Annotated in this window: 223 protein-coding genes, 5 pseudogenes and 2 riboswitches (1 of these 230 cut by a window edge); of the genes and pseudogenes, 26 read left to right on the top strand and 202 right to left on the bottom strand. The window is 43.3% G+C overall.

All coding sequences use genetic code 11. The annotated features are described in order from the left end of the window. The 3 genes and pseudogenes from MUB50_RS08300 to MUB50_RS08290 form a co-directional block, all read right to left on the bottom strand. Positions 1 to 476, bottom strand: the 5' portion of a protein-coding gene (locus tag MUB50_RS08300; RefSeq protein ID WP_244790864.1) for a VanZ family protein. It extends 34 nt beyond the left edge of the window; 476 of the gene's 510 nt are visible here — the first part of the coding sequence; it begins with the start codon at positions 474 to 476; the stop codon falls past the left edge of the window. 16 nt (positions 477 to 492) lie between these two features. Further along, entirely contained in the window at positions 493 to 1,188 is a 696-nt protein-coding gene (locus MUB50_RS08295; RefSeq protein ID WP_244790862.1) for a response regulator transcription factor, read from the bottom strand. A 244-nt stretch (positions 1,189 to 1,432) separates the two neighbouring features. After that, positions 1,433 to 1,731: pseudogene (locus MUB50_RS08290) on the bottom strand (type IV toxin-antitoxin system AbiEi family antitoxin domain-containing protein); the annotation flags it as partial. Positions 1,732 to 1,898: 167 nt separating this feature from the next. Here MUB50_RS08290 and MUB50_RS08285 point away from each other — a divergent pair. Then, complete coding sequence (locus tag MUB50_RS08285) at positions 1,899 to 2,378, top strand: sigma-70 family RNA polymerase sigma factor (RefSeq protein WP_244790860.1); 480 nt, start codon at positions 1,899 to 1,901, stop codon at positions 2,376 to 2,378. Continuing rightward, a complete protein-coding gene (locus tag MUB50_RS08280) occupies positions 2,375 to 3,817 on the top strand; it encodes a DUF4367 domain-containing protein (protein WP_244790858.1) in 1,443 nt (480 codons plus the stop codon). The genes MUB50_RS08285 and MUB50_RS08280 overlap by 4 nt, the downstream gene beginning before the upstream one ends. Before the next feature lie 558 nt (positions 3,818 to 4,375). Here the strand turns inward: MUB50_RS08280 and MUB50_RS08275 are convergent. From MUB50_RS08275 to MUB50_RS08260, 4 genes are read right to left on the bottom strand one after another with little or no spacing between them, the layout of a single operon-like run. Then, a complete protein-coding gene (locus MUB50_RS08275) occupies positions 4,376 to 5,041 on the bottom strand; it encodes an ATP-binding cassette domain-containing protein (RefSeq protein WP_117996835.1) in 666 nt (221 codons plus the stop codon). Continuing rightward, positions 5,023 to 5,904, bottom strand: a complete 882-nt coding sequence (locus MUB50_RS08270) for a hypothetical protein (RefSeq protein ID WP_244790856.1) — start codon at positions 5,902 to 5,904, stop codon at positions 5,023 to 5,025. Before MUB50_RS08270 ends, MUB50_RS08275 begins: the two co-directional genes overlap by 19 nt. Continuing rightward, positions 5,888 to 6,682 carry a hypothetical protein gene (locus MUB50_RS08265; protein WP_119241106.1) on the bottom strand — a complete coding sequence of 265 codons (795 nt, stop codon included), beginning with the start codon at positions 6,680 to 6,682 and terminating at the stop codon, positions 5,888 to 5,890. The genes MUB50_RS08270 and MUB50_RS08265 overlap by 17 nt, the downstream gene beginning before the upstream one ends. Continuing rightward, complete coding sequence (locus MUB50_RS08260; RefSeq protein WP_244790855.1) at positions 6,679 to 7,806, bottom strand: hypothetical protein; 1,128 nt, start codon at positions 7,804 to 7,806, stop codon at positions 6,679 to 6,681. Before MUB50_RS08260 ends, MUB50_RS08265 begins: the two co-directional genes overlap by 4 nt. Positions 7,807 to 8,275: 469 nt before the next feature. Between MUB50_RS08260 and MUB50_RS08255 the strand changes: the two genes are divergently transcribed. The 4 genes and pseudogenes from MUB50_RS08255 to MUB50_RS17165 form a co-directional block, all read left to right on the top strand. After that, positions 8,276 to 8,608: a helix-turn-helix domain-containing protein gene (locus MUB50_RS08255; RefSeq protein ID WP_118626501.1), complete on the top strand. Its 333-nt coding sequence runs from the start codon at positions 8,276 to 8,278 to the stop codon at positions 8,606 to 8,608. A 95-nt stretch (positions 8,609 to 8,703) separates the two neighbouring features. Next, complete coding sequence (locus tag MUB50_RS08250) at positions 8,704 to 9,411, top strand: LytR/AlgR family response regulator transcription factor (protein ID WP_118626503.1); 708 nt, start codon at positions 8,704 to 8,706, stop codon at positions 9,409 to 9,411. A 6-nt stretch (positions 9,412 to 9,417) separates the two neighbouring features. Then, positions 9,418 to 10,716, top strand: coding sequence for a sensor histidine kinase (locus MUB50_RS08245; RefSeq protein WP_118626505.1), 1,299 nt, complete (start codon positions 9,418 to 9,420; stop codon positions 10,714 to 10,716). A gap of 3 nt (positions 10,717 to 10,719) precedes the next feature. Beyond that, a pseudogene (locus tag MUB50_RS17165) lies at positions 10,720 to 11,162 on the top strand (ATP-binding protein); the annotation flags it as partial. A 54-nt stretch (positions 11,163 to 11,216) separates the two neighbouring features. On the opposite strand, the gene MUB50_RS08235 reads toward MUB50_RS17165, so the two are convergent. The 34 genes and pseudogenes from MUB50_RS08235 to MUB50_RS08070 all read right to left on the bottom strand — a co-directional run bounded on the left by MUB50_RS08235 (position 11,217) and on the right by MUB50_RS08070 (position 45,032). Next, the gene (locus MUB50_RS08235; RefSeq protein ID WP_244790853.1) at positions 11,217 to 12,965 is read right to left on the bottom strand and encodes a M56 family metallopeptidase; all 1,749 of its coding nucleotides are present in this window, start codon (positions 12,963 to 12,965) and stop codon (positions 11,217 to 11,219) included. A gap of 6 nt (positions 12,966 to 12,971) precedes the next feature. Continuing rightward, positions 12,972 to 13,361 carry a BlaI/MecI/CopY family transcriptional regulator gene (locus tag MUB50_RS08230; RefSeq protein ID WP_026649345.1) on the bottom strand — a complete coding sequence of 130 codons (390 nt, stop codon included), beginning with the start codon at positions 13,359 to 13,361 and terminating at the stop codon, positions 12,972 to 12,974. Between the two features lie 134 nt (positions 13,362 to 13,495). Beyond that, positions 13,496 to 14,398, bottom strand: a complete 903-nt coding sequence (locus tag MUB50_RS08225; protein ID WP_244790851.1) for a hypothetical protein — start codon at positions 14,396 to 14,398, stop codon at positions 13,496 to 13,498. A gap of 502 nt (positions 14,399 to 14,900) precedes the next feature. Next, positions 14,901 to 16,007 carry an RNA-guided endonuclease TnpB family protein gene (locus MUB50_RS08220; RefSeq protein ID WP_118169646.1) on the bottom strand — a complete coding sequence of 369 codons (1,107 nt, stop codon included), beginning with the start codon at positions 16,005 to 16,007 and terminating at the stop codon, positions 14,901 to 14,903. Positions 16,008 to 16,337: 330 nt separating this feature from the next. Next, positions 16,338 to 16,712, bottom strand: coding sequence for a hypothetical protein (locus tag MUB50_RS08215; RefSeq protein WP_118626511.1), 375 nt, complete (start codon positions 16,710 to 16,712; stop codon positions 16,338 to 16,340). Positions 16,713 to 16,852: 140 nt separating this feature from the next. Next, complete coding sequence (locus tag MUB50_RS08210) at positions 16,853 to 17,830, bottom strand: M28 family metallopeptidase (RefSeq protein WP_244790849.1); 978 nt, start codon at positions 17,828 to 17,830, stop codon at positions 16,853 to 16,855. A 433-nt stretch (positions 17,831 to 18,263) separates the two neighbouring features. Then, a complete protein-coding gene (locus MUB50_RS08205; RefSeq protein WP_244790847.1) occupies positions 18,264 to 18,881 on the bottom strand; it encodes a hypothetical protein in 618 nt (205 codons plus the stop codon). Positions 18,882 to 18,967: 86 nt separating this feature from the next. Further along, positions 18,968 to 20,266, bottom strand: a complete 1,299-nt coding sequence (locus MUB50_RS08200; protein WP_118626513.1) for a hypothetical protein — start codon at positions 20,264 to 20,266, stop codon at positions 18,968 to 18,970. Between the two features lie 2 nt (positions 20,267 to 20,268). Beyond that, positions 20,269 to 20,919 carry an ATP-binding cassette domain-containing protein gene (locus MUB50_RS08195; protein ID WP_431833598.1) on the bottom strand — a complete coding sequence of 217 codons (651 nt, stop codon included), beginning with the start codon at positions 20,917 to 20,919 and terminating at the stop codon, positions 20,269 to 20,271. 43 nt (positions 20,920 to 20,962) lie between these two features. Further along, positions 20,963 to 21,691 carry an ABC transporter permease gene (locus MUB50_RS08190; RefSeq protein ID WP_227190740.1) on the bottom strand — a complete coding sequence of 243 codons (729 nt, stop codon included), beginning with the start codon at positions 21,689 to 21,691 and terminating at the stop codon, positions 20,963 to 20,965. An 18-nt stretch (positions 21,692 to 21,709) separates the two neighbouring features. Further along, positions 21,710 to 22,600, bottom strand: a complete 891-nt coding sequence (locus tag MUB50_RS08185) for a hypothetical protein (RefSeq protein WP_118626517.1) — start codon at positions 22,598 to 22,600, stop codon at positions 21,710 to 21,712. A gap of 1 nt (position 22,601) precedes the next feature. Next, complete coding sequence (locus tag MUB50_RS08180; protein WP_244790845.1) at positions 22,602 to 24,086, bottom strand: DUF6034 family protein; 1,485 nt, start codon at positions 24,084 to 24,086, stop codon at positions 22,602 to 22,604. Positions 24,087 to 24,185: 99 nt separating this feature from the next. Further along, positions 24,186 to 25,607, bottom strand: a complete 1,422-nt coding sequence (locus MUB50_RS08175; protein WP_118626521.1) for a sensor histidine kinase — start codon at positions 25,605 to 25,607, stop codon at positions 24,186 to 24,188. Continuing rightward, the gene (locus MUB50_RS08170; protein WP_005423065.1) at positions 25,604 to 26,269 is read right to left on the bottom strand and encodes a response regulator transcription factor; all 666 of its coding nucleotides are present in this window, start codon (positions 26,267 to 26,269) and stop codon (positions 25,604 to 25,606) included. Before MUB50_RS08170 ends, MUB50_RS08175 begins: the two co-directional genes overlap by 4 nt. A gap of 299 nt (positions 26,270 to 26,568) precedes the next feature. After that, positions 26,569 to 28,455: a beta-N-acetylhexosaminidase gene (locus MUB50_RS08165; RefSeq protein WP_244790843.1), complete on the bottom strand. Its 1,887-nt coding sequence runs from the start codon at positions 28,453 to 28,455 to the stop codon at positions 26,569 to 26,571. A 77-nt stretch (positions 28,456 to 28,532) separates the two neighbouring features. Continuing rightward, positions 28,533 to 29,084: a hypothetical protein gene (locus MUB50_RS08160; RefSeq protein WP_110104231.1), complete on the bottom strand. Its 552-nt coding sequence runs from the start codon at positions 29,082 to 29,084 to the stop codon at positions 28,533 to 28,535. Positions 29,085 to 29,340: 256 nt separating this feature from the next. Beyond that, a complete protein-coding gene (locus MUB50_RS08155) occupies positions 29,341 to 30,096 on the bottom strand; it encodes an ATP-binding response regulator (protein WP_244790841.1) in 756 nt (251 codons plus the stop codon). 11 nt (positions 30,097 to 30,107) lie between these two features. Next, a complete protein-coding gene (locus MUB50_RS08150; protein ID WP_215706534.1) occupies positions 30,108 to 30,293 on the bottom strand; it encodes a hypothetical protein in 186 nt (61 codons plus the stop codon). Between the two features lie 127 nt (positions 30,294 to 30,420). After that, a complete protein-coding gene (locus MUB50_RS08145; RefSeq protein ID WP_244790839.1) occupies positions 30,421 to 31,623 on the bottom strand; it encodes a L,D-transpeptidase family protein in 1,203 nt (400 codons plus the stop codon). A 362-nt stretch (positions 31,624 to 31,985) separates the two neighbouring features. Further along, positions 31,986 to 33,413: a DUF4179 domain-containing protein gene (locus MUB50_RS08140; protein ID WP_244790837.1), complete on the bottom strand. Its 1,428-nt coding sequence runs from the start codon at positions 33,411 to 33,413 to the stop codon at positions 31,986 to 31,988. Continuing rightward, on the bottom strand, positions 33,413 to 33,931 hold the full coding sequence (locus MUB50_RS08135) for an RNA polymerase sigma factor (RefSeq protein WP_005423085.1): 519 nt from the start codon (positions 33,929 to 33,931) through the stop codon (positions 33,413 to 33,415). Before MUB50_RS08135 ends, MUB50_RS08140 begins: the two co-directional genes overlap by 1 nt. A gap of 260 nt (positions 33,932 to 34,191) precedes the next feature. Continuing rightward, positions 34,192 to 34,812, bottom strand: a complete 621-nt coding sequence (locus MUB50_RS08130; protein ID WP_244790835.1) for a glycosyl hydrolase family 95 catalytic domain-containing protein — start codon at positions 34,810 to 34,812, stop codon at positions 34,192 to 34,194. A gap of 116 nt (positions 34,813 to 34,928) precedes the next feature. Beyond that, entirely contained in the window at positions 34,929 to 35,186 is a 258-nt protein-coding gene (locus MUB50_RS17160) for a helix-turn-helix domain-containing protein (protein ID WP_244790833.1), read from the bottom strand. A 214-nt stretch (positions 35,187 to 35,400) separates the two neighbouring features. Beyond that, positions 35,401 to 35,592 (bottom strand): annotated as a pseudogene (locus MUB50_RS08120) (TnpV protein); the annotation flags it as partial. A gap of 227 nt (positions 35,593 to 35,819) precedes the next feature. Next, a complete protein-coding gene (gene lepB / locus MUB50_RS08115; RefSeq protein WP_244790831.1) occupies positions 35,820 to 36,377 on the bottom strand; it encodes a signal peptidase I in 558 nt (185 codons plus the stop codon). Between the two features lie 10 nt (positions 36,378 to 36,387). Beyond that, positions 36,388 to 36,825, bottom strand: a complete 438-nt coding sequence (locus tag MUB50_RS08110; RefSeq protein ID WP_118608730.1) for a helix-turn-helix transcriptional regulator — start codon at positions 36,823 to 36,825, stop codon at positions 36,388 to 36,390. A gap of 156 nt (positions 36,826 to 36,981) precedes the next feature. Continuing rightward, complete coding sequence (locus MUB50_RS08105; RefSeq protein WP_244790829.1) at positions 36,982 to 38,367, bottom strand: DUF4179 domain-containing protein; 1,386 nt, start codon at positions 38,365 to 38,367, stop codon at positions 36,982 to 36,984. Further along, positions 38,364 to 38,921, bottom strand: a complete 558-nt coding sequence (locus MUB50_RS08100) for an RNA polymerase sigma factor (RefSeq protein ID WP_244790827.1) — start codon at positions 38,919 to 38,921, stop codon at positions 38,364 to 38,366. Before MUB50_RS08100 ends, MUB50_RS08105 begins: the two co-directional genes overlap by 4 nt. Positions 38,922 to 39,271: 350 nt before the next feature. Then, the gene (locus MUB50_RS08095; protein WP_173738925.1) at positions 39,272 to 39,439 is read right to left on the bottom strand and encodes a hypothetical protein; all 168 of its coding nucleotides are present in this window, start codon (positions 39,437 to 39,439) and stop codon (positions 39,272 to 39,274) included. 281 nt (positions 39,440 to 39,720) lie between these two features. Further along, complete coding sequence (locus MUB50_RS08090) at positions 39,721 to 40,272, bottom strand: hypothetical protein (protein ID WP_118513951.1); 552 nt, start codon at positions 40,270 to 40,272, stop codon at positions 39,721 to 39,723. Positions 40,273 to 40,293: 21 nt separating this feature from the next. Beyond that, positions 40,294 to 40,533 (bottom strand): hypothetical protein, encoded by a 240-nt coding sequence (locus tag MUB50_RS08085; RefSeq protein WP_110103542.1) that lies wholly within the window; start codon positions 40,531 to 40,533, stop codon positions 40,294 to 40,296. A gap of 478 nt (positions 40,534 to 41,011) precedes the next feature. After that, positions 41,012 to 42,871, bottom strand: coding sequence for an asparagine synthase (glutamine-hydrolyzing) (gene asnB / locus MUB50_RS08080; protein ID WP_118513953.1), 1,860 nt, complete (start codon positions 42,869 to 42,871; stop codon positions 41,012 to 41,014). 521 nt (positions 42,872 to 43,392) lie between these two features. Beyond that, the gene (locus tag MUB50_RS08075) at positions 43,393 to 44,499 is read right to left on the bottom strand and encodes a DUF4179 domain-containing protein (RefSeq protein ID WP_244790825.1); all 1,107 of its coding nucleotides are present in this window, start codon (positions 44,497 to 44,499) and stop codon (positions 43,393 to 43,395) included. Then, positions 44,493 to 45,032, bottom strand: coding sequence for an RNA polymerase sigma factor (locus MUB50_RS08070; RefSeq protein ID WP_118513957.1), 540 nt, complete (start codon positions 45,030 to 45,032; stop codon positions 44,493 to 44,495). Before MUB50_RS08070 ends, MUB50_RS08075 begins: the two co-directional genes overlap by 7 nt. A gap of 745 nt (positions 45,033 to 45,777) precedes the next feature. Here MUB50_RS08070 and MUB50_RS08065 point away from each other — a divergent pair. Beyond that, entirely contained in the window at positions 45,778 to 46,317 is a 540-nt protein-coding gene (locus tag MUB50_RS08065) for an RNA polymerase sigma factor (RefSeq protein ID WP_244790823.1), read from the top strand. Continuing rightward, on the top strand, positions 46,314 to 47,108 hold the full coding sequence (locus MUB50_RS08060; RefSeq protein ID WP_173753546.1) for a hypothetical protein: 795 nt from the start codon (positions 46,314 to 46,316) through the stop codon (positions 47,106 to 47,108). The genes MUB50_RS08065 and MUB50_RS08060 overlap by 4 nt, the downstream gene beginning before the upstream one ends. 273 nt (positions 47,109 to 47,381) lie before the next feature. Here the strand turns inward: MUB50_RS08060 and MUB50_RS08055 are convergent, their stop codons facing one another. From MUB50_RS08055 to MUB50_RS07985, 15 genes are all read right to left on the bottom strand, one after another. Further along, positions 47,382 to 47,777, bottom strand: coding sequence for an IS5 family transposase (locus MUB50_RS08055; RefSeq protein ID WP_244790821.1), 396 nt, complete (start codon positions 47,775 to 47,777; stop codon positions 47,382 to 47,384). Between the two features lie 215 nt (positions 47,778 to 47,992). Beyond that, positions 47,993 to 48,991, bottom strand: a complete 999-nt coding sequence (add, locus tag MUB50_RS08050) for an adenosine deaminase (protein WP_244790819.1) — start codon at positions 48,989 to 48,991, stop codon at positions 47,993 to 47,995. Between the two features lie 101 nt (positions 48,992 to 49,092). Next, positions 49,093 to 50,883 (bottom strand): aminopeptidase P family protein, encoded by a 1,791-nt coding sequence (locus MUB50_RS08045; protein WP_244790817.1) that lies wholly within the window; start codon positions 50,881 to 50,883, stop codon positions 49,093 to 49,095. A 4-nt stretch (positions 50,884 to 50,887) separates the two neighbouring features. Continuing rightward, positions 50,888 to 51,691 carry a bifunctional hydroxymethylpyrimidine kinase/phosphomethylpyrimidine kinase gene (gene thiD / locus MUB50_RS08040; protein WP_110103533.1) on the bottom strand — a complete coding sequence of 268 codons (804 nt, stop codon included), beginning with the start codon at positions 51,689 to 51,691 and terminating at the stop codon, positions 50,888 to 50,890. Continuing rightward, the gene (locus MUB50_RS08035) at positions 51,688 to 52,368 is read right to left on the bottom strand and encodes an HAD family hydrolase (RefSeq protein ID WP_244790815.1); all 681 of its coding nucleotides are present in this window, start codon (positions 52,366 to 52,368) and stop codon (positions 51,688 to 51,690) included. The genes thiD and MUB50_RS08035 overlap by 4 nt, the downstream gene beginning before the upstream one ends. A gap of 205 nt (positions 52,369 to 52,573) precedes the next feature. Further along, the gene (locus tag MUB50_RS08030; RefSeq protein ID WP_244790813.1) at positions 52,574 to 53,986 is read right to left on the bottom strand and encodes an amidophosphoribosyltransferase; all 1,413 of its coding nucleotides are present in this window, start codon (positions 53,984 to 53,986) and stop codon (positions 52,574 to 52,576) included. A 307-nt stretch (positions 53,987 to 54,293) separates the two neighbouring features. Continuing rightward, a complete protein-coding gene (locus MUB50_RS08025) occupies positions 54,294 to 56,855 on the bottom strand; it encodes a heavy metal translocating P-type ATPase (protein WP_244790811.1) in 2,562 nt (853 codons plus the stop codon). Positions 56,856 to 56,891: 36 nt separating this feature from the next. Further along, on the bottom strand, positions 56,892 to 57,203 hold the full coding sequence (locus MUB50_RS08020) for a metal-sensing transcriptional repressor (RefSeq protein ID WP_118368760.1): 312 nt from the start codon (positions 57,201 to 57,203) through the stop codon (positions 56,892 to 56,894). Between the two features lie 233 nt (positions 57,204 to 57,436). Continuing rightward, entirely contained in the window at positions 57,437 to 58,864 is a 1,428-nt protein-coding gene (miaB, locus tag MUB50_RS08015; RefSeq protein ID WP_118368747.1) for a tRNA (N6-isopentenyl adenosine(37)-C2)-methylthiotransferase MiaB, read from the bottom strand. 101 nt (positions 58,865 to 58,965) lie between these two features. Further along, positions 58,966 to 60,540 (bottom strand): cardiolipin synthase, encoded by a 1,575-nt coding sequence (cls, locus tag MUB50_RS08010; protein WP_244790809.1) that lies wholly within the window; start codon positions 60,538 to 60,540, stop codon positions 58,966 to 58,968. An 80-nt stretch (positions 60,541 to 60,620) separates the two neighbouring features. Continuing rightward, positions 60,621 to 60,797: a 30S ribosomal protein S21 gene (rpsU, locus tag MUB50_RS08005; protein WP_004222305.1), complete on the bottom strand. Its 177-nt coding sequence runs from the start codon at positions 60,795 to 60,797 to the stop codon at positions 60,621 to 60,623. Positions 60,798 to 60,962: 165 nt separating this feature from the next. Further along, positions 60,963 to 63,605, bottom strand: a complete 2,643-nt coding sequence (gene alaS / locus MUB50_RS08000) for an alanine--tRNA ligase (RefSeq protein WP_244790807.1) — start codon at positions 63,603 to 63,605, stop codon at positions 60,963 to 60,965. Positions 63,606 to 63,691: 86 nt separating this feature from the next. Then, positions 63,692 to 64,918, bottom strand: a complete 1,227-nt coding sequence (gene tyrS, locus MUB50_RS07995; protein WP_015524942.1) for a tyrosine--tRNA ligase — start codon at positions 64,916 to 64,918, stop codon at positions 63,692 to 63,694. 478 nt (positions 64,919 to 65,396) lie between these two features. Further along, entirely contained in the window at positions 65,397 to 65,876 is a 480-nt protein-coding gene (rnhA, locus tag MUB50_RS07990) for a ribonuclease HI (protein ID WP_244790805.1), read from the bottom strand. 77 nt (positions 65,877 to 65,953) lie between these two features. After that, positions 65,954 to 67,222, bottom strand: a complete 1,269-nt coding sequence (locus MUB50_RS07985) for a cell wall hydrolase (RefSeq protein ID WP_118368743.1) — start codon at positions 67,220 to 67,222, stop codon at positions 65,954 to 65,956. A 174-nt stretch (positions 67,223 to 67,396) separates the two neighbouring features. Here MUB50_RS07985 and MUB50_RS07980 point away from each other — a divergent pair, with 174 nt between their 5' ends. Further along, positions 67,397 to 67,696, top strand: coding sequence for a hypothetical protein (locus tag MUB50_RS07980; protein WP_244790803.1), 300 nt, complete (start codon positions 67,397 to 67,399; stop codon positions 67,694 to 67,696). A 19-nt stretch (positions 67,697 to 67,715) separates the two neighbouring features. Here MUB50_RS07980 and MUB50_RS16955 read toward each other — a convergent pair whose 3' ends face one another. Beyond that, positions 67,716 to 67,850, bottom strand: a complete 135-nt coding sequence (locus tag MUB50_RS16955) for a hypothetical protein (RefSeq protein WP_255638896.1) — start codon at positions 67,848 to 67,850, stop codon at positions 67,716 to 67,718. Positions 67,851 to 67,956: 106 nt separating this feature from the next. Here MUB50_RS16955 and MUB50_RS07975 point away from each other — a divergent pair, with 106 nt between their 5' ends. The 6 genes from MUB50_RS07975 (at position 67,957) to folK (ending at position 71,738) form a co-directional block, all read left to right on the top strand. Continuing rightward, positions 67,957 to 68,313, top strand: a complete 357-nt coding sequence (locus MUB50_RS07975; RefSeq protein ID WP_118368741.1) for a hypothetical protein — start codon at positions 67,957 to 67,959, stop codon at positions 68,311 to 68,313. Beyond that, the gene (locus MUB50_RS07970) at positions 68,310 to 68,585 is read left to right on the top strand and encodes a hypothetical protein (protein ID WP_118368740.1); all 276 of its coding nucleotides are present in this window, start codon (positions 68,310 to 68,312) and stop codon (positions 68,583 to 68,585) included. Before MUB50_RS07975 ends, MUB50_RS07970 begins: the two co-directional genes overlap by 4 nt. 220 nt (positions 68,586 to 68,805) lie before the next feature. After that, positions 68,806 to 68,902, top strand: a riboswitch (THF riboswitch). 144 nt (positions 68,903 to 69,046) lie between these two features. Then, positions 69,047 to 69,604, top strand: coding sequence for a GTP cyclohydrolase I FolE (gene folE, locus MUB50_RS07965; protein ID WP_118368739.1), 558 nt, complete (start codon positions 69,047 to 69,049; stop codon positions 69,602 to 69,604). Continuing rightward, on the top strand, positions 69,604 to 70,080 hold the full coding sequence (locus MUB50_RS07960; RefSeq protein ID WP_244790801.1) for an HD domain-containing protein: 477 nt from the start codon (positions 69,604 to 69,606) through the stop codon (positions 70,078 to 70,080). Before folE ends, MUB50_RS07960 begins: the two co-directional genes overlap by 1 nt. Positions 70,081 to 70,091: 11 nt before the next feature. Beyond that, the gene (gene folP, locus MUB50_RS07955) at positions 70,092 to 70,898 is read left to right on the top strand and encodes a dihydropteroate synthase (protein WP_118513560.1); all 807 of its coding nucleotides are present in this window, start codon (positions 70,092 to 70,094) and stop codon (positions 70,896 to 70,898) included. Positions 70,899 to 70,907: 9 nt separating this feature from the next. Next, positions 70,908 to 71,738: a 2-amino-4-hydroxy-6-hydroxymethyldihydropteridine diphosphokinase gene (folK, locus tag MUB50_RS07950; protein ID WP_244790799.1), complete on the top strand. Its 831-nt coding sequence runs from the start codon at positions 70,908 to 70,910 to the stop codon at positions 71,736 to 71,738. Between the two features lie 89 nt (positions 71,739 to 71,827). Here folK and putP read toward each other — a convergent pair whose 3' ends face one another. From putP to MUB50_RS07850, 20 genes are all read right to left on the bottom strand, one after another. After that, positions 71,828 to 73,360: a sodium/proline symporter PutP gene (gene putP, locus MUB50_RS07945; protein WP_118368735.1), complete on the bottom strand. Its 1,533-nt coding sequence runs from the start codon at positions 73,358 to 73,360 to the stop codon at positions 71,828 to 71,830. Between the two features lie 173 nt (positions 73,361 to 73,533). Continuing rightward, positions 73,534 to 74,781 carry a sugar ABC transporter substrate-binding protein gene (locus tag MUB50_RS07940; protein WP_118368734.1) on the bottom strand — a complete coding sequence of 416 codons (1,248 nt, stop codon included), beginning with the start codon at positions 74,779 to 74,781 and terminating at the stop codon, positions 73,534 to 73,536. A gap of 18 nt (positions 74,782 to 74,799) precedes the next feature. Then, positions 74,800 to 75,765 (bottom strand): ABC transporter ATP-binding protein, encoded by a 966-nt coding sequence (locus tag MUB50_RS07935; protein ID WP_118368733.1) that lies wholly within the window; start codon positions 75,763 to 75,765, stop codon positions 74,800 to 74,802. Next, positions 75,758 to 76,543 (bottom strand): ABC transporter ATP-binding protein, encoded by a 786-nt coding sequence (locus tag MUB50_RS07930; RefSeq protein WP_118368732.1) that lies wholly within the window; start codon positions 76,541 to 76,543, stop codon positions 75,758 to 75,760. The genes MUB50_RS07935 and MUB50_RS07930 overlap by 8 nt, the downstream gene beginning before the upstream one ends. A 14-nt stretch (positions 76,544 to 76,557) precedes the next feature. Continuing rightward, positions 76,558 to 78,126, bottom strand: a complete 1,569-nt coding sequence (locus MUB50_RS07925; RefSeq protein ID WP_118368731.1) for an ABC transporter substrate-binding protein — start codon at positions 78,124 to 78,126, stop codon at positions 76,558 to 76,560. Positions 78,127 to 78,186: 60 nt separating this feature from the next. Continuing rightward, the gene (nikC, locus tag MUB50_RS07920; RefSeq protein WP_118368730.1) at positions 78,187 to 79,014 is read right to left on the bottom strand and encodes a nickel transporter permease; all 828 of its coding nucleotides are present in this window, start codon (positions 79,012 to 79,014) and stop codon (positions 78,187 to 78,189) included. Then, on the bottom strand, positions 79,015 to 79,953 hold the full coding sequence (gene nikB / locus MUB50_RS07915) for a nickel ABC transporter permease (RefSeq protein ID WP_118513550.1): 939 nt from the start codon (positions 79,951 to 79,953) through the stop codon (positions 79,015 to 79,017). A gap of 181 nt (positions 79,954 to 80,134) precedes the next feature. Beyond that, a riboswitch (cobalamin riboswitch) is annotated at positions 80,135 to 80,323 on the bottom strand. A gap of 284 nt (positions 80,324 to 80,607) precedes the next feature. Next, complete coding sequence (locus MUB50_RS07910; protein WP_244790797.1) at positions 80,608 to 81,567, bottom strand: M14 family metallopeptidase; 960 nt, start codon at positions 81,565 to 81,567, stop codon at positions 80,608 to 80,610. 171 nt (positions 81,568 to 81,738) lie between these two features. Continuing rightward, entirely contained in the window at positions 81,739 to 83,019 is a 1,281-nt protein-coding gene (gene hisIE, locus MUB50_RS07905) for a bifunctional phosphoribosyl-AMP cyclohydrolase/phosphoribosyl-ATP diphosphatase HisIE (protein ID WP_118513546.1), read from the bottom strand. An 18-nt stretch (positions 83,020 to 83,037) separates the two neighbouring features. Beyond that, positions 83,038 to 83,625 carry an imidazoleglycerol-phosphate dehydratase HisB gene (gene hisB / locus MUB50_RS07900; protein WP_244790795.1) on the bottom strand — a complete coding sequence of 196 codons (588 nt, stop codon included), beginning with the start codon at positions 83,623 to 83,625 and terminating at the stop codon, positions 83,038 to 83,040. After that, on the bottom strand, positions 83,625 to 84,935 hold the full coding sequence (gene hisD / locus MUB50_RS07895) for a histidinol dehydrogenase (protein WP_244790793.1): 1,311 nt from the start codon (positions 84,933 to 84,935) through the stop codon (positions 83,625 to 83,627). The genes hisB and hisD overlap by 1 nt, the downstream gene beginning before the upstream one ends. Positions 84,936 to 84,985: 50 nt before the next feature. Beyond that, complete coding sequence (gene hisG / locus MUB50_RS07890; protein WP_015524921.1) at positions 84,986 to 85,624, bottom strand: ATP phosphoribosyltransferase; 639 nt, start codon at positions 85,622 to 85,624, stop codon at positions 84,986 to 84,988. Then, the gene (gene hisZ, locus MUB50_RS07885) at positions 85,624 to 86,745 is read right to left on the bottom strand and encodes an ATP phosphoribosyltransferase regulatory subunit (RefSeq protein ID WP_118513538.1); all 1,122 of its coding nucleotides are present in this window, start codon (positions 86,743 to 86,745) and stop codon (positions 85,624 to 85,626) included. The genes hisG and hisZ overlap by 1 nt, the downstream gene beginning before the upstream one ends. A 110-nt stretch (positions 86,746 to 86,855) precedes the next feature. Then, a complete protein-coding gene (locus MUB50_RS07880) occupies positions 86,856 to 87,389 on the bottom strand; it encodes a Holliday junction resolvase RecU (RefSeq protein WP_118513536.1) in 534 nt (177 codons plus the stop codon). A gap of 12 nt (positions 87,390 to 87,401) precedes the next feature. After that, positions 87,402 to 87,959, bottom strand: coding sequence for a signal peptidase I (lepB, locus tag MUB50_RS07875; protein ID WP_118623957.1), 558 nt, complete (start codon positions 87,957 to 87,959; stop codon positions 87,402 to 87,404). Next, positions 87,943 to 88,911: an RluA family pseudouridine synthase gene (locus MUB50_RS07870; RefSeq protein WP_244790791.1), complete on the bottom strand. Its 969-nt coding sequence runs from the start codon at positions 88,909 to 88,911 to the stop codon at positions 87,943 to 87,945. The genes lepB (MUB50_RS07875) and MUB50_RS07870 overlap by 17 nt, the downstream gene beginning before the upstream one ends. Positions 88,912 to 88,923: 12 nt before the next feature. Next, complete coding sequence (locus MUB50_RS07865) at positions 88,924 to 89,544, bottom strand: hypothetical protein (RefSeq protein ID WP_118513530.1); 621 nt, start codon at positions 89,542 to 89,544, stop codon at positions 88,924 to 88,926. After that, positions 89,507 to 91,381, bottom strand: a complete 1,875-nt coding sequence (locus MUB50_RS07860) for a YgiQ family radical SAM protein (RefSeq protein ID WP_244790788.1) — start codon at positions 91,379 to 91,381, stop codon at positions 89,507 to 89,509. Before MUB50_RS07860 ends, MUB50_RS07865 begins: the two co-directional genes overlap by 38 nt. 46 nt (positions 91,382 to 91,427) lie before the next feature. Continuing rightward, positions 91,428 to 92,240: a GTP pyrophosphokinase gene (locus MUB50_RS07855; protein ID WP_118513526.1), complete on the bottom strand. Its 813-nt coding sequence runs from the start codon at positions 92,238 to 92,240 to the stop codon at positions 91,428 to 91,430. 278 nt (positions 92,241 to 92,518) lie between these two features. Continuing rightward, entirely contained in the window at positions 92,519 to 93,964 is a 1,446-nt protein-coding gene (locus MUB50_RS07850; RefSeq protein WP_244790787.1) for an aminoacyl-histidine dipeptidase, read from the bottom strand. Positions 93,965 to 94,046: 82 nt separating this feature from the next. Here MUB50_RS07850 and MUB50_RS07845 point away from each other — a divergent pair, with 82 nt between their 5' ends. Next, positions 94,047 to 94,982, top strand: a complete 936-nt coding sequence (locus MUB50_RS07845; protein ID WP_244790785.1) for a hypothetical protein — start codon at positions 94,047 to 94,049, stop codon at positions 94,980 to 94,982. Here the strand turns inward: MUB50_RS07845 and MUB50_RS07840 are convergent. From MUB50_RS07840 to MUB50_RS07820, 5 genes and pseudogenes are all read right to left on the bottom strand, one after another. Next, complete coding sequence (locus MUB50_RS07840; protein ID WP_114002511.1) at positions 94,959 to 95,597, bottom strand: ATPase; 639 nt, start codon at positions 95,595 to 95,597, stop codon at positions 94,959 to 94,961. The two genes, MUB50_RS07845 and MUB50_RS07840, sit on opposite strands and share 24 nt — an antisense overlap. A gap of 12 nt (positions 95,598 to 95,609) precedes the next feature. Then, a complete protein-coding gene (gene coaD, locus MUB50_RS07835; protein WP_244790783.1) occupies positions 95,610 to 96,104 on the bottom strand; it encodes a pantetheine-phosphate adenylyltransferase in 495 nt (164 codons plus the stop codon). A gap of 15 nt (positions 96,105 to 96,119) precedes the next feature. Beyond that, positions 96,120 to 96,668, bottom strand: coding sequence for a 16S rRNA (guanine(966)-N(2))-methyltransferase RsmD (gene rsmD, locus MUB50_RS07830; protein WP_118513518.1), 549 nt, complete (start codon positions 96,666 to 96,668; stop codon positions 96,120 to 96,122). Then, positions 96,665 to 97,060: a methylglyoxal synthase gene (locus tag MUB50_RS07825; RefSeq protein WP_021976563.1), complete on the bottom strand. Its 396-nt coding sequence runs from the start codon at positions 97,058 to 97,060 to the stop codon at positions 96,665 to 96,667. Before MUB50_RS07825 ends, rsmD begins: the two co-directional genes overlap by 4 nt. Positions 97,061 to 97,269: 209 nt before the next feature. Further along, positions 97,270 to 97,899, bottom strand: a pseudogene (locus MUB50_RS07820) (DNA/RNA non-specific endonuclease); the annotation flags it as partial. Between the two features lie 440 nt (positions 97,900 to 98,339). Between MUB50_RS07820 and MUB50_RS07815 the strand changes: the two are divergent. After that, positions 98,340 to 98,570: an alpha/beta-type small acid-soluble spore protein gene (locus tag MUB50_RS07815; protein ID WP_015524906.1), complete on the top strand. Its 231-nt coding sequence runs from the start codon at positions 98,340 to 98,342 to the stop codon at positions 98,568 to 98,570. Between the two features lie 368 nt (positions 98,571 to 98,938). Here MUB50_RS07815 and MUB50_RS07810 read toward each other — a convergent pair whose 3' ends face one another. The 4 genes from MUB50_RS07810 to MUB50_RS07795 form a co-directional block, all read right to left on the bottom strand. Then, positions 98,939 to 99,538 carry a DUF6465 family protein gene (locus MUB50_RS07810; protein WP_182433943.1) on the bottom strand — a complete coding sequence of 200 codons (600 nt, stop codon included), beginning with the start codon at positions 99,536 to 99,538 and terminating at the stop codon, positions 98,939 to 98,941. 78 nt (positions 99,539 to 99,616) lie between these two features. Next, positions 99,617 to 101,677 (bottom strand): ATP-dependent DNA helicase RecG, encoded by a 2,061-nt coding sequence (gene recG, locus MUB50_RS07805; protein ID WP_118623945.1) that lies wholly within the window; start codon positions 101,675 to 101,677, stop codon positions 99,617 to 99,619. 12 nt (positions 101,678 to 101,689) lie between these two features. Beyond that, a complete protein-coding gene (locus MUB50_RS07800; RefSeq protein ID WP_118623943.1) occupies positions 101,690 to 103,342 on the bottom strand; it encodes a DAK2 domain-containing protein in 1,653 nt (550 codons plus the stop codon). A 20-nt stretch (positions 103,343 to 103,362) separates the two neighbouring features. After that, positions 103,363 to 103,722, bottom strand: a complete 360-nt coding sequence (locus tag MUB50_RS07795) for an Asp23/Gls24 family envelope stress response protein (protein ID WP_015524900.1) — start codon at positions 103,720 to 103,722, stop codon at positions 103,363 to 103,365. 363 nt (positions 103,723 to 104,085) lie between these two features. On the opposite strand from MUB50_RS07795, the gene rpmB reads away from it, so the two are divergent. Continuing rightward, positions 104,086 to 104,274: a 50S ribosomal protein L28 gene (rpmB, locus tag MUB50_RS07790; protein ID WP_015524898.1), complete on the top strand. Its 189-nt coding sequence runs from the start codon at positions 104,086 to 104,088 to the stop codon at positions 104,272 to 104,274. Positions 104,275 to 104,568: 294 nt separating this feature from the next. On the opposite strand, the gene MUB50_RS07785 is transcribed toward rpmB, so the two are convergent. The 21 genes from MUB50_RS07785 to rsxC form a co-directional block, all read right to left on the bottom strand. Beyond that, entirely contained in the window at positions 104,569 to 104,940 is a 372-nt protein-coding gene (locus MUB50_RS07785) for a GerW family sporulation protein (protein WP_015524896.1), read from the bottom strand. Next, entirely contained in the window at positions 104,924 to 105,985 is a 1,062-nt protein-coding gene (locus MUB50_RS07780) for a DUF2953 domain-containing protein (RefSeq protein ID WP_244790781.1), read from the bottom strand. Before MUB50_RS07780 ends, MUB50_RS07785 begins: the two co-directional genes overlap by 17 nt. Positions 105,986 to 105,989: 4 nt before the next feature. Beyond that, on the bottom strand, positions 105,990 to 106,301 hold the full coding sequence (locus MUB50_RS07775; RefSeq protein WP_118623939.1) for a hypothetical protein: 312 nt from the start codon (positions 106,299 to 106,301) through the stop codon (positions 105,990 to 105,992). Between the two features lie 64 nt (positions 106,302 to 106,365). Further along, positions 106,366 to 106,821, bottom strand: coding sequence for an NUDIX hydrolase (locus MUB50_RS07770; protein WP_015524893.1), 456 nt, complete (start codon positions 106,819 to 106,821; stop codon positions 106,366 to 106,368). A 100-nt stretch (positions 106,822 to 106,921) separates the two neighbouring features. After that, positions 106,922 to 108,415 carry a peptidoglycan D,D-transpeptidase FtsI family protein gene (locus MUB50_RS07765; RefSeq protein ID WP_118513508.1) on the bottom strand — a complete coding sequence of 498 codons (1,494 nt, stop codon included), beginning with the start codon at positions 108,413 to 108,415 and terminating at the stop codon, positions 106,922 to 106,924. Then, a complete protein-coding gene (locus MUB50_RS07760) occupies positions 108,318 to 109,697 on the bottom strand; it encodes an FtsW/RodA/SpoVE family cell cycle protein (protein WP_118513506.1) in 1,380 nt (459 codons plus the stop codon). Before MUB50_RS07760 ends, MUB50_RS07765 begins: the two co-directional genes overlap by 98 nt. A gap of 6 nt (positions 109,698 to 109,703) precedes the next feature. After that, complete coding sequence (locus MUB50_RS07755; RefSeq protein ID WP_118513581.1) at positions 109,704 to 111,863, bottom strand: peptidase U32 family protein; 2,160 nt, start codon at positions 111,861 to 111,863, stop codon at positions 109,704 to 109,706. An 88-nt stretch (positions 111,864 to 111,951) separates the two neighbouring features. Continuing rightward, on the bottom strand, positions 111,952 to 112,359 hold the full coding sequence (locus MUB50_RS07750; protein ID WP_015524889.1) for a cell division protein ZapA: 408 nt from the start codon (positions 112,357 to 112,359) through the stop codon (positions 111,952 to 111,954). 609 nt (positions 112,360 to 112,968) lie between these two features. Next, positions 112,969 to 113,307, bottom strand: a complete 339-nt coding sequence (locus tag MUB50_RS07745; protein ID WP_244790779.1) for a ribonuclease — start codon at positions 113,305 to 113,307, stop codon at positions 112,969 to 112,971. A 99-nt stretch (positions 113,308 to 113,406) separates the two neighbouring features. Next, positions 113,407 to 113,670, bottom strand: a complete 264-nt coding sequence (locus MUB50_RS07740; RefSeq protein WP_118513502.1) for a DUF6275 family protein — start codon at positions 113,668 to 113,670, stop codon at positions 113,407 to 113,409. A 10-nt stretch (positions 113,671 to 113,680) separates the two neighbouring features. Next, the gene (locus tag MUB50_RS07735) at positions 113,681 to 113,983 is read right to left on the bottom strand and encodes a DUF4406 domain-containing protein (RefSeq protein ID WP_244790777.1); all 303 of its coding nucleotides are present in this window, start codon (positions 113,981 to 113,983) and stop codon (positions 113,681 to 113,683) included. Between the two features lie 223 nt (positions 113,984 to 114,206). Beyond that, entirely contained in the window at positions 114,207 to 114,368 is a 162-nt protein-coding gene (locus MUB50_RS17355; protein ID WP_442863186.1) for a hypothetical protein, read from the bottom strand. Between the two features lie 84 nt (positions 114,369 to 114,452). After that, positions 114,453 to 115,463 (bottom strand): Holliday junction branch migration DNA helicase RuvB, encoded by a 1,011-nt coding sequence (gene ruvB / locus MUB50_RS07730; protein WP_015524888.1) that lies wholly within the window; start codon positions 115,461 to 115,463, stop codon positions 114,453 to 114,455. A gap of 58 nt (positions 115,464 to 115,521) precedes the next feature. After that, the gene (gene ruvA, locus MUB50_RS07725; protein WP_118513498.1) at positions 115,522 to 116,133 is read right to left on the bottom strand and encodes a Holliday junction branch migration protein RuvA; all 612 of its coding nucleotides are present in this window, start codon (positions 116,131 to 116,133) and stop codon (positions 115,522 to 115,524) included. A 141-nt stretch (positions 116,134 to 116,274) separates the two neighbouring features. After that, complete coding sequence (gene trpS / locus MUB50_RS07720; RefSeq protein ID WP_118513496.1) at positions 116,275 to 117,339, bottom strand: tryptophan--tRNA ligase; 1,065 nt, start codon at positions 117,337 to 117,339, stop codon at positions 116,275 to 116,277. 227 nt (positions 117,340 to 117,566) lie between these two features. Continuing rightward, the gene (locus tag MUB50_RS07715) at positions 117,567 to 118,358 is read right to left on the bottom strand and encodes an RnfABCDGE type electron transport complex subunit B (protein WP_118513494.1); all 792 of its coding nucleotides are present in this window, start codon (positions 118,356 to 118,358) and stop codon (positions 117,567 to 117,569) included. Positions 118,359 to 118,371: 13 nt separating this feature from the next. Beyond that, a complete protein-coding gene (locus MUB50_RS07710; protein WP_015524884.1) occupies positions 118,372 to 118,947 on the bottom strand; it encodes an electron transport complex protein RnfA in 576 nt (191 codons plus the stop codon). A gap of 16 nt (positions 118,948 to 118,963) precedes the next feature. After that, positions 118,964 to 119,668 carry an electron transport complex subunit RsxE gene (gene rsxE, locus MUB50_RS07705; RefSeq protein WP_015524883.1) on the bottom strand — a complete coding sequence of 235 codons (705 nt, stop codon included), beginning with the start codon at positions 119,666 to 119,668 and terminating at the stop codon, positions 118,964 to 118,966. A 14-nt stretch (positions 119,669 to 119,682) separates the two neighbouring features. After that, a complete protein-coding gene (locus MUB50_RS07700; RefSeq protein ID WP_244790775.1) occupies positions 119,683 to 120,261 on the bottom strand; it encodes an RnfABCDGE type electron transport complex subunit G in 579 nt (192 codons plus the stop codon). Next, positions 120,261 to 121,238, bottom strand: a complete 978-nt coding sequence (locus tag MUB50_RS07695) for an RnfABCDGE type electron transport complex subunit D (RefSeq protein ID WP_118368828.1) — start codon at positions 121,236 to 121,238, stop codon at positions 120,261 to 120,263. The genes MUB50_RS07700 and MUB50_RS07695 overlap by 1 nt, the downstream gene beginning before the upstream one ends. A gap of 14 nt (positions 121,239 to 121,252) precedes the next feature. Next, entirely contained in the window at positions 121,253 to 122,578 is a 1,326-nt protein-coding gene (gene rsxC, locus MUB50_RS07690; RefSeq protein ID WP_118368829.1) for an electron transport complex subunit RsxC, read from the bottom strand. 479 nt (positions 122,579 to 123,057) lie between these two features. On the opposite strand from rsxC, the gene MUB50_RS07685 reads away from it, so the two are divergent. After that, on the top strand, positions 123,058 to 124,077 hold the full coding sequence (locus MUB50_RS07685) for a ribonuclease H-like domain-containing protein (protein ID WP_118368830.1): 1,020 nt from the start codon (positions 123,058 to 123,060) through the stop codon (positions 124,075 to 124,077). A 100-nt stretch (positions 124,078 to 124,177) separates the two neighbouring features. On the opposite strand, the gene rpsA is transcribed toward MUB50_RS07685, so the two are convergent. The 24 genes from rpsA to MUB50_RS07565 form a co-directional block, all read right to left on the bottom strand. Further along, entirely contained in the window at positions 124,178 to 125,254 is a 1,077-nt protein-coding gene (gene rpsA / locus MUB50_RS07680) for a 30S ribosomal protein S1 (RefSeq protein ID WP_015524876.1), read from the bottom strand. Beyond that, a complete protein-coding gene (gene ispH, locus MUB50_RS07675; protein ID WP_118623937.1) occupies positions 125,235 to 126,101 on the bottom strand; it encodes a 4-hydroxy-3-methylbut-2-enyl diphosphate reductase in 867 nt (288 codons plus the stop codon). Before ispH ends, rpsA begins: the two co-directional genes overlap by 20 nt. Then, on the bottom strand, positions 126,098 to 126,763 hold the full coding sequence (cmk, locus tag MUB50_RS07670) for a (d)CMP kinase (RefSeq protein WP_118368832.1): 666 nt from the start codon (positions 126,761 to 126,763) through the stop codon (positions 126,098 to 126,100). Before cmk ends, ispH begins: the two co-directional genes overlap by 4 nt. Before the next feature lie 25 nt (positions 126,764 to 126,788). After that, entirely contained in the window at positions 126,789 to 128,018 is a 1,230-nt protein-coding gene (locus MUB50_RS07665) for an NAD(P)/FAD-dependent oxidoreductase (RefSeq protein WP_118368833.1), read from the bottom strand. Between the two features lie 103 nt (positions 128,019 to 128,121). Further along, positions 128,122 to 129,534 carry an oxaloacetate decarboxylase subunit alpha gene (locus MUB50_RS07660; RefSeq protein WP_015524872.1) on the bottom strand — a complete coding sequence of 471 codons (1,413 nt, stop codon included), beginning with the start codon at positions 129,532 to 129,534 and terminating at the stop codon, positions 128,122 to 128,124. Positions 129,535 to 129,570: 36 nt separating this feature from the next. Beyond that, the gene (locus MUB50_RS07655; protein ID WP_177290490.1) at positions 129,571 to 130,719 is read right to left on the bottom strand and encodes a sodium ion-translocating decarboxylase subunit beta; all 1,149 of its coding nucleotides are present in this window, start codon (positions 130,717 to 130,719) and stop codon (positions 129,571 to 129,573) included. 15 nt (positions 130,720 to 130,734) lie between these two features. Next, positions 130,735 to 131,115 (bottom strand): biotin/lipoyl-containing protein, encoded by a 381-nt coding sequence (locus tag MUB50_RS07650; protein ID WP_015524870.1) that lies wholly within the window; start codon positions 131,113 to 131,115, stop codon positions 130,735 to 130,737. 23 nt (positions 131,116 to 131,138) lie between these two features. Then, entirely contained in the window at positions 131,139 to 131,903 is a 765-nt protein-coding gene (locus tag MUB50_RS07645; RefSeq protein ID WP_118368834.1) for an OadG family transporter subunit, read from the bottom strand. Positions 131,904 to 131,916: 13 nt separating this feature from the next. After that, the gene (locus MUB50_RS07640) at positions 131,917 to 133,353 is read right to left on the bottom strand and encodes an acyl-CoA carboxylase subunit beta (protein ID WP_244790773.1); all 1,437 of its coding nucleotides are present in this window, start codon (positions 133,351 to 133,353) and stop codon (positions 131,917 to 131,919) included. A gap of 141 nt (positions 133,354 to 133,494) precedes the next feature. Continuing rightward, a complete protein-coding gene (locus MUB50_RS07635; protein ID WP_244790771.1) occupies positions 133,495 to 134,718 on the bottom strand; it encodes a D-alanyl-D-alanine carboxypeptidase family protein in 1,224 nt (407 codons plus the stop codon). 112 nt (positions 134,719 to 134,830) lie between these two features. Beyond that, positions 134,831 to 135,628 (bottom strand): zinc dependent phospholipase C family protein, encoded by a 798-nt coding sequence (locus MUB50_RS07630; RefSeq protein WP_173753495.1) that lies wholly within the window; start codon positions 135,626 to 135,628, stop codon positions 134,831 to 134,833. A gap of 73 nt (positions 135,629 to 135,701) precedes the next feature. Continuing rightward, positions 135,702 to 136,271, bottom strand: a complete 570-nt coding sequence (gene scpB / locus MUB50_RS07625) for an SMC-Scp complex subunit ScpB (protein ID WP_022426764.1) — start codon at positions 136,269 to 136,271, stop codon at positions 135,702 to 135,704. A gap of 23 nt (positions 136,272 to 136,294) precedes the next feature. Continuing rightward, a complete protein-coding gene (locus tag MUB50_RS07620) occupies positions 136,295 to 137,080 on the bottom strand; it encodes a segregation and condensation protein A (RefSeq protein WP_118368837.1) in 786 nt (261 codons plus the stop codon). 9 nt (positions 137,081 to 137,089) lie between these two features. Next, positions 137,090 to 137,896 (bottom strand): metallophosphoesterase, encoded by an 807-nt coding sequence (locus MUB50_RS07615; protein WP_244790769.1) that lies wholly within the window; start codon positions 137,894 to 137,896, stop codon positions 137,090 to 137,092. 1 nt (position 137,897) lies between these two features. Further along, positions 137,898 to 138,932: a molybdopterin-binding protein gene (locus MUB50_RS07610; protein WP_118513478.1), complete on the bottom strand. Its 1,035-nt coding sequence runs from the start codon at positions 138,930 to 138,932 to the stop codon at positions 137,898 to 137,900. An 87-nt stretch (positions 138,933 to 139,019) separates the two neighbouring features. Further along, entirely contained in the window at positions 139,020 to 140,207 is a 1,188-nt protein-coding gene (locus tag MUB50_RS07605; RefSeq protein ID WP_244790767.1) for a D-alanyl-D-alanine carboxypeptidase family protein, read from the bottom strand. Positions 140,208 to 140,315: 108 nt separating this feature from the next. Continuing rightward, positions 140,316 to 142,337 (bottom strand): diguanylate cyclase domain-containing protein, encoded by a 2,022-nt coding sequence (locus MUB50_RS07600; RefSeq protein ID WP_244790765.1) that lies wholly within the window; start codon positions 142,335 to 142,337, stop codon positions 140,316 to 140,318. A gap of 159 nt (positions 142,338 to 142,496) precedes the next feature. After that, positions 142,497 to 145,772: a SpaA isopeptide-forming pilin-related protein gene (locus MUB50_RS07595; protein WP_244790763.1), complete on the bottom strand. Its 3,276-nt coding sequence runs from the start codon at positions 145,770 to 145,772 to the stop codon at positions 142,497 to 142,499. Then, a complete protein-coding gene (locus tag MUB50_RS07590) occupies positions 145,769 to 146,992 on the bottom strand; it encodes a hypothetical protein (protein WP_138277481.1) in 1,224 nt (407 codons plus the stop codon). Before MUB50_RS07590 ends, MUB50_RS07595 begins: the two co-directional genes overlap by 4 nt. Beyond that, positions 146,989 to 147,573 (bottom strand): hypothetical protein, encoded by a 585-nt coding sequence (locus tag MUB50_RS07585; RefSeq protein WP_244790761.1) that lies wholly within the window; start codon positions 147,571 to 147,573, stop codon positions 146,989 to 146,991. The genes MUB50_RS07590 and MUB50_RS07585 overlap by 4 nt, the downstream gene beginning before the upstream one ends. Beyond that, the gene (locus MUB50_RS07580; RefSeq protein WP_244790759.1) at positions 147,570 to 148,217 is read right to left on the bottom strand and encodes a TasA family protein; all 648 of its coding nucleotides are present in this window, start codon (positions 148,215 to 148,217) and stop codon (positions 147,570 to 147,572) included. The genes MUB50_RS07585 and MUB50_RS07580 overlap by 4 nt, the downstream gene beginning before the upstream one ends. A gap of 2 nt (positions 148,218 to 148,219) precedes the next feature. Continuing rightward, positions 148,220 to 148,699 carry a signal peptidase I gene (locus tag MUB50_RS07575; RefSeq protein WP_118623919.1) on the bottom strand — a complete coding sequence of 160 codons (480 nt, stop codon included), beginning with the start codon at positions 148,697 to 148,699 and terminating at the stop codon, positions 148,220 to 148,222. A 483-nt stretch (positions 148,700 to 149,182) separates the two neighbouring features. Beyond that, entirely contained in the window at positions 149,183 to 150,076 is an 894-nt protein-coding gene (locus MUB50_RS07570; protein WP_110102293.1) for a M14 family zinc carboxypeptidase, read from the bottom strand. 77 nt (positions 150,077 to 150,153) lie between these two features. After that, the gene (locus tag MUB50_RS07565; RefSeq protein WP_227752256.1) at positions 150,154 to 150,687 is read right to left on the bottom strand and encodes a hypothetical protein; all 534 of its coding nucleotides are present in this window, start codon (positions 150,685 to 150,687) and stop codon (positions 150,154 to 150,156) included. 149 nt (positions 150,688 to 150,836) lie between these two features. On the opposite strand from MUB50_RS07565, the gene MUB50_RS07560 reads away from it, so the two are divergent. Together MUB50_RS07560 and MUB50_RS07555 are read left to right on the top strand one after the other, a co-directional pair. Beyond that, positions 150,837 to 151,679, top strand: a complete 843-nt coding sequence (locus tag MUB50_RS07560) for an ABC transporter ATP-binding protein (protein ID WP_118368846.1) — start codon at positions 150,837 to 150,839, stop codon at positions 151,677 to 151,679. Between the two features lie 54 nt (positions 151,680 to 151,733). Next, on the top strand, positions 151,734 to 152,465 hold the full coding sequence (locus MUB50_RS07555) for an ABC transporter permease (RefSeq protein WP_110102289.1): 732 nt from the start codon (positions 151,734 to 151,736) through the stop codon (positions 152,463 to 152,465). 91 nt (positions 152,466 to 152,556) lie between these two features. Here the strand turns inward: MUB50_RS07555 and MUB50_RS07550 are convergent, their stop codons facing one another. The 32 genes from MUB50_RS07550 to MUB50_RS07395 form a co-directional block, all read right to left on the bottom strand. Continuing rightward, on the bottom strand, positions 152,557 to 155,586 hold the full coding sequence (locus MUB50_RS07550; RefSeq protein ID WP_244790757.1) for a hypothetical protein: 3,030 nt from the start codon (positions 155,584 to 155,586) through the stop codon (positions 152,557 to 152,559). 112 nt (positions 155,587 to 155,698) lie between these two features. Continuing rightward, the gene (locus tag MUB50_RS07545; protein ID WP_118368848.1) at positions 155,699 to 156,949 is read right to left on the bottom strand and encodes a glutamate-5-semialdehyde dehydrogenase; all 1,251 of its coding nucleotides are present in this window, start codon (positions 156,947 to 156,949) and stop codon (positions 155,699 to 155,701) included. A 43-nt stretch (positions 156,950 to 156,992) separates the two neighbouring features. After that, positions 156,993 to 157,553 (bottom strand): 5-formyltetrahydrofolate cyclo-ligase, encoded by a 561-nt coding sequence (locus tag MUB50_RS07540; protein ID WP_244790755.1) that lies wholly within the window; start codon positions 157,551 to 157,553, stop codon positions 156,993 to 156,995. After that, complete coding sequence (locus MUB50_RS07535) at positions 157,531 to 157,752, bottom strand: DUF896 domain-containing protein (protein WP_044960849.1); 222 nt, start codon at positions 157,750 to 157,752, stop codon at positions 157,531 to 157,533. Before MUB50_RS07535 ends, MUB50_RS07540 begins: the two co-directional genes overlap by 23 nt. Positions 157,753 to 157,768: 16 nt before the next feature. Further along, complete coding sequence (proB, locus tag MUB50_RS07530; protein ID WP_118513575.1) at positions 157,769 to 158,632, bottom strand: glutamate 5-kinase; 864 nt, start codon at positions 158,630 to 158,632, stop codon at positions 157,769 to 157,771. A gap of 34 nt (positions 158,633 to 158,666) precedes the next feature. After that, complete coding sequence (locus MUB50_RS07525) at positions 158,667 to 159,710, bottom strand: DUF3048 domain-containing protein (protein ID WP_118513577.1); 1,044 nt, start codon at positions 159,708 to 159,710, stop codon at positions 158,667 to 158,669. Positions 159,711 to 159,793: 83 nt separating this feature from the next. After that, the gene (gene ybeY, locus MUB50_RS07520) at positions 159,794 to 160,288 is read right to left on the bottom strand and encodes an rRNA maturation RNase YbeY (protein ID WP_015524845.1); all 495 of its coding nucleotides are present in this window, start codon (positions 160,286 to 160,288) and stop codon (positions 159,794 to 159,796) included. After that, complete coding sequence (locus MUB50_RS07515; protein WP_022426778.1) at positions 160,285 to 161,310, bottom strand: PhoH family protein; 1,026 nt, start codon at positions 161,308 to 161,310, stop codon at positions 160,285 to 160,287. Before MUB50_RS07515 ends, ybeY begins: the two co-directional genes overlap by 4 nt. After that, positions 161,303 to 162,508 (bottom strand): sporulation protein YqfD, encoded by a 1,206-nt coding sequence (locus MUB50_RS07510; RefSeq protein WP_118513448.1) that lies wholly within the window; start codon positions 162,506 to 162,508, stop codon positions 161,303 to 161,305. The genes MUB50_RS07515 and MUB50_RS07510 overlap by 8 nt, the downstream gene beginning before the upstream one ends. Continuing rightward, positions 162,508 to 162,771: a YabP/YqfC family sporulation protein gene (locus MUB50_RS07505; protein ID WP_118513445.1), complete on the bottom strand. Its 264-nt coding sequence runs from the start codon at positions 162,769 to 162,771 to the stop codon at positions 162,508 to 162,510. Before MUB50_RS07505 ends, MUB50_RS07510 begins: the two co-directional genes overlap by 1 nt. An 83-nt stretch (positions 162,772 to 162,854) precedes the next feature. Next, entirely contained in the window at positions 162,855 to 163,400 is a 546-nt protein-coding gene (locus MUB50_RS07500) for a DUF2284 domain-containing protein (RefSeq protein ID WP_015524841.1), read from the bottom strand. Further along, complete coding sequence (locus MUB50_RS07495) at positions 163,397 to 164,359, bottom strand: tRNA dihydrouridine synthase (protein WP_110102278.1); 963 nt, start codon at positions 164,357 to 164,359, stop codon at positions 163,397 to 163,399. The genes MUB50_RS07500 and MUB50_RS07495 overlap by 4 nt, the downstream gene beginning before the upstream one ends. Then, complete coding sequence (locus tag MUB50_RS07490) at positions 164,356 to 165,147, bottom strand: NYN domain-containing protein (protein WP_110102276.1); 792 nt, start codon at positions 165,145 to 165,147, stop codon at positions 164,356 to 164,358. Before MUB50_RS07490 ends, MUB50_RS07495 begins: the two co-directional genes overlap by 4 nt. Positions 165,148 to 165,191: 44 nt before the next feature. After that, on the bottom strand, positions 165,192 to 166,412 hold the full coding sequence (locus tag MUB50_RS07485) for an L-cysteine desulfidase family protein (RefSeq protein ID WP_138277745.1): 1,221 nt from the start codon (positions 166,410 to 166,412) through the stop codon (positions 165,192 to 165,194). Between the two features lie 77 nt (positions 166,413 to 166,489). Beyond that, positions 166,490 to 167,467: an ABC transporter ATP-binding protein gene (locus MUB50_RS07480; protein ID WP_021650544.1), complete on the bottom strand. Its 978-nt coding sequence runs from the start codon at positions 167,465 to 167,467 to the stop codon at positions 166,490 to 166,492. Next, on the bottom strand, positions 167,464 to 168,423 hold the full coding sequence (locus MUB50_RS07475; RefSeq protein WP_173741292.1) for an ABC transporter ATP-binding protein: 960 nt from the start codon (positions 168,421 to 168,423) through the stop codon (positions 167,464 to 167,466). The genes MUB50_RS07480 and MUB50_RS07475 overlap by 4 nt, the downstream gene beginning before the upstream one ends. A gap of 15 nt (positions 168,424 to 168,438) precedes the next feature. Then, positions 168,439 to 169,272, bottom strand: a complete 834-nt coding sequence (locus tag MUB50_RS07470) for an ABC transporter permease (protein ID WP_021650546.1) — start codon at positions 169,270 to 169,272, stop codon at positions 168,439 to 168,441. Positions 169,273 to 169,285: 13 nt separating this feature from the next. Then, complete coding sequence (locus MUB50_RS07465; protein ID WP_244790754.1) at positions 169,286 to 170,236, bottom strand: ABC transporter permease; 951 nt, start codon at positions 170,234 to 170,236, stop codon at positions 169,286 to 169,288. Positions 170,237 to 170,335: 99 nt separating this feature from the next. Further along, positions 170,336 to 171,907 (bottom strand): ABC transporter substrate-binding protein, encoded by a 1,572-nt coding sequence (locus MUB50_RS07460; protein WP_244790753.1) that lies wholly within the window; start codon positions 171,905 to 171,907, stop codon positions 170,336 to 170,338. Positions 171,908 to 172,129: 222 nt separating this feature from the next. Continuing rightward, complete coding sequence (locus tag MUB50_RS07455) at positions 172,130 to 173,464, bottom strand: MATE family efflux transporter (RefSeq protein WP_244790752.1); 1,335 nt, start codon at positions 173,462 to 173,464, stop codon at positions 172,130 to 172,132. Then, positions 173,464 to 173,751 carry a co-chaperone GroES gene (gene groES, locus MUB50_RS07450; protein ID WP_118513433.1) on the bottom strand — a complete coding sequence of 96 codons (288 nt, stop codon included), beginning with the start codon at positions 173,749 to 173,751 and terminating at the stop codon, positions 173,464 to 173,466. Before groES ends, MUB50_RS07455 begins: the two co-directional genes overlap by 1 nt. A 115-nt stretch (positions 173,752 to 173,866) precedes the next feature. Beyond that, entirely contained in the window at positions 173,867 to 174,346 is a 480-nt protein-coding gene (gene rlmH, locus MUB50_RS07445) for a 23S rRNA (pseudouridine(1915)-N(3))-methyltransferase RlmH (RefSeq protein ID WP_244790751.1), read from the bottom strand. Continuing rightward, positions 174,343 to 177,090 carry an FtsK/SpoIIIE family DNA translocase gene (locus MUB50_RS07440; protein WP_138277471.1) on the bottom strand — a complete coding sequence of 916 codons (2,748 nt, stop codon included), beginning with the start codon at positions 177,088 to 177,090 and terminating at the stop codon, positions 174,343 to 174,345. Before MUB50_RS07440 ends, rlmH begins: the two co-directional genes overlap by 4 nt. Before the next feature lie 23 nt (positions 177,091 to 177,113). Beyond that, positions 177,114 to 177,989, bottom strand: coding sequence for an undecaprenyl-diphosphate phosphatase (locus MUB50_RS07435; RefSeq protein WP_138277470.1), 876 nt, complete (start codon positions 177,987 to 177,989; stop codon positions 177,114 to 177,116). Positions 177,990 to 178,168: 179 nt separating this feature from the next. Then, the gene (gene gltA / locus MUB50_RS07430; protein WP_118513425.1) at positions 178,169 to 179,563 is read right to left on the bottom strand and encodes an NADPH-dependent glutamate synthase; all 1,395 of its coding nucleotides are present in this window, start codon (positions 179,561 to 179,563) and stop codon (positions 178,169 to 178,171) included. Further along, positions 179,563 to 180,450 (bottom strand): sulfide/dihydroorotate dehydrogenase-like FAD/NAD-binding protein, encoded by an 888-nt coding sequence (locus MUB50_RS07425; protein WP_118513423.1) that lies wholly within the window; start codon positions 180,448 to 180,450, stop codon positions 179,563 to 179,565. The genes gltA and MUB50_RS07425 overlap by 1 nt, the downstream gene beginning before the upstream one ends. A gap of 165 nt (positions 180,451 to 180,615) precedes the next feature. Further along, positions 180,616 to 181,329 carry a ClpP family protease gene (locus MUB50_RS07420; protein WP_118368855.1) on the bottom strand — a complete coding sequence of 238 codons (714 nt, stop codon included), beginning with the start codon at positions 181,327 to 181,329 and terminating at the stop codon, positions 180,616 to 180,618. 67 nt (positions 181,330 to 181,396) lie between these two features. Further along, a complete protein-coding gene (locus MUB50_RS07415; RefSeq protein WP_118368856.1) occupies positions 181,397 to 182,140 on the bottom strand; it encodes a YebC/PmpR family DNA-binding transcriptional regulator in 744 nt (247 codons plus the stop codon). 154 nt (positions 182,141 to 182,294) lie between these two features. Then, positions 182,295 to 182,642 (bottom strand): type II toxin-antitoxin system PemK/MazF family toxin, encoded by a 348-nt coding sequence (locus MUB50_RS07410; RefSeq protein WP_021650556.1) that lies wholly within the window; start codon positions 182,640 to 182,642, stop codon positions 182,295 to 182,297. A gap of 156 nt (positions 182,643 to 182,798) precedes the next feature. After that, a complete protein-coding gene (alr, locus tag MUB50_RS07405; RefSeq protein ID WP_244790750.1) occupies positions 182,799 to 183,968 on the bottom strand; it encodes an alanine racemase in 1,170 nt (389 codons plus the stop codon). Beyond that, positions 183,965 to 185,482: an NAD(P)H-hydrate dehydratase gene (locus tag MUB50_RS07400; RefSeq protein WP_244790749.1), complete on the bottom strand. Its 1,518-nt coding sequence runs from the start codon at positions 185,480 to 185,482 to the stop codon at positions 183,965 to 183,967. The genes alr and MUB50_RS07400 overlap by 4 nt, the downstream gene beginning before the upstream one ends. Before the next feature lie 61 nt (positions 185,483 to 185,543). Continuing rightward, positions 185,544 to 186,191, bottom strand: coding sequence for a redox-sensing transcriptional repressor Rex (locus MUB50_RS07395; protein ID WP_021650558.1), 648 nt, complete (start codon positions 186,189 to 186,191; stop codon positions 185,544 to 185,546). A 214-nt stretch (positions 186,192 to 186,405) separates the two neighbouring features. Here MUB50_RS07395 and abc-f point away from each other — a divergent pair, with 214 nt between their 5' ends. Then, the gene (gene abc-f, locus MUB50_RS07390; protein WP_244790748.1) at positions 186,406 to 188,322 is read left to right on the top strand and encodes a ribosomal protection-like ABC-F family protein; all 1,917 of its coding nucleotides are present in this window, start codon (positions 186,406 to 186,408) and stop codon (positions 188,320 to 188,322) included. 30 nt (positions 188,323 to 188,352) lie between these two features. Here the strand turns inward: abc-f and MUB50_RS07385 are convergent, their stop codons facing one another. Next, positions 188,353 to 189,219, bottom strand: a complete 867-nt coding sequence (locus MUB50_RS07385; RefSeq protein ID WP_244790747.1) for a pyridoxamine kinase — start codon at positions 189,217 to 189,219, stop codon at positions 188,353 to 188,355. 92 nt (positions 189,220 to 189,311) lie between these two features. On the opposite strand from MUB50_RS07385, the gene pdxR reads away from it, so the two are divergent. Next, positions 189,312 to 190,628 carry a MocR-like pyridoxine biosynthesis transcription factor PdxR gene (gene pdxR, locus MUB50_RS07380; RefSeq protein ID WP_244790746.1) on the top strand — a complete coding sequence of 439 codons (1,317 nt, stop codon included), beginning with the start codon at positions 189,312 to 189,314 and terminating at the stop codon, positions 190,626 to 190,628. Here the strand turns inward: pdxR and MUB50_RS07375 are convergent. From MUB50_RS07375 to MUB50_RS07245, 27 genes are all read right to left on the bottom strand, one after another. Then, positions 190,625 to 191,266 carry a precorrin-8X methylmutase gene (locus MUB50_RS07375; protein WP_118623880.1) on the bottom strand — a complete coding sequence of 214 codons (642 nt, stop codon included), beginning with the start codon at positions 191,264 to 191,266 and terminating at the stop codon, positions 190,625 to 190,627. The two genes, pdxR and MUB50_RS07375, sit on opposite strands and share 4 nt — an antisense overlap. Before the next feature lie 2 nt (positions 191,267 to 191,268). Then, on the bottom strand, positions 191,269 to 192,789 hold the full coding sequence (locus MUB50_RS07370) for a cobyric acid synthase (RefSeq protein WP_138277464.1): 1,521 nt from the start codon (positions 192,787 to 192,789) through the stop codon (positions 191,269 to 191,271). Beyond that, the gene (gene cobD / locus MUB50_RS07365) at positions 192,774 to 193,826 is read right to left on the bottom strand and encodes a threonine-phosphate decarboxylase CobD (protein ID WP_244790745.1); all 1,053 of its coding nucleotides are present in this window, start codon (positions 193,824 to 193,826) and stop codon (positions 192,774 to 192,776) included. Before cobD ends, MUB50_RS07370 begins: the two co-directional genes overlap by 16 nt. A gap of 27 nt (positions 193,827 to 193,853) precedes the next feature. After that, complete coding sequence (gene cbiB, locus MUB50_RS07360; RefSeq protein WP_173753474.1) at positions 193,854 to 194,831, bottom strand: adenosylcobinamide-phosphate synthase CbiB; 978 nt, start codon at positions 194,829 to 194,831, stop codon at positions 193,854 to 193,856. After that, entirely contained in the window at positions 194,818 to 196,221 is a 1,404-nt protein-coding gene (locus tag MUB50_RS07355) for a cobyrinate a,c-diamide synthase (RefSeq protein ID WP_244790744.1), read from the bottom strand. The genes cbiB and MUB50_RS07355 overlap by 14 nt, the downstream gene beginning before the upstream one ends. Next, positions 196,222 to 198,195, bottom strand: a complete 1,974-nt coding sequence (gene cobK / locus MUB50_RS07350) for a precorrin-6A reductase (RefSeq protein WP_244790743.1) — start codon at positions 198,193 to 198,195, stop codon at positions 196,222 to 196,224. Then, positions 198,188 to 198,919: a precorrin-3B C(17)-methyltransferase gene (gene cobJ, locus MUB50_RS07345; protein ID WP_118368866.1), complete on the bottom strand. Its 732-nt coding sequence runs from the start codon at positions 198,917 to 198,919 to the stop codon at positions 198,188 to 198,190. Before cobJ ends, cobK begins: the two co-directional genes overlap by 8 nt. Then, the gene (locus MUB50_RS07340) at positions 198,912 to 200,000 is read right to left on the bottom strand and encodes a cobalt-precorrin 5A hydrolase (RefSeq protein ID WP_244790741.1); all 1,089 of its coding nucleotides are present in this window, start codon (positions 199,998 to 200,000) and stop codon (positions 198,912 to 198,914) included. The genes cobJ and MUB50_RS07340 overlap by 8 nt, the downstream gene beginning before the upstream one ends. A gap of 3 nt (positions 200,001 to 200,003) precedes the next feature. Continuing rightward, positions 200,004 to 200,762, bottom strand: coding sequence for a precorrin-4 C(11)-methyltransferase (gene cobM / locus MUB50_RS07335; protein ID WP_015524810.1), 759 nt, complete (start codon positions 200,760 to 200,762; stop codon positions 200,004 to 200,006). A 3-nt stretch (positions 200,763 to 200,765) separates the two neighbouring features. Beyond that, a complete protein-coding gene (gene cobI / locus MUB50_RS07330; protein WP_092069119.1) occupies positions 200,766 to 201,467 on the bottom strand; it encodes a precorrin-2 C(20)-methyltransferase in 702 nt (233 codons plus the stop codon). A 104-nt stretch (positions 201,468 to 201,571) separates the two neighbouring features. Then, entirely contained in the window at positions 201,572 to 202,789 is a 1,218-nt protein-coding gene (gene cbiD, locus MUB50_RS07325) for a cobalt-precorrin-5B (C(1))-methyltransferase CbiD (RefSeq protein ID WP_244790739.1), read from the bottom strand. A 19-nt stretch (positions 202,790 to 202,808) separates the two neighbouring features. Then, complete coding sequence (locus MUB50_RS07320) at positions 202,809 to 204,149, bottom strand: MATE family efflux transporter (RefSeq protein ID WP_244790737.1); 1,341 nt, start codon at positions 204,147 to 204,149, stop codon at positions 202,809 to 202,811. A gap of 217 nt (positions 204,150 to 204,366) precedes the next feature. Then, positions 204,367 to 205,956, bottom strand: coding sequence for an AAA family ATPase (locus MUB50_RS07315; protein WP_227573996.1), 1,590 nt, complete (start codon positions 205,954 to 205,956; stop codon positions 204,367 to 204,369). A 177-nt stretch (positions 205,957 to 206,133) separates the two neighbouring features. Further along, entirely contained in the window at positions 206,134 to 206,631 is a 498-nt protein-coding gene (locus MUB50_RS07310; RefSeq protein ID WP_244790735.1) for a hypothetical protein, read from the bottom strand. Between the two features lie 3 nt (positions 206,632 to 206,634). Continuing rightward, on the bottom strand, positions 206,635 to 206,853 hold the full coding sequence (locus tag MUB50_RS07305; RefSeq protein WP_244790733.1) for a hypothetical protein: 219 nt from the start codon (positions 206,851 to 206,853) through the stop codon (positions 206,635 to 206,637). Between the two features lie 15 nt (positions 206,854 to 206,868). Continuing rightward, a complete protein-coding gene (gloA2, locus tag MUB50_RS07300; protein ID WP_244790731.1) occupies positions 206,869 to 207,252 on the bottom strand; it encodes an SMU1112c/YaeR family gloxylase I-like metalloprotein in 384 nt (127 codons plus the stop codon). A gap of 190 nt (positions 207,253 to 207,442) precedes the next feature. Next, positions 207,443 to 207,598, bottom strand: coding sequence for a hypothetical protein (locus MUB50_RS07295; protein ID WP_158293336.1), 156 nt, complete (start codon positions 207,596 to 207,598; stop codon positions 207,443 to 207,445). A gap of 391 nt (positions 207,599 to 207,989) precedes the next feature. After that, positions 207,990 to 208,988, bottom strand: coding sequence for an acyltransferase family protein (locus tag MUB50_RS07290; RefSeq protein ID WP_118368875.1), 999 nt, complete (start codon positions 208,986 to 208,988; stop codon positions 207,990 to 207,992). Positions 208,989 to 209,008: 20 nt separating this feature from the next. Beyond that, positions 209,009 to 209,983: an NAD-dependent epimerase/dehydratase family protein gene (locus MUB50_RS07285; RefSeq protein ID WP_244790729.1), complete on the bottom strand. Its 975-nt coding sequence runs from the start codon at positions 209,981 to 209,983 to the stop codon at positions 209,009 to 209,011. Next, positions 209,976 to 211,376, bottom strand: coding sequence for a hypothetical protein (locus tag MUB50_RS07280; RefSeq protein ID WP_118368877.1), 1,401 nt, complete (start codon positions 211,374 to 211,376; stop codon positions 209,976 to 209,978). Before MUB50_RS07280 ends, MUB50_RS07285 begins: the two co-directional genes overlap by 8 nt. A gap of 5 nt (positions 211,377 to 211,381) precedes the next feature. Next, positions 211,382 to 212,752, bottom strand: coding sequence for an O-antigen polymerase (locus MUB50_RS07275; protein ID WP_118368878.1), 1,371 nt, complete (start codon positions 212,750 to 212,752; stop codon positions 211,382 to 211,384). Positions 212,753 to 212,786: 34 nt separating this feature from the next. Then, positions 212,787 to 213,512 carry an IspD/TarI family cytidylyltransferase gene (locus MUB50_RS07270; protein WP_118368879.1) on the bottom strand — a complete coding sequence of 242 codons (726 nt, stop codon included), beginning with the start codon at positions 213,510 to 213,512 and terminating at the stop codon, positions 212,787 to 212,789. 24 nt (positions 213,513 to 213,536) lie between these two features. Next, positions 213,537 to 214,388 carry a LicD family protein gene (locus tag MUB50_RS07265; protein ID WP_244790727.1) on the bottom strand — a complete coding sequence of 284 codons (852 nt, stop codon included), beginning with the start codon at positions 214,386 to 214,388 and terminating at the stop codon, positions 213,537 to 213,539. A 19-nt stretch (positions 214,389 to 214,407) separates the two neighbouring features. Next, positions 214,408 to 215,379, bottom strand: a complete 972-nt coding sequence (locus MUB50_RS07260; protein WP_138277450.1) for a glycosyltransferase — start codon at positions 215,377 to 215,379, stop codon at positions 214,408 to 214,410. After that, complete coding sequence (locus tag MUB50_RS07255) at positions 215,351 to 216,532, bottom strand: radical SAM protein (protein WP_244790725.1); 1,182 nt, start codon at positions 216,530 to 216,532, stop codon at positions 215,351 to 215,353. The genes MUB50_RS07260 and MUB50_RS07255 overlap by 29 nt, the downstream gene beginning before the upstream one ends. Positions 216,533 to 216,571: 39 nt before the next feature. Next, positions 216,572 to 217,681 carry a glycosyltransferase family 4 protein gene (locus tag MUB50_RS07250; protein WP_138277744.1) on the bottom strand — a complete coding sequence of 370 codons (1,110 nt, stop codon included), beginning with the start codon at positions 217,679 to 217,681 and terminating at the stop codon, positions 216,572 to 216,574. Positions 217,682 to 217,957: 276 nt separating this feature from the next. Then, on the bottom strand, positions 217,958 to 219,133 hold the full coding sequence (locus tag MUB50_RS07245) for a transposase (protein WP_244790723.1): 1,176 nt from the start codon (positions 219,131 to 219,133) through the stop codon (positions 217,958 to 217,960). Between the two features lie 560 nt (positions 219,134 to 219,693). On the opposite strand from MUB50_RS07245, the gene MUB50_RS07240 reads away from it, so the two are divergent. Further along, positions 219,694 to 220,590: an RluA family pseudouridine synthase gene (locus tag MUB50_RS07240; RefSeq protein ID WP_244790722.1), complete on the top strand. Its 897-nt coding sequence runs from the start codon at positions 219,694 to 219,696 to the stop codon at positions 220,588 to 220,590. Positions 220,591 to 220,643: 53 nt separating this feature from the next. Here MUB50_RS07240 and MUB50_RS07235 read toward each other — a convergent pair whose 3' ends face one another. The 4 genes from MUB50_RS07235 to MUB50_RS07220 all read right to left on the bottom strand — a co-directional run bounded on the left by MUB50_RS07235 (position 220,644) and on the right by MUB50_RS07220 (position 224,328). Further along, complete coding sequence (locus tag MUB50_RS07235) at positions 220,644 to 221,408, bottom strand: type III pantothenate kinase (RefSeq protein ID WP_244790720.1); 765 nt, start codon at positions 221,406 to 221,408, stop codon at positions 220,644 to 220,646. A gap of 19 nt (positions 221,409 to 221,427) precedes the next feature. Then, positions 221,428 to 222,066 (bottom strand): ECF transporter S component, encoded by a 639-nt coding sequence (locus tag MUB50_RS07230; protein ID WP_244790718.1) that lies wholly within the window; start codon positions 222,064 to 222,066, stop codon positions 221,428 to 221,430. Positions 222,067 to 222,220: 154 nt separating this feature from the next. After that, positions 222,221 to 223,426 carry a bifunctional phosphopantothenoylcysteine decarboxylase/phosphopantothenate--cysteine ligase CoaBC gene (gene coaBC / locus MUB50_RS07225; RefSeq protein WP_244790715.1) on the bottom strand — a complete coding sequence of 402 codons (1,206 nt, stop codon included), beginning with the start codon at positions 223,424 to 223,426 and terminating at the stop codon, positions 222,221 to 222,223. Positions 223,427 to 223,440: 14 nt separating this feature from the next. After that, positions 223,441 to 224,328, bottom strand: a complete 888-nt coding sequence (locus MUB50_RS07220) for a peptidylprolyl isomerase (RefSeq protein ID WP_244790713.1) — start codon at positions 224,326 to 224,328, stop codon at positions 223,441 to 223,443. Between the two features lie 278 nt (positions 224,329 to 224,606). Between MUB50_RS07220 and MUB50_RS07215 the strand changes: the two genes are divergently transcribed. After that, positions 224,607 to 225,086: an S-ribosylhomocysteine lyase gene (locus tag MUB50_RS07215; protein WP_015524777.1), complete on the top strand. Its 480-nt coding sequence runs from the start codon at positions 224,607 to 224,609 to the stop codon at positions 225,084 to 225,086. A gap of 196 nt (positions 225,087 to 225,282) precedes the next feature. Here MUB50_RS07215 and MUB50_RS07210 read toward each other — a convergent pair whose 3' ends face one another. The 3 genes from MUB50_RS07210 to MUB50_RS07200 all read right to left on the bottom strand — a co-directional run bounded on the left by MUB50_RS07210 (position 225,283) and on the right by MUB50_RS07200 (position 228,087). Next, a complete protein-coding gene (locus tag MUB50_RS07210) occupies positions 225,283 to 225,813 on the bottom strand; it encodes an SH3 domain-containing protein (protein WP_118623826.1) in 531 nt (176 codons plus the stop codon). A 91-nt stretch (positions 225,814 to 225,904) separates the two neighbouring features. Beyond that, complete coding sequence (locus MUB50_RS07205) at positions 225,905 to 226,909, bottom strand: XdhC family protein (RefSeq protein WP_244790711.1); 1,005 nt, start codon at positions 226,907 to 226,909, stop codon at positions 225,905 to 225,907. 32 nt (positions 226,910 to 226,941) lie between these two features. Continuing rightward, the gene (locus MUB50_RS07200) at positions 226,942 to 228,087 is read right to left on the bottom strand and encodes an aminotransferase class V-fold PLP-dependent enzyme (protein WP_244790709.1); all 1,146 of its coding nucleotides are present in this window, start codon (positions 228,085 to 228,087) and stop codon (positions 226,942 to 226,944) included. Positions 228,088 to 228,170: 83 nt separating this feature from the next. On the opposite strand from MUB50_RS07200, the gene MUB50_RS07195 reads away from it, so the two are divergent. Continuing rightward, positions 228,171 to 229,391 (top strand): dicarboxylate/amino acid:cation symporter, encoded by a 1,221-nt coding sequence (locus tag MUB50_RS07195; RefSeq protein WP_244790707.1) that lies wholly within the window; start codon positions 228,171 to 228,173, stop codon positions 229,389 to 229,391. Between the two features lie 266 nt (positions 229,392 to 229,657). On the opposite strand, the gene MUB50_RS07190 is transcribed toward MUB50_RS07195, so the two are convergent. The 4 genes and pseudogenes from MUB50_RS07190 to MUB50_RS07175 all read right to left on the bottom strand — a co-directional run. Then, positions 229,658 to 229,900, bottom strand: coding sequence for a hypothetical protein (locus MUB50_RS07190; protein ID WP_118515960.1), 243 nt, complete (start codon positions 229,898 to 229,900; stop codon positions 229,658 to 229,660). Between the two features lie 12 nt (positions 229,901 to 229,912). After that, positions 229,913 to 230,026: pseudogene (locus MUB50_RS16950) on the bottom strand (DUF3791 domain-containing protein); the annotation flags it as partial. An 85-nt stretch (positions 230,027 to 230,111) separates the two neighbouring features. After that, complete coding sequence (locus MUB50_RS07180; RefSeq protein WP_244790705.1) at positions 230,112 to 230,516, bottom strand: hypothetical protein; 405 nt, start codon at positions 230,514 to 230,516, stop codon at positions 230,112 to 230,114. Between the two features lie 47 nt (positions 230,517 to 230,563). Further along, on the bottom strand, positions 230,564 to 230,686 hold a 123-nt coding region (locus tag MUB50_RS07175), incomplete at its 5' end, for a winged helix-turn-helix transcriptional regulator (RefSeq protein ID WP_244790872.1).

The following is a 230,686-nucleotide window of genomic DNA, read 5'->3' as shown; positions in this document are numbered from 1 at the left end:
CCAATCACGACAACACTTACTATGCCTGCCAGAATAGAAAACAGTCTGTTTGCTTTTATTCTATTTCCGATTAACCGGGCTGTTATCGAATATACAGCAAGTCCCAAAAGACCGCCTGCCGCATTTGTGAGTACATCAGTAATGTCAGAACGTCCGATTGCTAAAACATACTGCATAGTTTCAAATAAAAAACTTGTTCCAGCAATCAGCATGAATTTCACATATAATTTTGTTCTTGGCAGAAGCATTTGAAGATAAATACCCATAGGCACAAAAATCAAGAAATTTTCGAGCACCTCTGTTAAGTGAAATGCTACTCCAATTTCCTTGTCATAGTGAAAAGGAATAAAGTTTATACTTCTTATCTTGTCCAGATCACTGATTGAAAATTGTAGTTTGAAAAGTATGATCCAAACCAAGAGTGCCAGATAAATTAAGAATAAAATGGTTACGAAGCAATTTGATTTTCTTTTCATAGCGTACTCCTTTCGCTTAAATTTTGTAACCAACACCCCAAATCGTTTTAATATACTGCGGAGTATCGGAAGTATCTTTCAGTTTCTCACGCAGATGTCGAATATGCACAGTAATTGTGCTGCTGTTTTTAGAGTAGTATTCATCTTTCCAAACTGCATGAAACAGTTCTTCAATACTTACAACATTCCCAGCATTTGACAAAAGGACGTGGAGAATAGAAAACTCTGTCGGTGTCAGAGAAACCGGCTCACCGTCTAACAGACATTCATGGGTCTGCACATTCAGGCACAATTTGTTATAGGAAAGTTCCGATGGAACTTTCTCTGTGATGATACCGGGCGAATATTTCTTGTAACGTCTTAACTGCGCTTTCACTCTGGCAACTACTTCAAGTGGACGAAAGGGTTTTGTCACATAATCGTCCGCTCCCAATGTCAGCCCCGTTATTTTATCCGTTTCCTCAATTTTAGCCGTTAGCATTATGATCGGATAAGTGTATTTCTTGCGGATAAGCTGGCAAAGTGAAAAGCCGTTCATATCCGGGAGCATAATATCCAGAATGGCAAGATCAATGTCGCCGCTTTCAATATACGACATGGCATCCGTTGCGCAGTAAAATTTATGAACGATGTAATTTTCGTTTTTCAAGTAGACCTCCAACAGATCCGCTATATCTTGTTCGTCATCTATAATTAGTATCTTTTCAGACATATTTTCAACTCTCCTTTTTGCTTGTACTCGATTAAGTATAACAAATACAGCATCTAAATTCACAATGGATTGCATGCGAAATTATTAAGATTTTCCTAACTTTCAAATTTAGGCAACTCAAAATTGCTAAAGCAGATTACATATCAGTTTTTTATGTATACATTGTACATATATAAAGAAATCCGTTTTAAAAAACGGTTCATCATATAATTCTGCGTCAAAACCTGTGCATCTGCGGATTTTTCCTTTCAATGTCATAAACCGGAACTGAATGTCCGAATGATGTCTGCATAGCTATGATTCCTATTTCATGTAAATCCTTTTTTACTGTATACACTTGAAAACCGTTTTCCTTTAAGCGACTTGGATTATATCCAGTTCTTACTGTTATGATATATTTCAAAGGCTCTCTGTCCGATAAATCATGAAAAAGCAATGCAGTTCATGAGAAAATACAGCTTGACCACAACATAAATGCAAAAAGTATATCGCATCTGTCCACGTATCCGGTGATACGTACACACCATGAGAAGCTTGTTTTATCTCTTTCATTATGGAATACTATCGAAAGTAGACATCTTTTTTTGTGCAAAACCACGAACTTGTTCATTTATAAGAAAAAGAATAAATTATTAGGGATATTTTTGATTTCTGCACGTCTAATAGATGTAAAGAAAATGCTGGCTGGCAAAAAAAGAGGTGGTGTTTAAATGACAAAGGAACAACTTGGATCTCTGATCCTAGATTCAGAAAGACAATTATACTCAACTGCAAAAACAATTTTATTTAGTGACTATGACTGTGCAGATGCTATTCAGGAAACAATTGTGAAGGCTTTTTTCAACGTCGGTACATTAAAAAACGATAACTATGCCCGGACCTGGTTAATCCGTATCTTAATCAACGAATGTTACAGCCTTGTGCGTAAATCCAGTAAATTTATCCCATTGGAAAATCTAGCTGACGGACAGGAACCGGAATCAGAAAAAACAAAGAATTACAGTGAATTATATACAGCCGTAAATTCCTTAAAAGAGGAACTGCGTTTACCCGTTATTCTATACTATATAGAAGATTTCAGTGTAAAAGAAATCGCCCAGATCCTTGAAATATCGGAAGGTGCCGTTCAAAAGAGACTTGCAAGGGCAAGAGGAAAATTAAGGCAGGAATTACAGGAGGTGTCAATATGAGATTAGAAGATATGAAAAACGATATTCCCGAAACACCGGATTTTATCCATAATATGATTCAAAATGAGGTGGCAAAGCAGCTGGCGGATAATAAAGTGTCGAATCTGCGAAGAAGAAAACGATGGACAGCTCCGAAAGTTGCCGCAGTGGCAGCTGCGTGTGCACTGGCAGTTTCCACGGCAGTATATGCAGGAGTAAATCTGTATCACTGGTTTTTGGAAAAACAGGGTTCTTATGGTGTTTCAGTCAAAATTGATGCTGGTGATGCAGTAAAGAAAACCGCGCTTCCAGATGAGATCCCAGAGGTGGATCTGTCTGCTAAATATGTTCCGGAGGGCATGAGCTGGATTGACGAGTACCATCTCCAATATCCTGAGCATGACATGACTGGCGGGTTCAGTTTTTCATTTGTCCTGTTGGATAAAAATGATCTGGGACAGGTAGTACAGGATCAGAATGTTATTGATAGTGAAGAGCGTACATTTGGGAAATACCAGGGGATATATCTCAAATATAATAGCATTACCGAAAGCGGGGCTCTTAACCAGAGAATTTATCTTGTCTGCCCGGATTTATATCGTGTCCTTATGATCTACATCGGAGATGATGTGTCAAAGGATGAAGCCATAAAAGTAGCAGAAAATCTGGTGATTGAGGGAAACACGACTATGGTAAAGACCGCCGGATTGCCTACATGGAGCGGAGAGATGATATCTGAAAAGACAGAAGCTGATAATGATGAAATAAGTACTTCTGTAAATGAGAAAAAACTGCCTATTTACCAAATTGGTGACACCTTTGATCTGGATGTGATTGGTGAAAACACAAATGGTGAATATCTGGAAAAAACGATTTCTGCAAAGGTAGATTCTGTTCAAATTTCTGATGATCTTCAGCTTCTCGATCCGGACAAAATACCGCAAGAATGGACGGAAGCCATTGACGCTGATGGAAAGCTATCTACAAACACATTGAATTATGTGAAATCTGGTGACGGAATTGATTCCCTGGATGAAATTGTGAAGTCAGAGGAAGTGAATCAGAAATTGGTCTACGTTACAGTTACCTATACCAATCATTCAAATGAGGAAATCGACCATATGCTTTATCTTGGTGCTTTACTGACCCTGACTAAGGAAAATGGAAAAGCACAGCTTTACATTCCAACAGAACAGGCCGGCGATGGTTATGACTACATTAGTTGGACCGGCGTGGCAAAGACTGGAGAAATGGTATATTATAGTGTCTCTGAAAATTATGGCAACGGTGGAAACTATATTTCCTCTATAAAACCAGGCGAAAGTGTACAGCTGAACATGGCCTGGATCGTAAATGAAAGCGACCTCAAAAATCTGTATCTGAATGTGACTGGAGACGGAACTTCATATGAGTTCTCGGAATATATACTGAAAAAGGGACTGGTAGATATTCGCAAATAATATTGCTATCGTTTATGATTCCATTTTTTATATGTCATATATGAAAAAGCGTTTTTCGATTCCTTTTGGTTTCGAAAAACGCTTTCTTTGCTTCTTCAATCTCTGCACATGAAGTGTAATCTGTGGTATCCAATACGATTTCCTCATTCTTTCCATTGCCGGTTAATAATTATAACGACAGTGTACTATATGAAGCAACCGGCAACAACAAAAATCGATAGATGAGTTTCGACAGAAAAAGAGATTCCACACTGTAAGTGGAACCTCTTATCTATTAACGCAATGGACAATCAGATACTTTTATATTTTGAGCCAGTTTATGCAACCCAAGATGTCTGCAGTAGTTTTCCAAATCTTTTGGATTCTGGGATGAACGTGATCCGATAATAATTGAATTGATAATATCTTCCCTGTGCATATTTTCTGTTTTTAAGACTTTTTTTAAATCTAAAATGTATAACTCTTTTATTATATTGAATGTTTTGTATTCAATACTATAAGTCAACAGAAACATCTATTACTTTTTGATATCCAAGCCTGACCACATAGATTATTATATTACTCATTTACTGTATTCTCTTTTAATTTGTTAAGTATACCTTCTTCCATTTCATAAACTTCATCACATAATATTTCAATGTCTTCACGATTATGACTCGTCAACAGAATTAATTTTCCTTCTGATTTCATTTTCAAGAATAATCGTCTCATTTCTTCAACTCCATTTTTATCTAATGCATTCATTGGCTCATCCAGAACCAGAATATCAGGTTTTTCCATAATTGCCTGTGCTATACCTAATCGTTGTCTCATTCCCATCGAATATTTACCCACATGTTTTTTGTCTGCGGAATCCAAACCAACCAATGACATAGACTCTTTAATTTCGTTACTGTCTATTTTTTCTCGTATTGAAGCCAAATATTTAAGATTTTTATATCCAGAATAATTCAACAAAAATCCAGGTGTCTCAATAATAAAGCCTAAGTTTTCTGGGAAATCAATATCTTTTCCTACAATTTTATGATTCACAGAAATTACGCCTGTTGTTGGTTTTAAAAATCCACAAATACATTTTAGTAAAACTGTTTTTCCAGAACCATTTCTTCCAATAATTCCATAGATATGCCCATTTGAAAATTTCACATTAATATTGTTTAGTACTAACTGATTCTTAAACTGTTTATTAAGATTTTCTATTGATATCATTGCTTCTTTCTCCATTTTACCTCCAACTTTTGCAACCTAATTTCGGTATTTTCTTTATAATTTACTAAAACACATAAAATGCTCAAAACCAAGATTCCTATAATAAAAAATAAGATACCATATTTCAATGTAATATGATACTTTAAATTAATACCCGAATATGTATTTATTTGCGCTAGTGTAATCGGAGAAAAACGATTTGCCCAAGCCATCCAGTCATTTGAAATACAAATATCAAATAATACACACAAAGCACCCGCACAAGTCCCTATTGCCTTACTTGTCAATTTATTCAATAAATAGATCAACAATCCCAACCAGCTTGCACAGCACCACTCTAATATAACGCTTATCATCAAAGCAAATAATGCACTATAATGACTAACCATATATTCTGAAACATTAAACAAAAGCCCTACCTGTATACCTGCATCTGTTTTTGCCAGTGTTCCCCATATTTTCCCCCACTCACATCCTATGTCCATATTCCCAACCAGTGGGAGCACAGAAACCAACAACAAAAATAAAATATAAATTAACGAAATACTAATACTATAAAATATTTGTCCTAATGCCCACGACAATTTTCCTGAACGTGATAGCATATAAAAATACCCATCATCTTCATAAGGCGCATTAGAAAAAATGAAAATTACCCCTGCCATTATTACAAGTTGACAAATATAATCATTAGTTAAATGAGGAAATGCATATGGAGTTATTCTTACCCCAACAAGATTACTAAAATTCAAAACAGCCTCTAAATTTTGTAATATAAATCCTGCTACAATAAGTAAAACTGTTAGTACCCGTATTGATGATATGGTTTTTTTTAAATTATAGATTGAAATGCGAAGTGCTTTAATAAAATACACCATCTTCCAACCTCCTTAAAACTGTTCTTCGGAATAGAATTCCAAATAAAATCACTATTAATAATACAACTATTGTACATATTAAAACAGTATGTACGCTTGATTGAATAATTACATTCCCTGTCAACAGTTTATCCAAACGATACCTATCAACAACATTACCCATACGATATGCCTGAACAATAAAAAAACTAACAAAGTAAGGTGATACAAGCACTACAAAAGGATCCGATATATAAGCCGAGACACATAATGCAATACTGGACCATAATATACCTCTCAAGAATCCCGACCATACCTCTAACATTCCATATTCGAACGGATGATATAATGCAATCCATGCGTGGAATCTATCCGAAACAACTGCATCTTGAAAGGTAGAATCTGCCATAGGCAAAACAAAAGAAAGTGCTAGCAATAGAACTCCAGTACCAATCGCCACTGTAACACCACCACATAATGCATTAATTACATATTTCACTGTACAATATCTTTTTTTTCCTTCTCTTGAAACAATAAATGAAAGAGAATGATTTTTATACTCCTTACAAAAACTTGTGGCAAAAGGAATAGCGGCAAATATTGGCAAAAAGTAAGTGCGACAAACTCCTCCCCATGATGAATTCCAAAAAAAATAGTGTATGCTTCCCGTATGCGATGTTAAAGCTCTCATCAGATCATTCCAGGAATCAAAACATATAGAAAAACAAACACCTAAAATACTTATGATCCATCCTATATTTATTGCACGTTTCATTTCAACAGCAAATACTTTTTTCATGATATTTCTTCTCCCGTAATTGCATTAAACCGAAGTGCATAATCAACATTGATATCACCATTTATATCAAACTTACAACACCACACTGGAATCAATTCCACTTTATCAAAAGAATCCTCTTTTCTTTTAGGAAAATATTCCAACCACATATTGGATAGGTTATAATTATCAGATAAAATAACATCTCCAAATTTTTTTACTAATGCTTTTTTTATTCCATCAAATCGTATTATTTCTTGATTTTCAGCTTCTATATTCAATTGATTTACCATTCCAGTTAATCTTATTTCACAGATTCCCAAATTTGAAAATAAAAATGTAGCACCCATAGGATCCGCAAGTAACGGTTGCTCCACTCCTCCTGACATTTGAACTGTAGGATCGCCTTCTCCAAAAACTGGTACCCCATCCAAACTAAATGAATATTTTATATAGTACATTTCGTCATCTGCATCAAATATCTGCTCTTGAAATTTGCCAGACTCATAAAAGCTTTTATAGTCTTCATCACTTTTCATAGCATTCTGTATGCTAAGCATATCTTCTTTTGACAATGCGAAAGTTTCTCTTTCACCTAAACTGGTACCCAGTTCCAAACTCGACAAGAATGCTTCTATATTGCTTATAGCCTCTTCCTCTTTCATAAATGATAAATTCTTTTTTTCAAGAAGAGCATTTTCTTCCGCATAGGATGCAAGACTTGATAAATATTTTATTTCATCATTTTTATCATATTTCATAACACCTGCTCCTAATGCTACTGTTTCATCCTGAAAAGTTATTTCTGAGGCACCTCCATCATATTCATTAATCTGAATTTCTTCTTCACTACTTTCCGGCCATAAAAGCTCAACAATTTTTTCATTATCAAAATTTTTATATTCTGTATTATATGTTGCAAAACTTTTTTCGGGGATCTCTATTTTTGTATTTACAGTCAGATTTTCTGTAATTGTTTCTTGAATATCACCTTGATCCGTTATACTGTTTTCTTCTATATTTATTTCATCATCCATTGTCATTTCTGACTTTTCTTCTATACTATTTACATTTTTAGAGCATCCCACCATACTTACCGTACCTAGACAAATTATAGAAGCAATTAAATATCTATATTCTTTCATAATCTCATACTCTTTCTTCTATCTCAAATAAATTAAAATATCTTATTGTAAGCGCTTAAATGGCACAAATTGCCAGTGTACACGCCATTACTATATATAATACTGATCTCCTTTCCCATGTTTACGTTCGTAAAATTTACTTCTCAGTTATGAAATCAATGACAATTCTCATTATCTTCATTTTTTTCAAGTTTTCAACCCTTTCTGCACCAAACAACATTTATCGTGCTTTTTTGGTTAATTTACATATTTTCTTAACGATGCAAGGTACTTGTAATCCTGCTGTCAGTAATATTCCAACCGAAAAACAGTTTATATAGACAGAATGTGATACAGAATTTTTTATGTGTAAAGGAATTTTACTAAATGTGTTGCAGAATAGTTCTTTATTACTTTCTTTTTTTATTAGGTTCTATCGATAAAATTTTAATGAAAGAAGGTGGAATAAATAGAATTTCAATATGAAGATATGGGAAACCGAATCAAAATCCGCAGAAAAGAACTGCGAATAAAACAGGCAGAGCTTGCTGAAAGATTAAATATATCCAATAACCATATGTCATCAATCGAAAACGGAAGGCAAAAACCAAGTCTGGATATTTTCATCCGGATTTGTGATCTACTCAATGTTACACCAGACTACCTTCTGCTTGGCAGCATGCATGCTTATAATATTCCACAGGATATTATTGATAAACTACGGTTGTGTAATCAATCCGACATAGAACTTGCCGGAGACTTTATCGAACTGCTTGTAAAACGAAATAACAAAACAAAAACACATAACGAACCAAAATTGTAATTAAAATGTCTTTTCATACGCATTTTTTGCATTTGGAAATTCTATATGATAAGATATATGTAAATATACATTCATTTAGAAAGTCAGGTGCAAAAATGCGTATTTTAATTTGTGATGACGATACTCTGATAATTGAACACGTACAGAAATATATTGAATCCTACTTTGAGTCAAATCATTTAAAATGTCCCGAGTTAGTTTCCTTTACCAGTGGCGAATCTTTATTGGCTGATAAAAACGAAAAAGATATTGTTTTTCTGGATATTGAAATGCCCGGTATGAATGGAATTTATGTAGGAAATGAATTAAAAAAAGCAAACAAAAATGTCATTATTTTTGTGGTGACCTCATATTCCGAATATTTGGATGAAGCAATGCGTTTTCATGTATTCCGCTATCTTTCCAAACCTTTGGACAAGCAGCGTTTTTTCCGAAATATGAAAGATGCCTTAGCATATTACAATTCCATTACTACCAAAATTCCTGTTGAAACTAAGCAGGGAGTATATTCATTTCCTGCTTCACAGATTATTGCAATAGAAGCACAGGGACGAAAAGTAATTGTACATACTACCCGGCAAGATTTTGATTCTATTCATAATATGGCTCATTGGCTGGAACAACTCCCCAAAAACAGTTTTTTCCAGACACATAGGAGTTTTATTGTTAATTTCGAACATATTGTGGACTTTGATCATTCCGCCATACATTTATCGAATCAACAGATCACAGCTTATCTGACACGTAGAAAATACAGTTCCTTTAAAAATGCTTATCTACTATATCTGGAAAGTATGAGGTAAAAATAAATGGAACATATCGTTTTACTTCTTTTTAGTTTTTTTACAGAAGCAGTTATACTATGGCAATACACATCCAACCTTTTTACCTCCTCTTATGGCAGTAAAATAAGGTTGGCATTATTGAGTGCGCTTTATACAATATTGTTTCTTCTTTCCCTGCTCAAACAAACAGGACTAAATGTCGTCAGCTTTTTTGTGTTTAACACTGTTTTTCTTTATGTGTTGTTTAAACTCAAGTTGTTATTAGCACTCTTCCATTCGGCTATAGTTACAGCAATTATGGGTATATCTGAAATTGCAGTTTTGGGGATTATATCAAGATTTTTTCCGCATTTTCTCTTAGAAACAGATGCCGGACTTGTTTTTTATACGGTTTTTAGCAAGATTTTCTTTTTTGCAGTCATCTATTTATTAATTCATCTGTTCAAAGGAAAAAAATTAAATCAAGAACAATACGGTCACTCCGAAATTCTTTTGATGTTAATTCCAGTTTCCTCCATTTTTATTATATTTACTCTTCTTTCTATTGGTGAAACATCCACATTTGCTCCACCTATTGATTTTCTAGTGACTATTTGTGCAGTTTTTCTGCTGATGGTTAACCTACTTGTATTTGGAATCAACCAATATAACCAAAAAAAATCACAGGAGTATGCCGATTTGCAGTTGTTGCTCCAGAAAGAATCCGATTCTGTTGAATACTATGAAATGATGCTTGCACAAAACGAAAACCAAAGCATTTTAATCCATGATATAAAGAAACATCTTCAATCGATCAAATTACTGAACGAAAAGCATGATTCTGATAAAATAAATGCCTATATACAACAACTTATGGAATCTTCTGACTTAAGAGGAACCACAAATATCTGCGACAATGAAATGCTGAATGCCATTCTTTGCCGCTATCAGCGCCAATGCAATGACAAACACATTCATTTCCATACCGACATCAGAAGCGGTACTGTACAATATATATATCAGCACGATTTGACATCTCTATTCTGTAACTTATTGGAGAATGCAATGGAATCTGCAGAAAATATCCCGGATTCTTTTATAGAGCTTACAGTACAAAAAAAAGAAAATTCACCCTTTGTCATAATCATACTCATCAATTCCTGTCAAAATACCCCTGTGTATAATCAGGAAGGAGTTCCTGTGTCCCATAAATCAGACAATGGCAGACATGGTTTCGGAATCAAAAGCATTAAAAAAGTTGTAAAACAGTACCACGGAAATTTGCAAATGTATTATGATAACGATTCAGGTACCTTCCATACAATCATAACCTTAAAACAGTAAATCCTAACAACAGACGCGGTAAAAAAGGATTACAGCTTTACACTTTTTGAAGCAGCCTATCTGAAACGGATTGGCCTCCGCTTTGAGCCATCCGATTATATCTCCTTCGGTCTGGCTAACAAAAATGGGTTCTTGACCAATGCGGAAAGCTCATGACCGATCAGCACACGGTTTATAACTCCCGTATGTTCTGTACCCAGTGGAATGGCTTGGAAAAAAGCTCTATCTTTGATGATGCGCTGGACGATAAGGAATACGATATTTACAGTATCCGTTCCATGCGACGAAACCCTGTGATTGCTGACCTGTTCCACCGCATAAAATACATGGAACGCCGTGGAAGTGGCCTATGCAAAGTCGTCAGTGAAACCGAAAAGCTGCCTGGATATACAGCGGCATATGAGCCTGAATTTTCCTCAACAGCAACAGATTTCAGGGTCATCTTGAATAAACAAAGGAGCAGGGCATTGGGTAGCATCCCCATTGTCCTGCTTCTTTGTTTATTCTGTATAGATGTTCCCATTCTCATCCGTCCAGGTGCCGTCACCATTGTCTGTGTATCCGACCCCATCTGCGTCACAATAATAATAATCTCCGTTTGTTGTTTCTATTACATTAACAGTACCGTTACTGCCCTGGAGTTCATGCTGTTCCAGTTGGTTTCCGAAATGATAACCTTCGTCATTCCAGGTACGATATGAATTTCCATTGGCATCTGCCCAGTTTCCATCTCCCTGATAACTGTATCGGCTCCCATAATAATCAGAATAGGTCCCATCTCCGTTATCGTAAAGAACTCTGGATTCTTCATCTCCTCCACCCGGTGCTACAATTGATGCTACACCGGAAGTAGTACTGAATCCACTGGTATATGGTACGCCTGCTGGCAGATTTTCATAAGATGAAACAGACCCGTTGTTGTCAGAGGTAATTCCATCATCGGTCGTTTCACTTACCTGTCCGCTGTTTTCCATGGCAGGTTCATCGTTTGTTTCCGCATCTGCTTTTTCCTCTTCGTCTACAGAATCCTCTGTATCTGTATTCTCTGTCACTCCTCCTTCGTCCTGTGTTTCAGCAGCTTTCTGCATAGTTACCATTTCAGAAAACGGTGCATAATCCGGTACATTATTTTTCTCTGGATCTGCATTTTTTTCAATACCAGACTTCTCCGTCTCTACTGAAACTGTATCTGTCCCGGCAGAGACATTAAATACCAGATTACCGCCTGCAAGCAGCAGCGTCACAAGAATTCCCGGAAGAATTCCTTTGCGGAGTTTCCGAATGTTCACCATATACAGAATCCGATCTTTAAACACCATTTCGCTGTCATTAAGACTTGCTGTCACATATGGAATCTGATTTTCCATGGCTACTGTCCTGAGAAGCAGCTGTCGATATAATTTATGTTCCTTTTTATTAACTCTGCGAACAACTGCTGTATCACACAGATTCTCAATATCCTTATCCGCTTCTTTCAGCATGATAAGAAGAAAGGGATTGAACCAGTATATCGATGCACAGATTCGAAGGAGCATCTTATACCAGAGATCCCGATGGCAATAATGTGTAAGTTCATGGTAAAAGATAAGTTTTCTTTCTTCTGCTGAATACCCGGTTGCTGGCAGATACAATTTTGTATGTAAAAGTCCTGCAAGAAGCGGTGTGGTAAGACCTGCGTTTTGCCTGAGTTCCGGTATTCTGCGTACGTGCTTCTTTTGACACGCTGCACGGTACATCTGAATACTCACCGTATCACTTACCTGTAGACTCATCCGTTCCAGATTCCTTATAGAAAAATAATATGCCAGCAATTCTCCTGTCAGTTTAAGTACCGCTACGCTCAGCCAGACAGCAGCAAAAATCACAGCCACAATTCCCAGCCATTTATCTGATTCGTACCTGACAGTTCTCTTTTGTTCCGGGATTTCTGTCAGATTTTTCATGTCTTTGCTCGCAGATGATACGTTTTCTGTTATCTTCTGACTTTCCTCTGGTCTGACTGCGTAATCCGTTATCTTCGGGCTTTGCGTATTCTGTTGACTGCTTCTAAGTACTTTGAAATCCACCAGTGCCAGATTCGCCGGAAGGCGCACCGGAACACAAAGGCTTATCGTAATCAACAGCCAGATAAGGTACTTCCATCTCGCTGATACACGTCCTTTAAACAGAGTCGCAAGCACTTTTACCAGTAAAATTACTACTGCTGCAATAACATTCAGTTTCAGAATGTGCAGAATAAGAACTTCCATAATTTGCTATTCCTCCCTGTCCTCCAGGTTCTTAAGAAATTCACTGAGATCCTGGACTTCTTCTGAGCTGATCTTCTTTCCATGATAAAGTGAAGTTACAAACTTTTTTAGTGAATTCCCATAAAGTTTCTCAAGAACACTCTGGCTTTCATGTGCCTGATAATCTGACTGCGAAACCAGGGGTGTATACAGATTCATTTTTCCCTGTTTCGTCACTTCCACGAAATTTTTGTTCTCCAATCTGGTCAGCAATGACAAAATTGTTGTTGATGCAAGCTTTTTCTTCATATTGATCACTTTCTCAATCTCCGGTCTGGTCATCGGCGGAGTATTATTCCAAAGAACGAGCATAATATCCAGTTCTGATTCCGGAAGTCTCTGGTAAGTTTTTTTCACTTTTTCATACCTCCCCTGTTACATATTTTCTACAAATGTAGGAATAACTCTATTCTACCACGGTTCACGGAAATGGCAAGGGCTTTTGCACAATTTGCAAATGCCCTTGCCATTCCTGCAGCTACTGACCACTATCAGTCTATTTCTGTATAGCTGCTGCCATTTTCATCACTCCATGTCCCGTCTCCATTGTCCGTAAATCCTGTACCATTTTCGTCCTGGAAATAATAATCACCATTTGTAGTTTCCGTAACCGTCACAGTATTACCGTTTGCATCCTGAAGGTCATGCTGTTCCAACGCATGTCCCAGATGATGAGTATCATCATTCAGAGCTGAGTAGGTATTTCCATTTTCGTCGGTATAAGTCTCATCCCCATTATCGGTATAGTTCATTCCATCATCTCCACGATATTCACAAGAATAATCTTTGTGAAGAATGTAATTAATCTCAATAGTATTTCCATCACTGTCAACTAATGTCATTGGTGAGGTAGAAAGGATATCGGAATCATCATTGCTGTCCGAGGATTTTGCAGAAGCATTTTCTTCTGTATCGGAGGAATCGGAATCTCCTCCTGACTTCTGACTGGCAGTATCTGTAGTTGCCTTATCAGAATCATCAGAAGAATCATCGGTCTGGTTTTCGTTCTCCTGTCTGGTAAGTGAAGGATTTCCAGGATAAGAAATATATTCTACAAATTTTCTGACGTCACTGATGTCATCTGCATCTTTTGCATATCCCACTGCCATGTACAGGCTGTTTCCCTCTGAATAAATTGTCTGATAGCAGGCATCGTATGTGTCATTGCATTTGGCAATCCCTGTTTTGACATCCTCCAGTGAATATTTATAGATATTTACATAATCATTTCCGTTCGTATAGCTTGCATAGGTACCTTCCGTATCTGCTTTTTCCCATTCAGATCCAGCCGGCGGCTGTGTATAGAAATCGTTATTTCCTGCTGCCATAACCGTTGCAGCTGAAAAAATCCCAAGTGTTGCTACCGTCATAAGTGTCATAAGTTTTGTCTTCATCGTGGATTCTCCTAGAATTTTATTTTCTACATCTGTAGAAGTTAATTGTATTCTACAACTGTAGAATACAATTGTCAATTCTTTTTTTAATATTTTTTTATCATCTCAGTTTAATTTCTATTTTTCTTCCACTGGGCTATATAAATCCAGAGGATCTTCATCACTTTCATAAACACGTCCTTCGCCTTCTCCAAATGATTTGAGGCATACTGGACATGATAGTCAGAACTAACATTTCTTTTTTCATTTTTCTGCAATCATATTTCCATCAAAAGTACCATTTTACGCCATTCCTGCAATAAAAAAAGACCCTCCCGGATAGACCATTATTGTTCCTGTCCACCCAGAAAGACCTGAAAAGTGACATGCTCCCACCACTTAAATCTTTGATTTTGAAGTGGGGGCTTCTTGCTCAATGGCTCTACTGAACCAAGTATCTACAAGCTATCCTCGCGTGCCCCGCGATTTTTATTAGTCCGGTTACGGACTTTTTGTTGTGCTGTCATGCACATTCTGCAAAGATTCTTTTTCCCTCATTCATGATGTTAACTGCTGCATTTACATCGCGGTCCATTCTGTATCCGCATTCACAGTGATAAATCCTATCAGATAAAGACAATTCTTCTTTTTTCTTTCCGCATACACTGCAAATCTTACTGGATGCAAAATAACGATTTACTTTTATCAGATATTTTCCACGTTCCTCCAGTTTATATTCCAGCATAGACAGAAACAGGCCATATCCATTATCATGTACGCCTTTTCCAAGATGAAGTTCTCCTGCCATCCCTTTCAGATTCAGATCTTCCACACATACTGCATCATAGTTCTCGACAAGACGGGCACTAAGTTTATGCTGAAAGTCTTTTCTCTGATTTCGGATCTTTTCATGGCACAGTGCAACTCGTTTCTTCTGCTTCTTATAATTCCGACTGCCTTTCTGACATCTGGACAGCTTTCTCTGTTCCCATGCAAGCTTTTTCTCTGTATTTCGGTAGAACATCGGATATTTGGCTCTTTTACCGGTAGAAAACACACACATTCCATGCATCGCAAAATCGATCCCGATAAATCTTTCTGCCGGTCTTTTTTCTGCTGTTTGGTTTTCACAGCAAAATAAAAGACTGGCAAAATATTTTCCGGATGGCTCCCTGCTGACTGTCACAGATTTCAATTTCCATTTTTCTGATATCGGACGGTGAAGCTTTATTCTAACAGCCGTCATCTTAGGCAGTTTCAAATATTTTCCTTCCAGAAAGATATTTCCATTCACCACGTTTGTTGTATAGGATTTTCTTGATGACTTCTTTGATTTGAAACGCGGAAATCCTGCAGATGGTTCACGAAAAAACTTATGGAATGCGTTTTCCAGATGCATCTGTACATTTGCTAACGCCAATGAATCCACCTCTTTCAGCCACGGATATTCTTTCTTGTAACTGGCTGGTGTGTTCCTTAACATCTTTTTTTCTTTTTTATAATATTCCATTTTATCTGCAAGCATACAGTTATAGATAAATCGGCTGCAGCCGATTGTTTTTTCTATTTGTACACGTTGTTCTGCATTTGGATAGATTCGTATTTTTACTGCCCAGTTTATTTTCCTCACCTTATTCCTACGTATAAGTAAACGAATTCAATTATCATTTTTCGAGCAATATGTTCTTTCTTTATTATAATACAATTCCACTGCAAGAACAAGTGTTTTCTTTTTTTATCTACAAAAATCTTTTGGGTATTTATGGGATTTATGGGTTATTTATGAGCATTTATGATCAAATCTACAATTCATCTCACTACCTGAAGAGATAGGAGAATTCTTGTTATATATCATGTTAAAATTTATTCTTCTCAGTGGTCTTAATATATAGTTTATCAAAATATAGAAGAAATGGATATATATTTTCTTTTAATATTTTTCTAAAAAAGCTTTATTTTATCACTCTACAGTCACCGGACGCATCATGGAAAGCAGCTCCTTCCGGTAATGATCGGCCTTTTCCTGATTGCCCTGTTCTTTCCGTACCATCTTTGTGATTCCCGGATACTGTCCCGGGAAGCTTTCCAGCATGATACCATCTCCATAGATTAGGTAAACATCTCCGTCTGTCATATCTTCCTCTGTCAGCTTCTTTCCATTCTCATCCGTAAGCTTATCCGGTATCGTTCCGGAGAAAATCGTGTCCGTGTCCAGATCCGCAAAATACCAGCTGTTATCATCTGTATGAAAATACACTGCTGTCATCGGCTTTTCCCCGCATCCCGCCAGACAGAACATAACAAGTACCGCCAGCATCACAATCCATTTTTTCATTATTCCACCTCCTAGTCTCTGTCAGTATTTGATTATTTCGACTTCACACCGTGCTAGCACCATGAAAAACATTAATATTACTGACTTCTACAATGTTTTTTATCTGGCACTACCATTAGTGGGAGATTTTTGATATAAATTTAATTGATCGTTGGAAGTACTTCCATAACCTGATCAATCACTTCCACAATTCTCTGTATATCCATATTTTCTTTCACATCAGAACTATCATTCACGTTCAAACCATCTTGCCAGTCCTGGACAATTGATACTGCCGGGATATTCACTAATGCAAACGGATAATGGTCACTGTTGGTTGCCATTGTCAGGAAAAATCTGTCATTGGGTGTAAATAGTTCTGACATACTATTTTTATTTAATTCGGCCAGTTTTTTCAATCCCTCATCATCATATTCCGCATTGTCTGGTCTTTTGTTTCCTTCGATCATCGCCATATAACCCAGATCACTTTTTTCTGCAATAGTATCAATATTTATTACTCCGATGATCTGTTTCCGCTCGTCCTCCGTCAGCTTACCAACATACCATCTTGAACCCAGCATATATTTCTCTTCGCCCGAGAACAGGATGAATTTTATATTATACGGCATCTCTGTATCTTTTAAAATCCTTGCCAGTTCAAGCACTGCTGCCACTCCGGAACCGTTATCATTGGCGCCCACCGAATCTTCTGCACTGTCATAATGGGCACTTATGATCAGATTTTTTGTAGTATCAATGGATGAGTTTTTTGTCACAATGATATTTTCACCAATGCCGTCAACAATTGCATCCTCGGCTGTTGATGCCAGAAACACATCCGCCTGCGAGGAATGCCTTATTGCATTCTCATTGTTTTCATCGTTATATTCGAATTTCTGGTATTCTATATTGTCATATCCCAGATTGCCAAAATATTCACTAATATATTCTTTTACATTCTGTATTGCATCAGAATTTATTGGACGCGGTTCAGAAGTGATTTCATCGATGATCTGTTCAATATTCTGTTCCAAAGGCTCTATTATTGTACCGTTCTGGGTAACACTCTCCGTCATTGTCTGAATTGGTGCTATTAATGATATAACCATAATTAAGGCAATTGTAATTTTTTTCATTTGTGAGCTCCCTCATTTTACCAAGTATTAATCAGTATCTTTTATCCAATAACTTTCCATGCAGAACCATAGGCTACAACGAAAGCTTTTTTTCATACCATAAACATTATCATGTGATATACTTCTGCCAATTAAATCTCAGATTTTGAAAAAGGGACAGACATTGATAAATTTACTTAGTTCCATTCTGGGCTATGCACGGAACATTACAACCACATGATCAAAAGGCGGTAAATCTGATATTCTAAATGTACATTGTGATCCTTTTTTAACAAAATTAGCTTTTTTATCATTTATGTTATCAACTGATACTATTATACCATGAACTGCATCACCAACCAAGTGTTCTTTTTTGCTTTTACAGCGTTCGTGCAGTGCTTTTACAATTCATTGCACATCTGTAAAGGAAAGAGACTTCTTGCTATATATTATGTTAAATTCCTGAAAGTATTTTCTTTGCGTTCTCCAGGTTATTTTTTCCATTTATTTTTAGATATACTTTACTGATTTCAGAAGGCTCTCCTATTTCTCTGCAGAGATCCTGTGCCTGGTAGATGGGTATGTAGATTTCGTTGCCTTCTATTACTACAGCGGCTTTACAGGGCATATATGAGGTCTGCGGTTCTCTTGCGGAATTGCCGGATAAAGTGGTAAGATCATCCGTGGCTTTGGAAGTTTCCTTCTCTTTTTCATCCAGGGAATAAAAAATATTCAGGTTTTCACCCATCTCTAAAAATTTTTCCTGTTGTTTTTTTGAAATGGCATGATTATTATAGTCTTTCATATCCCGTAGGGAACCATTTCCCAGCAATAACAATGGCATCTTCCCCAGTTCATTCTGAGTTGGATTTTTTCCAAACGCATTCATATCAATTCCTAAAAAAGTCGTTGTTTCCGTATAATCTTCAATTTTGATGACAACCGGGACTTCTATGACTGGCCAGATTTCTTTTATACCTTTTATCTTCTTCGCTTTCTGCAAAAAATCTTCATCATAAGTCAGATCTCCAAGTGGGAGCAACACAGCAAATTGCCGTTTTTCTTCTTTCATGCCCGCCAGCAGCATCACTAATAATGTCAATATCAATGACAGCAAAAGTATGACAAATAAGGTAAAGCTGTCTATTTTTTTTCTTTTCAATGAGAGGCCGCCTTTCTCACTTCTTCGAGAAGGATATTTTTCTTATGAAGCTTTCTGACCAGAATCAAGATTATGGAAATAAGCAGTACTGCAACAACTGCAGCTATGGAATACCACCAGTTATTGGTTTTCTCCTGGTCATCTTCAACCTTTAAAGACTTTATCTGGGTTTCTTTGATTTCAGAATCGAATTTTATTTCGTCCTCATACGATTTGCCATCTGCATCCTCATACGTAAGGATTAATTGACCTGCACATTTTCCTGTTTTTCCTTTTACATATATGCGAAGACTTCCCTGGGATAAATCTCCGGCCTCTATGGTCCCTAAGAATGCAGTATCGTTTGAGCTTAATTCATCAGCTTTTAAGCTGACACTTGCATTATATATTTTGTCTCTTCCTAGATTCATTGCTTTTACCGGGATTTCTACTGTATCCATAGTGTATAAAACAGATGGAATATCTGAAGCTTCCAATTTAACACGAACAGGTTGGATGATCTGAAAAGACAGTAATTCTGTACCGGTAGTTGCCGTTGCTTTTGAATCTTCATAATCCAGAGAAAAAGTAATGACAGCCTGTCCAGGATCACAGTTTTCTGTTATAGTAATCATCTGTTCCAAGGTAATTGCTTCACCAGGAGCCAGGACTTGTACATAAAAAGAGTTTTTCTCAAATTCGATTCCTTTGTTCTCTGTAGAAAGGGAAATTTTTAAACCAAATACATTTTGACTGCAGCTTTTATTTCGAAATGTCAGCGACATTTCTGTTGTAGAACCAGCCTCCAATCGTCCACCCGAAAGATTGCTGTCTTCTAATAATACCTGCGGTTTATGTAATATTTTTTCACTTGATGAGTCTGATGTTGAATTACCTCCTCCCCCACCGCCCGAATACCCTCCGTTGTCTATAACCGGATCTGTTATCTGCGGGGCGTCACCGTCTTCCGGATTATCACTGTCTATTACAACATGAAACGGATTCGATTTAGAACCATCACCAAAGTCATTTCCTGATGTAAAAATATCCGGATCCGGATTTTCTTTATCGCTATCAGCTTTATCAGGAGTCTTTTCATCCTCTGCCGGAGGTTCGGTACTCGTAGAATCATCCTCTTTTTCATCAAGGGTTAACGAGTTGTCATTCTCATAAGATACGGACGGATCTGAGTCCGTAAATCCTTCTTCAGCAGATGTAATCTCCGTGTTTTGAGGCTCTGTGGCAAAAACGGTAGCTGGAAGAAATATTATTGTCGTACACAATACTAATGCCGTTTTTACAAATAAATTTCTCATTATCAGGCAGTCCTTTCTCTTAAGATTCCTCCATCCATTTCATATACGTGGTCACATAAGATTCTGATGTCCTCTTCATTATGGCTTGCCAGCAAAATGGTTTTTCCTGCTGCTTTTAAATCCAGCAGCAGTTCTCTTATTTCTTCCACGCCATGTTTATCCAGTCCATTAAACGGCTCATCCAGGATCAAAAACAGAGGATCTTCCATAATGGCCTGTGCAATACCAAGGCGTTGACGCATTCCAAGGGAATATTTTCCGACTGGTTTCTTCATGTCCGGATCCAATCCTACCCTTTTTAAGACTATGCGGATATCGGCCTTCGAGATCCGGCCATTCATGTCTGCCAGGATCTCCAGATTTTTAAAGCCCGTATATTGTGTAAGAAAACCGGGAGTCTCGATAATAACTCCAAGACTTTCAGGAAAATCCACATCATGGCCTATTTTTTTTCCAAATACAAAAATAGCGCCCGTAGTTACAGGAAGAAACCCACAGATGCATTTCATAAGGACGGTCTTTCCTGAACCGTTATTTCCAACAATCCCATAGACGTTACCTGTTTTCAGGGAAAGATTTACTTCCTGTAACACGATGTCTTCACCGAAACGTTTGGTCACGTGTTCTATTTTTACGCAGGTGTTCTGCATCATTCCACTTGCTCTTTCCAGATCACAGGCCAGATTAAATGTCCCTTCAGATTTCTTCCAATCTTCCATATAAAACACCTCCCAGAATTCCCAGCATTACTAATAAAAACAACAGTAGAAATAGCCAAACTCCTATTTTGTCCGGTCCCCAATTTTCATCAGCCAGTATCCATTCTACTGGATAAAACCATATCTGATTCTTAAAATAGCGGTCATGAAGGATAATTCCGAAATAAAAGCTTACAAAAGGGATTCCATATGCCATGTAAGCAGAATCCCATAAAATCCCGCAGCTTCCACCGAAAGTACTTATGATACTTCCGATAAGTCCTGTCCGAAATGCCTTCATGAGTAAGTCCAGAAGTGCTTCTTTCTGAATAGCACCCTTTATCTCCAGCGGATAGAACACAATAAAATTGATAAAAAGTACCGTTAGTATAGATAACGTCCAGACCATAAAACCAGATACCATAATGGAAAAAACTTTACCTTCGATATACTGTCTGCGAGTCGTTCTGGGAAGTATCTCCTTTAAAAATCCACTTTTATATTCTTGCAGAATGGAATCACTCCATGGCAATACGGCTGCTACCGGAATGGCAAAAGATACTGCCTGACTTTTTAAGGAACCTTCCAGTATACTGATAAAAGTACCACATGTCAGTGCTTTTTTTAAGCTGGGATAAGTCTGTCCAATGGCTATGGAAATGCAGGCTATCAGCCATGCTGCCAGAAAATTCTTATTAAAAAACATACGTTTTGTTTCACCCCACATAGGTTTTCCCCCTTCCGATCATGTCTTTTCTCCAAGAAATTCAAAGGTATATTTTTTCATCCGGTTAATTGCAAAAACTGCAAGAAGAACTAAAATACCCAGAAAAAACATATAGGAATGCGGGATTTTCGGGAGCAATGGATCATAACCCAAGTTATGTTTTCCGTATACTGCCTGGTTCAGAGGACTGATCCAGCAGATTAATACATTTACCTGATACATTTCGTATTTTTCTTTATGTAAAATTGCAGCCAGTACTTTCGGGTCCAATAAAAAACCAAAAACACTGTAAAGAAGGCCAAAAATCATCCCCTTAGTCTTCCCTTTATAGAGATTTCCTACAAGGATTACAAAGCTTAAGGTCAGCGAATAACAAAACAGAAGGAAGAAAACCTGCAGCATACAGCCATAGGGTGAGATACTTTCCATGACCCTTACTGTAGAAGGGACCTGCAGGTTTTTTCCTAATTCTGAATAACCAAGCATGGCTGCAGTTTCGCTCCACAGGTTACCTGGATAACTCTTTTTCATACACAGCACGGCCGTAAACAGCAGCATCAAAACCGTATATAAAACAGTTACAAGAATAACATAAATGAATTGACCTAAAAGCCATTTCCTCTTGGTTGTCCGGGTCAGCTGGTATGGAGTAATAGGTGTCATCTTCGGCAGGTCAGAAAACATAAGAAGCAAGAGCAGCGAACTGGACAGTACTGCTATCCCATCCCCAAATGTCCAGATAAATGGTTCAATGGCCTGTACCGGTGTATCGTAGGTCTCCATTACAACCATGATTCTGCCTGTAAGCAGGAAACTAAGTACAAATTCTAACAGAAATACAAAAATAACTTTGGGATTGCGTAAAAATCCGAAGAAATTGTACCTTACAATTCCAAATACCTGTCTCATGTCAGTAACCCAGATTCCGGTCTATGATACTGCCATCCACGGCATTAATGGTAAGGAAACTTTCATTCGGATCTTTACTGGTATTTGATTCTGTTTCTCCGTTATATTCACTTTCTGAAGTCATGCTGCCGAAAAAATCCCAGACGGGGATCAAAATACCTGTGTGTGCGTCAGTAGACGGCTCATATATTCTGGCATAGCCAAGAACGATCCGATCAATATTATAGACTCTGGAATTTTCATATTGCATATTATCAGCGTTTGTTACCACCATCATTTTTTCATAAATTTTCATAATCTCGCTGAATGAAAGAAGATTTAAATTCTCTGTCTTTATGTTACCAATTGTGTAGGGATTTGAATAAGTCATGCTTTCTATGCCATCTTTATCGACATAGAAACAGAGACTTTCATAAGACCATGTTTCCATCGTGCTGTCCATATCTTCCAATGCCCCACCGTCTGCAATTGTCTGAGTTACCGGCACACCATTTATGGTACGTGCATAATCAATTCTATATCCATTTCCAAAATTACCTGAACTATTATCGCCTTCAAAACTTTTGCACACCGCGTAATTCCAGTTAGAAAACTGTAAATCTGTGATGCCCATTTTTTCAAATTTTTCCTTTACAAGTTTTTTTGCTTCATCCAGGGACAGCCCGATAGATTCTTCTGTGGGTTTTTCTTCCTCTTCAGAATATCCGTAGTCACACCACATTGCATCTTCCGGTATTTTTTTCCCGCCCTTGTTTGCTGCTTTCTTGATCTTGACTGATAAGGTATCGGAACCATCGGAAGATATCATATAGTAGTATTGTGAATCGTCTGGCATTTGTGCAATACAATTGAAAGAATTTCCGGCAACAGGTTTTGCCTCTGTCAGGGTTTTCTTTTCCGGAGCAGTTTCGTATTCCTGTTCCCATGTCTCAATATCTTCATAGATATCATAGACATAATTCCCATCATCGTTTGTTCCATAGTTATACGGATCCAGGTTTCCGTTTGCAACGTCTTCTTTTAGTTCATCCAGAGTTTTTTTAATTTCATCCTTTGTCTTCACGTAATAACTATCCATGGTATAAAGTTTTGCCTCTGAGAAGAATGCGTTTGTAATACGGTCGAGAAGCTCCTGGGTGACTTCTGCCGCAGTGACAGAAATAGCAGATATCTTTTCCACTTCCGGAATTTCTACGCTTGCATCTGTATTTACCACGAGCTTGGCACTGTCATCTTCCACATGGCTTTTATAATTTTGAGGAGCATCAATGAGATTCCTGATGGTTGTCTTTGACTCTGAACCGTCATCGTTCTTGCTTTCAGATGCTTCTCCTTTAGAACCGCTAACATCATCCGCTTCCGTATAAGCATCTACAGCCTTGCTCCCCTTCGGCTTTACCAAAGAAGAATCCGGGGTCTGTGCGCATCCTGTAAACATTCCAATACAAAGCACTATTCCTGCAAACTTTTTTATGTTTTTTCTCATTTCTGGTAATATCTCCTTTCTAAGGTTGTTATAAGTATATCATCGAGCATTACACCAAATCTTTCGCGATTTGTAACTGATATGTAAACGTTAGTGTGATTACCAGAAAACAGAGACGGTAGTTCCTTTTCCCGGATTGCTTTCAATCTTCAGTTGGAAATCGTGCAGTTCTATAATTTTCTGACATAAAGAAAGACCGAGCCCTACACTTCCTTTTGCCCTGGAACGAGATTTGTCTACCATATAAAATGGTTCCGTCACCATTTCCAGATCCTCTTTCGGTATTCCCTTTCCAAAATCCTGAACCATCAGATGGTCTGGGGTTGCCTCAAGCACAATTTTAGATTCTTTCCTGGAAGCTTTGACTGCATTATCAATTAGATTTGTCACTACACTTATCATTAAGTCCTGATCAAACTTCTTTACCAATTCTTTTGGTTCACAAAATACATCAAGAGAGATGTTTTTTTCTTGAAGCCTGCAATCAATAAGTTCTTTTACTTCTTTCAGGAAGTTATCCACCTGTATTTCAGCTGGATTGAATGAGTCTTCCGAAGCTTCGTAGAGTCCGGTTAATTCCAGCATTTTCATAGAAAGTCTTGACAGCCTGCGACATTCATTTTCAATATAAATCAGAGCCTTCTCCTGCCTTTCTGGGGTTAGGCGCACAGTAAGCAATGTATCTGCATAGCCTATGATTGCAGTCATTGGGGTCTTCAGCTCATGAGCCAGACTTCCAATAAGCTGTTTTTGTGTCCGGTTTATGTTAGAAAGACTTTCAATTTGTTCTTTTATTTTACCTGTCATAAAATTAAAGGTTGCACCTATCTGCGCAAGTTCTGTATTTCCCTCTGACGGTACTTTAAAATCATAAATACCTTCAGAAACAAGAAGCGTAGCTTCTCTTAGGCCTGTAAGCGGTGCTGTGATTTTTCTAAGGCTCAAATAAAGGATAATTCCCATCACCACGATCAAAGATAAAGTAAATCCACCCGTCTGAAAAAACAGCAGATGACTTTTTTCTATTACATCTGTTATATCTTTATAAGTAACAATCTGATATCCCATATTTACATTGCCATAGTAAAATAACAAAAGTGTCCTTCCATTTATCTGACTGATCATAGGGCCATGACCATCACTGTTGCTGCCATGATCCACCATGTTTGCCTTACTTGCACATAATTCTCTTAACTTTTTTACATCGAATTCATAAACAGTTCCATTATAGGTCATTTTTCCATCAAGATATAAAACCGCGCTGTCATGAAAAACCTGCCGAAAAGCATAAGTAACTATTTGGGGGCGCATTTCGTTGTCGGTATTCTGTTTCTGACCGTCGGAAAGGTTTGTTTTATTTTCAAACTGTAAGATATTTGTTCTAAATATACTGCTTTCATAACTGTTGATATTCTGTATACTCTGATTTTTCCAACAATAAGTGGTATAAAGAAAGATCCCTAACGATACCAACAGAATGATACATGTAGTCTGAGAAAAAATCTTTATTAAGAGTTTCATAAATCCACCTCAAGTCTGTAACCGATTCTGGGAATTGTTTTAATCTTATCCTGCCAGCCAAGCTTTTTCCTGATACGACCCACATGTGCATCCACAGTCCTTGTTTCTCCGCAGAACTCTTCATTCCACAGTTCCTGCAGGATCTGATTCCTGGTCAGTGCTTTATTCGGGTTTTTAGCGAACACCATGAGACAGTTATATTCCATTGGCTTTAAATAGATTTCCATGCCCATTTTTGTAACAGTACGACTTGCAGTATCAATGATGACATCACCAATTTGAATCTGTTCTTGTACAGTGCCATTACGTTCCAGTACTTTTTCAAGACGGACCATCACTTCCAGCATTTCAAATGGCTTTACAATATAATCTTCCGCACCGTCTTTTAATCCCTTTATCTTGCTCGCGATATCTCCCTTTGCAGTAAGAAATATTACGGGAATTTCATATTGCTTCAATTTCGGTAACAGGCTATAGCCGTCTCTTCCGGGAAGCATGATATCTACAAGTGCACACTGAAACGCATGATCTTGAATAATTGCTTCATATGCCTCATTTCCATCCAGATATCCTACTGTTTCATACCCTGCAATCTCCAGATTCATACATAGCAGGTCATTGATTGACATTTCGTCTTCTATCACAAGAATTCTTGCCTTCATAATTATTACCTCACATGTTTTTATAAATATCTTTTCACAGGTTAATTATACATTAAATTTTATATTGCAGTTGTAACTGATTTGTAACAGCAAAAAAGGAAACCAAAACCATTCTGTGAGAATAGTTCTGATTTCCTGTATAAACCGTTATTTTCTGATCGTTTATAACGCTGGTGAGAACATTTATTATTATTTTTACTCCATTCCAGAATCATTCGAAAGAGAGACAATGCAAATACAAAAATTATTAAAATCACTAGAATTTTCATATGTAGCCTGATTCCCTTCATTTACCTTTATCAGATCGTGTCATTCAAATCACATCCACTGATGATGCGATTCCATAAGTTCTCCCGCTTGTCCATTCCTTTGGTAAAATAGGGAAGTCTTTCCTCTTCCAGCTCTTCCAGACGAAGCACATTTCCATTCAGATAATTATCAATCCGGTATCCTGTACTTTTAAGTCTTGTAATTACGCCACCAATTTTTATATCCAGAATCTCATAACCAAATGGCTTTGCATCGTTCATCCAGATTTTTTCTCTTGATGATTTCATATCTGTCAGATTGCAGATGATTCCAGGAATAACATTCTGACTGATATCTTTCAACGCTGCTCTGTCCGATCTGTCATATGCTGATTTTATACACATGCCCAAATCGGCTTTATCAGATAATACCGCCGCCAGTTTTTCATAAAATGAGAATAAAAGCTGATATTTTCCTGTTTTTTTTGCACATTCCTTCATACATTTCTGTATGTTTTGGTAGTAAGATTTTGTATTGACACCTGCTTCTTTCACATGATAATCAAAAATGCCTAACATTGGATCTTGGTATAACAGATATTTTGAAGGATTTTGAGCCTCTTTATTCTCTTTCGTATTTAAGAATAAGGAATCAAAATTGTCAAGTGCCATAAAATCATCAAATTCTCCGTCTGTGCAGTTCCTGAACTCCTGCTTAAGGATTGTTTCGTCATAGTCTCCGTGAAAATCAAGGTGTGCAAAAAGTACAAGTCCCGGAAGCAAAGCATCCACCGGGGTTTCTGCACCATTATCCATCCATGCTGTACAGAGCACCTCTTTTATATTGTATTTTTTACAAGTAGAAAGAGCTGCCTTGGTACACGCATAGGTCTTAGAATAATTGGGGGAAATTCCGTTCCAAATCCAAGATCCTCCTGCAAAAATAACGTTATCCGAAAGCTGCGCATGGATATCCAGCATTTTTTCATAGGTTCTGGTATCATCATGATAATAGTCCCAATATACTAATCCTAAATCTTTTTTCGGTTTTTCCCATTTGGAGCAGTCCGTGTTTTCGGGCAGATCATAGTATCCGCCTGTAGAATTTGCTGTAATGTACATGTCACTCCATATCATAGGCTTTAATTCTAATTTTCTGCAAATATCTACGACCCTGTTACAATGTTCCCTGATTATCAGTGACCCTTTTTTATATCCATTTTCTTTTAGATAATTTCCAAGTCCCAGCATGACAGCCTCATCCATTCCAAGATGTACCCTGTTGGTAGAAAAATTCTCTTTTACTGAGCTGAGCAGCTTTTCAATAAACTGATAAGTTTCCTCTTTTTCAGGCTGGAGAATGTCCGCAGAATCACGAATCTTATCCATTCCCGGCCACTTCAGCGCATTGTGCAGATGAGCCAGGGTCTGAATACACGGAACAAGCTCTACCCCAAACATGGAAGCGTAAGCATCCAGCTCTTTTATTTCGTCCTTGGTGTATTTTCCTCGATAAGCCCCAAAATAAGGCTGCCCCTCTACTTCATAGGTATCTTCTGTATAAAGCATGAGTACATTCATTCCAAGTTTTGCCAGTGTCCTGATCAGGAATTTCACCTTTTCAACTGTAAATACAGCATTTCTGGAACAATCCAGCATAAGACCGTTTCTTTCAAAGCAGACATGCTCTTGATATTGAAATTCATCCTCTTCCATATGATGTATGGCATAATTAAGTGCCCGGTAATAATGAGATATTTCCCGACAGATGATATGAATCTGGTTTTTTCTTTTATTGATCAATATTTCTGGTCTGTCCTGAAATTTAACAAACAATTCTATGTTTTGGTTGAAACCGTCATTTTCAGCCAGCAGTATTTCAGTACCTTTTTTAATAGTATTATATTCTTTCTTATCAGATGAAAAAACAATGTTCATACGTATTCCTCTTTCTTTAGGAATTCTGCTCTTCTTAATAAATCAATCTTTTTAGCAGAGCATCTCCTGTCAATGTTCTATTTTATTCGTTTGTAAATAATCGGCTCATCATAACCAAAAGTTCTTTTCCCATTTACTTCCATGGACTCTGATACTTCCAATTGATTTTCAGTGAACTTTTCATGCAGAGAAAATTTCAATACGGGAGAAAACATACTTACACTTCCGCCTTCCCATATATCACCTGATTTTCTGAAAAATGCAGGAGTAAATTTTGCAGAACATTTTAGCTGATCATAGTCGGCACCTTTGAACATTTTGTAAGTAAAATTCTTTTTATCATATCCTTCCGGTATCTCATAAGAAATAAGTTTTATTGAATTACTTTCTTCCATGAAAAGAAACAAATGTGAAGAAGAGCGGGTAGTTCCCTGTACAGAATAATAGCTCTCTTCAATCATAAATACGCCTTCGAAACCATTTGGGAGATTTGCAATTCTGGAATTACATATTGTATTGATATGCTTTGCATATGGATACTGTGGATTTGTCTTACTTATTTTTTCAAATTGATCCTTATTATCAAATTTTCCATTCAACAGCGTAACAAAATTTATCAAGTCAGCCATGATCTTATGCCTCCATAATTTTCATCATATAGTTTTCATTCACTATACACCTTCCATATAAAAGAGTCCATGTACAAAATAAGGGAATATATAAACAAAATGCATCAGTTAACAAACATCGGCAGAGGAGCATATCATTGTCCAATTGATATGCCCCTCTTTGTCTGAATTACTGTTCCATTTTATAAATTTACGCATAATATTTCGTACCACACCCTGTTTCTATGGCTGAATCAGGCTAATAAGAACGTTACTGTTAATTGTGTTTATATCTACTTAAGGCACGAATCAGTTTTTCTGACTCCAGTGGTTTGGTAAGATAATCGTCCATTCCAGACTTCAGTGCTTTAGTCTTATCTTCTGTAAAAGCATTGGCGGTCATAGCTATAATCACAACAGCAGATGCATCACTTCTGTTCATTATACGTATTTCTCTGGTAGCTTCCAGTCCATCCATAACTGGCATCATAATATCCATCAGAATTACATTGATCTCACCAACACCTGATTTTGCAAATACTTCAACAGCCTCCTTGCCGTTTGAAGCCCTTATAATTTCTGCTCCTGCATTTGTCAGAAGGAATTCCGCAATTTCCATATTTAATTCATTGTCTTCAGCCAAAAGGATTCTCATGCCTTCAATTGATACATCATCTTCCTGGCCTTCTACCTGCTTCATATCAGTAGAAATAAGGAATGGAAGCTGTACCATGAATGTGGTTCCTACATTTTTCTCGCTTTCAAATTTAATCGTACCGCCCATTTTCTCTATTAGTTTTTTTGTAATTGGCATACCAAGACCTGTTCCTCCATAAACAGATCTTGCACCACCTGTTTCCTGAGTAAATGGTTCAAAAATATGGTTCTGAAATTCTTTACTCATTCCAACCCCGGTGTCCTTGCAGTGGAACTCAAAAAGTATATGCCTGTCATCCACCTGTGTTTCATAATAGCTAAGCAGTATTACTCCTTTTTCTTTATTGTATTTGACAGCATTACTTATGATATTCATAAGGATTCGTTTTAAACTTTAATCACAGCACTTTTGCATGCTCTGTCAATGTGTTTGTTTCCATAAATAAATTTTTCTTTGTACCCATTATATGGTTCCAGTATTGATACGTCAATCCCATTAATGTGCCTTCTCTTCTTCACTCTTTGTGAAAGGAAGAGATTGCTAGCTTTTACCAATCGCTCTGCCACTTCCACATCATGCCTGCTTTGTTCTGGATTACCGAAATGGTGATCATGCGCCAATCTGATACTGTTGACAATGAAGGACAGGAGCCAGCTGCATTACAACTTAGCTCCTGTCCTGTACATCTTGAATATAGAATTAGTAAAAACAAATTATCGGGACATCATACTGAATAAGACTATAAAGCTGTCCGGCATTTTCTGGTGGAAGATTGATGCATCCATGAGAACCACCTGTAAGATATCTGTCACCACCAAAATACGGCTGCCAGTCTGCATCATGAAAGCCAATTCCTCCATTGAATGGCATCCAGTATGTTACCGGCTGTTCGTAAGAATAGGTTCCATTTGCTGTCATTTCACCTCGCAGCACGGACGGACTGCTCTTTGAATTCAGTGTGAATATTCCAGGGGGTGTTTTTCTATCCGGATCGCTTGGCAGTCCGGATACGATTTCTGATTGGAAAATAATATTTCCATTCTGATAATACCACATATACTGCTCTGTAAGATCTACCTCTATATATGTATCTCCGAGATCATTGATCCCGTGTGCATTTGCCCTCATAGAATATACCGGTTCCCTGGTTGTCTGGGTTCCTGACTGAATTTCCTGCATGAGCTGTGCTACTTCCTTGTCCTGATCAATCTTCCATCCATAGGCTGAGCCATATACATACACCGTCCTTCCGCTTGTGGTCTGGAATTGTCTTTCAGTGCCAACTGTATCATGATCTGCTGCAAGCTGTGCCACATAATCCACTACATGCTGCCGGAAGGCTTCATCATTCTGGAGCAGCTGCCCTTTCTCGTCAAACTGCAGCCAGTTTTTGATGGTATTCCCATCGAGTGTTACCGTTTCGTCTCCAAATGTATATGTGATATTTGCTTTTGTCAGGTTCTTATATGTATTTACCATATTCTGAAGTTCTGAACTTTCTTTCGTCACATCTGCTTTCTTATAAGCCTTTGGATCACTTTCCAGATTTACCTCTGCCGCATCGTTATCGATTGCCCTGCATATCATCTGATAAGCTTCTTTGGTATTTAATTCGTTGCCTTCCGTTTCTGGCACAATAGTGAATTCTGAGTTAACAAAACTTACATACGCATTTTCCGGTGCTATCTGATTCTCTTTTTTCGCACAATTTAATGAATTTACCTGTTCTTCCAGTTTCTCCCGGCTGAAAAAAGTCTCTTCTTGAACCATATAGTTTTTTGTTTCAAAAAGACTGCCGATCCATTCCCATGATTTCTGAGTTTTCAGCAGCTGGAGAACCGCACCGCTGGATACGTATTTATAATCAATGTCTTTTCCTGTAATGGCCTGCGGGTCCTGCATTCTTGCCCTTACCTGAATAGTATAGTTATCCTTTTTCCCAGCAATCTCCTGCTCAACCTCATATGCTGTCTTATTTGAACTGTCAATCCCATTGATGGTCGTCCCATAAAAGAAGTGATATGAGTAATAATAAGATATACCTGCATAAATACAACAGCCTATAACAAAAATCATCAATATAATCAATATTACAATTTTCTTGATTTTATTTTTCTTCTTTTCTGAAAATATAATAGATCTGAATTCCGATTTATCCATCGGCACATAAACAACTGAACCTGGTCTTGCCGATTTTGTGGTTCTCATTGATTGCCCTATCACTTCTTTTGGTCTCATGTCTTATTTATCTTTCTTTGAATCAATTAGTTTTTTGCATTGTCACTGTCAAAATGTAATGTCTTATGGTACTTTGCATTTTCCTCCAGAAGTTTTTTCCATTTCTGTCCGTCTTCTTTCGTAGGATTATCAAAATTCTGCTGCCCCTTCAGTTCATCCATATACTGGATATAATCCAGGAAATAAATATCTACTGTCGAAATATCCCTGTCCTGAATTGCGAAGTTATTACAGTTTCCAGTAGACTCATTATATGGAAGTGTGTTTCCGTTGGCATCAAGAGCTACCATGAAGCAGTCACTGTTGGATCCTTCCTTATAAAGTTCATTTACCGTCAGTTCATACGGAGAACGAATTACGGATTTGAGTCCGATACCAGCATCGTTTGTATCATTCAGTTCCAATACTTCTGTCCGGGAATTATCTACTGTAACCGGGATATCGAAACTCCAGTCACCTTCATATTTGTAGTAGCCGGCATCCCTTCCATAGTTTTCATCATCCGCTTCTGACCACTCATAGTCTGCTTTCAGCCCTCTTACCTTCGTGATATCCAGATGCAGATTAAAAGTATCCGGAATCTCAATATCTTTAATATATTTCTGATATGCTCCACCACGCTCAGATACTTTATTGATAAACTCTTCCAGCAGTGCATAACCTTCATCCGTCTGATCATCTAAGTCCGCCTGAGTTATTCCCATCTCATCCATTACCTGCTGTGTCATTTCATTGTATTTCTCATTATATTCCGTATAGTCTTTTGCCGCCTGAGCAAGATCATAACGGAAAATGCATGCATAGGTGTTGTCATCCAGAAACTGTCCTTCCACCTGACCGTCGATCACCGGACTAGCTTCTGAATCAAAGTCCACACCGCCAGTCATATCCAGATCAATGACCGGTGTTCCACTTTCCGCCCTAGTTGACGTTTCTGGAAATGGCTTATCACTCTTAAACTGCATAGTTATATAGACTGCCTGGCTGTTGGCATATACCTCAGAACATGTAATTGTCAGCCCATCTGCTGTTTTAATGTAAGCATTCTCACTAGTGGCATTACCTGTCTTGTCCCCATCTGCTTCACTGCCATCTGCCGTTGTTCCATCAACGGATTCCAAGGTTGTTGCATAATCCGAAAAATCACCAAAGAAACTTACATTATCCTGCAAGATTTCAAAAAGCCCTCCTACAACCGGGATATTCTTTGCCATTACTGGATTGGTTGCACAGAATATAAATCCGACTGCCAGTACCGCTGCCATACCTCCTGCTACCCTGCCTCCAATTTTCATCCAGTGATATGGATCCTTTGGTGCTTTTTTCTGTAACACAGCATTATTTTCAATCAATCGATATGCCTGATTGATACGTTCATGCACGATTGCCGGCATTTCTGTATCCTTTTGAAGTTTTTCCTGGAAGTCTTTCTCATTATTATTTAAAGTCATCATTAAACACGTCCCTCCTTAACCTTATATCCATACATCTCTGCAATCTGTTTTCTACCACGATGAAGACGAGATTTCACAGTGCTTTCCTTCATATCCAGAGCGTCACTGATCTCCCGGACACTAAATCCTTCCATATAGTACAAAAGAACAACCAAACGATATTTGCTATCCAATGTTTCTAATACTTGTGCCCATTCCATTGCCGCATATTCTTCTTCGTGAAAAGGTGTTTCCGGCATCTGATCCGTATAAGTAACCAGCTTTTTCTTCTGTATCATGTCCTTACACTTGTTGATCAAGATTCGAATCATCCAAGTTTTAAAATATCTGTTCTGTTTCAGACTTTTCAGATTTTCATAACAGGAAAGGATCGTATCCTGTATTGCATCCGCAACATCTTCATCATTTTTCAGATATGCTGCCGCAATCTTATACATACTCTGTACATTCTCATCCATAAGTCGGCAGAAAGCATCTTTGTCGCCTTTCTTCGCTTTTCGTATCAAAACCTCATTCATTGTCGTCTCCATTCTCCTATATCAGACCGGTCGTCAGGAAATGTTGTATAAAAGCCTTTGTTTATGTGCTTCTACTTATTAGACGTGCGAATCCCTAAAAAGGTTGCAAATATTTTTAAAAAAATTATCTCAGATAAAAACACTCCCGAAATCGTTCAAAATTTTTATGATCATCAGGTCCTATTAGGGTATAAAAACAGCCGTACCATGTGCTTTTTACATGATACGGCTGTCTATGATTTCCAGGCCTTCAGGACGGATCAACCCAAAATCATATCCTCTGTCACATCAGGTCTTAAAAATATTGTTTTTGAAATTCCATTACATTCCAGCGTTACTTTCTGCTCACGGGAAGAACAGAGGCGAACCCTGTGTATCCTGCCATCTCTCCATTCGAAATCAACTGTGATGTCACCCTGTACCTTCATTCCCCGGACATTTCCGTCTTTCCATTCATCCGGAAGTGCCGGAAGCAACAGGATATGCCCTTTCCTGCTCTGGATAAGCATCTCTGCAACCGCAGCTGCAAAGCCAAAGTTCCCATCGATCTGAAACGGTGGGTGTGCACACAGCATATTGGGATAAATGCCGCCTCCCACACAGGAAATATTTTCCTCCCTGGTATAACGGAGCTGGTTTTTCAAAAGCCCCAGTGCATGTTCCCCGTCCCGGAGTCTGGCCCAGAGGCATGCTTTCCATGCCATACACCATCCGGTTCCTTCGTCCCCGCGCCTTTCCAGAGCCACCCGGCAGGCTTCCAGAAGCTCCGGGGTTTTTTCTGTAATCAGGTTTCCGGGATAAAGACCATACAGATGGGAAACATGGCGGTGATGGATCTCTGTTTCCGGATAATCCAGGAACCATTCCCGGATAGGTGTCACACCGAGTCAGTATATTAAATTAATCTCTAATACTGGTTCTGCACCAAAGACAGAATAATTGTAAAATAACATAGTCTGTCAATTAATAATTTTTATACAGTCAACTTTAAATAAAACTATCCCAATAAGTACAAATGATCTATACTTTGTACCTTATTTGGGATAGTTCTCACCTCTTTCAGACAGGGATATTCTTTCTTGTAACTGGCTGGTGTGTTCCTTAACATCTTTTTTTCTTTTTTATAATGTTCCATTTTGTCAGCAAGCATACAGTTATAGATAAATCGGCTGCAGCCGATTGTTTTTTCTATTTGTACACGTTGTTCTGCATTTGGATAGATTCTTACTTTTACTGCCCGATTTATTTTCCTCACCTTATTCCTACCTGTTTACAAATGATTGCAATTGCCATTACTGAACAATATGTTCTTTTTCATTATAATACAAGTCATCTACAGGAACAAGTGTTTCCTTTTTTATTTATAAAATTCTTTTGAGCATTTATGCTCAGATCTACAATTCATCTCACTATCTGCAGAGGTAGGAGAATTCTTGTTATATATTATGTTAAATACATAATAGGAAATACTTGTCCACTTCCAGAAGATGCTTTCCAATCGTATCCTGCAGAAGCATCACCTGATAGGTTGAATTTCGATGGTTTTTCAGATAATCTCTGCGAAGAAAACCATACTTGCCAAGTTGCTCCATCTGCTCACCGGATTTATAAGTAAGATCCGGAAGCAGATATCCATTTACATTCGTATACTTTAATTTCATTTTGTTAGCACTCTCCATTTCTCATCATTTTTTGACCACAAATTTACGACATTTACGACAAATCTGACACTGCTTTACAATACCAGACAAAATGACTGATACCCCGGAAAGCCTGTAAAACAGGCACTTTTGGGACACACAAGACAGGACAAAAATCGACTTCCATTATCAAATAAAAAACGCGAATATTCCAGTGCCTAATAAGCCACTGATATTCGCGTTTCTTATTATCCTAACCACTTGAAAGATGGATAGTATCTTACAACAGCTTTCCCCTCAATCTGGTCAAATCGCACGAATTTGTTTTTCCATAAACGTGAATCCTTCGAATCATTCCGGTTATCACCAAGCATGAAATAACAGTTTTCCGGAACTGTATATGGACCATAACTTCCGATCATCTTCTCCGGAATGAAAGAGTCATCCAATGGAGTTGGTGAACCATCAATGTAAACTTTCCCATCCTTGATTTCCACTACCTCTCCCGGCAGTCCGATCACTCTTTTGATAAAAAGACGGCTTTCATCATCTGGATATTTGAATATTACAATATCAAATCGCTTCGGATCCTTGAACTTTTCAGAAATTTCATGACCGAACAAATTAAGATTGATTCCATACGCAACCCGAAAACCGAAAAGGCGGTCCTTCACCATAAGTGTTTTTTCCATGGAGGGTGAAGGGATTTTTGCGTTAATCAAAACAACATTGTTGATAACCAGGATAATCGCCACTACTATTACAAGCAATTTCACATAGCCTAACAGTTCACGCCAGATTTTCATGCTCTCCACCTCACCGTTCTTCATCATTCATATATCTGAACAATCTTTTGTCATATTTTGCTTCGCGATACCATCCAATTCCGATCATGACCACGCCTAATACAATGGTAACCGTTCTGGCCATTGTATCGGCTGAAAACAGGCAGCTAATTACAATTCCAGTTCCTGCACCTGTAAAAAAGTCAATAACAGACTTTTCCCGTTTCAATGATCCAAGAACTCTTTCTTTGTCCATGGTTTTTACCATTTTGGCATCTTCCTTTATTAAGACATCGAGAGAAATATCAAAACGGTTGCTGATGTCTATGAGAATCTGTAGATCCGGATAACTCTTTTCATTCTCCCAATTAGACACAGTCTGTCTGGTAACATGAAATATTTTTCCAAATTCCTCCTGAGTCAACGCCTTTTCTTTTCGTATTTTTAATATTTGCGTTCCAATATTCATATTTGCTCTGCTCCTGTTCTTCCAATCGTTTTTGCTTTCTCATTTGGATTATAAAAAAAATTCTGCTAAATGAAAAGCGATTTACCTTTTACAGCGAAAAAACAGGTATGCAAAGCTTTTTTGACATGGAATTTTTGAAAACAGATTCACGTTTCTCTACCTAATCTGAATCCTTATTTTATCACCGACAGGTGTCCAGCCAGATTCTGTAGTGATTTCACCTGTAGTTCCATCATATGCGCTTTCTTCGGTTCCATAATCTTCATCCGTTTTATCTGCTGCGTCGGTATTTTCTTTCTGGTCTGTATCGTCTTGAAGCCTTACTTCTGTGGGAGCATCTGCCCCTCCGATAATTTGAGTTTCAACCTGATCCTCTGCATCTGACGGATTTTTTTCCTCCAAAGTATCCTCCGGAACCTCTTCTACCTCTTCTGTAGTCTCACCAATTTCTACAAAATCGTCATCAACCCAGACAGTGTCTGCAGTAGCCATGTAAGGTTCTCTGGTATAAAGCTGTAATTCCAGATAATCGCTGTCAATATCCGGGAGCAAAAGAACCGGGCCGTCAGAATCCAACTGATACATGCCCCAGAAACTGGTTTTAAAACTCCATTGAGATTTACCATCTGCCGAATTACTGCGCAGTTCATACTGTACATGATTTCCTTTACTGTCTGTCCCCATAAGCATCATCTCATTACCATTATACAGCTTTTCCTCAAGTCCTTCCGGAATTTCTGCCGTAATTATACTTTGCAGTTTATTCATGGAAAAGTCTGTTAATTTTACGGTTCCTTCTTCTGTTTTAACAGAAACACCTTCTAGTTTTTTATGAACTGTCTGTTTCATAAGCTCCGCATGGGGAATAGAAAAATCAAACTCAAACTCTGCAAAATAATCTTCGCCAAGATTTTCATTTTGATAGGCACCAAGTACCAAATGTATTTCCGGATTTTCTCCCAAATCCTCATCAAGGGAAAAGCGGGATTCCAGAACAGCATCATAGACATTTTCATCCAGTCCAGTATTTAGTAAATCCTCATCCGAATACGGCAGATAGTGTCCGCTTTCGTATTCTTCAATTTTCTGTCCATTTATTGTAGTTTTCTGATAATCAATGTCAAGCTGTGTATTGGCAAAAGACCAGGCATCCTGGACATCATCCGTGCCCTTTTGCCCGGAAGATGTTTTTTCTGCATGCACCTTTGTTAACAGAACCCCATTATCCAGAACAACTTCTTTTAATGTTACAGTAATTCCTTTGTCTTCCTTAGAGGAATTCAACACTTCCGTATAAGATTCAATGCTTTTGGGGAAACCAAGTGTTTCTCCTATGGACAATGTAATATTTTTTATTGCAGCCTGGATATGTGGATTAGAAAAGATAACAGAACCCAAGGTGACGATCACACAGGCAGCAGCAGCTTTGCTCCACCCTTTTAGTCTCCGGTTTTCCTTTTTTTCACTCCATTCCCGCTCTGCTTCCTCTATATATTTCGGATCAATATTACCAAATTCTTTTGAAAAATCAAACTTTTTCATATGCGTCCTCCTTCTTTTTCCAACAGTTTCAACAGCTTTTTCCGGTTTCTGTATAAATTCATTTTCACGCTTCCCGCTGACATATGATGCCTTTTGGATATTGCAGAAACAGGATCTAAAAACCAGTATCTTCGTACAAAAATATTTCTGTCTCTTGGAGACATTTCTTCCAAAAAACGATTTATGGTTTCCATCAGTTCTTTTTCTGCCAGCTGTTCTTCCACTGTATAAGTTACATTTAGCTGCTCCATTTCATCCATAACATCTGCCATATGAACATCTGGGCGCTTGCCTGCAAACTTTTTCCTTAAACGGTCAATACTAAGATTTCTTGTAATCCGACCGCAAAAATGTGCCAATACAGGAGGCTGCGTAGGAGGAATCTGAGACCATACTGAAAACCAGGTATCATTCAGACATTCCTCGGCATCTTCTCTATTCGCCAATAAATTCCAGGCAATCTTGTAGCAATAGGGATGATACTTAGTACTCAATTCTATAATTCCATTCTCATCTCTTTTCAAAAACAGATTTATAATTTCATCATCATTCATTTACAGGTTGTCCTCCGGGTTTCTTTAAAATAAAAGTCACTGTCCATAATCTGACCAGCAACAGATAAGGCGCCTTTTTGAATAAAAATATTTTCATTCATATTATATATCGTAAAAAATAGTGGATGGTAACAAAAAAATTTGTTTTTTTTCAGTTGCGATCCAAATTACAGTTTTGGTTTTCAGCAGATTACCTTTTAGGGGTAAAAATAAATAATAAAAAGCAGCCGATATTCTCATTTTATATATCATGAGATGCCGGCTGCAACTGCTGTTATAAAATATTCTCTTATTCTGTAGTTTTGTACTTTATACTACAGCATTCATTATAATCACGGTCAAAACACATCCTATAAACTGTCCACAAAACGCATAAAATCTTCTCTTCCTTTTGGTGTGCATTTATAAACTCCGGCCTCTTCCAGCACATGTACAAACACCAGTCCTACTTCTTTTTGAAGAATTGCATGAATGTTCTCTGCATTAATATCCGAATATTTTTTCAGCAATTCTTTCACCCAGACCTCATGCTTTGCTATTTTTTCATTTGAAGAAATATCTTTTCCAGATAAAATGTATTCCTCTAAATTGTCTGATATTCAAGTCGTTGAGTCGCTCTTGAAAGCAAAACCGTATTACACTTGTAAAAAAGGTCTGCCACTTCTGCACTCAGATTTTTTTTGCAAGTGTAATATTCTACATATTCCTGAACTATCCTTATGGAGTAACATATCACTGATATGGACAAACAGATACCTTTCGACGATCAATCAGTCTATTAATTGTTTTAGTATCAACATCAAATTGAATCAATTTCTTTATATAACTTTATTAATTGCCTAAGCAAATTTTCATATTCTTTTATTGTCTCATCCGAATCAGACTCTTTTACTATATCCTTGTCATTTCGTAGATTAGAAATTTCAAATGGGTATTGGTTCAATAATTTGATTGTTTCTTTGCGATTTGGGATTAATTGATTTCTTTTATTATATGGAATCGCATTTATGCGCTCTCTTAAATTATGCCGCAGATTGTATGCAAGCCAGTCTGCCGTATCAAAAAAAGCACGATACTCATGTCCATATGCTTTCTCAAGGTTTCCTTTGATATAAGAATAGTAATCGTATCCTTCCGGCACTTTTTTGGTTGTGCTTGCAAAAATCCTTACAATATGATCATATGCATCCCAGTGCTCTTTTAATGGCTGAATCAATGCATCCCCATTTTCTGATATTTCTTCGGCTGTAAGTAGATAAATTTTGGTTTTTTGATGTAATTGATATATCTTTTTCCACAACAGCCCAATCTCATCGTTTTGCATCAGATTAAAAACATTTTGTTCAGCCATTTAAAATACCCCGCTATTGAATTAATGAATTTTTAACTTTGACTCCTTTTCCCTCATTACCAGAAACGATTTTTCATCTAGAATACGGTCACCAAAAATCCGCCAGGATCCACGTCGCTTTATTCGGTACGCTTTAATAGTGGAGATTTGTCCGTTTTCACAGTCTTTTGAAAAAAATTTCCTATATTTAAAAGTTTCTATTATCCCCCATAGAGTCCCTGCAACTATAAAAAAAAGAAGTACTGCTACAGCTTCAATCATAAATATTCTCCTTATCATCCCAGTTACATGCATCGTCACAATCGGACTGCATCCCAAGGTCTTTTGGTTCGATCACATTTCTTACACTACTACCTGCACTATATTTTTCTCTTCTGTAAATTATGCTAAGATGAACAAATGTTTCTCTGTAAAGTAACAAAAGAATAAATCCAACAAATATACAGGATAGTAATATAACTCCTTTACTAGATGCCACAGACTGCAATTGTGGATTTCCAAGGAAGCAAACTGCTGAAATTGCGCTTCCTGATTTGCCTTTCCATTTAAGAACAATGAGTCGAAAGCATCCAAAACCGTAAAATCTTTCAGATTTCCACCCACATACTCCTTAAACTCTTCCTCCAATAATCCGAAAGTTTCTATACAAACAAATAAAGTTTTATCATAAAAGTCCCAAATACCATTGTCAACGGATTTTTCGTATATTTATATTTTTACCGTCTCATAACCAACTCTCTCACTTCGAACATGTAGCAAAAAATCTATCATACCAGATAAGGAATGTCAAAACTGTCCAGATTTTACGGCTGTTATCTGCCTTTTTCTCTTTGTGCTCTTTCAGAAGTAAAAGAAGCTTATCTGTATGAAAAAACTCTTCTGCTTCTTTCGAGGTAAATAACTCCTTTACCATCTGATACCAGTCATCCTGCCGCAGCCACACACGGATTGGAATTGGAAAACCAAGTTTCTTACGTTCATCGGTTTCCTGTGGTATGAATTGGGAAACAGCTTTACGGAAAATATATTTGGTTGTACCCGCTGCAATCTTGGCTTCTTTCGGAAGCTTGGCTGCAAAGTCAAAAACTTCTTTATCCAGAAATGGTACCCTGACTTCCAATGAATGTGCCATGCTCATTTTATCTGCCTTCTGCAAAATATCGCCAGGAAGCCAGTATCTCAGATCTACAGACTGCATTTTTTCCATGTCTTGAAGTAATCCTCTGTTTTCTGACTCAAGTTCTTCAAAAAATGGTCTTAAATATTCCTGTGTGGAAGGTCCTGTTACTTTATTTTTCAAAATCTGCGCTTTCTCTTTTTCACGGTAAATATATGCATTTCCGATGAAACGTTCTTCCACTTTCATTCCTGCACGGATAAGGAAATCCCGTCCCTTCACATCCGGCAGCTTTGCAGCCAGTTTTCCAATTACACGTCTGACACCAAATGGAATCCAGTCAATTTTTTTCAGTGATTCCGGTTCTCTGTAAATATTATATCCACCGAAAAGCTCGTCTGCTCCTTCTCCGGAAAGAACAACCTTGACATGACCTGCCGCCTCTTTTGAGAGAAAATAGAGTGCAACGGCGGAAGCATCAGCAAGGGGCTCATCCATATGATACATAACATCTGGAAGGGCATCCCAGAATTCCTGCTTGGATATGATTTTCACATGGTGTTTCAAACCTGCTTTTTCTGCCACTTTGGCAGCTTTGTTTACTTCACTATATCGGTCTCCCTCATCGAATCCCACTGTAAATGCCTGATCTGCACCAGAGGAAGAAGCCAGATAACCGGAATCCACTCCCCCGGATAAAAACGCGCCGACTTCCACATCACTTAACATATGGTGTTCCACTGAATCCTTTAAATTCTCTGCAAGCTGATTCCGCAGCTGCTCCATATTCGTCTTACGGTCCCATTGGCCTGGTGCAAGCTTTGTTTTGAAATAAGTCTTTATCTCATAGTTTCCGTTTTTATATAAAAGCATATGACCTGGCATAAGCTTATAAATCCCCCTGAAAAAAGTTTCTTCCAGAGGGGAATATTGAAATGACAAATACTGCTCCAGTGCCTTCTGATTTACTTTCCTTTCATAGCCTGGAAATGCAAGGATACTCTTAATTTCAGAAGCAAATACAAAGTGTCCATCTATTTCGGCATAGTACACAGGCTTAATTCCAAAAAAATCCCTTGCAAGCATCAAACTCTGCTCCTGTTCATTCCATACAGCAAAACCAAACATTCCCCTGAGCTTATCCAGTGCCTTCTCCCCATACTGCTGAATAGTATTTATCAGAACCTCCGTGTCAGAATGGGTACAGAAAGAAATGCCGAAAGCCTCAAGTTCTGCCCGCAGTTCCTTATAATCATAGATTTCTCCATTAAAAACAATATGAAGGTTTCCGTCCGCACTTTCCATAGGCTGCTGCCCATCTTCTAAATCAATAATACTAAGTCTTCGAAAGCCCAGCGTAATCTTCTCCCTGCAAAAAGAGCCCTCACTATCCGGGCCCCTATGCTCAATGGCTTTCATCATCCTTTCAATTACTGTCTTCTGATCCTGTCTATAACCTGTAAATCCACAGATTCCACACATTTTATCCTCCGTATCTATTTGATGTAGTTTATACGCTGCAGCAACTTTTTTATCACAAGTGAATCCCACATGGTCACATCGTAATCATAGTGGTCTGTGAGTCTGCGCCTCAGCTTGTGTTCTCCCTTCTTTTTCTACTTTTGTAGAAATCATCTCTAATTCTACATCTGTAGAATTAGAAAGTCAATCCCATTTTCTACAATTGCAGAATCTATGTCATATATTTGATTACCCGTCATGACATACCCCAATGACTCAGATCTCACAGATTTTCAAACGGTATGAATGCCTCACTGCTGATAAAATGAAAAGCCGGAAAAACGGTCTTTTGTTACAGAGTCATTTTTCCGACTGTACGGTTGCCTATATTTAGTCAACTACCCATCACCTAAAGGTAATGGGCTTGGCAGACTTAGCCAAAAAGAACCGATATCAGTCTTGCAAAGACCTTGTATCGGTTCTTTTTGTATTTTCTCATTCTCTAATTATGGGAGGATTTTTCTGTATCACCGAAAAAACTTTTATTCCCGCACTTCAAGCCACTGGTCAATGTTCCCAAAATGTACCGCCTGCAGGTTATCTACATCAACCAGTTGCGGGAAGCTGTTTCTGATGATCAGGACACCGTTTTCCTTATCCTGTTTTTCTCCACCGCCAGCGATGCCTCCCATGGTCCTATCAAGTGTTAAAACCGTTCCATCTTTATAACGCACCTGGTCAATACTAGTTCTGGCATAAAGATCCATGCCATAGTCCGTACCTGCATACTCAAATTTGTTTTTTTCATCTTCATACACCTTCATAGCTTCATCATAATCAAGATATAATGACCATAAAAGGGGCGTTACTTCCATTTTTTTCACTGTGATTTCATAACCTCCAAAATCACATTTCCGGTTCACTTCCAGAGTTGTCGGAGGCTTTACTGCACCCAGAGTCCATTTAAAGTCCCATGTTCCATCTGTAATAACAGTCGTATCATAATCTCCTTCCTCCGTAAGATTCTTTAATGTGATTTCTACTGTTTTATTACTCAGATCATAATCACTGTCATAAGATATACAGGCGTTAAAATGTTTAAGATGTGCAGAATTTTGATCTGTTTTCAGTAACACATCCTGTCCTACCCCAGTATTGAAACTTCCAAATCTGTTATCGTCCACTGCATATACTTCTTTTCCATCGATCTTAAAATGTGTCATCTCCTCAAAAGAAGTATGATCAGTCATAGAAATACTGTCATCTGTTTTCACTTCAAAAAAAGCATACAGGAATCCCTGATCCTGAATAGAATCTGTCAGGGTAACCGTCACACCATTTTGTGTTACAGACTGGTCTATATTCTGAATATAAGTTGATTCCTGCAGTGTCTCCTGCTGTTCCTCCGATGGATCCAGTCTTTTCACCAGGTAATCATTCCATTTAAAGAACTCTTTTGCAGCCACAGTAACAGCCATACCAGTACAGATTACTGCTGCTGCAATCAATAATCGTCCACTGATTTTTTTTCTTTTGTATTTTTTATCAACTGAATCCGCCTGTTCAATCTGTTTTAGTGTATCTTCAAATTTATTATGAAAATCCTGTGGTACTTCCGGTGCGATATTATTCCATTTCTTCTCTAACATGACATTTTCCCCTTTCCTGTTATTCTCTTTAATTGCTTGCTGTTTTTCCCAGTTGCCAGTCTTTTCTCTTCTTCGGATAACTGCACCTTCAAAAACTCTCTTGCACGTGAAAGTCTGCTTTTGATCGTTCCTTCCGGAATATCCAGAGCCTCACTGATCTCTTTCAATGAAAATCCTTCTAAATAATACAATGTTACCAAAACTCTCAGATCCTCCGGAAGTTCCATAATCGCCATATACAGATGACTGTATCTGTCCTCCTCAGTCATTTTCATATTGTCCATATATTCTTCATATGGAATAACATTTTTTCTTTTCCGAAGAATCCCTTTGCATTCATTGATCAATATCCTTGTGATCCATGTTCGGAAATATTTTTCTTTCTTTAAAGTGGAAAGTTTTTCATATGCCTTAAGAATTGTTTCCTGCACAGCATCCCCACAATCAGAGTCATTCTTCAGAATGGACTTCGATATATGATACAGCATGGCTTCTGCATCCCGAACCTCCTTAATAAATACATCTTTTGTCATAACTTTGTCTTCTCCTTTTGTCCAGCTGGATTACTATTCATGTTTACTTTTACACTAATTAGATGCATCGGAAAGGAAATCGGTTCTCATAAAAGTATTTTTTTCCGTTGGCTCTTCTATTGCCAACGAAATATCCGATTTTTTAATCTCTGTTCTGTTTGTGTTTATATTTTTTATGTAATTCCGTAATATATTCCTCAAGCTTCTCTTTGTCTTGCTCTCCACAAGCAACTAAACCAAAATACTGCTTAGATCGATCCTATATGCTTTCGCTGTTTTCTGACCCAGTTTCTCTGTATATGTGCAATGAAAGATGAGATACTTTATCCCCATTCCAGACAGGTACGCAGAGCATGACTCTCACAAAGCAGTGTCCATTTAGATAGTTGGAACCGTTGTGTGCGGCTCAGTATAGATAATATCAGCAGAAATAAGGTATCTGCTGTCGGAACAGAAAAAGTTTCAAAATAGATCAAAAAATATTGCTGAAGTCTGCCTATCAGTGTTTTTTCGCTGTATAATGTTTTTGCCGTACAGGGTCACTTTCCTTTGTAATGTTTTATGCCAAATTCATTATACATCAGGAAATCCTGTACGATATTTTTTTATAAAAAAGTTGTAAGGTGGTGTATCAATATTATAATTTTCTAAAATTGAAACTTTTTGCTCTTTGACAGGATATATAAGAATGTAAAGGTTAAAAGCTTTTAATTTTTGAAAATATTAAAAAGAAAGTAGGATTGATATGACAGATGAAGCAGAACTTTTGCAGCGTCTCAGGAACAGAGAAAAAAATTCAATAGATGAAGCAATCCGAATTTATACGCCGTATTTGAGTACTGTTTTGTATCATATGACCGGCAATTCACTGCCGAAAGAGGATATTGAAGAAATTGTGGCAGATGTGTTTGTTGTACTTTGGAAGAATACCGGGAGGATAGATTTGCAGAAAGGTACATTACGGTCATATCTTGCTGTTGTTGCCCGGAATTTTGCTCTGAAACGGATAAACAGAAAGATGGATCATACATCTCTTGAAGATATTGAACTGTCAGATGGCAAAAATTTCATGGAAGAGAATTTTCACAATAATTATGTATGGGAAACAGTTATGAGCCTTGGCGAACCTGACAGCGAGATTTTTGTAAGACGGTATAAATTTGATGAAAAAATCAAGGATATTTCAAAAGCAATGGGACTTAATATTTCTACAGTTAAGACCAGACTTTCAAGAGGAAAAAGAAAACTCAGAAAAATGTTATCGGATGCGGAGGAAAAATTATGAGAAGAAAAAATTTGCTTAAAGAATTGGGAATACAAAAACAGGCAGATATTTCCTGCAATGCTCTTGATATTGATACAGAGAATGTCAGACAGAGAGTTTATGCAAAACTTGACTTCGCAGATACAGAAAGGAAGCAAACGACTATGAGATCAAAAAAGAAAATATTACCTTTGTTGATAGCTGCAACACTTACAATTGGAGTTACTGCTATGGCAGCAACAGGAAAGATTTCAATGTGGACAGGTTCATCTGCATCACGTGCTGATTATACATCTCTTCCAACGTCAGAACAGATTACAAAGGATATTGGGTATAGACCGGTATTGATTGATACCTTTGAGAACGGGTACTGCTTCAAAGAGGGCAATATTATAAAAAACAGTTTTAAGGATGGCAATGCAAATGTAATTGAGAATTTTAAATCTGTGTCCTTTGATTATCAGAAGAATGGAGATGTTGTATCGTTTGAACAGCAGAAATTTAACTCAAAGCTTACTCCGTCAGGTGATATTATTGCCACTGTAAATGGAACAAATTTGTATTATGTACATTATATAAATAAAGTGGTATCGGATGATTACGAATTGACAGAACAAGATAAAAAAGACCAGTCCAGTGGAAAAGTTGTATTCAGTTACGATGACAGTGCTTCTCAGATTGAAGTCAGTCAGGTTCAAAGCGTTAACTGGAATAAGGATGGCATCCAGTATGATTTGCTGCAAATAGATGGAAAATTATCTGCCGGAGAACTTGCAGATATGGCGAGAGAGGTTATTAATAACAGAAGATAAAGAAAAAAGATGGTGGATTCAGTTCGGTTCACCATCTTTTTGTAACTGTTGTGGAAATACCTGTATCGCAGCTGATGCATAATATGTTATAATTTACAGATAGTGTAGCTGTCCAGAACTTTTATAGTTAAAATAAAAGTACAGCCTTTCGATTCATTCAATTAGCTGTACTCTCATTTCCTAGATTGACATGATCCAGCAAAGGGATTGCGTAATTGATATCGTTACGCTGCCCTTCACGGATCATAAAATAAACCGGATAACCGTATGCATCTACAACTGCATGGATTTTTGTGCTGGCTCCACCACGGCTGTGTCCGATTTCGTTTGGAGGCCCCCTTTTTTTGCTCCAGTACTATGCTGATGAGCTTTGACGATAGAAGCGTCAATTGACAGTTCTGTTAATTCGGCTTCTAAGCTCAAAACACGAAAAATATTATCAAGGGTGCCGTCTTCAATCCATTTACGGAAACGGGAATAAACCGTTTGCCAGGAACCATAACGTTCTGGAAGGTCTCGCCATGGAACTCCGCTACGAGCAATCCAAACAATTCCATGCAGAATTGTCCGGCTGCATTTTTGTGGGCATCCCTGTTTTCCAGAATTTTCAGGCGGCAGTAATGAAGCTATACGGTTCCATTCTTCATCGGTTAATTCGTATCGTCTCAACAGAATTTTTCAATTCTATCATAAAAGGATTTTGGGTTCAAGATGGGGTAATGAGAAATTTTCTATCCGGATGTCCTGTTTATTCTTTATGATCATTCCAATACATGCGACAGTGCAGTGCCCTTCCCGGAAATAAAAAAACGGCTCATATCTTCATTCTCCAGTTCAAAATTGGTGTCCAGGGCTATCCTTTCGCCTGATAGTTTTCATACAGTTCAGAAAAGAAGCTGTTCTTTCAGTTTCCATTTTCTGTTCCTGGAAGTAAAGGCTGCCTCCACAGAATTCAGAAGTAGCAGCCTTTTCTGCTCCTGGGTAAGATTTAACAGAGATTCCATATATCGGAATTCCCGGGAAAGGGTTGTTCTTTCAATCGCCGGATCATCGGTATTTAAGGTTACCTTAAGTCCCATTTCGAGAAATGCTTTCAGCGGATAATCAGACATTTCTTCCACAGCTTTTGTCTGGCGATTGCTTGTAGGACACATTTCCAGAAAAATCCCCTTATCCTTTACAAGCTGTATCACTTCCTTATTTCCCGCAATCCTCACACCATGGCCGATCCTGACCGCACCCATATGGACAGCTGTTTTTACATCCTCTGCATTTCCGGCCTCACCTGCATGGATGGTAAATGGAACCTGATATTCTCTTGCTTTTGCAAAAAGTGCTTCGTAATTTTTTGTTGGAAAGAGTGCCTCGGCTCCTGCAAGATCGATAGCAACCACGCCGCCATCTTCAACAAGATATTTTTTGGCCAGCTCCAGAGTTTCCAGATTTTCTTTTTGGTTAAGATCACCGCGCATACAGCATAAGATCAGATTACCGGGGATGGGAGCTCTTTTCAGACCACATAATGCAGCATGGATCGCTGTTTCCTGAGTCATTTCCTTCTGTGTATGGAACTGTGGGGCAAAACGAAGTTCTGCGTAAATCACACCGTCTTCTTTCATTTCAGAAAGGATAAGATAAACAGCTTCTTCCAATGCCTCTTCTGTCTGAAGAAGGGAAAGAGGCAGGTCAAAGCATTTCAGAAAATCATTGAGATTTTCGCAGGTATCCGGCACAGAAAGTAGAGAAAGAAGCTCTTCATCTGTGGCGGCCGGAAGTGTGATCTGCTGCAATGCGGCAAGTCTTCTGGCTATCTCTGTGGTAATGCAGCCGTCCAGATGTGCGTGGAGATCGATGTAGTGATTAATGATATTTTCTGTTTTCATGGGCGTTAAGTACCTCCCTGTCAGGATTTATTCTTATCCCGGAAATGATTTTATATTTCTTAAGGTATCTGCCGGAATGAAATATTAAAGTGAATTCCGGGTTATATTTCCTGTGTGGCTTTTTTTAACCAGGATTTCTCTTCTTCATTCAGATATGGGGAAATTTTTTCGTACACAAGGGCATGATACTGATTGAGCAATTTGCGCTCTCCTGCTTCCATCTGTCCCGGATCTATACCTTCCAGATCAAATGGGACCAGAGTCAGTGGCTCAAATTTCATAAACTGGCCGTAGGATGTTTTTTCGGCTTTTTTGCAGACTACAAGATTTTCGTGACGGATGCCGAATTCATTTTCCGCATAATATCCCGGTTCATCGGAGGTGATCATTCCTTCTTCCAGAACAGGCGCCGGATGCTCGGCAGGGCTTTTCCAGCGGAAGCTCTGCGGTCCTTCGTGTACATTGAGAAGATAACCTACGCCATGGCCGGTTCCGTGGTTATAATCCTCTCCCATAGCCCAGAGAGGTCCTCTGGCCAGTGTATCCAGATTCAGACCGGTACAGCCGTAACGGAATTTTGCTGCTGCCAGGTGCAGGTGTCCACGGAGTACTGCTGTGAAATATTTTTTTTCTTTTTCAGTAACCGGGCCAAGTACAACAGTGCGGGTGATATCAGTGGTGCCCTCCAGATAATGTCCGCCTGTATCCATCAGAACCAGCCCTTTTGGCTCCAGTGGAATATTGGTTTCTTCTGTTGCACTGTAATGGACAATGGCTCCATGTGCACCGTAGGCAATGATGGGATCAAAGCTGTTTCCCTGAAAATTCTCCTGTACGGAACGGAATTCATAGAGCTTATCAGCAGCGGAAAGCTCGGTGATCTTCTTCATTCCCACATTTTTCTTCAGCCAGTGGATAAACTTCACCATTGCAACGCCATCTTTGAGGTGGGCAGTCTTTTCATTCTGGACTTCGGTTTCATTTTTGATGGCTTTTGGGAGAAGGGTCAGATTTTCACCGTCCAGGACCGTTACCTGCTTCGGAATACTGCTGACCAGCCGGCTGTTTACATTGCTTCTCGAAAGATATACCTTTTTCTCTTCGGGGATCGTCTGTACATAGGTGTAAATATCATCATATGGATAAATGGCGATACCGTCTTTGGAAAGTGCCTCCTTAACAGAATCCGAAAAGGCTTTTTCATTGGCAAAAAGACGGAGCTCGCTGGCATCCAGCACAAGATAGGAAAGAACTACCGGGCAGCAGTGGATATCATTTCCGCGGATATTTAAAAGCCATGCAATGTCATCAAGAGAAGTGAGGATAAAGAGGTCTGCTCCCTTCTCTTTCAGTTTGCTGCGGATTTCCCGGATTTTGTCTGCTCTGGACCTTCCGGCCCATTTTTCGGATAATTCCATTACCGTTTTACAGGAAAGTGCCGGACGGTCATCCCAGATATTTCCGATGAGATCCTCATTTACAGAAAAACGTATCTGTTTTTTCTGAAGGATTTTTTCCAGCGACTCTGCTTCTTCTGCGCTTACGGTACGGCCATCGAAGCCGAGACACATTCCCTCTTTCAGATTTTCTTCCAGGAATTTGTGAATCGTTGGTACGTCCGGTTCTCCTATCTTAAAAAGAGTAACCGGCGTTCCCTCTAACTGCTGTGCAGCCTGGATAAAATATCTTCCGTCTGTCCAGAGTCCGGCCATGTCCTGCATGATCACGGCAGTTCCGGCAGAACCGGTAAATCCGGTGATGTATTTTCTGCATTTAAAATAATCTCCAACATACTCAGAACCATGAAAATCATCGGTCGGAACCAGATAAGCATCGATTCCCTTTTCCTTCATCTGTTTTCGAAGAGCTGTGATCCGTTCTGTAACTGTCATAATCTTATGCCTCCTCTGTATAACTGTTCTTTATCGCAAAGCCATGATCCATAGGGCCGCTTCCTTTTCCCAGATCTAACATGGCAGCAAGGGCTCCGGAAATATAGTCCTTGGCACGGTTTACAGATTCCACCATGGAAAATCCCTTTGCAAGGTTGGAAGCGATGGCTGAGGAAAGAGTACATCCTGTTCCGTGGGTGTTGGGATTGTCGATCCTTTTTCCCTCAAACCACTGATATGTTCCATTCACATAGAGAAGATCATTGGCATCATTGAGCTTATGTCCGCCCTTGCAGAGAACTGCACAGTGATATTGCTCGGAAACCTGTTTTGCAGCTTCGATCATATCATCGGCGCTTTTGATCTTCCTTCCGGTAAGCACCTCGGTTTCCGGGATATTGGGGGTGAGAAGATCTGCAAGAGGAAACAGTTCTTCCTTCAGAACATCCACCGCCTCCTCGCTGATCAGTCTTGCACCACTGGTGGCAACCATAACCGGGTCCACCACGATGTTTTTTGCCCGATACCAGCGGAGTTTTCCTGCGATCATATGGATCAGATCACTTTCGGAAACCATTCCGATCTTTACTGCATCCGGAAAGATATCCGTAAAAATACAGTCCAGCTCCTGACCCAGGAACTCTGCGGTTGCATTCTGGATGGCTGTGACACCGGTGGTGTTCTGGGCAGTCAGTGCGGTGATGGCACTCATGGCGTATACTCCGTTTGCCATCATGGTTTTAATATCGGCCTGGATCCCGGCTCCTCCGCTGGAATCGCTGCCTGCGATGGTTAATGCTGTTTTCATCTTTGGTTTCCTCCATTTTCTGTGAATATATGGTTCTGTAACTCTGTCAGATCCCGACAGTAGATATAGGCATCCTTTTTCAGCTGTTCCTGATCCGGTTCTCCCAATGCGTCATAAATACCGGCAGTCAGAAATCCTGCTTTTCCGGCAGTCTGCAACGCGTAGAGCGAATCCTCCACAACCAGCGTCCGGGATGGCTCCGATCCCAGTGCTACTGCTGCTGTAAAATAGACCTTCGGAGAATGTTTGCTTTCTCCGATCTCACTGGTGGTATAGATTTTATCAAAAAAGGAAAGAAGTCCGTTTCTTTCCAGCGCCCGGCAGATATGTTCCCTGGGGCTTGAGGTTGCCACCGCAGCCGGGATTTTCTGTTCTGCAAGACATTGAAGAAGCTCCCTGGCACCTGATTTTGCCGGGACCTCTTCAAAATAATATTTGCGGATCCGGGCTTTCAGATCCATCACGATCTTTTCTTCGGAATACTCAAGAGTAAACCTGCTTTTCAGCCAGGCCGCTCCCTGCTCCATACTCATGGGAAAAAGGATTTCGTCCATTCCCGCAACCGGCTGATATCCCAGATCTGTAATATATCGTTTTCCAAGCTCCTTCCAGACAGAAAGCGAGTCCAGAAGGACACCATCTGCATCAAATATCATGGCTTTTATAGGAAAAATCATGTTTATACTCCTGGAAATTTTTTTGTGATACTCTGTCATTGGAACATTACGAAATAATTTTCCATGACATAAAAACTGACATAAAAAACGCGGATATATCACAAAAGATATATCCGCATTTATTATAAGCCGCAGATTCTCAAAATGCAACCGGGAGTTAATGAGGCTCATCTGAAACAGTAATTCTCTGTTTTCAAAATATTTTTTATTCTTTACCGTTAAAACAATATGTGCATACATTACAAGGATCGATTCCAATGGATTCCAGAAGATCATCCAGTCTGTGATAACGGAGAGTAGTAAAATTCTGCATCTTGCAGATATCCTGTACCATCTGCTCGTATTTCTCTGTATGTGGATCTGCATATTCATCCAGAATTTCCTGCGGACAGTTGGAGCCTTCTCTTTTTTCAATCACCTGACGGGTGATCAGCTCCATCTCAGATTTGGAACGTGAGAAGTTTAAGTATTTGCAGCCGTACATGATCGGCGGGCAGGCAGGACGAACATGAACCTCCTTGGCACCGCTGCGGTACAGAAATTCAGTTGTTTCGCGGAGCTGGGTACCACGTACGATGGAGTCGTCTATGAGAAGAAGTTTTTTATCCTTGATCAGCGCACGTACCGGGATCAGTTTCATTTTTGCAATGAGGTTACGTTGGTTCTGATTGGTCGGCATAAAAGATCTGGGCCAGGTTGGTGTATATTTGATGAAAGGTCTTGCGTAAGGAATGCCGGATTCATTGGCGTATCCGATGGCATGGGCAATGCCGGAATCCGGAACACCGGCTACAATGTCCGGATGCACGGAATCGCCGTCTCTCTTTGCAAGCATGCTTCCACAGCGGTAGCGCATCTCCTCTACATTTACACCTTCATAAGAGGCTGTCGGATATCCGTAGTAAACCCAGAGGAAAGAACAGATCTTCATTTTCTTTCCAGGCTTAACCAGAGTTTTAACTTCGTCTGCTGTTACGAATACGATCTCTCCAGGGCCTAGCTCTTTATAATCTTCGTATCCAAGGTTGATATAGGCATGACTTTCAAAAGAAATACAGTATGACCCTTCTTTGTGGCCAATTTCCACAGGAGTTCGTCCCATCTTGTCACGGGCTGCATAAATTCCGTCTTTTGTCATAAGAAGCAGAGTCATGGAGCCATCGATCAGGCCCTGTACGTACTGGATACCTTCCACAAAATTGTCCTTTTCACAGATTAGTGCAGCGATCAGTTCGGTCACATTGACTGTTCCGTTGGTCATCTCCTGAAAATGTACCTTGGTCGTATTATACAGCTGCTGCAGAAGTTCATCATAATTATTGATCTTTCCCACAAAAGTGAGGGCAAAGCTGCCGATCCTGGAACTGAACAGAAGGGGCTGCGGTTCATAATCAGAAATACATCCGATTCCCATATTTCCCTTCATGGAACCCACATCTCCGTCAAATTTTGTACGGAAAGGTGTGTTCTCAATGTTGTGGATGGCACGGTCAAATCCACTTTCTCCGTAAACCGCCATACCTCCGCGTCGTGTTCCCAGATGAGAATGGTAATCCACTCCGTAAAAAAGCTCCAGTACACAGTCATCCTTCGATGCTACTCCAAAAAATCCACTCATAATGTGCTCCTCTCTACTACCATAATGCTAACGATTTTTGTTATCGTTTGTACATCCATAATCGCTATCAGTATAGCATAAGAGAATTGAAAATAAAAACCAATTTGGCGGATATTCCTGCTTTTTCAGAATAAATTATAATGATATTAGCCGGATTTATAGAAGTGGAAAATATTTTCTGTATGAGACAAAAGAAACAGCTCCGTTTTTACAGAACTGTTTCTTTGGGTCATTTGGCAAATATGCAATTTAACCGAATCAAGCAAGTCCCCTGCGGGGTTGCGAATATCCGCTTGACAAGTCCGGATTATTCCTGGGTGATTCCCTTAAACTCGTAACCGGCTTCCTTGATCACTTCTTCAACCTTTGCCTCGTCAACCTTCTCAGGTACAGAGAATACAGTTGTTCCGTTCTCGTGAGAAGAAACTACGTCTTCTGCTCCGAAAGCTGCCTGGATGGCTTTGTTTACGTGTGCCTCACAGTGTCCGCACATCATTCCTTCTACATTGATTGTTACCTTTACCATTGTTTTGTTCTCCTTTTCTTCTTTTATATTTTCATCATGACTGATGTGTAATGTTACCGGATTTTTGATCGTTTTGTCTTTGGCTGCATTGTGGACCTGAAACAGATTCAGACGCAGTGCATTTGTTACAACACAGAAGCTGGAAAGACTCATGGCCGCAGCTCCGAACATCGGATTCAAGGTCCATCCGAAAAGCGGGATCCAGACACCTGCTGCAAGGGGAATGCCGATTATATTGTAGAAAAATGCCCAGAAAAGATTCTCATGGATATTCCGAAGTGTGACGCGGCTTAAACGTACTGCCGCTGGAACATCGCTTAACTGGCTCCTCATCAGAACGATATCTGCCGCATCAATGGCAATATCTGTTCCTGCACCGATGGCAATTCCGATATCGGCTCTTGTAAGTGCCGGCGCATCGTTGATACCGTCACCGACCATGGCAACCTTTCCCTGCTCCTTCAGAGTGCGGATCACACTTTCTTTTCCATCCGGAAGAACTCCTGCGATCACATCGTCAACTCCTGCCTGAGCTCCGATGGCTTTTGCGGTACGCTCATTGTCACCGGTAAGCATAACTACACGGATTCCCATGTTCTGAAGCTCTTTTACTGCACGGGGACTGTCTTCCTTGATTACATCCGCAACTGCGATGATTCCCAGAAGTTTTCCGTTTCGGGTGAAAAGAAGGGGTGTTTTTCCCTGCTCTGCAAGCTGATCGGCTCGCCTGTTAAGGTCTGTGGAAACCTTTGTCTGGCTGCTGATAAATTTCATGCTTCCGCCTGTCAGTTTGTCACTTCCAAGCACGGCAGAAAGTCCGTTTCCCGGAAGTGCCTGGAATCCGGTTACTTCATCTGCGACAAGTTTCTCTTCCTCTGCTTTTTTGAGAACTGCTTTTGCCAGAGGATGTTCGCTTTTTTTCTCCAGTGCACAGGCAAGTGTGAGAAGTTCTGTTTCTGTGACTCCCTCTGCCGGAAGAATATCGGTTACTTCCGGCTGTCCGCTTGTGATGGTTCCGGTTTTATCCAGTGCGACGATCTGGACTTTTCCGGCTTCCTCAAGGGAAACGGCCGTTTTGAAAAGAATTCCGTTCTTGGCACCCATACCGTTACCGACCATAATGGCAACCGGTGTTGCAAGACCAAGTGCACAGGGGCAGCTGATGACCAGCACGGAAATTCCCCTTGCCAAAGCATAACCGAAGGTCTGTCCTGCAAGAAGCCAGATGATCGTTGTGATCACTGCGATAGTGATCACTGCCGGTACAAACACGCCGGAAACACGGTCTGCGATCTTTGCGATCGGTGCCTTGGTGGCTGCCGCGTCGCTGACCATTTTGATGATCTGGGAAAGGGTGGTATCCTCTCCCACTCTGATTGCTTCACATTTAATAAATCCGGACTGATTCACAGTTGCCGCGGAAACCATATCTCCGGCTTCTTTGTCCACCGGAATACTCTCTCCGGTCAGCGCGGATTCGTTAACTGCTGTGGTTCCTTCCAGGATCACTCCGTCCACCGGAATATTCTCTCCCGGGCGGACAACAAAAGTTTCTCCTTTCTGAACCTGTTCGATGGGAACGGTAAGTTCCTGCCCGTTTCGTACTACAACTGCAGTTTTTGGTGCCAGTTTCATAAGACTTTTTAAAGCATCGGTAGTCTTTCCTTTGGAACGGGCTTCCAGCATTTTTCCTACAGTGATCAGTGTCAGGATCATGGCTGCGGACTCAAAGTAGAAGTCCATCATGTAATTCATAACTGCGGCAGAATCCCCGTTTACCTGTGCTCTTGTCATGGCAAACAGTGCATAGACACTCCACAGGAAAGATGCCATAGAGCCGAGGGCTACCAGAGTATCCATATTCGGGGAACGGTGCCACAGGCTCTTAAATCCGTTGATAAAGAATTTCTGGTTGATCACCATAATGATGCCAGCCAGGAGCAGCTGTACCAGTCCCATGGCTACATGATTGCCGTCAAACCATTTCGGCAGCGGCCATCCCCACATCATATGTCCCATGGAGAAATACATCAGCACCAGCAAAAATCCTACGGATGCGATGAGACGTCTCTTTAAAACCGGAGTCTCATGATCTTCCAGCGCTTCTTCTGCTGCAGACATGGAAATCTTTGCTCCGGCAGCTCCGCCCTTTAAGGATGCACCATATCCGGCGGCTTCCACTGCGGCAATGATCTCGCCGGATGAAGCGGTTCCCTCAACTCCCATAGAATTGGTCAGAAGGCTGACGGAACAGCTATTCACCCCCGGAACTTTTGATACGGCTTTTTCCACACGGGCAGAGCAGGCGGCGCAGCTCATACCAGTTACATTATATTGTTCCATTTTCTTTCAGTACCTCCTAAAATCCAGTTTATCCCTTTATTTCATCAGCTTCTGGAGGGTTGCTACCAGCTCATCAATGGTCTCATCCTTACCTTCCCGGATATCCCGGGCAACGCAGGTGCGGATGTGGCTGGCAAGCAGCTCTTTGTTGAACGCATTGACTGCAGCATTGACTGCGGCAGACTGGATTAAGATATCATTACAGTAGGCATCATTCTCCATCATTCCTATAATGCCTCTGATCTGGCCTTCAATACGTTTCAGACGGTTGATCAGCTTTTTTTTCTCCTCTTCTGAACGTGCAGTGTGTTTTTCACAGCAGCAGGGACAGACTTTCTTTTCAGACATAAGCTGTCTCTCCTTTCTCATAAATACCCTCGTGGGGTATCCTCTTTATATGGAACAATATATACCCTAATGGGGTATTTGTCAATAGAAAACAGTATTTTTATAGTAAAAAAGCCCGCTCATCCGATATTGGCAATGAGCGGGCAATATAAACTTATATTTAACTGAATCAGGTAAGCCCCCAACGAGGTTGCGAAAAGCAATAAGCAGTGGGTGGGGACTTGTCTATAATTTTACTCTTCCACGATATGTCCGAAATAATAGAACCCCTTGCAGGTATCCAGGCTTACTTTTACATATTTGCCGATGAGATCTTTTTCTCCCGGGAAATGAACCAGAAGATTATGCTGGGTACGGCCAGTAAGAGTGCCCTTCTCCCGGTTTTCATCTTCTACCAGGATTTCCTGTACACTTCCCTGGAAACGGGAGGAATTTTCCCGGCCCTTTTCCTGTACCAGGGTAAGAAGACGACTGAAACGGTCTTTTACCACATCCTCCGGCACTTGATTTTCCATGCCGGCAGCAGGGGTTCCGCTTCGTTTGGAATAAATAAATGTGAAGGCGGTATCGTAATTTGCTTTTCTTACAACATCCAGTGTTTCCTGGAAATCTTCTTCTGTTTCTCCCGGAAATCCGACCATGATATCTGTTGTCAGTGAAATATCCGGGATCGCCTTACGAATCTTATCTACCAGTTCCAGATATTTCTCCTTGTCGTAACGGCGGTTCATTTCTTTTAAGACTCTGCTGCTTCCGGACTGCAGCGGAAGATGCAGATGGTGACAGATCTTCTGGCTCTCTGCCATGGTCTGGATCAGTTCGTCGGAAAGATCTTTCGGATGTGAAGTCATAAAACGGATACGCTTCAGCCCTTCGATCTTTTCCACCTCTTTCAGAAGTTCTGCAAAGGTCACCGGTGTTTCCAGAGTTTTTCCGTAGGAGTTTACATTCTGACCAAGAAGCATGATCTCAGTAACGCCATCTGCCACCAGTTCTTCGATCTCGCGGATGATGGCCTGTGGCTCGCGGCTCTTTTCGCGGCCGCGGACATAAGGAACGATGCAGTAGCTGCAGAAGTTATTGCAGCCAAACATTACGCTGACTCCTGTTTTGAAGGAGTATTTGCGGGAAGTTGGCATGCCCTCTACGATCTCATCGGATTCCTTCCAGATATCAATGATCTGGTCGTCGGTCTGCAGCGTCCGGTAAAAAAGCTCCGGGAATTTGTGGATATTATGGGTTCCGAATACAAGATTTACATATTTATAATCCTTGCGGATCTTTTCCACTACGTGATGTTCCTGCATCATACATCCGAACAGTACGATCTTCATATCCGGGTGATCTCGTTTGATGCGCTTTAAATGTCCAAGATGTCCATAAATCTTCTGATTGGCATTTTCACGGACTGTGCAGGTGTTAAATACAACTGCATCGGCATCCTCGGTATCGACCATTTCATATCCCATTTTTTCCATGATGGCCGCAATAGACTCTGTCTGAATGGAGTTCATCTGGCATCCTTCGTTCTGGATGTGGAAGGTGGGACGTTTCGTACTGCTTTTGGCAAGAAGCTCTTTACATTTTTCAATGTACTGAAGCTGGATCTCTGTTTCTTTGTTCTGACTCAAATCAATTCCTCCAATAACTAAAAATTTCATATGTATCTATAAATTATTTTTCTTTAGACAATATCAGACGGGAGCATTTAACTCCCGTCTGATATATCATACAGAATTTACAGTTGTCTGTCAAAGAGTTTTTATAATAGCGGTGCAAAAACTCTCAGTACGTTCTGAATGGCACGTACCACAATATTTCTCTTCTGGCAGAATGCCAGATCAATGGGATCACAGTACTCCAGGGTTTCTGTAAAATCATCCCGGATGTCCAGGACCACATCATTTTTATACATCCAGACACCATCTTCAAAATGCAGATAAAGGCTTCGGTAATCCAGATTTATGGTTCCTACGACGCCTACTTTGTCATCGCAGACAAAAGATTTTGCATGTAAGAATCCCGGCTGGTATTCGTAGATCTTTACACCTGCTTCCAGAAGCTGTTTATAATAAGACTGTGTCAGCAGGAAGACCATTTTTTTGTCCGGGATGCCTGGTGTCATGATCCGGACATCTACACCGCTTTTTGCAGCGAGGCACAGGGCGGTCATCATCTCATTATCTATGATCAGATATGGCGTGCAGATATAAACATAGTTTTTGGCGCGATTGATAATATTAAGATAAACGTTCTCTCCTACGATCTCATCGTCCAGGGGGGAATCGCAAAATGGCTGGACATAACCGCTTCCCGGAAATTCGTTGGGGTGCCACCTGTGCGGAACATAATTTCCGAAATCAAGAGAAGTATCTGTTCTGGTAACGATTCCCCACATATACAGGAACATAGCTGTCATATTCCAGACGCCTTCTCCTTTCAGCATAACGGCTGTATCCTTCCAGTGGCCAAACCGTTTTCGCTGATTGATATATTCGTCAGCCAGGTTGATGCCGCCGGTAAAACCGGTCCAGCCATCGATCACACAGATCTTACGGTGGTCACGGTTATTCTGGATAATATTAAGAATCGGACGGAATCGGTTGAATACTTCGCATTTGATCCCCCGCTGGCGCATCTCCTGATCATACTTGTATGGCAATGTGGTAAGGCAGCCGAAGCCGTCATAGATCAATCGGACATCCACTCCTTCTTTAGCCTTTTTTTCAAGGATATTAAGGATCGTCTGCCACATTACCCCGTCATTTATGATGAAATATTCGATAAAAATAAAATGCTTTGCCTGCTCCAGTTCATGCACCAGAACCGGAAACATATCATCTCCTACCTGGAAATACTCTGCTGTGGTATTCTCGTGAACCGGATATCTGGAATATTGCCAGATATAATCCGACTGGATTCTCATGGAACGGTCGTCTTCGTTTAAACGTTTTCTTGTGAGCTCTGAGCCTTCCAAGTATTCTGCAGTTTCATCAATAAGATTCTGATAATGCTGTTCCATCACAGTACCGATCCTTGATTTACCGAAAAGAAGGTACAGGGAAACACCAAATACCGGAAAAATAAGGATCAGCATCGTCCAGGCGAGCTTATAGGATGGATTGATCTTTTTATTTACGATCCACAGAACAACCAGAAAACCTATGGCCTGCATTCCGATCGTCACCCATCTGGAGTATTCCATAATCCGGAAAAGGGCGATCAGCAGCCATGCCAGCTGCACAACAAGAGCCAGAGCTACATAAAAAATTCGATTAAATAATAATTTAAGGAGCGATCGCAATGGTTTGATAATCAGTTTAATAAACAAATTCATATTTCTTTCCTTCGTCAAACGTTCCTGTTTCTATTTAATTAAAAATCCCTGACCATACAGCCAGGGATTTTTGCGCACAATTAATTATATTTACGTTTTCTTGCGGCTTCAGATTTTTTCTTACGACGAACGCTTGGCTTCTCGTAATGCTCTCTCTTACGGATTTCCTGCTGGATTCCCGCCTTAGCACAGCTTCTCTTGAATCTGCGAAGAGCGCTATCTAAAGTCTCGTTCTCTTTTACGATAACGTTTGACATAGACTCACACCTAACCTCCCTCCAGTTGTAGATTGTGCTAAAATACAACTGTCTGGGTATTTTTCTTGCACGAGTGTTATTATATAGCATAACATGTGCTTTCGTCAACATCTTTTTCGATTTTTATGAAAAAAATGTCAAAACTGTAAATCACGCGCAACTATGTTATTTTGTGAGCTGTTTTTCAAGGATTCCTGCTGCTGCGTCCATAGCTTCCTGAGCCTTTTCCGGATTCTTTCCGCCGGCCTGTGCCATGTTCGGACGTCCGCCGCCGCCACCGCCAACGATCGCTGCCACTGCTTTGATCAGGTTTCCTGCATGAGCGCCTGCTTTCTGAGCTGCATCCGTTGCCATTGCAAGAAGATTAACCTTGCCGTCGTTTACTGCTGCAAGAAGGACAACACCTTCGCCAAGCTGCTCTTTCAGTTTATCACCCAGGTCTCTGAGACCGTTCATGTCAACGCCCTCAACTTTGGCTGCAAGGAGTTTTACGCCGTTTACTTCAACGACTTTATCCATGACATCGCCAAGTGCACTCTGGGCAGCTTTACTCTTGAGGGATTCATTTTCGCTCTGAAGAGCCTTTACCTCAGCCTGCAGGTGGCTGATCTTTTCTACAACCTCGGCTGTATTGGCCTTTAATGCTTTTGCAGCCTCATGGAGAAGCTCTTCCTGCTTTCTGTAGTATTCGATAACTGCTTTGCCGGTAAGTGCCTCAATACGGCGTACACCAGCTGCGATACCGGATTCGGAAACGATCTTAAAGAGCAAGATGGAGCTTGTATTCTTTACATGAGTACCACCACAGAGCTCTTTGGAAAAGTCTCCCATGGATACTACACGTACCTTCTGGTCATATTTCTCACCAAAGAGAGCCATTGCTCCGGATTTCTTTGCTTCTTCCACATCCATGACATCTGTATGGACATCAAGACCTGCCTGGATCTCTTTGTTTACAAGATCTTCTGTTGCCTGGATCTCTTCTGCTGTCATTGCCTGGAAATGAGCAAAGTCAAAACGAAGTCTGTCCGGAGTTACCAGAGAACCCTTCTGCTCTACATGGGAACCAAGAACAGTTTTCAGTGCTTTCTGAAGAAGATGTGTTGCACTGTGGTTTTTCTCGGTATCTTTTCTTGCTTCTTCGTTTACCTGCAGGGATACTGTCTCACCTGAGGAAATCATACCGGATTCCATATGTCCTACATGACCGAATTTGCCACCGCGGAGTTTGATGGTGTCCTCAACAACAAACTTACCGTTTGCAGTCTCGATCACACCGGTATCACCTTCCTGTCCACCCATTGTTGCATAGAAAGGAGTCTGCTCTACAAATACGGTACCCTTCTGTCCCTCTGTGAGAGAATCTACGATCTCCGTTTCTGTGGTAAGGACAGTAACCTTGGAATCAAAGGTAAGATGATCGTAGCCGACGAATTCTGTTGTTACATTTACATCGATATCATCGTATACGGTTGCGTCTGCACCCATATAGTTGGTTACTTCACGGGCAGTACGTGCCTTGACTCTCTGCTCTTCCATTGCCTTCTGGAAGCCTTCCTCGTCAATGCCGTAGCCTTTCTCCTCAAGGATCTCTTTTGTAAGGTCAAGAGGGAATCCGTACGTATCATAAAGCTTGAATGCGTTGTCACCGGAAAGAGTCTTTTCACCTGCTTTTTTCATATCCTCTTCCATGTCGGAAAGGATGCGAAGTCCCTGATCGATAGTTTTGTTGAACTGATTCTCCTCATTTGTGAGTACACGGAAGATGAACTCTTTCTTCTCCTCAAGCTCCGGATATCCGGCTTTGGAGCTCTCAATTACCTGTGCACTTAATTTGGCAAGGAAAGTCCCCTCAATACCGAGAAGACGTCCATGACGTGCTGCACGGCGGATCAGACGGCGGAGAACATATCCACGTCCCTCATTGGTAGGCATGATTCCATCGGAGATCATAAATGTTGCGGAACGGATATGGTCCGTGATCAGACGGATGGAAACATCATCTGCGTAGTTTTTCTCATATTCTTTATGTGCGATCTCGCATACAAGATTACGAAGTGCACAAATTGTATCTACATCAAAAATAGAATCTACATCCTGAACAACTACAGCAAGACGCTCAAGTCCCATACCGGTATCGATGTTTTTCTGTTTCAGGGTTGTGTAGTTTCCGTTTCCATCGTTCTCGAACTGTGTGAAAACGTTGTTCCATACTTCCATGTAACGGTCGCAGTCGCAGCCTACCGTGCATCCGGGTTTGCCGCAGCCGTATTTCTCTCCGCGGTCATAATAGATCTCAGAACATGGACCACACGGACCTGCTCCATGCTCCCAGAAATTATCTTCTTTTCCGAAACGGAAAATACGTTCAGACGGAATCCCTACCTCTTTGTTCCAGATATCGAAGGCTTCATCATCATCCTGGTAAATGGATGGGTAGAGACGGTCTGCATCAAGTCCTACAACCTCTGTAAGAAACTCCCAGGACCAGTGGATGGCTTCTCTCTTGAAGTAATCACCAAAAGAAAAGTTACCAAGCATTTCAAAGAAAGTACCGTGACGTGCGGTTTTACCTACGTTCTCGATATCTCCGGTACGGATACATTTCTGGCAGGTTGTCACTCTTGTTCTTGGCGGCTTCTCAGCACCTGTAAAATATGGCTTCAGCGGAGCCATACCTGCGTTGATCAGCAGAAGACTCTTATCTCCCTGAGGAACCAGGGAAAAGCTTTTCATTACAAGATGGCCCTTGCTTTCCATAAAGTCAAGGAACATCTTACGAAGTTCGTTCACTCCGTACTTTTTCATGTTGTTATCCTCCTTGTGTCAACCCTACCTGTCAGCATTTCCGGAATGCGGTAGCTTTATCCCGGAAATGTCACAGATATGGGAAATTATTTTACACAGATCTTTTTGAATTTTTTCTTGCCTCGTTTCAGAACGATTCCGTCCCCTGCAAAAGCATCCTTCTCAACCGTGTGGTAAATGTCGGTGAGCTTCTCACCATCGATGGATACACCACCCTGCTGGATCGCACGGCGACCCTCGGAACGGCTTGGTACCAGTTCTGCTTTTACAAGAAGTGTGATCAGGTCGATTTTTCCTTCCTCGTCAAAATCTTCCTCTGAAAGCTCTGTTGTAGGCATATGAGAAGTATCTGCACCTGAGAACAGTGCACGGGCACCCTCCTGTGCTTTCTTGGCTTCCTCCTCACCATGTACAAGCTCTGTCAGCTGGTATGCAAGGATCTCCTTGGCTTTGTTCAGCTCGCTGCCTTCCCATTTGGCCATCTCGTCGATTTCCTCAAGAGGAAGGAAGGTAAGAAGACGCATACATTTGATAACGTCAGCATCGTCTACATTTCTCCAGTACTGGTAGAAATCGAACGGGGATGTCTTATTCGGATCAAGCCATACAGCTCCGGACTGTGTTTTTCCCATTTTTTTGCCCTCAGAATTGAGAAGCAGTGTGATGGTCATGGCATAGGCATCCTTGCCAAGCTTACGGCGGATCAGCTCAGTACCGCCAAGCATATTGCTCCACTGGTCATCGCCACCGAACTGCATGTTGCAGCCATATTTCTGGTACAGCATGTAGAAGTCGTAGCTCTGCATGATCATGTAGTTAAATTCCAGGAAGCTTAAACCTCGCTCCATACGCTGTTTGTAGCACTCTGCTGTCAGCATACGGTTTACGGAAAAGTGAGCGCCTACCTCACGGAGAAGCTCTACATAGTTAAGGTTCATAAGCCAGTCAGCATTGTTTACCATAAGAGCTTTTCCATCAGAGAAATCGATGAAACGGCTCATCTGCTGCTTGAAGCAGTCAATATTGTGCTGGATGGTTTCTTTTGTCAGCATCTGACGCATATCGGTCCTTCCGGACGGATCACCGATCATTCCTGTTCCGCCGCCAAGAAGGGCGATCGGACGGTTTCCTGCCATCTGCAGCCTTTTCATCAGGCAAAGAGCCATGAAGTGACCTACATGAAGGCTGTCTGCTGTAGGGTCAAAGCCGATATAGAATGTGGCTTTCCCGTTATTTACCATCTCTTTGATCTCATCTTCGTCTGTAACCTGTGCGATCAGGCCACGTGCTTTCAGTTCTTCCCAAACTGTCATTGTTCTTTCCTCCTGTATAGTCATATAAAAAATGCCCGGTTCCTGTCCGTTTAGGACGAGAACCGGGTCCCGCGTTACCACCTAAATTTACAGAAAACTCGCATTTCCTGCCTCATAAAGTGAATCTACATCCCGCTATATCCATATATCAAGATATAAAACCACTTCAGCACAATAACGGGTGCCATTCCGTCGCAGCCTATCTATAATACGTTATTACTATAAAGTTTATATTTTACAGTATCAAGTCCCGATTCGGTGCGCAGCTCCGGGATGTATTCACAGAAGTTCTACCCTGCGCCTCTCACCTGCCGGCTGCTCTCTGTGGGGCTTTCCTCAAGCTACTTCTTCCCTTCCAAGCCTTTTACTATACTATATGAAGTATACAAACTGCTTTTTTGTTTGTCAAGAAATTTTAATATTGCTTTGACAACTTAAAGTGGCAGAATATTACTATTCACTCCGTTCTCAATTTCTGTTAGCCATTTATTCCCTCATCTACGTAAAGGTCATTGCTGTCTGCCGCTGATGTGGCAAGCTGATCACACCGTTCATTTAACGGATTATCCGCATGTCCCTTAACCCAGTGGAAGCTTACCTGATGCTGCTCCTTGGCCTTTAAAAGGCGTTTCCAGAGATCTACGTTCTTCACATCTTCGTTTTTTCCACGTTTCCAGTTTTTCTTCAGCCAGGAATCGATCCAGTGCTGATTAAAAGCATCTACCAGATACTTGGAATCGGAATACAGCTCCACCTGGCAGGGACGGTTCAGTGCTTCCAGTGCTACGATAGCTGCCATTAACTCCATCCGGTTGTTTGTAGTTTTTTTGTATCCTCTGGACAGCTCACGCTCATGTAACTGACCTTTGGTATCAATATACTGAAGAACCGCTCCGTAGCCTCCCGGTCCGTCCGGATTTCCCCGGGCCGCACCATCAGTGTAGATTTTTACCTGCATATTTGATTCTCCTTAAATTTTTGATTTTATGTCCATACGCCTGTTTGTTCAAAGTTTACTGCCGGAGACTATGTTGTTTATACCCAGTCTACAAAAAATGTATGGCCTTTATAAGTTTCATATTTCACTTTGCTGAAATTCAGATTCTGGTTCCAGAAATAGCTGGTCATCATGAAATACATATAATTAAAATCTTTCTGTTTAAATCCGCTGAGTGTTCTGGCTTTGCCGGAAGTAACATGTTTATTGAAAATAGTCATGGCTTCCCTTGCAGCCTGATAGGCAAGAGTACGGTTCTCGAACTGACCATTGAGTCGTTTAAGAAGGGCACCGTTCCTCACTACAGAATACTGCGGAGTTGTACTGCTTCCGATATTCTCATAGATCACACCGCGGATCGTAGACGGAAATTCTCTGTCTGATTTGATCGTACGATTCAGAACACAAAGTGCTACTGCTTCCATTCCAATCTTGCCCTGATCTCCTGCCTCTGATTCACAAAGTGCGGCCAACAGTGCTTCATCGGATGTCTTGCCGTTGACTATTCCGGGATGGCTCTTATATTCTTTTACCATAGTGTAATATCTGCTGTTTTTGGTATCGTAAACTTTGACATTTCCATTGCTGACATTTACATTTGGTTTGGTAGTCTTCGCAGTGGCCACTCCGTTTGCTGCGATGGAGTATGTAATTCCATTCACTGTCACGGAGGTACTTACTGCCATGACACCGTTGGATTTAAAATAATATTTTTTCTGATCGATGGTTTTCAGACCGGTGCACATATAACCGGTATCAGGAGCAAAATAGTAGCTGATATTTTTGGATTTGTTTTTTACCCATTTGGTCGCCATATAACCGGAAGTTTTGTAAAAATAACGTTTCTGCCCTTTGCTGTTGGTGAGCCAGCCGGTTGCCATAATGCCTCCGCCTTTTGTGAAATAACGCTTTCTTCCATTGCTGCAGTTTATCCAGCCTGTGGTAAGCTTACCTGTTTTGGGATTGAAATAACGCTTATGGCCTTTGGAATCTGTCATCCAGCCGGTTGCCATAACACCCTTGCCTTTTGTAAAATAGTATGTATATTTGCCATTGACTTTCATCCAGCCCTTTACCTGTACTCCGGTCTTTGTGTTAAAGTAGTACTTGTATCCGCCCAGGGTCATCCAGCCTTTCTGCTTGCTCCCATCACTTTTTATGTAGTATGTTTTTCCACCGATAGTTTTAAAGCCTGCAGTGGCAGCCTGTACCTCTTTTGCAGAAGCAGAAAAGACTGTGCTTCCCACGATCATCAGCATGGCAAGCATCAGACCCTTCAGCCATTTTTTTGTTCTGAAACTCTTCATAATTTTCCCCATCTCCTGTTTTAGATATAAAAGCTAGTTTGTCTCAAAAATTACAAAATTGTTACATTTCGTTTATTATATCGTAATGAATAAACACTGTCAACTTTTTTGTAACTGTGGACGGACTCCTGCCATATGATGAAGTGTAAATAAAATTTGCTGGAGGACTTATCGATGAGTGACTTAGCGGCTACCAATTGTGGATGTGATTGCGGATGTGGATGTGATTCCGGATGCAGCACGGGATGTGGATGTAACAATAACTGTGGCTGTAATAATAGCTGCGGAACTTCCCTGTTTGGAAACGGTGGAAACAGCTGCTCCTGTATCCTTTGGATCATCTGTCTGATGTGCTGCTGCGGAAACAACAATGGCTGTGGCTGTAATAACAACGGCTGCAACGACAGCTGCTGGATCATCATCCTTCTTCTGCTTTTGTGCGGAAATGGATGCGGCTGCAACAATTGCTGCTGATCTTTTGAAAAGGCAGAGGTCATTTCCTCTGCCTTTTCTGCTGCCGTTTTTCTGCCTCCTCCTGTTTCTTTTTTTTCTCTTCCAGACATTTCAGATCTATCTCATAAAAAGAATTTCCATCAATGACAAGTTTCTGTTTTTTTTCAGATTCCATAACCGCATTCCTTTGAAAAATTTCTTCTATATATAATATGACCAGGGAAGGTTTCTGTCATATTTCTTTCTGCAAATTCATAGATTTCAGGAAAAAGGACTTTTTTATGGAACAGGAGCCTATCGCACGTACTGCTCTGGATGAAATGGTGGAAAGTGACCAGAATCAGATGCTGAAGGCTATGATCCCGTACCTTCCTTCTTCAGGGCAGCAGTTTTTATCTGTGTATACGAAAGTCCAGGAACTATGGAATACCATGTCACTTTTTCAAAGTAGCCGTAAAACAGCCGATCTGCAGGCTACCGGTTTTTCCGGAACCGATCCTCTGGAAATGCTGCAGGATATCCGTAAGTGCTGTGGCGGAGAAAATCGCCGTCAGATCGATCATATCACCAGTCTTATGGCTACGATCCAGATGCTTCGGATCATGAATGAAGATTCGTCAGGAGGTGAGAATCCATGAGTGATGACTGGAAAAATAATCCCCGGCTTTCCGGAATGGACCCTCAGAAGCTTTCAATGCTTCAGGGTCTGGCAGATCAGGGATTGGGGAAAAATCCGTCCGAACTTCTGCCATTTATCATGGGTGCAGCTTCTAAAGGAAAAAATGCGGGCTTAAATTTCAGCTCTGATGAGATCTCCACTATCATAGAAGTTCTGAAAATGGGGAAAAGTTCAACAGAGGTAGCTAAGCTTGACAGAATTGTGAATCTGATGAAAATGATACGTCATTAACAGCTCTGCGATCCCGGAACAGCATTTTTTCTGTTCCGGGATTTTCCACTTTATAATTCTTTTTATATTTGCCGGAATATAATCTGCAAAAATCTGACATATCTATAGATTCTATCGCATAATTCATAGAACATATTCCCTATTTTTGTGATATTTTTTTATCATTTTCCCTTTCTTCTTATATCAGTATATGGTATACTTGTCCATGAAATGAATGATATGCAAAATAGGATTTTATGCGTCAAGTGTTTGGCGAATGGGGAGTTGTCGCCAGAACGAAAAGTACGTCTTACGGTATGAGATCCGCACCCGTTGCAGCAATATAAGAGAATATCTCATATTGTGTAGGGCTTTTTCGACATACGTTCTATTACAATTGGAGATATCTTTTTTTATGCGCAAAAATAAAAGAGACAGTCTCCGAAAAACGTGATTTTTTTAACAAATGGAGGTTGTTATTTATGGTAGACAAAGCAAAAGTTGAAGAGGCGATCAAGCTTCTTCTCGAAGGAATCGGCGAAGATGTAGACAGAGAGGGACTGCAGGGAACTCCGGAACGTATCGCCCGTATGTGCGAGGAAATTTATGGCGGACTTGATAATGAAGCGGATGAACATCTTCAGAAACAGTTTCATGTAGAGAACAATGAAATGGTTCTGGAAAAGGATATTACCTTTTATTCCATGTGTGAACATCATCTTATGCCTTTTTACGGAAAAGCTCATATCGCATATATCCCAAATGGCAAGGTTACCGGCTTAAGCAAGCTGGCCCGTACCGTTGATGTGTACGCAAGAAGACCGCAGATCCAGGAACGTCTGACTGTGCAGATCGCAGATGCGCTGGAACGTGTCCTCGCTCCAAAGGGAATCATGGTTATGCTGGAAGCGGAGCATACCTGCATGACCATGCGTGGAATCAAAAAGCCGGGAAGCAAAACGGTTACGACTGTCACCAGAGGTGAATTCAAAGAAAATATGGAGCTTCAGAAACAGTTCCTTGCTATGGTTAAGGACTGATGGACAGAGTAAATCAGATCTGGAATCATCCGCTCTATCAGAATGAGCTTAATAAGCTTCAGTTGCTGGAAGCTGACCGTGAATTCTGCAGACATACACCGGAGCATTTTTTGGATGTGGCACGCCTTGCCTATATCAGAGCACTTGAGGAAAATGCTCCTGTTTCAAAGGAACTGATCTACTGTACTGCTCTTCTTCACGATATCGGACGGGCCAGACAGTATGAAGATGGTACGCCTCATGATGAGGCCGGCGCTGCTATTGCCGGGCAAATATTAAATGAACTTGGATTTTCTATGGAAGAAATCGAAGTGATCGTTTCGGCAATACGTGGTCACAGAGCTCAGACGGATCAGACAGTTCTTGGAAAACTGCTTTATACTGCGGACAAAAGCTCCAGAAACTGTTTTTCCTGTAAGGCAGAGTCGGAATGTTACTGGTCTCCTGCCAAAAAAAATATGACGATCCAATATTAGGAGGTTTTTCCATGAAAATCGGAAATCGTGAGTTTGATGTAGAAAATAAAACATATATTATGGGTATCTTAAATGTCACACCGGATTCTTTCTCAGATGGCGGAAAATGGAATGATATGGATCATGCCCTGAAACATACAGAAGCTATGATCGCCGAAGGTGCTGATATTCTGGATATCGGTGGGGAATCCACACGTCCGGGGCATACACCGGTTGGTGCACAGGAGGAGATCGAGCGTGTTCTTCCTGTTATCGAAGCAGTAAAAGGGCGTTTCGATATCCCCATCTCTGTAGATACTTATAAGGGATGTGTTGCGGAGGAAGCCCTGAAACATGGAGCAGATCTTATCAATGACATCTGGGGACTGAAATATGATCCTGAAATGGCTCCTGTCATTGCCAGATATCAGGCTCCCTGCTGTCTGATGCATAACAAAGACAATACCGAATACAATAATTTTATTGTGGATATGCTGGCAGAAACCCAGGAATGTGTCAATATCGCCAAACGTGCAGGTATTGCCGATGATAAGATCCTCCTTGATCCGGGTGTCGGATTTGGCAAAACATATGAGATGAACCTGATGACCATGGATAATCTGGAGCTTTTCCGAAAGCTGGGATATCCGGTGCTTCTTGGCACCTCCAGAAAATCCATGATCGGACTTGCGCTTGATCTTCCTGTAGATCAGCGTGTAGAGGGAACCCTTGCCACATCGGTGATCGGTGTTATGAAGGGGTGTGCATTTGTCCGTGTTCATGACATCAAAGAAAATAAACGTGTCATCCAGATGACAGAAGCTATTCTTGGGCGCTAGGAGGAACTGATGGATAAAATCGAAATCAGAGATCTTGAAATTTTTGCAAACCATGGTGTGTTTCCGGAAGAAACAGCTCTCGGACAGAAATTTGTTGTTTCTGCTGTTATGTATACAGAAACACGTCCGGCAGGGCTGACAGATGATCTTTCTGCTTCTATCAATTATGGGGAAGTCAGTCATATGATCACCGATTTTCTTCAGAAAAATACTTATAAACTTCTGGAGGCTGCAGTGGAGAATCTGGCAGAGATGCTGCTGCTTTCTCTCCCATTGTTAAAAAAGGTCACCCTTCGTATTGAAAAGCCCTGGGCTCCGGTAAGACTTCCACTGAAAACTGTTGCTGTGGAAATTACCCGAGGCTGGCATACAGCTTATATTGCTTTTGGTTCCAATATGGGAGATAAGAAGAAATACCTGGATAATGCGATCCAGGGGCTTCGAGATATGAAAGAGATTGTTGTTGAAAAGGTTTCAGAGTATCTTGTAACGGAGCCTTACGGGGATGTGGAGCAGGATGAGTTTCTCAATGGAGCCTTAAGAGTCCGGACGCTGCTTTCTCCTGAGGAGCTTCTTGACAGGCTGCATGTGCTGGAACAGGCTGCGGACCGAAAAAGGATCATTCACTGGGGACCAAGGACACTGGATCTGGATATTCTGTTTTACGATAATGAGATCATTGATACAGTGGAACTGCATGTACCTCATATTGATATGGAAAACAGGGATTTTGTGCTGAAGCCTCTGGTGGAGATCGCACCGTATCTTCGGCATCCGGTGTTGAATTTAACAATGGAGCAGTTGCTAAAAAAGCTTGAGGGAAAAACTTTGGCGGTGTAACTTTATTTGTTAAGACAAGCCCGATACAGATTCTTTACTACAATCTGTATCGGGCTTGTCTAATATGTATATAAGCTATTGAAAAAATTTTATTTACGGTTTACCAGGTCGAATTCGTCGGTGATCTCTTTGGATGGTGCCTTAGTAATAAGGCTGACGATGATATTTGCTGCGATGGCTACCAGAAAAGCGGGAAGAAGTTCATAGATTCCCCAGGCGCCACCCAGTTTGCTGATTCCGTATTTCCAGATGAATACCATGGAACCGCCGCAGATCATTCCTGCCAGGGCTCCCTGCCAGTTGGAACGTCTCCAGAATAATGCCAGAAGCACCACCGGGCCGAATACGGCTCCGAAGCCTGCCCAGGCAAAGGATACGATAGTAAACACAGAACTGTTCGGGTCGCGGGCAATAAACATGGCTACTACTGCAATGAGAAGAAGCGTGATCTTATCGGCTGCCATGCTTTCTTTTTTTGTTTCTTTATCCTTCAGGATGCTTCCGAGAAGGTCGGAAGAAACTGCTGAGGATGCTGCCAGGAGCTGAGAATCTGCAGTTGACATGGTGGATGCAAGGATTCCTGCAAGGATGAGTCCTGCAAGGATTGCTGCAATTACACCATGTTTACTGAGAAGATCTGCGATCTGAACGATAATTGTCTCAGATGCGGAACCTTCCAGAAGGGCAAACTCTCCTGCTGCTGTCATTCCAAGTCCTACCACACCGATCAGTACTGCCACTGCCAGTGAGATCACTACCCATATAGTTGCTACTCTTCTGGAAAGTGTAAGCTTCTCTTCGTCTTCGATTGCCATGAAACGAAGAAGAATATGCGGCATTCCGAAATATCCAAGTCCCCATGCAAGCATGGAAATAATATTAAGCAGTGGATATGCCTGTTCTGTTCCGGTTGTCGGATCATATGTAGTAAACATAGTCAGATATCCGGGCAATGATCTTGCATGGTCTGCAACTGCTTCAATACCACCTGCTGTGTTGATCCCGAATACAAATACGATCACAAGAGCGATGGACATGATGATACTCTGGATAAAGTCCGTGGTAGATGCTGCCAGGAATCCTCCCAGTGTGGTGTATCCAACGATGACCAGTGCACTGATGATCATAGCCGGCAGATATTTTACACCGAAGAGACTTGCAAAAAGTTTACCACAGGCTGCAAATCCGGAAGCTGTATACGGAATAAAAAAGATCACGATAAAAATCGCTCCGATAGACTGCAGGATCTTTTTCTCATCTCTGTAACGATTACTGAAAAAGGATGGCAATGTAATGGAATTTCCTGCCACATGTGTGTAGCGGCGGATTCTTTTTGCCACGATCCTCCAGTTTATGTAAGTTCCAATCGCAAGGCCAATGGCTGTCCAGCCTGCATCTGCAATACCGGTAAGATAAGCAAGTCCAGGCAGGCCCATCAGAAGCCAGCTGCTCATGTCAGAAGCCTCTGCACTCATAGCTGTTACAAGTGGTCCAAGCTTTCGGCCTCCAAGATAGAAGTCAGAACTGTCATTATTGTTCTTGGAGCACAGATAACCTACAAAGATCATTGCACCCAGATAGACGATAATGGCTGCCATTATACAAATATGTGCTGTTGTCATTGTTTCTCTCCCTTCCATGTATGTTTTCACATATTTATAGATATTATTATATTAACTTAAGAAAGTAAAGGGTATTTTGGGATTTTTTACATATTTTCTGTATAAAATTGTATAAATAACAAGAAAAAGGGCTGAACCCGATAAACAAGCTCAGCTCTTTTCAACATTTCTGTTTAATTTTCTTCGATACGTTTCTCTACGTCTTCTACTGTATATGCTTCTGTCAGTACTTTCAGAGCCTCCGGTGTGGTGTCTGTATTGTAAACTTTGATCACTTCCATCAGATCTGCACAGCTGTATGCATTTTCGTAAATATCCTGTGTATATCCGTAAAGCTCGTTGAAAGTATCTTTATCCGATGCATTCCAGAATCCCTGATACAGACGAACTGTGTTGTAATCTGTATCGTCAGTGTTTGCCTCCGGATGACCGGACATTGCGTTATACAGGATCGCAAAAGCAGGGCCTCCCATGGATGCATATTTTCCGGCAATGTAATCAATCTTAGGATTTCCAAAAGAATCCTCATCATTGATCTCATCATGGTTTTCCATGGAGAAGCAGTCAACTGCTCCAACCTTGATGTTAGACCCCTGCTCCTCTTCTTTTGATGTAATGAGTTTCATGATCTCATCAACATTGAAAGTACAGAAAACCGCATCATAATCTCCATCTACAAAAGCATGTTTCAGGTTATTGATTCCTTTTGGGTCTGTCATATATCCAGGACAGATGGTAATGGTGATATCATCTTTACCGGCATCTACAACCGTTGTTTCCTCCGATGCAGCAAGTTTTTCCACATCTTCGGAATAGGTCAGACCTTCTTTTTCAGCCAGTCCTTCCAGAACACCGATGGTTCTCTGGAGATGCATATAGTTCCCCTTAGAAGCACCGCCTGACGGTATGAGGTAATTATTTGTATCTGTATCTGCAAAATACTCAGCCATATTATAACCGGCCTCATAATCAGCCTTTGCATCCGGGCCCACACTTCCGAGGAAATACTGGCTTGTTTTTATCTGCTCATAATCTTTATCGCTGATGCTTCCGGAACCAAGAACATAGTACATCTCTTCTTCATCGCAGGCTTCTACAATCTTCTGAATATCCTGACCATAGAAGGAGATGATTCCGCTTACGCCCTGCAGTTTCATTGCACGAATGAAATCAATCTCATCCTCTGCGGAATTGATGCTTCCTGAAAAATAGAACTTCACTGGGAATCCCTGCTGGATATAATCCCTGTAATAGCTCATAAACATGTTCATTTCCGGGCTATCCTGATTATATACTACAACACCGATCGTATACTGAAGATCTCCGTCTTCCACAGCAGCAGAAACTTTTTTTCCGCTGACAGCAAAAACAGCAAGCATCAACAGCAGAATGCCTAATATTTTTAAGTTTTTAAATGTCATACTGTTTTTTGCCTTTCTTTATTTCTCAGTTACATAATGGCAGGCAACTTCATGTCCTGCTTCCATTTCCTTAAGTACAGGCCTTGTTGTTTTACATTTTTCCATGCAATGCTCACAGCGGTTCTGGAACGGGCATCCGTGAGGAACGTCCAGAGGACTTGGTGCCTCACTCTCAATACTCTCGATCTTTTTGTGCTGATCCATATGAATGGAAAACTGTGCTCCCAGAAGTGCCTGTGTATACGGATGGAGAGAGTTTTTCGCAACATCCTCCCCAGGAATTACCTCTACAATATTTCCAAGATACATAACTGCGATCTGATGAGCAAAAGAACGAATCAGCGCCAGGTCATGACAGATAAACAGCATACTGATATTCTTTTCTTTCTGAAGGCGCACAAGAAGCTGGATCACGGATTCCTGTACAGAAACATCCAGTGCAGATGTAGCCTCATCACATACCAGAATCTCCGGTTCCAGAGAAAGTGCACGTGCAATACTGATACGCTGTCTCTGACCACCACTCATGTTATGGGGATAACGGTCTACAAAATCTCCAGGAAGCTCTACCATCTCCAGAAGTTCTCTGGCCTTGGCTTCTTTTTCACTTTTTTTCAGTTTCCCATAATTGATCAGTGGCTCTGTAAGAATGTCCACGATCTTCATTTTCGGATCAAAAGAAGCAAGCGGATCCTGGAATACCATCTGCATGTTCTGACGGTTCAGCCAGGTTTCCTTTTTGGAAAGATCTGCAAGATTTTTTCCATGGTAAAGGATCTCACCGCTGGTCGGCTTGTCAAGAGAAATGACCATACGGACAAATGTTGATTTACCGCAGCCACTCTCTCCTACGATTCCCAGAGTTTTTCCTTTATATACATTTAAGTTTACATCGTTGCAGGCTGTTAAGGTTCTGCCGCCGGAAGCCGGGAACTGCTTTACGATATGCTTCGCACTAAGTACGATATCAGATTCATTAAACATAACGCTGTCCCTCCATTTCCGGCACTGCAGCCAGCAGTTTCTTAGTATAGTCACTGGTCGGGTGATTCATAACTTCATCACGGGTTCCCTGATCCACAACTTTTCCATGCTGCATAACTACCAGCTGGTCAGCCATATAGGCTGCAACACCGATGTTATGGGTAACGATGATGATACCCGTTCCGAAATCATCACGGAGTTCCATCATCTGGCGTACGATCTGAGCCTGTGTAGTAACGTCCAGAGCACTGGTCGGCTCATCTGCCAGAAGAAGTTCCGGGTTAAATGTCATAGCCATGGCGATACCAACTCGCTGGCGCATACCACCGGAAAGCTGGTGCGGATAGCTTTTCATAATGTTTTCTGCATCAGGAAGACGCATTTTCTGAAGCATGGAGCATCCTTTTTTCCATGCTTCCGCTTTGGATACATCGGTATGTGTGCAAATATATTCCACATACTGACTGCCGATCTTACGAATCGGGTTTAAGGTTCCACCGCAGTCCTGGAAGATCATGGAAATACGGGTACCTCTTAATTTTCTCCATTCATCCTTTGTATTGGAAAGCAGAGATTTTCCGTTGAACTGGATATCACCGGCACTTACCCGGCCGCCCCCGGCAAGTGCGCCGAGAACAGCACGGATAACAGTTGTTTTTCCACTTCCACTCTCTCCTACTACACTGATGATCTCACCTTTCTTCATGGAAAGATTGAAATGCTCAATGATAGGTGCCTGCTTTCCGTACTGAACGGAAAGATCCTTGATTTCAAGCATAAATAAACGCTCCTTTACTCGGCAAGAGTGATATCCTTTGTCAGCCAGTAGTAGTCCATCGGATACATCTTAACGCCAGTTACCTTCTTATTGGAGAAGAGGTAAGTTGTCTCATATCCGAAGAATACAGTTGCTGCATCGTCCATGATATCCTGCTGGATGTCAACGATGAGATCTTTTCTCTTATCCTCATCAAATGTCTGAGCAAGCTCATCAAGAAGCTTATCTACATCCGGATTGTTATATCCTGCAGTGTTGTTTGCAGAAGAGCTGTACCAGTTCTCTCTTAAGTAGTTCTCCGGGTCACCGGTGTTGGCAACCAGTACGTTCCAGATAAGAAGGTCATACTGTCCGGAATCTCTCATGTCAAGAAGTGTCTCATAACTTACTGTATTCAGGTTTACGTTGATACCGATCTCTTTCAGGCTGGCCTGTGCTGCCTGTGCGTATACACCAAGCTCTGCACGGCTTGTGTAGATAACAAAATCAAGAACAAGCGGATCTCCGTCCGGAGTCTCTACATATCCGTCGCCATCAACATCTTTGTATCCAGCATCCTCGAGGATCTTTTTAGCGCTGTCCGGATCGTAAGAGTTTTCATCGTTGAGATCATCAAATCCAAAGTCAAGTGTTGGCGGAACCGGTGCTTTACCAGCTGTTGCACCACCCTCAAGAAGAGTGTTGCAGTATGTCTCTTTGTCAAGTCCACGGAGAAGTGCCTGACGAAGTGCCTTGTCGCTGAGTGCATGATCCTCATTCTGGTTCATGAATGCATAAGTAGAACGAAGAGACTGAAGCTCCTGGATGTCGTAATTGTCATTTCCCTCAAACTCAACCAGGTTCTCTGTTTTCAGGTTGTAAGCGATATCGATCTCGCCTGTCTGAAGAGCCATGGAACGTGTTGTCTGGTCATCGACACATTTCAGAGTAACTCTGTCAAGCGGAACTTCGCCATCCCAGTAGTTCTCATTCTTTACTACAACGCAGGAGTCTGTCGGGCTGAAAGACTCTACTGCATAAGGTCCTGTACAGATCGGTCCTTCCATTGCAAATGTGGAATCATCAACATTTGTATCAACGATCAGAAACAGCGGGTCTGCAAGGCATCCGGCCATGTTTGCGTTTGCTCTGTTCAGGTGGAAGATCAGGTTCTGTCCGTCAACTTCAATACTATCAAGGTCAAAGAACTCCGGAACACGGTCGCTCTTCTCAGCTGTACGCTCGATGGAAGCTTTTACCATCTCCGGTGTCATATCATCGCCGTTGGAGAATTTTACACCCTCACGGATCTTGAATGTCCATGTTTTTCCATCTTCACTGTTGTCCCACTCTTCTGCAAGACATGGAACGATATCACCGTTCTCATCGAATTTTGTAAGGCACTCACCGATCGCATAACGGGATACAACCCAGCTGAAATACTGCTCTGTCGGCTCAAGTGTATCTGCAAAGCTTGTTACTCCAATCGTGATTTCCTTATCACTGCTCTTATCGCCCTTTGCCTGAGCCACTGTTGTCATAGAAAAAGTCATCATACATGCAAGTGTAGCAGCCAGCACTTTTTTAACTACGTTATTTCTCATTTCATCCTCCTAAAGATAAATATACTGATTATTGGTGTTGGTTTGTTACAGAAACGTTTTTTAATCCTGGCGCGGATCCAGTACATCACGGATGCTGTCTCCAAGCATATTGAAAACAACAACACAGATCACGATCGCAATACCAGGGTAGATCATAAGCCATGGCGCTTTTGCCATGTAGGTTCTTCCTTCATTCAGCATCAGTCCCCACTCCGGTGTCGGCGCAGTTGCACCAAATCCCAGGAAAGAAAGAGAAGCCAGCTCCAGCATCATGGTTCCGATATCTGCTGCCGCAGTTACCACCATCTGGGTTACCATGTTCGGAAGAACGTGTACAAGAAGAATTTTCCAGGTCTTTGTTCCGTTTACCACTGCAGCTTCTATATAAAGACTCTTCTTGACTTTCAAAACCATACTTCTTGCAAGGCGGGCATACTTCGTCCAGCTTACAGCCGCGATGGAGATAACGGCATTTACCAGGTTTGGTCCCAGCATACCGGCAATGGCGATGGCCAGTACAAGGCCGGGGAAAGAGATCATCATATCTGCGATACGCATGATCACCGCGTCCACAACGCCACCGAAATATCCGGCAATAACTCCTAAAAATGTACCGATCACAAAAATCACCGCAACCAGACATAATGTCATGATCAGGGAAGTTCTTGTTCCGAAAATAACACGGGAAAGAAGATCTCGTCCAAGTTTATCCGTTCCGAACGGATGAGCGGAACTCGGCTCCTGCAGTGATTCAGTCATAACTGCATTCAGCGGATCATATGGCGCAAGCTGCGGTGCGAAGATCGCAACGCCAATTACCACCAGGCCCAGAATGAAGAAAAGAGTGAACTGTTTATTTTCTTTAAATACTCGTAATACCTTTTTCAATTATCTATCCTCCTTAAGTCTTGGATCGAGATAAGTGTAGGACAGATCCACAAGCAGGTTGATGCACATGTACAGGATCGCGATCCAGAGTACATAGCCCTGTACAAGAGGATAGTCACGACAGGAAATTGCCTTTACTGCCATATTTCCCATACCAGGCCAGTTGTAAATGATCTCTACAACTGCGGTACCTCCAAGGAGGCTTCCAAGGGAAAGACCCAGCAGTGTTACCAGCGGAAGCATTACATTAGGAAGAACGTGTTTCCAAAGGATCACGCTTTCTTTGATTCCACGCATTCTTGCACCGGTCACATAATCCTGGTGAAGCTCCTCCAGCACCGCACTTCTTACCTGGCGGGTATATTTCGCAGACATGGCAAGTGCAAGAGTCAGTGCCGGAAGGATCATAGACTTGAAATCCGTACTTCCTCCTGCTACATTGATCCAGCGAAGCTGAACACCAAAGATACTGAGAAGGATCAGGCCCAGCCAGAAGCTTGGAACAGATACTCCCACAAAGGTAATTCCTCTCACAAAATAATCCGGGAATTTGTTCTGATATACAGCGGCCAGGATTCCAAGCGGTATGGAAATAATGACCATCATCAAAAGTGCCAGCAAAGACATCCTCAGCGTTGGCCAGAAACAGGATACCAGTTTATCCGTTACCGGCATTTTGAAAGAATAGGACTGTCCCATATCTCCTGTAACAACACCCTTCAGCCAGGAACCATACTGCACGAGAAAGGGCTGATCAAGGCCAAGCTCATGTCTTGTTTGTTCCAGAAGCTCCGGTGTCGGAAGATTACCACATTCTGTCAGCATGATCTCCGCAGGATCACCAGGTGACAGGTAGGTCAGTCCAAATGTGAAAAAGCTGATTCCAAATAATACAATGATGATCTGGAGAAATCTTTTTCCTATTTGTTTCTTTGTCACGTTTTACTCCTTTCCTCATTTGATGCGATTTTAACATTGCCGTTTTAATTGAGTTAGATAAAAAAACTACTGGATTCTTATTATGCAGAACATGCATGGAATTTTAGAAATTTGCACGAAAAAAGCCCGCGATGAAATACGGGCACATAAAAAAATATGCTTCCTATCTTCCGTAAGAATCATTTTAAAACAATTGCAAGCAGGTCTCCTGACTTAGGATCCTTACCCTCAGACACCTTCCCGGTCTATTTCTCACGCACTCGACCAGTGGTATTTTGTCTGAGGATTCCCCCTTACAGTGACGGGATCGTACCGGATTTACACCGGTTTCCCTATTAATCCTCTCGGAACTTACAACGGCTGATGTGAAAATCAGCAAATGCTGTTAAATTACTTGAATATTATACGATAAAACTATAGTTTATGTCTATGGAAAAATGTTATATTTTTTGAAAACTCATAAATTTTGTTAAAGATGCTTGAACTGTATATATCCCCCATTGGGGATTTGACAATTAAATTTATCTGATCTGCTAAAAAAACACGGATTTTACCTCGCTGTTTTTACAAATAGAATAGCAAATGGTAAAACCCGGTTTTCTTACTGTTTCAATATGTTTTCAGACAGAAGCGTTCTGAAAAGATTGTTTACTATCAGGTCAGAGTATCTGTGATCGCCGCATATGCGATCATCGGTCCGTCTTCAATGATATTCAGGCTGGCTGTCTGATAAAGTACGACTCCGTTTTCAGTTGCAATAGACGTGTAAAGTAAATTTCCATAGTAATCTCTCAGTTCACCCAGTTCTTCCCCCTTAAAGAAGTACTCTCCAGGCTTCTTGGATGGATACCAGCATCCGGTATACGGCGCATATTCATAGACTACATTTTCAAGAAGCATCTGACGGTAATGCTTCAGACCATGACACGTCTTTCCCTGGAGATGAAAAACAAGGTGACGGACGTCTCTTTTATCCTGTTCTACTTCCTCCCAGGTCCAGTAGCTGTGTCCGCCTCTTTCGATAAGAATACTTGGAATTCCAAGAGAAGAAGCATAATTATAGGCGCCACCTGTGGCGGTTGTGGAACGGACTACATATTTTACGCCGATATGCCGTGCCATATGTAATGACTTCTCTGCTGTTTTTTCATCTACAACCCCTACATAATAAACATAGGGATGAAGTTGTTCGAAACCATCTCCGCTATGCAGGTCGATATAATAATCTGCTATAGAAAAAAGTTTCGTTACTATAGTATAGGCAATGCGATCTGCAGCCGTTCCCTCAGGATCTCCGGGGAAAACGCGGTTCAGGTTCTTGCCATCCTCATAGACCAGACTCATGGTGCGATGCTCAAAGCCGCTGACATTGACCAGGGGAACGATGATCACATTTCCCTTCAGTTCTTCCGGCTGAAATTCTTTTGCAAGTTCCATTGCTGCCTGGATTCCCACATACTCCGCACTGTGTATTCCTGCCGTGATCAGGACCGTCGGTCCGTCTTCCACTCCGCATATCACAGTTGCCGGCATTGCCATGCCATTTCCTGAGATCTTAATTTTTCCCTGTGCCTTCTCTCCTTTTTCAATCATCCAGTCATCAATTTTGATCATTGATTGTTTCCCTTTTCCTTTTTTATATTTCCGCACTTTTGACGATAAGTATATCATGCCTAACCGAAATTGTATATATTCTTTTTAGGATTCCGGGAATACAGAAAAAAACTTCCGTAACCGTTTTTCTGACCCGGTGTACAGAAGCTTTTTTCCTGAATGATATATGATTTATCTTTTCGCCAGTTCCCTGGTGATTTCCTCCCAGCTGACTCCTTTTTCCACCATGAGTACCATCATATGATAAAGAAAATCTGAAATTTCGTATTTAATCTCTTCTTTATCCGGATTTTTGGCTGCAATGACGATCTCTGTGCATTCTTCACCGACTTTTTTCAAAATCTTGTCGATTCCTTTATCAAAAAGATAATTAGTATAGGAACCTTCCTTTGGATGCTCTTTTCGGTCAGTGATCACATCATACACATTCTGGAACACGTGAAGTGGATTGGTATCATCGTACTCTTTTTTCATCAGAGGTTTGAAGAAACAGGTACGGTTTCCTGTATGGCAGGCTGCTCCAACCTGCTCCACTTTGGCAAGGATCGTATCATTATCACAGTCAATAGTAAGAGCCTTTACATACTGTACATGTCCGGATGTCAGCCCTTTGGTCCAGAGCTCATTCCGGCTGCGGCTCCAGTATGTCATTTTTCCCAGCTTCAATGTTGTGTTAAAAGCAAGCTCATTCATATAGGCCAGCATCAGTACTTCATCCGTCCGGTAATCCTGGACAATAACCGGAACCATTCCGTCACTGTTTAATTTAAAATCCGACCATGCAATATTACTTTTATATGTGTTTACCGGAATTCTGGCTTCTTCGCAGGTTTCCTTAAATGTATGCAGATCATTTTCAAGACTGCTTACATAAGCACCGCAAAGTCCGGACACAGCTGCTTCTCCTAAAAGCTTCAGAACATTCTCAGATCTGTTTTCATCGGTATGAAGAACAATGGAAATCTGAGAAATCTCTGCGATTTCATTTTCGACAGTGTCCAGAGCCAGAACAGTGTCTGCATATTTTTCGATCAGATCCTGATTTTCTGTGAATTCTCTCAGATCAGAGATGCTGATCATCATACGCTCTTTTCCAAAGCGCCGGGATACTTCTTCCAGAAGCTTGATATTATTCTCTTTCGAAAAATTCAGTACAACTTTGGCACATCCCGCATAGATCAGCTTTTTTACATCTTCCATACGTTTGATATTTCCCGCTGCGATAACCGGGATCTCAGATGCCTGACAGATATCACGGATTTTTCCGATCGCACGGTCATGCTCCGCATCTGTGGAAGAAAAGTCAAATACCAGAAGCTCATCTGCCCCATTGTCACCGTAAAATTTTGCAAGTGTTTCTACATTTCCGTCTCCGAAAAGATTTCTCTGTCCAAATCCTGTTACCGCCTTTTCTGAATGAAGATAAAGACATGGGATCAACTGTTTGTTCATAAGTGGTCTCCTTCTGTATCAGAGGCTTCCCTTGGTAGAAAGCACGTCTGTGATCCGGGAATCGTACTGCGTTGCTGCATCAAGGGCTTTTGCAAAGCTTTTAAACATGGCCTCTGCCACATGATGGCTGTTTCCACCGGAAAGAATCTTGATGTGAAGATTCATTGCAGCGGAATAGGATACTGCATAAAAGAATTCCTTTACCATCTCTGTAGCCATATCTCCTATTTTTTCTGTAGAAAACTCTGCATCCCATCCAAGATAAGGTCTTCCGGAAAGATCTACTGCGCAGAGTACAAGCACTTCATCCATAGGAAGGATACAGCTGCCGTAACGTTTGATTCCTTTTTTGTCGCCAACTGCCTCGCGGATAGCGTTTCCAAGGACGATTCCTGTATCTTCAATGGTGTGATGATCATCTACATTCAGATCACCGTGGACTCTCAGCGTAAGATCATACAGTCCATGTCGCGTAAAACCGTCCATCATATGGTCAAAAAAGCCAATACCTGTATCAATATCGGAACTTCCCGTTCCATCAATGTTCAGCTGCAGACGTATCTGTGTTTCTTTTGTGTTTCTTTCGATCAGTGCTTCTCTTGCCATTATTCATCCTCCTTGTCCTCTTCCTCAAAACGGACTGCAATGGAATTTGCGTGTGCAGTCAGCTGTTCCGATGTGGCAAACTGGATAATGTCCTTGTGGATCTTTCGGAGTGCTTCTCTTGAATAATATACAATACTGGATTTTTTGATAAAATCATCTACAGAAAGTGCGGAGAAAAATTTGGCAGTCCCATTGGTAGGAAGCACATGGTTTGGTCCTGCAAAATAATCTCCAAGTGGTTCAGAGCTGTGCTCTCCGATAAAGATCGCACCTGCATTTCGCACCTTCATCATATCTTCAAAAGGATTCTTTGTGACGATCTCCATATGTTCAGAAGCAATTTCATTGGCAGCCTCAATGGCCTCGTCCATATCTTCTGCGATCAGGATATAACCAAAGTTCTCCAGGGATTTCTCGATAATGGCTTTCCTGGAAAGTACCTCAACAAAACCTCTGACTTCTTTATCTACCTGATCTGCAAATTCCTCATTTGTTGTGATCAGGATCGCAGATGCCATCTCATCATGCTCTGCCTGAGAAAGAAGATCTGCTGCAATATAACGAGGATTTGCAGTCTCATCTGCAAGAACGAGAATCTCGCTTGGGCCGGCGATAGAATCAATGCTTACGTATCCATAAACTGCCTTTTTTGCAAGCGCAACAAAAATATTTCCGGGTCCTACGATTTTGTCAACCTTTGGAATACTCTCGGTTCCATATGCAAGTGCTCCGATGGCCTGTGCACCACCCACTTTATAGATTTCATCTGCACCGGCTTCGTTGGCGGCAACAAGTGTGCTTGGATTTACTTTTCCGTCTTTTCCAGGAGGTGTTGTCATTACAATACGGTCAACACCGGCAACTTTTGCAGGAACGATATTCATCAGCACGGAAGACGGATATACAGCCTTTCCACCGGGAACGTAAACACCTACACAGTTCAGAGCGGTTACCTTCTGACCAAGCATGGTTCCGTCTGTTGTGCTTGTGAACCAGCTGTTCTGAAGCTGCTTTTCGTGATAGCTGCGGATATTCACCAGTGCTTTTTTGATCACATCGATCAGGGAAGGATCTACCAGCTTGTATGCTTCCTCGATCTCCTCCGGTGTTACACGGATCGTATCCCCTGTCACTTCGACTTTATCAAATTCTCTGGTAAATGCAAATAACGCGGTATCTCCCTCTGCTTTTACTTTGGCAAGTATATTTGCTACTGCATCCTCGTATTTTCCATAATTATTAGGGCTTCTTTTTAAGAGAGTTTCCAGAATATCTTTTGTAGATTCTTTGGTGAGTTTTACCTTACGCATAATAAATTCTGCCTTCTTTCTGTATTTTGGAGGTTCATCTGTTGCTCAGTTTATTTGATCACACCTCGAAGTTCCGTGATCAGTTTGCGGATCCGTTCATCTTCCATTTTCATGCTGACCTGATTGACTACCATACGTGCAGACAGCGGGCAGACTTCTTCCAGCACCTTCAGGCCATTCTCACGAAGGGTGCTTCCGGTTTCCACGATATCCACGATAACCTCGGAAAGTCCTACGATCGGTGCAAGCTCAATGGAACCGTTCAGCTTAATGATTTCCACAGTCTGATGCTTTTTGTTATAGAAGTAATCCTTTGCAATATTTGGATATTTTGTAGCTACACGGATCAGCTGATTGTTATTCAGAACTTCCCTGGCGCTTTCAGGGCCGCATACGCACATGCGACATGCTCCAAATCCAAGATCCATAACCTCATATAGCTTTCTTCCTTCTTCCAGAATGGTATCCTTACCTACGATACCGATATCTGCTGCACCATACTCTACATAAGTCGGCACATCCGGACCTTTTGCAAGGAAAAACTTCAGCTTCAGTTCCTCGTTGGTAAAGATCAGCTTTCGGGAATCTTTGTCACGCATCTCCTCACATGTAATACCGATCTTCTCAAACATATCCAGTGTTTTGCTGGCCAGACGCCCTTTTGTGAGGGCAAATGTAAGATATCTCATCAGTCCTGCTCCTCCTTTGTCGGGCACAATGCCACTTTTTTACCTTCGTTTCGAAGCTCCATTGCTTCCTGGATCGCTTTTTTCAGATTTTCCGGATCATAGGTGATCACAATGGTCTTATCACCGGCCGGAACAGTCAGTTTCTGTCTGGAAAGCGCGAGCATCAGGTTATCGACCACAATGGCAAATCCAATGGAAGAAGCCGGTTTTCCGAAATGTTTCATCAATTCGTTGTATCGTCCGCCTTTGATCAGAGGTTCACCGGTTCCATATGTATAGGCCTGGAAAATGATCCCTGTATAATAACGGAACTTACTGAGCATTCCAAAATCAAAAGCAATGTATTTCTCACAGCCGTATACTTTCAGGATCTCATAAATTTCTTCCAGTCGTTTTACTGCAGAAAGTGCCTCCGGATTGGAGGTGAGTTTTTTTGCTTTTTCCAGCACTTCTGCTGAACCGAACATCTGAGGCAGTTCAGCAAAAGCCTTGGAAAGGTTATCGCCTAAATTCTGTCCCTTAAGAAGTTCTTCCACACCAAAATAATTCTTCTGAGAGATCAGCTCACGAAGATGCTCTTCTATCTCTGGCCCCAGATCTGCCTCTGCAAGCAGGGATTTATAATAATCTACCTGGCCTACGCTAACCTGGAATTCGGTAAGTCCTGCTGCCTTCAGACACTCCACGGTCATAGCAAGAATTTCAGCATCTGCTGCTGCAGAATCATCTCCCATATGTTCAACACCCATCTGAGTATTTTCTTTCATCTGACCTCTGTAACTGGAATTGTTGATAAATGTATTTCCGGTATAACAAAGTCTTACAGGTCCCTTTTCCGGATCAAAATAAGTTGCACATGCTCTGGAAACAGACGGTGTAAAGTCAGGTCTGAGAACAAGTGTGTTTCCCTCTCTGTCAAAAAATTTATATAAGTCCTTGGATGGAATCGTTCCTACTTCATTGCTGAACACTTCAAAATACTCAAATCCCGGTGTTTCTATATCTTCATATCCATATCTTGAAAACACCTGGTGGAGCTCCTTCTGGAGCCGTTTTTTGCGGCTGCATTCCTCTCCATAAATGTCCCGCACACCTTCAGGTGTATGAAAAATACGCTGCATGTTTATTTCCTCCGTAACACGTTTTGAGATTTCCTGCGCTTCACTTTAATTCGCTACCATGCTACCACAGAAAAACTTAAATTTGATTATATAGGAAACCTTTCCAAAAGTCAATCCCGTAATTGCAGATCTTTCTGGATTCCTTCCAGATAAGGAACCAGAAATCCATTTTTTCCGGAAAGATAAAATTCCTGGTCCAGCTCTTCCCGACGAAAACTTTTTCGTCCGCCGTCTTCCATCCTTTTCCAGAATTCCTTCAGCTTACGAAGGGTAAGATAATAAAAAACATTATCTGCGCTGAAATAGATCAGAAAAAAAGCAATCCCCTTCTGCTTTTCAAACTCATCCATAAATGCTACCTGATGAGGATGAATGTTCGCAAGGGGAAAAGTTTTTACACAGCATTCTTTTGCATCGAAGCAGACAGGGATTCCCTGTACTGCTCCGATATAATCTACGGTACTTTTCTGTTCAAAATATGCCAGCGTGATATGCCGGGAGGTTTTATCCATTTTAACCGGAGTGATAGGGGTCGGAATTTTCTGGATGAGGGCCAGTCCCTTTTCCCTGTACTGCTCATTGGTACGATTGATAAGTTCCTCCAGAGTAGAACCACGAAGTCCTCTGCTGTTCCATGTTGCCATAAAGTCTGTCCTTTAATTTAGAAGTTTGATGGATGGGAAATAACGGATCTCCGCTTTTCCGACGATCTGATCAAACTGTACATATGTATTCTGCCAGTATCGGGAATCCTTGGAATTGTTACGGTTGTCTCCCATCATAAAGTAACAGTTTTCCGGTACTTCGTATGGTCCGAAGCTTCCAAGAGGAGTTTCCGGCACAAAGGAATCATCCAGAGGTGTCTCTGAATCATTGATATAAACTTTACCATCTTTAATCTCTACTTTATCTCCTGGAAGACCGATGATACGTTTGATGAACAGTTGGGACTCATCATCCGGATATTTGAAGATCACAATGTCAAAGCGTTCCGGATCTTTCCATTTTTTTGAGATCTCGTGGCCAAATACATCCATATTCAGACCATAGGCCAGACGATAGCCAAAGATACGATCCCCGGTCATAATGGTATTTTCCATAGATTCTGACGGGATCTTTGCATTGATCAGTACTACATTGTTGATAACCAGGACTACAACTACCACGATGATGATCATCTTGACGTAATCCCATATTTCATTCCAGATTTTCATAATAACTCTCCTCCAACTTTTCCTCTTTTAGTGTTCTGAGAAAGATTTCCGGAAGCGGTGCCGTAAAGACCTTCCCGGATAAATATGACAGGCTTCCTTTCATAGATGGAAACTCCATTCGAAAAGAATGAAGCAGCTGTCCTTTCAGTTTTTTATCGGCTTTTCCATATTTGGGATCACCAACAATCGAATGTCCCTCCGAAGCAAGGTGGGCACGAATCTGATGGGCACGTCCTGTGATCAGTTCAACCTTAAGAAGGGTACGGGTTCCATTGGTACCCAACGGATAATACTTTGTTTCCACTGGCAGGGCATTTTCTTTCTCTTGTTTATAGATGGTTACTTTGTTGCTTTTTTTATCTTTTGCCAGATAACCTTTGATATATCTTTCTTCTTTTAAAACTCCCTCCACAAGACAGAGGTAATATTTATGAAGTTCCCTGGACTTGAACATCCCTGAAAGTTCCTGCAGACCGGAAAGGCTTTTGCCTGCCGCTATAAGTCCGCTGGTATTGCGGTCAAGGCGGTTGCATACGGAAGGACGAAAGGTTCTCAGATCATTCTCTGTAAGAGAGCCATTTTTCAGAAGATAGCCGGTCAGATATTCTACCAGTGAAGGGGTTCCGTCATCAGCAGGCTGAGAAAGCATTCCTGCCGGTTTGTCGATCAACAGGATATTTTCATCCTCGTAAATGATATCCAGAGCATAATGTGCCCGTGGAGCAGAATCATTTCCGCTGAATTTTTCAAATGTTTCATCACTTAAAAACAGTTTTACATGATCTCCTGAAAACAGCTTTTCATTCCCGGTGGCTTTTTTTCCATTGAGCGTGATATTTTTTTTCCTCATCATTTTGTAGAAAAAGCTCTTTGGAGCTTCACGGAGAAGCTTGGCCAGATATTTGTCAAAACGCTGTCCGGCCTCGTTTTCGTTAATGATAAATTCTTTCATTATATAATGCTCCTACAGACAGATTGCCAGGATCGTATGTTTGATCAGTTCTTCTCTGGAAAGATCCGGGTATCGTTCATCCGGTGTGAATTTAATCCCGTTTCTCAGAGATTCTTTGTGCTCATTCATGGAATCCAGACGTTCCAGATAGGGCTTCAGGTCCTTCAGGATCTTTACATCCACTTTATATCCGTTTTTACGGATGATTTTCTGTGACTGTTCTGCAAGGTAGGTGATATCTGCTTTTGGATCACTGGTATAACCTACTACTGTATTTCCGCACACGGCAACAGCGTCCAGGTAACCGCTTTTCTCATAAAAAGTCATGTACATTTCATAGGACATGACCAGATCTCCTGCATGTTCGCAGATCTCTTTATAGATCTTTTCATCCATAGGATGACGTAACAGGATCATGATCAGGCTTACCATGGATTTACAGCCTGGCAGACAGCCTACTACGGTCAGAACCGTCCAGACTGTCATTCTTGTTCCGTTGACGGCCCACGCCACAAAGAAAATGAGCAGTGGAAGCGAAAATAATCCTGCGGTGATCAGGAGTCTTCGTTTTTTTTCGCTGTTAAAATAACCGAAATCACCTTTTTTTGTTTTTCTTTTTCTGGTATCTTTCATGTGCCGAACTCCTTGTCTGTGTTTTTTTGGCCTTTTTATGAAGCTCTCTGGGGCGGATCAGACATTTCGGTCCAAAGCCGACCAGATCCGTACGTCCGGTCATCTTAAGTCCTTCCAGGACAAGTTCGCGATTTTCCGGATTTTTATACTGCATCAGTGCTCGCTGTATTGCTTTTTCATGTGGATTTTTTGGCACATATACCTTTTCGCCTGTCAGCGGATGGATTCCTGTGTAATACATACAGGTAGAAAGTGTTGATGGCGTTGGATAAAAATCCTGAACCTGCTCCGGTGTAAATCCGAGATCACGGACGTATTCCGCAAGTTTCACGGCTTCCTTCATTGTACACCCGGGATGGGACGACATGAAATACGGAACGGCATATTGCTGTTTACCAGTCCGCGCATTTGCTTTTTCATATTCCTTCAGAAAGCCCTCATAAACCTCGTGCCTGGGCTTGCCCATAAACTTCAGGACTTCATCGGAAACATGCTCCGGTGCTACTCGCAGCTGACCGCTGACGTGATATTTCACAAGTTCATTAAGAAAAGTTTTATCCGGGTCTGCCATCAGATAATCAAACCGAATGCCGGAACGGACAAAAACTTTTTTGACTTTGGGGATATTCCTGACTTTTCTGAGAAGCTGAAGATAATCCTTGTGGTCTACCGTCAGATTCTTACACGGAGAAGGAAACAGGCACTGCCGCTCCTTGCAGACTCCTTTTGTCAGCTGCTTTTTGCAGGAAGGATAACGGAAATCAGCCGTGGGGCCTCCTACATCATGGATATAACCTTTAAAATCCGGATCCTCTGTCATCTTTTCAGCTTCTTTCAGAATGGAATCGTGACTTCTCGTCTGAAGGATACGGCCCTGATGAAAGGTCAGCGCACAGAAATTACAGCTTCCAAAGCATCCTCTGTTGCTGGTCAGACTGAATTTGATCTCTTTCAGTGCCGGAATCCCGCCCTCTTTCTGATACATGGGATGATATCGTCCTGTATAAGGCAGATCGTAAACATCGTCCATTTCCATCTGCGTCAGTGGCTGAGATGGTGGATTCTGTATCACATATCCACGGTTCCCATAAGACTCTGCCAGAGGCTTTGCTGTAAATGGATCTGTATTTCGGTACTGAATGGCAAAGCTGTCCGCATAAGCTTTTTTATCGGTCTGTACCTGTTCAAATGACGGAAGGACCACCGGATCGTAAACCCTGCTGATATCGTGGCTTTTAAAAACCGTCCCTGCCACATATGTGATCTCCTGGACCGGAATCCCGCTTTGCAGGGCTTCTGCGATCTCAAGGATGGAATGTTCCCCCATTCCATAAGAGATCAGATCCGCACCGGAATCGATCAGAATACTGTGCTTGACCTTATTTTCCCAATAATCGTAATGTGCCATTCTTCGAAGACTGGCTTCGATCCCGCCAAGAATGACAGGCGTATGTTTATAGGTCTGCCGGATCAGATTGCTGTATACAACAGAAGCCCTGTCCGGTCTTAATCCCATTTTTCCTCCCGGAGAATAGGCATCTGTGCTTCGGTGCTTTCTGGAAACCGTATAATGATTCACCATGGAATCCATGTTTCCTGCTGTAACGAGAAAACCCAGGCGCGGTTCCCCGAACACCTGGATGCTCTCCTTCTTTCGCCAGTCAGGCTGAGGGATCATGCCTACACGATATCCTCTGCTTTCCAGAAGACGTCCAATGATCGCAGATCCAAAAGACGGATGATCCACATAGGCATCTCCTGTCACGTAGACAAAATCCAATTCATCCCAGCCTCTTGACTTCATATCTTCTCTTGTAACTGGTAAAAAATCCTGCATTTATAATTCCTCGTATGTAAGTGTATTAGTACTGTCTGCTCTGTGTTCATATGCTGTGATGGACTGCCTGGGCACGATAACCCTCCGCAATGATATCCAGCTGCCTGTGGAAGCGTTCCAGCTGACGCAGATCCTTGGTTTTGAATACCCGCAGGAACTCATCCTGTATTTTGCTGACTTCCCGTTCACTGGAAACACGGTAGAGATTTTCAATATTATTCAGAATATCCTTTACAAGATTGGACTGCATCTGCGATGAATTCTGAGCATCCATGATCTCGTTGCGCACAGAAGACATTTCATGATCCAGCGAAATGATCGCATCGGATGCTTTACTAAGACGTTCTGCTACATGAGGAGGCATATCACCTTTGTATTTATACTGAAGGGAATGTTCGATCGTTGCCCAGAAATTCATTGCCATGGTACGGATCTGTATTTCTACCTGAAGCCGTTTCGGCCCGTTAATAGTCTCCACTGTATAATAAAGGATCATGTGATAGCTCCGGTAACCGCTCTGCTTGATATGCGTCAGATAGTTCTTTTCACTTTTGACTTCCATATCTGTTCTTTTTCGGATGATCGCAGCAACGGTATCGATATCTTCTTCAAACTGACAAATGATCCGTACTCCTGCCAGATCTTCCATTTCTGTTTCCAGCTGTTCGATCGGAATATCTTTGCGCTGCATTTTCTCCAGGATACTGGAAACGCTTTTTACTCTTCCACTGACTTGTTCAATGGGAGAATAACGATCATTTTCGTGATACTCTTCTATCATATGTTTAAACTTGACTGTCAGTTCTTTGACAGCCAGCTCGTAAGGGCACAAAATACTTCGCCATAACTGTATTTCCATGTTGCTCGCTCCTTATCATCTGCCGTCAGTCTCTTTTTTGTTTTGGTGACAGCGGCATACATTTTTTATTATAACATATGTTTTGAAAAAAAAGGGATTGTTTATCAATTTTTTATTAAAAAATTATAGAATTATTTTCCTTTTTGTGTGATGCATCCACAAATCTATATATATGTAAAATTCTGTATTTTATGAATATTTTTTATCAGGGCATAAAAATACCCTGGAGAAACCTTTCATTTCTCCAGGGTAAAAGTTCGAACATACTCCGAACTGGATCAGTCTTTCAGATTTTTGAGAACCTGTACAAGATAGTTCCATACTCTTTCTGTGGAAGCAATGCTGAGAACCTCCTCGGATGTATGGATATCCTTCATATCCGGTCCAAGGGATACACAGTCCAGTCCTTCCATTTTTTTATAGAAAAGCCCACATTCAAGGCCTGCGTGGATCGCAACGACTTCAGGCTTATGGCCATACATTTCCTCAAAAACTGCAACCATTTTATCTCGTAATGGAGATTCCTTTCTGTACTCCCATGCCGGGTATGCACCCTGTACTTCATAGTCACCACCAAGAAATTCTGTAAGATATTTAATCTTATCAGATAATGCACTGCATGCAGCGTCTACAGAGCTTCTTACACTGGAACTTGCAAAAAGCTCGTCCCTATCCAGACGGAGGATACCGATATTGCTGGAGGTTTCCACCAGGCCTTTGATGGTTCCGCTCATTTTTTGGATTCCGAATGGTACATTCTGCAGATAAAATACGATCTTTTCCTGACTTGTAGGATGAAGAACCTCTGCTGTTGCAGTACCCTTTTCTGTTATTTCAAAAGTAATGTTTTCGTCAGAACCAGTATATTCTTCACGGAGCTGCTCCTGGAGCTCTTTTGCGTAAGCTTTTACCTCAGCAACGGAATCCGTAAGAAATTCTGCGGTGCACTCTCTTGTAATGGCATTGTCTTTCTGTCCGCCTGTAAGAGAAATAAGGGCATATTCCGCTTTTTTCTTAAGTCCGTAAAGAAACCGTCCCATAAGTTTATTGGCATTCGCTCTGTTCTTGTCAATCTCGGCACCGGAATGTCCGCCCATAAGTCCACAGACTTTGACCTGTACCTTTTCTCCTTCTCCTTCTACACGCTGGACAGGGATATGGCTGATACCGGAAAGACCGCCGGCACAGCTGATCCAGAGACTTCCCTCCGCTTCAGAATCCAGATTGATAAATCTTCTTCCTTTCAGCACGCTGCAGTCAAGACCAACTGCACCAAGAAGACCGATCTCCTCATCAACAGTGAGCAGCACTTCAAGAGGAGGGTGTGGAATATCTGTACTGTCAAGAAGGGCAAGGCCATAAGCAACTGCAATACCATCATCACCGCCAAGAGTTGTTCCGTTGGCTGTGATATAACCATCTTTTACAGAGATGTTCAAACCATCTTTTGTAAAATCATGATCTACGTCTGGTCGTTTTTCACATACCATATCCATGTGGCCCTGGATGATCACTGTGGGAGAATTCTCATATCCTGGTGTGCCTGGCTTGTAGATCACTACATTATTCAGCTCGTCCTGTACGTATCTGAATCCATGATCCTTCGCAAATTCCACAAGGAAGTCACTGATCTGTTTTGTATTTCTGGAACCATGAGGAATCTTGCAGATTTCTTCAAAATAATGAAAAACTCTCTTTGGTTCACAATTTTCTAATACTGGCATAAATTCTGCCTCCTTCTGCTTCATAAATTCATTTGTCTTTTATAATAATCATATACTGTAAAAAAAGCAAGGACCTGTTTTTATGAAACGAAAAATAATCATATTTTTCTATATCTGCCTGTTGCTTTTTCTGCTTTTTCATCCAAAAGAAGCTCTTACTGGAGTAAAAAATGGCCTTGGATTGTGGTTGAATATCATGATTCCCACTCTATTGCCATTTCTGATCCTGACAGGAGCATTATTGAAAACCGGAAATATCCGGAAGCTTCTGAAACCATCTGCTTTCTTCTGGAAAACGTTTTTCGGGCTTTCACCTGCTGGAGCCTATGTTCTGATCCTGGGTCTGTTATGCGGATATCCTATGGGAGCTAAACTGGCACATGATCTGTACATAAACCAGCAGATTTCCCGCAGAGAAGGGGAATATCTTCTTACGTTTAGCTGCAATGCAAGTCCCGCATTTATCATTTCCTATCTTTCCGGCATACTCTTGAAAAATAAGATATCAGCAGTACAGATGATCCTCACTTTTCTGGCGGCAGATCTCTTTTGTATGCTGTTTTTCCGTTTCGTTGTATATCGCGGGCATACCGTGGACTCTGTCTGCGTAAACAAGATAAAAAAAGAGACATACCAACAGGACTCCACAGGAGCCATCCTGGATGTCTCGATCATGGACGGATTTGAAACCATCACACGTCTCGGGGGCTATATTCTCATCTTCTCACTGATACTCGCCTGTATCAGATTTTACTGGCCATTTCATGCACAAAGCTGTATGCTGCTCACAGCACCACTGGAACTAACTACCGGGTTGGAACAGATTGCCGACGCACCACTGCCATGGAAAAGCAGATACCTTGCTTCTATGATCCTGACTTCTTTTGGTGGCTTTTGTGTCATGGCTCAGACAAAAAGCGTATTGGAAAACAGTTTGTCACTGATCCCCTACGCTATTTCAAAATGTCTGAACGCCAGTGTGATATTCCTGATCCTAGTTTTCTCCGATATCGTCTAACAGATCTTCGTCTTCTTTTGTTACAGAAGAACTGTCATCATCCTGGAAGGTATTGGAGATTGCCGCTGCCTGAGCAGTCTGTGGTGCAAGCTCCTGACGATTATGATTAACAACCTCAAGGCAGCTCTGCAGAGCATCAATAAATGCTTTATATTTACCACCGGCATCTTCAAGTGTCTGGTTCAGGACAGAACCGATATTAGCCATCATATCATCCGTGTATGTGATCGCACTGAGACGAATGCTGTTTGCATCCTGTGTTGCAGAATCAAGAATCTCCTGAGCCTGCTTGTTTGCGGCATTTATGGTCTCATTTGCCTGTGCATATGCTTTCTGCATGATCTCATGCTGTGTAACCAGTTCCTGAGCTTTGGCCTGAGCATCTGCGATCAGACTGTCAGCTTTAGCCTGAGCATCCTCAAGGATCGCATCCTTATTGCTGATGATCTTCTGATAACGTTTGATCTCATCCGGAGTTTTCAGACGAAGTTCACGTAAATACTCCTCAATCTCTTCTTTGTTCACTACGATCTTGGTAGTGGAAAGAGGCTGGAATTTACAGCTGTCCACATACTCTTCAATCTCCTGAATAATCTGTTCAATTCTGCTGCTCATAATACACTCTCCTTATTTCTCTGTTTCTCTTTTTTTCAATTTCTCTTCGACTGCATCCGTAATCTCACGTGGAGCGAATTTGCTCAGATTTCCTCCGAAATTAGCAACTTCTTTCATGATCGTGGAGCTTAAGTATGCATATTCCAGACTGGTTGTAAGAAAAACGGTGTCCACATCCGGTGCCAGAACACGATTAGTCTGGGCCATCTGCAGTTCATATTCAAAATCCGTGACAGCACGAAGCCCTCGAACGATCACCTGGGCATGATTCTCCCTGGCAAAGTTCACTGACAGGCCCTCGAATGCTTTCACCTCCACATTCGGGATATCTTTTGTCGTCTTTGTTAGTATCTTAACACGTTCTTCTACAGAAAACAACGGACTTTTTGCAGAATTATGCAAAACTCCCACTATAACCCGGTCAAATGAAATGCTTGCCCGCTTAATGATGTCAAGATGGCCATAGGTTGCCGGGTCAAAGCTTCCCGGGTATACTGCTGTTATCATATGTCTATCTCTCTTTCATTTTTTTAGGAAAACATGCTTGTTGGTTTTATATTCCTTGGAACGTACCAGACGATATCCAAGGTCCTCTACATAAGAAAAATCCGTATGCAGATCTTCCTCCACAACGATCAGCGTGTTTTCATCTGCAAGAGTGCTGTCAGCCAGATACTCAAGGACTGGTTGTTCCAGATGCTGTTCGTATGGTGCATCCATAAAAATACAGTCAAATGGTTCTCCGCCTTCCAGTGAACGCAGTGCCTGAAGCACATCCATGTTCAGCAGTTTACCACCATCCGTGAGTTTTGTAAATGAAAGATTTTCGCGGATACAGGTACATGCTTTGGGATTTTTTTCAACAAATACAGCATACTCGGCTCCACGGCTCAGAGCTTCAATACCGATCGCTCCGCTTCCGGAAAACAGATCCAGAAAACGACAACCAGGTATTTCAGGCTGGAGAATGTTAAAAAGAGTTTCCTTAATACGGTCTGTTGTTGGTCGTGTCTCATTTCCGGGAATGGTTTTTAAGTTTAATCTACGTGCTTTTCCTGCTATGACTCTCATTTCAGATTTAATCTCCAATCCAGATCACCGCGGGCCAGTCCAAGGATCAGAAGTTCCGCAGTGGCAATATTTGTAGCAACCGGAATATTGTACTGGTCGCAGCGTTTGACAATGCTCATGATATCCGGCTCTGCCGGGTCCATCATGACAGGGTTATAAAACAGGATCACCATATCCAGATCCTGACGTTCTACCATCTCCATAAACTGCTTGTCTCCGCCTATACTTCCGGCAAGAAACTTGTGAACGTGAAGACTGGTTGCTTCCTCAATTCTTCTTCCTGTTGTTCCGGTTGCATATACTTCATGTTTGGCAAGGATATTCTTGTATGCAATACAGAAGTCTTCAATCAGAACTTTCTTACTGTTATGCGCAATAATTCCTAAATTCATAATTCACCTCTCCATTCTGCCCTTGGGTTACATCCCTTTTCTCCCCTTTTATATAGGTAAAATCATATAACTCTGTAACTGATTCTAGCATAACGCCCAAAAAAGTGCAATTTAATTCGTATAAATTCATGGAAAATTAATATTTTCTGTTGCTGAGAACGGAGTGAACAGTAACTATTTTCTCCGACTTTGCTTCATATACCCTATTCTTCCCAGCTGTTTCCTGTAGTATAATCAATTTCAATTCCCGGCTGTATGTTATAAACGAAAACATGGAAAGATATCTTCTGGTCTTTAACGGATTCGGCTTCCATTTCCACACCTCGGGCTACCAGTTCATCTCCCTTAAAAAACGGAGTCACACGATACATACAGGGATTTCCTGTACTGTGCACATAATCTGCAACTTCATTTTCAAAAGGAAGCATTCCGGTTACATTGAGATATCGGGTTCCTGTGATAAGATTTTTCTTGTTTGCATTCTCACCAGTCAGCTGATACCCGATAAGATGGCAACGATTATACAGATACCTGCCATCTACATTTTCATATTTTACAGTATGCCATCCTGTAGGCTTTACCATTCCGATCGCTCCTCGCTCTTCATCAGGCATCAGCTCCGGTGTGATCTTGGATTCTGCATAACCGCAGCGTCCCAGAGAATCCAGTTCACTGTAAAATTCGTATGCAGGTCCTGCGCTTTTTTCATCAGAAAAAGATGGTACATTTCCATTGATCTCCACATATGGACTGTCGCTGTATTCCGGAATCTGATCCAGAGAAACAGATTCTGTCTGCTCTCCTTGCTTCGCCTGGGATTGTTTCAGCAAACCTGCCACTGCATCGGAAGCGGATTCCGAAACATCTTCCCAGAGGATCTGTGCATTTTCTTCTATATATGTAAGAAATACCTGTCCGAAGATCCGGCTTTGATCTTTTACCTCTTTCAGGCTCCGCGGCGGCATCCATCCATTACATACTGCAAGGATAACACACAGAATAATAGCTGTGAGTATTTTTCGCATGGGCTGTTTTTTTCGTTTATATTTTCGTTTGTATGTAGGATAACGTTTCTTTTTCACGGGACCCCCTTATTTTTGTCTGACAGATATTATATGTTGTGCAGAAATTATTATAACTTCTGTTCCTGTAAAAAAGCAACCATACATTCTGTTTTTTATATTTTTGATTTCCTTTAACTGCCAGTGTATTATTTTACGGATTTCATATACTAGCAATGTAACATCAAAACAAACAACAACCAAGGAGGAAATGAATTATGCCAAGTAACACTTCTTCTAACAAAGCAGTTGTACCGGAAGCAAAGGGCGCACTTGACCGTTTCAAATATGAGGTAGCAAACGAGCTGGGTGTTCCGCTTACAGACGGATACAACGGAAACCTGACTTCCAAACAGAACGGATCCGTAGGCGGATATATGGTCAAAAAAATGATCGAGGCGCAGGAGCGGCAGATGTCCGGCAACTCCCAGGGCGGACAGCAGTACTAAATCTGTGCGCGCAGGTAGTTTTATTGCTATGCTGAGTTGATCTAAGCTCATGCAAAAAAAGATGCTGTCTGACAGAACTGAAAAACTGCCAGACAACATCTTTTAATTTTATATAAAAAGAGATCTTATTTCATAAACATATCCACACATTATACAAATAATAAGATCCAAAAATCTTAAAATCCTATATTTATTTACAGCAATTCCTGTACTTTCCGATTACATCTGCTGATGCTCCGAAAACAGTTTTGCAGTCATCATGCTATTCTCATTTGGTCAAATACACAAAAGAAATAGCCTGCTACAGATTTTCTCTATAGCAGGCCATCTTACATACTCTTTTATATACTTTTTATCAGAGACTCTTTTTACAGTCCGATAAATCCTGTAACATCTCCGTTGATCACATAATGTGCACCATTATCTTCCGGTTTAATGTAGATTTTGAGATCTTTCAGTTCAGAGGCTTTTTTGCCCATGTCCTCTGTCCAGATCTTTTTGATCCTGTCAGCAACCTCTGAAGTATGTATCTCCTTGCCCCAGTACTGAACATATACTTCTGTTACTGGCTCAGCTTTCTTAGCTGCTGTTTTTCGTGTTGTTTTAGTCGCTGTTGTCTTAGCAGCCGTCCTGGTTGTTGTTTTCTTAACTGCAGTAGTTTTTCGTGTTGTTGTCTTCCTGGCAGTTGTTTTCTTAGCCGGTTCTTCTGATTTTACAGCTGTTGTTTTCTCTTCATCAGATTTTACTTCTGCTGCTTTTTCTTCTACTGGTTTCTCAGCAACAGGTTTTACCTCTGCTGTCTTCTCAGCTACTTTTGTCTCTACAGATGCTTTTGCATCGTCTGTCTTCGGTGTCTCAGCCTTAACGGCTTTCTCTTCGGATGCGGTTACTACAGATTTTGCAGGAGTCTCGCTTACTGAAGCCGTTTTTACGATTGTCTTGGTTGCAGCTTTCTTTGTTCTAGCCATGTTTATAGCCTCCTTACAAGGGATTTGTTAATCTTTTCTCGAATTTTAGGATATCACTTTTTGTGAAAGAACGCAAGGTTAGATCCCCAGATTTTCCAGTTCTTCACTCATATACCCCTTGAGATGTTCCTTTAAAGCCTCATGCTGAGGCAGGATAAGATCAAAATCCAGTGCCAGGATCTCACCGGCTGCTTCACTTGCATTCTTCAAAATCCCGGCATCATTGTAGATATCACCAATCTTAAATTCCATCAGTCCGCTCTGGCGGATACCGAAAAGATCTCCTGGACCCCGAAGCTTCAGATCTTCTCCGGCTATATAAAATCCATCATTGGATTCATTGAGGATCTTCAGGCGTTTAGAAGTATTTTCTTCATTATTTCCCTGGATAAAAATACAGTATGACTGATGCTCTCCACGCCCTACACGGCCCCGAAGCTGATGAAGCTGGGCAAGCCCGAAACGTTCTGCGTTTTCTACCATCATAACGGTAGCATTTGGCACATTCACTCCGACCTCCACAACTGTGGTAGATACCAGCACCTGGATCTCGCCGGAAGCAAAAGCCTCCATGATCCTGTTTTTCTCTTTTGGCTTCATCTTTCCGTGAAGAATCTCTACGCTGATCTCTCTCGGCAGGACCTCCTGAAGCTTTCTGGCATAATCTGTAACATTCTCTGCCTCCAAGCCTTCGCTCTCTTCCACCATAGGACAGATCACATAAGCCTGCCTTCCCATCTGCACCTGCTTTTCAATAAAAGAATACGCCTTGGGACGGTAGGAAGTTCCTACTACGCAATTCTTGATCGGAAGTCTTTTTGCAGGAAGCTCGTCAATGATCGAAATATCCAGATCTCCGTATAAAATGATCGCCAGTGTCCGGGGAATGGGGGTTGCGCTCATAACAAGTACATGAGGCGGATTTCCTCTGGTCGTCAGCGCTTCCCTCTGGCGAACGCCGAATCTGTGCTGCTCATCTGTGATCACAAGCCCCAGATTCTTATATTCCACCTTTTCCTGGATCAGAGCATGAGTTCCGATGATCACATTCACTTCACCGTCTGCAATCTTCTGATAGATCTCACGCTTCTGTCTGGCTGTGGTAGATCCTGTCAGAAGCACCGGATGGCAGGAAGCGATATTCTGTTCTTCCATCAGCCTCAGAAAGCCTTCGTAATGCTGATTTGCCAGAACCTCTGTCGGTACCATCAATGCACTCTGAAATCCATTCTCTGCTGAAAGTACCATAGCTAAAAATGCGATCACGGTCTTGCCGCTACCAACATCCCCCTGTACAAGCCTGGACATCAGCTTATGACCGCTCAGATCCCGTTCGATCTCATGCCAGACATTCTTCTGGGCTCCGGTCAGGTCATAGGGAAGCCCTTCTATGATCTCCTCGGTTGTCCATACTGGTTTCATAGGAAACGTGTTTGGAGCCTCTTCTGTTTTCTCCTTCAAGAGCTGTATTGCCAGCACAAAAAGCAGAAATTCATCGAATACCAGACGTTTCCTGGCTGTGAGAAGCTCCTGCATATTTTTCGGAAAATGGATAGTCCGGATCGCATAATTGGCATCTGCGAGCTGATAGCGTTCCCGTATCTCCTCCGGCAGATATTCCCCATGGAGAGGCCTTGTATCCAAAATCTGATGGACCAACTTCGTGATCATCTTGTTGGAAAGTCCTTTCGTCAGACCATATACAGGCTGCATACTGTGAATGATCTCCTCATAAGCTGCCGGGGTAAAAATCTCCGGATGTTCCATCTGCGGACGGCCTTTTTTTCTGATGATCTTTCCTCTGAGGATAAACACACTGCCCTTTTTGAGTGTTCCCCTCAAATAAGGCGCATTGAACCAGGCAACCGGTAATCGGCCGCTTGCATCTGCCACAGTTGTTGTCAGAACCTGGAGATTGCGTATCTGGTTAATATAAATACCTGTTGCTATAGTGGCACGGATAGAGACTGTTTTGTTCTCCTCTGCTGATGCAATCTCCACAGGCTCCTCATATATATCGTAAGTCCGCGGATAATAACGGAGAAGCTCTTCCGCAGTCGTGATCCCGATCTTCTGGAAAAGCTTCTCTGTTTTCTCACCCACGCCTTTTAATTCACGCAAAGGTGTCTTTTCATTCATTTTTTATACTCTTTATTCTACAGAAATCAGATAGTAGTAGATCGGTTGTCCGCCCTGGTTCAGCTCAACCTCGCACTCCGGATATTTCTCAGTAAGAGAATCAGAAAGTGCCTCTGCATCTTCTTCCGATACATCCTCACCATAGTAAACACTGATGATCTCAGATTCCTCGTCAACCATCTCTGCTACCATCTCCTCTGCTACCTGAAGTCGATCCCTGCCTACTGCAAGGATACCTGCATCACCGATTCCCATGATATCTCCCTCATGGATTTCCTTGTCATCAATGCGTGTGTCACGAACTGCATAAGTAATCTGTCCGGTTTTTACTCTGGATATAGCATCTGTCATGGAAGCAAGATTCTCCTCGCCACCTTTTTCCGGAACAAAGCTGATCATTGCAGAAATTCCCTGTGGGATTGTCTTGGTTGGTACTACAATGATCTCCTTATCCTCAGTCAGATCCCTCGCCTGATTTGCTGCAAGGATAATATTCTTGTTATTCGGGAAAATATAAATTGTTTTTGCATTTACTTTCTCAATAGCATTGAGCATATCTTCGGTACTTGGATTCATAGTCTGGCCGCCTTCGATCAGATAATCTACGCCAAGTTCACGGAAAATCTGAGAAAGTCCCTCGCCTACGGATACGGAAATAAAGCCATGATCCTTAGGAGGTTCCTTGTTTTCTGCCTGTTCTTTTGCAAGTTTTTCCGCATCTTTGATCAGTTTTTCCTGATGTTCTTCTCTCATATTGTCAATCTTCATGCGGGAAAGCTGACCATACGTGAGTGCGCGTTCAAAAGCCTGTCCCGGATGATTGGTGTGCACGTGTACCTTGACAATCTCATCATCAGCCACCAAAACAATGGAATCACCGATGGAATCCAGAAATTCACGGAAACGGTCGATCTCATCCTGTGGAAGCGGTTTTTCAAGAAGAATAATAAATTCTGTACAATATCCAAATTTAATGTCTGCCTCTGCCTGAGGAGAAATTTTTGTGATCTTAGGAGCTACTGTTTCAAACTGGGAATAATCCACTTCTTTTCCATGATATCCGTCGATGGCACCACGGAAAACTTCCAGAAGTCCCTGTCCACCAGAATCCACAACACCTGCTTCTTTCAGGACCGGAAGCATCTCCGGTGTTCTGGCAAGAGTTTCCTCTGCATGCTGAAAGATCCCGTCGAAAAAAGCATCCAGATCTTCTGCCGCATCAGCAAGCTCTGCTGCTCTGTCTGCTGCAGCTCTGGCTACAGTAAGAATGGTTCCCTCTTTTGGTTTCATAACTGCCTTGTATGCAGTCTCAACGCCTCGCTCCATAGCTGCGGCAATGGCAGGTGCATCCAGATCCGTAAGTTTACGCACACCTCTGGTAAATCCACGCAGAAGCTGTGACAGGATAACACCGGAATTACCTCTGGCTCCACGAAGGGAACCGGAAGAAATTGCCTTTGCCAGGGATTCCATATCCGGATCTGTAAGAGCACCTACTTCGGAAGCAGCAGACATGATGGTAAGCGTCATATTGGTTCCTGTATCTCCGTCAGGTACAGGAAACACATTCAGTTCATTGATCCATTCTTTCTTCGCTTCCAGATTTTTTGCTCCGGACAGAAACATTCTGGAAAGTATTTTAGCATCTATGGTTTTGTTATTCACCACAAGTTCCTCCTCTAAAACTAATCTATTGCACGTACGCCCTCAACCATAATGTTGATTTTCTCAATCTCCATTCCTGTAAAGGCTTCGACTTTATATTTTACATTGTTGACAAGATTGTCCGCAATAGTACTGATATTCACGCCATATGCTACGATGACATGAAAATTCAGCCGGATCTTGTTATCATCCGTGATCTTAACACTGATACCATGTTTCAGGCTGTCAATACGCAAAAGCTTGACCAGGCCATCCTTCATACTGATAGCTGCCATTCCGATGATGCCAAAACACTCTACCGCCACACTGCCGGCATAAGTCGCAATGACATCCGTATCAATTACAATCTGACCCAATCCGGAATCTATACGTCCATTCATATGGTTACCTCCATTGTTTCATTCAGATTAAATTATATAAAACTATTATAACCTTTTTTTTACGATTACGCAATGATAGAGTTCAACTTGTTTTGTCTTATAGAAAATTACTTTATTTTCAAAGCATCCTACATATCCGGAAATGGCATAAAATCAGCATTTCCAAGTCTTCATAGTATAAATATATTGCTTTTCTTGCAAGAACACAACGCTTAATTTCACCACGATCCGCCCTGTTCCTGGAGGTATAGGGTATTTTCCTTAAAACTCTTTGCAGAATTTTTGATAAATTTCCTTTTTTTGCTTGCAAAAGAGCAATTCATCTGTTAAAATGGTGACTGTTGATAAAAGGAGGTGCTATTCATGGCTAAATGTGCAATCTGCGATAAAGGAGCTCATTTCGGAAACAATGTGAGTCATTCCCATAGAAGATCCAACAAAATGTGGAAATCTAACGTTAAATCCGTCAGAGTAAAAACAACTGCCGGCGGAGCAAAGAAAATGTATGTATGTACTTCTTGTTTAAGATCCGGAAAAGTTGAAAGAGCGTAAGTAATATCGTATGCCCCCGTAGAATGCGGGGGCTGTTTTTTTATCTTTAAGACAGATAAATCACAAGCGGGAAGTATGCCAAGTGCACACTTCCCGCTTATCTGCAAAACATATGATATCCGCACAGCAGACATATGACTGCCATTGCGATCACAATAAAATTCTCTGTAATAAGAATACCAAGAACCATGCCCACACCAATAAAAAACAGCATAAAACCAGTTAGCTTTCCCACTCCTGTCTGCTCATTTCCTGTTTTTTATTACAGTATATGCATGAAATCTAAATGGAATACTACTCTTCTTTCCCGTCTGTATCCTCAGCATTGCCTGCACCTGGCGCAAAACGGTTCACAAAATCCGGCACCATATCCAGAACCTTGGTAAGGCCATCCTGATTTTTTACGTTTACAAGTTTGGTGCTTCCATTCTGGATCACAAGTACTGCACAGGGAGACATCTTTCCGGCAAGACCTCCGCCGCCGTTATTCTTCTTGTCCCCTTCAAAAGCTCCGGCTCCCACGCCGAAGGATACATCGACCAGAGGAAGGATAATGGTATCACCCACATGAATGGCATCGCCAACCACTGTCTTGGCCGATACAAAGCCATCCATTCCTTTAAATAATGAATTCACGGTATCTTTGAAATTATTCTCTTTCTCCATGTTTTACCTCCTTATGTCTCCATCGGTGGATGACGTATTTTATATTTTTATTGAAATAAAGCTCTGCTGCTGTTTTGAGAACTACAATTCCATAAATCCTTCCCTTTAACAGGATCTCTCCCTCAAGAACATTTTCATCATCAAAAAGGGGCGCTACTTCGATCTTGTTTTTATGAAAAGGAATCGTCATTCCTAATACAGCCAATACCATACCTGTAACTGCCGGATCTTCATTGCCAAATGTGATTTTTCCGGTGATCCTTGTCGGAAGCACATGATAAATCAGTTTTTTTGCATTTTTCCACAGAAAGGAAAGAGCCGCTCTGGTTCGGGGATGATCTAAAAATTCTTTCCACCAGTTTATCTTATCACAGAAATTCCGGATTGTTAATGCAAGACTTTGAATTTTTTTCAGAATCCTTTTAGGGATTCCAAGAAAATTATGAATGATTCGGATCAGCTTTCCAACTGCCGTTTTTATTTTTCCCACTATATTCAAAATTAAATCTGCAATCTTTGTCCGAAGCTTCTTTTCATCTTCCGATATTTCTTCAGAAATCGATATCGGCTCCATTATTACATTTTCCGAAATTTCATTTATATCTTCAACAGTATCTTCCTGAGGCTCAGACATTTGTAACTCTGCTGCATCGTTCTGCTGTTCGCTTTTTGATGTCTTTTCATGGCTTCTGGAAGACTCTGTCTGTTTTTTTGCATTTTGATTTCCGGAGTTGGAAAGAGCTCTTGGTTCCTTTTTTTTACGAAACAGATTTTTTAATTTTTCCAACGGAATCCCTAAAAAACATATTTTTGTTTTCAGAACGCCCTGCTCCCAGAATACCTGTGCAGATATTATATGAAGCAGCCAGCTCACTTCACCGGTAGCATGTATTTCACGAAGACTATCCGTACGGTCTTTTTTTATTTTCCCTCTGTATCTGATCGGACAGAACAAAAGAAGCAGCAGGATCAGAAAGATCAGCCCGATCAGGATCCCCAGAAGGATCAATATCCATTTTATTATCAGCCATAATATATGCAGCATTAGTTCACCTGTTTTTCAGATATTCTTTTATTTTAAAATTTCCAGTTTCGGTATAAACCTGTTCGATCACATCCTGTGCCATCTGTATAGCACCTGATTTTCCTCTGGCCATTCCAATGATCAAAGGACAGGTGTCTCTGGCGCTTCGCTGTACAAGCATGCCTGCGGGAAGAATTTCCAAAATATTTCCGGGATTATCAGACAAAGTAACAACGTAGATATCTGGCACGAATTTGCCAGCAGTGATCCTGGCTCTTATTCTGGTAGGATTTTTTACATCATTTCCTATGTAATAGTTTTTCATCCATTTTAGCAATCTGCCATCACCTCCGTCTATAATGCCAAACAGGGCTGCGTAAGTACACAGCCCTGTCCTGTTGTTAAAAATACTTCTGCTGTTTCGCCCAGACGCCCTCACTTCGCATTTCCAGATACTCCTGATAGGCCTGTTCCACGATATGCTTCTCGTTGGAAAAACGGAGAAGATGATAGATCTCGTGAAACTTATAGTATCCGGAATCTACAAAATATTCCTCTCGCTGGGGTTTGCTATGATAATTATCAGCTATCATGAGATACCAGTGTACCTCTTTCATTACCACATCCTCCGGAACGGTGAAATTATACTGGCTCTTGCCGATATATTTCACGATAGAGGCCCGAACACCTGCTTCTTCCATTACTTCACGCAAAGCAGTCTGCTCAAAAGTCTCTCCTTTTTCTACAGTTCCTTTGGGAAGCACCCATCCTTCATAACGGTTCCTGTAGGATTTATATAATGCCAGGATCTTACCCCGATGAATTACCACACCGCCACAGCTTGTTGCTTCTATCATATTGCAATCCTCCTGTAATGCGTGTGTCTTTTGCACTGGCTATAGTATACCTCTTTTTCACCTTATAGGCAAGGGGCAAGAAGCAGATACTGTTCTCAATTTAATCGAAATAATATGCATCAAAAACATCTGCCGCAATGGGAACTGCCGCTTCACTTCCGGTTCCGCCGTTTTCCACGATCACTGCAATGGCGATATCCGGATCATCTACATTAGAATAACCCACAAACCAGGAATGACTGGAGCCATTTTCATCAAACTCCGCAGAACCGGTCTTTCCGGCAACAGTATATCCTCGTCCGTTCAATGCAGAAGCCGTACCGTTTTCAACTACATTTTTCATTAGTTTTCCAAGGATATTGGCTTCATTTCTTGTCATCAGACGTTTGTATTCTGTTTTTTCTGTTTCTCTGACCGTATCACCGGAATTATTCACGATCTTATCGATCATGGTTGGCTTCATCAGTACACCATCATTGGCGATGGCACTTGTGATCAATGCCATATGCATCGGAGAAACAAGAGTGTTACCCTGGCCGATCGAGGTCTGCATCACAAGTGCATTCGGAGAATCTTTATCAAGGGTAAAGCGGCTGGTTTTATAGGAATTCAGCGGAAGAGCCCTATTAAAGAGCAGATCTTCTGCAGTACTTTTCAGAGTATCTCCTCCCAGGCCAAGTCCCATATCTGCAAATGCACAGTTACAGGAATGTGCAAAAGCGGAATAAAAATCCTCCTGTCCATGTACTGTACCATTGTAACACTGGATCGTGTGGTCATCCACTGTAATACTTCCCTGACACAGATAGGAATATCCTTCCAGTGATCCCTTTTGCCTGAAATAATCCAGTGCCGTGACGATCTTAAATGTTGATCCCGGCGGATAAGCTCCATTGGTCGCACGGTTTAAAAGGCTACTGTTACTTTCATCATTAACAAGGGTATCCCAGTTCTGTGCGATCGTATTCGGATCAAAATCTGGTTTGCTCACCATAGCCAGGATACGTCCGGTGGATGGTTCCAGTACAACTACCGCTCCTCTCCGGTCTCCCAGAGAATTGTATGCCGTTGTCTGAAGATCTGCATTCAGACTGGAGATCACGGTATCACCCTGATTCTTTTTTCCCAGAAATTCATTTTTCATCTGTTCCAGAAAAAATGAATGGGAGGTGAGAAGCTGGAAATTTGCTTCCGATTCCAAACCGCTCTTACCATTGGTATCATATCCTACTGCATGTGCAAAAATATTGGAAAACGGATACGTTCTCTCTTCTGTTCCATCTTCATACACATTGGTCTGTGCCAGAACCTCACCATCCGAAGACTGGATACTTCCACGTACTACACGGTCCGAAAATGTATCCTGACGGGTGTTGTACGGGCTGTTGATAAAATCTTCGCTTTTTATGGCGTCAAAATAGACCAGATATCCGATCAGACTGACAAAGATCAATATAAAGAAGGCCGATACAAAAGTTAAAGGCCGGTTCTTTTTTCTACGGAGTCTGGCGATTTCTCTTTCTCTCAGGCGTTGCTCTCTTTCCTCTTCTTTCAATCGTTTCTTTTCGCTGCGTTTCAATTTGTTCGTCCTCATCTTCCCTCAGAATATACAGTCCCTGAATGATCGCAAGCATCAGGATGGTACACATGACAGAACTGCCTCCGTAACTCACCAGCGGAAGTGTAACTCCTGTCATTGGAATAAACTTGGTTGCACCGCCAATGGTCAGAAATACCTGAAAAGCATATTCCGTTCCGAGCCCCAGTGCGATCAGTTTATAAAACGGATTCCTGATCTTTAGTGCAATAGTAACGATCATCAGAAAAAAGCTTGTGCATACAAGAATCAGGCAGATGGCAAAAATGCCACCCAGTTCCTCGCAGATAGCACTGAAGATAAAATCATTTTTTACGACCGGAATCTTCTCCGGAGAGCCCTGACAAAGTCCCATTCCAAACCAGCCTCCGGTTCCGATCGCAAACAGAGACTGCACGATCTGATAACCTTCATTTTGATAGACAGCCATCGGATCCTTCCAGGCACTGACTCGCTGACGGACATGTCCAAAAAGATGATATGCGATCACCGAACCAACGCATCCTCCGCCAAGTCCCAGAAATAAATAGCTCGGATTTCTCGTTGCCACATAGATCAGTACAAGGTAGGTGACAAAAAAGATTACTGCACTACCCAGATCCCTGGAAAGGACCAGGATCCCTACATGGATCACTGCAACGATCGTAGCCAGTACTACTTTGCGAAAATCCACCTTGGTACACAGAAGTGATGCCATAAAAAATACGAAGGTTATCTTGATCACCTCGGAAGGCTGGATTCCCATAAGAGAAAGCTTTGCACCGTAGCTTGTGCTTGCCAGAACAAGAACTGCCGCCAGAAGTACAATACCAATTCCGGCATAAGCCCATGTAAGATCCTTTAAAAATTTCATTTTTCGTATCATTACCGGTATCACCAGTGATACTGCACTTCCTGCGGCCACGATCAGAAGCTGCTTAGTTGCAGACGGAAGTGAAAGCCTGCAGAGCATGATAAATCCTACGCTCAGGAGCATGCACATATTATTTAAAAGAAGCAGCGATGCATTCGGATAAATAATTCGATAAAGGATCTGGATCGCTGCAAAAAAGATCATCATTTCGATATAGAACAGGATGACCCTGAAATCCATGCTTTTTAAATAGATCACAAGAAATGCTGTAAAATCAATAAAAAAGATCATGGTCAGCTGCTGATGGAGCAGTTCTCTCTTTTCTTCCTCATCCTGCCGCCACACCATATAAAAACAATGAAAGGTATAGACGATCATCAATGTGAGGATCACATACTTAGATAATTCTGTAATTACATTAATCATACACTTTTACTCGGCTCCTCTTTTAAAATGGCCTTTTGTATACCTGCGTCCGGAAGGTTTTCCGTTTTTCTGATAAACCGTCCGGAATTCTTTCAGGATCGCTTTTGCTTTCTCTGGCTCTTCGATCGTAAATGCCAGTCGCAAAGAGTGAAGGTTCAGTTTTTTTACCTGATCTTTTTCACCTGGAAGTCCGTAAGGAATGCTGTTATAAATGATATTATAACAATATTTTGCTTTTTCGGAGATGTTTTTCCCCCATGGATCACAGCTGCATTTTACCGGAAATTCACTGTTATAGCGGTCTTTCAGATAAGCCGTCTCACATTTTCCTGTACATCCGAAAAGATTTTTCCTTACACACTGCGCGGAAAGCATCAGTGGGATATAACCATATAAAAGCAGCTCCGAAGAAGTATTATCTCTGTGTTTCAGTTCACCCTCATTCAACTCAAGGGGGACTGTATTTCGAAGAACTCCCTCTTCCCGCCAGAAATCAACACTCTGATCATTCCAGGTATACATGGATGCATCCAGGATACATTTTTCGCCATATCCCATTTTTTTCAGTACTGCGTAAGATTCCAGGTTTCTTACCAGAAAACCCTTCATACCCTGCTCCAACCATTTTTGAGCTGATCGAAGCCACTTTTCAGGGGTTTCTCCTCGATGGATATGTGGAGTAGAAAGATATAATTCACTACTTGCAGCAAGTTCCGGTGAAAAATACTTTTCCATAGTATCAAAAGGAAAATAAAAACCTGTAATCCCCGGTTCGTTCAAAAGTACTTCCGCAGTATCCGAACGTTCACAGGATACATACACAGGCAGGCTGTCTGTTACCCTTCTGTGACAGGCAGCCTGATCCTTAGATTTCGTCGGCTGCTTCGTAACCTGTGCTCTCTTCTGACATCCGATCAGTGCTTCCCGCAGCTGACTCAGAGCATCTCTTCGTACTTCATTGAGAACTTTAACCGGAACAAAAATCCTTCCATTTATTTCAATGTTCAGATCCTCCCACTGAAAATCTGTATTTCCCAGTTTCTCCATCTGCTGACGGATCCTCTGTTCTTCCATTGGCTGATTTTTAGCAAACTGTACCTCACCGCCCATAGCAGTTACTGTCTGGCCCTTGCAGGTTATTTCAAGTATAACAGGACTTTCAGGAGAAAGTATTAAATTCCCATGAATTTTTTCTTTAATTTTTCTGATCTCCGGCTGGATATTACCGGATTTTTTTTCATTGGCAAAAGCCATCATTTCCGGCCCACGATACATATCATAGTATCCTTTGCAGGATCCTCCCCGGCTGAAAAGCTCAAGAAGATACTTCCGGTCTTCTTCCAGAACGTGATATTCTTTTCCACTTAAATACATATCCAGATATTTTCGATATACTGCCGTGACGCCCGCTGTGTACGCCGGCTGTTTCATACGTCCTTCGATCTTCAGAGACATAACACCCGCCTCCAGGATATCCGGAAGAATATCCAAAGTGCAGATATCTTTCAGACTTAATGCACAAAAATCCTTGTCTCCTTTATATTTTCTGTGATCCATGGTTACACTGTAAGGAAGCCTGCACGGCTGTGCACAGCGGCCACGGTTTCCACTTCTCCCACCGAAAATACTGCTCATCAGACACTGGCCGGAATAGCTGTAACAGAGAGCTCCATGGATAAAAGTCTCTATTTCCAGAGGACTTGCCTTATGCATGGCAGATATCTCTTCCAGAGAAAGCTCTCTGGCCGGAACCACACGCGTTGCTCCCTTTCCCTCCAGAAACCGCATTCCTTCAGGTCCGGTTACTGTCATCTGTGTGCTTGCGTGAATATCCAGATCCGGAAAACTCCGGCGTATAAAAGAAAATACTCCCAGATCCTGTACGATCACCGCATCCAGCCCTGCCTCATAATACGGAAGCAGATATTCAAACAGCTGATCATCCAGTTCACGGTTCTTCAAAAGTGTATTCACAGTAAGATATAATTTACGGTTATGGATATGTGCGGTCTCAATGGCAGTGATCAGCTCTTCCTGAGTAAAGTTCTGCGCATAAGCTCTTGCTCCAAAAGCCGGTCCCCCTACATATACCGCATCAGCCCCGGCACCAATAGCTGCCTCAAAGCTTTCATAAGAACCTGCCGGCGAGAGCAGTTCTGTTATCATATTTTTCAAAGTATTCCCTCATCTCCCATCTGTTAATCAATCCGATGACCATAAAACAAAAGAGGATTACCGAAGCAATCCCCCATCCTTATTTAAGCAGTTCATCAAGTTCTTTCTCCAGTTCTTTCACTTTACCATCCAGAAGATTCTTCTGTTCCTGAGCTTCCTGTTCTGCCTTCTTCGCCTCTTCGATCTGCATTTTCAAAGAGATCAGTTCATGTTTCAGATCATACATCTCCTGGTCTTTCTGCTGCAGATCCTGTTCAAAAATCTCCGCCTGTTTTTTAGCCTTAAAATAATCATCTGTAATATTCAGACTGAGCAGTGTATGCTTGGTCTCCATGGCCTGTCTGGAGTATCCCGGCATCTGACTCAGCTCACTGATCTTATTATTCATATAGGCTGCAACCTTCTGAAAATATTCCTCGGACTCATACCCGCCCAGAGTAATGATCTTTCCATCGATAACAACCTGTGCTGTATTCTTTACCGCCATTCGTAAAGCCTCCTGAATTTATCTGTTACTGGTTATTTCCTCAATAACATTCCTCTGTATTGCCGGTCTTACAACCCACAATTTCTTCTATTATAACTGATTCCTGCAAAAATGTATAGAAGTTTTTCTATTATTTTGTCGATAAATCTGAAAAGCACAAAACCCTTGATTTATGCGGGCTATCGGTTTTCATTTGTGACTAATGTGTGACTAATCAGAATTATATAACAATTCACATATTCCAAGATGATACAATATTTTTCTTAAAAATGCAAATTGCTGATGATCTTCTGGCCGTAATTCCTGCCGGATGCCTGGGCTTTTCCCATAATCTTTAACATATGTTTCCTCCAATAAAAAAAGACGATTATTCGTCTCCTAAAAATACTTGAATTATTTTTTTCGAAATGGTATATTGATAATACAAAAGGAACAACCGCCCACAAGGGGTTGATCTCAGTATAGGGATAGAATTACCACCTTGCACTCAGCCAAAGTTTTGGGGTGGTTTTTCTATGTAGAATAGAGGTCAGCCATCCTGCAACACGATTGTTCCGTGTTCTATATTATCATATCATCCTTTGGTATTCAACGAATTTCACAAGGGGATCACTCGCCCTCTGAATCTTTGTATTTCGTCCTGTCCCAGATACTTTTTACTTTTTCCCAGCCGCCGGTCGCAACCAAATACACTACAAACGCTGCAATAATCGATGCGAAAATATAATACCAGGTGACAGCTGTCTTATAATACGTGCACAGGACTGCCAGTGCCACCGGACACAGGATCAGTGATGTGACCAGTGCTACAATACTTGTCGGGATCTTATTAAGTCCAGGGAGCTCTTTGATCACCTGCACAATGATCGATACCAGGAACGCCAGCACCCCGATCAGCGCCAGACCATATGTTACATACTGCATCATTACATTTACATTTACATTCATGTTCATTCTCCTTTTCTTTCCAGATCTTCTATTCTATGACATGAGCAAATGATTGTTTCCATGTAGTGTTTCCCTTCTCCGACTGTTGCACCGGCGCAATTACAGTTTAAAGCACATGTTCTGAAATTTCTTATAAGCATCAAAGTATAACTCGTGCTTATCTCCGTTATATGTCAGCTCATAATACATTCCATCCGGCACAGTCGTGCTCAGAAGTGCTTTACTGTTCTGTAATGTCTTACAACTCCATACCACGTACACATACTGTACTGTGATCTGTTTTCCATCGGTCTTATCCATGTGCGAATTGGTATATTCAGCTACTTTTACTTTGCAAAGTCTTAAAAATTCTTCATTTCCCATTCCTTACCTCCTACACATAGTCAATTCTCGGAATTCCATACTCAACCGCACACTCATGTTCGATCTTGCATCCTCTTGCTTTCTGCCAGTCTTTTGCAAAATAGGCGATATCGGCATCAGATAAAAACTCCAGGGACTTTCCAATGAACCACAGAGGTTTTGCTCCTACCGGTGCTGACTGGAAGAAAGAATCAATAACCTCTACAGGTTCTCTCAACAACTCTTCTGCCGCTTTGATTGCCACCTTTCGCTCTGCAAGAATCTCCTCATCTGCTTTGCCACTCATTGGCTGACTGATAAATAATTTCTTCATTTCTTGTCCTCTCTTTCTTAAAAAAGTGTATAAAAATACCACCTGCCATTTTCTGACTGGTGGATAATTATTGTTTATTTTAAGTCTTGCATTCTTGTGTATATTATCGTAAAATACACATAAGATATCTTAATAAGAACCATTCGCAGTACCCATGATCTTTTAGATCGTACAGCTGAATGGTTCTTATTTTTTATTTCTTTGATAAACACCAATTATTTTTCTATCCTTGTACAATGCGATCTCTTCCAAAAAAGGAGAGATGTGTTGATCTGAACAGATTATTGACCTGCTCCATTATTTCGCCCTCTTTCAGCGGGCAATCCGTTATATCAAAAATAAAGTTTCCTGCCTGGCGCTTTTTCTTTTTTATCGCATTATACAGAACGTTTTTTCACCTGTGCTAATAGTCTTCAATTCAGATTCTCTGGTAACTCAGTTACCGAGTAATTCACTTTTTTTGTGACCTTTACTTTGTCGATAAATCAGGACGAGGATATCCAAGATGGGTATATGCCAGCACGGAAGCCATTCTTCCACGTGGAGTTCTATTCAGAAAACCTGTCTGTAAAAGATAGGGTTCATAAACGTCTTCAAGTGTTCCGGAGTCTTCTCCTATCGATGCGGCAAGTGTTTCAAGCCCCACGGGTCCGCCCTGAAAATTCAGGATCAAGGTCTGGAGAATGCGGCGGTCCGTTTTATCAAGGCCATACTGATCTACTTCCAGAAGATCCAATGCAAAACAGGCAACATCGTAGGTGATCACACCGTTATACTTCACCTGGGCGAAATCACGCACTCTTTTCAGAAGACGGTTGGCCAGACGGGGAGTTCCTCTGGAACGCTTGGCGATCTCGGCAGCTCCATTGGGTTCGATTTCCACGCCAAGCACCTGAGCGGAACGGAGAATGATCGTCGTCAGTTCTTTTTTATCATAAAACTCCAGTCTCTGAGTTACGCCAAAACGATCACGAAGCGGTGCGGAAAGAAGACCTGCTCTTGTCGTTGCACCTACCAATGTAAACTTCGGCAGGTCCAGACGAATCGAACGGGCGGATGCACCCTTGCCGATCATGATATCGATAGCAAAATCTTCCATCGCCGGGTAAAGAACCTCTTCTACCTGCCGGTTCAGTCTGTGTATCTCATCTACAAACAGTACATCTCCTTCCTGAAGGTTGTTCAGGATCGCAGCCATTTCGCCTGGTTTTTCAATCGCAGGACCTGATGTTACCTTCATATGTGTTCCCATCTCATTGGCAATGATTGCGGAAAGTGTAGTCTTTCCCAGTCCCGGAGGTCCATAAAACAACACATGATCCAATGAATCATGACGCTGCTTTGCTGCTTCGATATAAATTTTCAGGGTATCTTTTGTTTTCTGTTGACCAATATACTCATCCAGACTCTGAGGCCTTAAATTTCCCTCCAGGGAAAAATCCTCTTCTGTAACATCTGTTGTAATGATCCTGTTCTCCATTTGCTATGCTCCGTTCTATTTCATTTCAGTGCGAGCATGTTTGCTCTTACTCACGGCGTTAAAAATTTTTCAGTGCAGCCCGAAGAATTGCTTCTACATCATCTGCCGGTATATCTTCCGGTACCTTTCGTACTGCACGAAGGGCATCTGCAGAACTGTATCCTAATGCGACAAGCGCCTCTACCGCTTCCTGACGACTATCCCTCAGATCAGAGGCTCCCTCGGCTGCTTCTTCCTGCTGATGCGCCAGTTTCATCTCAAAAGCATCTTCCAGCTTCAGCTTGTCTTTCAGCTCCAGAATCATTTTCTGGGCTGTCTTTTTCCCGATTCCAGGGGCCTTGGAGATTGTTTTTACATCATCGGAAAGTACTGCAAAACGAAGCTCGTCTGCACTGATCCCGGAAAGGATACCCAGAGCGCCTTTAGGTCCGACTCCGTTGACACCGATCAGGAGCTTGAACATGCCAAGATCATCCTTCGAAAAAAAACCATATAGCTGTAGAATATCCTCCCGCACATAGAGAAAAGTATGGATCTTCTTTTCATCGCCTATCCGCGCTTTCCCAAGATCCTGTCCTGTCATATAAATCTCATAACCAATTCCGCCATTTTCCACAACCAGACAATTTTCACCGATATCTGCTACGGTACCTTTTACAAAAGAAATCAAATCTCAAGGCTCCTTCCCTGAAACAGCTGAACATCTGTTTCCCATATGAACGCAATAGTAACATAATTTTCAAAAAAAATCAACCCGGAATACAATCTCCGGGTTGATATACAAATCTGTGATTCCTCTCGCTGTTTTCTATCACTGATTAAGGAAATCCTGATCCTCAAAATAATTGATCCGCATGGAAGAACGGACATCATGAAGCGTTGCGGCAGCTTTTTCCCTGGCAACCTCTGTACCAGCTTTCAGGATATCGAACACATCTTCGGTTCGCTGCTCCCACATTTTCCTTCTTTCACGGATCGGTCCAAGTTCTGCCTGCATAACATTATTCAGGAACTTCTTGACTTTCACATCACCAAGGCCACCTCTCTGATAGTGAGCCTTAAGTTCATCCAGATTCTGATACTCTGGCAGAAATTCAGCAAAATGTTCCTGACGGCTGAAGGCATCCAGATAGATAAATACCGGATTTCCCTCTACACGACCAGGATCCTGAACACGAAGATGGTTCGGATCTGTAAACATAGACATGATCTTTTTCTTCACAACATCTTCTTCATCAGACAGATAGATGCAGTTTCCGAGAGATTTACTCATCTTAGCCTTTCCGTCAATTCCTGGAAGACGTAAGCATGCTTTATTGGAAGAAAGAACAATTTCCGGATCTGTCAGTGTGTCACCATAAACCGTATTGAATTTATGGACGATCTCCTTGCATTGCTCAAGCATCGGAAGCTGATCTTCACCTACCGGTACATGGGTTGCACGAAAGGCAGTAATATCGGCAGCCTGACTGATCGGATAGCAGAAAAAGCCTACCGGGATGCTGGCTTCAAAATTACGCATCTTAATCTCAGATTTAACGGTAGGATTACGCTGTACACGTGCTACAGTAACCAGATTCATATAATAAAAGGTAAGTTCTGTCAGCTCCGGGACCATGGACTGGATAAAAATATTGGATTTTTCCGGATCAAGCCCGCATGCCAGATAGTCCAGAGCAACCTGAAGAATATTATGACGTACTTTCTCCGGATGCTCCGCATTATCTGTGAGTGCCTGGGCATCTGCGATCATAATATAAATCTCATCATATAAGCCAGAATTCTGCAGCCTCACACGCTCTGCCAGGGATCCAACATAATGACCTACATGAAGGCGTCCCGTCGGGCGGTCGCCAGTTAAAATAATCTTACTCATGAATTTCGTTCTCCTTGAAGTATACTGAATATTTATGTTCTATTATAGCCCCTTGAAATTCACCGGTCAAATATTTTTAACCGGAAACTGCAATTTTCGTTGAAATATAACCAAAAATTTGTATGTATTTATTTTATTTATGCATTATCGGGCACAACATGCTTTATTCCAAAAAAAGAACTGCCATATCACTCGGAAAACTTTCGTGACAGGCAGTTCTTTTTGTTTTACAGAATCACATGTCTTGGGCAAACTTCCTTACATTTACCACAGCCTGTACACTTATCGTAATCAATGTGTGCACAGAAATCGGTAACTGTGATTGCCTCGGACGGACAGTTCTTCTCACATTTTTTACAGCCAATACAACCAAGCTCGCAGGCAGTTGTAACTGCCTTACCTTTTGCGTGGGAGCTGCAGGCTACACGTATCTGTTTGTCATATGGTACCAGTTCGATCAGGTGACGCGGACATTTGGCAACACATTTGCCGCAGGCTTTACATGCCTCCTGATCTACAACCGCAATACCATTCACTATATGGATCGCATCAAACGGACATGCCTTTACACAGCTTCCGAAGCCCATACATCCGAATGTACAGTCTTTTGCACCGCCGCCTGGGATGAAAGCCATCATCTCGCAGTCTTCCACACCTGTGTATTCATATTTCACGGTCGTCTTATCACAGGTTCCCGCACATTTTACAAAAGCAACCCGACGTGCCGTTTCTTTTACTTCCTGTCCCATGATCGCGCCGATCTTGGCTGCAACCGGAGCACCACCAACCGGACACTGATCTACAGGAGCTTCTCCCTTTGTAATTGCAGCAGCGAGTCCGGAACATCCCGGATATCCACAACCACCACAGTTATTTCCTGGAAGAACGCCGAGAATGGCTTCTTCCTTTTCATCTACCTTAACGGTTAATTTCTTGTCTGCAAGTCCGAGAAAGATACCAATGAATAAACCAGTACCGCCGACAATGACTGCAGCCATAATAATTCCTGTTATACTCATGCTCTTCTTCCTCCTATACGATTCCGGAGAATCCAAAGAATGCAATAGCCATCAGTGCTGCTGTAAGCAGAACGATCGGCATACCCTGGAAGGATTCCGGAATATCGTTGTATTCCATTTTTTCACGGATTCCCGCAAGTAATACAATTGCGATCAGGTAACCTACACCTGTGGCAAATCCGTTGACAACACTTTCGAGAATGCTGTATTCATATTTAACATTGTTCAGTGCTACACCAAGAACTGCACAGTTTGTTGTGATCAGAGGAAGGTATACACCAAGTGCCTTGTAAAGGGATGGTACAAATTTCTTGAGAAACATTTCTACGATCTGTACCAGTGCTGCGATAACCAGGATAAATACGATCGTTTTCAGATACTCAAAATGGGTCGGTACCAGGATAAATTTATAAAGCAGTCCTGCAACAAAGGATGCAATGGTAATAACGAATACAACCGCACCACCCATGCCGGCTGCAGTTTCTGTCTTCTTGGATACTCCAAGGAAAGAACAGATTCCCAGGAACTGACTTAATACAACGTTACTGCAAAGTGCAGAACCAATTGCGATCAACATCAAGCTTGCCATCTTCTATTCCCCCTTTTTATTCTTTGTCGGAAGGACATCCGCCGCAGGTCGCGCAATTGGAGCCGCAGCCGGACTGGATCTTGGAAACATCTTTGCCCTTCTTTGCCATGTTGATCTTTACTTTATTCTGGATCGCTGCAAGTCCGGCAAGAACCAGAAATGCTCCAGGTGCAAGGATAAAGATAGTGATCGGAGTATAGCCGGCAGCACCGGTAGCTGCATCAGCAACCGGAATGATCTGTGCTCCGAAAGCCTTTCCGGAACCAAGGATCTCTCTTACAAGACCAATGGCAACCAGGCCCACGGTAAAACCAAGACCCATTCCAAGTCCGTCAAAGATAGACGGAAGGACAGGATTCTTGGAAGCATAACTCTCTGCACGTCCCAGAATGATACAGTTAACAACGATCAGTGGAATGTAAATTCCAAGTGACTCATAAAGAGAAGGAGTAAAGCCCTCCATCAGAAACTGTACGATAGTTACAAATGATGCTACAACTACGATAAAGGCCGGCATTCTGACAGAATCCGGGATAACCTTACGCAGCATGGAGATGAGCATATTTGACATAACCAGAACTACGGTTGTGGAAAGTCCCATACCGATACCATTGATCGCAGAAGTCGTTACCGCAAGGGTAGGACACATACCAAGCATCAGGACGAAAATCGGATTTTCGGTTATAATGCCGTTTTTTAATCTTTCACCACAATTATTCATATTCAACTACCCTCCTAAAATGCGTTTTTGCAATAGCCGATAGCTGTATTGACTGCACCGGTAAAAGCTCTGGATGTGATGGTCGCACCACTGATAGCATCAATAGGCTCACCTTCGCCGCCATCCTTGGATACATAGAATCTATCGGTATTCTTTCCAACATACTGTTCCTGGAACTTCGCTTCTGTAGCACGCATTCCAAGTCCGGCAGTCTCACTGATAGAAAGAATGGAAACGCCGCTGACGGTACCGTCTTTTGTTACACCAACTGTGATCTGGATATCACCGCCGTAACCCTCTTTATCGGTTACAGTTACCACATAGCCTTCATCTGCTGCTTCACAGACTTCATCTACGGTTGCCTTGATTCCAAGATCTGCAGCTGTTTTATCTGCTGCTTCCTTGTCTACATCTACAGCTTTAAAATCTTCCAGGCTTACATCACTGAATACAGTCTGCCATGCTTCCTTTTTTGCCTGTTCCTCGGTTCTTGCAATGGGTTCTTTGGTAACTTCGTAAACCAGTCCAAGGCCAAGGCCGGCAACTACTGTAATGATCGTAAGGATCAATGTATTTCTGATAATCTTACCCATTATTTTTTGCCTCCTTTTCCAAAAGCAACCGGTTTTGTTACTTTTTCAATAAGCGGAACCAGAAGATTGCAGAAAATGATCGCATAGGAAACGCCCTCTGCGGAACCACCAAAGAGACGGAATACCGCTGTCACGATACCGAGGCAGCAGCCATATACCAGCTGACCTTTCGGAGTGATCGGAGTTGTCACATAATCTGTTGCCATAAACCAGGCTCCAAGCATCAGACCTCCTCCAAAGATATGGCTGAAAAGATAGTTTACATCAAAGCCTTTGCCTGTTCCCAGCATATAGAAAATGACAAATACTGCAAAACTTCCAATATATGTAAGAGGTACCTTCAGATCAATGATCTTAAATGCGAGAAGGATCACTGCACCGATGAGGATCGCCAGGGCAGAAGTCTCACCGATCGTACCCTGGATATTACCAAGGAACAGATTCTTTACAGGAATAGAAGTCCCCTCAATGAATCCCTGGTTTTTAAGTGCTGTCAGAGGTGTTGCCTGTGTAACTGCATCTACAACAGCATGGGAGCTTTTGGAAACTGCAAAGTTAGTCATTTTTCCGGCAAAAGAGATCATAAGGAAACATCTTCCTGCAAGAGCCGGGTTCATAAAGTTCTGTCCAAGTCCACCGAACAGCTGTTTTACAACAATGATCGCAAAAGCACTGCCAAGGATCGGCATCCAGATTGGAATCTGGGGCGGCATGTTCAGTGCAAGCAGAAGTCCTGTTACAACTGCACTGAAATCAGTAGTTGTATTTTTTTTATGCATCAGGCGGTCATAGAGCCATTCAAAAAACACGCTGGATGCAACCGTCGCCAGCACTACAAGAAGTGCATGCACTCCAAAGTTCCAGATACCGAAAAGTGTTGTCGGCAGAAGTGCGATCACTACCAGCTGCATGATACGGCTGGTGGTCATTTTATCCCTGATATGGGGATTAGATGATACGTTATACATTTGTTCCATTGTTATTCCTCCCCCTATTTCTTTTTCTTGCGCTCTGCAAGAACCATTTTTCTCATAGATTTAATACTCTGAGTCAGAGGTCGTTTGGCCGGACAGATGTAACTGCAGCAGCCGCACTCGCAGCATTCCATACCATCCATCTTTTCGAAGCCTGCCATATCACCATGTTCTGCAAGAGTTGCAAGGCGGGCCGGAACCACATGGCCCGGACAGACGCTTACACAACGTCCGCAATTAATACATGCAGTCTGGATCTGCTTCGCTTCGGAGACTGCGTCACGCTCCAGGAAAAGCAGGGAAGAAGTTGTCTTCGTACATGGAATATGAAGATCATACAGCGCAAATCCCATCATCGGTCCACCGGAGATTGCTTTCGCGATTTTTTCCTTCAGTCCTCCTGCAGCATCTACCAGTTCAGACAGATCTGTTCCTGTAAGAACAGAAAAGTTCTTCGGTGTACGGATACCGTCTCCGGTAACAGTTACATTACGGCTGATGACAGGCTGTCCAAGGATTACTGCCTTATAAACAGAAGTAACGGTCTCTACGTTATCAACCACGCATCCTACGTCTGCCGGAAGCATGGTGGAATTGATCTCTCTGCCTGTTACCGCATAGATCAGTGTACGCTCACCACCCTGAGGGTATTTAGTCTTAAGCTCTTTTACTTCCATACGCTCTTTGCCTTTGATAGCTTCTTTCATCCTGGCAATACAATCCGGTTTGTTGTCCTCAATACAGATACATCCCACTGCCTTCGGAAAAGCTTTCAGAATCACTTCCAGACCACCTACTATACTTTCCGGTTCTTCCATCATCCTACGGTAGTCACTGGTGATATAAGGCTCACATTCCGCACCGTTGACCAAAATATAATCGATCTTGTCAGGTTCCTTTGGTGAAAGCTTTACATGTGTCGGGAAGCCTGCACCACCCTGACCAACAACTCCGCCTTCCTGAATCCTTTTCAGGATATCTTCCCTGGAAAGATCAGAAAGTGTAGCAGGCGTATATTCCACAGATTCATACAGACCGTCATTCTCGATAATGATCGCATCACCCATAGCGCCTACTGCAGTCAGACGTTTCTCAATTCCCTTTACGGTTCCTGATACAGACGAGTGTATCGGTGCGGAAACAAATCCTCCTGCTTCTGCGATTTTCTGTCCTGCAAGCACATGATCGCCTTTTTTTACGATCGGCTTGGCCGGAGCTCCGATGTGCTGAGAAACAAGAATTGCCAGATCTCCCTTCGGCAAATACTTCTCGACAGGACAGTTTTTTGACAAATCTTTGCCGTCATTAGGATGGATACCACCCCTGAAGGTTAAAAATGCCATAGATCTCATCTCCTCCTTTATTTTTTGCAAGTACATGTACATAGTATTTCTGCGTTGCGCACATACTCATTTTTAAAGTTGATTCCGTGTTTCTGATTTTCCTTTTCTTATTTCATCCAAGACAAACAAGATATATTTCGCTCACATAAAACATCTCGCGAAACTTTACCAGTGAACAGCAACAAAATAGCTTCTGTTCTGAGCAGGATATGTATGAAAGATTGAATCCAGACACGATCATGTGATATACTTCGGTAGAAGATATTCACCAGCTCATAAAAAGCTGTAAATGAATGACTAATTTATGAAGCGATAATAGTCATTTTTCCACTGTCAATCCCCACATAAATCCAGTACCATTTCCTGTTTTTTATCATCAACTCTACTAATAACTATAACTCATTTCACTTTAAATTGCACTATTGAAAAACAGTTTTTTTGTGTATAATCAGATACAATCCATAAAGGAGAAAATTAACATGATCGTTAAAAAAATGCCGATTTTACAAGGGTTTCCAGCCTTTGAGACTGTTAAAAAATTGACTAAAACCCAGAGCTTTTCAGAGCGTTTTGTACCGCTTTTCTATGATATTGAAACTACAGGACTATCACGAAATTCCACTTTTCTGTATCTGATCGGTGCTGTAGCCTACGAAGGAAATAACTGGCAGATGTACCAGTGGATGATTGAAAACGAAGAGGAAGAACCTGAACTTCTGAAAGCATTTGCTGTATTTCTTCAGGATTTTTCATGTACGATCCAGTATAACGGTGACAGCTTTGACCAGCCTTATCTGGATGCACGATATCAGATCCACGGACTCTCTTCCCCTTTTACAAAGCTGCCTTCGCTGGACCTTTACCGGGAACTAAAGCCGCTCAAGGGACTTTTGAAGCTTTCCCGGATGAATCAGCCTTCTATGGAATCATTCCTCGGTATCACTGAACGAAACTACTGTGATGGAGGTGCCTGCATCCGTCTTTACAAACAATTCGCTTCCGGAAAGAAACCGGAAGCTGCTGAGATCGTTATGGGACACAATCAGGAAGATCTTCTTGGACTTGGAAAAATATTCTCCATGCTATCCTATCTTGCTCTTTTCAATGAAGATTACGAAGCACTGGATTGTGAAATTCAAGACAATCAATTGGTCTTTACAATTAAAACTCATTACGATCTGCCTGTTGAATTTTCAAATCATAGTGAAGAATTCTACATATTCGGACGAAATAACCGTGTCCGTCTTCTTGTGAAGCTTCAAAATGGACGTTTAAAGCAATATTATTCCAATTATAAGGATTACGATTACATCCCTTCGGAAGACACAGCCATACCAAAAACCTTAAGTGCCTGCATGGACAAAAAGCTCCGAAGACCTGCCAAAAGGGAAAACTGTTATACCTGGTTCCCTGTAACAGAAGCTTTTCTGCATGATCCTTTAAAACAGAAAACCTATCTGAAACACTGCCTGCCATATTATCTTTCTGTTCTTAAATAATATCTCTGTTACGCAATTCCAATCAAAAAAAAGGCCGTCACAATAAATGTGACGGCCTCTGAGATTCAAAATATTCAACTGCTGTACAGCTTCTGAGAAATTACTCCTCTGTCTGCTCTGCAGAATTATCCTCAAGTGCTTTCATGCTGAGGCTGATCTTTCTGTCTTCGCCATTGAAATCAACAACCTTAGCCTCGATCTCCTGACCGATGGAAAGTACATCAGATGGTTTCGCAACGTGCTCTCTGGAGATCTGAGATACATGAAGAAGAGCATCTACTCCAGGTGCAAGTTCAACAAATGCACCGAAATCTGTCATACGTGCAACTTTGCCCTTTACTACGTTTCCTACTGCGAAGTCCTCAGCAGCTGTAAGCCATGGGTTCTCCTCCGGGAATTTAAGGGAAAGTGCGATCTTGTCTCCGTTGATATCTTTGATAAGAACTGTAACTTTATCACCTACGTTGAATACCTTCTTCGGGTTCTCTACTCTGCCCCAGGACATCTCAGAGATGTGAAGAAGTCCGTCTGCTCCGCCGAGGTCGATGAATGCACCGAAATCTGTAACATTCTTAACAACACCCTCAACTTTATCGCCTACGTTGATCTTAGCAAGAAGCTCTTTCTGTTTCTCAGCTTTCTCAGCAAGAAGAAGCTGTTTGCGGTTACCGATGATACGGCGTCTTCTTGGGTTGAACTCTGTGATAACGAACTCGATCTCCTGATCTGCATATTTGGAAAGATCTTTCTCATATGTGTCAGATACAAGGCTTGCAGGAATGAATACTCTTGCTTCCTCAACATTGACACAAAGACCACCGTCAAGTACCTGTGTTACAGGAGCCTTCAGAACCTCCTGGTTCTCGAATGCCTCCTCAAGACGTTTGTTGCCTTTCTCTGCTGCAAGACGTTTGTAGGTAAGTGTAACCTGTCCCTCTCCGTCGTTTACTTTGAGAACCTTTGCTTCCATGGTATCGCCAGGTTTAACAACGTCTGTAAGCACAACGCTTGAATCGTTTGTGTACTCGTTCTTTGTGATGATACCGTCTGCTTTATAGCCGATATTCAGGATGATCTCATCATCTTTAACATCGATGACGGTACCCTGTACGATCTCTCCATTTCTGATTGTTTTTACGGAATCTTCCAGCATCTGTTCAAAACTTAACTCTGACATGTTCTTGAACCTCCTCAATAATTTTCTTTGGGGTGGAAGCCCCTGCTGTAATACCTACACAACTACTGCATTGGAACATTTCAGAATCCAAGTCTACAGGTGTTTGTATATAGTAAGTATTTCCACATTCCTTTTTACATATTTCAAACAGCTTTTGAGTATTGGAGCTATGTCGGCCGCCTACGACCAACATAGTGTCTACCTCTCCGGCTATCGCTTTAGCTTCTTTCTGCCGTTCTTCGGTAGCATTACAAATAGTGTTTAAAATATTTAAAATATTTAAAACATTATTATCATAACTCTTTTTGCGGAGAATTTCAACTAATTCTTGAAATTTGTTGTAATTAAATGTCGTCTGGGACACTACACATACTTCTTTTTCCGGAGAAATATTGAATTTCTCAGCATCCTCAGCATTTCTGATCACTGTATATGGTCCCTGACACCATCCGCAGATCCCCTGGACTTCCGGATGGTCCGGATCACCGATGATCACAATATGCGCGCCTCTGGAGCTTTCTCTCTCAACGATCTTGTGAATCTTCAGCACAAAGGGACAGGTAACATCTACATAACCGAGACCATATTTTTTGATCGTGTTATAAACCTTGCGGCCTACTCCGTGAGAGCGGATCACAACAGTGCCGCCCTTCAGGCTGCCAAGTTCCTCCTCACAGATCACAGCCACACCTTTTTTTTCGAGATCTGAAACAACCTCCTCATTATGGATGATGGGGCCCAGTGTATAAATCGGTGCTGCATCGGAACCGATCAGCTCATAAACACGGTCAACTGCTCTTTGTACGCCGAAACAGAAGCCGGCGGTCTCTGCAACTTTTATGTTCATCTATTCACCCTATTTCTGTATACGGAAAGGATACTCTCAACCACTTCGTCAATTCCCATCTCAGATGAATCAACAAGAACAGCGTCCTCTGCTTTCTTAAGCGGAGAAACTGCACGGTTCATATCTCTCTCATCTCTGTCAACGATATCTTTCAGGATCTCATCCATATCACAGGCTTCGCCCTTCTCTGTAAGCTCCAGATATCGTCTGATGGCACGTGTCTTTGCACTTGCAGTCAGAAAGATCTTTACTTCCGCATTCGGAAGAATGGTGGTTCCGATATCTCTTCCATCCATAACTACATTATTTTCGGCTGCAAGATTGCGCTGCAGCTTCAGAAGATGTGTGCGCACCTCTGGATTTGCTGAGCTTACAGATGCCATATTTCCTACCTCTTCCTTACGAAGGAACGCTGTTACGTTCTTTCCGTTAAGGATCACCTGCTGTTCACCGTTCTCATAACGGATAGAGATATCCGCATCGTGACAGGCTTCAGAGATTTTTTCGTCACCGCTGATCCCTTTTTCCAGAAGATAAAGTGCCATGGCACGGTACATTGCCCCTGTATCTACATAAATAAAGGACAGCTCCTTTGCCACTTTTTTTGCAATTGTGCTTTTTCCTGCACCTGCCGGTCCGTCAATTGCAATATTAATACCCATAATTGTTGCTCCTTCCTCTTTTCTGTTATTCAATCGCCTGAGCTGCCGCATACGCTGTAGACCATGCGATCTGAAGATTATAGCCACCGGTCACTGCATCCAGATCCAGTACTTCACCTGTAAAATACAGATTTTTTATTTTTTTGGATTCCATTGTGGATGGCTGTATCTCTTTTACTGACACACCGCCTCTTGTGATGATTGCTTCCTTAAACTCTCCCATTCCCGTGATCGTAAACGGAAAAGCCTTGATCAGACGGCCAAAAGCCTGACGCTCTTCCCTGGAGATCTCATGTACCGGTTTTTCCCCGGGGATACCGCCAATTTCGATCATGATCGGAGTCAGAGAAGACGGAAAAAGAACACCGATCACATTTTTAAACTGTTTGTTATGATTTGCATCAAATTCACGCAGGATCCGGGCGTCAAGCTGTTCTGCATCAAGCGCCGGCTTCAGATCCAGGAAAGCCTCCAAAGGCTCCTTTTCCAGCTTTTTGCCGATCTGTGCACTGGCGGAAAGTATCAGCGGTCCTGTCACTCCGAAATGAGTAAACATCATCTCGCCGAAGTCTTTATAGAGAACTTTTTTGCCGGATTTTACTGTAAGCTCCACATTCCGAAGGGAAAGGCCCTGAAGTTTGGAGACATAATCTTCTTTTGCCACCAATGGCACCAGTGATGGTGACTGGGAAACAACTTTATGCCCCGTCTCAGCAGCAAAACGGTATCCGTCTCCTGTGGAACCTGTGGACGGGTAGGAAAGCCCTCCTGTGGCAACTACCACAGTATCCGCTTCAAAAAAATCACCGTCCGAAAGTAATACACCAGTAACTTTTTCATCCCGTGTACAAACTTCCTTTACCTCTGTATGAAGATGAATCTGCGCTCCGGCTTTTTTCAGTTCCCGTTCAAGAGCACGGATAATATCTGATGAATGATCCGATACCGGAAAAACCCGGTTTCCACGCTCTGTTTTCAGCGGCACTCCTGCTTCCTCAAAAAATTCCATCACATCTCTGCTTCCATAGGTGTAGAAAGCGCTGTAAAGAAATTTGCGATTTGACATCACTGCCGGAAAAAGCTCTTCGGTATCGGAATCATTGGTGACGTTGCACCGTCCCTTTCCGGTGATAAAAAGCTTTTTTCCGAGTTTCTCATTTTTTTCCAGTATGTGAACCTGGTGTCCTCTGCGCGCAGCATATACACCGCAGAGCATTCCGGCGGCACCGCCGCCTATGATCGCAACTTTGGACATTACCTGTTATCCTGCCTTTTTTATCTTTTTTATGCACAAAGGAGCCTGCATACAGCAAGCTCCTTTTCCTGTTTTGAAATGCATCTGCATTTCTATGTGTGCTTTATACCGGGTATGCGCCGTTCTTGGTATCTGCTACAGTCTCATCAACTTTTGTCTTCTGAGCCTGGCGATATTTAAAGAAGTCCATGGCAACCTGCGGGAACAGTGCATATGTGAGAACATCCTCATCCTGCTCCTTGTACTGTGCCATCTCGCTCTCAAGCTTATCAAGCTCATCCTCCAGAAGATCTGCCGGACGGCATGTGATCGGTTCAATATCTCCGATACATTTTTTCTGTACTTCCGGATTGAACGGTCTGGCTGTTGCGCCATACTTACCACTTAACACGTCTTTTGTCTCTTTTGTGACAACCTTGTAACGCTCGCCCATGATCACGTTAAATACAGCCTGTGTACCAACGATCTGAGAGGACGGTGTAACAAGCGGTGGCTCACCAAGGTCTTTACGTACACGCGGAACTTCCTCAAGTACTTCGTAGAATTTATCCTCGGCATGCTGCTCTTTCAGCTGTGATGTCAGGTTGGAAAGCATTCCGCCTGGTACCTGATACAGAAGAGTCTTGATATTTACACCAAGGTTCTTCGGATTGAGAAGACCTGTATCAAGAGCCTCATCACGCATCGGACGGAAGTAGTCAGCGATCTCAGCGAGAAGCTGCTGATCAAATCCTGTATCATATGGTGTTCCCTTGAAGGTCTCAACCATAACCTCTGTTGCCGGCTGGGATGTTCCAAGAGCAAACGGAGACATTGCTGTGTCGATGATGTCAACACCTGCCTCTACTGCCTTCATATATGTCATGGAAGCAACACCGGATGTATAGTGAGAATGAAGATCGATCGGGATCTTAACAGTCTCTTTGAGAGCCTGAACAAGCTCTGTAGCCTTGTACGGAACAAGAAGTCCTGCCATATCTTTGATACAGATGGAATCTGCACCCATATCCTCGATACGTTTTGCAAGATCTGTCCAGTAATCAAGTGTGTAAGCATCACCAAGTGTGTAAGCCATTGCAACCTGTGCATGTGCTTTCTCCTTGTTTGCTGCTTTTACAGCTGTCTGAAGGTTCCGAAGATCATTCATACAGTCAAAGATACGGATGATATCGATACCGTTAGCTGCGGATTTCTGTACAAAATACTCTACTACATCATCTGCATATGGACGATATCCAAGGATGTTCTGTCCACGGAACAGCATCTGAAGCTTTGTGTTTTTGAAACCGTCACGAAGCTTACGAAGTCTTTCCCACGGATCCTCTTTCAGGAAACGTAAGGAAGCATCGAAAGTAGCACCGCCCCAGCACTCTACTGCATAGTAGCCGACTTTGTCAAGCTTCTCAATGATCGGAAGCATCTGCTCTGTGCTCATACGTGTAGCGATCAGGGACTGATGAGCGTCACGCAGGATCGTTTCCACAACTTTCACAGGTTTTTTCTCTATTTCTGCCATAATTATTCTCCTTACAAATTTTTATAAGACAATGGGTTAGACACCAAAGATCGCCATGAATGTACCGGCAGCAACAGCTGTACCGATAACACCAGCAACATTCGGTCCCATTGCATGCATCAGCAGGAAGTTTGTAGGATCTGCCTCAGCACCAACCTTCTGGGATACACGGGCTGCCATAGGAACGGCAGAAACACCGGCTGATCCGATCAGAGGATTGATCTTTCCGTGAGTAACCTTGCAGAGAAGCTTACCAAGCATAACACCACCAAAAGTACCGCAGGCAAAGGCAACAAGACCAAGAACTACGATCTTCAGTGTATCTACGTTCAGGAACGCCTCAGCACTTGTGGAAGCGCCTACAGATGTTCCGAGAAGGATTACTACGATGTACATAAGAGCGTTGGAAGCTGTTTCAGAAAGCTGTTTAACAACTCCGGACTCACGGAACAGGTTTCCGAGCATCAGCATACCAACAAGCGGAGCTGTTGTCGGAAGGATCAGGCAAACAACGATTGTGATAACGATCGGGAAAAGGATCTTCTCAAGTTTTGTAACAGGACGAAGCTGCGCCATTTTGATCTTACGCTCTTTCTCTGTTGTGAAAGCCTTCATGATCGGAGGCTGGATGATCGGTACCAGGGACATATAGGAATATGCTGCTACTGCGATCGGTCCCATAAGAGAAGACTGTCCAAGCTTACCTGCAAGGAAAATGGAAGTCGGGCCATCAGCACCACCAATGATAGAGATCGCTGCTGCTGCTTTACCATTAAATCCAAGGAAAATTGCAAGGAAGTATGCAAGGTAAATACCAAGCTGTGCAGCTGCTCCCATCAGGAAGCTGATCGGGTTTGCGATCAGCGGACCGAAGTCTGTCATCGCACCGACACCCAGGAAGATCAGTGAAGGAAGAATACTCCACTCATCCAGTAAGTAAAAATAATGAAGAAGTCCGCCAACGCCATTGGATGAATCCTCAATGCTCAGCATAATGTCCGGATAAATATTTACCAGAAGCATACCAAAAGCGATCGGAACCAACAGCAGCGGCTCAAAACCATGTTTAATGGCAAGGTATAAGAACACACATGCCACTGCGATCATCAGGTAGTTTCCCCAGGTAAGGTTGAAAAATGCTGTCTGATGGATCAGGTTTGACAGGGTATTTGTTACATAAGACATTTGTCTACCTCCTGTTTAGTTCATTGTTGCAAGAGTATCTCCATTTTCAACGGCAGCACCCTCTGCAACATCGATGCTGGCGATCGTTCCGTCCTGAGGAGCAACAACCGGGATCTCCATCTTCATGGACTCAACGATCACTACGCTGTCACCAGCTTTTACGCTCTGTCCAACAGATGCAACGATTTTTACAACTTTTCCAGGAACCGCTGCGGAAACCTTAACAGAACCTGCGCCTGCTGCCGGAGCTGCTGCCTTTGGTGCTGCTGCAGGAGCTGCCTTAGGAGCCGGAGCTGCTGCTTTTGGTGCTGCTGCAACTGGAGCTGCTGCGTTTCCGTTCTCTTCTACAGTAACTTCATATGCTGTTCCGTTAACAGTAATTGTATAACTCTTCATTTTAAAATCCTCCTAAATAATGATTATCTTTTTCTGCGGTTGACTTTGCGGATGGAACGTACCACAAATCCGTCTGTGCTTGTCTTGCCTTCAGAAGCAGCGATTGCTGCAGCGATCACGGCAATAAGCTCACCATCATCTGTTACATCCTCAACAGCAGGCTCAGCAACTGGTGCTGCAACAACTGGCGCCGGAGCTGCGGCTGCCGGAGCCGGTGCGCTCTCTTTTTTCTTTCCTTCCACAAGTCCGGGAATATATTTGAAAAGAGAGATCACGAAGATCAGGAATACCAGGATCACAAATACGGTTCCAAGACCCATCACTGTGTTCATGGCTGCCTTCTCCATGTTCTGTGCCAGTGTATAATTCACATCAACTGTAAGAGAAGTCGGGGTTCCTGATTTATCAAATACATAAGTGAAATTCGCTTTGTTTTTCTCGAAGGATACCGGAACAACAACAGTATACTGATCATCGGAATACTCCACTGTGATATCTTTCTCATTGATATCACCTTTTTTCTCACCAAGCTCTTCTCTGGAGCCGTCCCATGCACTTGCAGCACTCTGTGTGAAAGCATCCTCTGATTCCAGATATCCCTGGATATCATCCTCAGACATTGCGATGATCGCATCCGTCAGGCCCTTGGTTGTTGTGACAAGCTGACTCTTTACAGAATCATCAATCTCATCAGCAGCCCATGCAGTAGCTGTGCATCCGATCAGAAGTGCTGCCACGCAAAGAAGTGCCATGCAGACAGAAGAGATCTTTTTATAAAACTGTCTCATACGCTCACCTCACTTAGACTGTTCCATGCTTTTTGGATGGACGGTCTTCCCTTTTTGTGAACAGCATCTCAAAAGCACCGATTACATATTTTCTTGTATCTTCTGCTTTGATCACAGTATCCACATATCCTCTTGCTGCTGCAGATGCGATACCGTTCTGGAGTTCTTTGTACTCAGCTGCCTTCTCATTCAGTGTAGAAGCGTCAGCTCCCTCATACATGATCTTTGCTGCAAGGGAAGCATCCATCATACCGATCTCAGCTGTATCCCATGCATAAACCATATCTGCTCCGACAGATTTGCTGTTCATGGCAATGTATGCAGTTCCGTATGCTTTACCAATTACAACATTTACCTTCGGTACAGTTGCAGATGCAAAAGCATGTACCATCTCACCCACAGATTTAGCCATCATCTTCTCATTGCAGAGTGTAGCTTTAAATCCTGTTACATTAGTAAGAGTAAGTACCGGAATCTCAAAAGCATCACAGAATTTTACGAAGTCTGCTGCTTTTCTTGCACCTCTTGCAGAAAGAGTTCCGTCGGAAATCTCTGTCTTATTGCCATCAGCATCGTAAGATTCGCTTCTGTTTGCAACAGCGCCAACGGTAGCTCCGTTCAGACGAAGGAAGCCTGTTACGACATCCTGGCCGTAAGCTGCCTTTGTTTCAAAAAACTCACCATTATCAGCGATTCTTGAAAGCGCAATAGCTGTGTCGCCTGTGCAGCCTGCGATATCATCACATACTCTGTTCAGGTCATCTGTGCATTCCTTGAAGCTGTCATTGTCTTCATTATTTTCCGGAAGCATGCTGATCAGTGTGCGGATCTGTCCGAGGATCTCCTCTTCTGTTCCGATGCCGTCAACAAGTCCTGTCTCCTCACTCTGGAACTGTGCGGAAGCTGAATCGCATTTTTCCACTCTGTTTCCTTCCAGTGCATTTGGAGTGTTTACAAACAGTCTGCCCTTCTTCTCCTCTACAAATGTAAAGTCTGTAAGAGCCGGTACAACTGCCATTCCACCGCCGCATGTTCCGAAAACAGCAGTGATCTGTGGAATAACACCGGATGCCAGTGTCTGTTTCAGATAGATCTCACCAAATGCCTCAAGTGCATCGGTAGCCTCCTGAAGACGAAGTCCCGCACAGTCTACAAGACCGATAACAGGTGCTCCAACTTTCAGAGCGAGATCATAAATTTTGGCGATCTTTTTGGCATGCATCTCACCAACTGTTCCGTTCAGTACAGATGCATCCTGGCTGTATACATACACCAGACTGCCGTCAATCACACCATATCCGGTGATCACACCGTCTGAAGGTGCTTTTTTTTCAGTCATGTTGAAATCCGTAGCTCTGGCTGTGACAGCCTGTCCGATCTCAACAAAACTGTTGGCGTCAAGCAGGGAATCAATCCTTGCGGCCGCTACGCTTTGTGTCGCATTACTCATTATACTATGCCCTCCATTTTTTTATTAATATAACCAAAAATTCAGCCGAGTATAATTGTACCTTTTTTTTGCAGAAAATTCAATACTTTTCGTCACGAACGTTAAAAAATTAACCCCTGACATATGCCAGGGGTCGCTAAATTAATGGAAATAATCCTTAAATACTTTATCCACATACCATTTATAGGTAATTCTGTTGATTTTGTCATCGGCGGTTACAAGGCAGGAAAGGACTTCTTTTCCGTTGAGCTTTGCATGGAGTGTACCGATCTTCTGGTTTTTCTGTATTGGTGCCGGGAGCTTATCCGGAAGCTCCGTTTCCCATGTGATCGTTTCTGTTTTTTTCAGAAGATATCTTTTCTCACAATCTTTTTCAGAAAGTACTGCGTGTATTTTCAGCATGACCTGTTTTGGAGGATATCCTGAACGATCGGACTTTTGCGGATATGGATCTTCTTTTCCCGGTGCTGCTTCTGTTACCGGGATCTCCGGCAGCTGCGGAAGCTCCGGCAGCATTGAATAATGATAGTTTTCCCTGCCATAAGACAGAAGCTTCCTGGTATCGATCCATTTGTAATTTTTATTTCCAGGCCATCCGCATCCCAGAAGAGCCACGATAAATAATCGCTCGTCCTGTCGGACTGCGCAGACATAACAATATCCGGCATTTCCTGTAAATCCTGTTTTTCCGGAGATCACTCCTGTTTCCATATCCAGGAAAGCATTGGTATTATGTACCGAATAATGCTTTTTTCCTGAGATATCCGTGAAAGTATAATCTCTTGTCTGGGTGATATGGACAAATGTTGCATTTTTTATTGCATACGCCATGATCAGGGCAAGATCCTGGGCTGTTGTATGATGGATACCGCCTTCATCTTCTCCATCCAGACCATTAGGTGTAACAAAATGTGTGTCTTTACATCCCAGCTCTTTTGCTTTTTCATTCATCTTCTCTGCAAAAGCTTCAACGGAGCCGCTGATATGTTCCGCGATCGCCACAGCGGAATCATTATGACTTTTCAGCATCAGTGAATAAAGAAGATCCTCCAGATAAAACTGCTGTCCTTCCCGCATGCCAAGACGTGTCTGTGGCTGAGATGCCGCATTCCCGGAAACCTGCACGTAATCATCTCCCTTTGCCAGCTCCAAAGCAAGAATACAGGTCATTACCTTTGTTGTACTGGCATTTGGCCGTCCTTTGTAGGCTTCTTTTCCGTACAGCACGCGGCCGGTCTCCCCATCCATGAGAACTGCAGAAAGTGCATATAGATTTTCGTCATCTGCCGCCTTTATCGGAAAGATCTGACAAATAATAAGGACCGCTGTCATCAGCACGACAGCGGCCATACGCCGTTTGCTCATAATGCATCACCCCGTACACCATTCATATAACTGTTTACAGTAACTGTTATATTTAATTTTATGCGGAGATAGCATTCGGATATCACTTGTATCTATTGTCTGCCGGGATCGATCATCCGTTAAAAGTCAGATCCCATCTGTCAGAAAGATGTCCTGGCCTGACTGCAAGTGAAGCAAGCTCTTCCAACATATCCGGTGCCTTGGCAAGTGCCTCTTCCATCAGACTGTCCAGCTTAAGAAGCTCATCTTTGCAGTCGATCTCCGGCTCCGGGCTCATAAAAAAATCGGTAATAAACGCAGATCTCTTTTTTCCTGCGGGGGAAAGGGCATGTTCCGAAAGGCGTCTCTTCCTTCCTCCATCATCACATACCAAAATACAGGTGAATATCTTCATCATTTTCAATGACAGATAAATGTTCCAGGTACGGATCGCCGGCAATACCTGGTGGATCGTCCATGCACTGAGAAAACTGGCACGGATCCCATGAGACGGATAAAAACGCAATGGATCTTTGCCGGTTTCATACATCAGCATACGATCAAATTCCTTCTCAAAGAGCGTATGTGAGACTTTCCCCTCGGCAGCTACCTGATTGACGTAAGGATGACAAGTAGAATCCAGGATATAATGACATCCGAACCCCAGCAGGTAGGCCATCAGTGCAGGATTTTTTTCCTCCCGGACCTTCGCCATTCCCTTTTCAAAGAATTCTCTTGCTTTCCGTCCGTGCATCTGCACTCCGTACTGTGTCACCGGATTTTTGGATATAAAATAATAAAACAGGATATCCGGACCATGCTGTCCGATCCGGTACAGATTTCCGTTGCTTCGGATCAGATGCTGTAATTTTGCGGAAAGTTTCCGGTAAACCCTTTTTCCAAAAAGATCATGTGCGTATGTTGTGGGCATTTTTGTCACTCCTCTTCTGTTTCCTGATCTGTCCGGCAGGTCCCGGCAAACCGACATCTGTCCGTGTTATTTGTTATACGTCCAGCTTCAGCTGGATCTCTTCCTCTGCTTCCGCCTTGAAATCCTCCAGCTGGACCGGATCCATTTCCGGAAGATCTTCCAGCCCCTGGACACCAAAGCAGCGCAGAAATTCTTCGGTGGTTCCCAGGAGGATCGGGCGACCCGGAGCATCCAGACGTCCAAGTTCTCTCACCAGATCATAATCCATCAGCTTATTGATGGCATGATCACATTTTACCCCTCGGATCTTTTCGATTTCTGCTTTTGTAACAGGCTGTTTGTAGGCAATGATCGAAAGGGTCTCAAGCATAACATCTGTCAGCGTGGGTTTCTTTGGCTGCGCTGCGATCCGGATAAGAGAATCATAGTATTCTTTTTTTGTACAAAGCTGAAAGGAGTTTTCGAGCTCTATGATCTGGATCCCCCGCTCTTCTTCCTGATAACGGATCATCATATTTCGGATGATATTTTCCGTTGTTGTCGGATCCTGACGGATTGCTCTGGCAATACGGGGTAATTCCACAGCTTCTCCCATTGCAAACAGGATGGCTTCGATTTCTCCTTCAATTCGTTTGATTTCCACTTATTATCCTCATTCCTACTATATTATTCATCTGCAAACTCTGTCAGATTCTTCCATGTGTCCGGATCCGTGATAACTTCCACATGAATATCATCAAAAAGATCTTCCTGTTCTGCATGAACATGTCCCATTTTCATCAGTTCCAGAATTGCCAGAAATGTCACGATCAGCTGTATTTTGGAATGCTGATTTTCCATCAGCCTGCGAAAGCTGAATTTCCGGTGAGCTTTTGCATATTCCTTCATTTCCAGCAATTTATCAGAAAGTGATATTTCCTCTTTTTCAATCCTTCCGAATTTACTTCGGATCGGATCGATCTTATCTTCCTGTCTGCGGATCAATGCCTGATAGATCGCGCTCATCCGCTCCAGTGTCAGACCCCGGAGAAGTTCCTGGGGATCAGACGGCGGAGTATACTGCAGCACTTCTTCCGGAAGATCCTGTTTTCGGTAATAAACCCCTGCCGCATCTCCAAGCCTGTCCCGTAATTCATAGGACATATATTTGTACATCTTATATTCCAGCAGCTTCTGCACAAGCTCTGCTCTGGGGTCCTCCTCTTCTCCTTCCTCATTCACTTCTTTCGGAAGAAGCATTTTGCATTTGATATCCAGAAGAGTAGCTGCCATGACAAGAAATTCGCTCATGATCCCCAGATCTTCTTTTTCCATGGAATGCAGATATTCCATATACTGATCTGTAATCTCCACAATAGGAATATCATAGATATCGATCTTGTTTTTATCAATCAGGTGAAGCAGAAGATCCAGAGGGCCTTCAAATACATTCAGCTTAACAGATAATGCCATAGGGTTTCCTCATTTCATTTTTTCGGAAGGTTTTATATCGATTACCAGCAGTTCCCTTGGATTATGGATCCGAAGGGGGATGGTATGTTCTCCAAGTCCGGCACTTACGATCATATGCTGATCACCTTTGTGAAAGTCTCCGCAGCAAAACGGCGGAAAAAGCAGATATTGAGGAGATGAAAGACCGTAATGTTCACTGAGGCGGACAACGCCTCCGTGATAATGTCCGGACAGGATCAGATCAGCGCCCCATTCAAAATAGGTTTTTCCGTATTTCGGATTATGTGCCAGCAAGATCTGCATCCCTGTATCTTCAGGTTTTCCGATCATTTCTTCCATCACTTCTTTTTTCAGCTTCGGTGATCTTGGTTTATGATAATATTCGATGGGAAGCTCCAATCCCCAGAAACAGAAGTGTTCTCCCTGCAGGACCATATCTTCACGTCCGTTCCTTAAAATATGCACACCGGCTTTTTTCAGTGCCTTTTCATATTTCGCATAATATGGCCGATATTCTTCGGAAAGGGACATTTTATATTCATGATTACCAAGTGCATAATACACGGGAAAATCTCCTGCAAGCTCTGTCAGCAGCTTACATGCAGTTACCAGAGTATCCGTTTCTGTGCGTACAGCCATGTCACCGGCAGAAAGGATCACGTCCGGAGCAAGCTTTCGGATCGTCTCTGTCAACCGTATATTGTCTTTTCCGTAGGATATCCCGTGAAGATCCGCAAGAAGGATCATCCGCACGCCCTGTGGAGCATGGATCTTGTCCGTATGGATCTCATATTGTTTGATTCTGAATTTTTTCATATTATTTTCCAAATCCGCAATTCGGGAAAGTACAAACCGGACAGTTCAGACAAAGTCCGCCTTCTCCCAGCCTGGCGATCTCCTCTGCCTTGATCTCATCATCCGCCATCACTCTGGGCAGGATCAGATCAAATACCGTTCTTTTTGCGTACATGACGCAGCCCGGAAGTCCAAGTACCGGTATGGATCTTCCGTTCCGCTCAAGATATGCCACAAGCAGCATAGCCCCCGGAAGTACAGGTGCTCCATAGGTTACGATCTTTGCTCCGGTGTCATGAATCCCACCTGGAGTACGATCATCGGGATCCACACTCATTCCGCCGGTACAGATGATCAGATCTGCTCCTGCATCTGCAAAAGAAAGAATTGCCTTTGTGATCTCTTCCTTATCATCTCCCGGCATCACCTGGCCTGTCACTTCTGTCGGAAACCCGGAAAGCTTTTCCCGGAGTACCGGTGTGAAGGTATCCCGGATCAGTCCTTTTTTGATCTCACTTCCGGTTGTGACAATTCCTACTTTTTTCTGCTGGTAAGGGAGAATGTCAAAGATCGGAAGACTTCCTGCTGCCTTCTCTGCCGCATCCATCTTTTCTTTCTCTATCACAAGCGGAATGATCCTGGTTCCTGCAACCTTATCACCTTTTTTTATCGGAAAATCGCCATGTCTGGAAGCGATCATCATTTCTCCCAGAGAATTCACAGCCACAAGTGCATCACGACGTATTTTCAGAATACCATCGATTTTTGATACCACCTCGATCTTACCTTCTTTGATCTCAGTTCCATGTACTTTGGAAGAATTTCCGGCACAGATTTTGTAAAGGATCTCTGCAGCTTCATTTTCGTGAAGGATCCCCGGTTTTTTCTCCCACACAAAAAGGTGTTCTTTTCCTACAGAGAGCAGCAGTGGTATATCCTCTTCTTTCACTACATGCCCTTTTTTGAAAAGAACGCCTTTTTTCTCATCTTTTATGATCTGCGTGATATCATGGCACAGAATGTGGCCCACTGCATCTTCTGTTCTGATCTCTTTCATCCAAAATCCCTTCCCTGTTCTGTTATTTCTTCAATCCGTTGTATTATACATCCAGTCTGCCCTTTTTGTCAAAATATGTTGCAGGCATCACAAAAGAAATGCCTGACAGGTTCTTTCCAGCCAGTCACGGTATCCGGCCTTTTTTATTGTTTCCCCGTACAGGATATCCAGACTGCCGATCTTTTTCCCATCCTGATAGTATTCCTGTGCCCCTGCTTTCTGCCCTTTTTTCACCGGCGCACTTTGTTCTTTGGGAAGGATCAATTTTTTCTTAACATTGTCAGGTTTCGTGCCATCTGTGCTGATATATCGGAATTTCCCTCTATATACAAGCGGAACCTGCTCTTTGACTCCTTTGCGGAGCTTCATAGGTTCCAGTGGCTCCAGAGCATCATCCAGATACAATGTGCACTTAGAAAAGCCGTAATTTAAAAGAGTTGCTGCATCCCGGAATCTTGTTTTCGGGTCCGGTGCGGCCATCACGGAGGCGATCAGTGTGATCCCGTTTCGTTCTGCCACAGCACTGAGGCAGTATTTTGCAATACTGGTGCTGCCTGTTTTAAGTCCCATACACCCCTCATAGCTGCGCAGCAGTTTATTGGTGTTGGTCAGTGTGAATTTTGAGGAACCTTTTCTGGTAACGTGTGTGATATCCTCCATCCAGACAGATGAATATGTAAGAACTTCCGGATATCTGCTGATGAGCTCCCTGCTCATAAGTGCAATGTCATAGGGCGTTGTATAATGCTCCTGTGATTCCGTCAGCCCGCAGCAATCCACAAAATGAGTATTTTTCATTCCAAGATCATTCGCCCTCTCGTTCATCCTCTCCACAAAGGCCTGTTCTGTTCCCGCAACATGCTCTGCCATGGCTACACTGGCATCATTTCCGGAAGCAATCACAATACATTTGATCATGGTTTCCGCATTCTGTGTCTCTCCCTCTTCCAGAAATACCTGCGACCCTCCCATGGATCTGGCATAGGCACTGGTGGTAATGGTATCCTCCAAATGCAGTGTTCCCTCACGGATAGCATCAAAGATCAGGATCAGCGTCATGATCTTTGTAATACTGGCCGGGCTTCTTCGGGTGTCAGGATCCCTGGAATAGATCACTGTACCGGTTTCTTTTTCCATAAGAACTGCACCCGGCGCTTCGATCAGCTGCTGTGCTTTTCTGCTATCCTCAGTTTCCCCCCTGACACCAACAGGTGTCAGAGCCAGGCATAAGACTAAGATGCAGATTAAAAGGCTTTCCGGAACACTTCTGTTCATAAGCTCACTCCTGCCGAAAACATCTCTGTTCTATTGTAAAAGCTTTCCTGAAAGTTTATTCCTGAAATTCTGAAAAATCATGGATTCCGGTCCGTATTCCTGTGTCTTTCACTCTGCATCGCTTTGTTTTTTCAGTTCTTCGTCATACAGCTTAACACCTGTTTCGCAATTTTCAGCAGCATATTTTCTTGCATAATTCGCTGCATCGATTGCCTCAGATGCATTGGCACATTCTTTGGTGATCAGATAGATCCCCGTGCGGACACAGAGCTTCATATCCGGGTATTTCTCTTTCATCTGCCGTAAGAATTCCTGATTGATCTTTAAAGCAACTGTTTCCAGATCACCATCCATATCACAGGGAGTGAAGAGGATAAAATGATCAGAGATCGCCCTGGTAAAATATGTATCCATATCTGTTTTAAGAGTGCTTATCACATACTCGGAAAACTGCCGCAGGATCTGATCTCCCACACGGTATCCGTATTTTGCATTGATACGTTTAAATTTTTCAAAATCGGTATATATCACTGCATGTCCCGGACCGTAACCTCCGATCAGCATTTTCTCCACATCTTCTCGAAATCTTGAAAAAGAAGACAATCCGGTAAGCTGATCCCATCCGGATTCTGCAGCAATGCCACGATAAACACTGTTAAATGCCTGGTTCTTGGCATAATGCGCGGAAATGATCTTGGTAACTTCTCCCAGCAGTTTACGGTCTTCTCTGGACCAGAGTCTTTTTTCCCGGCAGGTCACATATACAATAGTTCCTGTATAGCTTCCTTCACAGTACATGGCAGCACAGACTACGGTTTTTGCTCCACCTTGTAACACATTCTTTCTTCCCTGTTCCGAATAATCAGCCAGATCGCTCTCCTGAAGGACCACAGTACCATATTCATCGTTATGGCGAAATAATGTGATAAAATCACTTTTTAAAAAATGGATCTCATCTATCAAAAGTCTGTAGTCCTCTTCCGAAACCCATTGAAAAATCCGGTCTGTTTTCTGCTCTGCCACTTCAGTACGCAGGATTGTGATCCGGTTAAGTCGGAATTTCAGACCGATCACTTTCATCAGAAGTTCAATAGCAGTCTGAAAGCTGCTCATTTTTTCAAATATTTCAAATGCAGTAGAAACAATATCATTATGAAGATATCTGGCATCTATCTCAACACCCTCATATAATTCCTGCTTTTTCTCTGTCTTATCCTCAAAATGTCTCAGATTATCACAGAAAGCATATCGGTTTTTTCCATTTTTCTTTGCCTGGTAAAGTGCCCAGTCTGCATTTTCAAAGAGCTGCTGATATGTATATCCGGAAACATTTTCCGGAAGAAAGCAAATCCCTACACTGCAGGTTGCCAGATATGTGGTTCCGGGAAATTTGAGTTTCTGCACTTCCTGGATCAGCTTTCCTGCCTTTTTCATGATAGTGGCATGTCCGATGTCCTTCAAAAAGATCACAAATTCATCGCCACCCAGGCGCATGATCACATCATTGATGTCGAACAAAGCCACAAACAGCTCTGCAAAACGTTTCAGGACTTCATCGCCGAACATATGTCCGTAAGTATCATTTACATTTTTAAAATAATCTACATCAAGCACCATCATCCCGCATCCTGCATAGGGATTTCTGGATGCAAGGTATTCATCGATCAGTTCTTTTCCGAAAAAGCGGTTATACACTCCGGTCAGAGGATCTTTCTGGGCACGTTCCTCAAGAAATTCTTCCTGCAGCTTCTCCCTGGTGATATCTCTGGAGCTTCCTATGAAATAATGATATCCGGTATTTTTATCCTGTGCTATAAATCCCCGTACTGTCAGAAGACTCGCATTACCATCTTTATTGATACACCGCACTTCTATCGTCCCGCCTTCACGGGATGTCAGAAAATCCGTCAGAAACTTCCAGTCGTCTTTATAAACATTGCTGTATTTCTGTCCACTGTTCTTAAAATCCGTAATATTTTTTACAGGTCTCAGGTATTCATCCAGACGTTCATATGTGTCCGTCTCCTGACAGTACTGAAAAATCTTCAGTGTAGTATTTCGATAAATGCAAGCGTATTTTTCCAATGTATCCCGAATATCAAAAACGGGATTTTTTTCGTCTGTTTTCATCATCGACCTCCCAGAGAGTTCTTGAGTTCACAGTATTTGTAAAAAAGTATACCATATCTTTGGGTATATATGTAGTTTTTTTATTTCTTTTTACAGTTTGTTTTTTACTATATAAAATACGTAGCTGAGGGCAGGATTACTCCTGCCCCTCTGCATTTTTCAGGAAAATGATACGGGTATGGTATTTTTTATGCTGTCATTATGGGAATATCGATCATATCTGGATTTCTCATTTACAAAAGTCAGCGATGCATTTTTGTTTTGCATTGTCAGAGCAGCCGTACCGGAAGCAATCTTCCGGGGATCTGTACCATATGCAGGTGCAGCGCCTTTTATGATGCGGACATTCTCTGTATTTGCCCATACCTCTTTCAGATAATAGCGTAGTACCGGTTTTTCCCAGACCGTATACTGCCCCAGCGGGATATTCCTGAGAGTGACCGATAATGTTGCATATCCATTTTTATCAGTTTCATAGCTTCCTCTGGTAAAGGTCACATAATCCTCATATCTGTGAGGATTTCCGGATAGATCCGTACCTTCTGCCACAAAGGAAAAGGTTGGATTTCCATGAGCCCAGGTAATATCCTCCTCTTTGATCTTTTTTACGATGGTGATATTTCCCAGCGGAAGTGTTACCGGAGTATTCTCTGCTTTCAGATCCACAGTATCCGTATCTGTATTTGCTTTTTTCTGGAAGATTACCTCCTTTTCATATTTGCCTGTATAGTTCTCCGGATTTTTTGTTTCCACTACTTTGAACCTTCCCTGATTGGCATCTGTAAGCACCAGCTCTTCAGTAGAGTACCATCCGGTTTCTACGTCAAACTTCAGGATACTCTGCCCGCCCAGGTCATCCTGGTAAGTCTGGTTCTCTCTGTTCCACTGAAGCACAGTAAATTCAGCATCTTCCAGAACTTCCCCGGTATAAATGTCTGTTTTTCTCAGTCGGATCACTCCTGTATATTCCTTTTCATTGACAACTTCAAAGGAACGGCGGGCATCCTTGTCTGTGATATTTACTTCTTCTTCCCAGCTTCCTGTATATCCGGGCGGAGTCTTTGTTTCCATGATCTTATATTTTCCCTCATTATCCGAGGTCTTTAAAAGTTCACCGCTTACATAAAGCTCACTTGAGCTATCATAATTCAGAAGTGTTCCTTTTTCTTTATAGGCTTTTTTGGCTGCGCTGTATTCATAAAGTGTAAACTCCGCACCCTTCAGGACCTCACCGGTCTTCGCATCGATCTTACGAACCTCTATCCTTCGTTTTTCGTTCTGATAGTTCACTGCTTCAAACAGAAATTCCTGCTTTTCTCCCGGCTTTTCCAACGTAAAATTTTTCTGCCAGTTTCCGGTGTAATTGGGTGGAGATTTTGTCTCCCGTACACGGAATTTTCCCTGATTGTCTTCGGTATAATTAAATTTCTCGGAGTTATAGATACGTTTCTGTCCATCATAAGTCAATTTTTTTAAGGTTACATAGCTTTTGCTTTTTTTACTCCACTGATACAGGGTAAATTCAGCTCCTGCCAGTGGATCACCGGTATTTCCATCTTTCTTTCTGATGGATACTATTCCACTGATATCCATGATATCCGTTACGTTGACGGTTGTTGTCTTTCCACCGGTTACTGTAAGATTTTTGATAACGGTGTTCAGCTTGTATCCGGCAGCGGTTTTAGTTTCCTTCACATAATATTTTCCGGGAAGCAGCTTTGAAAAAAGGATCTCTCCACCGGCGTTTGTTGTTCCGGATGAAACCTTCTGATCCTTACTGTACATAGTCCGGTATCCGGAGGTCAGAGCTTCTGCTGCAAACAGTCCGTACTGCGCTCCCTGGATCAGTTTTCCCGTGTTGGGTTCCTTCTTGACCAGCTTTGCATTGCCGTAAACCGATGGCTTTACTGAAAACGAAAGGCTTCCTCTTGTTCCCTGATATACGTAAGCGCCAAAATCCTGTACTCCATCTTTTCCTGCCTGTGCACTTCCGTCAACCAGGATATAGGAAACCGGCTGAAGCAGCATTTTGCAGGAAAACTTCTTTGTAGCAGATGCATTTAACGGAAAGATCAGAAAAAAGTATGCTCCATCCTTCAGGTTCAGGCTTGTTCCCGACATCATTTTGGGATTGGATTTGTGAGAATTATACTCCGCTGCACTTGTCCAGTAGGCAAGCTGCCATTTTTCTGCAGCTCCCCTGGTAATGGTGATCCCATTTCCTGCTTTTGCTCCGTCTGTCACTTTCATAAGAGTACTCATCTGAAATCCGTCCTTCATACTGTCCGGAACAAAGGGAAAACCTGCTGGTCTGCTTCGGAATACACTTAAGGGGATTGTCTTTCCGGATGCTGCCGACCAGGAACCATCTTCGGAAACATAAACAGCTGCCTTGTTTCTTGCAGGGATCGTCAATGTTTGGATCTTATCGATCAGGCGGTTTATCCCTGTATGTTCTACTTCTGCTGCTGTGGCATATCCACAGTCATTAAAGTATACCTTTGACAATGCAATATGCGTGAATACATAACGGTTCTGCCATTTTGACCAGTCTATGTGACTGCAGGAGGGGTCATATCCGGTCCCCAGATCCCCCGGTCCTCCGTAACCAAAGTACAAAAGCTTCTGGATCACAGAATTAGTCAGTGCTTTTACTGCCTCATTCTTCAGCGTCATACTGTCCAGCCCATCCTTGGTCGCTTTCAGGCAATACAGAGGTGAAACCTTCTCCTCTCCTGTATCATCGATATAATGTACAGAACGATACGTACATCCCATACGGGTTTTATTTCCGGGACCAAGAAAATCATTGGCAGCTGTCCAGATCTCATCGCAGTAAACCCTGGTCCAGCTGTCCAGATAATACTGGGACGGGGAAAGTGCTGTAACTGCGAGGGAATCCTCTCCCTCTGAAATCACTTCCGCACTGCCTGCTTCCCGGATCTTCCCCGGAAGTGCTGCAGAAAGGGCAATGATCTCTCCGTTTTCAATCTCCTGGATCAGTTTTTGATCCTCTTCACTTTCTGCTGTGAGGATTTCTGCATTTTCTTCCGTAAAAACGATAAATCCCGGATCTTCCGCCTGCTCCGGTGTTTCTGTCAGGGCTGTATTTTCTTCTTCTGAAGCAGCTTCCGATTCTTCTTCCGGTTCGATCAGCTCATCACTGTCAGTATTTTCAGCATTATCTTCACCTTCTTCAAAAGCTCCCTCCACCGTTTCCTGTTCAGGCAAGGCTGTCGGAACCGGCATCTCAGCCTCCCCAGGCTGAGACGTTACCGGAATATCCGGGGCCTCCTCTTCTTTCTCCGGTTCTGCCTGTTCCTGCTGCGGATCTGCTGATACCGAACTCATATCTGCTGCAGGACTGGCCGAAACCACAAGAGAAGAAGCTGTGATCATCAATGCCATCCATGCACCGATCATTCTTCTTTTCAATTTTTTCGTCCTCCTTTCCATAGCGTCAGACTGCAGGTAAGCAACGCCATACCAGCCATCAGTGCAAACAGGAGCACAGGAGATTCATCTCCGGTCTTCACTGGTGTTGTCCTTACCGAAGAACTGTTATTTCCGGAAGCTCTTTCTGTGGCTTCTTTCCTGTCATTCCGGCGTGGGACGGAACTGGTTTCCAACGTCTCCTGATCCTCCTCCACAGAAAAGATCCATTTCACGTCTGCTGCCCGAAGAGCATATAAATTATCCAGCTCTGCCGGAACCGTAACTTCAAATCTCATGTTTCCTTTTTCTCCACTGGAAAATTCCCCCAGGGACACGGCTTTATTGAGAGACACAGCCAAAAGATCCCCGGAATACAGCTTTTTATGATTCATGGTGATCACCAGCTTCAGCTTTTTCAGAAATTCCTGATCCTTTACCGATTTACATTCCGGTGATGTGCGGAAGAATATCTCTGCAGCATGCTCCGTTGTGTTACTGATCTCTACAGAATCATGAAAAACATCTCCCGGCATTGCCGTTGAAAATCCGGAAAAAAAGTCTTCCGGAGCTGCGATCAGTTTGTGCGCGTTTCCTTCAAACTTCACCTTCAGATCCACCGGACTTTTTTTCTGAACCACAAGACCATCGGTATCGTGGATACATCTTAAGATCTTCTGATTTCCCCAGGGTGACATGGCACGGAAATCCGGTGCAAAATTTGCCGCCTGGACAGCATCTGCCACGATGGTGATCCCCAGCTTCTTATCCTGGTAGGATTCATCCCATTGGGATGGTACAGTCACACCGGTAAAAATATCCACGCTGTCTCCCTGTTCCAGCTTCCTGGTATAATAAAAATACTCTCCCTTCCGGATCCATCTCGGTGACATTCCTGTAAGATTCCTGTCATCCAGACCATCCAAACCTTCCAGATCATCTGTATAAGAGATCTTCACCCTTACCCAGCATGGCTCTGAATGATTGGTGATCCTGGGGATCTTGGATATCTCATCTCCCGGAAGAACGATCCGGCGATCCTGATATTTCATTTCTCTGCCGTCCTTTTTTTCCAGTTCCCTGAGAGAAATATTGATATCTCCCACTGCTATGTGATTGGTCACTGTCACGGAATCTGAAAATCTGGCATAAGCAGCCGTGCACGCCAGGATACTGCCTGCTATAACAGCACCTGCCAGCAGGACTTTAAGGTGTTTCTTCAAGCATTTCCCCTCCTTTCTGCCTGAGCAGAAATCGGATCTGAAAAATACCTCCACGCACTTTCATAATCTGAAAATCCTTCTGCCTGTACAGCTTCCTCATAAACATTGATCTCAAAATCTTTAATGCTGTCCCTGTAAGTATCATCGATCTTCTGGGGATCAATCTGAAATCCGGTACACAGAGGAGCTGTTTTTTCTCCCTCGGATATCTTTTTGCGGTAGTAATAATAGCCGTCCTGACTGTTATACACCCAGTTTGCCGTATCCAGACCTGTTAATTTTACGCCTCTGCCGATATCGTCATTGGAGTAGGAAAGGGACATCCTCACATAGCAGTCTGCCTGGAACCCTTTCACACTGCCGGAAAAATTCCCGATCCGGATCTCTTTTCTGTAGGACGGACCATTCTCAATAGGCGTAGGTGTAGGATCCGGAAAATCCTCCTCGATTTCCGTTGTCACATACCCCACAGCAGCAGAATTTATCTTTTTTTCGAAATCTGAAAAATACGCCGCAGTCCCTGTTGCACACAGGAGCCCTGTTGTCAGGAGAAAAAAAGCGGGTCTTTTTAATCTATTCATTTCGTGACACCACCGGCCTGTCCTTTATTCTGATTTACATATTTCTGGTAAGCAGCAGTTGCCTGCTCCAGAACCGTAGTCTTGTCATCACCGGTATTGGTAGCCTGGATTGCATAAGCCCGTACCGGCATATCGATCTGCTGTGTATCCAGCTGACCTTCGATGATATTGGCAAAGGTTACTGTATCAAAAAGAGTTGTTGTCTTTGTTCCCGGCTTCAGGATGTGATTATATGCATAGGTATAGACCATATTCTGCCCCACTTCGGTCCGCTCCAGCTGTGTCCAGTCCTTGTTTTTGGTGAAGCTGAACAGCTCTGTTTTCGCAAGCGCATTCCTGGTGCCATCCTTGGCTGCCGTGATCACATTTCGGACCGGAACAGAAACTTCCAGATATACAAATGCTTCATTTACTCCTTTATTTGATACATAGGGGTCCTTCCGGATCACCTGAGTAGGAACCAGATCTGTATTGTCCTCCGGTTTCCAGTTAGGCTCATCCAGGTCGATATCCACTTTTCCTACGGTAAAGCTGTTGGTTGCCGTTTCAAAATCCGTAAGATATGCCGCTGTTCCTCCGGCTGCCAGTGCAGTGATCACAGCAGCAAGTGTGATTCCTTTTACCAGTTTTCTGTTTTTCATCATGATTAAATTCCTCCCTGTATTTTTTTCTTTTTTGGGGTATATGCCAGATCAAAGAGTACTGACAGACATGCCGCAATGCAAACTGCGGCAAAAGGGATCCGGGCTTTCAGAAAATGGATCACGTAGCCCAGATAAGGCAGGTGAAAGACTACCCGCCCGATGATCTGTGACGCCTCTGCGGGAACAGGATCTTCTGTCTTGTTGGCGTCACCTTTTGTGATAAAGATATCCTTTTCTTTTTTTACCACTCTGTGGGTGACAACGGTATCTCCGTTATGAAAAGTAATGATATCTCCCTTTTTCGGAGAAAACTCTCCTTCCTTTGTAAAAACCACAGCTCCGGTTGGAATCTCAGGTTCCATGGAACCGGAATAGACCACATAGGGCCGGATCCCGAAAAGTCCGGGAATTAAGAGTACCAATGCTGTCACCAGCATCAGCCCAAGAACCGTGTTGCCGATACATCGAAAAAATGTTTTCATTCCTGTATTCTGTTCTATATACGATATTTGATGATCACTTCCCTCTGCAGGGAAAGAAACAGTGTTCGGACATCAGAAAAATTCCGGCGGAGACCTGCTCCACATAAATTGAGCCATAAAAAAGTCCTCCCTGTATAGCAATTAATATGGCAGTTCGCAACGTGCTCCCATCACTTAAACTCACAAATCTTGAAGTGGGGACAAGCATGATCAAAATGATAATACAGCAAAAATACTGAATGGAAATTATTCGAGCAGATATGCTCAGATGTACAGTTCCTCTCATCACATACAGAGATGGATGAATTCCTGCAACATTTGTTAAAAAAGATTTGTTTCAGATGATGTTATTATAGGATTCACAGCCCCGGAAGTCAATCAAATTCGTCCGACAGGATTCGACACTGGTTTCTCAGCGGGTATGTCTGCCACCCTATATTTCATAAGCTGACAGACCCTGCATCCGCACAACGCCAGATTTTTTTACAGCTGTACCAGCGAGTAAATATATTCCAATGGAAGGAGCAGCAGATCACGGATTTCCCGTTCTTCCTCTTCTTTATTTCCGGAATTTACCGGCAATTCGATCCGGAAAGCCGGCTGACGGATCATTTCTCCGTAATACTGTTCCGGCCTGCCTGTGCTCCTTCGCCCGTTCTGCACTTCTCTTTCTATTGCCAGCTGCTCCAGCTTTCCCCTGGTACATTTTTTTAAGTGACGTGCAAGACGGTAGCATCTCTGACCAGTGGAAAAATTCTGATCCCGCCGGTAATAAACCACCTTTTTCCCATATCCGCAGAAAACCAGCAGGCCACGTCCTCCGTATTCCTGAAAGATCCGGATCAGCGCCCGTGTCTCATTTTCACTGGCAGGCTGCTGATGGATCTTTTTTCTGCTGCAGAAGGTGGTGGGAAAATTCCGTGCAGTATCCATTCCTCTTGCATTTCCCTCGAATTCATCACAGGGAACATCCTGCATTTTCAGCATCTGACGGAAAATGGGATTTCGCACGGTATTGTAGCCCTTCCGGCAGATCTCATATCCATCCGGATTGACCACCGGTATGATACAAAGCCTGGTCTGATCCAGGAGCTTTTTTACCTCATAAAGCTCGTCCACGGTCCAGTTGCATTCATATATTCTGCAAAGCTCCAGTGCCATCCTGGTAAGCCTGTCCGTCATCTGACCATCCGTTCCGGAAAAGCCGGCCACACAGAAAATACAGGCATCTCCATGTCCGATCTCCAGCATAGGGATCATCCGGTCATCGTGGCTTTTTCCAATCACCCGAAACTGCGTAAAGCCGCTGTAACGCCTGGCAGCCTCCCACAGTGAATAATAAATTGCTTCGTAGGTTTTATCCTGTACTGTATCCATGATGTTCCCTTCCTTCCGTCTTTATACATGTTCGTTATTATGTATATTATGCGAAAGGGCATAAAAAAAGAACCGGTTTAACACCGATTCCTTTTGTTTACAAAATAATTCAGGATACCGCCGCCGATGATGATCACCAGCGCAACTGCAACCACTCTTTTCGCTGCCTCCTGAGGTAGCTGGCCCTTGGAGCCAATAGAAGCCTCATAAAAGGTCAGTGTATAATCGATCTCATGAGGGGCACCCATGGCCAGTGTATCTGCGATCACTTCCATCTTATCATCCAAGGCAGTTACCGGGACAGTAAAAACAGAATTTCTGCCTTCCTCACTCTCATTGAGATATTTTTCCCCATCTACGATCATGTAATCATAGTTGGAGCTGCTCCACTGGAGCCGTGCATACATCTTCCCCTCTTTTACCAGCATCAGCGTGGGAGAAGAAACGCTGGCCTTTCCGCTTCCGCCTTCCAGCTCCACCTGTATGGAATATTCTCCGTCCTCCAGATCTGTCTTCACTGCGTTCTCTCCATCTGCAGCCAGAACCTGTATAGGGCATAGCAGCAGCATAGTCAGAAGAATCAGCATTATTGTTCTCATCCTGTGTTTCATGGTTTTCTCTCCGTTTTCTGTTTTTCCTTCGTATCACTATAGCACAACGTTCCTTTTCTGTAAAGAACATCTCAGAGTTGTTGAAATGTCTCTTCTTTTCCAGTATAATAGAATGAAATTTGCATACAAACGAAAGGAAATGAACAGAGATGATCGAAACAAAAAATCTCACAAAAAAATTCGACAGTTTTACGGCTGTGGATTCTCTGGATCTTCGCATAGAAACCGGCGAATTTTTTGGTCTGCTGGGGCCCAACGGTGCCGGAAAAACCACCACGATCAGTCTGCTTTCCACTCTGCTCCTGCCCACAGAGGGCGAAATCCTCATTGACGGGCAGACACTTGGACGCAACCGACCGGATCTGAAACGCAAGATCAGCGTGATCACTCAGGAATACTCCATGCGCCAGGATATGAACATGGATGAGATCATGGAATATCAGGGCCGTCTTTATTTCATGCCACGAAAAGAGATCAAACGGAAAACCGAAGAGCTTCTGGATTTCTGCGGACTTCTTCCCTTCCGTAAGCGGACTGTAAGGAAGCTTTCCGGTGGTATGAAACGAAAGCTTATGGTATGCCGGGCACTTCTCACAAGTCCGGAGATCCTTCTTCTGGACGAGCCCACCGCAGGCATGGACGCGCTTTCCAGACGACAGATGTGGAATCTTCTCCGTCAGCTGAACGGAAAAAACCTGACTATTCTTCTTACAACCCACTATATGGAAGAGGCACAGTCTCTCTGCAACCGGGTAGCACTTATGGATCACGGAAAGCTGGAGGAGATCAATACTCCGTCAGGCCTGATCGACAGCCTGGGCAAATACACCGTAGATCAGGAAACACCGGAGGGGGCAAAAAGCCACTACTTCCACAGCCGGGAAGAGGCCATCTCTTTTCTGTCCTCTCTGGACGGACAGTGCACCCTTCGTGAGACAACTCTGGAGGATGTTTTTGTGGAGCGCGCAGGCAGGCATCTGATGCAGCGATAAGCCGGCGTCAGCCACAGTTATCTTATAATTTAACAGAATGGACGATGAATTATCATGGGAATACTTACTATTTTATGGGAAAAATGGGTGGAATTCCGAAGGGATTTCTATAAGATCACGCTGGCAGCTATGATCGCGCCACTGATGTATCTGATCGTTTTTGGAATGGGGATACAGACCTCCTCACATGGGGAGCCTTATCTAAATTTCCTGATCCCTGGTGTGGTTTCACTGACTACAATGAACGGAAGCTTTAATGCCATCGCACAGAATCTGAATGTGCAGCGTCTTTATGAGAAAGCCTTTGACCAGGTTATGATATCTCCGACACCTCTGTGGCAGTTTATTGCCGGACAGATCATCGGAGGCAGTCTCCGTGGGCTTTATGCAGGAGGGATCATTCTTCTTCTGACTATGCCGATCGGAACCGGTCTTGTATTCAACGGATGGTCATTACTGGTGATGTTCCTCAACGGTGCTGTATTTTCTGCCATCGGTGTTGTGGTTTCTTTCCTTGCAAAGAACCATGCGGATGTACCTCGTTTTTCCAACTATATCATTATGCCAATGGCTTTTTTGTGCAACACCTTCTTCTCTACAGAGAAGATCCCGGGCTTTCTTGGGAATTTTGTAGCTGCTCTTCCATTGTCACAGACCAGTCATCTGATCCGTACCATTGCTTCCGGCGGTGGAGTCAATTACCTCAGTATCCTGATCCTGACAGTCTATCTTATTGCATTCAGTATTGCAGCTTCCTGGTTTATCTATAAGAAAAAGAATCTGTAAATTTATCTTTATAAAAAAATCACCGGCTTTCCTGTTCTTTCGGAAAACCGGTGATTTTTTTATTTCTTATGCTACTTTGGCTATTGTGCGTTTAAATATCTTTTTTTCTTCTTCTCACGATCACATATCCACCTGCAAGAAGGGATGCCACTGCCAGTGCGGACATGGTTCCGATCGGTGAGTTATCAGCTGTTGATACTGCATTCTTAGATCTGGTTCCGTTGCCTCCATTGGAGGATGTTGCGGATGCCTCTCCTGTTATGGTTGCGTTCGGATCAGAGCCTGTCTGACCGCCGCCATATGAACCATCTGCTCCCGGAGTTCCGGTAGGTGTCAGTTTTGCAGATTTAAACTGATATACCGCAGATTCAATAGTATCTGTCTGCTGCCACTGACCACCGGTGTAGACGTATTTCTGGAAGAATACATACAGGTTGTATGTAGCGTCTTTGTTGATTCCCTTGGCGGAACCAATCTTCCATGCACTATGTTTCTGACTATCACTAGGATTAGCAGATGTACTCCAATAGAGAGGAACCCATTTAACATCCTGTTCTCCCGGATTATCATTATCTGTTCCTGCACCAACTACCCTAAATTCATAAAATGTATTTGGATAAAACTCTAGTGGATCATCTAAGCCATATACCCTACTATCAGAAACTTTATAAGATTTAGGATTATGTCCTTCTGCAGGACGGTTCTCTTCTTTAAGATTTAGCTTTAACGGAACTGTCTCTATTCCATTATTATCTTTAAAACGAACATAAAGGTCAATGGCATTATCCGGATCAAGATCATTAAGATAAATTGAAATTTCTCTATCTGCTCCGGTTTCTATAGAATTCCCGGAATTATAGATATCTGGTATCTTTGAATTCCCAGCTTCATCCCGAGTTACCCATGCATAATACAGTTTACCTGATTTAGTAGTTACAAATTTAGCAACTGCAGATGTATGACTGGTCCATTCAAATGCAATCCATTTAACATTTGCCGGACGCATAGCTTCATCCAATGCAATCTTCTTTGGTGTACTTACAGTTCCATCAGTTCCTTTGATGCACACATAAACATCAATTGCATTGTTTGCATCCAAATCTTTCAAACTGATCGTGAAATCCTTATTTGCAGAAACATTTTTTCCCTTGCTCATTTTATCAACTGTCGGAGCTTTGGAACCACGTTTTACCCATTTATAATAGTATACACCAGCTTTATCAGAACGCATAGTTACGGTAGCAGATGTATGGCTCTTCCATTTATAACTTATGTTGGAAATCTTCGCAGGTGTTTTAGCTGTTTCTTTTTTCAAAGTAACAGTTGCAATCTTGGTCACTGCTGTCTTTGATCCATCTTTCGCTACTACCTGCACATAGAGATCAATCGCATCACCTTTCAGGTTTTTCAGATCAATCTTAAAATCTTTTTTTTCAGTGATCGCGACATAATTGTCTTTAGCTGTAATGGAAGGTTTATCCGCTCCCTTTGCCACACATTTATAATAGCATTTACCGCTCTTATCAGACTGGAGAACTACTTCTGCAGTTGTTGCAGTTTTACTTTCTGCGCTGATTTTAGTAACCTTTGGTGCTGCCGGTTTCGGATTGTCTGGATTCTGTGCCTGGGTTACTGCAATATCCTTCTTTACACCTTCACCAACAATGTCGTTACCGCTTTCACTTTCTTTTACCCATATATAAAGGTCAATAGTCTTGTCTGTGACATTGGTAAGTTTCAGGGAAGTGGTTTCTCCTGCCTTAACCGTTCCACCTTCTATAGCTTTCTCGATAGTCGGAGCTTCCGCACCTTTTGCAACATATTTATAGAAATATGTACCTGCTTTATCAGATGTGAAGGTTACAGAAACAGTATTTGCTTCTTCACTTGTAGCACTATCAATAGTAACCGTTGGTTTGTTAGAAACAAGCTGACCTGTAGCTGTATTTATTCCATAGCTCTGGTCGCCTTCATAGCTCATCGCATTAACTGCTTTTTCAAATGCATCCGCAGCTAAAGATTCAGGTTTCTGGAAAACTGTATAGTCAACTGTCGGATTCTCTACGGAATATCCAATATTCTGATTCTCAAATGCGCCGGCAATGATGATACTTCCTGCACTCTGATCCTGCTGTCCTAATACGATATTGGATTTTACGCTCTTATCTCCGCTTGTATAGTTCTCGATAATCTTCGGTTCGTCTGCTGCAGCATTCGTTCCTTGTTCCAGGGAAATCGTACCTGTGCTGTAAACAGCTCCACCTGTAGATACATTATCTTTGATCTCGCCACCTGTAATCACAAGTTTACCGCTGTTTTTAACTGCCGCACCTGCTGCAGTAGAGACATTCTTAGAAAGAGTAACGCCTGTCGTCATCACAAATTTAGCGCCAGCTTCTACAGAAACGATCGATCCATCTGCTGCGGTTCCGTCGTTTTTATTACCTTCAACAGAAAGTTTACCGATTTCTGAGGAACCGTCACCTTCATTCTGTGTCATGGACAAAATACTTCCTGCACTCACCTTGAACATATCACCTGCAACACTCCCACGTCCAACTACGGTTGTAGCATCTGTTGCACCAAAAATTGCAATATTCTTTTTGGCAGGAACGGTAATAGTATCTGTGAGATTAAACGATGCACTGATCAGAATCTTATAAGCAGATGTATATAAATCACTATCATCAATAGATCCTGTAAAGTCAGGTGCATTATTAATCGCTGCCTGTAGTTCTTCCGCAGTAGTAACAGTTGCATCTGCCGCAGTAGTTTGCTGCTCCTGCTGCGCCTCTTCCGCCTGGGCCTGAGCTGCTGCCTGGGCCTCTGCTTCTGCCTGAGCCTGAGCTGCTGCCTGGGCCTCTGCTTCTGCCTGGGCCTGGGCTGCTGCCTGAGCTTCTGCTTCCGCCTGGGCCTGAGCTGCTGCCTGGGCGTCGGCTTCACTCTGGGACTGGTCATCCACAGCTGCTCCATCATCTGGTGTTTCTGTATTCTCGTCTGCAGTCGGTGCTTCTGCCTCTGTTACCGCTCCGGTATCTTCAGCGGCAAACGCTGCGGCAGGTGCCATTCCAACAGTCATGGAACCTGCAAGCAGGACTGCAAAAAGCTGCTTTTTTTTCATTTATAAGTCCTCCTGTTATGAGTTAGTCTTTTTAAATCCAATTACAAAAAAGTATAGCACAACACTTCAAAAAAGTAAAGCGGACCGAAAAACCCGCTTTACTTTATTTGTGTTACGGACGTACCTGTCCATTACCATAAATGATATACTTGGTGGTGGTCAGTGCAAGGAGTCCCATTGGGCCTCTTGCATGGAGCTTCTGGGTACTGATCCCGATCTCCGCACCGAATCCAAACTCATTTCCATCGGTGAATCTGGTAGAAGCGTTCACATAAACTGCTGCTGCATCTACCTCATCCAGGAATTTCTGGGCATGGGTATAATCATTGGTAATGATAGCCTCCGAATGCTTTGTATTATATTTATTGATATGTGCAATGGCTTCCTCCACGGAATCCACTACCTTTACAGAAAGGATATAGTCAAGATATTCAGTTCCCCAGTCCTCTTCTGTTGCAGGAACTGCTCCCGGCATCAGAGCCTTTGCCGCTTCATCTGCGCGAACCTCCACATGCTTCTCCTTAAGGCGTCCGGCCAGTACCGGCAGGAAATCATCCTTCACCTTGCGGTTTACAAGAAGGGACTCGCATGCATTGCATACTCCCACACGCTGGGTCTTTGCATTGATCACAATATCCGCTGCCATCTGAAGATCTGCAGTCTCGTCCACATAGATATGACAGTTTCCGGTTCCGGTCTCGATGACAGGGATCGTACTCTGGTTTACCACTGCTTTGATCAGTCCTCTTCCGCCACGTGGGATCAGTACATCCACATACCGGTTCAGCTTCATAAATTCCGCAGCTGTTTCTCTGGAGGTATCCTGGATCAGCTGGATGGCATCTTCGGTAATGCCGCAGGCTTTCAATGCCTCACGGATACAGTTGACAATGGCAGTATTGGAATGGATCGCGTCGCTCCCACCCTTCAGGATCACAACATTTCCGGTTTTGAAGCAGAGGCCGAATGCATCTGAGGTAACATTGGGACGTGCTTCGTAAATGATGCCGATCACACCTAAAGGAACACGTTTCTGTCCGATCAGAAGCCCGTTGGGACGTTTTTTCATACCTGTAACTTCCCCGATGGGATCTTCAAGACCGGTAAGCTGACGAAGTCCGTCTGCCATTCCTTCGATCCGCTCCGGTGTCAGCATCAGACGGTCGATCAGTCCTTCCGGCATCTGATTCTTTTTGCCGTTTTCCACATCCAGGGCATTGGCCTTCAGGATCTCATCCGTATGAGCGACAAGAGCCCTTGCCACAGCTTCCAGGGTTTTATTTTTGTCATTTGTGGAAAGATTTCGAAGGACTGTCTCCGCGTCTTTCGCATTCTGTCCCAATTTTTCAAGCATTTCATTCATTTCCAAATATTCCTGCCTTTCTTTCTGTCTTTACAGCAATATCTTACTGTGCATCGCGGTATATATTCTCTTCCGTCACAATGACCTGCGGACGGATATCCGTAGGCTCTGTTGGAACCTCCGGAAGGATCTGGAAGGAAAATCCTACTGCAACGCGGCAGACCTCCGGATGCTTTTCCAGAAAGCGGTCATAAAAACCGCCGCCATAGCCTACCCGGTTGCAGTTCACGTCAAAAGCCACCCCGGGCATGACCATCATGGCTTCTTCCCAGGAAACCTTTTCTCCGTCTTCCTTTGGCTCCGGGATCCCGAAATAGCCGGATTCCAACTGACTGAAATCGGTCAGTCTGTAAAATACCATATCCTTCCCGAAAACCTTTGGCACTGCCACTTCCTTACCGTCTTTCCAGGCCTGTTCGATAATATAGCGCGTGATCACTTCATGGTTATAATCTGCGTATGCCATGATCCGTTCTGCATTCCGGTATTCCGGAAGCTCTGTCAGGGTCTCTGTGATCCGGAGACTGTTTTCCCGGATCCAGGCATCGGTATGTTCTTTTCTGGCTTTGAAGATTTTTTTTCTAATTTCCTTTTTTTCTTCCATATTTTTCTCCAAGATTGGTGATGCTGCCATCCTTTTCTTTGATATCGATGTTATTCAGATGCGCACGGAGATTCCCCTTCACTGCATCCAGATATTCTCTCCGAAGCTTCGCCTGCTCCACCTTTTCTTCCTCGGTAAGACCTACACTTTTCTGTTTATGTGCCAGTGCGTTGATCCTGTCGATCTTGATATTATCCATCATAATGTTATTCTCCTTAAAGCAGTTTTTCGATATAATCAATGAGGAAGAATTCTTCCTTCTTGTTTCCTACAAATAATGTTCCGCAGCTCCTGCCTTCCACGATCCTGTGGATGTTGTGGAAGTCATTTCCGTTGGCAATGACCATGTCCGCTCCTGCCGCAGTGGCGATGATCGCAGCGGTAAGCTTGGTCGCCATTCCGCCGGTACCCACATTGCTTCCTGTGGAGGATTTGCCAAGCTTACGCATATTGTCATCCATGTTTTCTACAATATCGATAAACTGTGCATCCGGATTGGAATTGGGATCGTCTGTAAAAAGACCGTCAATATCGGACATGAGGATCAGAAGATCCGCATCGATCAGTGCAGCAACCACGGAGGAAAGGGTATCGTTGTCTCCGAATTTTACCAGGTTCTGGAATTCGTAGGAGGATACCGAGTCGTTCTCATTTACAATGGGGATCACCTTTTCTGCCAGAAGCTGCTGGAAGGTATTCTGGGCATTCCTGCGGTTGGTGTTGTTGACCATGGTATTCTTGGTCATCAGGATCTGTGCCACCATCTGATTGTATTCCCCGAAAAGCTTCTGATAAATGGTCATCAGCCTGGCCTGTCCCACAGCTGCACAGGCCTGCTTTTTCTCAAGCTCTGCCGGTTTTCCCTTCATCCCCAGTGCAGCTGCACCTACCGCAATAGCTCCGGAGGATACCAGCACTACGTCTTTCCCCCGGTTATGAAGGTCGCTGAGCTCTCGGGCCAGGATCTCCAGCTTATGAAAATCCAGTCTTCCTGTTTCTGCGTGGATCAGTGATGATGATCCGATCTTGATAACAATGCGTTTCTTGTCTTTCAGTCGTTCCCTGTAATTTGCGTTCATGTTTTTTGTTTCTCCTGATACCTGTATATTAATCTTACTGATAAGTAACGGAATCAATCCTGTCATTCTGTACGATCTCCACCCAGGTAGTACCCGGATTCAGGCGGATCTCCTGTTCATTTCCGTCGTAATAATGCGTGATCCCCCATGGAGAATTCTTCTCCCAGCGGATATCAATGGCTTTGCCTCTGGTAATAAACTTGCCCTCTCCGCCGGAAATGGCATCAATATTCAGATAGCCGTTTCCATCGTAAGCCGGGCAGGATGAATACTGAAGGATGATATTGTCGCAGGTGAGCTGTTCATTATCCAGCTGATCCACATGTTCCCTGCCAAACTGGAATCTCTTATATTCCTTTGTCTCTTCATCGTATTCATACCACGGATGATTATCAGTAAAATTATCCAGTTTCACAAGGCTGGCTGTGATCCCATCCGGCACGGTCTCTGTACCATCTTCTGCAAAAAGATAATGTCCGGTATATTCTTCTTTATATTCCTGGCTGTATCCCATAGCATCTATGCCTGCCTGAAGGTGGCTGGCATCTGTATAGGCATTGTGAGGTGCCTTCCTGTCTGTTGTACGGAAAAAAGCAAGCTTGCCGATCTGGATCCCGTTAAGGTTATCGATCACATGCTGTTCCAGATAAGACAGTGCATAGGCAGCCTGTCCGTAGTGGGCATAGATCGCATTAAATTCGTTGGCGTAAAAGAGATAATAGTCACGGCAGCTGCGAACGGAACCGATCCGTTCCAGCTCATCATAATCTTCGAGAATGCCCATAAGACGGGTAATATTACCTTCCACCGGCGCTTCGTAGACAACACCGGCATGTCCGATACCACTCTGCGGAGCTCCGACACTGTTGTTGCCCATCATCACGGCAACCGGTCTCCTACGTCCAATGCTCTCCGGAACATTTTCGCCGGTGAGATAACTCTTTACCTGGGTTTCTTCCTGTTTCTCCTCATTGGGGACAAAGCCTACCAGATCCTGCCCGGCTCCAAAAGCGGGAACAGTCTGGGCAATGCAGATGCATGCAGCTGTGATACCTGCCAGTATACCTGTCTTTTTCATTCTCATATATTACCTCCTTTTCTTAAAGCGGAAGAGCTTTCCGCTTAGCTTTTCTGTGGGACAGCACGTGGTCATTCGCTGTACTAGCGGTTGATCCCCAGTTCCTTCAGTGCTGCTGCCTGCTTGGCTTCCATGACCTTTGCCTCATCCTCTGTCATATGATCATAGCCCAGAAGATGCAGCATACTATGTGCCACCAGGAAACAGAATTCCCTTGTCACACTATGTCCGTATTCCTCTGCCTGGGCAAAAACCTTAGGCACGGAGATCATGATATCTCCAAGAAGGAGTTCATCACTGTCCAGATCAAAGTAGGACTCATCCTCTTCCACAACGGAATAATCCGCCGGTGTCTCAAAGGGGATCATAGGAAATGACAGCACATCTGTAGGAGCCTGGATATTCCGGAATTCCGTATTTACCCTCTTGATCTCCTCGTTATCTGTCAGGACAAGATTGACCTGTCCGTCATAGGGGCATTTCTCCATTTCAAGAACCTTGTCCGCAACCTGGGATGCAAGGGCAGCATAGTCAATGCCTAACTCCTGATCTGTCTCATATTCGATATTTATGGTCATCTTCTGTACTCCTTATTTTTCACAGCATACCTGTCATCCTTCCTGGATTTGGCAGGCTTCTGTTTTTTTTCATAATCGTCATAGGCCTGCACGATCTGCTGTACAAGTGGATGACGTACAACATCCTTGCTGGTCAGCTGACAGAATCCGATGTCATCGATCTTCTTCAGCACCTTCATCGCCACATCCAAACCGGACGTGGCGTCCCTGGGAAGGTCCTTCTGGGATGCATCGCCTGTGATGATCACCTTGGAACCGAAGCCGATCCTGGTCAGGAACATCTTCATCTGGGCAGGTGTGGTATTCTGCGCCTCATCCAGGATGATAAAGGCATTATCCAGTGTACGTCCTCTCATATAGGCAAGAGGGGCAACCTCGATGAGCCCCTTCTCCATGTTTTTGGCAAAGCTGTCTGCCCCCATGATCTGATACAGTGCGTCATAAAGAGGACGCAGATAGGGATCGACCTTGCTCTGGAGATCGCCGGGAAGGAATCCCAGCTTCTCTCCTGCCTCAATGGCCGGTCTGGTAAGAATGATCCTGGAAACCTCCTCATTGCGAAAAGCAGTTACTGCCATAGCCATGGCAAGATAGGTTTTGCCGGTTCCGGCAGGTCCCACACCGAATACGATCATCTTCTTACGGATCTGTTCCACATAGTCCTTCTGTCCGAGGGTCTTGGGTTTGATCGGCCTGCCCTGTATGGTATTACAGATAAAATCCTTGTCGATCTCCTCCATCACGGAGCCGATCTTCTCCATGGCAAGGGAAAGTGCGTAATTCACATTCTGCTGTGTGATGGTATTGCCTCTGCCCGCAAGTGTATTCAGTTCCTCCACGATTGCCCTGGCCTGTGTGGCTCCCTCCTGGCTTCCCAGAATCTTAAGAGAACCGTCACGGAAGATCATGGTTACGTTCAGAGTACGTTCGATCAGCTTCAGATGCTCGTCAAACTGTCCGAAAATATTCGCCTGGCGGTCTGCCGGCACATCCACATATAATTCGATAATGCTGCTAGCCATCCTCTGGTGTCCTTTCTTTTGGCTGCGTCTTTTTTTCTGTGGGGGCTTCTCTTCCGGTCCTTTCAATGACGGTAAGAGTGCCTCTGCTGACGCAGTCCTGGTGATTTATTTCTATTTTAACATTATTTTCAGATATTTGAACCCCTTTTTCTATTAATTTTTCTTCATAATCATAAAGCCTCTGTATGGCCTGTTTTTTGGCGGCATCCTCTGTCAGTCTTTCTTTTCGAAGCTCAAACCTGCTGGTAGTGATGATTCCCAGGGAAAAAGGAACCTGAAAGATCCCGGTACTGAAAAGAGATTCCCGGCAGATAAGACGATCTTCATTTTGCTGCAGAGGAGAGGAAAGGTCCAGGAAACTGCTTCCAAGCTGAAAAAAAATCGTTGTTTTCTTTTTACCGGACCATACCTTTTTCTCTATGTCCAACGGAAAGGTATCGTAATAGGCAATGGAATGACAGACGTAAATATCCGCATCTGCCTGAACATACTCATAGCGGATGACCTCCTGGCTGTCATCTTTGATATCCACGATCCCGGAAACCAGTTCCTGGCCTTTTTTTATTTCATCCCCGGCCCTGACAAGAGGAGTTCCCTGCCGTGTGACCATGGAATCGATCACTCCGTCCAGAGTCGAAAACAGACTGCAGGATTTTTCTTCCGGCTCTGCTTTTTCTCCAACAGTTCCCTCCCGGATCTCAAAACGCAGGCCCGTTCCCGAAAATCCGGCAGACACCCAGGTGATCTCCGGAAATTCTCTTCGCAGAGAAGCTGCAAGTGCACTGCAGCTGATCTTCTTTCTGGACATTCCGAAATGGATTCCCTGCTCTTTCAGAAATCCCATCAGCTGGGTTGTGGGATTTAGAATATTGCCCCGGATCTCAACGTTCCACACTCTTCCTGACAGTAAAAAAAGAAGGCAGAAAACTGCCAGAAACCCTGCAGGGATCATTTTTCTTCTTTTACAGAAAAGCAGAAAAAACAAAGGCCCGCTTTTTTTCAGGATGTGGATATGTACCCCTGTTTTTCTCCGCAGTGGCGAGATCTGCAGAAAATCCGCTGCCTTCATGGTGAGCTGAAGCTCCGTCTCACCGGTACGGATGATCCTTTTCAGATCCATTTCCCTGCCTCTGCAAAGGTTCACAAACCGCTGGCACTGCTGCCCCTTAACAGAAACCCGCACAAAACCTGGGATCATTACTTATTTCCCTCCTCCAGCGTAATGCTTTCGATCTGCCCGCGGATACATAGTTCAAGGGTTGTATAGCAGGGGATCACAAGGTTTTTCCCACGGATCACAAGTCTGCCGGAAGGTGTCAATATCAGGATCTCCTCCCTTGTATAACTCTGGATATTCCGGTAATTTTCGATCACTGCCCGGCGTTTTCCCGTAAGTATCACCTGCACCTCCCGAAATGCCGGTTCCCCGGGAAGTTCCAGAAAAGCTGACATTTTTCCCATAAAAAAATCCTCCGGCTTTTATCATTAATCTATGCCGGAGGATTTCTTCTTATGTATCTTTCACTGTATCTGCTTTTTGTCTTTTATCTGCGGATCAGCACCATGGAAAACCAGAGAATGGTATTTCCACCCAGATTGTATTCCATAGCTTCCTTTTCTACGATCTCACTGACTACCACGCCATAGCTTTCCAGACATGGATGCATATGCTCCGGAAAACGGCATGGTTTTCCGTCCAGATAGGCACAGCGTTCACAGAAGTCACAGGATTCCGTGGAAAGTGTAAAGGTCTCATAGCCCTCTCCCTCCAGAAAATCACGTACCTTCTCTGTAAGCGCTTCGTGTTCCATTCTTGTGGAAAGCATCTCCTTCATGTTCATGATATCCGATACCTCCGCAACGCTGGAAAAGAAAACTGCTTTCGGATAGCTCCGGATCTTCTTTTCGCATTCTGACAGTTCTCCCACTGCCGGAGGACAGGCCCATGTGCTCCCATAACGTTCACATTCCTGTTTACAGATCGTACGCACACGTGACTGTACTTTAATATCCCCTGTATCCAGCACACGATACTCAAAAATGGGATACTGGGAAATAAATTCATCAAATTTTTCTTTTATACTGTTCATACCTTTAAGATCTCCTGTTCTCCAAAAAGGCTCATAACCGCTGCCTCATAGTCACCAAAATGCTGGGATTTTTTGATCTTTTTCAGATATCTGGCATAATTGGTAAAGCCCGGTGCCATATAACTCCACAATTCCTTCATGCGAAAAAGTACATTTCGTTCTCCTGAAAGATGTTCCTGATAATCCCGGTAAAGACGGTCATGAAACTGACGCAGCTTTTTCCGGTATTCTTCCCGGTGATCCTCTCCGTCTTCTTTTTGCATAATGGCATCCAGAAGATAGGGCCTTGCGATCAGGCCTCTTCCGTACATGACGCTGTCTGCATCCGGAAATTTCTCCCGGATTTCCTGATAAGCCTCCACTGAAAAAATATCCCCGTTATATCCCAAAGGAACCTTCAGCTTTTCCCTTGCCTCCTCATACAGTCCATATCTGGGAATCCCCTTATAATGATCCTTCAGAAGGCGTGGATGGATGATCAGCTCCTTCAGCGGATATCTGCCGTAGATCTCAAGAAGCCGTTCCCAGTCTTCCTCATAATCCGTTCCCACTCTCGTTTTTATGGAGATCTCCATCCCGGTCTTTTCGAAGATCTCATCCAGAAAACGTTCCAGCTTATCCGGCTCGCCCAGGAAACCGGCACCCTTTCCCTTGGCTGTGACAGTTCCCGAGGGGCATCCCAGATTGAGATTTACTTCCCTGTGTCCGTATTCATCCCGGAAGATATGCGCTGTTTTCACAAAATCCTCCGCATTGTTGGTCAGGATCTGGGGAATCACCGGAAGATCTCCGTTGGTTTCCGGTGATACCTCTTTGATCTCCTTGCTGCTGAGACGTTTATTGGGCTTGGCAGTGATGAAGGGAGTAAAGTATTTATCCATGGGATAAAAATAGTCATGATATGCATTCCGATAGACCCAGTTGGTTACGCCCTCCATAGGTGCCAGATAATTCTTCATTGTTTATCCTCCTTCATGCGGAAATAGATCTGCTTTCTCCCTCCGCTTCCCGTGGGGATCCTGCCTGTTTCATAATTTCCCAGAGATTTGATAAAGGGGGTCAACTTGGAATATCCGTAATTACGCACATCAAAATCCGGAAGTCGTTTCCCAAGCTGGTCACCCAGCTGTCCGGAGGAAAGCCATCCCTCTTCGTCAGAAAATTTCTCGATGATAGCATTAATGGCCTTGCGTACCCGCTTGAGGTCTTTGTTCTTCCTGGAGCCGGAGCTGCTCTGTTTGCTGCTGTTTCCGGATTTTTTAGCTTCTGCTGCAGTAGCCATATCTTCCTTCTTCTCTTCCTCCTGCTGGTTGCGGTAGAGAAGATCCAGATATTTAAACTGGTTGCATGCGGAAATAAACGGCTTCGGCGTCTTCTCCTCACCCATACCCAGGACCAGCATTCCGGATTCCCGGAGCCTTGCTGCCAGACGGGTGAAATCACTGTCCGAAGAAACAATGCAATATCCATCCACATTTCCGGAATACAGAATATCCATGGCATCAATGATCATCGCCGAATCGGTGGCGTTTTTTCCGGTGGTATAGCTGTATTGCTGGATAGGAATGATGGAATCCTCCAGAAGAACCTTTTTCCAGGAGGAAAGCCGTGCACTGGTCCAGTCTCCATAGATCCGTTTGTAGGTGGCTATGCCGATGTTTGCCACTTCATCCACGATGATCTTGATGTATTTGTCTGATACATTATCTGCATCGATCAGTATTGCAATTCTTAATTCATTGTCCATAAATCCAACCTTTTCTGTTTAATCTGTGCCATCTCCGATGCGGATCAATGCTCCAGCATGATCTTGAGGATCTCTCTGTCTGTTTCCTTCATACCGTCTTTTCCGATCTGTCCCACACAGCTGATGGTCTCTGCGGTTTCTTCCTGGAGAATTCCTGTATAAGGCGCATAAGACTGCCCGTTCATGGCAAGATGATGCGCCAGGAAGGCTGCGTCAAGACAGGCTGCGATCTTGGCAGCACAGGAGATCTTGGCCCCATCACAGATGATTCCCGGAATATTGGCAAGGGTATTCTCGATCGTTTTTTTGATCAGGGAAATATCTCCGCCTACCATATAGGTAATGGCGGCTCCGGCTGCACAGGAGGCCGATACCGCCCCGCAGAAGGCAGACAGCTTCCCTATATATTGCTTCTGATAGACTGTGAGGAGATTGGAAAACACCAGGGCCCTGTAGAGGCTGTAATCCGGCAGCTCCATCTCTCTTGCATAGACGATCAGCGGAACAGAGCATGCAATTCCCTGATTTCCGCTTCCGGAATTAATGACAACCGGCATATCACAGCCACCCATACGTGCCTCGGAAGCTGCTGCAGTAAGACTTCTCATTCTGGTGAGCATATCATGAGAATAGTTTTCACGGATCACGCGCCCGATACCCAGGCCGTATTTTCCGGTCATTCCCTCATGAGCAATGGCCATATTGCTTCTGATCTGCGCATCCAGAAGTTCCTTTACATCGGAAAGCTCTACGGTATCCGCAAATTCCCGAATATCCTCCAGATTTAACAGGCCTCGGTCCGTCTCTTCCTTTTCTTCCACAGCTTTGTCTGCATCAAGGAGGATTTCCCCGTTTTTGCTGATCCTGGTCACGTTGATATGGTCGTATTTGATCTCCAGGCTGACGGTATCTTCACCAGCATACATTTCGATGATAATGTGAAGGACCACCGGCGTGTCCAGAAGCTCTACCTTACAGATATCTGCCTCCAGAAGTTCCCGGCAGCGTGCCCTGCCCTTTTCATCGACTTTGGAAAGAACCTCCATATCCAGAGAAGCATCTCCTGCCACCGCCCCAAGGATCACACCTGCAGGAATCCCCTTTAAGCCTCCAGAATTGGGAATGATCACACAACGCACATTTTTGATGATATTTCCGGAACATTTTGCTACGATACGCTCCGGCTCTTTTCCAAGGATCTCTCTTGCTCTTGCCGCGCCATAGGCCAGGGCAATAGGTTCTGTACATCCCATAGCCGGGATCATCTCCTCACGGAGGATCGCCAGATAGTTTTTATATATATTTATGTCCACTTTTTTATTTACCTTCCCGTATTTTATGATTATTTCTTTTCCTGATATTTATGACATGCTACCATATGTCCCGGCTCCACCTGACGAAGTGCCGGGGTTTCCTGTCTGCAGCGTTCCTCACACCACGGACAGCGGTTATGGAAGCGGCAGCCCCCGATAGATCTGGACTGTACTCCGGTATCCGTAACGATCTGATCCAGAGTTTTGACTCTTGGGTCCGGAACCGGAATCGAGGAGATCAGCATTTTTGTATAAGGATGCAGCGGATTGGAATAGAGCTTATCTGCATCTGCGATCTCCATGAGATTTCCAAGATAAAGCACCCCGATCTCATCACAGATCTTCTGGACCACCTGCAGCTGATGGCTGATGAACAGATAGGTCAGCCCGTATTTTTCCTGAAGATCCTGAAGCATCTGAACGATCTGGGCCTGCAGGGAAACATCCAGCGCAGAAATGGGCTCATCGCAGACTACAAATTCCGGCTGTACGGAAAGTGCTCTTGCAATGGAAATCCTCTGACGCTGTCCGCCGGAAAACTCATGAGGATACTTCAGAAGATCCTGCTCTTTGAGGCCAACCACGCGGATCAGTTCTTTTGCACGCTCTTTGCGTTCTTTCTGCGTGTACATTTTATGGATCGCCATAGGCTCGCAGATGATATCCTGCACTGTATGGCTTGGGTCCAGAGAGGAATAGGGATCCTGAAAAACGGACTGCATTTTTTTGCGGTATGGAAGCAGTTCTTTTTCCCCCATGGCTCCGATCTCTGTTCCTTCATAAAAAATCTCACCGCCTGTGGGTTTATGATAACGTAGGATTGCCTTTCCGATGGTAGATTTTCCGCTTCCGGATTCTCCTACCAGACCGAAGGTTTTTCCCTTTTCAATAGAAAAGCTTACCTGATCCACAGCCTTCAGTATGCCCGGCTTAAAGGACAGAAGCTTCGGAGATTTCTGTTTAAAATATACTTTCAGATCTTTTACTTCAATTAAGGGCTTGCTCATCTCTTCTCCTCCCTTCTGTGACAGAATATCCTGTGTCCCTCTGAAGCCTCATAATATTTCGGAAGACAGGCCTCACAGGTTTTGTCCGCATATTTACAGCGATTGAGGAAGGGACACAGATCACCGTTTCCGTCCGAAAGATCTCTCTCCAGAAACTGTTCAAAGGTACCTCCCACCCGCGGCATGCTTGCGATCAGTGCCTGTGTATAGGGATGTCCCGGATGAAGAAAGATCTCTTCTACAGTTCCCTCTTCCACTACGTAGCCACCACACATAACAGCTACCCGTTTACAGGTCTGCGCCACAACGCCCAGATCATGGGTGATCAGGATGATACTCATATTGTTCTTTTTCTGAAGTTCCAGAAGCAGGTGAAGGATCTGCGCCTGGATCGTAACGTCCAGGGCTGTGGTGGGCTCATCTGCGATCAGGATCTTCGGGTCACTGCTCATGGCCATGGCGATCATCACACGCTGGCGCATACCGCCGGAAAGCTCGTGGGGATAGCTGTTCATAGCCTTTTCCGGGTCTGTGATACCAACGGCTGTGAGAAGCTCCAGCACCCGGGCCTTTGCTTCTTTTTTATTCATATTGGTATGGCGCCGGATCAGCTCTACCATCTTATTGCCAACAGTGTAAACCGGATTCAGTGCGGAAAGAGAATCCTGAAAGATCATGGCGATCTCACCACCGCGGATCTCACGGAGCGCTGCTTCATTTTTCTTCAGGATATCTTCTCCCCGGAACAGGATCTCACCACCCATGATCTTACAGTTGGATGGTCCGAGACGGAGAATGGATTTGGTGGTCACACTTTTTCCGCTTCCGGACTCTCCTACGATCCCGAAAAAATCCCCCTCACCGATGGCAAAGCCTGCACCTTTTACTGCCTGTGTCTCTCCAAGGTCTGTAAAGAAAGACACCTTCAGATCTTTTACTTCCAGTAATTTTTCCATGTGTAAATGTCCTCCTTACTTGGGCTCGAATACTTTTCTTAATACTTCTCCCAGATAATTGAAGCTGACGACCGTGATCAGGATCAGGATTCCGGGGAAAATAGCCAGATACGGTGCCTGCTGGATATAGCGCTGTGCATTGCTCAGCATACTTCCCCAGGAAGCCGTAGGCGGCTGGATACCCAGGCCGAAAAAGCTCAGTGCAGATTCCATCAGGATGGCATTGGCAATGTTCATGGTTGCAGCCACGATAATGGTAGGCATGATGTTAGGCAGGATATGATGTACAATGGTGGAGAATTTCTTCTGTCCGGAGATCTTTGCATAGATGACATACTCTCTCTCGTTCAGGGAAATAGTCTCGCCACGGACGATCCTGGCAATGTTCATCCAGGTCAGAAAGCCGATGATCAGGACAATGTTCTGAAGTCCCGGTTTCAGGAAGGCATTCATAACGATCATGATCAGGAATGTCGGAAGGCTCATCAATGCATCCACCAGACGCATCAGCACCGCATCCACCGTTCCTCCCACAAAACCGCTGATGGAACCGATGATCACGCCAAGGGCTGTAGAAAGCACCATGGAAAGGAAGCCCACCAGAAGTGATGCTCTTCCTCCGTAAATACAGCGAGCCAGATAATCCCGTCCCATATCATCCGTACCGAAAAGATGCGCCATGGAAGGAGCATTCAGTCTCTCTGTGGCGCTGATGGCATTGGGATCTACCGGATACAGAAAGGCAAAAATGGAGATCAGTGCCAGCAGGATGATAGCTGCTGCACCTACCACTGCAAGTTTATTTGTCTTAAAACCAAGTTTGATATTTTTCCAGATATTTTCTCTCATGTTCCTTCACCTCCTAACATCCTGCTTTCCGGATCCTCGGATCAAAGACAGCATACAGAATATCTGCCAGAAGATTTCCGAGCACCACAAGAAGCGCGGTGAACATGGTAATTCCCATGATCAGGGGATAATCATACTGCATGACGGCAGTAACTGCCAGCTGACCGATTCCCGGCCATGCAAAAACCTGCTCGGTGATAATGGCACCGGATACCAGGGACTGCAGGCTCATTCCGAGAACTGTGATCATAGGAAGCATGGCATTTTTCAGTACATGCCGGAAAAGGATTCCAGACTCTTTCATTCCGTAAGCCCTCTGCACCATAACATAATCGGAGGACATTTCCGTAATGGTACTGCTTCTTAAATACCGGATGTACTGTGACGCATTTGCAAAGGTCAGAACTGCACAGGGCATGACCATATGCAGGATCAGATCTCCAAAGGAACGGTTTCCGTCTGAATGCATACCGATACTTGGCAGGATATGTAAATGCACACTGAGGAGATAGATCAGCATGATACCGAACCAGAAAGTAGGAATGGAGATACCTACATAACAAAACATACTGGTAATCTTATCCAGAACACCATTCTTATTCTTTCCGGAATACAGGCCCAGTACAATGGCAATGAGAAAACCAAGCAGCATGCTGGTTCCCATGAGGATCACGGTTGCGGGAAGCCTCTCCAGCATCTGTGTCAGGACCGGACGGTTATTCATCAGAGAATTTCCGAAATTCCCGTGAAGGATCCTTCCCAGCCACAGAAAGTACTGCTCATAGAGAGGCTTTGTAAGTCCCAGGCTTTCTCTCAGGTTCTGGATATATTCTTCACTCATATTTGGTTCCACATAAGTCAGAACAGGATCTCCGGGCGCTGCTTTTGTCAGTGAAAAGCAGAGAACAGAGACAATAAACAGTGTCAGAATACACTGTATCAGTCGGTTTACGATCTTCTTCAAAATGTACCTCCTTTATTTTCCCCGAAAACAGGAAATCGGCTGGCGCAAAAAACGCGTCAGCCTCTTTCTGTTTCCGGTATTCATCCGCTATAAAATTATTTATTTCTCCAATGTGTAGATCTTGGAATAATCATAATAAATAGTTTTTAACAGACATTCATCAAAGCCCCCGAAATCTTTACTTACCGCATAGAAACCATTGGAATAAGCGATCGGATAGATATACATGTTATCATTGATCGTATTCTGGATCTCTTTATAAATCTCACCACGTTTTGTCTCATCTGCAGTGCTGTTGCCATCTTCCCACAATGCATCCAGATCTGTATCCTTGATCCTGGAATAGTTGGAACGGCTGTCGGAAGAACTCATGTCTGCGTAAAGGCTCGGCTCTTCTCCCAGAGTATAGAAGCTCAGTACCAGATCATAATCTGTGCACTCCGGATCCTTTGTCTTATTCTTGAAGGTAGACTCATCTGTAGGAAGAAGATTGATGGTGATTCCTACATTTGCAAGGGCAGACTGTACATACAGAGCCTCACTCTCCATTGTCTTATCTGTGGAGATATACATCAGGTTCAGAGAAAGATTTGTCTTTCCTGCTTCGGAAAGGAGCTCCTGTGCTTTAGCCGGATCATTGTCGTAGGTGTTGTCCGGTTTTGTATAGTAGAGTGTATCCGGTGTAAAAATAGAATCCGCAGGCTCTGCATAGTCCTCGGAAATGAAAGCAAACTGGCAGAACTCCTCTTTATTCAGTGCGTATGCGATTGCCTGACGTACCTTTACATCCTGAAGATCTTTGTTCAGCTCATTCATGAACATGGCGTTGACACGTCCGGAATTATAGGTATTGATGTTTACGTTATCGTAAGCACTGATGGTATCGTAATCATCTGCACTGATCAGACGTGCATCCAGATCTCCGCTTGCAAGTGCCGCATTGGCGGAACTGGAATCCTTTACGATCTTGAAGGTGATGGAATCCAGATTTACATCATCAAAATAGTCGTCGAATTTTGTTACTTTATAATACTCTCCGGATTTGTATTCCTCGAACTTAAAAGGACCATTTCCCACCGGTTCATTGTTGAGATCACTTTCTCCGATATTCTCCACGCCGTCATAAATATGCTTCGGAATACAGTAAACCTGACTCAGTCCGCCAAGGAATCCTGCGGAAGATGATCCAAGGGAAAGCTTGACTGTAAGGTCATCAACCTTCTCTGCCTCTACTGCCTTATCATTAACGTATCCGTAAGAAGAGTACGGAACATTCTGCTTCTCATCTACCAGCACCTGCATGGTAAATACCACATCATCGGCTGTGATCGGCTGACCGTCATGCCATTTCAGTCCGTCTTTCAGCTTCAGTGTGAATTCGCTGGCATCATCATTGGCTGTTACACTTTCGCAAAGTCCGTTTCCGTAATACATCTCTCCGTTCACGATCTCAAAAAACGGGCTGTACAGTGCCTGCATCATATCGAAGCTTGTCTGATCCACAACATAAAGCGGATTGATATTCTGCGGATCTGTTGTTTCTGCAATGGTAATATTTCCGCCTTCCGCCTTGGTTCCTTCTGTTTCTGCTGCAAAAGCAGTCATTCCTGACATGACAGTTGTTCCTGCCACTGCAGCTGCCAGAAGCGCTGCCAGTACTTTTTTTCTCATTTCCTGTTCCTCCTGTGTTTCAGTGAGTATTCCTCTTTTCCTACCAGTTTAATATGATATAGGCAAGATAATACTATACCATATTACCTTTGTCAAGCTGTCCCTGGCTCTTCAGAGATTTTTTTACTGCATTTCGTTAAAGCTTGTATTTATTCTACATACAGATCACACAGGCGTCAAGATAAATTTTCTGTATCTTTCCTCTGATCTATATATATTTCCTTAATTCGTCATATTTTTGATCCAGTGTCCGTAATTGCACTTCAAAAATGCAGGCACGCATTTAAAGATCTGATCTGCATTCAGGCAACATACCACTATTGCCGGGGATGCATTGACCACAAATGCCATAAACATGGACAGAGGAATCACGATCCCCCAGGTACTGATCAGATCCACCTTCATAGAATAGGCGATGCTTCCGCTTCCCCGGATAATACCACCGTTTGTCGGCATCTGATAGGACATCCCTACCATTACCACACTTAAAATGATAAGAAAAGTATTGGCCATCTCTCTCGTTTCCGGCGAAAGCTGATACAGGCTCAGCACTGGGATCCGGATAAAGAAAAGAAGGATACCACAGATGAGTCCCATGACTACAAATAATTTCTGGAGCTTTTTGGAATAAACCTTCGCAAGTTCCAGGTTCCCGGAACCGATGGTTTTTCCCATGGTAACTGATGCAGCGGAGGCGGCTCCCACAGCAGCGGATTTCACCATCAAAAACAGATTGGAAGCTGCACTGTTGGCAGCAATGGCTGCTGCTGTCATATGTCCCAGGATTGCTGTCTGAAGAGCCGTATTCACGCCCCAGAGTCCCTGGAGCACCAGCAATGGACATACCACCTTATAATATTTCCTGCCGAACCTTAAGTCTGAATGCAGATAATCCCGGATACAAATGCCAATCCAGCTCTGTTTTTTACGGATATAGATGATCAGAACACAGATCTCCGCAATACGGGCAGTCAGTGTTCCCACAGCAGCTCCTGCGGCTCCCATCCTGGGTGCACCAAAATGTCCGTAGATCAGGATCCAGTTTATGCTGCAGTTGATCACAAGAGTCATTACCGAAAGCCCGAAGGCAACCCCTGCAATTTCCACACAACGCAGTGTAGCAAGCAGGATCTGCGTCACCGCAAAGAAAAAGTAAGTAAACCGGATGATCGCCAGATAGGAACGGCCGGCTTCAATAATTGTCTGGTCTGTTGTAAAAAGCCCCAGCAGCTGTGTTGGAAAAAGGCTGGCCAGGATAAACAGCACAAAGGCAATAAAAAGGCCTGTGCGCATGGCCCAGGCACTGATCTTTCTTACCGGTTCTGTCTCTTTCTTTCCCCAGTACTGACTTCCGAATATGACAAGTCCGTCTCCCAGCGCCATAAGCAGCTGCTGAAAGACGAACTGTACCTGGTTTACGGTGGTCACACCGGATAATGCAGTTTCGCTGAAGGCTCCAAGCATAATGTTGTCAGCAAGATTGACACTTAAGGTCACTACATTCTGCAACACCAACACGGAGCATAATTTCAGAAAATTACGATAAAAATCCGTCATCAGTCTTTTACGATGGCAATGATATCATCTGCATTGATCACCAGATATTTCTCACCCTCATATTTGATCTCAGTTCCTGTGTATTTTCCGTAGATCACACGGTCACCTGGCTTTACCTGTACCGGTACTTCTTTACCGTCTACGACCTTACCGCCACCTACTGCGATAACCTCTGCCTGCTGGGTTTTCTCCCTGGAGCTGTCCGGAAGCACGATGCCGGATGCGGTTTTGTCTTCTGTCTCAAAATATTTTACGATAACTCTGTCTGCAACTGGTTTTAATGCCATGTTCATTTCCTTCTTTCTGTGATTATTAGCACTCTTGAGTTTCGAGTGCTACTCTTTTCTTATCATACTACATATCCGAAAATTGTCAAGATATTTGCGGATATGCAGTATGATATTATTTATGATAGGGCTCTCCGCTGATGATACGATAGCTGCGGTAGATCTGTTCCAGAAGGATCACACGCATCAGCTGATGAGGAAATGTCATTTTCGAAAAGCTTAAAGCATAGTCTGATCTCTTCAGTACTTCTTTTCCAAGACCGATAGAGCCGCCGATCACAAACTGGATATGACTGGTCCCACGTATCCCCAGTTCGTTGATCTTCCGTGCGAAGTTCTCAGAGGTCAGCTGTTCGCCTCCGATCTCCAGAGTGATCACAAACGCATCGTCCCGGATATATTTAAGAAGACGCTCCCCTTCCTTGTTCCGAATGGCATCTTCTACTGCTTCGCTGGCATTATCCGGTGTTTTTTCGTCGGACACTTCTATGATCTCCAACTTGCAGTAACGCCCGAGGCGCTTGGAATACTCCGCAATGGCATCCCGCAGATATTTTTCCTTGATCTTCCCTACTGTCAGGATACTTATTTTCATCCGCCGTTCTCCTCCAGATAATTCTCAAATTCTTCTGCTGACATCAAAACCTTCCTTGGCTTGGTTCCTTCCTCCGGGCCTACCACTCCTGCGTCACAAAGCTGATCCATGATCCTTGCCGCACGGTTAAATCCAATCTTGAACATACGCTGGAGCATACCGATGGAGGCCTTTTCCTTCTCAATGATAAATTTACCGGCTTCTGTAAAATAGACATCTCTGTCACCGCCGCCGGCTCCTCCCGGGACACCGGCTGTATTGACCTGCTTCTCGATGGAGGTATCATAAACAGCACCCTGGTTTTTGTCAGAAACATATTCTACGACTGCACTGACCTCCTCATCTGAAACAAAAGCACCCTGCAGTCTGGCCGGCTTCTGATACCCCTGAGGATAAAACAGCATATCGCCCTTGCCAAGAAGCTTCTCGGCACCGTTCATATCTAGGATCGTCCTGGAATCCACACCGGAAGATACGGAAAATGCGATCCTGGACGGCATATTGGCCTTGATCAGGCCTGTGATGACATTGACAGATGGCCTCTGGGTAGCAATGATCAGATGGATACCTGCTGCACGTGCCAGCTGGGCCAGGCGGCAGATCGCATCCTCAACTTCTCCCGGCGCAACCATCATAAGATCCGCAAGCTCGTCCACGATGATCACGATCTGCGGCATCTTCTCAGGTGCCTTTTCTCCCTCCGGGACCCGCATATTGGCAACTTTTTTGTTATATTCTCCAAGATTACGTACCCCATATTCCGCAAAGGCATTGTAACGGCTGGTCATTTCAGAAACAGCCCAGTTCAGCGCACCGGCCGCTTTCTTCGGATCTGTGACTACCGGAATGAACAGGTGCGGGATCCCGTTATATACACTGAGCTCCACCACCTTCGGATCGATCATGATCAGACGCACCTCATCCGGTGTCGCCTTATAAAGGATGCTGATGATCAGCGTATTGATGCAGACGGATTTTCCGGAGCCGGTTGCTCCGGCGATAAGAAGATGAGGCATCTTGGCAATATCTGCCACTACCGGTTTTCCGGCAATATCCTTACCTGCTGCAAAGGACAGCTTGGATTTTGCATTTTTAAACTCCTCTGACTGAAGGAGATCCCGCAGCATGACCGGGCTGTTCTCCTTGTTCGGGACCTCGATCCCCACGGCTGCCTTTCCCGGTATCGGTGCTTCGATACGGATATCCGGTGTAGCAAGATTCAGCTTGATATCATCAGAAAGACCAACGATCTTACTGACCTTCACACCCATTTCCGGCTGCAGTTCATAGCGGGTAACGGTAGGTCCGCAGCTCACATTGGTAACGGTTACATTAACGCCGAAATTATGCAGGGTTTCCTGAAGCTTCTGTGCTGTTTTTCGCAGATGTGCATCGGAATCTCCCTGAGATCTGCCATCTCCGCGCTTCAGAAGCTTCAGCGGCGGATACTGATATGGTTTCTTCTCCGGAGCTCCCCCCTGGCTGATCTCATGCTGGATATTTCTGATCCCATGCTCGATCTCTGTCTGAGATGACTTCGGGTTTCTGGAGGGCTGATGGGATGCCTTCTGTTCAGCTTCCGGCTGAGGATCCTCCTTTATCTCAGCGAGAACGGCTGCCTTTCCTGTTTCCCGGGAAGCTTTTGCTGTTGCATCTGTCTTTGCCGGCAGGATCTGCTGCATCTCGGGAATATCCACATCCTCGTAGCCGTCATAGGCATCCTCCTCTTCGGCTTCCTGCATTTCTCTTTCGAAATCCGGCTCCTCCGACTCTTCCCGGGCCGGCTGCGGCTGTGAACGGTGGATCTGGAATTCCAGCGGCCGGGCATGCTCCTCCGGTTTCTCCTCAAGCCCTGGATCCTCTTCTGTCAGCTCTGTATCTGCCGGAAGTACAGCCTTTTGTTCATCAAGAAAAGAAGGAAGATTAAATTCTCCTTCCCGGTTCGCCTTCACCGCAGCCTGTCTTTCCTTCTGCGATCTTCTGGCTTTTTTCTTTTGTTTTTTTGAGATATTTTCCGGAGCTTCCTCTGTAAGGGCAAGTTCTTCTTCCTCCAGCTCTTCTTCCAGCCGGCGGATCTTCTCTGCTCTTTTTTCCGCACGGATCTTTCTTCGAAGCTCTTTCTGCTTTTCTCTGTCCGGCTGTCCCTCAAGATAAGCTTCTTTGCCCTCTCGTGCTGCATCTGTAAAAAAGTCCAGGATCTTATTCATAAATCCGAAGAAGGATCTCTGTGTTATGATGATGAGAGATACAAGAAGCACCAGAACGATGATCACAGTTCCGCCCACAACACCAAAAGCGGATGCTGTGGAAATACATACCGCACCACCGAATACTCCACCGCCGGTACGGTATTCCGAACTCAGTGAATAATAATCCGAAAACGTGGTACTTGGCGTATAGCCCTCTGTGATCAGCTGAAGAAAGCCGCAGAGGAACACAAAAAATACCACGCCTGCCAGTACCTTTTTGTAGGCAAGGCGGTTGGTATTGTTCACGATCAGGAACGTAACTCCGGCAAAAAGCAGGATCGGGAAAATATATGCACAAAGTCCCATGATGCCAAAACATACGGCACTGATGGCATTTCCTACGATCCCTCCCATACCAAATGCACTGATCATCAGGATCAGACAGGCCGCAAACATCACAAGGATCAGGATCTCTGTCTGAAAGCGGTTACCGACAGGCTGCTGCTTCGCCGCAGGTTTTCTTTTTCTTTTTTTTGTCGTTTTTGAAGCTGCCATTGTCAGACTCCTCCCAGTTGATATCAAATATAATTCGCTGCCAGAATAAGGATTCCGGCTGCAAAAGAATAAAATGCAAAATAACGCAGTCTGACCTGATTCGAAAGCTTAAGCATAAAACGGATCACCAGATAGCCTGTGATCCCGGCCACGATCATTCCAAGAACATAAATAAATCCCTGGCCAACAGTCATATGAACAGAAGTGAACTCTCCCATCTCCACAAAAAAAGCTCCCACCACAGCCGGAATGCTCATCAGCAACGAATATTTCACTGCAAACTTCCGTCCGAGACCGCAGAAAAGTCCTGCACTCATGGTAAGTCCAAGCCTGGAAAGTCCCGGAAACACGGAAAGGCCCTGACAGATACCCATCCACATAGCATCTCCAAAACTGGTTTCTCTTGTTCCCTTGCTGCCATTGACATTACTGTAGTCCACAACAAGGAGAATCACACCTGTAAGAAGGATCCCGATCCCGGAAAACATGTGTGAGGATGCGCTTCGCACAACAAGTCGTTTGCACTGATATCCGATCAGGACTGTAGGAATGGTGGATACCATGATCAGGGCGGTAAGCTTCCGATAAGTTCCGCTTATGATCTTTGCATAGGTAAGCTCTTTCCCAGTCCTACGGTTATAGAGAAAAATATTGGCATTTCCGATCAGATCCAGTATCATTCCGATCAGCTCGATCCCGATTTTCTTGATGTCCTTCAGAAAAACAAGGATCAGAGCTATCATAGTTCCCAGATGGAGCATCACTTCAAAAAGCACACCGGAACCTCTGGTACCGCCCAAAAGATCCTGCACTCCACAGAGATGTCCGAAGCTGCTCACCGGCAGAAATTCGGTGATTCCCTGAATGATTCCCAATATAATCGCATGTATCACTGACATAATGATATTTCCTTTTCTTAAATTTTTTCCAACACATTATAGCATAACTGAGTAAAACTTACAATCTTCACTTGGCAAAAGTTTCAAACAAATGTTCTTTTTTGATCTGCAGGAAAAAAAATCCTCCGGCTGCATCAGAAAACACAGTCGGAGGATCTGTTTATAAACAGACTTTCTGCTTATTTATTTTTCAGATATTCGTCGATACCTTTTGCACCAGCTTTACCTGCACCCATGGCAAGGATTACGGTAGCTGCACCTGTAACGGCATCACCACCGGCATATACGCCGTCCTTGGATGTCTTACCGGTTTCTTCCTCGGCAACGATACATCTTCTCTTGTTGATGTCAAGGCCCTTGGTTGTGGAAGAGATCAGCGGGTTCGGTGAAGTACCAAGAGACATGATAACAGTATCTACATCCATATCATACTCGGAACCAGGAATCTCTACCGGACGTCTTCTTCCGGATGCATCCGGCTCACCAAGCTCCATCTTGACAACCTTCATACCGTTTACGTGGCCGTTCTCATCAACGAGGATCTCCTTCGGATTTGTAAGAAGATCAAAGATGATGCCCTCTTCCTTAGCGTGATGAACTTCCTCTGCTCGTGCAGGAAGCTCTGCCTCACTTCTTCTGTATACGATATGTACCTCAGCGCCAAGTCTCAGAGCTGTTCTTGCAGCATCCATGGCAACGTTACCACCGCCAACAACTGCAACCTTTTTGCCTGCTGCGATCGGTGTATCGTAGGAATCATCGAATGCTTTCATGAGGTTGCTTCTTGTCAGGTACTCGTTTGCGGAGAATACACCGCTTGCATTCTCACCAGGAATACCCATGAACATCGGAAGTCCTGCACCGGAACCGATGAATACAGCCTCAAATCCCTCGTCCTCGATCAGCTGATCGATGGTAGTGGATTTACCGATGACAACGTTTGTCTCGAATTTAACGCCAAGCTCTTTGACCTTCTCGATCTCTTTCTTGACAACCTTCTGCTTCGGAAGACGGAACTCCGGAATACCGTAAACAAGAACACCGCCAAGCTCATGAAGAGCCTCGAATACAGTTACATCGTATCCTGCCTTTGCAAGGTCACCTGCACAGGTAAGTCCGGATGGACCGGAACCGATCACTGCAACCTTATGTCCGTTCTTAACCTCTGCTCCTGCAGGTTTGATATCATGCTCCAGAGCATAGTCTGCAACGAATCTCTCCAGCTTACCGATAGAAACAGCCTCGCCCTTCTTACCGCGGATACACTGTCCCTCACACTGGGATTCCTGCGGACATACACGGCCACAGATAGCCGGAAGTGCGGAAGATAAACCGATCACCTTGTAAGCCTCTTCCATGTTGCCCTCTTTGATGTGCTCGATAAATCCCGGAATATCGATGGATACCGGACATCCCTCTACACATTTCGGTTTTTTGCACCCGAGACATCTCTGTGCTTCTTCCATTGCTTCTTCCTGGTTATATCCAAGACATACTTCCTCGAAGTTTGTCGCACGTACCTTCGGATCCTGTTCTCTTACAGGAACTTTTTTTAACATTTTTGCATCTGCCATTAGTTGTCACCTCCGCAATGTCCGCATCCACCGTGGTGGGTATCGCCTTCCTGAAGCTTCAGTAATGCACGGCCCTCCTGGGTCTTATACATCTGACTTCTCTTCATAGCCTGATCGAAATCAACGAGATGTCCGTCAAACTCCGGTCCGTCTACGCAGGCAAATTTGATCTCATCACCGACCTGGAGACGACAAGCGCCGCACATACCGGTTCCGTCAACCATGATCGGGTTCATGCTGACAATTGTGTGGATACCAAGCTTCTTGGTAAGAAGACAGACAAATTTCATCATGATCATCGGTCCGATCGCTACACAGACGTCATAATGCTTGCCCTCATTTGTCACAAGATCCTCAAGAGTCTTTGTTACCATACCGGAACGGCCATAGGAACCGTCATCTGTTGTAACATAAAGATTGGAAACAGCGCCAAGCTCTTTCTCAAGGATAACCATATCCTTAGTCTTGGAACCAAGGATAACATCAGCTGTGATGCCGTGCTCATGGAGCCATTTAACCTGCGGATAAACAGGTGCGGTACCGACACCACCGGCTACGAATACCATTTTTTTCTTCTTAAGTTCTTCGATATCCTCATGGACGAACTCAGACGGACATCCCAGAGGTCCTACGAAATCACGGAATGAATCTCCCTCTTTCAGTGCGGACATCTTAATGGTAGATGCTCCGATCTCCTGGAATACGATGGTGACTGTACCAGCCTCGCGATCGTAATCGCAGATGGTAAGCGGGATCCTCTCTCCCTTTTCGTCAAGTTTAACAATGATAAATTGTCCTGGCAGACAATGGCTTGCCACACGTGGTGCATGCACAACCATAAGATGGATCTTAGCTGCCAGCGTTTCAGCTTTTAAAACCTTATACATGGTCTTCCTCCTCGCGCAAATTATAAACCTTTATTAATAATACGCTAAAAATCAGCATATGACAAGAGTAGATTTACAATTTCTGTCAAAATTCTTTACCACAGCACAGCGCAACCATATTAGTCTTATGCAACTAACATCATCAAAAGCCACGTACAAAACTGGTTATTTCTGTGATTTTTTCTTTTCGATGAGGGTATACAATCGGTCCAGCGCCTCCCGGATCCCTCCTACTTCATCGATGAGCCCTTCCTTTACCGCTTCCTCCCCTTCCAGCATAGTTCCTACATCTTTTACAAGCTGGGAGGTATCCAGCATCAGCTCCTCCATCCGTTCTGCCGTGATATGTGAATGTCCGGATACAAAGGCAATGATCCGGTCCTGGATCTTTTCCATATTGCGGTAGGACTGCGCCACGCCAATAAACATTCCATTCTGACGCACCGGATGGACCACCATGGTGGCACTTGGCACGATAAAAGAATAATCTGCTGATACCGCCATGGGTACACCTATGGAATGTCCCCCGCCCAGCACCAGGGAAACCGTAGGGATACTCAGAGACGCGATCATCTCCGCAATGGCAAGCCCTGCCTCCACATCTCCTCCTACCGTATTTAAAAGGATAAGAAGTCCCTCGATCTCTTCATCATCCTCAATGAGAGCCAGCTTTGGCAGTACATGCTCATACTTGGTTGTTTTGCTGTGAGACGGCGCGGATTCATGGCCTTCGATCTCCCCGATCACCGTCAGAAGCTCCACTTTATGCTTCCGGGAATTTCCATCGAGCACTGCCTGCCCGGTTTCCCGGATCTGCTCGTTCTGGCTCGCTTCCCGGTCCAGTTCCTTCTGTTTTCCCTCTTCGTTCTGTTTTTCCATAAAAAATACCTCCGGAATCTGAAATTCTGGAGGTATTATATGCAAAATATTATTTTCTATTCAGAGATCATTCGTCCCAGTTTGTCCATACGTCAGTAACGTCATCGTCATCATCAAGAAGATCCAGTGTTCTGTGAAGATCCTTGATAGCCTGGTCATCAGTCAGCTCCACATATGTCTGCGGGATCATGGCGATCTGTGCTTCTACAAGCGGGATTCCGGCTTTCTCAAGAGCCTCACGTACAGCACTGAAATCGTCCGGTGCTGTGATGATCTCAAAGCTGTCCTCTTCCTCGCTGAAGTCCTCAGCACCTGCATCCAGAGCTGTCATCATCAGCTCGTCCGCATCCATCTCACCGCACTCATCCTCAAGCTCTTCCTTGTCGATGATGATCTGGCCCTTCTGGTCGAACATAAAGGATACACATCCCTGTGTTCCGATGCTTCCGTTACCTTTGGTAAATGCGTTACGTACATTACCTGCAGTACGGTTCTTGTTATCTGTAAGAGTCTCTACGATAATGGCAACACCGTTCGGACCATATCCCTCATATACAGCCTTCTCGTAGCTGTCTGCAGAATCCGCACCTGCTGCCTTCTTGATTCCACGATCGATAGTATCGTTCGGCATGTTGTTCGCTTTTGCTTTTGCGATGACATCACGAAGCTTGCTGTTGTTTGCAGGATCCGGGCCGCCGGCCTTTACTGCCATAACGATCTCACGGCCGATGACTGTGAAGATCTTACCCTTCTTGGCATCATTTTTCTCTTTCTTATGTTTGATGTTGGCAAATTTTGAATGTCCTGACATGGTATCTTCCTCTCCTTGTTACCGTATATTTTCTTTCGTGCCCTGCTCATTTTGGGTACCGTTTTACATAATTGCAACTCGGTTTAATATAGCACTTATGAAAGATTTCGTCAAGAATCAGAAAACAAACCGGTCAAAATTCCTCATGTTCCCCTTAAAAAGTCAATTCCAGACTGATCTCAAGCGCATGATTCACCTTATCAAGCATAGCACTGTCCAGATGACACACCTTATCCTTCAGACGCCGCTTGTCGATGGTGCGGAGTTGTTCCAGAAGGATCACAGAATCCTTTTCGATCCCGTAGGCAGATGCATCGATCTCAATATGTGTCGGCAGCTTTGCCTTATTCATTTTTGATGTAATTGCCGCACAGATCACTGTGGGGCTGTGACGGTTGCCTACATCGTTCTGGATGATCAGCACCGGACGGATGCCGCCCTGTTCACTGCCCACTACAGGTCTTAAGTCCGCATAAAAAATATCCCCTCTTTTTATAACCACACAATTCACACTCCGATTCTGGTCCGGCTTATTTGCAAGCCGTATTCCTTTTTACAGATAAGTATTTCCACAATTTCTTTGTGTATACCATGCGTGGTACTTTTTTACCGGCCTTATGTCTGACCCGGCGTTTTCCGGATCCGGGTATTTACGGATCTACTGGAAAAAGCTCTCCTCTTCTCCACATTCCTTACCGTCTTTGATATAAACTCGCGGAACACGTTTACTGATCCCGCAGACAAATTCATAGGAAAATCTTCCGGAAAGATCTCCCAGTGTCTCCACACTGATAAATTCCTCTCCGTCTCTTCCCATCAGGGTGACCTCGTCCCCGGCCTTCACCTCCGGGATATCTGTGACATCAACCATAAACTGATCCATGCAGACACGTCCGAGGATCGGAGCCTTTTTGCCCCGGATCAGGACCCAGCCCTTATTGGAAAGCTGTCTCGGATAGCCATCTGCATAACCTACGGGAATCGTTGCCATTCTGGTAAAACGTTCCGTAACAAACGTTCCTCCATAGCTTACCGCTGTTCCGCGTTCCACATTTTTCACATAGGATACATGACTTTTCAGCTCCATTGCAGGTGTCAGCTTCACGATATCACGTTCTACTTCTTCTGACGGATAAATACCGTAAATGGTGATGCCGGCACGAACGACATTGAGATTTGCTTCCGGAACACGGATGATACCTGCACTGTTGGAGCAGTGACGTACCGGGATATGAACGCCTCTTTTTTCCAGAAGCTCTGCAAAACGGAGATAACGGTCCAGCTGCACCAGTGCAGGAGAACGGTCAGCCTCATCCGCCCTGGCAAAATGAGTAAACATTCCCTCGATCACCAGATTCGGGATTTTTGAGATTTTTTCGATCTTTACCGCATTTTCCGGAATATCCGCATATCCGATCCTTGTCATTCCCGTATCCAGAGCCAGATGAATATGTACATTTTTTCCAATGCGTGCACCTGCTTTTGCATATTCTGCCGCTGTATTAAGATCCGATATGGTGATCCGGATATCATTGGCTGCAAGTTCCTCATAATATTCCTCAAATACAAGGCCAAGGATCAGGACAGGCTTGGTGATCCCTGCATGCCGAAGCTCCAGTGCCTCCTCTGCAGTAGCTGTTGCAAATCCCCAGATATAATCATAGTCCTGGATCAGATGGGCAATAGCTCTGGCACCATGGCCATAACCGTCCGCTTTGATCACAGCGATGATCTTTGTCCCTTCTTTGACATTTTTATGCATTTCCTCAAAATTGTGGGCAATGGCGTCCAGTGATACCAGTGCTTTTACTCTCTCGTATTTTTTCATAATTCCGACTCCTCTTCACCTATAGCTAATGCCTTGGGCAGATATTCTATGATATCTCCTGCCAGCATACTGCGCTTTCCTTTTTCAGCGGCTGCAAGATCACCGCAAAGTCCGTGAAGATAAACACCTAACGCGGCCTTTAAAACCATGGGAGGCTGTTCCTCCGTTTTCAGATACATACATAACACTGCTGCCAGGATCCCGGAAAGCACATCTCCGCTTCCTGCAGTTGCCATTCCGGAATTACCGGAAAGATTCAAATACATCTGTCCTTTCTCATCTGCGATCACCGTACATGCATCCTTCAATACGCACACAGAGCCTCTTTCCGCAGCACATTTCAATGCAGTATCTGCGATCTCATGCTGGATCTCCTGGATCGTTCTGCCACTGAGCCGGCTCATTTCTCCGATATGCGGTGTCAGAACCACATGCTCTCCCAGATACTGGTGCCACTGAGGATGTGCAGCCAGAAGGTTCAGACCGTCAGCATCCAAGATCAGCGGTTTTTTCTCCCGGGCAGCCGCCGTGAGAAACCACTGTTCTCTCTCACGGCTGGCCACTGATGTTCCAAGTCCCGGTCCGATCACGATCACATCACACCAGGATAGAAGCTGTTCATTGGATTCCTGATCAAAACGACTGCAGACCATAGCCTCCGGAAGGAGTATCTGCAATGGGATCCTGTTGGCTTCCACAGTCTGGATCTTTACCATTCCCGCACCGGCACGAAGTGCTGCACTGGCGCTTAAATAAGCAGCTCCGCACATTCCCTCACTTCCGGTCACAAAGAGCACTTTTCCGAAGGTACCCTTGTTTCCGCCGGGATCACGTTCCGGAAACAGCTTCAGATCTTTATTTTCCAGACAGGCGGCAGATGCAGTCACAGCTTCCTGCTCATAGATCCCGATATCGGCGGTAACGATCCTTCCTGCATACAGTCTTCCCGGATAAAAGCAAAGACCTCTTTTCCGGTAGGCAAATGTGACAGTCAGGTCGGCGCTGAAGGCAATTCCCATTTCCAGGCCAGTATCTCCGTTTACTCCTGACGGGATGTCAACTGCGATCTTTTTGGCCCTCGCACTGTTCATCTCATGGATGATATCAGCATAATGCCCCTCGATCGGACGCGTCAGGCCTACCCCAAACACGGCATCTACTATAGTAGTATATTCACTCCACTGCGGGTTATTCACCTCAGGGACACGATAACCGGAAGCGATCTTATACTGAAGAGCTGTCTCTCTGGTCATTTTATCTTTGTTTCCGACCATATAAAACTCTGCCCGGACTCCCTTCAGATGGAACAATCTGGCAACAGCGATACCGTCACCGCCATTATTTCCGCTTCCGCAGACTACCAGGATCCTTTCGTCCTTCTGGAGATACTTTTCTGTTTCCTCTACCACCTTCAGTGCTGCCCGCTCCATCAGAACCTCGGAGGGAACTCCGATCTCACGGATCGTTGTGGAGTCCAGATCCTTCATTTCTGCGCAGGTAACAAGCTTCTTCATTCTGTCTTCTGCCTCCCCTCTGTCATAGAGAAAGCTGCCGTTTCCGGCAGCTTAACAATTCTTACTTATCCACATGTTCCTGCCTGTATTTGCTGAGATTATAAGACAGTGTCATCAGACTCTCGGAAAGATGAACGTTCTCTACGATCACATCATCCGGTGTCTCAAGATCAAGATGTGCAAAATTCCAGATTGCCTTGATTCCGTTCTCCACCAGAATATCTGCCATTTCCTTGGCTTTATTCTTGGGAAGTGTCAGGATCGCGATCTCCACGTTATTCTCTCTCAGGAAAAACGGAAGCTCACTGAGCATCTGGATCTCGAGTCCACGGACTGCGATGCCCTCAAGCACAGGATTTACGTCAAAGATACCAACAAGCCTGAACCCGCGCTTCTCAAAATCCACATAATTGGCAAGTGCCTGTCCCAGATTACCGGCTCCCAGGATGATCATCGGATGAACGGTATCCAGTCCCAGGATCTTACCGATCTCTGTATAAAGATAGTGTACATTATAGCCATACCCCTGCTGCCCAAAACCGCCGAAATTATTAAGATCCTGACGGATCTGAGAAGCTGTGGTATGCATCTTCTTACTTAATTCATTGGAAGAAATACGTTCTACATTATCTTCCATCAGCTCTCCTAAGTAGCGGTAATAGCGTGGCAGACGCTTAATCACCGCTTTCGAGATTTGTTTTGTCTCCACGATAGTTTTCCTCCTTACCTTACACTAGGTTAATTATAACGAATTGACATTTTCCTGTCAATTAAAGTTGTCTATTCTGTACAAATTTCTTTATATTTTTTCTAATAATTGATTTTTTCTTTGAAATCCCGGCAGTTTCCGTTATAATAGGTGGAGGATTTTTCCCTGTTCAGACATAAACAGGGGTGATTCTTTATACAGGAGGACAGTTTTTATGATTTTATCATGTCAGAATATATGCAAGGCCTTTGGCGAAAAAGTAATTTTAAATGATGCATCCTTTCACATTGAAGACCGTGAAAAGGCTGCTCTGATCGGCTGCAACGGTGCAGGAAAGACCACACTGCTGCGGATCATCATGCAGGAGCTTTCTGCTGATTCCGGTACCGTGGTGCTTGCCCGGGATAAAAATATCGGCTATCTTGCCCAGTACCAGGATATCCATGGACATCATACCATCTACGAGGAGCTTCTTACCACCAAGCAGCACATCATCGATATGGAACGCCGTATCCGCAATATGGAACAGGAAATGAACACCGTGACCGGTGATGATCTGAACCGTCTGATGGAAACCTATACCCGTCTGACTCATCAGTTTGAACTGGAAAACGGATACGCTTACAAAAGTGAGCTGACCGGTGTCTTAAAGGGTCTTGGCTTCACGGAGGAAGATTATGACAAGCAGATCGAAACTCTTTCCGGCGGTCAGAAAACCCGTGTGGCACTGGGCAAGATGCTTCTTTCCAAGCCGGATATCCTGCTTCTGGATGAGCCAACCAACCACCTGGATATGGAAAGCATCTCCTGGCTGGAAACTTATCTTCTGAATTATCCGGGAGCTGTTTTTATCGTCTCCCATGACCGTTATTTTCTGGATAAGGTGGTCACCAAGGTCATTGAGATCGAAGCCGGACAGACCCGCGTATACAGCGGCAACTATTCTGCCTATGCTCTCAAGAAGGCTCAGCTTCGTGACGCACAGTACAAGGCATACTTAAATCAGCAGCGAGATATCAAGCATCAGGAAGCCGTTATCGCCAAGCTGAAATCCTTTAACCGTGAAAAATCCATCAAGCGTGCGGAAAGCCGTGAAAAAATGCTGGACCGTGTACAGAGGATCGAAAAACCTCTTGAGCTCCAGGACCGGATGCGTATCTCTCTGGAGCCACGGGTGTTAAGCGGAAACGACGTGCTCCACGTGGAAGAGCTTTCCAAGGCCTTTCCGGGACAGACCCTGTTCTCCGATATCTCCTTTGATATCAAACGAGGCGAGCGTGTGGCACTGATCGGAAACAACGGAACCGGAAAGACCACCATGCTGAAGATCATCAACGGTCTTATTGAAGCAGATGCCGGCAAATTTTCCCTTGGTTCCAAGGTGCAGATCGGTTATTACGATCAGGAACATCATGTTCTGCATATGGACAAGACAATTTTCCAGGAAATCTCCGATACTTATCCGACTCTCACAGAGACCGAGATCCGAAATATGCTTGCCGCATTTCTCTTTACCGGAGATGATGTTTTCAAGGAAATCTCCGCACTTTCCGGTGGAGAAAGAGGCCGTGTTTCCCTTGCAAAGCTAATGCTTTCCGAAGCCAACTTCCTGATCCTTGACGAGCCTACCAACCATCTGGATATTGCCTCCAAGGAAATTCTGGAGGAAGCATTGGTCAGCTACACCGGTACAGTCCTTTATGTATCCCATGACCGTTACTTTATCAATCAGACTGCGACCAGGATCATGGAGCTGACAAACCAGGCAGTGGTAAATTACATCGGTGATTATGATTACTATCTGGAAAAGAAGGATGAGCTGACCAGCACCTATGCACCGGGAAGTACCTCTCCGGAGGCACCTGCCGAAGAAAAAACGTTTTCCGAGAACAAGCTTTCCTGGCAGCAGATGAAGGAAGAACAGGCAAAGAAACGAAAACGGGAAGCCGAGCTGAAAAAAGTCGAAGCCCGTATCGAAGAGCTGGAAACAAGAGACAGCGAGATCGACGAAACCATGGTCCTTCCGGATGTCTGCACCAATGTAGCGGAATGTACAAAGCTGAGCCGCGAAAAAGCAGCCATCACTGAAGAACTGGAAAAGCTTTATGAAAAATGGGAAGAGCTGGCCTGACGGTCAGCTCTTTTTTATCCCCTTATGTTTTTATGGAAGCAGCATGCCGAGATGCTGTTCAAAGCATACACCATCGTTACGGTCTGTTCCTTCCTCCACCGCATCCCGGATCGATGCCGAGATAAAGTCCACGGCCAGCTCTGCACAGGTTTTCATGGAATATCTTTTTACCAGCCCTGCACTGAGCACGGATGCAAAAAGATCTCCTGTCCCGGAATAGCTTCCTCCGGATTTCTCTGCAAATATCCAGGAGCTGTTTCCGTTTTCCAGGACAAGATTCCCCATTTTCAGAGGCTGCCCTTCCTCTCTGTGATCCACTCCTGTGATCACAACGGAAGGAAGTGAAAATTTCCGGGCAAGTGCGCACCCGATCTCCCGGATCTCTTCCATCCGCCGGGCCTCTGATGCCTTTTGCAGTTCCTTCCAGATCTCCTCCATTTTTTCTTTTCCGTAAAGAAGGAGGAGAGCTTCCGTAAGGTTCGGTGTGATCACATAGGAACGGTGTGTCAGTTCGCAGAACCGGCTGCGGAGCTCTTCTGTATAGATCGGATAAACCGCGCCGTCATCCCCCATCACCGGATCTGTAAGGATCAGAGTATCCTTCCCTGCAAACGCATCCATAAATTTCAGGATCCTGTCTGCCTGCTTATCATCAGAAAGAAATCCTGTATAGATCCCATCCGGAGAAAATCCTCTTTTTTTCCACTGCTCCATATATGGTTCCATATGCTCTGTGAAATCCTCACAGAAATAACTTTCATAACCGGTCTGGTTGCTTAAAACAGCGGTGGGAAGGGGACACGCCTGGACTCCCATCACCGAGATCACCGGGATCGCTGCTGTCAGTGAACATTTCCCCAGCCCGGAAAGATCATTGATCACTGCTATTTTTTTCATGGTAATTCTCCAGTCTTGAGTTTTTTTCTGTAATATTATAGAATGAACTGTCAGGTTTACGCAATCATTTTTGGAAGGAAATCGTCATACTTATGTTAAATATATCTGCAGAACACAAAAAAGAACACCTTTATCTGGAGGTTTATCACTATTACCGGAAGCTGATCATGGAAGGCCGTCTCCTTCCCGGAAGCAAAATGCCCTCCCTCCGCAAATGCGCCCAGGAGCTGAAGCTGAGCCGTACCACCATCGAAAATGCCTATCTTCTGCTGGCAGCAGACGGCTATATCATCGCCAGGGCACAGAGCGGCTATTATGTCACCGGCATTGCTTCCAAGCAGCATCTGCTCACCCCGGAAAAACAGGATAAGGATATCACGCCCTGCCTTTATGATTTTGCCTCTTCCGGTGTTGACCGGGAAAGCTTCCGTTTTGATCTGTGGCAGCGTTACATCAAAAGCGCCCTCCGCCAGGGCGACCGTATGCTTTCTTATGGCGAACCCCAGGGCGAAAGCGATTTCCGGGAGGTTCTCGCAGACTATATCCGGGAACGCAGAAATGTGATCTGCTCCCCGGATGACATTGTAGTAGGGGCCGGTCTCCAGCCCCTTCTCCAGATCCTCTGCCCTCTGATCCATGAACGGAAAACCGTTTCGTTCCCCACACCGTCCTTCACCACATGCAGCACCATCTTTCAGGATTACGGCTTTGATGTCCATTACCGGGACAAAAGCTGCGATGTGATCTATGTTTCTCCTGCTCACATGACGAAATGGGGCGAGATCATGCCGGTAAAACGACGCCTGGAGCTGATCCGTCATGCAGAGATCAATGACCATCTGATCATTGAGGATGATTTCGAAAACGAATTTGTTTATTTCCAGAAGCCGACGCCTTCACTTTTCGGTCTTGCAGGTGGTGAAAACGTTGTCTATATCGGTTCCTTTTCCAGACTGCTACTGCCCTCCATCCGTGTCAGCTTCATGGTACTGCCGCGCTCTCTCCGGGAAAAATATACAAAAAAAGCAGCCTTTTATAATCAGACTGCTTCCAAGGCAGAACAGATCGCGCTCTGCCAGTTTATCCGCGACGGGCATCTGGCTTCCCAGACTAGAAAGCTCCGCCGCCTTTATTCCCAGAAGCTGAAGGCTCTTTCCCAGGCTGTCCGGGAAACCTTTGGCCAGGACTGCCAGATCCAAACAGGAGCCGCAGGAACCAGCCTTGCCCTTACTCTTCCCTGTTCTCTCACAGGCAGTGAACTGACAGACAGAGCCCGGAACCGTGGTCTGGGACTGGAGGTTCTCAGAGAAAACGGAGCCGAGGTCACCCTGGTCCTCTCCTGCTCCTCTATTCCATCCAAGGATTTTCTGCCTGCCTGTCAGCTTCTGAAGGAGGTTACCGGCTCCTAATCTCTCCGGTTATCGATCATGTAGAGCAGGGCATTTACAATGCACGCAGCAATATTGCTTCCACCCTTGCGTCCTTTTGCCACAATATAAGGCACATCTGCGTGCATGATCAGCTCCTTGGACTGCACAACATTCACAAATCCTACCGGCACACCGATGATCAGCTCAGGAGAAAGCTTTCCGTTCTCAATAAGCTCATAAAGACGTACCAGTGCGGTAGGTGCATTTCCAATGGCAAAGATCAGCTTTTTATCCATCTCTGCTGCCTTGTCCATGCTGGCTGTGGCTCTGGTAGTCCCGTTCTTTTTTGCAAGGGCAGCCACATCCTCGTCGGACATGAAGCAGTAAGCCTCACCGCCGTAGCGGGCAAGTGCACGCTTGTTGATCCCGGCCTTTGCCATCTGGGTATCTGTGACGATGCAGGCACCGTTGCGGATGGCGTCCATTGCCTTCTCCACTGCCCCCTCCGAGAAGCAGAGATTTTTTGCATAATCAAAATCTGCGCTTGTGTGGATGCAGCGTTTTACGATCAGCTCGGTTCCCGGGATCAGGGGAGTATCCCCAAGCTCTTCTGTGATGATCTCAAAGCTTCTTTTTTCGATCTCCATGGGTTTTACATTTTCAAGCTCTACTTTCATTTCTATTCTTCCTCCGTAATCCCGTTTTCCAGTATCTCATAGATTTTTTTCATATCCAGATGCTTCCGCAGCTCTGCAGCCAGGATATCATACTGCTGTTCCTTAAATGCCGCAAAATCCACGCCTGTCATATTTTCCACATCAATCCCTTTTTTCTCGCCGATCACGCGTATGATCGCCTCTGCAGATGCTTCCTTATCAAAAACGCCGTGGATATAGGTTCCGCACACATTTCCCGCAAAAGCACCCTCTTCTTTTTTCTTACCGCTGACGCTGTCTGTAATCTTCGTTGCTGTTCCTGCATTCTCCTTCAGGATACTTTCGCCCATATGGATCTCATAGCCCTCGATCTCCGCACCGGAAAGAGGAGCAAACACACCGGACAGCTGACCGAAATGCCCCTGCACCCTGGTCCTGGTTTTCTTTTCGGCAAATACCGTTTCCATGGGAAGAAGTCCCATCCCTTTCATGGAACCGCCATTTTCAACTCCATGAGGGTCACTTAAGGTTTCACCCAGCATCTGATAGCCACCGCAGACACCAAAGATCAGCTTGCCTCTGGAGGCTTCCTTGAGAACTGCTGCCTCCATTCCGCTTTCCCGCATCCAGATCAGATCACCCATGGTGTTCTTGGTTCCAGGAAGGATGATCATGTCCGGAGAGTGAAGATCTCTCGGGTGTTTAACATAACGGAGAGAAACTCCGGGAATGCTCTCAAAAGGATTAAAATCCGTAAAGTTGGAAATCCTTGGTGTACGGATCACCGCGATATCAATGACACCGGCTTCCTGCTTCCGGTCAAAACGCTCCGTCAGGCTGTCCTCATCCTCCACCTGGATATCCAGATAAGGCGCCACACCCACCACCGGGATCCCGCTTCTTTCCTCAAGCATGACAACACCAGGGTCCAGAATAGTCTTATCTCCGCGGAATTTGTTGATGATCAGCCCCTTTACCATAGCCTTCTCATCGTCCTCCAGAAGCTCCACCGTACCGATCAGCTGGGCGAAAACGCCTCCACGGTCAATATCACCCACAAGAAGGACCGGTGCCTTGGCCATCTTTGCCATACCCATATTTACAATATCCTCATCCTTGAGATTGATCTCGGCAGGGCTTCCCGCACCTTCGATGACAATGATATCGTTTTCCGCTGCAAGAGCGTTGTATGCCTTCATCACATCCGGAACCAGGGTCTTCTTATATTTGAAATAGTCCCTGGCACTCATGGTTCCAAGAACTTCTCCGTTTACGATCACCTGGGATCCTACATCATTGGTAGGCTTCAGAAGGATCGGATTCATCAGGACAGACGGCCTGATCCCGGCTGCCTCTGCCTGCATGACCTGGGCCCGCCCCATCTCAAGGCCATCCTCTGTGATAAAGGAATTCAGTGCCATATTTTGTGATTTAAAAGGAGCCACACGATATCCATCCTGCTTAAAGATCCTGCAAAGTCCCGCAGCCAGCAGGCTTTTTCCGGCATTGGACATGGTTCCCTGCACCATTATTGCTTTTGCCATAATATACCTCCCTCAAGTACTTCGATCAGTTTTACATTTTCTTCATGGCGCTTTACCGCGATCCGATAATACCCCTTTGTAAGTCCCGGATAATTGCTGCAGTCACGGATCAGGATCCGTTTCCGCAAACAGAAGTCAAACAGCTCCTCCGGTCCTTTAAAGAAAATATAATTTGCTTCCGACGGAAATACTTTATACCCAATGCGGACCAGCTCATCCTTCAGCCACTGTGCCTCCCGAAAAACAAGCTGTCTTCCCTCCTCTACATATTCCGTCTCTGTAAGTGCCTGGAGCCCGGCTGCCTGGGCCATGGTGGAAACATTCCATGGCTGAACGCAGAGCTCCATCCTTTCCATCAGCTTTCTGTCAGAACAGAGGCCATAGCCCAGCCGCACCCCGGCTATGGCATATCTTTTTGTAAATGCCTTCAGGATAAAAAGATTATTGAACCCGGAAAGAGAACGCTTCAGAGAATACTCTTCCGGGTCCTTTACAAAATCAAGGAAACATTCATCTACCACCAGCAGGATATCCAGTTTTCTGCATTTTTCCAGGATCTTTTTCAGAAGCCTGTGGGGGATCAGCATGCCGGTAGGATTATTGGGGTTGCATAAGAAAGCCATATCCAGTCCCTTATGGAGGATATCCAGATATGCCTCACTGAGCACAAAGCCGTCATTTTCCGTCAGCATGTAATATTCCAGTTCACAGCCTGTGCTGGCCAGAGCCTGTCCGTATTCTGCGAAAGTAGGCGCCGGGATCAGAGCCCTCTTTGGCTTTACTGCGTGACAGAGCGTGAAGATCACTTCTGCAGCTCCGTTACCGCATATTACCTCTTCCGCTTTTACACCTTCCGATTCTGCGATCCTTTCCCTGAGAACGCCGCATCCCACCCGGGGATACTGTGCAATATGATCCAGACTGTGGATAATGGCCTGCTTCACACTTTCCGGTGTTCCCAAAGGATTCAGATTTGCCGAAAAATCCAGGCAGTCTTTGTGTTTATATACGTCTCCTCCATGTATGTGTTTTGTCATTGGTCATTCTCCTGTCTGTATTTATTGTTACCTTAATAACCCGAACCGGATGCCCGCACTGAGCAGTCCAAAAACCACCACACCCAGTATGGATGCCGCGTACATCAGCCGGTTAGCTCTTTTGATATCCTCCGGCTCCACCGGACGGATCGGATCCCCGATCGTGGGTTTTTCATATAATTTTCCGAAATAATATGCATTTCCCGCAAGCTGTACATCCAGCGCTCCGGCCATGGCAGCCTCTGTCTGGGCTGAGTTGGGGCTTGCATGATTTCTCCGGTCACGTTTGTAGATCTTTGCCGCGTTTTTTATATCCATTCCTGTAAAAACAGTTCCTGCCACCATCAGCCATCCGGAGATTCTGGCAGGGATATAATTGGCCACATCATCCAGCTTTGCCGCAACACGGCCAAAATAGAGATATTTGTCATTTTTATATCCAAGCATGGAATCCATGGTATTGATGCCCTTGTACAGAAACATCAGCGGCACCCCGCCGATAGCCATATAAAGCATGGGGGCGATCACGCCGTCGGATGCATTTTCCGCAACTGTTTCCACTGCTGCCTTTGTCACGCCGGTTTCCGTAAGCTCACTGGTATCACGGCCTACGATCATGGACACCGCATAGCGTGCCTCCTCCAGAGTTCCGTTTTTCAGCCGGTCATAAACCTTCATACTCTCGTCTTTTAAGGAGCGGGTAGCAAGAAGCTGATAGCACCAGAATACCTCCAGCACAAATCCGGCCACCGGCAGATACCGGTAAAGATAGTGAAGCACCAGAAGCGGCACCCCACCGCTGAACAGACAGACAAGCACTACGATCAGAAAGCCTCCTGTCAGCTCACCGCCGTGATTTTTCGGAAAAATCTTTCGGATCACTTTTTCCAGCACTGCGATCAGATTGCCGATGACGCAGATCGGATGATAAAGCCATCTGGGATCTCCGATCAGAAGATCCAGCACAAATCCTATGACCAGTGCAGGAAGACTATATTTCAGCATCTTTTTTCTGCCTCCGTTCCTTCTTATATTCCAGTGCGTTCTTCAGAAAGCGTGCCGGAACCCTGGGATTTCCGTAATAATAAAGATGAGGAAATCCTGCCATCAGCCTGCCCCGGTCATGGATACAATCCCATCCTCTTTTAGATGCCGGCTTTGCCGCATGAAAATCCTCTCCGCAATCTGTGGAATCAAAATAATGGAATTCATGAGCCGGTATCTCCCCAAGTCCGGTATCCTGTTTTTCCGTAAGGGTGATATAACCGAACCGGTTCAGCTTCGGTGTCCGGTAAGCTCTTCCGGGGATCACCCCGCAGACTCTGCGCTGCTTTCCTTCCATATCCTCCATCTCCTGATGAAGATACATGAATCCGCCGCATTCTGCCAGACAGGGCATTCCGTCCAGGATAACTTCCCGGATCCGGGTGCACATTTCCTGATTTTCTTCCAACGCCTCCCCGTTTAATTCCGGGTAACCGCCGCTTAAAAGAAGCCCGTCCAGATCCTCCGGAAGCTCTCTGTCATGAATGGGTGAAAAACGTACCAGCTCCGCTCCCATCTGCTCCAGAAGATTTAAATTATCCGCATAGAAAAAGCAGAAGGCTTCATCATCCGCCACACCGATCCGTACCTTTTCCTCTGTCCGGTATCCGAAGGCAGTATCCTTCTGTATAAGCATTTCCGGCTCCGGCGCCGCAAGCTCCGGTGCTCCCCCTGCAAGCTCCAGGATCCCATCGATATCCAAAGTTTTCTCCAGCACCTCGGAAAGCTTCTGCAGACGGCTTTTCAGCTCCGGGATCTCCTCCGGAAGCACCAGCCCCAGATGACGGCTTTCGATCACACAGTCCTCCACCTTCGGAACATATCCCAGTACCTTTACGGAAAGCTCCTCTTCCAGAAGCTTTTTCATTCGGGGATACAGCATGGGAGACATCTGGTTAAAGATCACGCCGCAGATATGGCTGTCCTTTTTGTATTCCAGAAAGCCCTTTACATAGGCAGCCAGGGAAACACTCATGCCACGGCTGTTTACGATCAGGATCACCGGTGTATCTGTGGTGGAGGCCAGATCATAGGCACTGGCTCTGGAGGTGATCCCTCCTACACCGTCATAGTACCCCATGACTCCCTCCATCACTGCGATCTCACAGTCCGATGCGTTCTTTGCCAGAAGATACCGGGTCCTGTCTCCATCTGTAAAAAACGTATCCAGGTTTCGGGATCTTGTACCGATCACACGGCTGTGGAACATGGGATCTATGTAATCCGGGCCGCATTTAAAAGAAGCTACCTTAAGGCCACGGTTCACCAGCGCCTGAAGCAGTCCGCAGGTGATCAGGGTTTTTCCGCTTCCGCTGGCACCTGCCGCAAGAAGTATTCTCGGGATCTTCACCTAAATCTCCTCCCCTCTTCCGCTGCAGGAAATAATATAGATCGGATTCTCACCCATCATCATATGATACCTTCCGATAGATTTTGATCTTGCCGCAGACAGCTGTACGATATCCACATCTGTCAGGCTGAAATCTCGTATGGCATTCATGGCTTCCGTCACAGTCTCCAGAGTGATGCAGTTGATCACGATCCGTACTTCCGGATTTTTGTCCAGAAGAAGCCGGATGATCTCATTCATGTTTCCGGAAGACCCGCCGATAAAAGCATGTGTCGGAACAGGCAGCTCCACCATAGCTTCCGGTGCAGTACCCGGTACGATCTCCAGATTATCTGCGGCAAATTTCCGCCTGTTCTCCTTAAGAAGAGCAAGGGCATCCTCCTTTTTCTCGATGGCATAGACCTGCCCCTTCCAGGCACGCAGCGCCATCTCAACGGAAACCGAGCCTGTGCCCGCTCCCACATCATAGCAGACAGAATCCTCCTGAAGACGAAGCTTGGACAGAGAAACCGTACGCACCTCTTCCTTTGTCATAGGCGCCTTCCCACGGAGAAATTCCTCATCACAGATTCCGTGAACTGCGGGCAAAGGTTCTGCCTTTTCATTGCACGCAGTTACCACGCTTAATGCATCTCCCCGGTATTCTGTAAGATCTGCTGCCCTGGCATGAAAGATCTTTTCATTTTCGTAGGAAAGATTTTCGCCTACATAAAGGGTCACATCACCCATTCCATACTCAACCAGACGAGAAGCCAGACGAGCTACCCCATCCTCTGTTCCCAGAATGGAAAAGACCTTGGGGTTATGTCGGATCAGTGAGATCAGATTGCAGTCTCTTCCATGAGCGCTGACGATCCTGGCATCATCCCAGGAAAGACCGATCTTCGCCATAAAATAAACAACAGAAGAAATCCCACAGATCACCTGGACATCGCCATCCAGAAGATCCATCAGCTTCCTTGCGCCGCTGTAGAAGCCCACATCTCCGGAAAGGGCAATGGCAACGGTACGGTACTGTGGATGTGCCTTGATATACTCCACGATCTTATCACTGCGGTACTCATGGAGAACCATCTGTCCGGGCCTCTGTACGGCATCTGTCATACGCTTTGCACCGATCAGAAGCTCCGCCTCATCAAAGGCCTTCTTTCCTTCCAGGGTCAGGGTTTTTTCCGCACCCATGCCGATGCCCACAAGAGAAACCCTCTGTGACAGGGTAAGGCCGAACAGCTTTGCCAGAAATACCCTTGCTTCCGGCAGGGACAGCCCCTCCTCCTGCAAAGGTCTTCCGATGATCACAGGTGTGGCGCCGCAGCGCTGACAGGCCTCCATCTTTTCCGGAAATCCACCTGCCAGACCGGTATCCTTGGTGACCAGATAGCTGCACTGGAACTGACGAAGCATCGCTTCGTTGATCTCTGTGGAAAATGGCCCCTGCATACCGATGAGATGCTTTCCCTCGATCCCCAGCTCCGCACAGGAGCTAATCACAGAAGGGATGGACAGCACCCGGGCAAAAAGCCTCTCCTGGTAATCCGGGATCACTGTAAATTTAGACAGCTCCTTGCTTCCTGTGGTAAGAAAAATGTTCCCCTCTGTGCCGGAAAGAAATTCTGCCGCCTTCTCCGTGCTTTCCACGTAGATGGCTTCACGGTTCTTCTCTCCCTCCGGGCGAAGAACACGCTGATAACGGATATTTTCGTTCTCACAGGCAGACCGGATATTTTTTGTCACCTCTGCCGCATAGGGATGAGTGGCATCCAGAACGATCTCCGGCGCTTCCCTCCGGAAAAGCTCCTCCATATCTTCGATTTTCAGCCTTCCGGCGCTGACATGGAGAAATTCATTTTCCTTCAGAAGGGATCCGCCATATTCCGTAGCTGCACAGGCATAGACCGGAACATGATTTTCCGCAAGGAACTCACAGAGTGCGTAGCCCTCGGTGGTCCCTGCAAAAACAATGGCTTTATACATTCTTATATCCCCTTGGTGTTACCATCTTGCCGTTTACATTCTTAGTCTGTGAATTTCCCACAAATACGGTAGTAAACATATCCACTTCTGTATCACGAAGCTCCTTCAGTGTCATAACCTGTGCAGTCTCGCCGTCACGTGCGATCTGGGCGACCGTGCCGCAGACAGTGTCCGGGGACTTGTATTTCATCATCAGATCACAGGCCTTCTGAAGATAATCCTTACGTTTTCTGCTGGACGGATTGTAAAGGCATACCACAAAATCCGCCTGTGCTGCTGCCAGAAGCCTTGCCTCGATCTTCTCCCACGGAGTCAGAAGATCACTTAAGCTGATCAGGCAGAAGTCATGGATCAGCGGTGCACCCAGCACTGCGGCGCCGCCTGTAGCTGCTGTCACACCCGGGATAATGATCAGCTCCACATCCGGATAGTTTTCACCTACCTCATACATCAGACCTGCCATACCGTAAACACCGGCATCCCCACTGCAGATCATGGAAACGGTTTTTCCTTTTTTTGCCTCATCAAAAGCAAGTACACAGCGGTCTACCTCTTTTTTCATCGGTGTGGTCATGAACTCTTTACCTGCAAAATACTCCTTTACAAGATCCACATATACGGTGTAACCGATGATCACATCACTTTCATTTAATGCACGGATCGCTCTTCCAGTCATCTGGTCATACGCACCCGGGCCAATTCCTACAACATAAATCTTACTCAAAACGTATCCTCCGATTTCCGGCTGCAAGGGCGGTGGTCACACCGTCCCGGCCTGTTTTTTTTCTGATCAGTGTACCCTGTCCGCAACCCAGAACCGCGCTTCTCTCACAGACATTCTCTACACCTGTTATCTTTTTTACAAATTGTGACGGGGTAAATTCACCCTGCACTGCCTTCAGCTCTTCCTCTGTAAAGGTCAGAAACGGAAGCTGCCAGGCTTCTGCCAGAGAAAGAAGTCCCACCTCTTCTTTCTTCAGATCAATACTGGCAACAGCTCCCAGTGCTTCTCTGTAAACATCTGATTCCTTCAGACATTCCTCTGCCGCCTTCTGGATGGAGACTGCATCCTTTCCCCTGCGGCAGCCCATTCCCAGAACTGCAGCGGGCGGCACCACATGGACTGTATTTTTAAAGGGCAGACAGCCTCTGTGGATCGTCACCGCAATACCTGTTTCCGGTGCCTCACCGGCTTTCTCACCATTCTCCGGATCCGCTGCAGCTGAGGGCCTTCCGTCTTTCCCGCAAAGCACCAGACCCTCCGGCAGCTCTCCGTTCCATGGAAACTCACTGTAGAAGCCAACGCTCTCTCCTGCAAGAAGGGCCGCAGAAGCCTCCTTCGCAGCCTTCATATGAAAAATAGCACAGCCATTCTTTTTTGCAAAAACATCCACTGCAAAACGACTGTGAAGATCTGTGGCTGTTGTCACAACCGGCACTGCCTTAAGATATCCGGCACAGCGAAGTGCCAGCTCATTGGCTCCGCCAAGATGTCCGGAAAGAAGAGCAATGACAAATTTTCCGCACTCATCGATCACCAGCACAGCCGGATCCGTCTTTTTTCCGACAATGTAAGGTGCGATGCTGCGCACTGCGATCCCGCAGGCGCCAATAAAGATCACGCCCTCTTTTCCTGCCCGGAACTGTTCCCCTGCCCACTGAGAAGTGGAAACAGAGATCGGATCCGGAAGGTACCGGCTCTTTTTTGCAAGGGTGACACTCTCACCCTCTTTTTCCAGAGCCCTCTGAAGCCTTTCCCCTGTCTCCAGCCCTGTCATACTGAAGCAAATGATGGAAATGTTCATATTTTATTTCGTAGCCTCACGGAACTCTGTGGTAAAGCCCGGATCATACAGCTTGGATCTGTCATAGCTTGCAGCATTGACCGCATCACCTACCAGCATAAGAGCTGTTTTTGTGATCTTGTTCTCTTTTGCTGTCTGAGCCAGAGTACCCACTGTACAGATAAACTTCTTCTCATCAGGCCAGGTTGCCTTGTAGACGATAGCAGCCGGTGTGTCCTCACGGTATCCGCCCTCCACCAGTCTGCGGCTCAGCTCCTCCAGCATACCTGTACTGAGGAAAATGACCATAGTCGCATTATGAGCGGCAAAGGACTGAATGCTCTCTTTTGCCGGCACCGGTGTCCTTCCTTCCATTCTTGTGATGATCACACTCTGGGAAATATCCGGAAGTGTATACTCCAGGTTCAGTGCAGATGCAGCTCCGCAGAAGGCACTGACACCCGGGCAGGAATCGTAGGGGATCCCCTTTTCATCCAGGATATCCATCTGCTCACGGATCGCACCGTAGATACAAGGATCGCCGGTGTGGAGACGAACGGTCATCTTACCCTCAGCCTCTGCTCTCTCCATAACAGAGATCACTTCCTCAAGGGTCATCTTTGCACTGTTATGGATGGTGCACACATCCTTGGAATACTCCAGAAGCTGGGGATTTACAAGAGATCCCGCATAGATGATCACATCTGCCTCTTCCAGATACTGTTTACCTCTTACTGTAATAAGATCCGGTGCTCCCGGACCTGCTCCTACAAAATGTACCATAATCTATTCCTCTCTTCTGTCTTTATTTTCTTTGATAATGATCAGGGAATAATATCCTGCATCCTCAGGGATCTCCTCCACGGTCCGGTAGATCTTTTCGTCCGGCATTCCGCAGTTTTCGATCATCATGGCCTCTGCTCCCTGGGAAAGAAGCTCCGCCTTCACATCCTTCATTTTCTTTCCGGCTTTCATAAGGACCTTGGTACCGGAAAGCTTCAGCGCATCCTCAATCTGATAGGAAGCCGGGATCACGTGAAGAGGCTCTGCCTTCTCCACAAGTCCGGTATTCAGACGTGCGGAAACTGCACAGAAGGATGTGATCCCACAGACGATCTCCGTCTCATAGCCCTGAGCCACAAGTCTGTGATGAATATAGAGATATGTGGAATACACGGTAGGATCTCCCAGTGTGAGAAATACCACGTCTTTACCCTGGTCCAGGACAGCCTTGACTTTTTCTGCTCCTGCATCATGATAGCTCTTCAGCACTTCAGGATCCTTGGACATTGGAAAAGGAACTGCAAGAAGCTCCTTTTTTCCAAGCTCCGGATAAGCGCCCTCCACGATCTTAAATGCTACCGTATCCTCCGGAACCTGTCCCGGAAGCGCGATCACCTCTGCCTCCTTTACAAGACGAAGTGCTTTTAAGGTAAGAAGCTCCGGATCTCCCGGTCCTACACCTACACCATATAATTTACCTGCCATATTTCTTTCCTCCTATATTTTCCGGACAGGATAAAACCTGTCTGTTATTTTTATCAAATTTTGTCCTGAAATTAAAAAACTTCCATCCGGACCGGGGTTTCCTGTCATGAAATATCATTCACCCCGACTGCCTGCTCCTGTATCTTATGAATCAGCTCCTCTGCATCCCGGGTCTGCCCCAGCAGTCCGTATACATTGGAAAACACCACAGCACCCAGAAGGATCTGCTCATAAGATCTGTGGTCCAGATAAAACTGGATCTTCTCCATGACCACAGCCATAGTCTCTTTCAGGATACCATAGCTGTCAAGAACAGCCAGCGCCTCATCGGTAGTCCCCGCCTTCAGGATCTCTCTGGCACATTCCAGAGAGCCCCCTGCACGGATGGCACTTGCACAGAGAACCTCCATCCTTCCGTCAGCACAGTGGGAATGGGTATTCATGATCCCGGCGGCAACCTTTACAAACTTACCGATATGAGCCACAAAAAGAATGCCCTTTACGCCCATATCAATAGCCATGTCAATGGTCTCTCCTACATAGTTGCTGCACTTGATATTGTTCTCAAAGGGAATGGACATATGCTCCCTGAGATAATCCGCACCGTAATTCCCCGGTGTCACCAGGATATAGTTTTCTCCCTGGCAGAAATGCTGCTTCATCTCCACATGGATGCTTTCAATCAGAGCCTTCTCACTCATAGGCTCCACGATCCCGCTGGTTCCAAGTATGGAGATCCCGCCAAGAATGCCAAGACGGGGATTAAAGGTTTTCTTCGCGATCTCCTCCCCCTGAGGGACGGATACGGTAAGCTTCAGACCGCTCTCGTAGTCATATTCCTGGGCCGCCTCTTCGGCTTCCCGCAGGATCATGGCTCTGGGAACCGGATTGATCGCCGCCTCGCCTACGTTCTGGGAAAGTCCCGGCTTGGTGACACGCCCCACCCCGATCCCACCGTCCAGGATGATTTGAGGCCGGGATTTCTCTGTTTTCTGCTGCTGCCCGGCCTGTTCTGCCGCTGAGATAGAAAACTTCTCCGCTTTTACATAGACCAGGATCCCGTTGGTGGTATCCGGATCATCACCTGCATCCTTCTGTACAGCACAGGAGACATACGTTTCGCCCCGGGTAATATCGTGAAGCTGTAATGTGAGAGTGATTCCCTTTGGGGTATCAAGCTCTACCTCGGAAAGAGTCTCTCCCGAAAGCAGCATCCGGACTGCACCCCTGGCTGCCCCGGCTGCACAGGAGCCTGTTGTGTAGCCGTAGCGGAGGCGCTTGTTGTTTTTTATGACATACTGATCTTCCAGTCCGTTCTTCATATATACGACGCCCTCCTTTTTAAATTACCTTGTGCTCCAGCCATTTGCGGCTGTGGAAACGCCAGGTAAAAATAATCCCACGAACAGTCCAGTCCGCAAACATTCCGATCCAGACACCCATAGGCCCGAAGCCCAGGACACGGATCAGGAAAACACAGAGGCAGAACCTGCACGCCCACATGGTACAGCAGGAGGTGATCATGGAAAACTTCACATCACCGGCTGCACGAAGACCATACCCCGGCACGAACGCCATTGTCCATACCACAGGCTTTACAATGGTGATCCATGTGATCATGTGGATGCACATTTCCGCACTGGTACTCTCCATTCCGCCAAGGATCGTCACTGGTCTGACCAAAGCATACACAATCAGGCAGCTTACGATAATAACTGCCTCTGCAATGACGCAGAGTTTTTTTATGTAATAGACCGCCTCATCCTTTCGCCCGGCACCAAGACACTGGCCTACGATAGTCATCAGGCCCACACCTACTCCGATGGCTGCGATACCATTCAGGTTCTCAAGGATATTGGTCATTGCCTGAGCTGCGATAGCTGCTGTTCCCAATGTGGAAACCGTAGACTGGATGGCAAGCTTTCCAAGCTGAAACATACTGTTCTCAATTCCCGAAGGGATCCCAAGTCCCAGGATCCGTCCGATCATGCTCCAGTCCGGTCGGATCTTCAGATAATCCTTCACAACGACAGGCTGACGATCCTTACGCAGCTGCCAGAGAACAACCACTGCACAGAAAATACGGGAAACCAGTGTGGAGATCGCCGCTCCTGCAACACCAAGGTGGAAAACCCAGATCAGAACCGCGTTTCCGCCAATGTTCATGATATTGGAGATCATGGAGATAGTCATAGGCCCCTTGGTATTCTCCTGGGCACGAAAGATCGAAGCCGCAGAATCATAAGCCGCAATAAAGGGGAATGACAGTGCCGTGAAAAAGAAATAGGTTTCCGATGCACGCATAACATCCGCATCCACCGCACCGAAGATCAGCCTCAAAAGCGGTTTCTGAAAGATCAGACAGACTGCAGACACCACTACAGAGATCGCTGTGATGATAAAAAGCACCTGCCTGGCAGACATGTTCGCCTTCTCATAATTCCTCTGTCCGATATACTGGGCGCAGACAATGGCGCCTCCCGCTGCCAGCGCCGAAAAAGCCTGGATCAGAAGCACATTGATGGAATCCACCAGCGATACCGCAGAAAGAGCCGCAGATCCCACATTGCTGACCATCATGGTATCTGCGGTTCCCATTATCGAATTCAAAATCTGCTCCAGCACTACCGGCACCAGAAGATTACGGATCATCCGGTTGGTAAACATATGCTGCTGTTCCATTGTTACATCCCCCGCCTCACTTATTTATGACCTGACAAAGCAGAAAAAAAACGTCTGTATTTTATCAATCACACTTTCTCTGACATTATACCCTTTTCCCGCTCTTTTTCCAATATATTTTCTGTGTTTTTTGTACAAACTGCAAAATGCCGCAAGCGCGAAACCTGCGGCAGTCTTTCTATTTTGTGTTTTTTTATTATACAATTATGTTCCAAAGTCACTCTTTTTCATATTTTTCGATCAAACATTGATGTTCCTTACTGGTTTTATCATAGTTGATCCCAACAAGCAGGATTTCACCTGTGTAATCCAGAATTGAAGAAGGATATTTTTTATCTTTAATCTGCATCACGGCAGTCTGGGCATTTTGATTCCACTTCAGCTCTACGATCAGCGCCGGATAAGATGAACAGTACTCTATCTTTGGGATAAACACAAAATCAGCAAATCCACGGCCTGTCGGCAATTCCCGGACAGGTTTAAAATAGTACTGCATTGCACTTAAATATGCAATTGCCAAAACACTGCTCAGCGAATTCTCATTGTTATATTGAATGGAAGACGCATACTCGTTGTGGATTTTTTCAATCTGTGCAGCAACTTCTACTCCATCCATGTCCAACGTAGCATCAAGTAAATGTTCCGAATTTTTCTGGAATTCCAGCATCTCATTCCACTGCTTACTTTCAACAGCAGCTGTAAGTTCTTGTCGAATCTCTTCATTCGGCACGAAGGCAGTCTTTAATTTGGGGTTATATCCAAAATAACCCAGGTGAATCATGTATGTTAACACATCATCCTTACTTTTGATGCTTACCGTATCGTTCTTAAAGGTTGCTGTGTTTACTTTAACCTCTGCCCCAGAGATCATTTCAATAATAGCTGTTTTCAAACCACCATAATTCATGTTGATCAGCGGAACAATCACGTCATACGAAGCTGTTTCTGACCAATAGCTCTTGAATTCTCCCCGAAGCATCACGCCAACAACTGCTCGAGGATTATAAACCTGATGACCATTCAGCAGATATCCATCATACCAACGCTTTACCTCATCAAAATCCTGATGATATTCTTCTGCCAGTTTCTGCACTTCATTCTCAGTAAAACCGACATACGGTGCGAGACTGCCTGGGCTCAGCATAGAAAACTCATCAAAGTTATTCAGAGCTGACTGTGTTTTTTCCTTCTTTATGGGAAGAATACCTGTAAGGTACGCCAGTTGAATATACTTTGTAGGTTCTATTCCTTTGAACATTCCTCGCAGGAAATTTATATAATCTTCCTGTGCTTTTTTATTGGCCGCCTCATCACGAATCAGTACGTCCCATTCATCAATGATGACGATAAACTTCTGTCCCACCTTATCTTTGATTCTTGAAAGTGCATCCGGCAAGCCAGATACTTCAAGTGGCAGAACATCCGGATAAACTTCCCGCAATTCATCCAGAACCGCCTCCGTGACATGCTTCACTATATTATCCGCATCATCACAGTTTGCCAGAAACCACTGAATATCGATATGGATCACATCATACTTGTTAAGATGCTTTTTAAAGTCGGCCGCCCTGCTTATCTGCAATCCAGAAAACATCTGCTCAGAATCTGCGCCTTTACTATAATACGCAGCCAACATATTAGCCGCATAAGATTTTCCGAACCGACGCGGCCGACTATTGCAAATATAGGCATTTGTTGTATCAAGAACACTGTTTGTGTACTCGATCAGGCCAGTCTTATCCACATATATTCTGGAGTTAAGGGCAACCTGAAATGCACTGTTATCCGGGTTCACAAATCTTCCCATGCTTTTCAGACTCCTTTCTGAAGCTGTTCCTCAAGCACGAGGTTACAACTCACCTGTTTTATTTTGATTTTATCATTTCATAGAGCAAATAACAAGTTGATGGCTGTTTTACTTTGTGCAACATATGCAAATCCCACTCGAACAGTACGCTCTTTCCCGGTTCTGTCAACCATTATTTCATTTTGATCTCGCTGTTATACGAACATCTGCTGATCCTTCTTCTGTTGGGGCATTCCTCCAACGCTTCATCGCTCTGTACCTCCGCTGCCGCTCGGCTCCAACACTGATCTTATCTGCCGGTGCTGTACCTGGAAAATACACACCCTTTTTGTACGGAAGATATGAAGTAACAGAGGACCTGGACAGGCCAAGAGCATTTGCAGTTGAAAGGACAGCAGCTTTATGATCCTGTGTTTTTCTGAAATCATCAAAGGTCTCCTGCACCTTCTCCGCCATATCCGATACATACACACCGGCCGTGATAAGCAGCTTCCGAACCTTGATCGGATTCAGCCCCAGCTCATCTGCAATGGCCTGCAAAGACATCCCCTCTTCATAAAGCACAACAGACGGATTCATCAGTTCCTTAAGGATCTTCCCGGCATCATACTCCGGCTTAGATTTCCTACGGCCACCTCCGGGCCTTCTTGGTTTATACGCTCTTTTCTCACCCATAGATTACAAAACCAGCTCATACATTTTGAAGGTCATCTCGCCGCCATCTGTCAGAACATACAGTTCCTTCTTATCAATACTGTTACGCAGCATTTCATCAGAAGGATGGATACCTTTCTTCCAATGTGGAAACGATGGATCACCCTGCTCCTGATTGATCAGCTCCCAGTACAGAGATTTTATGTTGTCAAAATCATCTTTTACTGCCTTACGAAATATCATTTGCTCCATTTCCTCTTACTCATGCAGCTCCAGCGGCAGTCCGTCCGGGTCATGAAAAAACGTCATCTTCTTACCGGTAAAATCATCCACACGGATCGGCTCACATTCGATCCCGACCTCCGCCAGCTCTTTCACCGTCTGCTCCACACTCTCCACACAGAAAGCAAGATGACGCAGACCACAAGCCTCCGGACGGCTCACCCGCTTCGGTGGATTTGGTTCTGCAAAAATCTCCAGCTCCGTGTGCTCATCCACACGTAGATCCAGCTTCCAGTCCCTGCGCTCTGAACGATAGTTTTCTCTGATGATGGAAAAGCCAAGCTTGTTTACGTAGAAGTCTTTGGCGGATTCGTAGTTAGATACGATGATGGCGATGTGGTGTATTTTAGATAAGTTCATTTTTTTGTACTCCTTTTTAGTTTGTCTTATTTTCGTTATAAACTATATAGCGGTATTTAAAATATACCGTGTGTGCTTTGGCTCTGAAGGAGCATGTGTTTCACACACGGCATTATTTTTATTTCAGTCTTTCACTCGCATTTTAGTATATCACAAATCTGCAAATAAATCAGCCTTGTACACGTATTTTTTACTCCACTGTAACACTCTTTGCAAGATTTCTCGGCTTATCGACATCCAGACCCTTAGCAACAGAAACATAATAACCCAGAAGCTGCAGAGGAATAACTGCCAGACTGCCCACAAAATGCTCATCTACCTTCGGTACATACACAGTGAAGTTCACCTGATCCTCAATCTCCTAGAGTCTATTTTCAGAAACCCTTTGCTTCACAGAAAAAAGGATTCGGGTGAATCCTTCTGCAATACGCCGCATCATAACTGTTTTAGTATCTACAAAAGTTTCTGAATGTAGCAGAGTTAAAATCTTCTGGCATATATATATTAAGATTGAAAGTCGATTATCGTTGAATATGGTACGATTCTGTTAAGCCCAGGAATAAGTCTAAGGTGTAGATCAAAGGAACTCTCCAAAAGTTGCTACTGATTCTTGATTTGTTCTGGTCATAAGCATTACCTCATTAATATCATGTTTTTACAGTAAACAAGAAGAAATGCATTAGTCACTACACAAGGTTTTGAGGCACTTATATATTTACATGGAATTCCTCTCAATTTCATAATAAATATCTTTTTCGTATAGGTTCCAAGAATAATTTATGAATTTCGAATGTAATAAAAAGCGCCATTATAGTAATCAGGACAATTGCTACATCATTTTTCAATAATGTACCGACTATTATACATACCTTCAAAATTGGCATAGGTGGATAATGCAAAATCATAATATCCATAGAAGATTTTCCAATTTCACTTAAAACTTTAATGTTTCTTGGTAGCATTAAACAAGTTTCTAATAAAAATAATGTCCCCGTTAAACCAGTAATAATAAAAATTACTAAAGAATCAAAAGTATATGTATGCATATTAACAGTATTTTGTGTTATGCTTTGCACTATAAAAAAACATAACCCTGATATCATAAAAAAGGCTTTTTTATACTGACATATACTTTTCCAATTTAGTCCTATTAAATATCCCATTGACTCAAATATTGTAGCTAGAAACACTCTGGCAACTGATATTATTGGATAGCATATAATCGGGCTTTGTATATTTTTTACAAGCACTTTTAAAGCTAATGCTAATACCAAGCAAATAAGAATCAATAATATTTGTCTCTTTACTTTTGAAGTAATGAAGTTTTCTATTCTTTTTTCATATTCAGAAAGAAAGATCTTAGTTACAAACAGTGTTGCAAGAAACCAAAGTGGTGCAATTCCACGACATGTTATTGTTGCATATACTCTTTCCAATAATGAAACCTTGTTTTGTATTGCAAACAAAATTATATATACAAAGCTCCAGAAAAAATAAGGAATCAGAAGTTTTTTAGCTGTTTTGACTATATTACATTGTAAATTTCTTTGTAAACCAGAAATAATACCACTTGCTATGAAAAAAAGTGGCATATGAAAAGAATAAATAAATCTAGCCAAAATTACATACTTTGTAGATAACGCATTCTGAAGTAAAATAGTGTGTCCTAATACCACTAAAAAAATTCCTATTCCTTTTAAATAATCTAATTCAATAATTCTTGCCTTTTTGTTCATTTATTATTTTTCCCTGCATCTTAAATCAATGTTTTCATCGAATCAATCATTTTTTTGAACATTTCTTCAAGGCCATATAAAGGCTTCCATCCGAGTTTCCTGATTTTTGACGTATCCAGATTCATATGGAGAACTGGCGCATATCCCAAATTTTCATTCATATTTTCTTTAATTCTTACTGAAATATTGTTATGCGCACATTTTTGAGCAACTAACAGTGCCATTTCATAAATAGAACAATACGTATCTTCATTTGCCACATTATATGCCTCGCCAGCAATTCCCTCTTTCAAAATAGTCAAAATAGCTTTTGCTGCATCTTCTGTATACAAATAGCTCCGCTTAGTTTCACCTTTAGTATTAAGAATAATATCTTTTTTCTCTATAACGCATCTTGCAAATTCAGCAAAAACTCTTCCATCATCATATCTTACACCGGGTCCAAAAGTTTGCGTAAGCCTAATTACCTTTGCTGGCACATTATATTCTGATGCATAAGATACACATAAATTTTCACACATTCTTTTGCTTTCAGGATAACATGAGCGAACTTTCATTGTATCTATATTTGTATTGTAATTTTCAAATATTTTGTCATCAGTTGTTGGTGCTCCGTATACCTCCATACTTGATAGATATACAAATCCCTCAACAGAGCTAAGTCTTGCAATATCAAGCATATTTTTTGTTCCAATAAGCGCTGTCAAAGATGTTTCAACTGGATTTGCAACAAATAATTTACTTGATGTTTGACTAGCAGCATGAATGATATAATCAACATTCATTTTTTGAGGAGTAATTGTTTCAACATTTCCAAAATAAAATTCAAGATTTTCTGTTTCTTTTCCTAATATTTGATATGCTTTTTCCTTATTTCTTACCAAAGCAATAATTTTTATATAATTATTTGTTTTTAAAAGTTCTTTTATTACTGCTTGTCCAATAAGCCCCGTTGCACCTGTTATTAATATTGTCTTTTCTTTTAAATCATTCATATCCATTTTCCTTTTTTTTAAGTAATTTATTACATATCATTTTAATTTCTTTTATAATCTCCATTAATGTATCTCTCATTAAAAAAATCAAAATAAGACCAAATGCAATTACATAACAAATACATCCTATAATTGCACTCATTTTTAATCCACATACCAAATACATGGATACCATTAAAGCAAATGCAATATTTTCTCTAATATCCGCTCGTAATTCTTTAGTTAAAATTTCACATACAATATACCACAACAGTGCTGTTAATAAAGTTGCAAAAGCAAATGAATACATAGATTTAAGCAAATAATATGCTATGCAATTCGTCACAAAAGCAACTACTGTCATTCCACTTAATTGCCAAAAATATATTTTTTGTAATAATTTTGATTTATAATAATTGACATAAATACCCTTTATAACGGTATAAAATGCATGTGCCGCAAATAAAATAAATATTAATCCTGAACTTTCTTTATATTTGGGTAAAATCCATTCAATAATGAACTTTAATGGAAATGCGCCTCCAATAATCAAACAACCCCAAATTAATACAAATTTTTTGATTTTTTTGATATTATCTATATTCGTTTCTCTACAAAAATAGTTATACATGGATACAGTAATTGGTGTAATAAAGACATTAATAATCTGTTCAACACTTACCGCAAATGAATATTGTGCAAAATAAAATGAATTCATCAATATTTTTACAAACCAACGATCCATTCCTGTAAATATAGAACTTGAAAAATTCCCTAACATCAAAATAAATCCTTGCCTGATATTAATTATTATTTCCGAAATAGAGAATTTTCCACCTTTTAATATCCCAGTTTTTCTACTGACTCCATAACATAAAATGACAGCTATAATTATACTTGCCAAAACTTGAACGCTTAAATAGAGTTTATAATTATCTGTATTACACAGAAAAATGAGCAAAAGATCAAATATCAAGACTAGAATTTTTTCATAATTTAATGCTTTTCCATATAAATTATACTCCCCAATTGCCTGGGCGAAACTTTTAAAATATCCTATGAAATTTGTAGCAAATACTCCAACCGCAAAAGCATACATTATGAAACTCTTTCTTATTCCACCAAATATTACTAAACCAATTGATGCAATCAATAGTACAAAAATATAATTCAAAAAATTTGTACTTAAATCCTTTTTTGATATATTTTCTATTTTTTTTCCACCATATTTTAAGTACATTCCATCATTGTATCCTAAATGGAAAAAACCGGCATAAGAAATATATAAAGCATACGTTTTTATATACGAATACGATTCTATAGATAAATATTTAGGTAATAAAAAATTACTTACAATTCCAACAAGTAAAAAAATAATATTTGCAAAAAGGACTTGTGCTAATCCTTTTTTCATTTTTTTCATCTCCTACAAAATCTAATTTTTAAAAATCTAACTTTTAATTTCAAACAATAAACAACCAACATAAATAATATAGGCATAATAATAGTAGTTGTACAAAGAATGGCAGATAGTGGTTGCTCCTGTATTGACATATAAAAATATCCATAAGCAATATATCCAAAAAATATAATAGAAATATCATACAATACACTTCTTTTTTTACTATATTTTATGGTGTAATATATTTGATTATATATAAATGAAACAAGCGCAGTACACCAAATCACACCAAAGTATCCAAAATCATAAATATACTTTCTAAAAGCTGTATATATATTTCCAACATTCAGGCCATTCGAATATCTAAATTCAAGATGCGAAATATATATCCAATCTTTAATATTAAATCTTTGTCCAATGAATCGAATAATAGAATAAAATGTTTCTTTTCCCCATATTTGAGATCCATCTATAGGTTTTTTAATAAAATCATCTAATAAATGGATAGACCCTCCAATATAGCAACATATATAATACAATGGACTTTTGGCTGTTTCTGAGTAATTTCTTCCAACAATATCTCTCAATTCCACAAATATGATAAGTAAAACTGTTGCAATTACTACTATTTTGACTAAAGCTTTTATATTATAGTGTTTATTCCATCCATTTTGTTTATGGTAAAGTAAATGATACATGACCATAGTTGCTATAAATATTTGAAGAATAGCTCCCCTGGATGAGCATACTAAGTTAAATAATATGTACGCTATAACTGGCAACATTTCCATAACATTAAACCTTTTTATTAGTTTAAAGTCTTTTTTTACTAAAAAATTATTAACACATATATATACAAATATATAAGAAAGAATCATAGATGCTTTATTTAAAATATTTATATAAGAAGGAATAACTATATGAAGATTTGAGGAGTCATAACTTACTATATTTCTATAGTATTCCATCTTCATTCCCCACGATAAAAGGGATTTCGAAGAAGCCATTGCAATGACATTATTTACAAATTTTATCTGTAAATAAATCAATACTAAATTTACTAATAAAATCAATACGATTTTCCAATTATCAACTTTTATTAGTTTTAATTCAAATATTTCATTTGCATTTCTTTTCCCATAAATGTTTTTACAACAACTATTACATACTATACCTATAACAGAAAAAACCAGACATCCACCAACAATTACTAATATTGTTGCCATACTTATTTCAGTTTTCCAGTACCTAGCGTTAACAATACATCCTAGCGTGCTCAGAAAAAAAACAGCACAAACTATAAATGATGGAGAAAATATATCTTTATCTAATATCATTAACGTCAATAACATTAATAATATCAGAAATAAAAGCAATAAATAAAGCATCGTTTCAACTCCTTATTTTGAATTAATCACCGTTTTAATAAGGTGTATATAACTGAGCATCTTCTTTAGCTTGCAAAACTGCTCTCATCATATAAAAGTCATCGGGCGTAGTAATTTTTATGTTTTCATATGGTCCATCTGTCATATGGAGTTTATATCCATAATATTTCATCATACTACATGAATCAATAAAATTAAAACTTTGTTCATTCATTGCCTTTTTATGTGCGCTTAGTATATCTTTCAGCCAAAAACACTGAGGAGCTTTTGCTACTCGAGAGTGTGCACGATCCGGAACTAATTTTATATCGTTGTTATCATATATTTCAACAATAGTTTCTTTTACTATCCCACTTGTAATTGAGCTTCCATAATCTTTAACATCTTGAATATTTCTTTTTATCAATTCCTCATTGATCAACGGTCTTACACCATCGTGAATAAGCACAATATTCTCTTCATCTCTTGCAATTTCTTGTGCAGCAATCAATCCATTATAAATAGATAGTTGTCCTGTTTTTCCGCCTGGAACAATTTTCTTCACCTTATTTAATCTATATTGATAAACAAGTTGATTCATATAATCGATCCATCCTTCAATGCAAACAACAACTATTGAATCTATATCTTCACTATTCTGAAAATGTTCAATTGTGTGAACTATTATTGGCTTATTATAAATATCAAGAAATTGTTTCGGTCGATCTTTACTATGCATACGGCTTCCTACTCCACCTGCAAAAATCACTCCAATATTCATTTTATTTCTCCTCGAATTACTTTTTTAATCCTCGACAAATTGAATTGAATGAGTTACCCTCTCATTTTCCGGAGGAAGAGTCATATAATCCCCAAAAATATATGAAAGATGTTCCTCTGTATTTTCCGGAATTGATACTTTAAGTCCTTCAAATAGTCCTGTTCGTTTTCCATCCCATAAGCGTTTCGGCATTATTTCTTTTAAACCATGTCCACCTGAAAAATTCCATGCATAATTCACCTTATCAAAGTCATATTTCTGAAGTTGTTTATCTAATTTATCTAATGTTTTTTCAGCCGAAAGTATTTTTCCAATATGAGTAATTTGTGCAAACTTAATTATTAACCATTCCATTTTGCTTCGTTCACGGTTGGTCATTACATAATCAATTTGTGTAAACTTATATAGCATTTTCCACCAAAGCACTTTAAAAACTTGTAGTTTTCTTAAAATTCTATTATCTGGCAAGCCATCTATAGGAAAAACATCCATCCAAACACCTATTTTTGCTTTGTACCCTCCCTGATCCCAATATATTTTCTTTTTGTTATTAATCATTCTTGTAAAATAACATTTGAAATTAGGATCTGAAGATTTTGTTACAATCTCCATATATTCAGGTAGATACTTAGGTGCAATTTCCAAAAATTTATTGTAATCCGGTCTTGGCAAACCAATATCAATATCGTCATCCCATGGTATAAAACCATTATGTCTAACTACACCGATTAATGTTCCCCCTATCATATAATATCTAAGATTATTGTCATCACATATTTTTTTAAAAAGTTTAAAATTTTCTAATTCACATGACTGTAATATTTTCAAATCTTCATTAAAATTTTCTTGTATTTGAAAATTATTTTTCTGTTTCATCAAACATTCCTCTTTTCTATTAAATCATATTAAATATAACTTTATAAATCCATACCATGCGCGTTTTTATTTTTCGTTTCGAAAATCCTTTGATAAACATAAGTTTAAATTTATGTTTTATATTATAGTTATAATCTATAATTATTTCTGAATAATATTTAGATTCTGACGTCATATCTTCTTTCGCTAGATATAATTCTTTTACAAAATTTTGAATAATATGTTCTCGCGAAGAAAAAATATTTTTAAACATATTATTCAACATATATCGTAAATCATGGTGAAGAATTGTTGTTTTCATTCCACACACATTCATATCATGCTGCCGATATAAAATTAATGGTTTTTCATCAAAATAGATATCTGAGCCTATACATTTCGCAAGTCGATATATCCATGAATCATGTATACAATTTATTTTAGGGTAATTTTTCAACGTAAAATATACTAAGCTACGATTAAAAATCATGGTGCATCCTGAAGCTAATGATGGCCACAATATTTCCATATAATCATTGTAGTAGACAATATTTTCTTTTTTTATTTCATTGAGATTTTTATCCACAAATATTTTATTTGTATAATAAAGAGCACCTTTTGTATTTTTTGATTTCTCTAATCTACATACGCCCTCAAATAATTTATCCTCCATCCAGTAATCATCTTGATCTGAGAATGAAAAATAATGAATATCCGGATAATTCTTATATACAAAAGTAAGCGAACGCAAAAAACTATCTCTAACTCCTAAATTCTCTTTTTTAAGCTCATCAATCCATATAACATTCCTATAATTTGTACAATATTCTTTTATGATTTTTCTTGTATTATCTTTTGATCCATCATCTCTAATAAACAATAATACAGAAACTTTTTTTTGGTTTAGAATAGATTCTATTTGTTCCCGAATATATCGCTCTCCATTATATGTGGACATTATAACAGCAACATTCTCTACACTATTATCTAAACTGTTTGGCAATATCTTCATTTACTATTTCCTCACCGCTTTTATGTTTTAACTGCTCCTGGGATGCTTCACTCAAACCATTATTGACCACACAATTGTTATCACATGTACTACATTTGTCCAGTTTCTCTTTTGACACCCTTCCATCGCGATATTCACAACAAATTTTGTTCTCATACATACTATATGGATGTTTTGAAAACAGAGCTTTTAACTTATGAACGATAACCCAAATTGCAGGTTTCCAAATATATTTGTGCATCGCTGGGGAAACAGATCCAATCATCCAGCAATTTCTATCACAATGGCGAACTTTTTTTCTAACAGACTCAGCTTCTGGGCTATTCCATAACTCATTCCAAGTCTGAACATTCAAATTGCCCATAACTTCTTTATCCTTTGTTCCATTGCATGGCATAACATCACCATACGGATCAATGAAAAATGTATCAAAACTCATATCACAAGGTAATAAACGTTTTTGGCCATAAATATAATTAATCAAACCATGGTTAAAATACGCCCTAAACCATTTTTTAGGGCTATTACTACGAAGCAACTCATTTACTAAATTTTCAAAATTTTTTGCAACCATTGGGCGATTATGAATAATATTTTTAGCTTCTACAAAATAGAAACTGTTATGTAAAGATGCAGTTGCAAACTCCATTCCCATTTCATCAGATATTTTATATAGCGGAACCAAATCAGAAGCATTTTTATCTTGTACTGTCATACCAAATCCAACATCTTTCATACCCATTTCTCGAAGTTTTTTTAATGTACTATAGCCTCTCTGATATCCGTTCTGCAAACCACGAATTTCATTATTGGTCTGTTCTAATCCTTCAATAGAAATGCGAATACCAATCTGAGGAAACTCTTTACAAAGATCAACAATACGATCTGTAAAAAATCCATTTGTAGAAATAACAATGCGATCAGACTTCTTATACAATTCGCGAACAATATCCTTCAAATCACTCCGAATAAATGGCTCTCCACCCGTAATATTTGTAAAATACATCTTGGGTAATTTCTTAATAGTTTCAATACTGATTTCTTCCTCCGGTTTCGAAGGAGCTTTATAACGATTACACATAGAGCATCGTGCATTACAACGATAAGTAACAATAACTGTACCATTTAATTTTTTTTCACTATTATTAGACATTCCTTTAATACCTCAATCTTTTTATTTTAAATTTCGCTTTCATTTATTTTCATATATTATTTCTGTTTTCTTAACTACATCATCCCAATTATATTTATTTAAAATAAAATTCGACGCTACTTTCTTCAATTCCCGAACTTTTCTTGAATTATCACAATTCTCTTGAAGCTTACGAACTAATTCACTCACATTCGATTTCTTGAAAATTACTGCCTTATTTTCCACCACTTCCGTACATTCAGGAATGTCCGAAACCAGGCAACAATTCCCATAGCTCATTGCTTCTAGCAAACTTAACGGCATTCCTTCCAAATCTGACGGGAGAGTATAAACGTATGCATTACTATATAATTCATCTAATATCTCTCCCTGTACAAATCCAGTAAAGATAATCCTACTGTCACTTTTAGATAACTCTTTCAGTTTGCAGGCAAATTCATCTGTATCACTAGAGCCTCCAGCGATTACCAGTTTCTTATCTGTTTTTATCTGTTTGAACGCTTCCACCAGATACCGAATCCCCTTCTCAGGTACCAACCGGCCAAGAAAGAGAAAATATGAATCTTTTGTAAGACCATATTTTTCTGTAATGATTTCTGCGTTTTTAATAGCTGGACGATTCACTCCATTAGGAATAAAATGTGTTTTTCTACCATATGTTTCCTGAAAATAATCCTGAACACCTTTGCTCAGAACGATTATTTCATCAGCATATTTCACTGCATTTCGTTCTCCCTGACGGATAAATTTTGAACCAAATCCATTTTTCCATTTTTCTCTTTGCCAATCGATTCCATGTATGGTCACTACAACTTTTTTCCCAAATAATTTGGGCAACCACGCAAAAAATGCTGGTCCTTCAGCATGAATATGTACTACGTCGTATCTTCCTAATGCACAGCATAGAGCCGCAAAAAAAGAAGAACTAACTGCTGCCAGTCCCTTTTTTTCAATAGTGGGAACTGTTTTCAGTTTTATCCCCTTATATTGGTTTTTAATTTTTGCATCATATTCTGCGCCACTTACATGATGTCCAGCTCTGTTGTAACAAACAACTGTATGTCCGTCTCTCACCAGACGGGTACACAGTTCTTCGACAACAATTTCCACGCCACCCTCCCGACTAGGTATTCTCTTATGCCCAAACATCGCTATCCGTAGCGGCTCTTTAACCTTTTTTTCTCTCAATACTTTCCATCCTTACAGAAGATGCTCGCATCTTCTTACTAATATTTTTAATTAATCCTATACGTTCACATTCTTATAACTTCGAATACACCCCGCACCAAAAGGCACAGTTCTTCGGCGACGCCTGCGTTGGGCCGCCTGGCGGTATTCAACCGGAAAGGAAGCGTCACTGGCGCTTCCTCTCTTGCTGATTGCTCAGCATTTATATATAAGAGGCATTTCTGCCGCTTATTAACTTTATTTGTTGTTTTTCCGGAAGCTTTCCTGGCATTTGCGGCCCAGGTTTCGGGCGCCGTTCAGGAAGCGGTTGACCTGATGGCCATTCTGGCAGATGAATACACTGCCTTGTTTTTTTCCGGTGGCTCCGCAGATGGAACATTGCTTTTCTGTTCCGTCGGTGCGTAGCTCAAGTACCAGGATTCCTTCTGCCCAGGCTTTGTATTTCAGATAATTCCGGATGCGGATACTTAAGTGAAGGGGCGAATAATTGCCGCTTCTGTACATAGATATCCTGGAAAAATCTTCATCATACTCCGGCAGTACCAGTATCCCGGTCTGATTTTCTTTGCAAAAATCCATAATCTCCTTGCTGACCTGATGTGCGTAATGTTCATTCAGGTGCTTGAGATGCATGTAATATTTCCTGTTTGGCTGACTAACGTTGTCTTTATCGGTAAATGCCCTGGATGCTTCTACTTTTTTCAACAAAGCTCTGCAATGATGTCGGTATGCATTTCCGCCTCTGCAGTTTTTTACAGCCAGCTGCCTGGATCCTTCATCCAGAACTGTGCATACTGCAAAGCTGTCCGTATTGGTAAAGCGGACACTGCATACTCTGGCGCCTTCCTGCATTCGTTCCTTTGCTGTCCGAGCATCGGAGTTTTCCTGCTTGACAGGTACATGGAACATGAGCCATTTTTCCTCATGGACCAGTGTTGGTGAAAGGATCGCTGCTTCCTTTGGGAAGGGACGTCCTGTAAGTCCGCAGGATACCCAGATCCATTTCTTTCCGTTCCAGAGCTTCAGCACTACGGAGGTGTCTGTCAGGTCTCTGTACATTCCCTTGAAAAAGGTGATATTGGCATCGATCTTTTCGGGGAAGCTTTCAGCGCTTGCTGCGGTCTTTACTGCCATTGCAGCTTTGTTCATGGCAGATCTCCGAAAGTAAACGGGGAGCTTTCCGCCTGGCGGGATGTACTTTGGTTCTCTTCCGTCTCTTCCGGGAACGGTAAGCTTTTCCAGATGTCCCTGGATGGTCAGCAGATTTTCGGCCCAGAGTTCTTCTCTTTCTTTCAGGAGCTCATAGTAAAAGGCTACGGCTTCCCGATACAGGGCTTCTGTTGTTTCGATCATCTGCTTTTCCGGACAAAAGAGCCGCATTTTCCATGTTTTGATACTGTATCCTGTTTTCATGGCATCTCTTTCTGCTGTCAGGTATCGCTTAATATCTTCATAAGTCACAGACCTAAAAAGACATATTTCACAGCCATTTTAAAGGATACCATTGATATTTTCCTTTGTCAAGGCGTGCCAAGGTATGCAGCATGCTAATAATGTCACTTTTTAAGCGAGATATGCAGCATTTATGTATCAAAAAGTGAATAAATCGTCTGAGAATCATCGAAATCTAACATTAGTGGTCACAAAAAGTGGTCACTTTTTTCTTACGCAAATCCGCGTAAAATCAATACTTTTCAGGTATTTTTTCTTTTTTCTTTCCAATGATTAGTGGTCAAAATCGTGGTCAGCTGTGCCAGAAAAGCCAGCATTTAACAGTGTTATAAGTTTTTTTCGCTAATGAAGATAATAAGCGACACAATCCCCATAATCCACGAGCTGTCCAAGGATGTTTCCTCTTGTACCAGCTCTTTTTTTATGCCTAATCGACATTTCCATGCCCAAATGCTATACTATACCCGCAGGCCGCGCGATCTGGCTTTTGGTCTGCTAAATTTCAGAAAAGGATTTTTTCTATGGAGAGAATTATTACCTATACGATCTTAACCGGGGAGTCCGGGGAAAATGTTCTTGGTTTTCTTCGGAAAAAGGGTTTTTCCAAACATATATTGACTACTATGAAGCGGGCGGAGCAGGCGATCCTACTGAACGGGCAGCCGGCTTTTGGCAGAACGGTCCTGAGGGAGGGGGATGTTCTTCGGATCCTTGTTCCGGAGGAGGCCGGGGACGAATCGGAGTCTTCCATTATTCCGGTACCACTGCCTCTGGATATCCTGTATGAGGATGAGGATATCCTTGTGCTGAACAAGCCTGCTGATATGCCTGTGCATCCGTCTGCGGGGAACTATGAGAATACTCTTGCCAACGGTGTTACCTGGTATTATAAGCAGCAGGGAAAGGCTTTTGTCTACCGCTGCATCAACCGGCTGGACAGGGATACCACGGGGGTGCTGGTGCTGGCCAAGAACCCTTTGAGCGGTGCACTTCTCTCTTCTCAGATGAAGCAGCGCCAGATCCGGCGTACCTATCTTGCCCTTACTGACGGGATCCCGCCGGAAAGGGGAACGATCTCCGCTCCTGTTGCCAGAATGGATGCTTCTGTGATCACAAGGGAGGTTAATTTTGAGCGTGGGGAGACTGCTGTAACGCATTATGAGCGTCTTGCAGTCAGCAATGGATATGCTCTTGTGGAGCTGCATCTGGATACGGGGAGGACACATCAGATCCGGGTGCATATGAAGTATATCGGCTGTCCGCTGCCGGGGGATTTTCTGTATCATCCGGTTTTTGACCGGATCGGACGCCAGGCCCTGCATTCCTTCCAGCTGGAATTTGCCCACCCGATCACCGGGGAGCCTATGTGTTTCCTGGCGCCTGTGCCTGAGGATTTCCGCAGAGCATTTGCACAGTAAAAAAATCAGCTACCCGGTACGTGTTTCCTGCACCGGCAGCTGATTTTTTTTATTTATTTATTTTTTTTGTAGATCACAAGGAGTCCTTTGAGCAGAAGGTCCTCATCCAGAATGATTTCTTTCTTACAATGAGAAATGATCTTTTTTGCAAGACCGCCTGTTGCGATCACGGTTGTTTTCTCACCAAGCTCTTCTTCCACCCGGTCAATGATCCCGTCGATAGCTGCTGCGTTGCTGTAGAGCACGCCACTTTTCATGCATTCGATGGTATTGCGCCCGATCACATACTTCGGGGCATCAATGCTGATCCCGCTAAGCTGGGATGCTCTGGCTGTCAGTGCATCCAGGGATATTCCGATACCAGGAAGGATCATTCCGCCAATGTATTGCTTTTTACTGTTGACAACCGAAACTGTAGTGGCGGTTCCCATATCGATCACAATAAACGGAACCGGATATTCATTTAATCCTGCCACAGCGTCTGCCACAAGATCCGCACCCAGCTGTCCTGGGTTATCCATCATGATGTTCAGACCTGTTTTTACTCCGGGTCCCAGGACCATGACTTCTTTTTTGAGGATTTTTTCTGCTGCCAGCCTGGCAATGTTGGTAATCTGCGGGACTACAGATGAAATAATACATCCTTCTATGTCTGCCCTTTTGATGTGGTAGATTTCCAGTAAGGTTTTCAGATCTACTGCATATTCCAGTTCTGTTTTTGTTCTTACGGTAGAAAGTCTCTCGATGAAATATGTTTTTTTGTCATCGATGCAGCCCACGACTATGTTGGTATTTCCAATATCAATTGCTAAAATCATAATTTTATTTTCCCTGTCTTTATGCTTTTGTCTTCTCACGGCTGATCTGCTCGGATGGGATCAGATGTGCCTTGGAAAGTGCAGCTCCCACTGCTCCTGTGATCACTGTGGAGGAAATCATTTCGCATACTGCGTTGATCCCTACCATGAGACAGCAGCCGATGATGATGTTATGACCGCCCATCAGATTTTTTACATAATCGGTATTTCCAAACAATCCTACAAGTGCTGACATGAAGAACAGGGTATTCAGGAATGCGGAAAAGAATCCAGTTACTGCACATGCCACATAGGTATTGCTGACCTTTCGCATGCCTTTAAAAATATATCCGAGGCAGATACCGTCCAGGAGACGTGGGATGAAGCGCTGGATAAAGGCAAATACCGGATTGATACCGAAAAGCACAACTCCCATTGCACTGGAGCCGCCTACTCCGATGCACTGGAGAAAGCTGGTCAGGCCGAAGATCGCACCTGCCACAGCTCCTCCTACGGGTCCAAGGACGACTGCACTGATGGCTACCGGGATCACGTTAAAGGAAATGGCCAGTGGCCCGATATTCAGATATCCCAGTGGTGTGTAGGCCATCAGCAGAAGGATTGCTGCCATCAGGCCCAGTAACGTAAGCTGCGCTGTTGTAAATCTGTTGTTTTTCATTTCTTCTCCTCCTTGTTACCGTTCCGCTCTGTGAATGTTTCCGGAAATACAGCATTTCCCGGCGTTTTCTGCGGATACAATACGGTGATGGAAAGCGGTGAGTTTTTTATTCCGCTTTTCGTTGTTGAAACCGGCTCTCCGACCGGCTCTGTAGCTACGCTTCTGCCTTTGTGGTAAGCAGAAGGATCTTATCCAGGATCTTTAACGCTGCATCCTCCTTGCTCATAAGCGGGAGTGACACTTCTTCATCCTGTGTGATCAGAGTCAGGACATTGGTATCTCCCTGGAATCCGGCGCCCTCTACCTTCAGGTTGTTGGCTGCCACCATATCCAGGTTTTTCTTCTCAAGCTTAGCTCTGGAATTACGGATCATGTCTCTGGTCTCCATGGAAAATCCGCAGAGGAACTGGCCCTGCTTTTTGTGCTGGCCCAGATATTTCAGAATGTCGTCTGTCCTCTCCAGCTCTATGAAAGCCTGATCGTCTTTTTTCTTAACCTTGTCTTCGCTGACCTGCTTCGGACGGTAGTCTGCCACTGCGGCAGCCTTAATGATGATGTCCTGTTCATCGCTTAAGCCGGTGACTGCTTCAAACATATCTCTGGCAGATGTCACAGGTACGACCTTCACAAATAGGGGCGGCTCAATAGCAGTAGGTCCGCTTACCAGCGTAACCTCCGCTCCTCTGAGCATGGCCATTTTTGCAATGGCGTATCCCATCTTTCCGGATGAATGGTTGGTGAGACAGCGGACCGGGTCGATGGCCTCCTGGGTAGGTCCGGCCGTTACCAGGAGCTTTTTGCCGGCAAGGTCTTTCTGGAAGGCGGCTTCCTTCAGGATATATTCCAGAAGGGTTTCCGGTTCCGGCATTTTTCCGGCTCCGATATCTCCGCATGCCAGGTAGCCGCTGGCCGGTGTGATCACCTCATATCCGTAGTTTTTCAGCTTCCGGATATTGTCCTGTACCACGGGATTCTCATACATGGCGGTATTCATGGCCGGTGAAAGAATTTTCTGACATCTGCAGGCCATTACCGTAGTGGTGAGCATATCGTCCGCAAGGCCATTGGCCAGCTTTCCGATCACGTTTGCACTGGCTGGTGCGATCATCACAACATCTGCCTTCTTGGCAATGGATACGTGCTCTACCTGGAACTGAAAGTTCCGGTCAAAGGTATCCACCAGGCATTTATTCCCGGTCAGTGTTTCAAATGTGATCGGATTGATAAAGTTCGTTGCATTCTCTGTCATCAGTACATGAACATCTGCATGAAGCTTATGTAATGCACTTGCCAGATATGCGATCTTGTACGCAGCAATACTTCCTGTGATGCCAAGAAGCACTGTTTTCCCTTTCAGCATCCCTGTCCCTCCTGTCAGTCAACCATACGGATACTCTCGATCACCGGCTGCTGGTCCTTTGCAATGGTTCCGTTGCCGTCTGTCGGCTTGGCGTCCTTGCAGATCTGGTCTACAATGTCCATCCCGGAGGTCACGTGTCCGAATGCAGCATAGTCGCCATCCAGATGTGTGGAATCAGACTGTACGATAAAGAACTGAGAGCTTGCGCTGTCCGGATCTGTGCTGCGTGCCATGGAAATGGTTCCTCTTACATGAGAAATATCGTTCTTCACTCCATTGCTGGAAAATTCGCCCTTGATGGTGTCCTCTGCTCCGCCGGTTCCGTCTCCGTTTGGATCTCCGCCCTGGATCATAAATCCGTCAATGATCCGGTGGAAGGTCAGACCGTCATAAAAATTGTCCTGTACCAGCTTTACAAAATTTGTGACTGTGATGGGTGCAGTGTCTGCATCTAGCTCTACATCGATCTCGCCATAGTCCTTTACGGTGATGGCAGCATGATGGGTTCCTGTCAGCTGCTGGCTGGTATCGATCACAGTTGTTCCTGCCATTTGTGCATCCTCGGAACCATCGGAAAATTCTCCGTCTGCGCTGTCTGTATCCTCTGTACTGTCTGCAGAAGCTTCGGTTTCATGTGAAGTGTCCCCTGCATTACCGGAAGCCTCCTGATCATCGGCGCTTTCTTCATGATCTGAAAAGCCTGCCGCCTCAGCCTCCTCCTCGGATACTGCATTGGCTGCTGTCTCTTCATCTACGCCTGTCTGTCCTTCTGAGGTTTCTTCCTCCAGAGATTCTTCCTTCTTGTCTGCTTTGTCAGAAGTGCTGTCTGTGCTTCCGCATCCGGAAAGCATTCCTGCGGTAAGAGCTGTCACAAATAATACGGCTAAAACCTTACGTTTCATATTTATAAGTCCTCCTTATCAGATCCCAAAAACGCCTGTTCCGGCATTTTCAGGTGAGCTTTTCACTTTCCCCCTGTAAGCTTTTCTCAGTTTAACATCATCTTTTCATAAAGTCAACTTTACACGAAACCAGGTACAGGAGTTACTATTCACTCCGTTTTCAGTAACGTGCAGGATTCCCTTTGTTTTTGCCTTGTATCTCTTCCGGTTCTCTGCTAAAATCATGTATGGAGCTTATCATGGGCTCCGTACATATAAGTAGAAAGCGAGGAATCAACATGGAAAAGATCACAAGTTTTACCATTGACCATATCAAGCTTCAGCCTGGCGTATACGTTTCACGTAAGGATCCGGTCGGAGATCAGGTGATCACCACCTTCGATATCCGTATGACTTCTCCCAATGAGGAGCCTGTTATGAACACAGCCGAGCTTCATGCCATGGAGCATCTGGCGGCTACCTTCCTGCGGAACCATAAGGAGTTTGGCCCGAAGGTCATTTACTGGGGTCCTATGGGCTGCCGTACCGGAAATTATCTTCTTCTTAACGGGGATTATGAATCCAGAGATATCGTTCCGCTGATGATCGAGATGTTTGAATTCATCCGTGATTTTGAGGGTGAGATCCCGGGAGCCTCTCCCAAGGACTGCGGAAATTATCTGGATATGAACCTTGGCATGGCAAAATATCTGGCAAAGAAATTCCTGAACGAGGTTCTCTACGATATCAAACCGGATCGTCTTGTTTATCCGGAATGATTTGCAGGTACGATCCGCTGGCATAATCCTTGTGTTCTGAACGGACTGGACTATATGCCGAAACAAAAAAACAGGCATCCTGTATCGATGTATTTCATCGGATACAGCTGCCTGTTTTTTATTATATCAAGGAGATATCTGCAATTGAAGCAGGATCAGGATTTCCCTGATCTGGTCAAAGCCTGTAGTCTGTGCTCTACTGTGCTGCTTCTGCGGTAGTATCTGCTGCCACTGCTCCTACCGGCGGGGTTGTGCTGACGTAATCGCCGGATGCGTAGCAGGTCTGGCCATTATAATCCACACGGATCCATCCATTGTCACAGACACCGGTACACTTCAGGGATTCTCCGGAAAGGACACCTGCCACGAACTCTGCCTCTGCATTGGCGTCAGAACGTAAATTCACACCCTCCACTGCATAGTAGGTGGCATCCTGAGCCTGTACGTTGATGCCGCTTGGGGTCTGCTCCGTAGCTGCTGTCTGTGCTGCGGGATCTGCTGCCCCAGCTGTGGTGGAGTCTGCCGCCGCTGCCGCTCCGTCCGCTGTGGAATCAGCTGCCGCTGCTTCCGGTGTGGGTGTTGCAGTTGCCTTCGGCTTCTCTGTGGGCTCCGGCGTCGGTGTGGAATCTACTACTGTTACCACTGCATCGGTTCCTTCCTCATATCCACAGCCCTGTGCAAGGAAAGCCGCGCCTATTATCAAAGCCATAATACATTTTTTCTTCATTTTACCTGTTTCCTCCTTATACGCCGGTAAAAAATTCTCTGCGTCCAATATACACGATTCTTCAATATTATGCAAGTCCTGGCCGGTTCTTTCACATATTTACCGGCTCAAAAAGCACCCGGACAGTTCCGCCGCAGATCATTCCCAGATCTCCTGCTCCCTGCCCCAGCTCGTAAACCTTTGTTTCCGTATTTCGGATATTTCCTGCGTGTTTTCCGGCTTCAAACTCCACTTTTCCGCCGCCGATGCTTCCTGCCGTGCTTCCGTCCCGGAATACGAACATCTTGCTCCCGGTTCCTCTCGGAGAGGAACCCTTCTTTTCGATGATCGTGACCATGGTTCCCGGTGTCCTGCGGCGTACTGCTGCCTCCACCTCCTCATCACAGTAGGTACGGAAATGCCGGTTTTTCTCCTGCACGATCTCCGCCATGATGCTCACGGCGATCTCAGCCGGCATCTGTCCTCCGATGGGAAGTCCGATGGGGGCATGGATCTGATCCAGCTGTTCCTCCGTAAATCCCTCTTTCAGGAGCTTTTCCCTGGTGATCCGCACCTTTGTCCTGCTTCCGATCATTCCGAAATATGCAAAGGGTCTCTTAAGGATCGCTCTTGCACAGGCAGAATCTCCCAGATGGCCTCGTGTCACCACTACATAGTAGGCATTTTCATAGGGAGGGATCCTGTCGGACAGGGTATCAAAATCTCCAAAGATCCTCTCATCTGCCATGGGAAATCTTTCCTCAGTCACAAATTCCTCCCGGTCATCCATAACTGTTACATGAAAGCCCAGCATCCTGCCGATCTCTGCTACCAGAAGAGAAACATGGCCGCCACCCAGTATGATCAGCCTGGGATTCTTCTCGTAAGTTTCCACAAATATCTCCCTGTCTCCGTTTTTCACAACGCCGGTTTCCACGGCTGCTTCCACGGAAGCCTTCAGGAATTCTTCTGCTTCTTTATTTCTTTCTGATCCCTCCGGATAAAAAAAGCTGCCTTCTTCCGAAAGATATTTCAGCCCGGCATCCTTTCCGTTCAGAAGGATTCCTGTTTTTACACGCCCTCTTTTTTCTACCACATCATATATTGTCTGATACATGTTTTGTGTCCTTTCTGTCCGTCTTTCGCCGCTTATTCCAAAGCAAGCTCTTTTACCGCTCTGGCAGCCACCTCCACCTCTTCTTCCGTATTAAAATAAGAAAAGCTGAAGCGGACGGCTCCTGTTTTTTCGGTTCCAAGTGCTTTATGCATCAGCGGTGCACAGTGGCCGCCGGCTCTTACACTGATCCCGTACTCTTCATCAAGGATCATGGCCACTTCTGCCGAGTCCATCCCTGCAATATTCAGAGTCACCACAGGGGAGCGTTCTTCTCCGGAAAAATCTCCGTACAGGGTGACTCCCGGAATTTCCTTTACCTGGTCATAAAAACGCCACATCAGCTGCTGCTCTCTTTTTCGGATCTGTTCTGTCCCGGTTTCCCTGATCCAGCTGATTGCTGCACCAAGACCTGCGATCCCGTGGCTGTTCAGGGTTCCTGCCTCCAGTGCCTCCGGCATATCCTGCGGATGCTCCCTCTGAAAGGTGAGGACGCCGCTTCCGCCTACCTTCAGAGGCTCCACAGCTACCCCCGGCCGAACACAGATGGCTCCTGTGCCCTGAGGTCCCATAAGGCCCTTATGTCCGGAATAGCAAAGAATATCTATATGATCTTTTTTCATGGAAATCGGAAATACTCCTGCTGTCTGGGCAGCATCCACAATAAAAAGCTTCTGGTACTTCTGTGCGATCTCACCGATGGCGTGGATATCATTGAGATTTCCTGTCAGATTGGAAGCGTGGGTACAGACGATCACCTTCGTCTCCGGACGGATGGCTGCTTCAAGCTCCGTAAGGGAGATCCGTCCCTTGCAGTCTGCAGGCAGGATCGTAAGCTTCATGCCGTTTTTTTCCAGGCGATACAGTGGACGGAGCACACTGTTGTGATCCATCTCCGTACAGATCGCGTGGACAGTTTCTTCCTCCGGATGAAGTGTTCCCTGCAGGGCGATATTGAGCGCTTCCGTGTCATTGGATGTAAAGGCCACACATTCCGGTCCCCATATGTCAAACATCTCTGCGATCTGGCATCTTGTATTAAAAATAAGTCTTGAGGCTGCCATTGCTTCTCCGCTGCTGCCCCTTCCGCTGTTTCCTGCATGCTGCATGGCTTCCACCACAGCACGCGGCACACAGTCCGGCTTATGAAAGCTTGTAGCCGCGTTATCCAGATAAATCATTTCATCCTACTCCTTGTGATTTTTATCAAATACCTTTATAATAAACTCTGGCTTTATTTTATACTATCCGAGGAGGTTTTCCAATGAAAAAAACATCTTTTTTCGACAGTCTGCCATTTAAGCTGCTGGTCGCTGTGATCCTGGGGATCATAGCCGGACTTATCCTGAACAGGTACAGCACCAACGGAATCTCCATGGCAGTTCTCAATATCACAGTTACTATCAAGTACATTCTGGGCCAGGTCATTACCTTCTGCGTACCGCTGATCGTGCTGGGTTTTATCGCTCCGTCCATTACCCGGCTTGGCAAAAATGCTTCGTTGATGCTGGGAGTTGCGGTTGTCATCGCTTACGGCTCCTCTGTTGGCGCAGCGCTTTTTTCCACAGCCTCCGGTTTTCTGATCATTCCACATCTTTCCATCCATTCCTATGCTGCAGGACTGAAGCAGCTGCCGGAGGTGATCTTTGAACTGGAGATCCCGCAGATCATGTCCGTTATGAGTGCTCTTGTTTTTGCAATGATGCTGGGCCTTGCCGCTACCTGGACAAAAGCGAAGCTGATCACAGGACTTCTGGATGAATTTCAGAAGATCGTTCTTTCTCTGGTTGCACGGATCATCATCCCCATTCTTCCGCTGTTCATCGGCACTACCTTCTGCAGCCTTGCCTACGAGGGAACCATTACCAGACAGCTGCCTGTTTTTCTGAAGATCATCGTACTGGTGCTTGCCGGGCATTTTATCTGGATGGCTCTTCTTTACATCCTTGCAGGCATCTATTCCGGAGAAAATCCTCTGGAGGTTGTCCGCCATTATGGTCCTGCCTATCTGACTGCCGTAGGGACCATGTCATCTGCAGCCACACTGGCCGTTGCACTGCAGTGTGCCTCCAAGGCAAAACCGCTCCGCAAGGATCTGGTCAGCTTCGGGATCCCTCTGTTTGCAAACATCCATCTCTGTGGCTCCGTTCTGACAGAGGTTTTCTTCTGTATGGCGATTTCAAAGATCCTGTACGGCTCCGTTCCAACACTGGGTACCATGGTTCTGTTCTGCCTTCTTCTGGGTATCTTTGCCATCGGAGCTCCCGGTGTTCCCGGCGGAACTGTCATGGCATCCCTTGGCATCATCACCGGAATATTGAAATTCGACAGCTCCGGCACTGCATTGATGCTTACCATCTTTGCACTGCAGGACAGCTTCGGAACTGCATGCAACGTGACCGGTGACGGTGCGCTGACGCTGATGCTTACTGGTTATGCAAAGCGCCATCATATTGAAGAACAGCAGCTTGATGTGGAATTGTAAGTTCGGAGCTAAGTCAGGCGGATATTTGCGATCCGCTCCGCTTCGTTGCTTGCTCATAACCGGATATCAACTGTTTTATGTCTTTTATGAGAAAATACTGGCTCGAAATGAATTTCCATTGTGACCGTTTCAGGAGTACGGCGGTAATTTTCTGTTCCGTCTTTCTCCTGCGGTTCTGAGATAACGATTTTACTGATCAGCCGGTGGGAACGTTCTCTGTGTTCCAATAGTGGAAGTTTTCAACACCATCCGGATATGCATTCATTTCAAATATGATATCCTGTTTTTTTTAATTCTTCCCTATACAATTCAGCTATATATGCCGGACCATTACACCACAGCTTTGTTTTCTCATCATACAGTGCTTTTCCTGTCTTTGAACATAGAAAATCTGTCAATACCTCTTTTCTGTCCTTGCCCGTCTCTTCTGCGATTTCTTCTGTCACCATAGTGATAAGAAGGTCGATTGTATAATCCATTTTTTCTTTTGGAATTGTTACTTCAGCCATATCTTCTCACCTTTCACAATGAAAAATTCCATAACATTTTTCTATATATCCAAGAACATCAGCTTCTTTAAACAAGTGGATAATCTGTTCAACAGGTAAATGCCACTCTTCTGAAGCAAGCCGGATTAATCTTGTTTACATGAAAGTAATCCCTGTTTTCTCACTCATTATGAATCCTCCTTAATTTCTTGGTCAATAAAACTGGAATTGGTTATTCTTTTACGATTTTATCAATGCAGAAATAAACAGCTATCATAATTAAAGATATTACCAATCCAACATAAAACTCTGGAAAAGCAAATTCGATACTATTATGAATACTCATTTTCCCTGTTATATTCATTATGTGCCAAGTAAAAAAATTGTATATTTCAGAAATCACAATTCCTACTACTCCTAATCCACCAAAAATTTTATTGATTTTTTTATTTTTAAATGGAATCCATACACCTATAATAAAAAATAACACAGATATAATGCCTATTGGATTATACAAATTAATTAAACCACTAATCTCTTGTACACCTTTCATTCCACCATATTGGTTTAATAACATTGGTAATAAACTAATAACAAATGCTATTGTTAATATAATCTTCTTTTTTATAAAATACATCTCACTTTCAAATTCTGATTGTTCGAGCTTTTCAAATACTAACGTACTTATTTCTGTTCAATAAGTGATTTATAGTAGTTACCAAAGTCAGCAAGTGAATTAACAATTGGAAGCATTTTTGTTCCGAGTTCCGTTAATCCGTATTCAACTCTCGGTGGCTGCTCATGGTA

The organism is Blautia sp. NSJ-140 (assembly GCF_022868965.1).
GTDB lineage: Bacteria > Bacillota > Clostridia > Lachnospirales > Lachnospiraceae > Blautia_A.
Note: the sequence above shows the minus strand (reverse complement) of the source record. Positions and strands in the feature narration are given on the sequence as shown.

What these genes read in the sequence shown, in the direction of transcription:
- MUB50_RS08295 (WP_244790862.1), bottom strand. Translation starts at nt 1,188, where the DNA reads ATGTCTGAAAAGATACTAATTATAGATGACGAACAAGATATAGCGGAT.
- MUB50_RS08285 (WP_244790860.1), top strand. Translation starts at nt 1,899, where the DNA reads ATGACAAAGGAACAACTTGGATCTCTGATCCTAGATTCAGAAAGACAA.
- MUB50_RS08280 (WP_244790858.1), top strand. Translation starts at nt 2,375, where the DNA reads ATGAGATTAGAAGATATGAAAAACGATATTCCCGAAACACCGGATTTT.
- MUB50_RS08275 (WP_117996835.1), bottom strand. Translation starts at nt 5,041, where the DNA reads ATGGAGAAAGAAGCAATGATATCAATAGAAAATCTTAATAAACAGTTT.
- MUB50_RS08270 (WP_244790856.1), bottom strand. Translation starts at nt 5,904, where the DNA reads ATGGTGTATTTTATTAAAGCACTTCGCATTTCAATCTATAATTTAAAA.
- MUB50_RS08265 (WP_119241106.1), bottom strand. Translation starts at nt 6,682, where the DNA reads ATGAAAAAAGTATTTGCTGTTGAAATGAAACGTGCAATAAATATAGGA.
- MUB50_RS08260 (WP_244790855.1), bottom strand. Translation starts at nt 7,806, where the DNA reads ATGAAAGAATATAGATATTTAATTGCTTCTATAATTTGTCTAGGTACG.
- MUB50_RS08255 (WP_118626501.1), top strand. Translation starts at nt 8,276, where the DNA reads ATGGGAAACCGAATCAAAATCCGCAGAAAAGAACTGCGAATAAAACAG.
- MUB50_RS08250 (WP_118626503.1), top strand. Translation starts at nt 8,704, where the DNA reads ATGCGTATTTTAATTTGTGATGACGATACTCTGATAATTGAACACGTA.
- MUB50_RS08245 (WP_118626505.1), top strand. Translation starts at nt 9,418, where the DNA reads ATGGAACATATCGTTTTACTTCTTTTTAGTTTTTTTACAGAAGCAGTT.
- MUB50_RS08235 (WP_244790853.1), bottom strand. Translation starts at nt 12,965, where the DNA reads ATGGAAGTTCTTATTCTGCACATTCTGAAACTGAATGTTATTGCAGCA.
- MUB50_RS08225 (WP_244790851.1), bottom strand. Translation starts at nt 14,398, where the DNA reads ATGAAGACAAAACTTATGACACTTATGACGGTAGCAACACTTGGGATT.
- MUB50_RS08215 (WP_118626511.1), bottom strand. Translation starts at nt 16,712, where the DNA reads ATGAAAAAATGGATTGTGATGCTGGCGGTACTTGTTATGTTCTGTCTG.
- MUB50_RS08210 (WP_244790849.1), bottom strand. Translation starts at nt 17,830, where the DNA reads ATGAAAAAAATTACAATTGCCTTAATTATGGTTATATCATTAATAGCA.
- MUB50_RS08205 (WP_244790847.1), bottom strand. Translation starts at nt 18,881, where the DNA reads ATGAAAGAAGAAAAACGGCAATTTGCTGTGTTGCTCCCACTTGGAGAT.
- MUB50_RS08200 (WP_118626513.1), bottom strand. Translation starts at nt 20,266, where the DNA reads ATGAGAAATTTATTTGTAAAAACGGCATTAGTATTGTGTACGACAATA.
- MUB50_RS08195 (WP_431833598.1), bottom strand. Translation starts at nt 20,919, where the DNA reads ATGATGCAGAACACCTGCGTAAAAATAGAACACGTGACCAAACGTTTC.
- MUB50_RS08190 (WP_227190740.1), bottom strand. Translation starts at nt 21,691, where the DNA reads ATGTGGGGTGAAACAAAACGTATGTTTTTTAATAAGAATTTTCTGGCA.
- MUB50_RS08185 (WP_118626517.1), bottom strand. Translation starts at nt 22,600, where the DNA reads ATGAGACAGGTATTTGGAATTGTAAGGTACAATTTCTTCGGATTTTTA.
- MUB50_RS08180 (WP_244790845.1), bottom strand. Translation starts at nt 24,086, where the DNA reads ATGAGAAAAAACATAAAAAAGTTTGCAGGAATAGTGCTTTGTATTGGA.
- MUB50_RS08175 (WP_118626521.1), bottom strand. Translation starts at nt 25,607, where the DNA reads ATGAAACTCTTAATAAAGATTTTTTCTCAGACTACATGTATCATTCTG.
- MUB50_RS08170 (WP_005423065.1), bottom strand. Translation starts at nt 26,269, where the DNA reads ATGAAGGCAAGAATTCTTGTGATAGAAGACGAAATGTCAATCAATGAC.
- MUB50_RS08165 (WP_244790843.1), bottom strand. Translation starts at nt 28,455, where the DNA reads ATGAACATTGTTTTTTCATCTGATAAGAAAGAATATAATACTATTAAA.
- MUB50_RS08160 (WP_110104231.1), bottom strand. Translation starts at nt 29,084, where the DNA reads ATGGCTGACTTGATAAATTTTGTTACGCTGTTGAATGGAAAATTTGAT.
- MUB50_RS08155 (WP_244790841.1), bottom strand. Translation starts at nt 30,096, where the DNA reads ATGAATATCATAAGTAATGCTGTCAAATACAATAAAGAAAAAGGAGTA.
- MUB50_RS08145 (WP_244790839.1), bottom strand. Translation starts at nt 31,623, where the DNA reads ATGCAGGACCCGCAGGCCATTACAGGAAAAGACATTGATTATAAATAC.
- MUB50_RS08140 (WP_244790837.1), bottom strand. Translation starts at nt 33,413, where the DNA reads ATGATGACTTTAAATAATAATGAGAAAGACTTCCAGGAAAAACTTCAA.
- MUB50_RS08135 (WP_005423085.1), bottom strand. Translation starts at nt 33,931, where the DNA reads ATGAATGAGGTTTTGATACGAAAAGCGAAGAAAGGCGACAAAGATGCT.
- lepB (WP_244790831.1), bottom strand. Translation starts at nt 36,377, where the DNA reads ATGAAAATCTGGCGTGAACTGTTAGGCTATGTGAAATTGCTTGTAATA.
- MUB50_RS08110 (WP_118608730.1), bottom strand. Translation starts at nt 36,825, where the DNA reads ATGAATATTGGAACGCAAATATTAAAAATACGAAAAGAAAAGGCGTTG.
- MUB50_RS08105 (WP_244790829.1), bottom strand. Translation starts at nt 38,367, where the DNA reads ATGAAAAAGTTTGATTTTTCAAAAGAATTTGGTAATATTGATCCGAAA.
- MUB50_RS08100 (WP_244790827.1), bottom strand. Translation starts at nt 38,921, where the DNA reads ATGAATGATGATGAAATTATAAATCTGTTTTTGAAAAGAGATGAGAAT.
- MUB50_RS08090 (WP_118513951.1), bottom strand. Translation starts at nt 40,272, where the DNA reads ATGGCTGAACAAAATGTTTTTAATCTGATGCAAAACGATGAGATTGGG.
- MUB50_RS08085 (WP_110103542.1), bottom strand. Translation starts at nt 40,533, where the DNA reads ATGATTGAAGCTGTAGCAGTACTTCTTTTTTTTATAGTTGCAGGGACT.
- asnB (WP_118513953.1), bottom strand. Translation starts at nt 42,871, where the DNA reads ATGTGTGGAATCTGTGGATTTACAGGTTATAGACAGGATCAGAAGACA.
- MUB50_RS08075 (WP_244790825.1), bottom strand. Translation starts at nt 44,499, where the DNA reads ATGTTAGAGAAGAAATGGAATAATATCGCACCGGAAGTACCACAGGAT.
- MUB50_RS08070 (WP_118513957.1), bottom strand. Translation starts at nt 45,032, where the DNA reads ATGACAAAAGATGTATTTATTAAGGAGGTTCGGGATGCAGAAGCCATG.
- MUB50_RS08065 (WP_244790823.1), top strand. Translation starts at nt 45,778, where the DNA reads ATGACAGATGAAGCAGAACTTTTGCAGCGTCTCAGGAACAGAGAAAAA.
- MUB50_RS08060 (WP_173753546.1), top strand. Translation starts at nt 46,314, where the DNA reads ATGAGAAGAAAAAATTTGCTTAAAGAATTGGGAATACAAAAACAGGCA.
- add (WP_244790819.1), bottom strand. Translation starts at nt 48,991, where the DNA reads ATGAAAACAGAAAATATCATTAATCACTACATCGATCTCCACGCACAT.
- MUB50_RS08045 (WP_244790817.1), bottom strand. Translation starts at nt 50,883, where the DNA reads ATGACAGTTACAGAACGGATCACAGCTCTTCGAAAACAGATGAAGGAA.
- thiD (WP_110103533.1), bottom strand. Translation starts at nt 51,691, where the DNA reads ATGAAAACAGCATTAACCATCGCAGGCAGCGATTCCAGCGGAGGAGCC.
- MUB50_RS08035 (WP_244790815.1), bottom strand. Translation starts at nt 52,368, where the DNA reads ATGATTTTTCCTATAAAAGCCATGATATTTGATGCAGATGGTGTCCTT.
- MUB50_RS08030 (WP_244790813.1), bottom strand. Translation starts at nt 53,986, where the DNA reads ATGAGTGGATTTTTTGGAGTAGCATCGAAGGATGACTGTGTACTGGAG.
- MUB50_RS08025 (WP_244790811.1), bottom strand. Translation starts at nt 56,855, where the DNA reads ATGGAACAATATAATGTAACTGGTATGAGCTGCGCCGCCTGCTCTGCC.
- MUB50_RS08020 (WP_118368760.1), bottom strand. Translation starts at nt 57,203, where the DNA reads ATGTCTGAAAAGAAAGTCTGTCCCTGCTGCTGTGAAAAACACACTGCA.
- miaB (WP_118368747.1), bottom strand. Translation starts at nt 58,864, where the DNA reads ATGAAATTTTTAGTTATTGGAGGAATTGATTTGAGTCAGAACAAAGAA.
- cls (WP_244790809.1), bottom strand. Translation starts at nt 60,540, where the DNA reads ATGAATTTGTTTATTAAACTGATTATCAAACCATTGCGATCGCTCCTT.
- rpsU (WP_004222305.1), bottom strand. Translation starts at nt 60,797, where the DNA reads ATGTCAAACGTTATCGTAAAAGAGAACGAGACTTTAGATAGCGCTCTT.
- alaS (WP_244790807.1), bottom strand. Translation starts at nt 63,605, where the DNA reads ATGAAAAAGTACGGAGTGAACGAACTTCGTAAGATGTTCCTTGACTTT.
- tyrS (WP_015524942.1), bottom strand. Translation starts at nt 64,918, where the DNA reads ATGACAGTTTGGGAAGAACTGAAAGCACGTGGCCTGATCGCACAGGTT.
- rnhA (WP_244790805.1), bottom strand. Translation starts at nt 65,876, where the DNA reads ATGCAGGTAAAAATCTACACTGATGGTGCGGCCCGGGGAAATCCGGAC.
- MUB50_RS07985 (WP_118368743.1), bottom strand. Translation starts at nt 67,222, where the DNA reads ATGAAGAGTTTCAGAACAAAAAAATGGCTGAAGGGTCTGATGCTTGCC.
- MUB50_RS07980 (WP_244790803.1), top strand. Translation starts at nt 67,397, where the DNA reads ATGAGTGACTTAGCGGCTACCAATTGTGGATGTGATTGCGGATGTGGA.
- MUB50_RS16955 (WP_255638896.1), bottom strand. Translation starts at nt 67,850, where the DNA reads ATGGAATCTGAAAAAAAACAGAAACTTGTCATTGATGGAAATTCTTTT.
- MUB50_RS07975 (WP_118368741.1), top strand. Translation starts at nt 67,957, where the DNA reads ATGGAACAGGAGCCTATCGCACGTACTGCTCTGGATGAAATGGTGGAA.
- MUB50_RS07970 (WP_118368740.1), top strand. Translation starts at nt 68,310, where the DNA reads ATGAGTGATGACTGGAAAAATAATCCCCGGCTTTCCGGAATGGACCCT.
- folE (WP_118368739.1), top strand. Translation starts at nt 69,047, where the DNA reads ATGGTAGACAAAGCAAAAGTTGAAGAGGCGATCAAGCTTCTTCTCGAA.
- MUB50_RS07960 (WP_244790801.1), top strand. Translation starts at nt 69,604, where the DNA reads ATGGACAGAGTAAATCAGATCTGGAATCATCCGCTCTATCAGAATGAG.
- folP (WP_118513560.1), top strand. Translation starts at nt 70,092, where the DNA reads ATGAAAATCGGAAATCGTGAGTTTGATGTAGAAAATAAAACATATATT.
- folK (WP_244790799.1), top strand. Translation starts at nt 70,908, where the DNA reads ATGGATAAAATCGAAATCAGAGATCTTGAAATTTTTGCAAACCATGGT.
- putP (WP_118368735.1), bottom strand. Translation starts at nt 73,360, where the DNA reads ATGACAACAGCACATATTTGTATAATGGCAGCCATTATCGTCTATCTG.
- MUB50_RS07940 (WP_118368734.1), bottom strand. Translation starts at nt 74,781, where the DNA reads ATGACATTTAAAAACTTAAAAATATTAGGCATTCTGCTGTTGATGCTT.
- MUB50_RS07935 (WP_118368733.1), bottom strand. Translation starts at nt 75,765, where the DNA reads ATGTTTAATGAATCTGATATCGTACTTAGTGCGAAGCATATCGTAAAG.
- MUB50_RS07930 (WP_118368732.1), bottom strand. Translation starts at nt 76,543, where the DNA reads ATGCTTGAAATCAAGGATCTTTCCGTTCAGTACGGAAAGCAGGCACCT.
- MUB50_RS07925 (WP_118368731.1), bottom strand. Translation starts at nt 78,126, where the DNA reads ATGAGAAATAACGTAGTTAAAAAAGTGCTGGCTGCTACACTTGCATGT.
- MUB50_RS07910 (WP_244790797.1), bottom strand. Translation starts at nt 81,567, where the DNA reads ATGATCAAAATTGATGACTGGATGATTGAAAAAGGAGAGAAGGCACAG.
- hisIE (WP_118513546.1), bottom strand. Translation starts at nt 83,019, where the DNA reads ATGAACAAACAGTTGATCCCATGTCTTTATCTTCATTCAGAAAAGGCG.
- hisB (WP_244790795.1), bottom strand. Translation starts at nt 83,625, where the DNA reads ATGGCAAGAGAAGCACTGATCGAAAGAAACACAAAAGAAACACAGATA.
- hisD (WP_244790793.1), bottom strand. Translation starts at nt 84,935, where the DNA reads ATGCGTAAGGTAAAACTCACCAAAGAATCTACAAAAGATATTCTGGAA.
- hisG (WP_015524921.1), bottom strand. Translation starts at nt 85,624, where the DNA reads ATGAGATATCTTACATTTGCCCTCACAAAAGGGCGTCTGGCCAGCAAA.
- hisZ (WP_118513538.1), bottom strand. Translation starts at nt 86,745, where the DNA reads ATGCAGCGTATTTTTCATACACCTGAAGGTGTGCGGGACATTTATGGA.
- MUB50_RS07880 (WP_118513536.1), bottom strand. Translation starts at nt 87,389, where the DNA reads ATGGCAACATGGAACAGCAGAGGACTTCGTGGTTCTACTCTGGAGGAA.
- lepB (WP_118623957.1), bottom strand. Translation starts at nt 87,959, where the DNA reads ATGAAAATCTGGAATGAAATATGGGATTACGTCAAGATGATCATCATC.
- MUB50_RS07870 (WP_244790791.1), bottom strand. Translation starts at nt 88,911, where the DNA reads ATGAAAGAATTTATCATTAACGAAAACGAGGCCGGACAGCGTTTTGAC.
- MUB50_RS07865 (WP_118513530.1), bottom strand. Translation starts at nt 89,544, where the DNA reads ATGAAAGATACCAGAAAAAGAAAAACAAAAAAAGGTGATTTCGGTTAT.
- MUB50_RS07860 (WP_244790788.1), bottom strand. Translation starts at nt 91,381, where the DNA reads ATGCAGGATTTTTTACCAGTTACAAGAGAAGATATGAAGTCAAGAGGC.
- MUB50_RS07855 (WP_118513526.1), bottom strand. Translation starts at nt 92,240, where the DNA reads ATGGAAATACAGTTATGGCGAAGTATTTTGTGCCCTTACGAGCTGGCT.
- MUB50_RS07850 (WP_244790787.1), bottom strand. Translation starts at nt 93,964, where the DNA reads ATGCCAGTATTAGAAAATTGTGAACCAAAGAGAGTTTTTCATTATTTT.
- MUB50_RS07845 (WP_244790785.1), top strand. Translation starts at nt 94,047, where the DNA reads ATGAAACGAAAAATAATCATATTTTTCTATATCTGCCTGTTGCTTTTT.
- MUB50_RS07840 (WP_114002511.1), bottom strand. Translation starts at nt 95,597, where the DNA reads ATGAGCAGCAGAATTGAACAGATTATTCAGGAGATTGAAGAGTATGTG.
- coaD (WP_244790783.1), bottom strand. Translation starts at nt 96,104, where the DNA reads ATGATAACAGCAGTATACCCGGGAAGCTTTGACCCGGCAACCTATGGC.
- rsmD (WP_118513518.1), bottom strand. Translation starts at nt 96,668, where the DNA reads ATGAGAGTCATAGCAGGAAAAGCACGTAGATTAAACTTAAAAACCATT.
- MUB50_RS07825 (WP_021976563.1), bottom strand. Translation starts at nt 97,060, where the DNA reads ATGAATTTAGGAATTATTGCGCATAACAGTAAGAAAGTTCTGATTGAA.
- MUB50_RS07815 (WP_015524906.1), top strand. Translation starts at nt 98,340, where the DNA reads ATGCCAAGTAACACTTCTTCTAACAAAGCAGTTGTACCGGAAGCAAAG.
- MUB50_RS07810 (WP_182433943.1), bottom strand. Translation starts at nt 99,538, where the DNA reads ATGGCTAGAACAAAGAAAGCTGCAACCAAGACAATCGTAAAAACGGCT.
- recG (WP_118623945.1), bottom strand. Translation starts at nt 101,677, where the DNA reads ATGAATGAAAAGACACCTTTGCGTGAATTAAAAGGCGTGGGTGAGAAA.
- MUB50_RS07795 (WP_015524900.1), bottom strand. Translation starts at nt 103,722, where the DNA reads ATGAATGGACGTATAGATTCCGGATTGGGTCAGATTGTAATTGATACG.
- rpmB (WP_015524898.1), top strand. Translation starts at nt 104,086, where the DNA reads ATGGCTAAATGTGCAATCTGCGATAAAGGAGCTCATTTCGGAAACAAT.
- MUB50_RS07785 (WP_015524896.1), bottom strand. Translation starts at nt 104,940, where the DNA reads ATGGAGAAAGAGAATAATTTCAAAGATACCGTGAATTCATTATTTAAA.
- MUB50_RS07780 (WP_244790781.1), bottom strand. Translation starts at nt 105,985, where the DNA reads ATGCTGCATATATTATGGCTGATAATAAAATGGATATTGATCCTTCTG.
- MUB50_RS07770 (WP_015524893.1), bottom strand. Translation starts at nt 106,821, where the DNA reads ATGATAGAAGCAACAAGCTGTGGCGGTGTGGTAATTCATCGGGGTAAG.
- MUB50_RS07765 (WP_118513508.1), bottom strand. Translation starts at nt 108,415, where the DNA reads ATGAGGACGAACAAATTGAAACGCAGCGAAAAGAAACGATTGAAAGAA.
- MUB50_RS07760 (WP_118513506.1), bottom strand. Translation starts at nt 109,697, where the DNA reads ATGATTAATGTAATTACAGAATTATCTAAGTATGTGATCCTCACATTG.
- MUB50_RS07755 (WP_118513581.1), bottom strand. Translation starts at nt 111,863, where the DNA reads ATGATAACAGAACTGCTCTCGCCGGCAGGTTCTTATGAAAGCTTTGAG.
- MUB50_RS07750 (WP_015524889.1), bottom strand. Translation starts at nt 112,359, where the DNA reads ATGGCGGTAAAGAATACAGCACAGGTTGTTATCGATGGAAAGATCATT.
- MUB50_RS07745 (WP_244790779.1), bottom strand. Translation starts at nt 113,307, where the DNA reads ATGAATGTAAATGTAAATGTAATGATGCAGTATGTAACATATGGTCTG.
- MUB50_RS07740 (WP_118513502.1), bottom strand. Translation starts at nt 113,670, where the DNA reads ATGGGAAATGAAGAATTTTTAAGACTTTGCAAAGTAAAAGTAGCTGAA.
- MUB50_RS07735 (WP_244790777.1), bottom strand. Translation starts at nt 113,983, where the DNA reads ATGAAGAAATTATTTATCAGTCAGCCAATGAGTGGCAAAGCAGATGAG.
- ruvB (WP_015524888.1), bottom strand. Translation starts at nt 115,463, where the DNA reads ATGGAGAACAGGATCATTACAACAGATGTTACAGAAGAGGATTTTTCC.
- trpS (WP_118513496.1), bottom strand. Translation starts at nt 117,339, where the DNA reads ATGAGTAAGATTATTTTAACTGGCGACCGCCCGACGGGACGCCTTCAT.
- MUB50_RS07715 (WP_118513494.1), bottom strand. Translation starts at nt 118,358, where the DNA reads ATGAGTATAACAGGAATTATTATGGCTGCAGTCATTGTCGGCGGTACT.
- MUB50_RS07710 (WP_015524884.1), bottom strand. Translation starts at nt 118,947, where the DNA reads ATGGCAAGCTTGATGTTGATCGCAATTGGTTCTGCACTTTGCAGTAAC.
- rsxE (WP_015524883.1), bottom strand. Translation starts at nt 119,668, where the DNA reads ATGAATAATTGTGGTGAAAGATTAAAAAACGGCATTATAACCGAAAAT.
- MUB50_RS07700 (WP_244790775.1), bottom strand. Translation starts at nt 120,261, where the DNA reads ATGGGTAAGATTATCAGAAATACATTGATCCTTACGATCATTACAGTA.
- MUB50_RS07695 (WP_118368828.1), bottom strand. Translation starts at nt 121,238, where the DNA reads ATGGAACAAATGTATAACGTATCATCTAATCCCCATATCAGGGATAAA.
- rsxC (WP_118368829.1), bottom strand. Translation starts at nt 122,578, where the DNA reads ATGGCATTTTTAACCTTCAGGGGTGGTATCCATCCTAATGACGGCAAA.
- MUB50_RS07685 (WP_118368830.1), top strand. Translation starts at nt 123,058, where the DNA reads ATGATCGTTAAAAAAATGCCGATTTTACAAGGGTTTCCAGCCTTTGAG.
- rpsA (WP_015524876.1), bottom strand. Translation starts at nt 125,254, where the DNA reads ATGTCAGAGTTAAGTTTTGAACAGATGCTGGAAGATTCCGTAAAAACA.
- ispH (WP_118623937.1), bottom strand. Translation starts at nt 126,101, where the DNA reads ATGAACATAAAAGTTGCAGAGACCGCCGGCTTCTGTTTCGGCGTACAA.
- cmk (WP_118368832.1), bottom strand. Translation starts at nt 126,763, where the DNA reads ATGGGTATTAATATTGCAATTGACGGACCGGCAGGTGCAGGAAAAAGC.
- MUB50_RS07665 (WP_118368833.1), bottom strand. Translation starts at nt 128,018, where the DNA reads ATGTCCAAAGTTGCGATCATAGGCGGCGGTGCCGCCGGAATGCTCTGC.
- MUB50_RS07660 (WP_015524872.1), bottom strand. Translation starts at nt 129,534, where the DNA reads ATGGCAGAAATAGAGAAAAAACCTGTGAAAGTTGTGGAAACGATCCTG.
- MUB50_RS07655 (WP_177290490.1), bottom strand. Translation starts at nt 130,719, where the DNA reads ATGTCTTATGTAACAAATACCCTGTCAAACCTGATCCATCAGACAGCA.
- MUB50_RS07650 (WP_015524870.1), bottom strand. Translation starts at nt 131,115, where the DNA reads ATGAAGAGTTATACAATTACTGTTAACGGAACAGCATATGAAGTTACT.
- MUB50_RS07645 (WP_118368834.1), bottom strand. Translation starts at nt 131,903, where the DNA reads ATGAGACAGTTTTATAAAAAGATCTCTTCTGTCTGCATGGCACTTCTT.
- MUB50_RS07640 (WP_244790773.1), bottom strand. Translation starts at nt 133,353, where the DNA reads ATGAGTAATGCGACACAAAGCGTAGCGGCCGCAAGGATTGATTCCCTG.
- MUB50_RS07635 (WP_244790771.1), bottom strand. Translation starts at nt 134,718, where the DNA reads ATGAGCAAACGGCGTATGGCCGCTGTCGTGCTGATGACAGCGGTCCTT.
- MUB50_RS07630 (WP_173753495.1), bottom strand. Translation starts at nt 135,628, where the DNA reads ATGCCCACAACATACGCACATGATCTTTTTGGAAAAAGGGTTTACCGG.
- MUB50_RS07620 (WP_118368837.1), bottom strand. Translation starts at nt 137,080, where the DNA reads ATGGCATTATCTGTTAAGCTGAATGTATTTGAAGGCCCTCTGGATCTT.
- MUB50_RS07615 (WP_244790769.1), bottom strand. Translation starts at nt 137,896, where the DNA reads ATGAAAAAATTCAGAATCAAACAATATGAGATCCATACGGACAAGATC.
- MUB50_RS07610 (WP_118513478.1), bottom strand. Translation starts at nt 138,932, where the DNA reads ATGAAAGAGATCAGAACAGAAGATGCAGTGGGCCACATTCTGTGCCAT.
- MUB50_RS07605 (WP_244790767.1), bottom strand. Translation starts at nt 140,207, where the DNA reads ATGAACAGAAGTGTTCCGGAAAGCCTTTTAATCTGCATCTTAGTCTTA.
- MUB50_RS07600 (WP_244790765.1), bottom strand. Translation starts at nt 142,337, where the DNA reads ATGAAAACAGACGAAAAAAATCCCGTTTTTGATATTCGGGATACATTG.
- MUB50_RS07585 (WP_244790761.1), bottom strand. Translation starts at nt 147,573, where the DNA reads ATGAATAGATTAAAAAGACCCGCTTTTTTTCTCCTGACAACAGGGCTC.
- MUB50_RS07580 (WP_244790759.1), bottom strand. Translation starts at nt 148,217, where the DNA reads ATGATGAAAAACAGAAAACTGGTAAAAGGAATCACACTTGCTGCTGTG.
- MUB50_RS07575 (WP_118623919.1), bottom strand. Translation starts at nt 148,699, where the DNA reads ATGAAAACATTTTTTCGATGTATCGGCAACACGGTTCTTGGGCTGATG.
- MUB50_RS07570 (WP_110102293.1), bottom strand. Translation starts at nt 150,076, where the DNA reads ATGGATACAGTACAGGATAAAACCTACGAAGCAATTTATTATTCACTG.
- MUB50_RS07565 (WP_227752256.1), bottom strand. Translation starts at nt 150,687, where the DNA reads ATGAAACACAGGATGAGAACAATAATGCTGATTCTTCTGACTATGCTG.
- MUB50_RS07560 (WP_118368846.1), top strand. Translation starts at nt 150,837, where the DNA reads ATGATCGAAACAAAAAATCTCACAAAAAAATTCGACAGTTTTACGGCT.
- MUB50_RS07555 (WP_110102289.1), top strand. Translation starts at nt 151,734, where the DNA reads ATGGGAATACTTACTATTTTATGGGAAAAATGGGTGGAATTCCGAAGG.
- MUB50_RS07550 (WP_244790757.1), bottom strand. Translation starts at nt 155,586, where the DNA reads ATGAAAAAAAAGCAGCTTTTTGCAGTCCTGCTTGCAGGTTCCATGACT.
- MUB50_RS07545 (WP_118368848.1), bottom strand. Translation starts at nt 156,949, where the DNA reads ATGAATGAAATGCTTGAAAAATTGGGACAGAATGCGAAAGACGCGGAG.
- MUB50_RS07540 (WP_244790755.1), bottom strand. Translation starts at nt 157,553, where the DNA reads ATGGAAGAAAAAAAGGAAATTAGAAAAAAAATCTTCAAAGCCAGAAAA.
- MUB50_RS07535 (WP_044960849.1), bottom strand. Translation starts at nt 157,752, where the DNA reads ATGGATAATATCAAGATCGACAGGATCAACGCACTGGCACATAAACAG.
- proB (WP_118513575.1), bottom strand. Translation starts at nt 158,632, where the DNA reads ATGAACGCAAATTACAGGGAACGACTGAAAGACAAGAAACGCATTGTT.
- MUB50_RS07525 (WP_118513577.1), bottom strand. Translation starts at nt 159,710, where the DNA reads ATGAAAAAGACAGGTATACTGGCAGGTATCACAGCTGCATGCATCTGC.
- ybeY (WP_015524845.1), bottom strand. Translation starts at nt 160,288, where the DNA reads ATGACCATAAATATCGAATATGAGACAGATCAGGAGTTAGGCATTGAC.
- MUB50_RS07515 (WP_022426778.1), bottom strand. Translation starts at nt 161,310, where the DNA reads ATGGCTAGCAGCATTATCGAATTATATGTGGATGTGCCGGCAGACCGC.
- MUB50_RS07510 (WP_118513448.1), bottom strand. Translation starts at nt 162,508, where the DNA reads ATGATCCCAGGTTTTGTGCGGGTTTCTGTTAAGGGGCAGCAGTGCCAG.
- MUB50_RS07505 (WP_118513445.1), bottom strand. Translation starts at nt 162,771, where the DNA reads ATGGGAAAAATGTCAGCTTTTCTGGAACTTCCCGGGGAACCGGCATTT.
- MUB50_RS07500 (WP_015524841.1), bottom strand. Translation starts at nt 163,400, where the DNA reads ATGAACAGTATAAAAGAAAAATTTGATGAATTTATTTCCCAGTATCCC.
- MUB50_RS07495 (WP_110102278.1), bottom strand. Translation starts at nt 164,359, where the DNA reads ATGAAGAATTATCTGGCACCTATGGAGGGCGTAACCAACTGGGTCTAT.
- MUB50_RS07490 (WP_110102276.1), bottom strand. Translation starts at nt 165,147, where the DNA reads ATGGACAATGAATTAAGAATTGCAATACTGATCGATGCAGATAATGTA.
- MUB50_RS07485 (WP_138277745.1), bottom strand. Translation starts at nt 166,412, where the DNA reads ATGATCCCGGCTATGGGATGTACAGAACCTATTGCCCTGGCCTATGGC.
- MUB50_RS07480 (WP_021650544.1), bottom strand. Translation starts at nt 167,467, where the DNA reads ATGAGCAAGCCCTTAATTGAAGTAAAAGATCTGAAAGTATATTTTAAA.
- MUB50_RS07475 (WP_173741292.1), bottom strand. Translation starts at nt 168,423, where the DNA reads ATGGAAAAATTACTGGAAGTAAAAGATCTGAAGGTGTCTTTCTTTACA.
- MUB50_RS07470 (WP_021650546.1), bottom strand. Translation starts at nt 169,272, where the DNA reads ATGAGAGAAAATATCTGGAAAAATATCAAACTTGGTTTTAAGACAAAT.
- MUB50_RS07460 (WP_244790753.1), bottom strand. Translation starts at nt 171,907, where the DNA reads ATGAGAAAAAAAGTACTGGCAGCGCTTCTGGCAGCTGCAGTGGCAGGA.
- MUB50_RS07455 (WP_244790752.1), bottom strand. Translation starts at nt 173,464, where the DNA reads ATGACGGATTTTTATCGTAATTTTCTGAAATTATGCTCCGTGTTGGTG.
- groES (WP_118513433.1), bottom strand. Translation starts at nt 173,751, where the DNA reads ATGGCATTAAAACCAGTTGCAGACAGAGTTATCGTAAAATATTTTGAG.
- rlmH (WP_244790751.1), bottom strand. Translation starts at nt 174,346, where the DNA reads ATGAAAATAAGTATCCTGACAGTAGGGAAGATCAAGGAAAAATATCTG.
- MUB50_RS07440 (WP_138277471.1), bottom strand. Translation starts at nt 177,090, where the DNA reads ATGGCAGCTTCAAAAACGACAAAAAAAAGAAAAAGAAAACCTGCGGCG.
- MUB50_RS07435 (WP_138277470.1), bottom strand. Translation starts at nt 177,989, where the DNA reads ATGTCAGTGATACATGCGATTATATTGGGAATCATTCAGGGAATCACC.
- gltA (WP_118513425.1), bottom strand. Translation starts at nt 179,563, where the DNA reads ATGGCAGATGCAAAAATGTTAAAAAAAGTTCCTGTAAGAGAACAGGAT.
- MUB50_RS07425 (WP_118513423.1), bottom strand. Translation starts at nt 180,450, where the DNA reads ATGTATAAGGTTTTAAAAGCTGAAACGCTGGCAGCTAAGATCCATCTT.
- MUB50_RS07420 (WP_118368855.1), bottom strand. Translation starts at nt 181,329, where the DNA reads ATGGAAAAACAGAACGAAGAGGGAAAACAGAAGGAACTGGACCGGGAA.
- MUB50_RS07415 (WP_118368856.1), bottom strand. Translation starts at nt 182,140, where the DNA reads ATGTCAGGACATTCAAAATTTGCCAACATCAAACATAAGAAAGAGAAA.
- alr (WP_244790750.1), bottom strand. Translation starts at nt 183,968, where the DNA reads ATGAAAAAATACGAGAGAGTAAAAGCACTGGTATCACTGGACGCCATT.
- MUB50_RS07400 (WP_244790749.1), bottom strand. Translation starts at nt 185,482, where the DNA reads ATGAAGAAGCTTGTTACCTGCGCAGAAATGAAGGATCTGGACTCCACA.
- abc-f (WP_244790748.1), top strand. Translation starts at nt 186,406, where the DNA reads ATGATTTTATCATGTCAGAATATATGCAAGGCCTTTGGCGAAAAAGTA.
- MUB50_RS07385 (WP_244790747.1), bottom strand. Translation starts at nt 189,219, where the DNA reads ATGAAAAAAATAGCAGTGATCAATGATCTTTCCGGGCTGGGGAAATGT.
- pdxR (WP_244790746.1), top strand. Translation starts at nt 189,312, where the DNA reads ATGTTAAATATATCTGCAGAACACAAAAAAGAACACCTTTATCTGGAG.
- MUB50_RS07375 (WP_118623880.1), bottom strand. Translation starts at nt 191,266, where the DNA reads ATGAAAGTAGAGCTTGAAAATGTAAAACCCATGGAGATCGAAAAAAGA.
- MUB50_RS07370 (WP_138277464.1), bottom strand. Translation starts at nt 192,789, where the DNA reads ATGGCAAAAGCAATAATGGTGCAGGGAACCATGTCCAATGCCGGAAAA.
- cobD (WP_244790745.1), bottom strand. Translation starts at nt 193,826, where the DNA reads ATGACAAAACACATACATGGAGGAGACGTATATAAACACAAAGACTGC.
- cbiB (WP_173753474.1), bottom strand. Translation starts at nt 194,831, where the DNA reads ATGCTGAAATATAGTCTTCCTGCACTGGTCATAGGATTTGTGCTGGAT.
- cobK (WP_244790743.1), bottom strand. Translation starts at nt 198,195, where the DNA reads ATGTATAAAGCCATTGTTTTTGCAGGGACCACCGAGGGCTACGCACTC.
- MUB50_RS07340 (WP_244790741.1), bottom strand. Translation starts at nt 200,000, where the DNA reads ATGAACATTTCCATCATTTGCTTCAGTATGACAGGGCTGGAGACAGGG.
- cobM (WP_015524810.1), bottom strand. Translation starts at nt 200,762, where the DNA reads ATGGTACATTTTGTAGGAGCAGGTCCGGGAGCACCGGATCTTATTACA.
- cobI (WP_092069119.1), bottom strand. Translation starts at nt 201,467, where the DNA reads ATGGCAGGTAAATTATATGGTGTAGGTGTAGGACCGGGAGATCCGGAG.
- cbiD (WP_244790739.1), bottom strand. Translation starts at nt 202,789, where the DNA reads ATGAAGAACGGACTGGAAGATCAGTATGTCATAAAAAACAACAAGCGC.
- MUB50_RS07320 (WP_244790737.1), bottom strand. Translation starts at nt 204,149, where the DNA reads ATGGAACAGCAGCATATGTTTACCAACCGGATGATCCGTAATCTTCTG.
- MUB50_RS07315 (WP_227573996.1), bottom strand. Translation starts at nt 205,956, where the DNA reads ATGGGAAGATTTGTGAACCCGGATAACAGTGCATTTCAGGTTGCCCTT.
- MUB50_RS07310 (WP_244790735.1), bottom strand. Translation starts at nt 206,631, where the DNA reads ATGGGTGAGAAAAGAGCGTATAAACCAAGAAGGCCCGGAGGTGGCCGT.
- MUB50_RS07305 (WP_244790733.1), bottom strand. Translation starts at nt 206,853, where the DNA reads ATGATATTTCGTAAGGCAGTAAAAGATGATTTTGACAACATAAAATCT.
- gloA2 (WP_244790731.1), bottom strand. Translation starts at nt 207,252, where the DNA reads ATGAACTTATCTAAAATACACCACATCGCCATCATCGTATCTAACTAC.
- MUB50_RS07290 (WP_118368875.1), bottom strand. Translation starts at nt 208,988, where the DNA reads ATGAACAAAAAGGCAAGAATTATTGAATTAGATTATTTAAAAGGAATA.
- MUB50_RS07285 (WP_244790729.1), bottom strand. Translation starts at nt 209,983, where the DNA reads ATGAATGATTTAAAAGAAAAGACAATATTAATAACAGGTGCAACGGGG.
- MUB50_RS07280 (WP_118368877.1), bottom strand. Translation starts at nt 211,376, where the DNA reads ATGAAAAAAGGATTAGCACAAGTCCTTTTTGCAAATATTATTTTTTTA.
- MUB50_RS07275 (WP_118368878.1), bottom strand. Translation starts at nt 212,752, where the DNA reads ATGCTTTATTTATTGCTTTTATTTCTGATATTATTAATGTTATTGACG.
- MUB50_RS07270 (WP_118368879.1), bottom strand. Translation starts at nt 213,512, where the DNA reads ATGAATATTGGAGTGATTTTTGCAGGTGGAGTAGGAAGCCGTATGCAT.
- MUB50_RS07265 (WP_244790727.1), bottom strand. Translation starts at nt 214,388, where the DNA reads ATGAAACAGAAAAATAATTTTCAAATACAAGAAAATTTTAATGAAGAT.
- MUB50_RS07260 (WP_138277450.1), bottom strand. Translation starts at nt 215,379, where the DNA reads ATGAAGATATTGCCAAACAGTTTAGATAATAGTGTAGAGAATGTTGCT.
- MUB50_RS07255 (WP_244790725.1), bottom strand. Translation starts at nt 216,532, where the DNA reads ATGTCTAATAATAGTGAAAAAAAATTAAATGGTACAGTTATTGTTACT.
- MUB50_RS07250 (WP_138277744.1), bottom strand. Translation starts at nt 217,681, where the DNA reads ATGTTTGGGCATAAGAGAATACCTAGTCGGGAGGGTGGCGTGGAAATT.
- MUB50_RS07245 (WP_244790723.1), bottom strand. Translation starts at nt 219,133, where the DNA reads ATGAAAACAGGATACAGTATCAAAACATGGAAAATGCGGCTCTTTTGT.
- MUB50_RS07240 (WP_244790722.1), top strand. Translation starts at nt 219,694, where the DNA reads ATGGAGAGAATTATTACCTATACGATCTTAACCGGGGAGTCCGGGGAA.
- MUB50_RS07235 (WP_244790720.1), bottom strand. Translation starts at nt 221,408, where the DNA reads ATGATTTTAGCAATTGATATTGGAAATACCAACATAGTCGTGGGCTGC.
- MUB50_RS07230 (WP_244790718.1), bottom strand. Translation starts at nt 222,066, where the DNA reads ATGAAAAACAACAGATTTACAACAGCGCAGCTTACGTTACTGGGCCTG.
- coaBC (WP_244790715.1), bottom strand. Translation starts at nt 223,426, where the DNA reads ATGCTGAAAGGGAAAACAGTGCTTCTTGGCATCACAGGAAGTATTGCT.
- MUB50_RS07220 (WP_244790713.1), bottom strand. Translation starts at nt 224,328, where the DNA reads ATGAAACGTAAGGTTTTAGCCGTATTATTTGTGACAGCTCTTACCGCA.
- MUB50_RS07215 (WP_015524777.1), top strand. Translation starts at nt 224,607, where the DNA reads ATGGAAAAGATCACAAGTTTTACCATTGACCATATCAAGCTTCAGCCT.
- MUB50_RS07210 (WP_118623826.1), bottom strand. Translation starts at nt 225,813, where the DNA reads ATGAAGAAAAAATGTATTATGGCTTTGATAATAGGCGCGGCTTTCCTT.
- MUB50_RS07205 (WP_244790711.1), bottom strand. Translation starts at nt 226,909, where the DNA reads ATGTATCAGACAATATATGATGTGGTAGAAAAAAGAGGGCGTGTAAAA.
- MUB50_RS07200 (WP_244790709.1), bottom strand. Translation starts at nt 228,087, where the DNA reads ATGATTTATCTGGATAACGCGGCTACAAGCTTTCATAAGCCGGACTGT.
- MUB50_RS07195 (WP_244790707.1), top strand. Translation starts at nt 228,171, where the DNA reads ATGAAAAAAACATCTTTTTTCGACAGTCTGCCATTTAAGCTGCTGGTC.
- MUB50_RS07190 (WP_118515960.1), bottom strand. Translation starts at nt 229,900, where the DNA reads ATGGCTGAAGTAACAATTCCAAAAGAAAAAATGGATTATACAATCGAC.
- MUB50_RS07180 (WP_244790705.1), bottom strand. Translation starts at nt 230,516, where the DNA reads ATGTATTTTATAAAAAAGAAGATTATATTAACAATAGCATTTGTTATT.